This is a genomic window from Chryseobacterium sp. G0201 (genome assembly GCF_003815655.1).
Classification (GTDB): Bacteria; Bacteroidota; Bacteroidia; order Flavobacteriales; family Weeksellaceae; genus Chryseobacterium.
On record NZ_CP033917.1, the window covers coordinates 57,672 to 288,357 of the forward strand.

205 protein-coding genes, 2 tRNA genes and 1 riboswitch (2 of these 208 only partly in view) are annotated in these 230,686 nt (G+C 34.0%); of the genes, 80 read left to right on the plus strand and 127 right to left on the minus strand.

The genetic code is table 11. The annotated features are described in order from the left end of the window. The 3 genes from EG348_RS00200 to EG348_RS00210 form a co-directional block, all read right to left on the minus strand. On the minus strand, positions 1–1,398 hold the beginning of the coding sequence (locus tag EG348_RS00200) for a glycoside hydrolase family 2 protein (protein WP_123979558.1). It extends 1,458 nt beyond the left edge of the window; the window shows 1,398 of its 2,856 coding nt (coding positions 1–1,398); the start codon lies at positions 1,396–1,398; its stop codon lies off the left edge, out of view. Further along, a complete protein-coding gene (locus EG348_RS00205; protein ID WP_123979560.1) occupies positions 1,398–2,777 on the minus strand; it encodes a glycoside hydrolase family 28 protein in 1,380 nt (459 codons plus the stop codon). The genes EG348_RS00200 and EG348_RS00205 overlap by 1 nt, the downstream gene beginning before the upstream one ends. Positions 2,778–3,136: 359 nt before the next feature. Further along, positions 3,137–3,877: a hypothetical protein gene (locus tag EG348_RS00210; protein ID WP_123979562.1), complete on the minus strand. Its 741-nt coding sequence runs from the start codon at positions 3,875–3,877 to the stop codon at positions 3,137–3,139. A 636-nt stretch (positions 3,878–4,513) separates the two neighbouring features. Here EG348_RS00210 and EG348_RS00215 point away from each other — a divergent pair. Continuing rightward, positions 4,514–5,212: a DUF1826 domain-containing protein gene (locus tag EG348_RS00215; RefSeq protein ID WP_123979564.1), complete on the plus strand. Its 699-nt coding sequence runs from the start codon at positions 4,514–4,516 to the stop codon at positions 5,210–5,212. Positions 5,213–5,568: 356 nt separating this feature from the next. On the opposite strand, the gene EG348_RS21980 is transcribed toward EG348_RS00215, so the two are convergent. From EG348_RS21980 to EG348_RS21810, 3 genes are read right to left on the minus strand one after another with little or no spacing between them, the layout of a single operon-like run. Beyond that, a complete protein-coding gene (locus tag EG348_RS21980) occupies positions 5,569–5,691 on the minus strand; it encodes a hypothetical protein (RefSeq protein ID WP_262696694.1) in 123 nt (40 codons plus the stop codon). 16 nt (positions 5,692–5,707) lie between these two features. Next, positions 5,708–5,941, minus strand: a complete 234-nt coding sequence (locus tag EG348_RS21805) for a hypothetical protein (RefSeq protein ID WP_228414811.1) — start codon at positions 5,939–5,941, stop codon at positions 5,708–5,710. Beyond that, positions 5,910–6,125, minus strand: coding sequence for a helix-turn-helix domain-containing protein (locus EG348_RS21810; protein WP_228414812.1), 216 nt, complete (start codon positions 6,123–6,125; stop codon positions 5,910–5,912). Before EG348_RS21810 ends, EG348_RS21805 begins: the two co-directional genes overlap by 32 nt. A 347-nt stretch (positions 6,126–6,472) precedes the next feature. Between EG348_RS21810 and EG348_RS00225 the strand changes: the two genes are divergently transcribed. Then, a complete protein-coding gene (locus EG348_RS00225; RefSeq protein ID WP_123979566.1) occupies positions 6,473–6,907 on the plus strand; it encodes a hypothetical protein in 435 nt (144 codons plus the stop codon). 123 nt (positions 6,908–7,030) lie between these two features. On the opposite strand, the gene EG348_RS00230 is transcribed toward EG348_RS00225, so the two are convergent. The 26 genes from EG348_RS00230 to EG348_RS00350 form a co-directional block, all read right to left on the minus strand. Beyond that, complete coding sequence (locus EG348_RS00230; RefSeq protein WP_123979568.1) at positions 7,031–7,264, minus strand: hypothetical protein; 234 nt, start codon at positions 7,262–7,264, stop codon at positions 7,031–7,033. Between the two features lie 4 nt (positions 7,265–7,268). Continuing rightward, positions 7,269–9,044: a class I SAM-dependent DNA methyltransferase gene (locus EG348_RS00235; protein ID WP_123979570.1), complete on the minus strand. Its 1,776-nt coding sequence runs from the start codon at positions 9,042–9,044 to the stop codon at positions 7,269–7,271. Between the two features lie 425 nt (positions 9,045–9,469). Continuing rightward, positions 9,470–10,132, minus strand: a complete 663-nt coding sequence (locus EG348_RS00240; protein ID WP_123979572.1) for a hypothetical protein — start codon at positions 10,130–10,132, stop codon at positions 9,470–9,472. An 11-nt stretch (positions 10,133–10,143) separates the two neighbouring features. Then, on the minus strand, positions 10,144–11,199 hold the full coding sequence (locus EG348_RS00245; protein ID WP_123979574.1) for an RHS repeat-associated core domain-containing protein: 1,056 nt from the start codon (positions 11,197–11,199) through the stop codon (positions 10,144–10,146). A gap of 319 nt (positions 11,200–11,518) precedes the next feature. After that, on the minus strand, positions 11,519–11,941 hold the full coding sequence (locus tag EG348_RS21575; protein ID WP_164463233.1) for a hypothetical protein: 423 nt from the start codon (positions 11,939–11,941) through the stop codon (positions 11,519–11,521). Between the two features lies 1 nt (position 11,942). Next, positions 11,943–12,977 (minus strand): RHS repeat-associated core domain-containing protein, encoded by a 1,035-nt coding sequence (locus EG348_RS00250; RefSeq protein WP_123979576.1) that lies wholly within the window; start codon positions 12,975–12,977, stop codon positions 11,943–11,945. A gap of 310 nt (positions 12,978–13,287) precedes the next feature. Further along, positions 13,288–13,752: a hypothetical protein gene (locus tag EG348_RS00255; RefSeq protein WP_123979578.1), complete on the minus strand. Its 465-nt coding sequence runs from the start codon at positions 13,750–13,752 to the stop codon at positions 13,288–13,290. 11 nt (positions 13,753–13,763) lie between these two features. Next, positions 13,764–14,915, minus strand: coding sequence for an RHS repeat-associated core domain-containing protein (locus EG348_RS00260; protein WP_123979580.1), 1,152 nt, complete (start codon positions 14,913–14,915; stop codon positions 13,764–13,766). Between the two features lie 264 nt (positions 14,916–15,179). Next, positions 15,180–15,842 (minus strand): hypothetical protein, encoded by a 663-nt coding sequence (locus EG348_RS00265; protein ID WP_123979582.1) that lies wholly within the window; start codon positions 15,840–15,842, stop codon positions 15,180–15,182. A gap of 10 nt (positions 15,843–15,852) precedes the next feature. Continuing rightward, entirely contained in the window at positions 15,853–19,647 is a 3,795-nt protein-coding gene (locus EG348_RS00270; RefSeq protein ID WP_123979584.1) for a DUF6443 domain-containing protein, read from the minus strand. Positions 19,648–19,671: 24 nt separating this feature from the next. Further along, positions 19,672–22,542, minus strand: coding sequence for a hypothetical protein (locus EG348_RS00275; protein ID WP_123979586.1), 2,871 nt, complete (start codon positions 22,540–22,542; stop codon positions 19,672–19,674). A gap of 6 nt (positions 22,543–22,548) precedes the next feature. Beyond that, on the minus strand, positions 22,549–24,087 hold the full coding sequence (locus EG348_RS00280; protein WP_123979588.1) for a T9SS type A sorting domain-containing protein: 1,539 nt from the start codon (positions 24,085–24,087) through the stop codon (positions 22,549–22,551). A gap of 256 nt (positions 24,088–24,343) precedes the next feature. Further along, on the minus strand, positions 24,344–24,898 hold the full coding sequence (locus EG348_RS00285; protein WP_123979590.1) for a DUF4352 domain-containing protein: 555 nt from the start codon (positions 24,896–24,898) through the stop codon (positions 24,344–24,346). Beyond that, positions 24,882–25,346 (minus strand): hypothetical protein, encoded by a 465-nt coding sequence (locus EG348_RS00290; RefSeq protein WP_123979592.1) that lies wholly within the window; start codon positions 25,344–25,346, stop codon positions 24,882–24,884. The genes EG348_RS00285 and EG348_RS00290 overlap by 17 nt, the downstream gene beginning before the upstream one ends. Positions 25,347–25,788: 442 nt before the next feature. After that, complete coding sequence (locus tag EG348_RS00295) at positions 25,789–26,460, minus strand: recombinase family protein (RefSeq protein WP_123979594.1); 672 nt, start codon at positions 26,458–26,460, stop codon at positions 25,789–25,791. Between the two features lie 72 nt (positions 26,461–26,532). After that, complete coding sequence (locus tag EG348_RS00300) at positions 26,533–26,913, minus strand: hypothetical protein (RefSeq protein ID WP_123979596.1); 381 nt, start codon at positions 26,911–26,913, stop codon at positions 26,533–26,535. A gap of 72 nt (positions 26,914–26,985) precedes the next feature. After that, the gene (locus EG348_RS00305) at positions 26,986–27,726 is read right to left on the minus strand and encodes a hypothetical protein (RefSeq protein ID WP_123979598.1); all 741 of its coding nucleotides are present in this window, start codon (positions 27,724–27,726) and stop codon (positions 26,986–26,988) included. A 36-nt stretch (positions 27,727–27,762) separates the two neighbouring features. Next, complete coding sequence (locus EG348_RS00310) at positions 27,763–28,722, minus strand: hypothetical protein (RefSeq protein WP_123979600.1); 960 nt, start codon at positions 28,720–28,722, stop codon at positions 27,763–27,765. Between the two features lie 33 nt (positions 28,723–28,755). Next, on the minus strand, positions 28,756–29,049 hold the full coding sequence (locus EG348_RS00315) for a helix-turn-helix transcriptional regulator (RefSeq protein WP_123979602.1): 294 nt from the start codon (positions 29,047–29,049) through the stop codon (positions 28,756–28,758). Between the two features lie 102 nt (positions 29,050–29,151). Beyond that, positions 29,152–29,898, minus strand: coding sequence for a hypothetical protein (locus EG348_RS00320; RefSeq protein ID WP_123979604.1), 747 nt, complete (start codon positions 29,896–29,898; stop codon positions 29,152–29,154). Further along, complete coding sequence (locus EG348_RS00325) at positions 29,895–31,025, minus strand: site-specific integrase (protein ID WP_123979606.1); 1,131 nt, start codon at positions 31,023–31,025, stop codon at positions 29,895–29,897. The genes EG348_RS00320 and EG348_RS00325 overlap by 4 nt, the downstream gene beginning before the upstream one ends. 159 nt (positions 31,026–31,184) lie before the next feature. Then, positions 31,185–32,570, minus strand: coding sequence for a tRNA uridine-5-carboxymethylaminomethyl(34) synthesis GTPase MnmE (gene mnmE, locus EG348_RS00330; RefSeq protein WP_123979608.1), 1,386 nt, complete (start codon positions 32,568–32,570; stop codon positions 31,185–31,187). Between the two features lie 419 nt (positions 32,571–32,989). After that, on the minus strand, positions 32,990–33,568 hold the full coding sequence (locus EG348_RS00335) for an NAD(P)H-dependent oxidoreductase (RefSeq protein ID WP_123979610.1): 579 nt from the start codon (positions 33,566–33,568) through the stop codon (positions 32,990–32,992). Continuing rightward, entirely contained in the window at positions 33,565–34,590 is a 1,026-nt protein-coding gene (locus EG348_RS00340) for a saccharopine dehydrogenase (protein ID WP_123979612.1), read from the minus strand. Before EG348_RS00340 ends, EG348_RS00335 begins: the two co-directional genes overlap by 4 nt. A 53-nt stretch (positions 34,591–34,643) precedes the next feature. Then, positions 34,644–35,210, minus strand: coding sequence for a Crp/Fnr family transcriptional regulator (locus EG348_RS00345; RefSeq protein WP_123979614.1), 567 nt, complete (start codon positions 35,208–35,210; stop codon positions 34,644–34,646). A 312-nt stretch (positions 35,211–35,522) separates the two neighbouring features. Beyond that, positions 35,523–37,292, minus strand: coding sequence for an aminopeptidase P family protein (locus tag EG348_RS00350; protein WP_123979616.1), 1,770 nt, complete (start codon positions 37,290–37,292; stop codon positions 35,523–35,525). 376 nt (positions 37,293–37,668) lie between these two features. Here EG348_RS00350 and EG348_RS00355 point away from each other — a divergent pair, with 376 nt between their 5' ends. The 3 genes from EG348_RS00355 to EG348_RS00365 are packed head-to-tail and all read left to right on the plus strand — an operon-like array spanning position 37,669 to position 39,415. After that, positions 37,669–38,106 carry a DUF6526 family protein gene (locus EG348_RS00355; RefSeq protein ID WP_123979618.1) on the plus strand — a complete coding sequence of 146 codons (438 nt, stop codon included), beginning with the start codon at positions 37,669–37,671 and terminating at the stop codon, positions 38,104–38,106. 28 nt (positions 38,107–38,134) lie between these two features. After that, positions 38,135–38,302, plus strand: coding sequence for a phosphatidate cytidylyltransferase (locus EG348_RS00360; RefSeq protein WP_073291939.1), 168 nt, complete (start codon positions 38,135–38,137; stop codon positions 38,300–38,302). Between the two features lie 9 nt (positions 38,303–38,311). Beyond that, positions 38,312–39,415, plus strand: coding sequence for a DNA topoisomerase IB (locus EG348_RS00365; protein ID WP_123979620.1), 1,104 nt, complete (start codon positions 38,312–38,314; stop codon positions 39,413–39,415). 68 nt (positions 39,416–39,483) lie between these two features. Here EG348_RS00365 and EG348_RS00370 read toward each other — a convergent pair whose 3' ends face one another. Next, complete coding sequence (locus EG348_RS00370) at positions 39,484–39,990, minus strand: hypothetical protein (RefSeq protein WP_123979622.1); 507 nt, start codon at positions 39,988–39,990, stop codon at positions 39,484–39,486. A gap of 136 nt (positions 39,991–40,126) precedes the next feature. On the opposite strand from EG348_RS00370, the gene pruA reads away from it, so the two are divergent. The 4 genes from pruA (at position 40,127) to EG348_RS00390 (ending at position 43,964) form a co-directional block, all read left to right on the plus strand. Next, the gene (pruA, locus tag EG348_RS00375; RefSeq protein ID WP_123979624.1) at positions 40,127–41,752 is read left to right on the plus strand and encodes an L-glutamate gamma-semialdehyde dehydrogenase; all 1,626 of its coding nucleotides are present in this window, start codon (positions 40,127–40,129) and stop codon (positions 41,750–41,752) included. Positions 41,753–42,022: 270 nt separating this feature from the next. Beyond that, positions 42,023–42,244 (plus strand): cytochrome C551, encoded by a 222-nt coding sequence (locus EG348_RS00380; protein ID WP_123979626.1) that lies wholly within the window; start codon positions 42,023–42,025, stop codon positions 42,242–42,244. Positions 42,245–42,489: 245 nt separating this feature from the next. Then, a complete protein-coding gene (locus EG348_RS00385; RefSeq protein ID WP_123979628.1) occupies positions 42,490–42,693 on the plus strand; it encodes a hypothetical protein in 204 nt (67 codons plus the stop codon). Positions 42,694–42,782: 89 nt separating this feature from the next. After that, positions 42,783–43,964: a thioredoxin family protein gene (locus EG348_RS00390; protein WP_123979630.1), complete on the plus strand. Its 1,182-nt coding sequence runs from the start codon at positions 42,783–42,785 to the stop codon at positions 43,962–43,964. Between the two features lie 177 nt (positions 43,965–44,141). On the opposite strand, the gene EG348_RS00395 is transcribed toward EG348_RS00390, so the two are convergent. From EG348_RS00395 to EG348_RS00405, 3 genes are all read right to left on the minus strand, one after another. After that, positions 44,142–45,035: a hypothetical protein gene (locus EG348_RS00395; protein WP_123979632.1), complete on the minus strand. Its 894-nt coding sequence runs from the start codon at positions 45,033–45,035 to the stop codon at positions 44,142–44,144. Between the two features lie 269 nt (positions 45,036–45,304). After that, a complete protein-coding gene (locus EG348_RS00400; protein ID WP_123979634.1) occupies positions 45,305–46,330 on the minus strand; it encodes a helix-turn-helix domain-containing protein in 1,026 nt (341 codons plus the stop codon). A 52-nt stretch (positions 46,331–46,382) separates the two neighbouring features. Next, positions 46,383–46,910, minus strand: a complete 528-nt coding sequence (locus EG348_RS00405) for a hypothetical protein (RefSeq protein WP_123979636.1) — start codon at positions 46,908–46,910, stop codon at positions 46,383–46,385. Positions 46,911–47,197: 287 nt separating this feature from the next. On the opposite strand from EG348_RS00405, the gene EG348_RS00410 reads away from it, so the two are divergent. After that, the gene (locus EG348_RS00410) at positions 47,198–48,358 is read left to right on the plus strand and encodes a thioredoxin family protein (RefSeq protein ID WP_123979638.1); all 1,161 of its coding nucleotides are present in this window, start codon (positions 47,198–47,200) and stop codon (positions 48,356–48,358) included. 164 nt (positions 48,359–48,522) lie between these two features. Here the strand turns inward: EG348_RS00410 and EG348_RS00415 are convergent, their stop codons facing one another. From EG348_RS00415 to EG348_RS00435, 5 genes are all read right to left on the minus strand, one after another. Continuing rightward, positions 48,523–49,890 (minus strand): hypothetical protein, encoded by a 1,368-nt coding sequence (locus EG348_RS00415; RefSeq protein WP_123979640.1) that lies wholly within the window; start codon positions 49,888–49,890, stop codon positions 48,523–48,525. A 405-nt stretch (positions 49,891–50,295) separates the two neighbouring features. Beyond that, positions 50,296–51,996, minus strand: a complete 1,701-nt coding sequence (locus EG348_RS00420) for a hypothetical protein (protein ID WP_123979642.1) — start codon at positions 51,994–51,996, stop codon at positions 50,296–50,298. A gap of 402 nt (positions 51,997–52,398) precedes the next feature. Beyond that, positions 52,399–55,056, minus strand: coding sequence for a beta strand repeat-containing protein (locus EG348_RS00425; protein WP_123979644.1), 2,658 nt, complete (start codon positions 55,054–55,056; stop codon positions 52,399–52,401). Positions 55,057–56,082: 1,026 nt separating this feature from the next. Then, the gene (locus EG348_RS00430) at positions 56,083–58,548 is read right to left on the minus strand and encodes a tail fiber domain-containing protein (RefSeq protein WP_123979646.1); all 2,466 of its coding nucleotides are present in this window, start codon (positions 58,546–58,548) and stop codon (positions 56,083–56,085) included. Positions 58,549–58,939: 391 nt separating this feature from the next. Then, positions 58,940–59,962, minus strand: a complete 1,023-nt coding sequence (locus tag EG348_RS00435) for a 3-oxoacyl-ACP synthase III family protein (RefSeq protein ID WP_123979648.1) — start codon at positions 59,960–59,962, stop codon at positions 58,940–58,942. A 74-nt stretch (positions 59,963–60,036) separates the two neighbouring features. On the opposite strand from EG348_RS00435, the gene EG348_RS00440 reads away from it, so the two are divergent. The 6 genes from EG348_RS00440 (at position 60,037) to EG348_RS00465 (ending at position 65,902) form a co-directional block, all read left to right on the plus strand. After that, on the plus strand, positions 60,037–60,936 hold the full coding sequence (locus tag EG348_RS00440; RefSeq protein WP_123979650.1) for a CorA family divalent cation transporter: 900 nt from the start codon (positions 60,037–60,039) through the stop codon (positions 60,934–60,936). A 315-nt stretch (positions 60,937–61,251) separates the two neighbouring features. Beyond that, on the plus strand, positions 61,252–62,838 hold the full coding sequence (locus tag EG348_RS00445; protein ID WP_123979652.1) for a patatin-like phospholipase family protein: 1,587 nt from the start codon (positions 61,252–61,254) through the stop codon (positions 62,836–62,838). A 42-nt stretch (positions 62,839–62,880) separates the two neighbouring features. Beyond that, entirely contained in the window at positions 62,881–64,350 is a 1,470-nt protein-coding gene (locus tag EG348_RS00450; protein WP_123979654.1) for an FAD-binding oxidoreductase, read from the plus strand. 6 nt (positions 64,351–64,356) lie between these two features. After that, positions 64,357–64,860: a DUF2199 domain-containing protein gene (locus EG348_RS00455; protein WP_123979656.1), complete on the plus strand. Its 504-nt coding sequence runs from the start codon at positions 64,357–64,359 to the stop codon at positions 64,858–64,860. Continuing rightward, positions 64,861–65,334 (plus strand): hypothetical protein, encoded by a 474-nt coding sequence (locus EG348_RS00460; RefSeq protein ID WP_123979658.1) that lies wholly within the window; start codon positions 64,861–64,863, stop codon positions 65,332–65,334. It abuts the gene before it with no gap. Between the two features lie 58 nt (positions 65,335–65,392). Beyond that, positions 65,393–65,902, plus strand: a complete 510-nt coding sequence (locus EG348_RS00465) for a hypothetical protein (protein ID WP_123979660.1) — start codon at positions 65,393–65,395, stop codon at positions 65,900–65,902. A gap of 125 nt (positions 65,903–66,027) precedes the next feature. On the opposite strand, the gene EG348_RS00470 is transcribed toward EG348_RS00465, so the two are convergent. The 4 genes from EG348_RS00470 to EG348_RS00485 all read right to left on the minus strand — a co-directional run bounded on the left by EG348_RS00470 (position 66,028) and on the right by EG348_RS00485 (position 68,750). Further along, the gene (locus EG348_RS00470; protein WP_123979662.1) at positions 66,028–66,579 is read right to left on the minus strand and encodes a DNA-3-methyladenine glycosylase I; all 552 of its coding nucleotides are present in this window, start codon (positions 66,577–66,579) and stop codon (positions 66,028–66,030) included. Then, complete coding sequence (locus EG348_RS00475; RefSeq protein WP_123979664.1) at positions 66,576–66,896, minus strand: MazG-like protein; 321 nt, start codon at positions 66,894–66,896, stop codon at positions 66,576–66,578. The genes EG348_RS00470 and EG348_RS00475 overlap by 4 nt, the downstream gene beginning before the upstream one ends. Beyond that, entirely contained in the window at positions 66,886–67,815 is a 930-nt protein-coding gene (locus EG348_RS00480; protein WP_123979666.1) for a helix-turn-helix domain-containing protein, read from the minus strand. Before EG348_RS00480 ends, EG348_RS00475 begins: the two co-directional genes overlap by 11 nt. A 128-nt stretch (positions 67,816–67,943) precedes the next feature. Beyond that, positions 67,944–68,750, minus strand: coding sequence for an SDR family oxidoreductase (locus EG348_RS00485; RefSeq protein ID WP_123979668.1), 807 nt, complete (start codon positions 68,748–68,750; stop codon positions 67,944–67,946). A 303-nt stretch (positions 68,751–69,053) separates the two neighbouring features. Here EG348_RS00485 and EG348_RS00490 point away from each other — a divergent pair, with 303 nt between their 5' ends. Further along, positions 69,054–69,431 (plus strand): hypothetical protein, encoded by a 378-nt coding sequence (locus tag EG348_RS00490; RefSeq protein ID WP_123979670.1) that lies wholly within the window; start codon positions 69,054–69,056, stop codon positions 69,429–69,431. A 56-nt stretch (positions 69,432–69,487) separates the two neighbouring features. After that, a complete protein-coding gene (locus EG348_RS00495) occupies positions 69,488–70,501 on the plus strand; it encodes a TQO small subunit DoxD (protein WP_123979672.1) in 1,014 nt (337 codons plus the stop codon). Between the two features lie 151 nt (positions 70,502–70,652). Here EG348_RS00495 and EG348_RS00500 read toward each other — a convergent pair whose 3' ends face one another. The 5 genes from EG348_RS00500 to EG348_RS00520 form a co-directional block, all read right to left on the minus strand. Then, positions 70,653–72,227 (minus strand): DHA2 family efflux MFS transporter permease subunit, encoded by a 1,575-nt coding sequence (locus EG348_RS00500; protein ID WP_123979674.1) that lies wholly within the window; start codon positions 72,225–72,227, stop codon positions 70,653–70,655. 611 nt (positions 72,228–72,838) lie between these two features. Continuing rightward, a complete protein-coding gene (locus EG348_RS00505; protein ID WP_072409935.1) occupies positions 72,839–73,942 on the minus strand; it encodes an HlyD family secretion protein in 1,104 nt (367 codons plus the stop codon). A gap of 14 nt (positions 73,943–73,956) precedes the next feature. Then, on the minus strand, positions 73,957–75,276 hold the full coding sequence (locus tag EG348_RS00510) for a TolC family protein (protein ID WP_123979676.1): 1,320 nt from the start codon (positions 75,274–75,276) through the stop codon (positions 73,957–73,959). Beyond that, positions 75,260–75,886 carry a TetR/AcrR family transcriptional regulator gene (locus tag EG348_RS00515; protein ID WP_123979679.1) on the minus strand — a complete coding sequence of 209 codons (627 nt, stop codon included), beginning with the start codon at positions 75,884–75,886 and terminating at the stop codon, positions 75,260–75,262. Before EG348_RS00515 ends, EG348_RS00510 begins: the two co-directional genes overlap by 17 nt. Positions 75,887–76,252: 366 nt before the next feature. Further along, on the minus strand, positions 76,253–77,371 hold the full coding sequence (locus EG348_RS00520) for an ATP-binding protein (protein WP_123979681.1): 1,119 nt from the start codon (positions 77,369–77,371) through the stop codon (positions 76,253–76,255). Positions 77,372–77,879: 508 nt separating this feature from the next. Here EG348_RS00520 and mdlD point away from each other — a divergent pair. The 4 genes from mdlD (at position 77,880) to EG348_RS00540 (ending at position 82,334) form a co-directional block, all read left to right on the plus strand. Continuing rightward, positions 77,880–79,199 carry an NAD(P)-dependent benzaldehyde dehydrogenase MdlD gene (mdlD, locus tag EG348_RS00525; RefSeq protein WP_123979683.1) on the plus strand — a complete coding sequence of 440 codons (1,320 nt, stop codon included), beginning with the start codon at positions 77,880–77,882 and terminating at the stop codon, positions 79,197–79,199. Positions 79,200–79,397: 198 nt separating this feature from the next. Then, positions 79,398–80,687: a hypothetical protein gene (locus EG348_RS00530; RefSeq protein WP_123979685.1), complete on the plus strand. Its 1,290-nt coding sequence runs from the start codon at positions 79,398–79,400 to the stop codon at positions 80,685–80,687. Between the two features lie 3 nt (positions 80,688–80,690). Beyond that, the gene (lptC, locus tag EG348_RS00535) at positions 80,691–81,281 is read left to right on the plus strand and encodes an LPS export ABC transporter periplasmic protein LptC (protein WP_123979687.1); all 591 of its coding nucleotides are present in this window, start codon (positions 80,691–80,693) and stop codon (positions 81,279–81,281) included. A gap of 9 nt (positions 81,282–81,290) precedes the next feature. After that, positions 81,291–82,334 (plus strand): anhydro-N-acetylmuramic acid kinase, encoded by a 1,044-nt coding sequence (locus tag EG348_RS00540; protein WP_123979689.1) that lies wholly within the window; start codon positions 81,291–81,293, stop codon positions 82,332–82,334. Between the two features lie 381 nt (positions 82,335–82,715). Here the strand turns inward: EG348_RS00540 and EG348_RS00545 are convergent, their stop codons facing one another. Further along, entirely contained in the window at positions 82,716–83,105 is a 390-nt protein-coding gene (locus EG348_RS00545) for an SRPBCC family protein (RefSeq protein ID WP_123979691.1), read from the minus strand. 37 nt (positions 83,106–83,142) lie between these two features. On the opposite strand from EG348_RS00545, the gene EG348_RS00550 reads away from it, so the two are divergent. Then, positions 83,143–83,754, plus strand: a complete 612-nt coding sequence (locus tag EG348_RS00550; protein ID WP_123979692.1) for an NUDIX hydrolase — start codon at positions 83,143–83,145, stop codon at positions 83,752–83,754. Here the strand turns inward: EG348_RS00550 and EG348_RS00555 are convergent. Next, a complete protein-coding gene (locus tag EG348_RS00555; RefSeq protein ID WP_123979694.1) occupies positions 83,747–85,018 on the minus strand; it encodes a UDP-N-acetylmuramoyl-tripeptide--D-alanyl-D-alanine ligase in 1,272 nt (423 codons plus the stop codon). The genes EG348_RS00550 and EG348_RS00555 overlap by 8 nt on opposite strands. 64 nt (positions 85,019–85,082) lie before the next feature. Next, positions 85,083–86,684, minus strand: coding sequence for a gliding motility lipoprotein GldJ (gldJ, locus tag EG348_RS00560; protein ID WP_123979696.1), 1,602 nt, complete (start codon positions 86,682–86,684; stop codon positions 85,083–85,085). A 165-nt stretch (positions 86,685–86,849) separates the two neighbouring features. Here gldJ and porU point away from each other — a divergent pair, with 165 nt between their 5' ends. From porU to EG348_RS00575, 3 genes are all read left to right on the plus strand, one after another. Next, positions 86,850–90,758, plus strand: coding sequence for a type IX secretion system sortase PorU (gene porU / locus EG348_RS00565; protein ID WP_123979698.1), 3,909 nt, complete (start codon positions 86,850–86,852; stop codon positions 90,756–90,758). A 59-nt stretch (positions 90,759–90,817) separates the two neighbouring features. Beyond that, entirely contained in the window at positions 90,818–91,981 is a 1,164-nt protein-coding gene (gene porV, locus EG348_RS00570) for a type IX secretion system outer membrane channel protein PorV (RefSeq protein ID WP_123979700.1), read from the plus strand. Between the two features lie 391 nt (positions 91,982–92,372). Beyond that, positions 92,373–94,655: an FUSC family protein gene (locus tag EG348_RS00575; RefSeq protein WP_123979702.1), complete on the plus strand. Its 2,283-nt coding sequence runs from the start codon at positions 92,373–92,375 to the stop codon at positions 94,653–94,655. Here the strand turns inward: EG348_RS00575 and EG348_RS00580 are convergent. Further along, positions 94,636–95,250 carry a 4'-phosphopantetheinyl transferase superfamily protein gene (locus tag EG348_RS00580; protein ID WP_123979704.1) on the minus strand — a complete coding sequence of 205 codons (615 nt, stop codon included), beginning with the start codon at positions 95,248–95,250 and terminating at the stop codon, positions 94,636–94,638. The two genes, EG348_RS00575 and EG348_RS00580, sit on opposite strands and share 20 nt — an antisense overlap. Positions 95,251–95,565: 315 nt before the next feature. Continuing rightward, complete coding sequence (locus EG348_RS00585; protein ID WP_123979706.1) at positions 95,566–96,096, minus strand: HugZ family protein; 531 nt, start codon at positions 96,094–96,096, stop codon at positions 95,566–95,568. 162 nt (positions 96,097–96,258) lie between these two features. On the opposite strand from EG348_RS00585, the gene ahcY reads away from it, so the two are divergent. Both ahcY and yiaA read left to right on the plus strand, forming a co-directional pair. Continuing rightward, positions 96,259–97,572, plus strand: a complete 1,314-nt coding sequence (gene ahcY, locus EG348_RS00590; protein ID WP_123979708.1) for an adenosylhomocysteinase — start codon at positions 96,259–96,261, stop codon at positions 97,570–97,572. A 411-nt stretch (positions 97,573–97,983) separates the two neighbouring features. Further along, positions 97,984–98,376 (plus strand): inner membrane protein YiaA, encoded by a 393-nt coding sequence (yiaA, locus tag EG348_RS00595; RefSeq protein ID WP_123979710.1) that lies wholly within the window; start codon positions 97,984–97,986, stop codon positions 98,374–98,376. A gap of 120 nt (positions 98,377–98,496) precedes the next feature. On the opposite strand, the gene purE is transcribed toward yiaA, so the two are convergent. Then, positions 98,497–99,000, minus strand: coding sequence for a 5-(carboxyamino)imidazole ribonucleotide mutase (purE, locus tag EG348_RS00600; RefSeq protein WP_123979712.1), 504 nt, complete (start codon positions 98,998–99,000; stop codon positions 98,497–98,499). A gap of 247 nt (positions 99,001–99,247) precedes the next feature. On the opposite strand from purE, the gene EG348_RS00605 reads away from it, so the two are divergent. From EG348_RS00605 to EG348_RS00625, 5 genes are all read left to right on the plus strand, one after another. Beyond that, positions 99,248–100,153: a DMT family transporter gene (locus EG348_RS00605; protein WP_123984988.1), complete on the plus strand. Its 906-nt coding sequence runs from the start codon at positions 99,248–99,250 to the stop codon at positions 100,151–100,153. Positions 100,154–100,242: 89 nt separating this feature from the next. Beyond that, positions 100,243–100,809, plus strand: a complete 567-nt coding sequence (locus EG348_RS00610) for a hypothetical protein (RefSeq protein WP_123979714.1) — start codon at positions 100,243–100,245, stop codon at positions 100,807–100,809. Positions 100,810–100,815: 6 nt separating this feature from the next. Then, the gene (locus EG348_RS00615; RefSeq protein ID WP_123979716.1) at positions 100,816–102,939 is read left to right on the plus strand and encodes a cation:proton antiporter; all 2,124 of its coding nucleotides are present in this window, start codon (positions 100,816–100,818) and stop codon (positions 102,937–102,939) included. Positions 102,940–102,971: 32 nt separating this feature from the next. Beyond that, entirely contained in the window at positions 102,972–103,784 is an 813-nt protein-coding gene (locus EG348_RS00620; RefSeq protein ID WP_123979718.1) for a hypothetical protein, read from the plus strand. Between the two features lie 6 nt (positions 103,785–103,790). Beyond that, positions 103,791–104,150 (plus strand): hypothetical protein, encoded by a 360-nt coding sequence (locus EG348_RS00625; protein WP_123979720.1) that lies wholly within the window; start codon positions 103,791–103,793, stop codon positions 104,148–104,150. A 45-nt stretch (positions 104,151–104,195) separates the two neighbouring features. Here EG348_RS00625 and EG348_RS00630 read toward each other — a convergent pair whose 3' ends face one another. Further along, positions 104,196–105,305, minus strand: coding sequence for a 5-(carboxyamino)imidazole ribonucleotide synthase (locus tag EG348_RS00630; protein WP_123979722.1), 1,110 nt, complete (start codon positions 105,303–105,305; stop codon positions 104,196–104,198). 51 nt (positions 105,306–105,356) lie between these two features. Beyond that, positions 105,357–105,905, minus strand: coding sequence for a DUF1543 domain-containing protein (locus EG348_RS00635; protein WP_123979724.1), 549 nt, complete (start codon positions 105,903–105,905; stop codon positions 105,357–105,359). A gap of 85 nt (positions 105,906–105,990) precedes the next feature. Between EG348_RS00635 and EG348_RS00640 the strand changes: the two genes are divergently transcribed. Together EG348_RS00640 and EG348_RS00645 are read left to right on the plus strand one after the other, a co-directional pair. Further along, positions 105,991–106,821 carry a sulfite exporter TauE/SafE family protein gene (locus tag EG348_RS00640; RefSeq protein WP_123979726.1) on the plus strand — a complete coding sequence of 277 codons (831 nt, stop codon included), beginning with the start codon at positions 105,991–105,993 and terminating at the stop codon, positions 106,819–106,821. Then, a complete protein-coding gene (locus tag EG348_RS00645; protein ID WP_123979728.1) occupies positions 106,821–107,204 on the plus strand; it encodes a DUF1634 domain-containing protein in 384 nt (127 codons plus the stop codon). Before EG348_RS00640 ends, EG348_RS00645 begins: the two co-directional genes overlap by 1 nt. Positions 107,205–107,207: 3 nt before the next feature. On the opposite strand, the gene EG348_RS00650 is transcribed toward EG348_RS00645, so the two are convergent. Next, positions 107,208–107,585 (minus strand): VOC family protein, encoded by a 378-nt coding sequence (locus EG348_RS00650; protein ID WP_123979730.1) that lies wholly within the window; start codon positions 107,583–107,585, stop codon positions 107,208–107,210. Positions 107,586–107,593: 8 nt separating this feature from the next. Then, on the minus strand, positions 107,594–108,040 hold the full coding sequence (locus tag EG348_RS00655) for a nuclear transport factor 2 family protein (RefSeq protein ID WP_123979732.1): 447 nt from the start codon (positions 108,038–108,040) through the stop codon (positions 107,594–107,596). A gap of 105 nt (positions 108,041–108,145) precedes the next feature. On the opposite strand from EG348_RS00655, the gene EG348_RS00660 reads away from it, so the two are divergent. Then, a complete protein-coding gene (locus tag EG348_RS00660) occupies positions 108,146–109,231 on the plus strand; it encodes an endonuclease/exonuclease/phosphatase family protein (RefSeq protein ID WP_123979734.1) in 1,086 nt (361 codons plus the stop codon). Between the two features lie 96 nt (positions 109,232–109,327). Here EG348_RS00660 and EG348_RS00665 read toward each other — a convergent pair whose 3' ends face one another. The 12 genes from EG348_RS00665 to EG348_RS00720 form a co-directional block, all read right to left on the minus strand. Then, positions 109,328–110,383, minus strand: a complete 1,056-nt coding sequence (locus EG348_RS00665) for a diphosphomevalonate/mevalonate 3,5-bisphosphate decarboxylase family protein (RefSeq protein ID WP_123979736.1) — start codon at positions 110,381–110,383, stop codon at positions 109,328–109,330. Between the two features lie 119 nt (positions 110,384–110,502). Further along, the gene (locus EG348_RS00670) at positions 110,503–112,269 is read right to left on the minus strand and encodes an AMP-dependent synthetase/ligase (RefSeq protein WP_123979738.1); all 1,767 of its coding nucleotides are present in this window, start codon (positions 112,267–112,269) and stop codon (positions 110,503–110,505) included. A gap of 4 nt (positions 112,270–112,273) precedes the next feature. Further along, positions 112,274–113,284, minus strand: coding sequence for an NAD-dependent epimerase/dehydratase family protein (locus EG348_RS00675; RefSeq protein ID WP_123979740.1), 1,011 nt, complete (start codon positions 113,282–113,284; stop codon positions 112,274–112,276). A gap of 464 nt (positions 113,285–113,748) precedes the next feature. Next, complete coding sequence (locus tag EG348_RS00680; protein ID WP_072409882.1) at positions 113,749–114,753, minus strand: MvdD family ATP-grasp ribosomal peptide maturase; 1,005 nt, start codon at positions 114,751–114,753, stop codon at positions 113,749–113,751. 3 nt (positions 114,754–114,756) lie between these two features. Beyond that, on the minus strand, positions 114,757–115,704 hold the full coding sequence (locus EG348_RS00685; RefSeq protein ID WP_123979742.1) for an MvdC/MvdD family ATP grasp protein: 948 nt from the start codon (positions 115,702–115,704) through the stop codon (positions 114,757–114,759). Between the two features lie 95 nt (positions 115,705–115,799). Further along, on the minus strand, positions 115,800–116,018 hold the full coding sequence (locus EG348_RS00690) for a microviridin/marinostatin family tricyclic proteinase inhibitor (RefSeq protein ID WP_066756415.1): 219 nt from the start codon (positions 116,016–116,018) through the stop codon (positions 115,800–115,802). Between the two features lie 46 nt (positions 116,019–116,064). Beyond that, positions 116,065–116,277: a microviridin/marinostatin family tricyclic proteinase inhibitor gene (locus EG348_RS00695; RefSeq protein ID WP_123979743.1), complete on the minus strand. Its 213-nt coding sequence runs from the start codon at positions 116,275–116,277 to the stop codon at positions 116,065–116,067. 41 nt (positions 116,278–116,318) lie between these two features. Then, positions 116,319–116,528 (minus strand): microviridin/marinostatin family tricyclic proteinase inhibitor, encoded by a 210-nt coding sequence (locus tag EG348_RS00700; RefSeq protein ID WP_066756410.1) that lies wholly within the window; start codon positions 116,526–116,528, stop codon positions 116,319–116,321. A 27-nt stretch (positions 116,529–116,555) separates the two neighbouring features. Then, positions 116,556–116,786 carry a microviridin/marinostatin family tricyclic proteinase inhibitor gene (locus EG348_RS00705; RefSeq protein WP_066756407.1) on the minus strand — a complete coding sequence of 77 codons (231 nt, stop codon included), beginning with the start codon at positions 116,784–116,786 and terminating at the stop codon, positions 116,556–116,558. Between the two features lie 115 nt (positions 116,787–116,901). Then, positions 116,902–117,681: an alpha/beta fold hydrolase gene (locus EG348_RS00710; RefSeq protein ID WP_123979745.1), complete on the minus strand. Its 780-nt coding sequence runs from the start codon at positions 117,679–117,681 to the stop codon at positions 116,902–116,904. A gap of 87 nt (positions 117,682–117,768) precedes the next feature. Continuing rightward, positions 117,769–118,494: a pyridoxine 5'-phosphate synthase gene (locus tag EG348_RS00715; protein WP_123979747.1), complete on the minus strand. Its 726-nt coding sequence runs from the start codon at positions 118,492–118,494 to the stop codon at positions 117,769–117,771. A 155-nt stretch (positions 118,495–118,649) separates the two neighbouring features. After that, positions 118,650–119,912, minus strand: a complete 1,263-nt coding sequence (locus EG348_RS00720; protein WP_123979749.1) for a mechanosensitive ion channel family protein — start codon at positions 119,910–119,912, stop codon at positions 118,650–118,652. 274 nt (positions 119,913–120,186) lie between these two features. Here EG348_RS00720 and EG348_RS00725 point away from each other — a divergent pair, with 274 nt between their 5' ends. The 3 genes from EG348_RS00725 to EG348_RS00735 all read left to right on the plus strand — a co-directional run bounded on the left by EG348_RS00725 (position 120,187) and on the right by EG348_RS00735 (position 122,452). Continuing rightward, positions 120,187–121,374, plus strand: coding sequence for a carboxypeptidase-like regulatory domain-containing protein (locus tag EG348_RS00725; RefSeq protein WP_123979752.1), 1,188 nt, complete (start codon positions 120,187–120,189; stop codon positions 121,372–121,374). A 74-nt stretch (positions 121,375–121,448) separates the two neighbouring features. Continuing rightward, complete coding sequence (locus EG348_RS00730) at positions 121,449–121,940, plus strand: DUF456 domain-containing protein (protein WP_123979754.1); 492 nt, start codon at positions 121,449–121,451, stop codon at positions 121,938–121,940. An 11-nt stretch (positions 121,941–121,951) separates the two neighbouring features. Then, positions 121,952–122,452, plus strand: a complete 501-nt coding sequence (locus EG348_RS00735) for a hypothetical protein (protein ID WP_123979756.1) — start codon at positions 121,952–121,954, stop codon at positions 122,450–122,452. Here the strand turns inward: EG348_RS00735 and EG348_RS00740 are convergent. Genes EG348_RS00740 through EG348_RS00750 form a run of 3 tightly spaced genes read right to left on the minus strand, consistent with a single transcriptional unit; the run spans position 122,439 to position 124,303 of the window. Then, a complete protein-coding gene (locus EG348_RS00740) occupies positions 122,439–123,080 on the minus strand; it encodes a uracil-DNA glycosylase (RefSeq protein ID WP_123979757.1) in 642 nt (213 codons plus the stop codon). The genes EG348_RS00735 and EG348_RS00740 overlap by 14 nt on opposite strands. 7 nt (positions 123,081–123,087) lie before the next feature. Then, entirely contained in the window at positions 123,088–123,756 is a 669-nt protein-coding gene (locus EG348_RS00745) for a hypothetical protein (protein ID WP_123979758.1), read from the minus strand. 43 nt (positions 123,757–123,799) lie between these two features. Beyond that, positions 123,800–124,303 carry a GNAT family N-acetyltransferase gene (locus tag EG348_RS00750; RefSeq protein WP_123979760.1) on the minus strand — a complete coding sequence of 168 codons (504 nt, stop codon included), beginning with the start codon at positions 124,301–124,303 and terminating at the stop codon, positions 123,800–123,802. Positions 124,304–124,643: 340 nt separating this feature from the next. Between EG348_RS00750 and EG348_RS00755 the strand changes: the two genes are divergently transcribed. The 4 genes from EG348_RS00755 (at position 124,644) to EG348_RS00770 (ending at position 129,516) form a co-directional block, all read left to right on the plus strand. Continuing rightward, positions 124,644–126,791: an endonuclease MutS2 gene (locus EG348_RS00755; protein ID WP_123979762.1), complete on the plus strand. Its 2,148-nt coding sequence runs from the start codon at positions 124,644–124,646 to the stop codon at positions 126,789–126,791. Positions 126,792–126,801: 10 nt separating this feature from the next. Then, positions 126,802–127,881 (plus strand): hypothetical protein, encoded by a 1,080-nt coding sequence (locus EG348_RS00760; protein ID WP_123979764.1) that lies wholly within the window; start codon positions 126,802–126,804, stop codon positions 127,879–127,881. Positions 127,882–127,968: 87 nt separating this feature from the next. Continuing rightward, positions 127,969–128,769: a hypothetical protein gene (locus tag EG348_RS00765; RefSeq protein WP_123979766.1), complete on the plus strand. Its 801-nt coding sequence runs from the start codon at positions 127,969–127,971 to the stop codon at positions 128,767–128,769. Between the two features lie 72 nt (positions 128,770–128,841). Further along, positions 128,842–129,021: riboswitch (cobalamin riboswitch) on the plus strand. Positions 129,022–129,132: 111 nt separating this feature from the next. Beyond that, positions 129,133–129,516, plus strand: a complete 384-nt coding sequence (locus tag EG348_RS00770) for an acyl-CoA thioesterase (RefSeq protein WP_123979768.1) — start codon at positions 129,133–129,135, stop codon at positions 129,514–129,516. 170 nt (positions 129,517–129,686) lie between these two features. Here EG348_RS00770 and EG348_RS00775 read toward each other — a convergent pair whose 3' ends face one another. Together EG348_RS00775 and EG348_RS00780 are read right to left on the minus strand one after the other, a co-directional pair. Next, positions 129,687–130,277, minus strand: coding sequence for an HD domain-containing protein (locus EG348_RS00775; RefSeq protein ID WP_123979770.1), 591 nt, complete (start codon positions 130,275–130,277; stop codon positions 129,687–129,689). Between the two features lie 2 nt (positions 130,278–130,279). Further along, on the minus strand, positions 130,280–130,969 hold the full coding sequence (locus EG348_RS00780) for an XAC2610-related protein (protein WP_185145491.1): 690 nt from the start codon (positions 130,967–130,969) through the stop codon (positions 130,280–130,282). Between the two features lie 119 nt (positions 130,970–131,088). On the opposite strand from EG348_RS00780, the gene EG348_RS00785 reads away from it, so the two are divergent. The 6 genes from EG348_RS00785 to EG348_RS00810 all read left to right on the plus strand — a co-directional run bounded on the left by EG348_RS00785 (position 131,089) and on the right by EG348_RS00810 (position 137,253). Continuing rightward, positions 131,089–132,429 carry a cytochrome P450 gene (locus EG348_RS00785; RefSeq protein WP_164463234.1) on the plus strand — a complete coding sequence of 447 codons (1,341 nt, stop codon included), beginning with the start codon at positions 131,089–131,091 and terminating at the stop codon, positions 132,427–132,429. Positions 132,430–132,641: 212 nt separating this feature from the next. Next, the gene (locus EG348_RS00790) at positions 132,642–132,971 is read left to right on the plus strand and encodes a PadR family transcriptional regulator (RefSeq protein ID WP_066756355.1); all 330 of its coding nucleotides are present in this window, start codon (positions 132,642–132,644) and stop codon (positions 132,969–132,971) included. A gap of 10 nt (positions 132,972–132,981) precedes the next feature. After that, positions 132,982–134,700, plus strand: coding sequence for a PspC domain-containing protein (locus tag EG348_RS00795; protein ID WP_123979774.1), 1,719 nt, complete (start codon positions 132,982–132,984; stop codon positions 134,698–134,700). A 300-nt stretch (positions 134,701–135,000) separates the two neighbouring features. After that, positions 135,001–135,594 carry a 1-acyl-sn-glycerol-3-phosphate acyltransferase gene (locus EG348_RS00800; RefSeq protein WP_123979776.1) on the plus strand — a complete coding sequence of 198 codons (594 nt, stop codon included), beginning with the start codon at positions 135,001–135,003 and terminating at the stop codon, positions 135,592–135,594. A gap of 66 nt (positions 135,595–135,660) precedes the next feature. Beyond that, the gene (locus tag EG348_RS00805; protein ID WP_123979778.1) at positions 135,661–136,089 is read left to right on the plus strand and encodes a PaaI family thioesterase; all 429 of its coding nucleotides are present in this window, start codon (positions 135,661–135,663) and stop codon (positions 136,087–136,089) included. Between the two features lie 195 nt (positions 136,090–136,284). Beyond that, positions 136,285–137,253, plus strand: coding sequence for a chorismate-binding protein (locus tag EG348_RS00810; RefSeq protein ID WP_123979780.1), 969 nt, complete (start codon positions 136,285–136,287; stop codon positions 137,251–137,253). Positions 137,254–137,441: 188 nt separating this feature from the next. On the opposite strand, the gene EG348_RS00815 is transcribed toward EG348_RS00810, so the two are convergent. From EG348_RS00815 to EG348_RS00870, 12 genes are all read right to left on the minus strand, one after another. Then, the gene (locus tag EG348_RS00815; protein ID WP_123979782.1) at positions 137,442–137,636 is read right to left on the minus strand and encodes a hypothetical protein; all 195 of its coding nucleotides are present in this window, start codon (positions 137,634–137,636) and stop codon (positions 137,442–137,444) included. 5 nt (positions 137,637–137,641) lie between these two features. After that, on the minus strand, positions 137,642–138,244 hold the full coding sequence (locus tag EG348_RS00820) for a MarC family protein (protein WP_123979784.1): 603 nt from the start codon (positions 138,242–138,244) through the stop codon (positions 137,642–137,644). Positions 138,245–138,288: 44 nt separating this feature from the next. Further along, positions 138,289–140,025 carry a BatD family protein gene (locus EG348_RS00825; RefSeq protein WP_123979786.1) on the minus strand — a complete coding sequence of 579 codons (1,737 nt, stop codon included), beginning with the start codon at positions 140,023–140,025 and terminating at the stop codon, positions 138,289–138,291. After that, on the minus strand, positions 140,025–140,768 hold the full coding sequence (locus EG348_RS00830; protein WP_123979788.1) for a tetratricopeptide repeat protein: 744 nt from the start codon (positions 140,766–140,768) through the stop codon (positions 140,025–140,027). Before EG348_RS00830 ends, EG348_RS00825 begins: the two co-directional genes overlap by 1 nt. Positions 140,769–140,867: 99 nt before the next feature. Then, a complete protein-coding gene (locus EG348_RS00835) occupies positions 140,868–141,875 on the minus strand; it encodes a VWA domain-containing protein (RefSeq protein WP_123979790.1) in 1,008 nt (335 codons plus the stop codon). Beyond that, positions 141,875–142,867, minus strand: a complete 993-nt coding sequence (locus tag EG348_RS00840) for a vWA domain-containing protein (RefSeq protein ID WP_123979792.1) — start codon at positions 142,865–142,867, stop codon at positions 141,875–141,877. The genes EG348_RS00835 and EG348_RS00840 overlap by 1 nt, the downstream gene beginning before the upstream one ends. Then, the gene (locus EG348_RS00845) at positions 142,860–143,756 is read right to left on the minus strand and encodes a BatD family protein (protein ID WP_123979794.1); all 897 of its coding nucleotides are present in this window, start codon (positions 143,754–143,756) and stop codon (positions 142,860–142,862) included. The genes EG348_RS00840 and EG348_RS00845 overlap by 8 nt, the downstream gene beginning before the upstream one ends. A gap of 78 nt (positions 143,757–143,834) precedes the next feature. Beyond that, the gene (locus EG348_RS00850) at positions 143,835–144,698 is read right to left on the minus strand and encodes a DUF58 domain-containing protein (protein ID WP_123979796.1); all 864 of its coding nucleotides are present in this window, start codon (positions 144,696–144,698) and stop codon (positions 143,835–143,837) included. A gap of 2 nt (positions 144,699–144,700) precedes the next feature. Then, positions 144,701–145,171, minus strand: a complete 471-nt coding sequence (locus tag EG348_RS00855) for a hypothetical protein (RefSeq protein WP_123979798.1) — start codon at positions 145,169–145,171, stop codon at positions 144,701–144,703. Positions 145,172–145,176: 5 nt separating this feature from the next. Then, positions 145,177–145,635: a GNAT family N-acetyltransferase gene (locus EG348_RS00860; RefSeq protein ID WP_123979800.1), complete on the minus strand. Its 459-nt coding sequence runs from the start codon at positions 145,633–145,635 to the stop codon at positions 145,177–145,179. Positions 145,636–145,640: 5 nt separating this feature from the next. Beyond that, the gene (locus tag EG348_RS00865; RefSeq protein WP_066756308.1) at positions 145,641–146,645 is read right to left on the minus strand and encodes an AAA family ATPase; all 1,005 of its coding nucleotides are present in this window, start codon (positions 146,643–146,645) and stop codon (positions 145,641–145,643) included. Positions 146,646–146,926: 281 nt separating this feature from the next. Further along, complete coding sequence (locus EG348_RS00870) at positions 146,927–148,219, minus strand: hypothetical protein (RefSeq protein WP_123979802.1); 1,293 nt, start codon at positions 148,217–148,219, stop codon at positions 146,927–146,929. A gap of 259 nt (positions 148,220–148,478) precedes the next feature. On the opposite strand from EG348_RS00870, the gene EG348_RS00875 reads away from it, so the two are divergent. The 7 genes from EG348_RS00875 (at position 148,479) to EG348_RS00905 (ending at position 156,885) form a co-directional block, all read left to right on the plus strand. Continuing rightward, positions 148,479–149,795 (plus strand): peptide-N-glycosidase F-related protein, encoded by a 1,317-nt coding sequence (locus EG348_RS00875; protein WP_164463235.1) that lies wholly within the window; start codon positions 148,479–148,481, stop codon positions 149,793–149,795. Between the two features lie 371 nt (positions 149,796–150,166). After that, positions 150,167–150,640, plus strand: coding sequence for a DinB family protein (locus EG348_RS00880; RefSeq protein WP_123979806.1), 474 nt, complete (start codon positions 150,167–150,169; stop codon positions 150,638–150,640). A gap of 114 nt (positions 150,641–150,754) precedes the next feature. Beyond that, positions 150,755–151,507 (plus strand): 23S rRNA (guanosine(2251)-2'-O)-methyltransferase RlmB, encoded by a 753-nt coding sequence (gene rlmB, locus EG348_RS00885; RefSeq protein ID WP_123979808.1) that lies wholly within the window; start codon positions 150,755–150,757, stop codon positions 151,505–151,507. Positions 151,508–151,534: 27 nt separating this feature from the next. Next, a complete protein-coding gene (locus EG348_RS00890; RefSeq protein WP_123979810.1) occupies positions 151,535–152,584 on the plus strand; it encodes a DUF6263 family protein in 1,050 nt (349 codons plus the stop codon). Between the two features lie 110 nt (positions 152,585–152,694). Continuing rightward, positions 152,695–152,925, plus strand: coding sequence for a hypothetical protein (locus tag EG348_RS00895; protein WP_123979812.1), 231 nt, complete (start codon positions 152,695–152,697; stop codon positions 152,923–152,925). Between the two features lie 34 nt (positions 152,926–152,959). Then, positions 152,960–155,497, plus strand: a complete 2,538-nt coding sequence (locus EG348_RS00900) for a YfhO family protein (RefSeq protein ID WP_123979814.1) — start codon at positions 152,960–152,962, stop codon at positions 155,495–155,497. A gap of 86 nt (positions 155,498–155,583) precedes the next feature. After that, entirely contained in the window at positions 155,584–156,885 is a 1,302-nt protein-coding gene (locus EG348_RS00905) for a glycosyl transferase family 1 (protein WP_123979816.1), read from the plus strand. Here the strand turns inward: EG348_RS00905 and EG348_RS00910 are convergent. Continuing rightward, positions 156,882–157,520 (minus strand): hypothetical protein, encoded by a 639-nt coding sequence (locus EG348_RS00910; RefSeq protein ID WP_123979818.1) that lies wholly within the window; start codon positions 157,518–157,520, stop codon positions 156,882–156,884. The genes EG348_RS00905 and EG348_RS00910 overlap by 4 nt on opposite strands. Positions 157,521–157,680: 160 nt before the next feature. Between EG348_RS00910 and EG348_RS00915 the strand changes: the two genes are divergently transcribed. Further along, positions 157,681–158,661, plus strand: coding sequence for a YpdA family putative bacillithiol disulfide reductase (locus EG348_RS00915; RefSeq protein WP_123979820.1), 981 nt, complete (start codon positions 157,681–157,683; stop codon positions 158,659–158,661). A 62-nt stretch (positions 158,662–158,723) separates the two neighbouring features. Here the strand turns inward: EG348_RS00915 and EG348_RS00920 are convergent, their stop codons facing one another. The 3 genes from EG348_RS00920 to EG348_RS00930 all read right to left on the minus strand — a co-directional run bounded on the left by EG348_RS00920 (position 158,724) and on the right by EG348_RS00930 (position 164,365). Further along, positions 158,724–160,949, minus strand: a complete 2,226-nt coding sequence (locus tag EG348_RS00920; protein ID WP_123979822.1) for a polyprenyl synthetase family protein — start codon at positions 160,947–160,949, stop codon at positions 158,724–158,726. Between the two features lie 331 nt (positions 160,950–161,280). After that, positions 161,281–162,450, minus strand: a complete 1,170-nt coding sequence (locus EG348_RS00925) for an MFS transporter (protein WP_123984989.1) — start codon at positions 162,448–162,450, stop codon at positions 161,281–161,283. A 241-nt stretch (positions 162,451–162,691) separates the two neighbouring features. Continuing rightward, the gene (locus EG348_RS00930; protein WP_123979824.1) at positions 162,692–164,365 is read right to left on the minus strand and encodes a glutamine--tRNA ligase/YqeY domain fusion protein; all 1,674 of its coding nucleotides are present in this window, start codon (positions 164,363–164,365) and stop codon (positions 162,692–162,694) included. 158 nt (positions 164,366–164,523) lie between these two features. Here EG348_RS00930 and EG348_RS00935 point away from each other — a divergent pair, with 158 nt between their 5' ends. Next, complete coding sequence (locus tag EG348_RS00935; RefSeq protein WP_123979826.1) at positions 164,524–165,657, plus strand: alpha/beta hydrolase; 1,134 nt, start codon at positions 164,524–164,526, stop codon at positions 165,655–165,657. Between the two features lie 417 nt (positions 165,658–166,074). Then, entirely contained in the window at positions 166,075–166,242 is a 168-nt protein-coding gene (locus tag EG348_RS22050) for a bacteriocin-like protein (protein ID WP_410494134.1), read from the plus strand. Between the two features lie 14 nt (positions 166,243–166,256). Here the strand turns inward: EG348_RS22050 and EG348_RS00940 are convergent, their stop codons facing one another. Together EG348_RS00940 and fbp are read right to left on the minus strand one after the other, a co-directional pair. Next, positions 166,257–167,261, minus strand: coding sequence for an o-succinylbenzoate synthase (locus EG348_RS00940; protein WP_123979828.1), 1,005 nt, complete (start codon positions 167,259–167,261; stop codon positions 166,257–166,259). After that, on the minus strand, positions 167,262–168,278 hold the full coding sequence (gene fbp, locus EG348_RS00945; protein ID WP_123979830.1) for a class 1 fructose-bisphosphatase: 1,017 nt from the start codon (positions 168,276–168,278) through the stop codon (positions 167,262–167,264). A 312-nt stretch (positions 168,279–168,590) separates the two neighbouring features. On the opposite strand from fbp, the gene EG348_RS00950 reads away from it, so the two are divergent. From EG348_RS00950 to EG348_RS00995, 10 genes are all read left to right on the plus strand, one after another. Next, complete coding sequence (locus EG348_RS00950; RefSeq protein ID WP_123979832.1) at positions 168,591–169,829, plus strand: aspartate kinase; 1,239 nt, start codon at positions 168,591–168,593, stop codon at positions 169,827–169,829. Positions 169,830–169,851: 22 nt separating this feature from the next. Then, positions 169,852–171,693, plus strand: coding sequence for a lysophospholipid acyltransferase family protein (locus EG348_RS00955; protein WP_123979834.1), 1,842 nt, complete (start codon positions 169,852–169,854; stop codon positions 171,691–171,693). A gap of 108 nt (positions 171,694–171,801) precedes the next feature. Then, positions 171,802–171,874 (plus strand) — tRNA-Phe (locus EG348_RS00960). A gap of 118 nt (positions 171,875–171,992) precedes the next feature. Continuing rightward, positions 171,993–172,065, plus strand: a tRNA-Phe gene (locus tag EG348_RS00965). A gap of 168 nt (positions 172,066–172,233) precedes the next feature. Continuing rightward, positions 172,234–173,868 carry a tetratricopeptide repeat protein gene (locus EG348_RS00970; protein WP_123979836.1) on the plus strand — a complete coding sequence of 545 codons (1,635 nt, stop codon included), beginning with the start codon at positions 172,234–172,236 and terminating at the stop codon, positions 173,866–173,868. Positions 173,869–173,978: 110 nt separating this feature from the next. After that, positions 173,979–176,306, plus strand: a complete 2,328-nt coding sequence (locus tag EG348_RS00975) for a T9SS type A sorting domain-containing protein (protein ID WP_123979838.1) — start codon at positions 173,979–173,981, stop codon at positions 176,304–176,306. A 157-nt stretch (positions 176,307–176,463) separates the two neighbouring features. Next, positions 176,464–177,201: a carbonic anhydrase gene (locus EG348_RS00980; RefSeq protein ID WP_123979840.1), complete on the plus strand. Its 738-nt coding sequence runs from the start codon at positions 176,464–176,466 to the stop codon at positions 177,199–177,201. A 190-nt stretch (positions 177,202–177,391) separates the two neighbouring features. Further along, complete coding sequence (locus EG348_RS00985; protein WP_123979842.1) at positions 177,392–178,567, plus strand: thioredoxin family protein; 1,176 nt, start codon at positions 177,392–177,394, stop codon at positions 178,565–178,567. Between the two features lie 3 nt (positions 178,568–178,570). After that, positions 178,571–179,161, plus strand: coding sequence for a DUF3575 domain-containing protein (locus EG348_RS00990; protein WP_123979844.1), 591 nt, complete (start codon positions 178,571–178,573; stop codon positions 179,159–179,161). Positions 179,162–179,165: 4 nt separating this feature from the next. Beyond that, a complete protein-coding gene (locus tag EG348_RS00995) occupies positions 179,166–179,372 on the plus strand; it encodes a hypothetical protein (protein WP_123979846.1) in 207 nt (68 codons plus the stop codon). Between the two features lie 96 nt (positions 179,373–179,468). Here the strand turns inward: EG348_RS00995 and EG348_RS01000 are convergent, their stop codons facing one another. After that, positions 179,469–180,665: an exo-beta-N-acetylmuramidase NamZ domain-containing protein gene (locus EG348_RS01000; protein ID WP_123979848.1), complete on the minus strand. Its 1,197-nt coding sequence runs from the start codon at positions 180,663–180,665 to the stop codon at positions 179,469–179,471. A gap of 4 nt (positions 180,666–180,669) precedes the next feature. On the opposite strand from EG348_RS01000, the gene EG348_RS01005 reads away from it, so the two are divergent. Both EG348_RS01005 and EG348_RS01010 read left to right on the plus strand, forming a co-directional pair. Beyond that, the gene (locus EG348_RS01005; RefSeq protein WP_123979850.1) at positions 180,670–181,899 is read left to right on the plus strand and encodes an ABC transporter permease; all 1,230 of its coding nucleotides are present in this window, start codon (positions 180,670–180,672) and stop codon (positions 181,897–181,899) included. A gap of 533 nt (positions 181,900–182,432) precedes the next feature. Continuing rightward, a complete protein-coding gene (locus tag EG348_RS01010) occupies positions 182,433–183,416 on the plus strand; it encodes a PLP-dependent cysteine synthase family protein (protein ID WP_054513156.1) in 984 nt (327 codons plus the stop codon). 52 nt (positions 183,417–183,468) lie between these two features. Here EG348_RS01010 and EG348_RS01015 read toward each other — a convergent pair whose 3' ends face one another. The 3 genes from EG348_RS01015 to EG348_RS01025 are packed head-to-tail and all read right to left on the minus strand — an operon-like array spanning position 183,469 to position 185,267. Continuing rightward, positions 183,469–183,996 carry a hypothetical protein gene (locus tag EG348_RS01015; RefSeq protein WP_123979852.1) on the minus strand — a complete coding sequence of 176 codons (528 nt, stop codon included), beginning with the start codon at positions 183,994–183,996 and terminating at the stop codon, positions 183,469–183,471. 44 nt (positions 183,997–184,040) lie between these two features. After that, positions 184,041–184,343, minus strand: coding sequence for a chaperone modulator CbpM (locus EG348_RS01020; protein ID WP_123979854.1), 303 nt, complete (start codon positions 184,341–184,343; stop codon positions 184,041–184,043). Positions 184,344–184,346: 3 nt separating this feature from the next. After that, positions 184,347–185,267: a DnaJ C-terminal domain-containing protein gene (locus EG348_RS01025; protein WP_123979856.1), complete on the minus strand. Its 921-nt coding sequence runs from the start codon at positions 185,265–185,267 to the stop codon at positions 184,347–184,349. Between the two features lie 93 nt (positions 185,268–185,360). Here EG348_RS01025 and EG348_RS01030 point away from each other — a divergent pair, with 93 nt between their 5' ends. After that, positions 185,361–186,560 (plus strand): dicarboxylate/amino acid:cation symporter, encoded by a 1,200-nt coding sequence (locus EG348_RS01030; RefSeq protein WP_123979858.1) that lies wholly within the window; start codon positions 185,361–185,363, stop codon positions 186,558–186,560. Positions 186,561–186,748: 188 nt separating this feature from the next. Here EG348_RS01030 and EG348_RS01035 read toward each other — a convergent pair whose 3' ends face one another. The 3 genes from EG348_RS01035 to EG348_RS01045 all read right to left on the minus strand — a co-directional run bounded on the left by EG348_RS01035 (position 186,749) and on the right by EG348_RS01045 (position 190,231). Beyond that, complete coding sequence (locus EG348_RS01035; RefSeq protein WP_123979860.1) at positions 186,749–187,132, minus strand: DUF779 domain-containing protein; 384 nt, start codon at positions 187,130–187,132, stop codon at positions 186,749–186,751. An 82-nt stretch (positions 187,133–187,214) separates the two neighbouring features. Continuing rightward, complete coding sequence (adhP, locus tag EG348_RS01040) at positions 187,215–188,252, minus strand: alcohol dehydrogenase AdhP (protein WP_123979862.1); 1,038 nt, start codon at positions 188,250–188,252, stop codon at positions 187,215–187,217. A 449-nt stretch (positions 188,253–188,701) separates the two neighbouring features. Beyond that, positions 188,702–190,231, minus strand: a complete 1,530-nt coding sequence (locus tag EG348_RS01045) for an aldehyde dehydrogenase family protein (RefSeq protein ID WP_123979864.1) — start codon at positions 190,229–190,231, stop codon at positions 188,702–188,704. 180 nt (positions 190,232–190,411) lie between these two features. Here EG348_RS01045 and EG348_RS01050 point away from each other — a divergent pair, with 180 nt between their 5' ends. Next, a complete protein-coding gene (locus tag EG348_RS01050) occupies positions 190,412–191,329 on the plus strand; it encodes an AraC family transcriptional regulator (RefSeq protein ID WP_123979866.1) in 918 nt (305 codons plus the stop codon). Positions 191,330–191,380: 51 nt separating this feature from the next. Here the strand turns inward: EG348_RS01050 and EG348_RS01055 are convergent, their stop codons facing one another. The 8 genes from EG348_RS01055 to EG348_RS01090 form a co-directional block, all read right to left on the minus strand. Further along, positions 191,381–192,868, minus strand: coding sequence for a RagB/SusD family nutrient uptake outer membrane protein (locus EG348_RS01055; protein WP_123979868.1), 1,488 nt, complete (start codon positions 192,866–192,868; stop codon positions 191,381–191,383). 13 nt (positions 192,869–192,881) lie between these two features. Then, positions 192,882–195,737, minus strand: coding sequence for a SusC/RagA family TonB-linked outer membrane protein (locus tag EG348_RS01060; protein ID WP_123979870.1), 2,856 nt, complete (start codon positions 195,735–195,737; stop codon positions 192,882–192,884). A gap of 373 nt (positions 195,738–196,110) precedes the next feature. Continuing rightward, positions 196,111–197,439 carry a hydroxymethylglutaryl-CoA synthase family protein gene (locus tag EG348_RS01065; protein WP_123979872.1) on the minus strand — a complete coding sequence of 443 codons (1,329 nt, stop codon included), beginning with the start codon at positions 197,437–197,439 and terminating at the stop codon, positions 196,111–196,113. Between the two features lie 141 nt (positions 197,440–197,580). Next, a complete protein-coding gene (locus EG348_RS01070) occupies positions 197,581–200,094 on the minus strand; it encodes a M1 family metallopeptidase (protein WP_123979874.1) in 2,514 nt (837 codons plus the stop codon). A gap of 13 nt (positions 200,095–200,107) precedes the next feature. After that, positions 200,108–200,341 (minus strand): hypothetical protein, encoded by a 234-nt coding sequence (locus tag EG348_RS01075; protein ID WP_123979876.1) that lies wholly within the window; start codon positions 200,339–200,341, stop codon positions 200,108–200,110. A gap of 84 nt (positions 200,342–200,425) precedes the next feature. Next, positions 200,426–201,220: a thymidylate synthase gene (locus EG348_RS01080; protein WP_123979878.1), complete on the minus strand. Its 795-nt coding sequence runs from the start codon at positions 201,218–201,220 to the stop codon at positions 200,426–200,428. Positions 201,221–201,340: 120 nt separating this feature from the next. After that, positions 201,341–202,090 carry an SDR family NAD(P)-dependent oxidoreductase gene (locus tag EG348_RS01085; protein ID WP_123979880.1) on the minus strand — a complete coding sequence of 250 codons (750 nt, stop codon included), beginning with the start codon at positions 202,088–202,090 and terminating at the stop codon, positions 201,341–201,343. Positions 202,091–202,220: 130 nt separating this feature from the next. Beyond that, complete coding sequence (locus EG348_RS01090) at positions 202,221–202,667, minus strand: GreA/GreB family elongation factor (protein ID WP_228414813.1); 447 nt, start codon at positions 202,665–202,667, stop codon at positions 202,221–202,223. Between the two features lie 268 nt (positions 202,668–202,935). Here EG348_RS01090 and EG348_RS01095 point away from each other — a divergent pair, with 268 nt between their 5' ends. Beyond that, entirely contained in the window at positions 202,936–203,868 is a 933-nt protein-coding gene (locus EG348_RS01095) for a hypothetical protein (protein WP_123979882.1), read from the plus strand. 82 nt (positions 203,869–203,950) lie between these two features. On the opposite strand, the gene EG348_RS01100 is transcribed toward EG348_RS01095, so the two are convergent. The 4 genes from EG348_RS01100 to EG348_RS01115 all read right to left on the minus strand — a co-directional run bounded on the left by EG348_RS01100 (position 203,951) and on the right by EG348_RS01115 (position 208,316). After that, the gene (locus tag EG348_RS01100; protein ID WP_123979884.1) at positions 203,951–205,300 is read right to left on the minus strand and encodes an alpha-amylase family glycosyl hydrolase; all 1,350 of its coding nucleotides are present in this window, start codon (positions 205,298–205,300) and stop codon (positions 203,951–203,953) included. A gap of 527 nt (positions 205,301–205,827) precedes the next feature. Next, complete coding sequence (locus EG348_RS01105; protein WP_123979886.1) at positions 205,828–206,424, minus strand: IS1096 element passenger TnpR family protein; 597 nt, start codon at positions 206,422–206,424, stop codon at positions 205,828–205,830. Between the two features lie 134 nt (positions 206,425–206,558). After that, positions 206,559–207,590: a sensor histidine kinase gene (locus tag EG348_RS01110; protein WP_123979888.1), complete on the minus strand. Its 1,032-nt coding sequence runs from the start codon at positions 207,588–207,590 to the stop codon at positions 206,559–206,561. Between the two features lie 45 nt (positions 207,591–207,635). Continuing rightward, on the minus strand, positions 207,636–208,316 hold the full coding sequence (locus EG348_RS01115; RefSeq protein ID WP_066755995.1) for a response regulator transcription factor: 681 nt from the start codon (positions 208,314–208,316) through the stop codon (positions 207,636–207,638). Positions 208,317–208,502: 186 nt separating this feature from the next. Between EG348_RS01115 and EG348_RS01120 the strand changes: the two genes are divergently transcribed. The 3 genes from EG348_RS01120 to EG348_RS01130 all read left to right on the plus strand — a co-directional run bounded on the left by EG348_RS01120 (position 208,503) and on the right by EG348_RS01130 (position 213,666). Then, on the plus strand, positions 208,503–210,971 hold the full coding sequence (locus EG348_RS01120) for a TonB-dependent receptor domain-containing protein (protein ID WP_123979890.1): 2,469 nt from the start codon (positions 208,503–208,505) through the stop codon (positions 210,969–210,971). A 24-nt stretch (positions 210,972–210,995) separates the two neighbouring features. Further along, positions 210,996–212,207 (plus strand): hypothetical protein, encoded by a 1,212-nt coding sequence (locus tag EG348_RS01125; protein ID WP_123979892.1) that lies wholly within the window; start codon positions 210,996–210,998, stop codon positions 212,205–212,207. A 298-nt stretch (positions 212,208–212,505) separates the two neighbouring features. Further along, positions 212,506–213,666 (plus strand): hypothetical protein, encoded by a 1,161-nt coding sequence (locus EG348_RS01130; RefSeq protein ID WP_123979894.1) that lies wholly within the window; start codon positions 212,506–212,508, stop codon positions 213,664–213,666. Between the two features lie 100 nt (positions 213,667–213,766). Here EG348_RS01130 and EG348_RS01135 read toward each other — a convergent pair whose 3' ends face one another. The 8 genes from EG348_RS01135 to EG348_RS01170 all read right to left on the minus strand — a co-directional run bounded on the left by EG348_RS01135 (position 213,767) and on the right by EG348_RS01170 (position 222,659). Continuing rightward, a complete protein-coding gene (locus EG348_RS01135; RefSeq protein ID WP_123979896.1) occupies positions 213,767–215,005 on the minus strand; it encodes an amidohydrolase in 1,239 nt (412 codons plus the stop codon). 78 nt (positions 215,006–215,083) lie between these two features. Beyond that, a complete protein-coding gene (locus tag EG348_RS01140) occupies positions 215,084–215,932 on the minus strand; it encodes a helix-turn-helix domain-containing protein (RefSeq protein WP_123979898.1) in 849 nt (282 codons plus the stop codon). A 147-nt stretch (positions 215,933–216,079) separates the two neighbouring features. After that, the gene (locus EG348_RS01145) at positions 216,080–217,408 is read right to left on the minus strand and encodes an amidohydrolase (protein WP_123979901.1); all 1,329 of its coding nucleotides are present in this window, start codon (positions 217,406–217,408) and stop codon (positions 216,080–216,082) included. A 321-nt stretch (positions 217,409–217,729) separates the two neighbouring features. Then, on the minus strand, positions 217,730–219,013 hold the full coding sequence (gene hemL, locus EG348_RS01150; RefSeq protein ID WP_123979903.1) for a glutamate-1-semialdehyde 2,1-aminomutase: 1,284 nt from the start codon (positions 219,011–219,013) through the stop codon (positions 217,730–217,732). 21 nt (positions 219,014–219,034) lie between these two features. Further along, on the minus strand, positions 219,035–220,009 hold the full coding sequence (locus EG348_RS01155) for a hypothetical protein (RefSeq protein WP_123979905.1): 975 nt from the start codon (positions 220,007–220,009) through the stop codon (positions 219,035–219,037). A 15-nt stretch (positions 220,010–220,024) separates the two neighbouring features. Beyond that, positions 220,025–221,083, minus strand: a complete 1,059-nt coding sequence (locus EG348_RS01160) for a glucosaminidase domain-containing protein (protein ID WP_123979907.1) — start codon at positions 221,081–221,083, stop codon at positions 220,025–220,027. 16 nt (positions 221,084–221,099) lie between these two features. Further along, positions 221,100–222,008, minus strand: coding sequence for a 1-aminocyclopropane-1-carboxylate deaminase/D-cysteine desulfhydrase (locus EG348_RS01165; RefSeq protein ID WP_123979909.1), 909 nt, complete (start codon positions 222,006–222,008; stop codon positions 221,100–221,102). Between the two features lie 324 nt (positions 222,009–222,332). Beyond that, a complete protein-coding gene (locus EG348_RS01170; protein ID WP_123979911.1) occupies positions 222,333–222,659 on the minus strand; it encodes a hypothetical protein in 327 nt (108 codons plus the stop codon). A gap of 40 nt (positions 222,660–222,699) precedes the next feature. Between EG348_RS01170 and EG348_RS01175 the strand changes: the two genes are divergently transcribed. The 3 genes from EG348_RS01175 to EG348_RS01185 all read left to right on the plus strand — a co-directional run bounded on the left by EG348_RS01175 (position 222,700) and on the right by EG348_RS01185 (position 225,413). Further along, the gene (locus EG348_RS01175) at positions 222,700–222,882 is read left to right on the plus strand and encodes a DUF5522 domain-containing protein (protein ID WP_029294953.1); all 183 of its coding nucleotides are present in this window, start codon (positions 222,700–222,702) and stop codon (positions 222,880–222,882) included. 1 nt (position 222,883) lies between these two features. Beyond that, positions 222,884–223,411: a DUF4136 domain-containing protein gene (locus EG348_RS01180; protein WP_123979913.1), complete on the plus strand. Its 528-nt coding sequence runs from the start codon at positions 222,884–222,886 to the stop codon at positions 223,409–223,411. A 208-nt stretch (positions 223,412–223,619) separates the two neighbouring features. Continuing rightward, positions 223,620–225,413, plus strand: coding sequence for an endonuclease (locus EG348_RS01185; RefSeq protein ID WP_123979915.1), 1,794 nt, complete (start codon positions 223,620–223,622; stop codon positions 225,411–225,413). Positions 225,414–225,626: 213 nt separating this feature from the next. Here the strand turns inward: EG348_RS01185 and EG348_RS01190 are convergent, their stop codons facing one another. The 5 genes in view from EG348_RS01190 to EG348_RS01210 are tightly spaced (at most 49 nt apart) and all read right to left on the minus strand, a layout consistent with a single transcriptional unit that may run on beyond the window. Next, positions 225,627–225,980 carry a hypothetical protein gene (locus EG348_RS01190; protein WP_123979917.1) on the minus strand — a complete coding sequence of 118 codons (354 nt, stop codon included), beginning with the start codon at positions 225,978–225,980 and terminating at the stop codon, positions 225,627–225,629. Positions 225,981–226,029: 49 nt separating this feature from the next. Next, positions 226,030–226,683: a hypothetical protein gene (locus EG348_RS01195; RefSeq protein ID WP_123979919.1), complete on the minus strand. Its 654-nt coding sequence runs from the start codon at positions 226,681–226,683 to the stop codon at positions 226,030–226,032. A 23-nt stretch (positions 226,684–226,706) separates the two neighbouring features. Further along, positions 226,707–227,357 carry a hypothetical protein gene (locus tag EG348_RS01200; RefSeq protein ID WP_123979921.1) on the minus strand — a complete coding sequence of 217 codons (651 nt, stop codon included), beginning with the start codon at positions 227,355–227,357 and terminating at the stop codon, positions 226,707–226,709. A gap of 4 nt (positions 227,358–227,361) precedes the next feature. After that, positions 227,362–228,183 carry a hypothetical protein gene (locus EG348_RS01205; protein WP_123979923.1) on the minus strand — a complete coding sequence of 274 codons (822 nt, stop codon included), beginning with the start codon at positions 228,181–228,183 and terminating at the stop codon, positions 227,362–227,364. An 8-nt stretch (positions 228,184–228,191) separates the two neighbouring features. Next, on the minus strand, positions 228,192–230,686 hold the 3' portion of the coding sequence (locus tag EG348_RS01210) for an OmpA family protein (RefSeq protein ID WP_123979925.1). 190 nt of this gene lie beyond the right edge of the window; the window shows 2,495 of its 2,685 coding nt (coding positions 191–2,685); its start codon lies off the right edge, out of view; it ends in the stop codon at positions 228,192–228,194.

A 230,686-nucleotide genomic window follows, 5' to 3' on the forward strand; every position in this document is an offset into this window, starting at 1 on the left:
ATAAATATTTTCTCCTTCTAGAATTTTTTGTGTACTGTAATAATCTTCGTAATGGTTGCAATCAATTCCATTAAAAGCATTTCCCGGTTTGTGATGCGCGTGAATGACGGGGCGATTTGATAGATCATATTTCGCGAATTCTGTATCCAAATCAAAATTATGTCCGCCTTCGTTTCCGTTGCTCCAAAAAATGATTGAGGGATGATTGGCATCTCGTGTAACCATTTCTCTCACTAGCTTTTTTCCGACCTCCGTGCTGTATTTTTTTTGCCAGCCCGCCAATTCATCCAAAACATACAATCCTAACGAATCGCAAGCTTTTAAAAATGATCTATTGGGCGGATAATGCGAACAACGTACAGCATTCATATTCATTTCTTTGATAAGCTGAACGTCCATTAAATCAATGTTTTTGCTGACAGCTCGACCAGTTTCCGGCCACCAAACGTGTCGGTTGATGCCTTTCATCTTGATTTTGGTTCCGTTGATGTAAATTCCGTCGCCTTTTCGGATTTCAATGGTTCGGAAACCGAATTTTTCTTCGGTTTGATAGATGTTTTTTTTATTTTTATTTAAAGTAAATTTTGCTTTGTATAAATTCGGAGTTTCTGCCGTCCAAAGTTTGGGATTTTTAACGGAAAACTGGATTTGTTTTAAAGTATCTCCTTTTTCAATTTTAAGTTGAGATTCACCGACCAGAATATTTTTAGCATCAAATAATTCTACTTTTAAATTATTGACTGCTTGGATTCCTTTTAAATGAATATTGGAGCGAAAAGTTCCATCGGCTTTTGCATCTATCGCAGTCCACGAAATATTTTCTTTTGGAACGGCTTCGAGATAAACCGGACGAAAAATCCCTCCCAAAATCCAATAATCGGCAAGACGTTCTGCATTGTTGACGGATTTGTCGGCGGACATTTTGGAAACTTTGACTTCTAGAATATTTTCTTTTCCGAAATTTAATTTATCTGAAATATCATATTTAAACTCATAAAAAGCGCCTTGATGAATTGCTCCGGCAGGCTTTCCATTAATTTTCACTTCGGTATCGGTCATTGAACCTTCAAAAACAATGTTGATGGATTTTCCTTTCCATGAATTGGGAACCAAAAATTTGTGTTTGTATAAACCTACTTCATCATTAAATTTAAAGTTTTTGCCATAAGTCACATAATCTCTTCCATAATTGTACGAGCCAAATCCCTGCTGTTCCCACTGAGAAGGAACCTGAATTTTATCCCAATTTCCGGATTTCCGACCTCCATTTATCCAAAAATCCCATTCTTTTGTATGCTCAGAATCTGTCCCGCTCAGGAATTGAATTTCCTTACTTTGAGCATGCAGCAACTGGAAGCACAAACATAACAGAAAGAATATTTTGGAAGAATAATTCATTATTTTTTGCCTTCGTCGGAATCGTCTTTTTTATCGTATGATTGATTGAGAGAAGCTATTTTGGTAACGTTTACTTTAATTTTCTTTAAATTTTTAATAGCGTCCAAGTTTTCCTCTTTAGGTTTTAACGCTTTTATATTTAGGTTTTCAAAAGTAAAATCTTTCAACTCGTACAAGTCTGATTTCTCAATGTCGAAAGCTGTTTCACAACTGATGTCGATATTTTTTAAGACAATATTATTTGCTAATCTCCTTTTCGGCGCTTCTTCTCCTTTCAAATCAAAAAATTGGCTCCAGCCTTTCACAAATAAGAACGTTTTTACATTTCCTTTGATATTATCAAGCGTGATGTATTCGTAATGTTGTGGCGTGTCCGGACGCATTTTCAAATGCAACAATCTCGAAGCATCTTTCACTGTTGAGTTTCTGAAAATAATATTGTAATTGTGGATAGATTCGCTTCCACAAGTCAATGCAGAATGGCAAAATCCAAAAGTATTGTTCTCAATGATGATGTTTCTGTTTTCGCCGTTATTCGGATCTTTATCGGCTTTTGGACCTTTTCCGCCTTTCAATGCAATAGCGTCGTCGTTTACTGATAGATAACAATTTTTAACCAAGAAATTTGAACAAGCATCAATATCGATTGCGTCTGTACTTGGCGCTTTTACAGGCTCTTTTGGAGCTAAAATTGTTAAATTTAATAACTTTACGAACTGACTTTTATAATAATGGGTACTCCAGAAAGGTGAATTTTTTACGGTAATATCTTCAATCTGAACGTTTTTAGAATTTGAAATGTAGATGATACGAGGTCTCATTTCATCCATATTGGTGCATTTAGGATTCCATTCGCGTCTTTTCCAAAATGATTTCCAGAATCGTAGTCCGTTTCCGTTAAGAGTTCCTTTTCCTGAAATCGTAAAACCGTCCAATCCGTCAGCGTTTACAAGCGCCGGAAAATATTTTACCGTTTGTCCTTCCATTCTTGTTGTTACGACCGGAAAATCATTAATATCATCACTTCCCTTTAAAACTGCTCCTTTTTCTAAATGTAAATGTGTTCCTTGTTTAAAAAAAATAGAACTTATCAGGAATGTTCCTTTTGGAACAATGATAACTCCGCCTCCATTTTTAGCAGCATTATCAATGATCGCCTGAACTTGTTTTGTCTGAAGTATAGTGCTATCATTTTTAACTCCAAAATCCGTAAGAATATATTTTTTTCCTAATTTATTGATGTCTGTCTGTTTATTATCTCTAAACCATTGTGGAATGGCTGTTCCGTCCGGAAATTTATCCTGACTTTTCACCGCTGATGAAAAGAAAAAAATTATAAAAACTGATAATAGGAATTTTGATATATTTTTAAATTTCATAATTATTTCCAGTAAATACTGAATTATTTTAATTAAACTAATTAACAAGAATAAAAATATACATTTTGGGTGCTTGTAGTATCCTGCTCTTTCATGTGGGGCTAAATTTATTAATAATTTCAATTCTTTATGACTTGAAGATAAGTTATGTTCCTTAAGTGTACATTAGTAGACAGTTATATTTTCACTAAATTAAAATACATAGCACTCTTAAAATTCCTAACAGTTATTATGAAGTTTCAGGCTATAAAAAGACCTTCCTGATCAGTCAGGAAGGTCTTTTTAGCTATACAAAATAGATAGATTTGTTTTTTGTATTGCTTTTATAGAATATTAATTGTCAATTTGTTTTTACTGGCTTATTTTAATCGTCTCACAGAAACCTGCGTGACAGGACCTGAGCCCGTAGAGCCGGTACTTAAATATTTGATTGTGTAATCTTGCGTATTTATAGCTCTAAACGAATAGGTACTTGCTGCCAACATCGGAATTGAGGTAATTAAAGTATATGTTTGTAATCCGCCAGTTGGAGCTACATAGTTGTCATTCACTCTTGCTACCCATGATCCAGTGGTATTATTCCATATACCAATAACCGGTGAAGTTGCATTGGTGGTAGATATCTGCACATTCATATTAATCTGATAAACCCCGTCAGCAGAAACTTTAAAAGAATTGGCTGTAGCCGTTCCTGCATAAAGATTTTCATTATCAATGATTTCATTATTCAGATTACCAATGGGATTCGCAACCGTGGCGCCGGGAGATCCAACGACTGTAAAGTCAGCAGTCATTTGAACCGTAATTTCCTGTGCGACTAAAAACTGTCCATTAACAGCTATTACAGTTCCTGTTGACGAGGGAACACCTGCTAAAGTTTGCCATGAAGGTGCTGCACCCGGTCCATTTGATTTCAGTACTTGACCAATCTGACCAGACGAACCCGCAGTAGTACTATTACCTCCTACATTAAGTTCATTTGTAACTTGTAACGAACCATTGACATGAAGGCTTCTTTGAGGATTTGGCGTACCAATACCCACTTGAGCAAAAATTGCAGAATATATGGAAAGGATCAGTAAAAAAAATATTTTTTTCATTTTTGTATGTTTTAGTTTAAATAAATTAAGATTGAAAAGAGCCTCCATTTTCTTATCATTTTGAGGGATCAACGAGAATGAAGAGAAGGCCTATTATATTATTCATTTATGTTCTTAGAATCCGAATACTTTCTAGTATTTATATTTTTAGCACTAATAATTATCATATACAGGCTATCAATCTTTTCTATGCTTTATAATGTAATTATTATTAAAATTTGACAACAAATAAATATTTTATAAATCAAAAAAGATATTTTAATTAATTTTTTATGCTGCAAATTACCGACATTTCAACACAAAACGACTTACAATACATACCGATATATATCGATAAACATTTAGATATTTATCGATACAATCTGAAAGTTCTATAAAGGATATCTTTTACTTTTAATTGATTCCCTGCTTATCTTGGGCAGTAATGTTAATGTTGAAAAATTGACAGATTGTGCAATTAAATAGAAAGATTCTTCAGGTCGAACTCCATCAATTTCTACTTGCAACATGAAGATAAGCCAGTATACAAAGTTTTAACTTGTTTTAATCATTATGTTTTGAGAAAAAAATGCTAATCTCAAAGTTGTCTTTATTATTTTTGCATAGAATTAAATGACTAAACATTTTCTTATATTGATGAGCAATACATTTTCTGATAACGACCAAATTGAAGTAGTTTCTACTTTTTCCGAACTTGTAAATATCCATTTTCAAGGAGCCGTGAATGCAATTTGTTGGCACAGAAATTTAATGGGAGATTTCAAAGAGATTGTATCTAAGCTTCAATTAAAAGAGAATATTACAGAAATTTCTACTGAAGATCTTTTATCTCTTCAACTATCAGAAAATGGTAATGTCGCTAGAGAAGTTATTTTAAATGATTTACGATTATTAAGTGATTTGGGGGCATCGCCATCACTTAATTTACTTAAAAATTACGAACGAGATGATGAGCTCGATTTCATTTCAACAGATGTATATTCTTATCATGTAGACCGCTCACCTATTGGTACTAACACTTTTTTATGCACTTATTTTGGTACTGCAAGTGATATTTTACCTAACGACCAGGCTGTACAAAAAATTTTAGTTCCTGAAATCCGGGAAAAGCTTAAAGAATTACATGACGGTCCGGAAGCAGAATTTGAAACCTTCTTGAAGGAATATTATTTTGATCTGCATTATCAACCCACAGCCGATGCCAAGCCAATAAATTTGGGATTAGGTCATCTATGGAAATTAGCAGTAGATCATCCCGAACAAAAAGTTTTACCCTGCATTCATCGCGCACCTGTAGAAAATGACAATGAATATAGGCTCCTCTTGATTTGTTAAATGATTATTTGATATTTAATAGATTTTTACTTCCCGATACAGAAAGTGTAAAATATCGTATTAATAATGGTTTGCAAAAGGATAGTAGCAAATATACAGCAAAACATTGATAAATAAGGGATTATTATAAGTTAAAGAAAGTCAAAAATCAAATTTTAAGCAGATACACTTATCATTTTTCTACTACAAATTTAATATCATTTTTTCAAACAATATTATGTAGGAAGCTCATTTATCTCTTTTTCTTAATCGCTCATGTTTCTGAAGTGCAATTCCAACATTGTAAGCATTACGAGGATTTATTTAAATGTAATATTATTATAAAAGATTCTTTAACGCTATATTAAAACGAGGGTTTATACCAAAGCGTTCTCAGGATGTTCTTTTAAAAGCTTTAAAGGTGGCAGATATGTAAATTCAAGTTTTACATTGGTTTTCTCCAATCGATTAATTACATCTTTTATTTCCCAATCTTCCATAGCAATTGATTGAAAATTATACCTTCTGTAATACCTTTTTATCGTTCATTTGATGTGCAGTGTTGCTTTTAGGAATTTCAACAATGTAAACAACCTTATTTTCTTCTTTTGTACCGACTTGAATTGGTGTAATAATAATATTTGGAATAGTTGGTGATATTGTACTGTTAATTACTTGCTCTAGCCATTCTTTCGAGTAGTCATTTGCATCTATTGGGTCAATCTTTTCGATGAGTTTTACCCATTTCATCGAATTCTCGAACACCATAAATTATAGTTCCTCCATCAGAGTTTGCAAAAGCGCTAACATCCTTACTAATTTCTTTCTTTTTTTCATTTACTTTACTTATGGAGCCAGCTCCTTTGTAGTCAAGATGTATATTTTCCTCAATACAATCTTTTATAAATTGATTTATTTTTTCTAATGTCCACATAGTTTTAAAGTAATTACGTACAACTTTCAAATTACTCATTGCGTCAATTTGATTTATATAACTTTCGTAAAGCTATTTATGCTACTAATATAAAATTTATTTTGATGATTTGATTGTTAAGTGCTTACAAATCTTTTCATCTTAAATTTCTACATTCACGAAACAATGCATAAACATCTTTATCTTTTTTATTTTTATAAGATACTAATACGATCTTATTCATATTAGCAAAAAATTTTAACCTTCTAAAGATGATAGAGAAAAGCCCCAAGTTATTAGGGCTATTGTTTTAGGCTGAAATTATTTCATTAACAATAGTATTATTTTTGTAAGTTTGGAACATTAATATGCCAGGAACTAAAAAATTTAAATATGCTTGTGAACTGTACTTAAGTGGTGCAGACTTTTCGCAATTTCATAATGGTGAATACGAAGTCTGGCGTTTTTTATTTGACGATAGAAATGATGATAGAAATTTCAAACCACTCTATTTCTTAGATCAAGACCTTTTTGTAAATCATTTCAATGTCAATGGGTTAAAACCAGCTGGATTTGGATTATCAGTTTATGATTCAGAGGAAAATTTGAAAAAACAATTTTATAGATTAAAGAAGCGGTCGCAAAATATTGGAAAATTAATAGGTGAAAACTCAGGAAAAGCATTTATTAAAGTTGAGGATGGATGTGGTACATCTACTGACAAAAGAGGACACTTTGCTCTACATCCATTCGATGATTGTAACTTACCCGCGTGTTTCGGAATAATTGAAAATCTTTCTTGATGGAATTTTTAAAAGGTATTAAAATATTTAATAGCTCCCTGAATTCATTAGAATTTGTAGGGTCTTTGACGTTTCCAGAAGTTATTTTGAGCGAAGTGTATACTCTTTCGAATAAGATTTTTATTAAAGAATGGGTCGATTGTGTTGATGACCATTCAGTGCACCGGTATTTCTATTATGAAACAACCCCTGAATTTCTACACCTGTATAATGTGAAACAGAGAGTAATTCTTCTGTTCCATATTCACTTCTTTCATCTATTTCTACAAAAACATTCTTTATTCTTAAAACTTTCCAATGTTCTGGAAAATCATTAAGATGCGAAATTGTCTTATATATGCTTTCTAGTTTAGCCATTAAATTAAGCTTCAATAATTTCTTTTAATAGATTGTCTGTTTCTTTTTCCACTGCCAAAATATCTTTGGTAATTTCTGCCAGACTTCTAGGAGCTTGATATTTATAAAAATATTTGGCAAAGTTAATTTCATAGCCTACTTTCGTTTCTTTAGAAATATACCAAGCATCAGGTACATAGGTCAATACTTCTGTTTTAAAAAAAGATTCTATATCATCTTTTAATGGAATGTTTTCTATATCTTTCTTTTTTATGTCGCTTTTTTGCTTGCCCTTACTGTCGGTTATTAAATTACCATTTTTATCCCTTTCCGGTTGATGTACTGTAATTTGATAGTAACCAAAATCCTCATTATCTAAAATCAAAGAATACTCATTGTTGCCAAAATCGGAATATAGTTTTGTAATCGTTTTGATATGTTGAGCATTAAATTCTACTCGCTTTTTCCCTAATGGTTTTCGCATTTTAGCAAAAAAGAGTTCGTCTGTAACATTGATTAATTGAAGCTTGCCTTTACGCTTAACTTCTTTTTTGTTGGATAGAACAAAAATGTAAGTTGGAATACCGGTATTATAAAATAAGTCATTTGGCAAAGCAATAACGGCTTCTAGTAGATCGTTTTCTAATAAGTACTTTCGTATTTCACTTTCTCCCTGACCAGCATCTCCTGTAAACAAAGCAGAGCCATTATGAATGGTGACAAATCTACTTCCTAAAGGGCTGTCATCTTTTGTCTTCATCTTACTAACCATATTCATTAAGAAAAGTAATTGCCCATCGTTTACTCGAGGTACACCTATTTTAAAACGGGAATCTATAATTTCTTTTTTTTCTACTATGGCTGGTTGATCGATCTTCCATGTTTTACCATAAGGAGGATTACTAAGCATAAAATCGAATTGAACATCAGGAAACCCATCATTACTTAATGTAGAACCATATTTGATATTTTCAGGCTTCCCACCTTGTATCAACATATCAGCTTTACAAATAGCAAAGGTTTCAGGTTGTAATTCCTGACCATAAAGTATAAAGTTTGCTTTGGGATTGATTTCTTTAGCGAAATGTTCGGCTTCTGTGAGCATACCACCACTTCCACAAGCAGGATCATAAATGAGAAATGTACCATCTTTAATTTTTGATTTTATAGGGTCAAAAATTAAATGTGTCATTAATTTTATAATTTCTCTTGGAGTAAAGTGCTCTCCTGCTTCTTCATTATTTTCTTCGTTAAACTTACGTATTAGCTCTTCAAATACATATCCCATCCCCAAATTAGATAATCCTTCGTGAATCAGATTTTCACTTTTATCTACAATTGGATTGGGACTTAAATTAAGCGTACTAGTACAAAATTTTTCAATCAATGGAAAGGTTATGTTGCTTTCCTCCATTGTTTCTAATTGGTTCCGCAATTTGAATTTACTAATAATATCTTGAACATCACTACTAAATCCATCCAAATAATTTTCTAGATTCTGACGAATATTACCGGGCTCATTTAAAAGTTTTTTAAAAGTAAATTTAGAAGTGTTATAAAATACATAACCGCTTATTCTACGAAGTTGTGGAGCTTGGTTATCTATTTTCATTTCGTTTAATTTTTGGTGTATTTCTAACACTGCGTCTTTGGTAGGTTCAAGAATTGCATCAAGTCTCCTTAAAACCGTAAATGGTAATATAATATCTCTATATTTTCCCCTAGAGTAAACTCCTCGTAAGACATCATCAGCAATGCTCCAAATAAAATTTATTATAACGTTATGTTGAGTTTGATTCATTTAAATTAAAGTTTCTACAAAATTTTGTTATTATGTAACAGTAAAAAGTTACATTTGAAACGGCTAATGTAACTTAAAAAGTAATCATTGGGCAACATCCATTGGGTAAAATATCTAATTAATCATTCCAAATCAATTAGGTCATTGTTATTAGAGCGACCGGGTTTGTAGTAGGCTGTACCTTTCAGTTCCTCTGGAATTTTATATACCGGATTGGTAGTCTTTGTTGTTTACTCCGAAAAATACTGGTCAATATTACTAGGATTTACACTCAATAATTTAAATATATTTTTTCGACAAAAATAAACCAGAGTAGGTAATTTCTACTCTGGTTTTGGAATTTATTGTTTTTAATTTTATTTGATTTTCAATGAGTTAGTGTTTAAGATTGTTTTCATTACTAACTTTTGGAACATTACTCTTTTTTATTCCTGACTATTCTCGCTTAATAAAGAATGTAAGCTTTTAAAAGGATAGTTTTTATATTTTTTAGTATTAATAGCATATAGTTCATTATTATATAAAACAAAGCTTACTGACATCTCTTCATTGGGAGTAAGATAGCCAAAATCTTTTTTATCTCTATTATTAAAAGAAAAATTAATATAATTTCCTTTAAAGACAATTTCTGTAAAATGATCATCAATTCTTTTTAATTCTTTACCATCTAAATAATATTTTGCTTCATTTATATGAAATGGAAAATCATAAAAGCTAAAATATTGTCCAACTTGAACTTCAACATCAGGGGGGAAAGGTGTTATTTCATAATTAATAATAAAATCCTTTTTTGATTTATTAAGAATAAAATGGGCATTATTGAGCTTTCCAAGTTTTGTAACTTTAATATAATATTTATTATTAACTATCGCATCAAATCCTATACATTTTTTATCATAATTAAAACTTTTAAGATAAACAACTTTCATATTATGCTTATTAAGCAAATCCTCCAGAATAAAATTGGGTTTTGAATTACTTACGATTAATTTATTTTCATATTTTGAAAAAAGCGCTGTTCTGTAGATAAGATAGCCTATTACAGTTAGACCAACAAAAAGATATATTAAAAAAAGTTTCTTTTTCATAGTTACTTAGATTATAATGTTAAACGATCATTAATGATTCCACCAGATGGTAAGACAGGAACCACAGTTGGAGGTGCAAATCTGTCTAAGAAATAACCTGCTATTACCATTGCAGCAGTGAGAGGTTTTACCCCATAAGAATTAATATTTGAATTGTTATTATCAAGTTTCTGTCCAAAGTTTACAGAAATATCACTGTTAATAAGATCAAAAGATAAAGTGCCTGAACCACCAAATGAATAATCTCCAATACTAAGCATGAATCCACTAGTATCAGAACCGCTTGTAAGTTCATTATAAATATTAAGAGAAGACAAATTTAATTGTAAAGATAATAGACCATTGAGGCTACCTGTATTAGAATTTCTTACTTTTCTATAATCTATATTTGAAACTCCTGCCTTTCCTTTGGTATGATACATTGTATTTTCTGCTTTTATAAAAGGATTTTCCATGATTAGGCTTGTTACTTCAGCAAATGTCGTTGTTTTTGTTGGATTCCAATTAGATATCATAGAAGAAGAATTCAAATTCAGCTTCATAAAATTAGCTTGTCCATATTTCGCACCCTCTGCATTCGTCCAATAGGTATAATTAAGGACACCATTTGTTACAGTACCATATTGAGAATTAAAGTTACCTGCAAAGTCTAAGGTAGATCCTATTCCATATCCTGCTCCTAAACCGGCAGTTCCTCCTGTATAGACAAAATGTCCACCACCTCCGCCTGCGCTTGATCCACTATTTGTCCAATAAGAATTAGTACCATCCGGTGTAGCATTCCACATCTCTTGTAACCATTCGGGAGCATCGGCTAACCATGCTTCATTTTTTCTACCATCGGGATCAAACATATTAATAGGGTTATTCAATACATATGCATATGGACTTGTAGAAAAATAGTTTTCAGCCAACTGATCTATACCATTCCATCTGGCAATATCCGGCATGTACTCTCTCCAGCCATAGCTGTACATTCCTGTTTCCTGTAGCTCCTTACCGTTGTACTTATTGTTTTTATAGCTTCCCTGTCCGAAGTATGCATTTCCGGATTTTAAGTGATTCATCCCGAAAGGATAGTAATCGTTATTATCCGTTATTTCAAGAACGCCTGCGCTGTTTCTTCCATAGGAAAATTTGATCTATTTTAATGGTAATATAATTATTATTTTCAAAATTTATTCATCATGAACTCTGAAACACTTGGTATGATCCTCAATCATTTAAAATAATTTTTAGTCACAAAAATAAGCAAGAGCAGGATAACCTACTCTTGCTTTTTAAATTCTATTGTTTTATCCTATTTGATTTTCAATAAGTTAATTATTGAAATAATCCAGTCACTAACTTTGGAACATTACCAATTTACATATAAATCCAATAATATTAAAATGCAGATTTGCCATGATTTTCTACTTTTTTACTATTTAATATTCGCTTCTGATTAACAGAAATAGAGTAGAAAGCTAGTGCAAAAGCAATTATACATATAATGAAAAAGTATATATAATATTTTATATTATAATTCTTAAATGTATCCAATTTCTCAAATCCTTCAAAAAAAACAACTTTACCAACATACAAACCTATTATTACATAAATTATAATATAGATTTCATTGGACTTTGTATAATCTGGGCTTTTATCTAAAGTAAGGCGAAAAGATGTATAACCAAAGTATACAATAATTCCAAAAATTAATGTAAAAATTAACCATGTTGTAAACTTAGCAAGTGCTTTATTCCCATCATCTACTTTATAAAAATATAAATATATATGATAAAAAAGTAATTTTATAAATCTAATCATTTTAAAATGCTGATTTGTCATCGTTATAATAATGTTCATAAACTGCCATTCCACCAAAATAAACTAATGATGCAGCAGCTCCCCAAGGTCCTATAAAGCCTACAACTCCCATCACAGTATCTACAGCTGCACGAGTCGTAGAAATATTTCCGTTATACCCCTGATATAAACTATTTGCAATGCCAATGGCACCTACAGCTCTACCACCCCATTTTAAAACTGTAGAAAATTTCCCTAATGCTTGCGCTGAAGCAGGGAGCCTTGTACTTATTACTTCTGCAAAAATACGACTTTTCGTAATACTTGACGGAGCATTCCAGTTCTTTAGTCCTTTAGCAACTATCTGTGAAGAGCCTTCAAAAGTCCCCGCTATTGATGTAAATTCTCTAGGGTGGCTTTGAATCCAGTTAAATCCTTCTTGAGCCATACCCTCAAAAAGACCTACTCCATTTGAATTTGAAGAATTCAAATCCAACTTCATAGAATGCCACATTATACCTTGCACATGGGTTTCTCCATTTGAGGAATATCCTGCGGGGCCACTACTTGTCCAATAGGTATAATTAAGGACTCCATTTGTTACAGTGCCATATTGAGAGTTAAAGTTACCTGCAAAGTCTAAAGTAGATCCTATTCCATATCCTGCTCCTAAACCAGCAGTTCCTCCAGTATAGACAAAATGTCCACCACCTCCGCCTGCGCTTGATCCACTATTTGTCCAATAAGAATTAGTTCCATCCGGTGTAGCATTCCACATCTCTTGTAACCATTCCGGAGCATCGGCTAACCATGCTTCATTTTTTCTACCATCGGGATCAAACATATTAATAGGGTTACTCAATACATATGCATATGGACTTGTAGAAAAATAGTTTTCTGAAAGTTGATCTATACCGTTCCATCTTCCGATATCGGGTATGTATTCTCTCCAGCCGTAACTGTACATTCCAGTTTCCTGTAGCTCCTTACCGTTGTACTTATTATTCTTATAACTTCCCTGTCCAAAGAAAGCTGTACCGGATTTCAAATGATTCATCCCGAAAGGATAATAATCATTATTATCCGTTATTTCAAGAACGCCTGCGCTGTTTATAGGTAAATAATTATTATTTTAAAAATTTATTCATCACTAACTGTAAAATACTCAGCATGATTCTCCATCATTTAAACATATTTTTTCAACAAAAATAAACCGGAATAGATAAAATTTCTACTCCGGTTTTTGAATTTAATGTTTTTAATCTTATTTGAATTTCAATGAGTTAGCAATTGAAATTGTTCTAATTACTAACCTTTGGAACATTATCTTAATAATGTAAATCAACATTTTTGAAACGTGACCCCATTTAGTTATTTACTATACTTTCCAGAAGATTTTTTAGATGATTAAATTGAGTAACTCCTTTCCATTTGCTTTTGTTTAAGAAATCATTAGCTATAAAATTAAAATCTTCAAAATCATCCCACTTTAAAATATTTTTTTTTAACATTATAAGATAATTATACTTACTTATAGGTTCTGCTACATCAGAAGAAAGTAAATTAAAACCAATAACATCTTTTGGATTATTCTCAAGCATTAGATCTCTCATCTTACTGGAATATTGTTCATATAATTTTAAATATTTAAATAATTTATCTTTTAAATTAGATTTATTAATACAATCAAGATGAATACCTGAGTCACTTAGCCTAAAAAGTTCATCCAGCTCATTGCTTATTAAGGGTGGGGTTAATATGTACTCTTTTAATTCGTTTATAACATCACCACATAAAGGGCATTTACTTTCATTTTCTATTATTACTGCCATACATTTAAATTTTATGGTTTTCTAATCATTATAGGAGGATTAAAACCTTCTATAATATATTGTCTACTCTGATTAAGTATTTCTAAAGATCTAAAATCTCCAGCACTTGGTCCAGTTACGAAAGGATGCGTATGTCCAAAAATTGTAGAAACTTCACCTGCACCAAATGAAATTCCGTGAGGCCCCCCACTTACAATAACTCTAGCTCCTGGAGCTACACTATTATTTCCAAGTTTAACTACTGCATGTTCAACACCTGTGCTTAAAGTTCTATTTTGTAATAAAGCAACCAAATCTGAAATCTTCTCTCCCTTTTGAACTTCTCTAATAATATTCATTGAAGATACATAATTTCCACCATTACCAATGATAATTTTTTCTTCAGCAGTAATTAGTCCTGGCTTTTTTAATGCAACAGCTGCAAAAAGCCCTATGGCCATAGCAGCATATCTGTTTTGAGGTTCTAGATTACTCAAATATTGTCCTGCGATATCAAAAACACCTAGAGGATCACCCGTCCCTCCGATCATCATTATTCCACCTCTGTCTAATTCTCCAATACTCAAGCTTCTTCCTGCATCAAACATTGACTTATTCCAAGCAGTTTGCATACCTGCTATACCGTTGAAAATAGAACTATGGTTGAGATTATAATTACTTAATGCAGAACCCCATGTTTTAGAAGTACCATATCCACTAAGTACAAGAGGAGGTAACGTATAAATTCCGTCACCCATTGTAAATCCTCCGCCATACCCTACAGTAGAACCATACATAATACTTCTGCCGCCCCCTCCTCCTTTGGGACCACCGTCATAGCTTGTAAACCCTGAGCCATTATTGTACCAATAAGAATTAGAGCCATTAGGTGTGTTTGTCCACGAATCTCTTAACCAATCCGGAGCCTCTGCCAGCCATGCTTCACTTGCTCTACCGTCAGGATCCATCAAATTAATAGGGTTATTCATCACGTAGGCATAAGGACTTGTAGAAAGATAGTTTTCGGCTAGTTGGTCTATACCGTTCCATCGGGCAATATCTGGCATGTAATTTCTCCAGCCGTAATCATATAATCCTGTTTCCTGTAGTTCTTTGCCGTTGTATTTATTATTCTTATAACTTCCCTGTCCAAAGAAAGCTGTACCGGATTTCAAATGATTCATCCCGAAAGGATAATAATCATTATTATCCGTTATTTCAAGAACGCCTGCGCTGTTTATAGGTAAATATAATTATTATTTTAAAAATTTATTCATCACTAACTGTAAAATACTCAGCATGATTCTCCATCATTTAAATATATTTTTTCAACAAAAATAAACCAGAGTAAGAAACTTTCTACTCTGGTTTTTAAATTTATTATTTTGAATTTTTAATTAGTTAATGATTTTATTTATCATTACTAACTTTTGGAACATTACTCTTTTTTATTCCTGACTATTCTCGCTTAATAAAGAATGTAAGCTTTTAAAAGGATAGTTTTTATATTTTTTAGTATTAATAGCATATAGTTCATTATTATATAAAACAAAGCTTACTGACATCTCTTCATTTGGAGTAACATAACCAAAATCTCCTCTTTTTTGATTGTTAAATGAAAAATTTATAAAATCTCCCTTGAAAATAATTTCAGTAAAACTATCTTCAAGTTTTGTAATCTCTTTTCCTCCAATATAATAATCCATATTTTTTATATGAAATGGATAGTAATCAAATCCAACATATCGTGTAACTTGGTAATCAAAATCAATAGGAAAAGATAGAAGTTCATTATTATTTTTAAAATCTGTGTTAGATTTGTTTAATATTAAATGAGAATTTTCAATTTTTCCTAGTTTTATGACTGTAACATAATATTTATCATTTAATATGGCATTAAATCCCATGTACTTTTTCTCATAGGTTAGAGTTAGTAAATATTTAACCTTTATTTTTTTATTATTAAATATACTTTCTAATGTAACGTCTGGGATTGACTTACTAACTTGCACTTTATTGTTGTTTTTCGAAAAAAGAACAGTTCTGTAAACAAGATATCCAACTACAGCTAAACCTCCAAGAAGGCATACAAATAAAAATTTCTTTCTCATGATAAATTAATTATAGTGTTAAATGATCATTAATAATTCCACCCGAAGGCAAGACAGGTACCATAGTTGGAGGTGCAAATCTGTCTAAAAAATAACCCGCTATTACCATTGCAGCAGTAAGAGGCTTTACCCCATAAGAATTGATACTTGAATTATTATTATCAACTTTCTGCCCAAAGTTCACAGAAATATCACTATTAATAAGGTCAAAAGATAAAGTGCCTGAACCACCAAATGAATAATCTCCAATACTAAGCATAAATCCACTAGTATCAGAACCGCTTGTAAGTTCATTATAGATATTAAGAGAAGACAAATTTAATTGTAAAGATACTAAACCATTGCTTTTTCTACTACTTCTATTCCTTACTATTCTATAATCTATATTTGATGCTCCTGCATTTCCTTTGGTATGATATGTTGTATTTTCTGCTTTTATAAAAGGATTTTCCATGATTAGGCTTGTTACTTCAGCAAATGTCGTTGTTTTTGTTGGATTCCAATTAGATATCATAGAAGAAGAATTCAAATTCAGCTTCATAAAATTAGCTTGTCCATATTTCGCACCCTCTGCATTCGTCCAATAGGTATAATTAAGGACACCATTTGTTACAGTACCATATTGAGAATTAAAGTTACCTGCAAAGTCTAAGGTAGATCCTATTCCATATCCTGCTCCTAAACCAGCAGTTCCTCCAGTATAGACAAAATGTCCACCACCTCCGCCTGCGCTTGATCCACTATTTGTCCAATAAGAATTAGTACCATCCGGTGTAGCATTCCACATCTCTTGTAACCATTCCGGAGCATCGGCTAACCATGCTTCATTTTTTCTACCATCGGGATCAAACATATTGATAGGATTATTCATCACATATGCATATGGACTTGTAGAAAAATAGTTTTCTGAAAGCTGATCTATACCATTCCATCTTGCAATATCAGGCATGTATTCTCTCCAGCCATAGCTGTACATTCCGGTTTCCTGTAGCTCCTTACCGTTGTACTTATTATTCTTATAACTTCCTTGTCCAAAGAAAGCTGTACCGGATTTCAAATGATTCATTCCGAAAGGATAATAATCATTATTATCTGTTATTTCAAGAACACCTGCGTTGTTTCTTCCGTAAGAAACTCTTACATTTCCTAACTGATCTACGTATTGGTAAATATACTGATCTTTTATATAATCATAAAATCCTTCCGCTGTTGGAAAATATTGCAGATCCGGAGTTTTGGTCGGAGGTGGAACTCTTCTTTCTTCTATTGAGAAAGTCTGTGGCTGCATGGCTCTTTTAGAAAGCATTTCGAAGCCCATATCAATAGGCGTTAAAGTTCCTGAAGAAAAATACTGGAAGCCATCCAGATAATCTGTTATGTTTACTGTTGTTGTACTTCCATTAACCCCTGTAACAGAGGTTACATTTTCCTTTCTCAACTTAGTGCCGTCCGCACTGTATTTTGTGTTGATGATAATATTTTCGTTCCCGTTTCTGCTGACTTCCATAGAATTGGGAAGATCAAGGTAATTATACTTAATAGAACTGATTTCCTTATCTGGCATGCTCACCATATTTCCGTTTTGGTCATACGTAATAGGAGTTCCACCCCCTTCATATCCTGCAAAGTTTTGGGAAGCATCCGTAATGCTGGTTGTCTGATTACCGGCGTAATTGTATGTAAGATTATCAATTACAGTAGCGGTATTACTTCCATATTCCAATACAGAGGTTCTGTATAAACTACTGATATTCCCATTCAGATCATAGTCCAGAGATTCTGTATTTTCCTTACTGTAAGCGTTGTTCGGATTTTGGTAGTAGCCTGCCAGAATCCTGTTCGTACTATCGTAAGAATATCCATATCTTTTGGGTATTAAAGATGGATTTGCGCCTACCGTTTCTACGGCTCGCCAGTCGATTTCAGCAATACTGCCGTTATACTTCGGGGTTACATTCTTTCCTGAGAATTGGGTAGGATCCGGATTATCAACACCGTCTTTTTTGGTGTATTTGATGTTGTAGGCAAATAATTTCCCTCCAAGATCAGCAGCTCCCATCTCGTTTTTGTTAACACCTGTCATCCAGCCTCTGACGTTATAGGTATAGTCAATACTCTGAAGATTATTTCCTACTTTTTTATTAATGATTTGAGAAAGTTCATTGTAGGTATTTTCTGTCAAAAGTTCCTCAGGCTTGCTGTCTACCTGATGGTAATGCTGTTTTAGCCTTTTTTGGGAATCATATACAAATCGTTCTTTGATGACAACTCCCTGCTCATCAGCTTTTCGGGCATGATAGGTAAAGGTTTTTAGTGGTACTCCGGAAAAATCAAGTACAGTCTCGGTTTTGGTATACCCTCCCAAGTGATTTTTACTGTCTGTTCCTATTACTCTACCAAATGTATCATACCAGATAAATGCAGACGACCAGTTGTCATTTTCAATATTCTTGGTATAGGTTGCCGTAGGAAGTGCTTTAATACTTCTTACAGATGACAGTCCGTTTGAAACAATCGTCGTTGGAGCCGATGCCAGTGTTGTCTGGGTTTGTATCTGTAAAGGCTGAGCCGGTGAACCTGTAGGGTATTCGTCATAGTAATTAACACCTAAAATCGTCATGCTTCCTGTGGGGAAAGCCGTTTTAGTATAGTACACATCCATACCGCTCAGGGTAAATGGTGTTGCACTTTGAGTTTCATTATTATTGGCATTGGCAGACATATTATTAAGTGCTGTCTGCATTGCTGATCTTTCTGCTGTATTGGCAAAAAATCCAGTATAAACTACTCTTCCGAACCTATCATACTTCTTGAACATCCAGCCTCTTTTCGCAAAGTTATTGGTTATGGTTCTCAGATTGGCGTCTTGTGAAAGTACTGCACGCCCCTGTTTGTCATATACCAGATATTCCCATCTTTTGCCCGGAATTTTATTTTCTACCAACCTGTTGTATTTATCATATTTATACTGGTAGCACAAGCTGTTTAGTACATCAGGAGTTAGGGCAGAAACGGAAGCTTTCGGCGGGATAACATAGGCTAGATTATCAAATTCATTATAGACAAAATAAGTGTCCAGATTTTCGGTCGTTCCGTTAGGTTTTTTATTGATTTTACGAACGAGTACACTCTGTTTTTTGGAATTAACAAAGGTATGAGTCTCGTTATTGTCCTCATCCCTGCTGATCATTTTATACAGGGTATTGGCATTATAAAATCCGTTCGTTGTATATGAATCATCCAATGCAGTAATAATGGAAACATCGTTGATTTGCGATGAAGGATTCCATGTTGTGATAGCTTTAAATCTTTTAACGTCACCATCGTTGTTTGAAAGGTATTCGATCTTTTGGGTATGGGGACCACTCATCTGCCAGTCTGCTCCGGGAGCAGCCGATTTCTCAATTCTTCCTAAGGGTGATTTTTCGTAAAGCACCTCCGAATAGGCATTAGGAACCCCATAATAAGCGTTGACAGAACTCTCGCCAATTCCCGTAATATAGGCTCCGTTTTGGGTGTCTACAGGCTGTGGAAGATATTCTTTTGTTTTCTTTCCTGACTGATCATATAGGGAAGGAACTACAAGGTCTTTTCCGTTGGGTGTTGCTTTTATGGCTATATTCTGGGTAGTTCTTCCCAATCCGTCAAGATATTGAACTCCCTGAATCTGAGCCGCATTTGGCTGCTCCGATGTTACAGGCTCCAAATACGTCCTGCTGTATATATAATTTTCTGTATTGGTTAAACTCTGTGCATGAAACAAAGCCACAACAAGAAAAGGTATGATTGATAGTATTTTTTTCATAACTGATTTATTTAATAGAAACAATTATAGCTGTGGTTTTGTATTGTATTTATAATCCTTAATGACGTTTCCGTTAACATCTACTGTGGAAGTTAGTTTTCCGTTTTTATCATACTTGTAGATTTCTCTCATACCGTTTGGCGGAGTAACTGTTGTAGCGCCAATCAAAGGATCATAAGTATATGTTGTAATCACGGTATTCTTCAATGCAGAATTGGTTCTGAAAATATCTAACGCATTGATAAGTGCTGTTTCTGTCGAAGCATCTAGATCTGCATTGGATTTTAGGATAATATCGTCTGCAAGATTTCCAATATCAAAAACTGTTGCGCCTTCTATTTTTGCAATCGGTAAACTTTGATTATATCCCCAGATCATTACCGTTGATATACCTGAACCTATAGTCTGATCATAATGTGAAGTGAACTGGCGGATATTTCCTTTAGAATCATATTGATCATATTTAATAACAGCCTTAGTACTGTTATCATTGGGATTAATAGAGATTACAGAAGAAGGGTACAGGTTACCTGCATTCTCATATTTAACCTGCGAATTGGAAACTAACTTTCCATTACTCTTTATCTCCGTTTTTACAGGGATACCGTTCATATAAGCATTTTGCAAATTCTGATAGTCTGCTAAGCCGGCAGCATACGTAACTGTTCTTTCAGTGATATTTCCATCTGATGAGGTTTCCTTAACAGAAGCAACTTTGAAATTAACAGGATTAAATTCTGTCTCTGTTTTACTCTCTACAAATCGATTAGCTCCTGTATAATCCTTAGTAGTAACTTTTGTACTTTTCATAAAGGCCTTTTTGGTCACTCCTCCGTCAACAGGTACTTCCGGCATTTGGTTTAATGTTTCAAAAGTAAAATCATAATTAACAGAAGATACCAATTTATTCTGATTGTCAAAAACCTCTTTTTTATCCATTACCCCGGTTTTGGTCATATTATAATATGGCCAGAATTGGGTACTGTTGCCATTGTAGGTGTAGGGTGTTTTTGGATAATCATTAGGATTTTTGAAATAATATTTTACATATCCGTTGTCTTCATTATTGGTTACCTTTACGTTTTTATAAAGCACAATCGGAGAGTATTCAGTCGATGTACTTTCCATCTCAGGATAAAATTGATAACCGCTTACGCTGTTGGGATCATTGAACATATTATAATCATAAGCGACTGTTTTCTTTGCCACGTAGTCTAGCTCGGAGTTATAATATTTAATATCCCTAATACGGATTCCGAGTTTTTTATTGTTGCTTACCGCATTTTTATAAGGCAGAGGTTTAAGTCCTATATCTGAAAAACCAACAATCCCGTGTCCTCCGGTTCCGGTTATTTTTATGGTATGAGAACCCGGTTTCAGAGACAGTATTCTAAATGACCATGATCTGCCTTCCAGCGCCTCGTCATTAAAAGCATAACAGGCACTGCTGGTTAAAGCAGGATCATTATCTATTACATAATCAACAAAGGATTGAGGATCAGCAGGTCCATAATAAGGATAGTATTTCGTTGCATCAAAATCAATATAGATTGGCTTATCCTTATTAGGTTCTCCTGTCACCTGAAAGGTATAAGTCTTTGTTGTACCATTGGGAACATCAAAATCTACTGCTGCGAAAGACTGTATAAACTGAACTTCCGGATCTGAAAAAGATTCAGGCGTTACATAATTTGGCGTGCTTTTGTTAATATAATACTGGTTCGCTTCAAAATTATATTCTACCATTCCACCTGTCGGTAAAATAACTCTGTGCAAACTACTGATACCTGTGTCTGTTTCCGGTGGTATAGCAGTACATGCTCTGTCTGCCCCATCACCGCTGTTGAAATAGAACGTATTATATACAAGTTTTGTAGTTTCCAGAGGATTTCCAGTAGGATTGGATAAATTGATTTTATTAATTTTAATCAATTTTCTTATATATCCCTGGTTGAGTCCATCAGAATAGATTAGTCCATATTGTGAAATGATTTCCGAGTGAGTATTCTTAAGCGAAACGTTGGTAATGCTGTAAGGGTCATTCATAGTGCCTTCCAAGGCAGCATCATAATGATAATTAATATCAATAGAACCTATTCCTGGAGACACCATGGTCTTTAATTTACAAGACTGATACAGTAATTCGCTTGTACCCGGTTTGTTTTTATTTTCTTTTTGGTAGATAAAATTTAAAAGTTCTACGTTATTGGCATTTTTAATCTGTGTAAGATAAAATGCAGATTTATATAATGCCCCGGAAGCAGACGGATGGCTATAGTTTTTTGCTTGGCTGTAATCATTAAAGATATATTTGTACCCGTTATCATCGGTAATCGTAAACGAATTGACAATCAGAGTGGCAGTATTACTCGTTCTGGTATACTCAATTTTGATGTTATTAGGCGTAAGGTTTACAACCTGAAAAGTATTGGCATCTATATTCCTTTCAATTTTGAATTTGCCGGATATGCCCGGTAAATTGTAATAGTAAATATCATTGAACTTATTCTTTTTGTGATAAGCCCAATTTGCATCATCATATCTTTCATCCAGTTCATCTACGACCTCTCTTGATATTACGCCTCCTGCAAACATAGACCAGCCTATTCCGACCTCGCTTCCGGCTTCTGCTTCATTCGTGTTTAACGGATGATACCCTAATGACAGATTGGCTGCAATATTTTTATCATAACTTGTCAATCTTAATAGGGGGAACTGAATGTCAGGAACTCCTGTAGCCAAAGATACCGGAGCATCTGTATAGCTGGCTAATGAAGAAACAGAAGGTACTGGTCTTGGCAGATCTCCAAAATTAATATCTTCATGTTGTGCTTGTAAGCCGGTAGGTATAATAATCCCTGTTATAACGCTTAGTAGGGCAATTATTTTTCTCATTTGTGTTTACTTTTTAATTAATTTGGCGTTAGCCGTTTTATTGTTATCAGTTTTTACAACAATCAAATAAGCTCCCTGAATCAACGGCTGAGTATTGATCTTGGTTACCTTGTTCTTTGTTTTTAAACTCTGCAATTGTCGTCCTGACATATCGTACAAAATAATTTCTGCATCCTTGAAATCAAAACCAATTTCTACATAAGTGTAATCTGATACCGGATTCGGATAAATTTTAATGTCTTGTTTTACGATCAACTGATCGATCTGCTTATCGCCAAGCTTAATGATTTTCCAGTTTTCTTTTCCAAGTTCCTCAGCACTTGTTCCTGCTAAAATGATTGATCCGTCACGGTTTAACTTGATGTCTGAAAGCCTTTCTTCACGCTTACTTGATTCGCCTTTTACATATTTTTTCCACTGCTCATTGCCGTTTTGGTCTAAATAAAGCATCCAAAACTTTTCATCATCGTTCTGGATTCTTCCTTCTGCCTGAGTGTAACCACCTAGTAAAATTCCTGTAGAGGTTTTATCATCGGTGCTATGTAAAACACTCATTCCCATCAAAATATCTCTGCCACCAAAATTGTAAGATTTCTGCCAGATTTCATCACCTTTTTCATTTAAAGAAATCAACCAAAGATCTGTTCCTTCTTCAATTCCAACGGTTTTATTTCCTGATCTCTCAGATCTGGATTCTCCACCAATTAGAAATCCTGTAGATGTTAAAGCGAGCGTTCTCAAATGATCATCACCTTTTCCACCGAAGTTCTTTTCCCATTCAACCTTTCCTTCTTTGGAAAGTTTAATAATCCAATAATCTCCTTCACCAAAGTTTTCAGTTTTCTTTGAACCTCCGGCATTGCTTCTGGAATAGATGCCTAACAAGGCGCCGCCATCTTTCGTAGGAATCATTTTTTCTACTTCATCTAATCCTTTTCCGCCTAAAATAAATTGTGATAATTCTTTTCCGTTTTTGTCTAATTTGATAATTAAAACATCTTTAGAGCCGTAACCTTTAGCTGAGTTCTGAACATTTCCAGCAACAAAGAATCCTAAATCCGTTGTCTGAATAACAGATCTTGCCTCTTCATCTGCGTTTGATCCAATCGTTTTTTGCCACAGCTCGTCTCCGAATTCATTTAATCTGATTAGCCAGATGTCGCTTCCCCCTTTAGAATCATCTTTTTTGTCCAGACTTTTGTCTGAATACGAGGTGCCAACTACAGCGAATCCACCATCTTGGGTTGATACAGTTGCTGAAAGGAAATCATGATTATTTCCAACAAAGAACTTTTCAAAGACCTGCTCGCCCTGTTGGTTCAATTTTACCAAGTGAAAATCGTAACCGTTATTCTGTTTGTTTTGTGTTGATACTTTGGAAGGCTGAATACTGCTTCCTGTAATTAAATACTGTCCGTCAATTGTTGTAGTGACTTGTGATAAGAAATCCTGCGTATTGGATTTAATATCCTTTTGCCAAACCACTTCCTGAGCGTAGCCCAAGATTGTGCACATAGTAAATGCACTCATGTAGAGTTTTCTCATCTATTTTGTGTTTAAAAGTTAATATGAGTTTTTTTATTATAATTTTGCAAATTTAACATTTATTAATAGTTTTTAATATCCTGTTAATGAGATTTAATATGAATCTTATCACATCTTAGTATTTTTATCTCCTGTAAATTAGCTTGAAACAAAGATATATCTGTAAAGCGACATAACTTGTCGTCTTATAATTTTAATTTAAAAAAAAAAATTCCATGTTATAAACTTTACAACATGGAATTGCTAAAACAATAAATTACTCAATAGTACCAAGGTCAATTAAGTCGTTACTTCCTGAGCGACCAGGCTTGTAATAAGCTTTTCCTTTAAGTTCCGCTGGGATTTTATAAACCAGATTGGTAGTCTTTGTTGTTAACGGGTTAATCTGGTCAAGCATCAATCTCCAGCCTTCCAGCATGATAGGCTCAGATTTGTCGAATGTATAATCTTTGCCGTTATAGTTTACTAAGACTTCTCCGTCTATCAGCATTCGGCTCTCCTCACTGTTGTTTTTAAAAGAGGTATTAATGATGAGGTAACGTATTCCCGCTTCTGGTTTTAGGTCTGCAAATTCATTTCCTGTGTTTACTCTATTTTCAATACTGATCTTATTAACGGTAACATCAAAATAATCCGTAGGCAAAGTTTCACCTATTTTTTTGTAGTTCGCTTTAGCTTCTCCGCTTACTGTTGCTGTTGAGGTGTCAGAATTTCCAGATTTTTCTTTTTTGCCATCCATGCTCCCCATGGCAATGACCAAGAAAAATGCGAATGCCCCTGCCGAGGCAAGATGTTTAATGTTTTTTTTCATTTTGTAAAAATTTTAAATTATATGTTATTGATTGTTTGAAAAGTAAAAGCGGCAGGATAGTGCCTATTATGTAGAATACAATATCTAATAAATCAAAAGTCCCTTGAATAAAGCCTATAAACTGCCCTAATTCCGAGCAAACAGCAATGAATGGAATAATTCCTACCCAGAAAAGATTAAAAGGCGAAATAACGCCTTTCCAAATGCCAAGCATCAGGCAGACGTAAGAAAATACCCAGAGGCTATCGGGAAATGAGAATAAAAGCCATTGCGGGAGTTTTGAAGAAGTTAACATCGTTAGCTTTCTCACATTCAAGCCAAGTAAGTTTATTCCCAAAGAGTTGCTCCACGAAAAGATTTTAAGACTGGATGTCCTGAACAGAACATAAATAAGTGTTCCGAAAACCAGACTTACAATGCTACCTATAAAAAAATTGTTAGACTTCATCAGAATGCGAAATAAAAATTATTTGTTCTGATGTCCTTACGGGTTTCCGTAGTTTGATGAAATAAGAGAGATTGAGGTGTTTCATATAGATTTCGAGCTTTTGAAATGGAAAGGGTGCTAACTAACTTCACTCTCTACTCAGGTCACTGGTATAACCCACAAAAGCAATGAAGCAGAAGCACCCAATCGGGAGGCTCTTGCAGTCATTCGCTTTTGTTCTATTTAATATTACCAGTATTTGAGTAGAAAAAACGAATTGCAAAACGCAATATCTATATGTTATTTACAGCCTTAATTTGATCTTATAATTTTCTGATTTTTGTTGTTCCTACAAATGTACCAAATATCCTACAATAATTGCAAATGCTTTAATCTTCAAAAAAATCGTTATCAATTTCTTTTAATTCAACCACTTAAAAATAACAATTTTAATTTTTTTTATTTACGAACTTTGTGTACATCTTTCATAAAGAGTAAATACCTGTGATCCAGAAAAGCTTTTACCCTTACTTGTCAAAAACCCTGCATTATTAAGCTCATCGGCAATTTTCCTGTAACTCAAATTATTTTTTCGATGTAAGTTTATAAGCGCAAGAGCCTTTTTATTATTGTCGTTTTCTTTGGCTTTTTGCACTTTAGCTTCGACTCCTTTCTGTTGAGCCTCTCTAGTTAGATTTTGAGGAGAACCTAATTTTTTGCCTCTTTTCTTAGCTTCTGCAAGAGCTGACTTAGTCCTTTCGCTAATAAATAAAGCTTCTTGTTCTGCAAGAGCTGCAAAAATATGAAGTGTAAATTTATTTGCAGTCGGAAGATCGGTTGCAATAAATTCTACTTCACTTTCCATTAACTTTGAAATAAAAGAAACATTTCTTGCCAAACGGTCTAATTTGGCGATGATTAGTTTTGCGCTATGTTCTCTGCAATACTTTAGAGCTTTTTGTAGCCCAACTCTGTCATTTCCCTTTTTTGTTCCTGTTTCAACATCTGTAAAATCCATTACAGGTATTTCACCTTTAAGATATTTTAAAACTGCACTACGTTGTGCTTCAAGTCCCAATCCTGATGCTCCTTGCTGAGCCGAACTAACTCTATAATAAGCAACAAATTTATTCATATTGTAAAGGTGTTTTTTATATTAAAAGTCCGTTTAAGGTTCGTAACACTGTGATGTTCCATATTTATTTGCTTAATTGTTACCATTAATGATTGACATTAGCTCCTCATCTGTTAAATGATCCAAGGTTTTAACATTTCTGCTTACGCTGTAAGAGTTATCTTGCCCGTAGCCTCTATGCTTACCTTTAGTTTTAAGATAGAAAATAGTTGCAGTAGTATTATGCTCTCCTATCTGTTGAAATAAAGATGTTTCTGCGAAATCCAAAGAGATCTCTTTAATTTCTTCGTAATCATTTTTAAATTGTGTATCAGATCTCAGCCAGTTGTAAAAAGTCTGGCGGTTTACATTAGCCATTTGGCAGGCGGGGCTTATTACAGCCAAAGACTTTCCTAACGCTTTTAAAAGCATTTTCTTTTTAAGTTTCGTAGAAGGTCTATCACGTTTTACCACTTTTCTCTTTTTTATATGTCTAATTTGGACTAATCAGTAATTTAAACGTTTGAAATTCAGATCAATATGAAGTTATTCAATTCTATGGCGATTTATTAAATCCGTATCTGTATCAAGAATATCAACAGGATGTGTGTGATATTTGTGATTTTTCCAGTAAAAACACCGAAATATCATCCCTCCGAACTCCTCTAATTTTCCGAAAAATCGAATATGCCTGACTATTGAGAGAAATTTTTCATCATTTCCAAAATCTTTTCTCAGGGTATAATGGTGAGGATTGTCAGGTATGGTTTTAGCAAAAATGAACTTAACCTTTTCCAGAGTCTCACCTACATACTCATCTGTCAAATTATCATGTCCAGCTTCCCTGTAAGGATCATACTGCCAAAGTTTGCGTTGTATGGTCATATCAATAGGGTCAGGGTATTCAGGAGCATTAAAACTGTTTTCTTGTAGAAAAGCAGCGAATATGTGCCTGTAATCAAATTCATTCTCATTTCCGTAACCAAGTAGCACAATTTTAGATTTGTTATGTTTTAGCTTTAAATCTTCCAACTGTCCCAGTATTTTCTCAATACCTTTTTTCTCAAGCTTCTGTCTGTAAAGGGTATAACAAGAGAGATAGTCCTGAGCTTGCTTATGGTATCTCATGCGGTAGGTGCTAAAACCCCTAAAGGCTTCTACTTCCTCCTTGTGTTCTATCTCTCCAATTACTTTCCCAGAAACACTTACCAGAATAAAATCCTGATTCCTTAAATCTTCTATTTTATCAAAACTTGCAGTAAAAACCTGTAAATCAATTTCTTTCATACTTAAATTTACGAAAATTTTCGTTAATAATCAAATTTAAATAATTGATTTATTGTTAGTTACATGATTTATTGTATTTTGATAAGCTATTTCAATTTTAGAATCTAACTCTTCTATCAATTGAACTTTTCGGACAAAATACGGAGAATTAGCAATTTCCTTAATTTCCGCTTTTCTCCTACTAAAATATTCTGGTCTTACTAAGTCCAGTGTTAAAGTACGTGAGGCATCAATCATTTCTAAAACTTCTTGGGTTCCACCTAATGATTCAATCCCTGCGATTGCAAGTTGATTTAAAAGTTCTTTTTTAGATGAAGCTTTAGAAAAATCCAATATAGCTTTATTCTCTTTATGGATGGATCTATAATCGTTAATAAAACAGGTTGTTAGCTTTAAAAAAGATTCCGGATTATATAAATCACTAACAGTTAAATTCCTTTTCAAAATATTTTTTAGAAAAGTCTTATACCTTACTTCTAATCTTGTAATATTCTTATTTATGAATTCTTTTGGTATATATTGTTCTCTACTCTTCATTTCTTTAATCTTATCGTAAAAATACATCTCTTTAGATATCGCATTTTTATAATAAAGTGAAGTTTCTGCAACTGGAAATCTTTTTTTGTAATTTTTAGAATCTCCTAAGTAGCGGAAATAATTTTTTGCCTCATAATCACATTGTATATCAGAAAACAAGTCTATTCTTTTAATAATTCCACCCCTAATACAAATACCAAAATGTTCACTTACTGTTTCAAGAGCCCTCAGTATTTCATGATAATTTAAACTTGAAATATTATCTCCATTTAGTATCCTTGGCAGACTACATTCAATCTTAGTATATCCGTTGAATTCTCTTACTTTTATATTCCTAGAGTATCCTTCAGAATATTTGAGATCTCCAGTTTTCAGATCTACGAATCCTTTTCTTTCGTCCAGAGTTAGAAATTTTTGCTCTGGCAATAAGATATGTATAGTGTCTATCGAGATTGACATTTTGAGTCAATAGATTTACATTGTTATAGAACTCTATAATCTATTGACAGAATAGTTGACAGCTTCTGCCTCTAATTCTTCATTGGTAGCTTGTCGGTTTCTCAATAGCCACTCTTCAATTTCAGATTTATTGAAAAATATATTTTTCCCATTAGGTTTCGAATGGGGAATTTCGTTTTTGGAAGTTAGTTTATAGAGGTAAAGTTTAGAAAGCCCCGTAAAATGGGCTACCTCGTCAATATTTAAGACTTTTTTATTTTGTAGGGATTGAGCTTTAAGAATTTGCTCAATTTTGTCAAGCCGTTGGTTTATTGTCATTGTCTCCATATTTCTGATTTTAAATTATGGGACAAATCTCTAAGAATTATAAAAGATACAGAATAACTAATATCTAACAATAGCTAAAGCATTAGATTGTAAGGTTGGTGTTTATAAAGCTTCAATCATTTTTTCAAAGTCCATTCTAAACTCAGAATAATTATCCTTTTTTACCAAATTAGCGTGGGTAAACTTTAGTTCAGAATTTTCAGATTTAAAACAATATGATAAGATTTTCACAATACTGCCTTTGTAAGTAATATATTTTGATGACTCTAAAACATTAATTAAATCTGAAATCGATTTTTTATTAGTCTGTTTATTTAAGGTTACTTTTAACCATACAATTTGGCATTCTACATCTTGAATTTTTTGATCAGAAAAAATAAACTTAAAATCATCAAATTCCATTATTTTAATAAATTCATCTTCCACAAGTTTGTTAAACAACTTTTGTAATTGATTTTCATTACCTAGCCAATTAAAACCAGTTATAACTTCTTTCTGTTGATCCGATGCCATTGAGATTTTATCGTCAAGCATTGCAATATAAATTTTTGCATATTCAATTAAATCATCATCTTCAATCCTTGGCAAATTTTTTCCTTGCTGTTTCAATTTTCGTCTCCCAGAAAACCATTCTACAAAATCTTCCATTCTGAAAATAGCACCAGTTTTTATTTTTATATAATTACCGATTCTCAATAATTGTTCTTCAGCATCAACAGAAATTTTTCCTTTATCTTGTGTAATTAATTCTCTTAAATCATCAAAAACACCATTATTAGCCATATCAAAAGCAAAACCCATTGATAGGTCATCTAAATTCTGGTTATTGTCTTCAATATCATTTCTCATAATTCAAACTTTGGAATAGTATTCACCGCTTCAATTTTCCTTTTGTCAATCACTTTGGCGTAAATTTGGGTTGTACGGATTTCACTGTGTCCTAATAATTTGGAAACAGTAAATAAATCCGTCCCTAAAGTAAGTTGCAAAGTGGCATAGGTATGTCGTCCGCAATGGAAAGTAATGTGTTTTGAAATTCCGGCTTTCATACACCATTGCAATAATGCAGTATTCATATAAGCCGAATAGCGAAGACCCACGAAAACTCTCTCTTCTGCATCCTGCATTTCTTTCATCAATTCTCTAGCTTGTTCATTGATATAATGATACTGTAAACTTCTCGTTTTTTGCTGATGAAAATTAATCTTCCAGTTTTCTCCTTCTTTCTGCACCTGCTTCCATGAGAGATTATTGACATCTGACCAACGCATTCCGGTAAGACAAGAAAATAAAAACGCTCTTTTCAATACATCATATCTGCATTCTGTTTTGAATAATGCTTGAACCTCTTCTAAAGTGAGAAATTCGCGCTCATTCTCAACTGGTTTTGGTGTTGAGACTTTATGGGAAGGATTTGTCAGAATAATTCCGTCATCGACTGCTTTATTAAGTGCAGCTCTCATTTTTGTAAAATATGAACTTACGGAATTTCCTGACAAAGGCTGACCGGCTTTTGTTTTTGCAATTTTTTGTAAATAATTTTTGAAGCCTTCGCAGTAGGTAATATCCACATCATCAAACGAAATATTTTCTCCTGAATACTTTTTTAAGTGCTTTAATACGCTATCCCAATTTCCATAGTTCCCCAAACTTTCCATACGCTCGTCAGTGAGTTTCGCAAAATAATCAATGAAATTAGCTTTAGCTTTTATTTCAGATCTGAAACCATACTTATTATTCAAATATTCTTTCTCCTTTTCAGCACGGATAATTTCAACTTTTTTTTCAACTTCTTTGTTATGGTTTTTTTGCTGAGGTGTTTTAGGATTTGTATACAGATAGTAATCTAGTTTTGCGGTAACCCTCTTCGGCTTTGAATTTCCGTTCGCACTCACGGAATACCCTGAATAAACCTCCAGCGATAGATTATATTTATCTCCGGCTGAATTTTGGCGTCTTCTGATATGGACTTTCATTTTGCTACAATTTGCTACAAATATATAAATAAACGCAAATATGTCGCAAAAATTTTTGATTTATAGCAAACAAAATCAAAACAAAGAAAAATAAAAAAAAGTATAAGTAATTGAATTATAGAGTTATATTATATATTTATTGGATGTTATTTATCAACTTTATTTCCCGATACAAAACTTAGAAAAAATATTCCCCAACACCTCATCATTAGTTACCTCACCAGATATTTCTCCAAGATGCTCCAACGCATTTCTCAACTCATAAGCTAACAATTCTGTTGAAATCTGGAAAGTAATTGCCTCCTTCACTTTATTCACGGCATCCAAAGACTTACCTAAAGCTTCAAAATGACGTTGATTGGTAATCACCACATTATTTTCTGCAGATTTCAATTGTTCAACATAAGAAGACAATTCATTTTTAAGATCCTGAATATTCTGATTTTCAACGGCCGAAATTTTAATAAAATCAAATTCCTGGGAAATCTCGTTTCGGAAAATATTTTCTACTTTTTCATAGGTTGTCGGAGAAACTTCATCAATTTTTGTAGCGCAGATAATTAATTTTAAATCATTTCGTTGCAAAGATTTGATCATTTCAATATCGTCAGAGAAATCTGCTGTTGCAGCATCAGCCAAGTAGACTAAAATATTAGCATTCTCCACTTTTTCTTTGGCTTTTTTTACTCCGATAGCTTCAATTTCATCAATTGTATCACGCAATCCCGCCGTATCTATTAAACGGAAAGCATGACCTTTAATGTGAAGAATTTCTTCAATTGTATCTCTCGTCGTTCCGGCAATGCTACTAACGATCGCTCTTTCTTCCTTCAATAAAGCATTCAGTAAGGTTGATTTTCCGGCATTGGGTTTTCCGATGATGGCAACGGCGGTTCCGTTTTTAATGGCATTTCCGTATTGGAAACTTTCAATCAGAGAATTAAGTTTTAATTCAATCTTATCAAGCAACTGATTCAAAGCAGATCTGTCGGCAAATTCTACGTCTTCTTCTGCAAAATCAAGCTCCAATTCTATTAAGGAAACAAAATTCAGTAAATCAGTTCTTAAAAACGATATCTCATTCCTAATTCCGCCTTTCAACTGATTGATGGCAACTTTTCTGGAAGCTTCATTTTCAGAAGCAATCACATCTGCAATGGCTTCAGCCTGAGAAAGGTCGATTCTCCCGTTGATAAAAGCACGAAGGGTAAATTCCCCTGCTTTTGCCATTCTCGCTCCATTATTAATTAAAGTTTCAAGAATACGTTTTCCAATATGCGGTGAGCCATGAAAAGCAATTTCCACAGAGTTTTCAGTTGTAAAACTTTTCGGTGCCAGAAAAATAGACAACATCACCTCATCGATCGCCTCATCGCCATCCATAAAATAGCCGTAATGAATCGTGTGAGATTTCTGTTTTTCCAATTTTTTTCCCGGAAAAGATTTCTGAACGACAGATAAAGCATCGTTCCCCGAAACTCTGATAATCCCTAAAGCTCCTACTCCATTGGCCGTAGCCAGTGCGCAAATGGTATCGTTATTCATGCTGCAAATTTACGATTTTTAATGGCACAGAACCATATGGTTTATCTATTGTACTTATTTTTGAAATTCATTTACTACATTACTCATTGCAGATTACTCATTATTTATTTTTCAGGAGCTATTTGACTATGTCGAATTACAGTTTTATTTTTTTGAAGCAATTTCCCGCTTTCCACTATATATTTTTTGCCAATTCCTTTGCCATTGCAAAAAAGGATGTCGTTACAATCGGGGCTAGGGTTGCAGTCGTTGTAATAATTTCAGTCATTGCGAGGAGCGAAGCAACGAAGCAATCTCAAAAAGTAACAGATGACTTTAGTACATATAATTTGTCATGCTGGAAGAATCTAAGCTTTCCATTAAATAATTAATTAATCAAAGAGATTGCTTCGTCGCTTCGCTCCTCGCAATGACAAAACTCACTTCCGTTTTGCTCCCAATAATTTAATTTTTTCGAGCCATTTTTGACGCTGTTTTTCATCGGAGGTTTTTATAACTCCTACATAAGTAATTTTTACGGGTTGTATTCCACAAAATTCTAATGTAGATTTTCTAAGCTGATTCACACTCGGCCTTCCAAAAAAGAGTCGATAATACCAACCGGGCTGATCCACTGTTGTGATAATGCGAGCGGTTTTCCCTTTCAACAATTTATCCCACCAGACAGAATTTTCTCGGTATTTAAAAGCAAAACCCGGAAGAAAAAGTCGATCAATAAAACCTTTTGTAATCGCAGGTAAACCACCCCACCAAACAGGATGAATCCAAACCAAATGATCTGCCCATTGTATTTTCTCCCAAGCGTTAATTAGATCAGGTTCCAACTCCATTCTTTTCTGATACCCGAATTGCAGATTCGGATTAAAATCTAAATCTGCAATCACAATTTCCTGAACTTCCGCTCCAGATTGCAAAGCGCCTTCTTTATAAGCTTTCGCAATTCCAAAGTTGAAAGAATCTTTGTTAGGATGACCGTTAATAATCAGTATTTTTTTCATTCTGTTACTTGTATATTGATGGTTTCATAAGCCTTTAATGATTCGTATAAGGAAGAACCTTGATACAGCTGATGACTGAAATAGATCTTATTGTCATGATTATTTTTCAACAATTCTTCTGTGTGCAAAACAGCGGATAATGCCGTTAATTCAGCCTGTCCTTTTGTACTTTGAAGACTTATTTTTTTAGTTTCACTATTTGTTTTAATAACAATTTCAAAAACCGACTGATCTCCATTTCCACTGGAAGCGAAAACCATTTTTCTTTCCTTTAAAGATAGAATATTATATAATTTTATTTTCTGAAATGCACCCAATAACCAGGTAATGAATTTTGAATTATACGTCATTTTTACGCTGACATTCGGAATTTTCTCAATTTGATTTAAAATGTAAAGATCCGGAACATCAAAATTATAGGCTTGTCTTTTTCCAATCCCAAAAGAAAATTCAAAAGGTTCCGCATTCAAAAAGTGTTTGATAGAGACTGGTTTGTTATTTTGATAATTAACAAAAGGTTTGGCCACGTTTTCAGCCATAAAATGTGCCGAACTTTCTCCTGCCAAGTCTTTCACAGAATAATACACGAAAAGATCAACACTCTGAATATCTTTTACCTGACGTGAAAATGAATGTATCAAACCACCCACGATTCCGCCCATCCAGCCTGAACTGAAAACAATTCGGCTGTTGATCGTCTGTTTTTTAGCAAAATCATAAGCTTTCGTAAGATCAGGCGTTGGCTTGGTGATATCCAGATAATCGATTTTGTTTTCAATCGCGAAACGGAGTACATGATCTTCTTTATCATTCACAGAAAGGATAATCACATCTATTTTTTTATCAAGAATAGATTGAAAAGTCTGAGGTTTGGTAACATCAATGATTAAATCATTTTCCGTTTTTCCTTGTTTTCTGCCTCCAATGAAAATATTGCTATTTGGATTTCTGGATGAAAGAATTCGGGCAATGGTTTTTCCTACCATTCCATTTCCACCGATAATTACAATGTTTGACTTCATATATTTTTTTCACAAAACTATAAAGCCGGCACTTCAATGTATAGGACAAATGTCTAAAAAGAAATTTCTTTTCTGATTCGGCTCAAATGCCTTTGGGTTATACCTAAATAAGACGCCAGATATTGCAACGGAATTTCCTGAATATAATTGGGCTGATTCTCTAGCAAAGTAACATACCGTTTCTTTGCATTATCCCTCTGTAACTGGAAAAAGCGTTTTTCCAGTTCGAGATATTCCTGTTCGGCAACTATTTTTAAAAATTTCAACCAATTCGGATGAGTCTGAACCAATTCATCAATTTTATCTTTCTTTAAAATCAACAGATCTGCATCAGAAATAGCCTGCATCGTTTCCACACTTGGAGCACCTGAAATAAATGATGAATAGGAAGCCAACAGATCATTAGGAAACCTGAAACAATACGTACTGTCCTTTCCTTCATCAGAAATATAGTACGACCGGAAAATACCAGATCTAATCAATGCAATTTCTTTACATTTTTCACCTTCCTGTATAAAAATATCGTTTTTGTTCACTTTTCTCACTTCAAAAAGTTGTGCAAAATCTTCAATTTCCTGTTCTGAAAATATATTAAAACTATGAAAGAAATCCTGTATCATTTAGGCTAAGTGTAATTTTTCATCAAAAATAAGCAAACTCAAAGTTTTACTCACTAAAAAATAAAAATCACCTCAAGAATTGAAGTGATTTACCGCTTTTGAATTTACTAAGTATATATGAAGATATGAAAATGATGTCTTTTTGTTGATACAAAGATAGATTACCACCTATTTTAACCCTTCAGGGGAATCACTAGAATTTTATCCGTAAAAATACGGTTGCGTATTAAAAAAAGCCTTGCAACAAAGGTTACAAGACTTTTAAGTTTATCTAACAATTATTTTAGTAGATTTTTTTCTTTTCTAAATTAATTAAAGCGGGCTTACCAATTCTAAGAACCATTCTTTAACCTCACCTTCCAAATATGGTGAAAGTTTTTCTTCACATGTTTTGTGATAGCTGTTTAACCAAGCAATTTCTTGTTCAGAAAGAATTTCTTTTACGATCGTATCTTTAAAGAACGGGCAGAACGTCAATGTTTCAAATTCATAGAAAGTTCCGTGAATGGTTGTTTCCGCTTCTTTTACAGCGATCAAATTCTCATGACGGATTCCGTAATCTCCTTCTAAGTAATAACCCGGCTCGTTTGAACAAACCATTCCTACCAAAAGATCTTGAGGATTTAAGTCTTTTCTGATGTTTTGAGGACCTTCATGAACGTTCATGAAACTTCCGACACCGTGACCTGTTCCGTGGTTGAAATCTTTCCCTTCCATCCACAACGGAAGTCTTGCGATTGCGTCAAGATGAACTCCTTTTGTTCCTTTCGGGAATTTCACCATTGATAAACGGATCAATCCTTGTAAAACTAAAGTTGAATTTCTTTTAAAATCATCAGAAACATCTCCCAAAGACAACGTTCTTGTAATATCCGTCGTTCCTTCAAGATACTGACCTCCTGAATCTACCAAAATACTTGAGTCGTTTGTAACTTCCTTACTGCCTTCACTTTTTGCAGAATAGTGCATAATTGCACCGTTATCTTTATATCCAACAATACTTCCGAAACTTTCTCCGACAAAATTTTCACCTTCTGCACGGAAACCTCTCAATTTTTCGCCGATAGAATATTCGGTCATTGCTTCCTTTCCGGCGTTATGTCTTAACCAATAAAGGAATTTCACCATCGCAACACCGTCTCTCACCATTACTTTTCTGAAACCTTCCAGTTCAGTTTCATTTTTCTGAGCTTTCATTAAGTTTCCTGGAACCGGAGCTTTGATGAATTGATTATTATCTTTTAAAGCCTCATAAATAGACTGATTGCTGTTTGGAGATACTAAAACCGTTTCGTTTTTAAATACATTTAAGTGATTATAAAACTCTTCGTAAGGCATCATTTTTACGAAAGATTCATCCATCTGCTTTCTTGCTTCAACCTCTAATTTTTCCAGATCAGTGAATAAGATCGCATCATTTTTAGTGATAATGATGTATCCTAAAAATACAGGATTGCTTTCAACATCGCTACCTCTTAAATTTAAAGTCCAAGCAACATCATCCAAGCTTGAAATGATATGAACCGTCGCTTCCTGGTCTTCCATTTTTTGACGGATTGCAGAAATTTTATCTGTTACAGATTTACCAGCCCATTGTACAGGATGTACGAATATTGGATTTTTTGAAGGCGTTCCTCTGTCTGTCCAAATGGTTTTTAAAAGAGGCAGATCAACGATCGTTATGTTTTTTGAATTTAATTTTTGAGAAAGCAATTCCCAGTTTGCGTGAGAAGTTGCTACAGCATTTACCGCTACTTTTCCGTTCGTTGGAATTTCTGAAATGATCCAGTCGATATAGTTGGGAGTTCCTTCCATTCCGTCTTTGAAAAGATCGATTCCTGAACCGTCTAATTCGATGGCAGCTTGTGTGAAATATCTTCCGTCTGTCCAAAGTCCTGCTTTATCTTGTGTAACAACCACAAAACCTGCAGAACCTAAAAATCCCGATAACCAAGACCTTTCCTGCCATTCTTCAGGCAGATATTCACTCATATGCGGATCCGCAGAATATACTATAAATGCATCAACATTATTTTTCTGCATTTCTTCGCGAAGCGCAGCTACTTTTTCCTTTGAAGTCATTTTTGAATAATTTTTTAAAGAGGTGAAGTTACAAAATTTTTGAGGTTTGGAAATGGATTTTCTGTTTTTATTTAAAGCTAATGTTCGTAAAAGTTTCTTTGAAAATATTTACTTTTTTAAGTTTCGAAAGGTCGTTTCACTCAATAATTATTTTGTGATTGTATGAAGATTTTATCCCTTAGTCCTTTTTTCGTGAGATTGCTTCAAATTCGGTTCTCTAGGACAAATTTTGCTTATTATCTTACTCAAAAACAGCTTATACTATCATCAAAAATTTTCAATCATTTAAGACAAACAAACAATATTTAGATACCACAATTATTAATTATTATTAAAAAATTAAACTTTTGGAAAGATTCTTGCTACATTTCACATTATGGAGAGACAGAATTACAAAAATCACAGGAAATTTTATCCACCTCATCATTTCATTTATCTTCCATTATTAATTCTGTTGGAAGTTTTTGGGATCTATAAAATTTTTAATGATGAGGCGCACAAGTTGACTTGGGAACTGTTTTCGATTGTCATTTTTCTGATTTTATATCTAGCCATCATGACCCGACAACATTATGCGTTGGGACTTCAAAATCGTTTGGTAAGACTTGAGTTTAAACAAAGATATTTTGAGATCTTTAATCAAAGATCAGATGAAGTGGAAGAAAAATTAAGTTTTGGTCAGCTCGCAGCTCTTAGATTCGCTTATGATGAGGAATTTAAGGAACTTTTATACAAAGCGCTTCATGAGAATATCTCTGGAGACGAAATTAAAAGGTCAATAAAAAACTGGCGACCGGACCAACACAGAATTTAAAATAATGAACATCAAAAAATAAATTATCATGAAAAAATTATCATTATACAGTATGACGATATTCAGTTTGTTATTATTAACAAGCTGTGAAGCAGTAGAAACAATCTTTAAAGCAGGTATGTGGTGGGGAATTATTTTAGTGGTAGGCGTAATAGCCCTTATTATATGGCTATTTTCTAGGGGTAAGAACTCTTAACCAGATTTTATGAATAATTCAGACTTAGACATTATTTCTCACCTCAAACCTTCTAAGATTGTAAAAATTATGAAAGATCCGGAGGCTTCTGCAAGGGCGGTAAATCTAATTTACACGTCCGACGCAGAATCTGCGGGTATTATCCGTAAAAAAAAGGGTAAAAAATACTCTTATTTTAAAGATGGAGAACGAATTAAGGATAAAGAGGAGATCAAAAGAATTAACGGGTTGGTCATTCCTCCGGCATGGGAGAATGTCTGGATCTGTGCTTTAGATAACGGACACCTTCAGGCGACAGGCTTTGATGGTAAAAAGAGAAAACAATACCGCTACCATCCGCTTTGGAGCGCGTTGAGAAATCATACAAAATTTTACAGAATGTTGCAGTTTGGGTACGCGTTACCTGAAATACGGCTGCATATTGAACAAGATTTAGCGTTAAGAAATTTCGAAAAAAGAAAAATTTTAGCCTTAATTGTAAGTTTAATGCAACGCACCAACATTCGTATTGGAAATAATGCCTATGAAAAACTGTACGGTTCTTTTGGTTTAACCACTTTAAAAGACAAGCACGTAAAAATCAAAGGACAAAAAATGACCTTTTCGTTTAAAGGCAAAAAGGGAATCATGCACAATATTGATCTTAAAAGCAGAAGACTTTCTAGATTGGTACAGAAATGCAAGGATATTCCGGGGAAAGAACTTTTCCAGTTTCTGGATGAAGATGATAATCGCCACTCAATAGATTCTGGAATGGTGAATGATTATATTAAAGAAATCAGCGGTGAAGATTTTACTGCAAAAGACTTCAGAACATGGTCGGGAACCGTGAACGCGTTAATTGCTTTTAAAGAAATCGGCTATGCAGAAAGCAACACCGAATACAAAAAGAAAGTAAAAGAAGCCTTGGAAATGGTCGCTTCTCATCTCGGAAATACAAGTACGGTTTGCAGAAAATACTATGTTCACCCATTAGTTATCAATCTTTACGAAAATAATACCATTAAAAAATATCTTGATGAGTTAGAACAAATCGAGGAAAATGATGGTAAAGCTGGTCTCACTCACGAAGAAAAATTAGTGCTGAAGATTCTTGAAACCGAAAAAATGTAAGGTTAAAAGTGAATTTTTAATGGTCAATTTGCTTCGCTGTCAATTTTTTATCTAAGGTTAAATTGATATTAATATCCAGGAACTGTAATCGATGGTGGATTCTCTCCTACTTTCATCTCTATTACCTGTGCCTTTTCATCAAAATAAACATCAACAGCTCCGGATAAAAATTCAGATAAATTTTTAGCACATTTTTGTGCAAGTGATGTAATTTCAAAAGGATGATATCCCATTGGCATAGTTGTGCTTCCATCATCTTTCAAGATCTCATAAGTACCTTTTATTAAACTTTTACAATTTTTCTGATTAATATTAATCTGGAATTTCTTATTATCAACGAAATTTAGCACATCAGGTTTCGTATTGTCTTTATTTAAATAAAGCTTTCCTTCTTTATAATTTTTCATGTCAAAATACCACTTTGAGCCTTTTAAAGTACTATTCAACAATCGATCATCAGGAGTCTTATATTTTTCTATTTGTGGCTTTACAGGAATTTCATTAACATTTTTTTTCTTGTGCTGTGCAAAGACAGTTTGCGAAAAGCATAAAAAAATAAAGATTATTTTTTTCATTTTATAAAGGTTTAATAACAAATCAAATATATCATTATTATAACAATAAAATTGAAATAGTTTCTATCGATTTTTTGTCCAAATTAAATGTTGTAAATTTGTATCATTAGCAAATTAAAAAATAATACAACGTAATATGTCAAAAGCAATTTCGCAAGTACCATTTGCAGTAAATGAGCCGGTAAATTCTTACGCACCGGGAACTCCAGAAGTTAAAAGCCTTATCGCTCAATACAAAAAAATGTGGGCAGAGAAGATAGAAATCCCAATGGTTATCGACGGTAAAGAAGTAAAAACTGGTGATACAGTTCAGCTTCAGTCGCCTCAGGATCATGCTCATGATTTCGGTTTTTACCACAGAGGTACAATGCAACATGTAGATGATGCGATTAATTCTGCATTAGCTGCTAAAAAAGAATGGAATGAGCTAGGTTGGGAACACCGTGCTGCGATCTTCTTAAAGGCTGCTGATCTATTGGCGGGACCTTACAGAGATGTGATCAACGCAGCTACAATGATCGGACAGTCTAAGAATGTTCATCAGGCTGAAATTGATGCAGCTTGTGAGTTCATCGATTTCTTGAGATTCAACGTAGAATTCATGACAGAAATGTATTCTGAGCAGCCGGTTTCTGATGCAGGAATCTGGAATCGTGTAGAATACAGACCATTAGAAGGATTTTGTTTTGCAGTAACTCCGTTCAACTTTACAGCTATTTCAGGAAACTTGCCAACATGCATGGCAATGCTTGGAAACGTAGTAGTTTGGAAGCCTTCTGATAAGCAAATCTATTCTGCAAAAGTAATCATGGACGTTCTTATTGAAGCTGGTCTTCCTAAAGGAGTTATCAACATGATTTTTACAGACGGAAAAGAAACTGCTGAGAAAGTTTTAGCACACAGAGATTTTGCCGGACTTCACTTTACAGGTTCTACAAAAGTTTTTCAGGGAATGTGGAAAATGATCGGTGATAATATTCATAACTACAGAACATACCCAAGAATTGTTGGAGAGACTGGTGGAAAAGATTTCGTTATCGCTCACCCTTCTGCTAATGTAGAAGCTGTTGCAACAGGTTTGGTAAGAGGTTCTTTCGAATATCAAGGGCAGAAATGTTCTGCTGCTTCTAGAGCTTATATTCCTAAGTCTCTTTGGGCTGATGTGAAAAAAGTAATGGAAACTCAGATCGCTTCAATTAAAATCGGTTCTCCGGAAGATCCTTCAAACTTTGTAAATGCTGTTATCGATAAAAATTCTTTCGAAAAATGTAAAGGATATATCGACAGAGCAAATGCATCAAGTGAAGCAAATGTTGTGATCGGTGGAAAAGTAGATGATTCTAAAGGATGGTTTGTAAATCCAACAGTAATCGAAACTACAAATCCTCAATATGAAAGTATGGTTGAAGAAATCTTCGGACCTATCTTATCTGTTTTCGTTTATGAAGATGCAGACTGGTCTGAAACATTGAAAATTGTTGATTCTTCTTCTCCTTATTCATTAACAGGTTCTGTATTTGCACAAGATCGTTATGCGGTAAATGAAGCTTTCAAAGCATTGGAAAATGCATCAGGAAACTTCTACATCAACGACAAACCAACAGGTGCTGTTGTAGGTCAACAGCCTTTCGGTGGTGGTAGAGCTTCAGGAACCAACGATAAAGCAGGTTCTAAAATGAACTTACTAAGATGGACGTCTGTAAGAAGTATCAAAGAAACGTTTGTTTCTCCTAAAGATTACAAATATCCATATCTTGGTTAATAAAAGATAATTGATCATTGATAAATGATTTACAGCCTCGGAATTTCGGTTTCGGGGCTTTTTGTTTATTAATGAAAATTGATGAAAGATAAATTATTTGAACGGGTGTTAAATTTTAAACTTAAAATCATTGAACTAAATCCTAAACCCAAAATCTCTTCAATTTGATTTTTTTAACAAAATTTAAACTATTTTATTGATATTTTAATAAATAATAAACCTATTTCGGAATAATTATTGAATACTTAATAATACACCAAAGAAAATATTATGAAAAAGTTTTTGTTATTAAGTATAGGTTTAGGAATAATTGCAGTGAGCTGCGGAACTAAAGAATCATCAATGTCGTCAAGTAGCTCCGATTCAGCTGCAGTAGATACCAATAAAATGCAATCTTCAACATCTACTACAGACTCGGTGGCTACAACAACTACAAATCCTGATAGTATCAAGATTAAGATGGACACTGTTACTGCTCCTGCAACCAAATAAAGTAAAACAATAAGTCTAAATTTAACACGGAAAATCCACAGATGAAAGCTCTGTGGATTTTTTTGTTACACCTATAATATTTTCATTAATAGGATTTTATCCTATTTTTAGTTAAATCGACACTTTATGGCTCCCTGTTTGATTGGAGATTTATCTAAACATCTTTTATCTTTTATCTTTTATCTTTTATCTTTTATCTAATATTCATTATATTTGATTAATACTAAACAATTAAAGAAATTACTATGAAAAAACTATGGATCGGAGCCGCTTTAGGTTTATTTTTTTTAGGAAGCTGTGCAGATAAAAAAGCAAATAGAGAAGAATATAAAGACGAGCACGATAAAAGTGCTATAAGAAACGATATGGGTGATTCTGCCGTTGCCAATTCTGAACATGCACCTGCCGACACTGCAAAAGTAAAAACAGACAGTACAAAAACTAAATAAACAGCAAAACCGCAGAAATTATCTGCGGTTTTGCTGTTTACCACCTTATTCATTTTTTTTATATATTTGCAAAACAAAAAAACACATATATGATAAAAAAAATTATAACTGCTATAATTATAGTAGTTTCCCTGCCTATATTCGGACAAGGGATACAATTCGAAGAAGGTAAAAAACTATCTGAAATTTTCGCAAAAGCAAAACAGGAAAAAAAGCTCGTCTTTATCGATGGCTACACCTCCTGGTGTGCTCCCTGCAAACTCATGTCAAAAAAAACATTTCCGCTTCAGTCTGTAGGTGAATTGTACAACACAAAATTCATCAATGCTAAATTTGATATGGAAAAAGGCGAAGGTATTACTATCGCTAAAAAATACAAAATAAACAGATTTCCCACTTATCTTTTCTTAGACAGTGACGGAAAGGTAGTTCACTCTGCAAATTCTTATATGGATGAAAATGAGTTTTTGCAATTCGGTAAAAATGCTTTAGATCCTGAACAAAGAGTTGGTGCTTTAAAGAAAAAATTCGAAGCTGGAGATAAGGATCTGGAATTTCTTAAAAATCTTGCAACATTAACTTCCGACGAGCCGGAATACAATTATAAAGTACTTTCCCGATATTTTGATGTTAAAAAAAATATTGACCAAGATGATGCTATGATTCTCTTCACATCATTAAATAGCACTGAAGATACCAGATATCAACTGCTGCAGAAAAATAAAGCTAAAATAGCTGAACTCTTGGGTGAAAAAGATTTCCTGGATTATGACAACTTTATTAAGCTAAAAAGCATCCGTGCAAAAGCAACTAATACAACAACAAAAGCTTTCAATGATAAGATATTTCTATCCGAAGCTGAAAAATATTATTCTAAAGATGAAGCCGGACAATTATTAAAAGATACAAAAATGGATATTGCTCTGGAGAATAATAATTTTGCTGAATATGAAGGAATGGCTTTAGAAAAATATAAAGATAATTATTCAAACGTGCCTTATTTTGAATTATATACCGCTGCAAACAACTTTGCAGAGCATATTAATATAAAATCATCATTAGAAACAGCACTTTTATGGGCAAAGGATTCGGAAAAAAGAAGACCGAATATGAGGACTGAATTTACCCTTGCAAAATTGTTTAAAAAGCTTGGAGATAAAACAAATGCAAAGGCTTATGCTGAAAAATCTTTGCAGGCTTTTAAAAATTCCAAATTTAAAGATCCCGATACAATTGCCAGCATTGAAGATTTTTTAAAAAAATTAGAGTAAAAATCCGTTACAATGAATCTAAAGATTTTCTTTTGAGAATGCTTCATTTTTCATTAATTATGGTAAAAAATAACAAAACCGCAGAAATTCTGCGGTTTTGCACTTAAAAAAACTTGACTGAAAAAACCGAGCAATCATCCCGATTGTTTTGTATTCGAAATTTTATTTCCAATCTATTTAGTCTCCCAAATAGATAAAAGTATTCACTACGAGATAAGCAGATCTATTATCTACGGAAGTCCCGTCTCCTCCTGTAGGAACTGTCGCAATCCCGGCCAATGAGTGCGTATGCGCTCCTCCTGTAGCTGTATTCCCCAAGATACCCACTCCACCCCATGATGTAGGCGTGCTGTTACCCTGATAATTTCCGGAACCATTGTTCCCGACGGTTGTTCCTCCTAAAAGAAAACCGCCCTGTCCTGCAGCATGGCTGTGTGCTCCACCACTCTCAGCGATACCGCTTACAACACCTACAAAATTTACATTAGGTAGATTTGATCTTGTAAGTGTAATTGAGTTATTACCGCCTTCACTTCCTAACATTTCAGTACCATTTCTGGTTTTTAAAACTCTATCCGTCGCATCGGGTAAGCTATCTGTAAAGCCTAAACTCGCTGCAGCCGCCTGTGCTCCTGCCGGAAGAGTAGAAATATTTCTTCCATTTAATAAATACCATCCATTATGGTCAAATGATTTTACTGAATTTTTGATATCACCTGAACTCTTGGCATTCAGCGTCTTTTCATCTCCCTGCATCATTTTCTGCCATATTTTTCCATCGAAAAAATAAAGTCCTGCAGAATTTACATTCGTCGTTTTTGAAGTTGCTGAAATTACCGGAGCTGTCGCATAAACAATAGTTCCAGCGTGTAAATCTGAGTATTTAGCATCTCCTGCTCTCATTTGATCTCCTGTGAGTCTCGGGGGCAATATACCCTCCGCTGTGGATCCGTCGCGTTTTTTTGCGTTTACGTCCAAGCTCGCTATGGGTTCAGCTGTATTGATTCCTATTTGCGCAAAGGCAAGGTTTGATAATACAGTTGTCATAACGACTGTTAAAGTTGTCTTCATCCGTTTAATTTGTTACTAGTTTAATGGTTATTTGGCGCAAAAATACTCCTCAATATTCTACACCGGCTAGTAGTTTTTGGTTTTAGTGTTTAGGTGTAGTATTACAAAACGTCCTTTAATAATTTCTAGAAAAAATGTGACAAACTGCAGTATCAATATTTGTCCTGTAAAACCGAGGCAAATATATGAAAGTGACCACCTTAGGTAAAACAAATGGCTGTCAGTTTTCAGGAAAATGAAAAGGATCCGTTAATATTAAATTAACATGCTTAATTGTTTTCCTGAAAATGAATATTCTTATCTAATTGATTTTCAGTATCAAGTAACTTAATATAAGCAGAAGGTGAAAAGTCGGTAACTGCTTTAAAGACCGAAGCAAATTTACTGTGAGAAGAAAAACCGCATTCTTCTGCCAGGATACTGATCTTATATTGCCTATATTTTTCGTCTTTAATAATCTTATCGATGATATAATTAATTCTCAATCTATTGATATATGCTTTAAAGTCAGCACTTTTATGTTGGTTGATCACATAAGAAAGATACTTCGTATTCGTATTGAGCTCTCCCGAAAGGAAAGGAAGAGACATATTTTTGTTGTTATACAGATTTCCTTTTTCAAAATCATTGAGAAGTTCCAGAAGTTTAGTTTCTGTTTCTGAAGTCATCAAAGATTCGGTGCGCTTTTTACCTGTTTCATTTTCTTTATCATCAATTTCTTCTACGGATATATTTGAAAAATCTGGTTCTTCGGATTCTTTATTTTCCTTTTCGGTCAGTTTTTGTTGACTTCTGATGATTGTTCGAATTTTTGAACGTTGTTTTTTCTGTTTTAATCTAAAAAATAGGAATAATCCTCCCAAAGCAACACACAAAATGATAATGGCAATGTTTTTAGCAATATTTATTTTACCACTTCTGTTATTTTGAGGGTCTGTTCTTAATTTTTCATTGATAAAAGCATTATTTTTAGCATTAATTTCTTCATATACTTTTACATATTTCACGGCATATATTGAAGCTTTGTCGGCATCTTCTATTCCTTCGTAATAATCATTAATATTAGCATATACTCCTTTTTTAAGTTCCAGATGATTATATTTTTCAGCGATATTTTCAGTTTTAGCAAGATACATTTCAGCTTCCTTCCAAAGTTTCTGCTTGAGGCGAATCCCTGCCAAACCATTATAGATCCAGCCCAGAAGGCATGAAGGTTCCTTAACTAAAGATTCAGCTTTTTTATAATAGCTTTCGGAGGTCGTATAATTATTTTGTTTAAAATATACATCTCCCAATAATCGATAAGAAGCTGCCGTAACGATTTCTTCTCCAATTGTTCCGGCTTTTTTAAAGAAATTTAAAGAGATTTCCCAGGTATTTTACAGCCATAGGGTAATTCTCAAGTTCCATTTCACAGTGAGCTAATTCCTGATTAAGAATGCCCAGCGTTTCATTATGTCTTTTAGGATCTTGGATCTTTTTTGCTAATTCAAAACCTTTATTGATGTATTTTTTCGATCTTTCTCGAAGACCTACTAATCTATATTGACGGGCAAGAAACTCAGTAATTCTGGAAGCCAGTTCTACATTATTTGTTTTATTGATGAGTACGTCAGCATTTTCTGCATAGTAAATAGCTTTCTTAAAATCTCCCTGTTGCTGATACAAATGAGCAGACAGCATCAGACTTTTCGTTTTATCCAAAGGATCTTGAGAAAACCGATACAAAGAGTCTGCAGTTTTCTGAGCCTCTGGAAGTTTTTGTTGAGTCGTTTTTGTAGTTATTTTATCGTATATACAATCAAAATCATCTTGAGCGTATATTGGACTGGCTGTGATTAGAAAAAACACAAGGCCTTTCAGTATTTTGAGCATAAATCAATAAATTATTATTTGAGTTTTATAATAATTCATCATTATCGTGGTATTTAGTTTTATTGTTTACAAAAGTAACGATATTTTATTTTTAATTAAAACATTATTATATATTTAATTTTTTAATAATAATTCGTATTTAAATTAATTTTAATAATAAGATATGAATAATAAATTTTAAAGTTTAAAATAATATTATATCTAAAGAAAAGTACTGTAACTATTTTTTATCGGCAACGACCTATGTATTTACATAATTATTACATTTGCAATCAATAAAAGTATATATGAAAAAATTAGCAATATTCTCTTCCCTTTTTATCGGGGCTCTTGCATTAGCACAAGGTATAAAATTTGAAGACAGCAACTTCGCCACTATTTTAGCAAAAGCTAAGAAAGAAAACAAACTTGTATTTGTTGATGCCTATGCATCTTGGTGTGCGCCTTGTAAATTGATGGTGAAAAATATTTTCCCACTTCAAACCGTTGGAGATTATTATAACTCTCACTTTATCAATGCAAAAATTGATATGGAAAAAGGAGAAGGTATTGGTCTTGCTAAAAAATATAATGTAAAATTACTCCCAACTTATTTATTCATCGACGGAAACGGAGAAGAGGTACACAGAACCTTAGGCTACGTGGAAGAAAAAGACTTCATACAATTTGCAAAAGATGCAAGAGATCCAAACAAAAGACTGGTATCTTTAAAACAACAATTTGAAAACGGAGAAAAAGATCCTGAATTCTTAAAAAATCTTGCAGGACTTACGCTTTACACCGATGCAGCATTCACAGGCAGAGTTTTGGAACGTTATTTTAAATCAAAACCGAGCTTGGATCAGGAAGATGTTCAAATGCTTCTTGCCGGAACCCAAAGCACGGAAAGCCCTTTGTACAAAATTTTCCAGGAGAAGAAAGCAGATATTCTAAAGCTTCTTCCTGAAGAAAAATATAAGATGATCGACAAGAATATAAAGCTTACTACCGTTCTAAAAAAATCTTACAATGCTGATTCTAAAAAATGGGACGACGCTTATTTCCTAAAAGAAACCCAAAGTTTTTTAAGCAAAGAAGAAGCTGAAAAGATCCTGAAAAGAGCAAAATCTAACAGAGCTTTGAAAGATAAGGACATTGCAACTTACGAGAAATTAACATTAGATTTATATAAAGATTATTCTGCAGCGAGCTCAGATGAATTAAATTCAGTTGCCTGGAATTTCTTTGAAAATGTAAACAATAAACCTTCTTTAGAAAAAGCTGTTGCTTGGGCTCAGGAATCTGTAAAGAAGAATGAGAGCTATGCTAATACAGATACATTAGCTAATCTTTACAATAAAATTGGTGATAAGAAAAATGCAAAAATTTGGGCTGAGAAATCAATTCAACTGGCAAAAAGCACAGGGGGAGATTCTTCAAACACAGAAAAATTATTACAAAGTCTTTAATGAAAAATTTTAAAAAAAACCGCAGATTACTTTGCGGTTTTTTTTGTGCTTGTCATATTATAATCAATCTTTTATAGATTTGGTTATACATTTATAGATTTGAATAATATTTAAGCTCTATTTTCATTTATTTTTTATAAATAATACGCGTAATAGGTTATGGGTTAATTTACAGGTATTGCATACAACATATCTTCACCCCAATACGTTCCTCCAAAAGAAACAAAAAGTTTGTTGGTTGATCCTCCGGTAAACTCTCCCCAAGCATAATAATAATAATACGTTTTTGGGGCACCGGATGTATTCTCAATTAATACATTTCCTCCTGTAAGTGCGTAAGGGGTATATCGGGTTGAACCACCACTAAATAAAGAAGCCATTGACACAATATCGGAACTTGGCGCTAATGTAGTTGGTGAATTTGAGAGACTAGATCGCAGCCATCCAAAATCATCTTCACTATTTCTATTATCCATTTTAAGCAGCATTGTTGAAGTCACCATCCATTTTCCAGGTGGAAGTGTAATAGTAGTACCCGTATATTTAGGAGTAATTCCGGTAATATCTGTACCAGCTCCCAAAACTCCTATTGCCGGCTTTTTTGAGGCTGTATTTAGCACCCATTTTGGAGCAGCTCCCGGACCATTTGATACAAGTACTTCCCCAGCCGCTCCCGCAGAACCCGGTGTAGAACCATTACCTCCAACATTTAGTTCATTAGTAATTTGCAGAGACCCATTAACATGAAGTGTTCTTTGTGGCATACCAGTTAATATCCCTGTAAATCCGCTAGGAAGTATATTGAAATATTTCAAATAATTCCCTCCATTACTATGTAATATTTGAAAAGTATTATCTGTTGCTGAAGCACTATTTTGTATGGTACCCATACCCCAAGAAGCACCGCCACCGTTGTAAGAGTTGAACCCCATATAAGCCGTATTATTAGCCGCAACCGGTGAAGTATTTATGATACGTAATTGTGTTGCTTCAGAAGTTCCTATTGCCTGCGCTACATCCAACTTTACACTTGGCGTAATAGTTCCTATTCCTACTCGATCATTTGCGGCATCTACAGATAATGTTGTTCCATCCACAGAGAAACCATTAGTTGCCGTTCCGTTAAAAGCTAGCGTATTAGCTCCTTGAGTTACGATTCTGTTTCCGGTAAGCGTACCATCGGAATTATAAATATTAACAGATGCTGATGTTGCATTTAATTTCACCCATACAGTACCATTATAGTAGTAATAGCCTACCGTGTCAATATTTACAGCTGTACCGGCTTGTGTTCCGTTTGCCACACCATTTACATAAATAAGGGTTGAGGTCTGAACCCCTTTCATACTTTGAGCTCTTTGTCTGTCAACTCTTGGGATCAATAATCCATCTACATTGGTAGTAGTGCCTGTAGCATTTTTAGCAGTAATATCTAAAGTAGAAGTCGGAGACGGTGTATTGATACCAACCTGAGCTATAACTAATGAAGAAACTCCTACAAGAGCAAATAAGCTTAAAAATTTTTTTTTCATAAGTGTTGTGTATTTTAATTTGTGTATTTTTTTTTACGGTGCGAAGAGAACAAAAAATAAGGAAACTGCAAAAAAAGCAGCATACCATTTATATACCATTTTCGTTTAACAAATTGAAAAACAGAATTATAAAAAACATTCATTATACTATATCTAATTTTTAAAAAAAATATAAAATCAAAGTAAAAAATTTTTCACTATACAGTGTTATTTCTTATGTAAGAATAAAAATTAATCACTTATTGAAGAAAAATATACACTCTGATATCACCTAAAATTACCTCATCTTCTTAAAGTTTAATTTTTATGATTGCTTTTAAAATTAAAAACAAAAAAAATCCGCCTTTCGACGGATTTTGCTAAGAGGAATTTCATTAAATATTTTTAGCTTAATAATTAATCCTATTAGTTATTTCCTATTTTATAAATTAATACCTGAGTTGATAATTTCACCAGTGTCATTCCCGGACCTGAACAATTTCCGGATTGTCCCCTTCCCAAACGTATCTGCCAAGTTTGTCCTGCAGGAACTGTCGTTGTATAATTAACAGTTCCCCCATGATTGGAAACTACTCCTTCAGAATGTACAGCGGTACTGTGTACTCTTTGTTCTACATTATTGAGTGGAAAATTTACAAAATATGAGCTAATTGTACATCCCGGACTATTGTGCACTCCTTCATACACAAAGGAGATCTGATATATTCCCTGTGGCAGAGTAACTGTGCTTGTTGCCGCATTATAGGTAAGACCACTTATCCCATTGGTTATCATTGACATTGGCACCACTTGAGATCCACCAATTCCTATTCCATTTAAAAAATCATTTTGGTCAGTATCTAATCTGAAAACAGCAGGTCTCGGTATACCCAAATCCTCTACTGTACCCAGTTTTTTAACAACGCCAGAAGGGTTTATTGCCATCAATTGATCCGTTCCTGAATTCCCGGCTACGACTCCATCCAAACGTAAAGGATCTGATCCCGCAGTAACGTGGAGCTTATTGGCAGGAGCTGCATTACCAATACCTATCCTGTCATTGGCTGCATCTACCGACAACGTTGTTCCGTCTACAGAAAAAGCATTCGTTGCTGTTCCGTTAAAGGTTAGCCTGTTCGCCCCTTGTGTTACTGTTCTGTTTCCTGTAAGTGTTCCGTCCGAATTATAAATATTTACACTTGCAGGCAATGCCTGCCAAGTTGGTGCAGTTCCGGCTCCTGCTGAAGTAAGAATCTGACCTGCTGTACCAGCGCTTCCTGCAGTAGTACCATTTCCTCCTACGTTTAATTCATTGGTAACCTGCAAAGATCCATTTACATGGAGTGTTCTTTGTGGTGTAGCAGTCAATATCCCTGTAAACCCTGTGTTTGGTCTTATGGTAAAAAATTTATTATAGTTACCTCCGCTACTAAACATAATGTGAAAGTTATTATCTGTTGCACTGGCACTGTTTTGTATAGTACCCATGCCCCAGGTAGCACCTCCACCATTATAAGAATTAAAGCCCATAAGAGCAGTGTTATTAGCTGCTACCGGTGAGGTATTTATAATACGAAACTGGGTTGCTTCAGAAGTTCCTATTGCCTGTGCTACATCTAACTTTACACTCGGCGTAGTAGTTCCTATTCCCACTCTATCATTTGCGGCATCTACTGATAATGTTGTTCCGTCTACAGAGAAGGCATTGGTTGCCGTTCCGTTAAATGCTAATGTTTTATCAGCCTGCGTTACAACTCTGTTTCCGGTAAGCGTACCGTCGGAATTATAAATATTTACACCGGATGATGATGATAATTTCGCCCAAACTGTTCCGTTGTAATAATAGTATCCTACTGCATCTATATTTACGGCTGTTCCGGTTTGTGTCCCACTACCGGCATTATTAACATAAATTATCGTTGAGGTCTGAACCCCTGCCATACTTTGAGCTCTTTGTCTGTCAACTCTTGGGATCAACAATCCATCTACATTGGTAGTAGTGCCTGTAGCATTTTTTGCAACAATATCCAAAGTGGAACCGGGAGATGATGTATTTATACCAACTTGGGCTATTACTAAAGAAGAAGCTCCTACAAGGGCAACTAAGGTTAAAAAATTTTTTTTCATTAGTGTTATGATTTTAATTTGTGTATTTTTTTCACAGTGCGAAGTGAAGAAAAATTAAGGAAATTGCAAAAAAAACGGTATACCATTTATATACTATTTTAGTTTAACAATATGAAAACCAAAGTTATAAAATTCTTCCACTATAACATATCTGATTAAAAAAAACAAAAAATCAAATCAAAAAAATTTTTCACTACATAGTGTTATTTCTTATATGAGAATAAAAATTAATCACATATCAAAGAAAAATATACATTATGAACTTATTTAAAATCACCTCATCTACTTAAAATTTATTTTTATAATTGTTTTTAATTTTAAAAAAAAAAAAACCGCCTTTCGACGGATTTTTTAAGATGAATTTCATCAAAAATTTCATCTGTTTTTTAATAATTAATCCTATTAGTTATTTCCTATTTTATAAATCAATACCTGAGTTGATAATCCAGCAAGTAACATTCCAGCACCTAAGCAATTTCCGGATTGCCCTCTTCCTAAACTTATCTGCCAGGTTTTTCCTGCAGGTACTGTTGTTGTATAATTAACAGTTCCCCCATGATTAGAATTTGCTCCTTGAACATGCGAAGCTGTGTTATGTACCCTTTGAATTCCAGCATTCAGCGGAAAATCAACAAAGTATGAGCTTATCGTACATCCCGTAGCATTATGAGCTGCTTCATATACAAATGCAATCTGATATAATCCCTGTGGCAGAGTAACTGTACTTGTTGCCGCATTATAGGTAAGTCCGTTTATACCATTGGCAATCATTGTCATCGGTACTACTTGAGAAGTACCAATTCCTTGTGCAGATAAAAAATCATTTTGTTGAGTATCTAATCTGAAAACGGCAGGTCTCGGTATACCCAAATCCTCTACCGTACCTATTTTTTTAACAACGCCCGAAGGATTTATCGCCATCAATTGGTCCGTTCCCGCATTTCCGGTTGCCACCCCATCCAGACGTAGGGGATCTGTCGTTGCTACTACATGAAGATTATTAGCAGGCGCTATTGTACCGATACCGACCCTATTATTGGCTCCATCTACAGACAATGTAGTCCCGTCTACAGAAAAGGAATTCGTTGCGGTTCCATTAAAAGCCAATGTTCTTGCTCCCTGTGTTACCACTCTGTTTCCGGTAAGCGTTCCGTCTGAATTGTATATATTCAGATTAGCAGGAATATTTAAATTCTGCCATGTTGGTGCAGTTCCAGCTCCGGACGACACAAGATATTGTCCGGCTGTTCCGGCGCTTCCGGCTGTGGCTCCGTCTCCTCCTACATTTAACTCATTGGTAATCTGTAAATCGCCATTTACATGCAATTTTCTTTGAGGGGTCGCTGTTCCGATACCTGTATTTCCTGAAGGTATAATATTAAAGAATTTCTGGAAATTACCTCCATTACTATATACAATCTGAAAGTTATTATCTATAGCTGTTGCACTGTTCTGCTTAGATCCTATTGCCCACGTTGCACCGCCTCCGTTGTAAGAGTTGAAACCGATGTAGGCCGTATTGTCGGTAGCAACCGGCGAGGTATTCAAAATACGCAGATGTGTGCTTTCTGCAGTACCTATAGCCTGAGCAACGTCTAGTTTCACGGCCGGTGCTGCAGTTCCTATACCCACATTTCCTCCAGCCGCAACTCTCATTTTTTCAGTATTATTTGTTCTTACAACCATATCCTGATTGTCTATTGTACCCAAAAAGTTGGTGGCAGGCGTAGTTCCTGTATTACCTGTTAGACTCCAGTCATTATTAGGGGCTAGGTTTTGCCAAGTTGGTGCCGCTCCGGCTCCGGCCGATGTAAGAATCTGTCCCGCTGTTCCGGCGCTTCCCGCCGTTGTTGCATTACCGCCAACGTTTAATTCATTCGTTACCTGCAATCCGCCAGTTACATGAAGTTTTCTTTGTGGAGTTGCTGTTCCCACACCCATCCTGTCATTAGCAGCATCTACAGAAAGTGTAGATCCATCAACAGAAAATGCATTGGTTGCTGTTCCGTTGAAAGCTAATGTGTTTGCTCCCTGTGTTACGACTCTGTTTCCGGTAAGCGTTCCGTCTGAGTTGTAGATATTCACACTCGCAGGAGCTGCAGGTAATGCCTGCCATGTTGGCGCTGCTCCGGCTCCCGCAGAAGTCAGAACCTGACCTGTTGTTCCTGCGCTTCCGGCTGTGGCTCCGTCTCCTCCTACATTCAATTCATTGGTAATCTGCAAGCCTCCATTCACATGTAATCTTTTCTGAGGTGTAGAAGTTCCAATACCCGTATTTCCTGAAGGTACGATATTGAAGAATTTCTGAAAGCTACCTCCATTGCTATATACAATTTGAAAATTATTATCATTCGGAGCAGTACTATTTTGAAGCGCTCCGATTCCCCAAGTTACTCCGCCACTTGCATTATTTGAACTAAATCCAAGATATGAGGTATTATTAGCAGCCACGGGCGAGGTATTTCTCAAGGCAAGTATGGGAATTTCTGCTGTACTGGCAGCAGCATCTATTAAACTGTATCTGCCTGTTCCTGTAGGATTTGCAACCACATGAAATCTATTTTCCGGGGTTGTGGTTCCTATACCCACCCTATCATTGGCCGCATCTACAGACAAGGTAGTTCCATCCACTGAAAAAGCATTAGCAGCACTTCCGTTAAAGGCTAGCGTATTTGCACCTTGCGTTACGATTCTGTTTCCGGTAAGAGTTCCATCCGAATTGTAAATATTGACCGGGCTATTGGCTCCTAATTTCGTCCAGACCGTCCCGTTGAAGAAATAATATCCGACAGCATCAATCAATGCTGCAGTTCCGCTTGTTGATCCGTTGGCGATACTGTTTACGTAGATTAAAGTAGAAGTAGGTACTGCTGTCATACTTTGAGCTCTCAGCCTGTCTACCCTAGGAATAAGCAGCCCATCTACTGTACTTCCTGTGGTATTTTTGGCTGTCACATCCAATGTAGCAGCAGGAGATGTTGTATTTATTCCTACCTGACCATATATAACCGAAGAACAACCCAATAGAGCAATCAAAAGTGGTAATGTTTGTTTTTTCATCACATTTATTTTTAATAATTATAGTTACAAAACACTAATCTAAATTTTTTATTAAAATAGTAAAATATGAAACATGAATAATTATTTTTTATTAATAATTAAATTATGTTATAAAATAAATAATTTAAATTCGATTTAATAAATTAATTAGCAATAAGAAAATATTTTACATTTAGAAATAAACTATGAAATTATTTCAAATCTAAGAGCAGATAACACTTAAAAAAACAAAACAATTAATCAAAAAAAAACGAATTATGTTAACAACATTTATTAAAAATAAATGAACTAAAATTGTTAATAAAAAGTTAAATTACGATAATCTTTGCAAATAAATATTTTGTAAATGTTTATAAAATAAGAAGGTTAAACATTTAAACATAAAGTTACTTTTGACTAAAATCATTACATAAAAATAAAAAATCATCATTTTGTATAAATTTATCGATAAAGATGCAGCAAAAATCACTTCCACATTTGAACATTTTGAATGAAAAGCAAATGAATGTAAGTCAAACCTATTGTCGTTTTATATTTTAATCCCATTCCAACTCTACCATTAAGTGTATTAACAAAAAAGTTTACTTAAGTCTACTGAGAATCCTTTGAATAAACTCTTTGTAAATATAATAGGAAAAGTTAACCTCATAACTATTTAACCTTTAACAATATTTTTTTACAACAGGTAATATTGTAATATCTGTACAATGATCAATTATTTAACAGATGATTTAATATTGATTACCATAAAATTAGGAAATAGAAATTTTCATTTTTATTAAAAACCAACACAAACTTAATAGATACTTACAAGTTATATACTAAAAAAAGCCGCCTCAAATGATTTGAGACAGCTTTTATAGTACAGTAACCGATTCAGTTAAAAAATACTAATTCGTTATATACTATTTTTGGTGAACTTTTCACTGATGATGATCAAATGAGAAATTAATTTGGGAACATTTCGCATATTTTTTCGCCACCAGTGAGATCTGTTCACGCGGGGAAAAAAAATCTTTTCAAAGATTATTTTTCAACTTGGGTGGCAGCACTTTCATTACTTGCCACTATAGTGTTTTGTGTTTTCTTTACCCCTAGCACAACCTGCATTTCTTTTACCTGCTGCAAAAGTTGCGCATATTTATTTTCCATGTCTGTTGCATTATCCACAGCTGCTGTAAGTTTTGCATTCTGCGCTTTAAGCTCATCAATCTGTTTTTGCTGATCCTGAATAGCTTTCACCAACAACGGCGTTACTTTACCGTAATCTACTGCCCAAGGATTTTTTCCGGCGTCTTCACCACCTTTTGTAACCGCTACCGGGAAAACCGTATGAAGCTGCTGAGCAATAAAACCTGTTTGCGGAGTTTTTCCTGAATCCGCTTTATAATTATAGTCACTTACCTGAATATTCATAACATCTTTAATTCCAAAATGAGTAGGTTTGATATTTTCTTTCAGACGTACATCTGAAGTTGTATTATACGCGATTGAGGTTGCAGTATTACTGGTAATTGTACCTACCGTTGATCCATTGGCAATAAAATTCATCCATACATCACCCGAAACAGCCGCAGCCGCTTTTCTCAACTGTATTACCCCTCCTGCAAGCGTAGCCGCAGATGAAGTCATACTCTGCACAACAGCAGCAGTACTATTGGCTGTTAACAAACCGTTCAACTGAATATTGCCATTATGTGTAGCTAAACCACCAGCAGTATACCCGTTAGACATCGTAGTAGTTCCTGATACTTTCGCATTACCGATAACATCAAGTGCCGAAGTAGGATTAGGATTATTGATACCAAAAAATGCTGAGGCTCCGGTAGACGGCGCACTTGGTTTTATCGTTACCAATTTAATATAAGAACTTCCTCCACTATACAAGAAATTAAAACTGCTATCAAAAGGACTTGTACTCTGTTGCTCGGAACCTATCCCCCATGTAGAACCACCGCCATTGTAAGCATTAAAACCAATAATAGCTTTGTTACCAGTTGCAACCGGGGATATATTACTTACACGGGCAATAGGATTTTCTGTAGTTCCTGCTGGATCCGCCATATTAATCCTAATTGTCGGGCTTGGATCTGTCCCTAATCCAATATGTCCGGATGTAAGATCCATCAAAAAGTCGGAAGCATTATCTCTTGCAAGAATGAACAACCCGTTTCCAGAAGTCCCGATCGGGTTGATCCCCATAATAGCATCACGGGAAGCTCCACTTGCATTTTTAGCTGTAAAATGCTGAATGACAGCATTACCGTTCACATTATTTTCAACTCTTAGTCCAATATTATTTTCATGCCCAACAAGCCCCACAAAGGCTCCTTGAGTCCCGGAGTTTACCACATGAGTCGTTGCTAAAGGATTCGCAGTGCCAATACCTACATTTCCACCTGCTGCAACTCGCATTTTCTCAGTATTTCCAGTTCTGAAAACCAAAGGTTGAGCATCAGTCGTTCCTAAAAAGTTAGTCGCCGGATTTGTACCTGTATTTCCCAAAATATTCCAAGATACATTACCCACCGCCGCTGAAACATTTTGCCATGTAGGAGCTGCTCCCGGTCCTGCTGAAGCAAGGATTTGCCCTACCGTTCCTGCGCTTCCGGCTGTTGCTGCATCACCTCCGACATTCAGTTCATTCGTTAACTGCATACCTCCATTTACATGAAGCCTTCTCTGCGGTGTAGGTGTGCTTATTCCGACATTTCCTCCATACGTAACTCTAAAACGATCAATATATGAACTTCCTGTAGAATTTGCCATAAAAAAATCTTCCTGATTAGCAGTTGCCGTAACTACCGTTCCTATCCCCCAATTAGCACCTCCGGAAGTCGCACCGCTATTAGTAAAACCTAAAAGCGAATAATTTCCGGCAGCAGAGGGAGACGTATTTCTTAACGAAAGAATAGGAGCCTCAACCGTACCAACAGGCGCATCAATTAAACTATATCTACCTAAAACCGGCGCTGTAGTTACAACATGAAATTTATTCTGTGGCGCTGTAGTCCCAATTCCTACACGATCATTAGCCGCATCTACAGAAAAAGTATTTGCATCTACAGAGAAAGCATTTGCTGCTGTTCCCGTGAATGCCAATGTGCTTGCGTTCTGTGTTACAATTCTGTTTCCTGTAAGAGTTCCGTCGGAATTATAAATATTAACTCCAGTACTATTACCAGCACCTAGTTTTGTCCAGACCGTTCCGTCAAAGAAATAATATCCAACGGCATCTATAAGTGCTGCCGTACCGGATTGTGATCCACTGACAGCATTATTTACATATATTAAGGTTGAAGTAGGAACACCAGTCATAGTTTGAGCCTTTAGCCTATCGACTCTCGGTATCAGTAAACCTTCGACAGAAGCCCCGGTAGCATTTCTCGCAGTCACGTCCAAGGTTGCCGCAGGCGTTGTGGTGTTTACCCCTACCTGAGCAAATGCTAATAAGGGAAGCAGAAAAGTTGCAAGTAATAAATTCTTTTTCATTTCTTTAAGTTTTAAAGTTTAACAGTATAATATTTTGAAGAACCAATAATAATTATATTGATGTAAATTTAGTAAAATAATAATTTAATTTCGACATATTTCTCAAAAAAAAATAACATAATCAATTAAATAAACAAAAATTAACACAAAATAGTAAACAATCAATATTTATTTAATTTACAAAAAGATAGAAAAAATAGAAAAATATTAATTAAAATTTGAAAATGCACTGAATGTTAAACTATAAAATATATGATTCCGATCTAATTAAACGTTTAAATTAATTTTAACTATTTTTGGCTATTTATTTTTAAAAAAATATCATTTATGCCATTAAAAAAACCGCTTTAAACAATAAAACGGCTTTTTCTCAGAAATTGTTAACAGAATATTAATACTCAAATAAAATACTTCCCCAAGTGAATCCACTTCCGAAAGCTGATAAAAGAACTAAATCTCCTCTTTTTATTTTACCGAGCTCAATTGCTTCATTTAAAGCAATCGGAATAGATGCTGCAGTTGTATTTCCGTATTTCTGGATGTTATTATGGATTTTTTCATCCGGCAACCCAAATTTTTGCTGTACAAACTGAGCAATTCTTAAATTCGCCTGATGTGGAATAAACATATCAAGATCCTCAATCTTCTTTCCTGCTTTATCTAAAGCTTCCTGCATTGTTTCAGGAAATCTTGTTACCGCATGTTTGAAAACGAAATTTCCGTTCATGATAGGATATACTTCTTTATCAGTCACGTTTTCAGGTTCTTTTCTCATTCTGTCGCTCCACCCGTATTTAGATCCGGGGAACTGAGTACACAATTCATCCGCGTATTTCCCTTCAGAATGCATATTCATTGCTAAAATATCACCTGCATTGGCATCTTCACTTGCAGAAAGGACAACCGCCCCTGCTCCATCTCCGAAAATTACGGAAACTCCCCTTCCTTCATCAGAAAAATCTAATCCGAAGGAATGAACTTCAGCGCCAACCACCAAAATATTTTTATATGTTCCGGATTTTATGAAAGCATTGGCAACACTCATTGCATACACAAACCCTGAACACTGATTTCTCACATCCAAAGCTCCAATCGTATCACAACCTAACATATCCTGAAGCAAAACACCACAACCAGGAAAGTAATAATCTGGAGAAAGCGTTGCGAAAACAATATAGTCTATATCTTTAGCCGTTAAACCCGCTTTTTCCAGTGCTTTTTCAGAGGCTTTAAAACCTAAATAAGCAGTGGTTTCCTGAGAATCATTTCTGTTTTTACGGTGTCTTCTTTCTTTGATACCGGTTCTTTCTGTGATCCATTCATCATTTGTGGTCATTAATTTAGCTAGATCATCATTTGTTACAACATTATCCGGCACATAAAATCCGATTCCTTTTATTGTACTTTTAATCATATAGTTTTTTTAATTTTGCCAAAGATAAAACTTATTTAACACATAGTTTTTCAAAATATTAGTATTTTTACTTTATGCCAATTGATACGATATACAGAGACTCCCAGTGCGAATGGGTAGATGTAGAAGCTCCCACAGCAGAAGATATGAAATTTCTTCATGAAAGATACGAGATCAACAATCTTCTTCTGGAAGATACTTTAGACCCTAATCACTTACCAAAATATGAAGAGGATGGAAACGTAAAATTTTTCCTTTTCCGTGAAAGCACCGAGCTGGAAAGAAAAAACCTCAACACCATCAGTGATATCAGCACCAAGATCGGGATCTTTATTGTGGATAAAACCATCATTACCATCCACAGGATGAAGACCAAAAGCATTAATGAAACGAAAAAACAGCTTTCCGCTTCACAGACAGAAACAACGCCGCAGAATGTTGCTTTAATGATCGCTTTATTGTTGATGAAAAGTTTCGATGATGAGTCTGTAAGCTTAATGGAAACAATGGATAATATTGAAAATGAGATTTTTCTTAAAAATACAAATCATACCAATCAGATTCGAAGATTATACAAACTGAAAAGAAAATCAGGATTAAATTCAAGAGTATTGACGATTTCCACAGATGCAATTGATAAATTTAAACTTTTGGGATTACAGGATTCTGAAGTCGTCGATTTAAAGGATAAACACAAAGACGTTGTGGCCGATTTTGATCATCTCAATATACAGATCACCAACTTAATCGGGATGTTTTTAGCACTTTCGGATCAAAAAGCGAATCAGGTGATGAAAGTTTTAGCCATTTATTCCGTTTATTTTTTACCCATCACTTTTATTGCAGGTGTTTATGGGATGAACTTCGATAACATGCCTGAACTGCATACAAAACACGGATATTTTTATACTTTAGGCCTAATGGCTTTAATTGTAATCTCTACCTTTATATATGCAAGAAGAAAACAATGGTAAAATCACTTAATAATTAGCGTGAAAACACGTATGTTTTTAAGATTGATTTTAATTAATTTTACTGTAAGAATATCATTGCGAGGAGCGAAGCAAGCCTGTGCTGAGCCTGTCGAAGTAAAGCAATCTCTTTATAACCTTGATCTTTTAATGAACCTTGATGTGTTAAAATTTAAACCATTAAGATTTTAAGAATATTAAGCTTAGTAATACTTTTAAGAGATTGCTTCGTCGCTTCGCTCCTCGCAATGACACTAAGCTTAGCGTTTACCAATATCAAACAAAAAATTAAGCAAAAAACTAAAACACCAAACCACCATGAAAACCGAAATTCTTAACAAAATTCTTGAGGAAAATGTACTTTCCCGAGAAGCTAAAGACAAGCTTACAGCTTTGCATGAAAATATTTCGTCCAAAGAATTTTCTGATCTTCTGGATGCTCACGGAAATCAATATGTAGAATTTGTACAGGAAGGCGGCGGTGTTTGGGGAAGTGCATTGGTTGGTTATCTGTATGGTTTAGAAATCTTTGGGGTTCGCTTTCTGAAGATTGCAGGAACCAGCGCCGGAGCAATAAATACCATGTTGATTGCAGCGTGTAAAACTAAAGAAGAAGCTAAAAGTGAGGTCATCAAAGAAATACTTTTCAATTGGGATTTTTCAGATTTTATGGATGGGAAAACATATGTGAAAACTACCATTCATGCAATGCTGAACAACAAGAATTTCCTGAAAATAAATGCTATCATCGCAGCTGTAATCATGATTATTCTTATTACTATTCCGTTTGCGCTTTCTTCGGAAACTACGTTGAATGCAAAACTTCTTTTCCTTGTTCCGCTCATTCCGATTATCATTGCGTTTTTTTGTGTTAAAAAGTTTTATAATGATTTCAGAAAACAAAACAGCGGACTCAATCCCGGAAAAGCTTTTTTAGATCAAATGACCGATGTGATGAACGGATTCGGGATAAAAACCGTTGCCGAACTTAATGAAAAATTCATCCAAAAGGAACTTGAGCTTAACCTCAACTACCGTTACGGAAATGAACAGGAATATTATGCCATCGCATTAAACAGTATTGAAGAAATTAAGGTTAATAATTTAGAGCATATCGACAAGACACGCTACAAAATATTCTATGAAAGTGCTGTTAACAATGATTATTATAAAAACAATCCTTTCTATTTATTGAAATCAGAATACATTGTTATCACCACCGATATTAATGCTAAAATCAAGGTTGAACTTCCCACGATGGCCAATTTATACTGGTCTGAGGAGGAAATGAAACGTATCAGTCCGGCTGAGTTTGTACGTGCTTCGATGTCGGTTCCTTTCTTTTTTCAGCCTTTTCAAAAGATGATCGATAAGAGTGATGATTCTGTGAAATATGCGTGGAAATTCTGGATGAACACCAAGCCGGAAGACATCTACCCTTCCGGGGTTTTTATTGATGGCGGAAGTATTTCTAATTTCCCGATCGATCTTTTTCATTCGAGTGATGTCTTTTATCCGAGGATGCCTTTGTTTGGGGTACAGCTCACCAGCGACTCCGATATTCTGTCCGAAAAGGGAAAAACCAGCGAACAGATCCTGAAAACGCCTTTCTCATTTGCCGGAAATATCCTCAGCACTTTAAAAGGTTTCAATGATAAATCTTTCCTTACGAAACATACTTTCTACCATTCTTTCAGCATTCAAACCGTCAATTGCGGTGAAAGCAGCTGGCTGAATTTCTTTATGAAGAGAGAAGAAAAAGAAGACCTTTTCAACAGAGGTTTTGTGGCTGCTCTGGATTTCCTCAATCAATTCGACTGGGAAAAATACAAATGCGAAAGAATGATGCTTGCCATGAAGGAGAAAAAGATTTTGAAGCAGGAGGATACGAAAACGGTGGGGTAAGGAAATTTGAGTATTTTAGCTCCTAATTATTTCGTAAAATAAATGAAGAAAAGATATTTTTTTATTCTGGGAGTTTTAATGATTTTAATTTTCATTTCAATTCCTATTATTCATGTTTTCAAAACTAAATGGGGAGAATCTGAAAATAAAACTACTATTCCAAATGGTTATACTAATGATGCAAGCCAGTTAAATTTAACCAAAATAGATACTTTAATAAAAGTTCTTGAAACTAAACCTGAAATAGAAAAACAGCTTCGCCAAATATTAAAATATGCAAAGGAAAAGAATTTAAAAATTTCAATTGCAGGCGCACAACACAGTATGGGAGGACATTCTATTTATCCGAACGGAATTCTCCTCAATATGATCCCTTACAAGCAAATGGAACTTGATTCAAAAAATAATATTCTTACTATCGGATCAGGTGCGCTTTGGGAAGACGCAATTAAATATCTGGACAAGCATGGAAAATCAATTGCCGTAATGCAGGCTTTTAGTTCATTTTCAGTAGGCGGTTCTATGAGTGTTAATGGTCATGGCTGGCAAAAAGATTCACCACCAATTTCTTCAAGTGTAGTATCATTTACTTTAATGAAAGAGAATGGAGAAGTGATTAATTGCAGTAGAAATGAAAATCCTGAACTTTTCAAATTAGTTATTGGTGGATATGGGCTTTTCGGAATCATTCTCGATGTCAAGTTAAAAGTAGTTGATAATCTTGCTTTACAATATAAATACATTCGTTTAAGTTCAGACAATTATGTTGATTATTATAAAAAATTCATTTCAGATAATCCGAATGTGAACTTAGTTTTTGGCAGATTAAAAATATCCAATAAACGTTTTCTGGAAGATGCAACAATTAATTATTTTGAAAAAACAGATGAAAAAGCATTATTACTTCCTGCTCAAAATGCAAAAAACGAAGAAACAAAACGTTTAGTATTCAGAAGTACCGTAAACAGTGAGTATGGAAAAAGACTTCGATGGGATTTGGAAACAGGAATGAACAGAGTTACAAAAAATGCTGTTTATTCGAGAAATGAATTACTGAACGACCATGTTTCCCTAATAGAAAACAAAGATCCAAATTCAACAGATTTACTGCAGGAATATTTTATTCCGGAACGAAATTTCAATCAATTTATATTAGATATAAAGCCTATTTTAAAATTTTCTCAAATTGACTTACTCAATATTACCATTCGGGCGGTAAATAAAGATGAAGACAGCTATATGAATTATGCAAAGGAAAATGTTTTTGGTTTTGTTTTTCTGTTTAATCAAAAGAAAACAGATCAGCAGGAACACAAAATGAAAGTTCTTACCAACAAATTAGTAGACGAAGCTCTAAAAAATGAAGGAACATTTTATCTACCTTATCGACTTCACATAGACCGAGTTAAAATGAGAAAAGTGTATCCACAAACAGATTCATTTTTTCAACTCAAAAAGAAATATGATCCTAAAGAGATCTTTGAGAATAAATTTTATCTACATTATAAATAAAACCTAATGACAAAATACATCTGCCAATGCTGCGGCGAAGAAAAAGAAGATTGGCCTGCAATAGCCTATTCCGCTCCATACCCATATTTTCAATTGTCTGAAGAAGAATTGAAGAATTCTGAATTGACCTCAGATTTATGCATCATAAAATATTCTGATGAAACGTGCTACTTTGTGCGAGCAGTTCTCGTACAGGAAGTCAATGACAATTGCCAAGATCTTGAATATGGAATTTGGGTTTCATTAAGTGAGAAAAGCTTTAATGAATACGTTGAGAATTATGACAATGAAGATTTTGAAGGAGGATATTTCGGATGGCTCTCAAATTACCTTCCAGACTATGATTTTCAAAAAAGTATTCCTACCGACGTATTTGTCAACAATAAAGTAGGACGCCCTTTTGTTTATCCTCATGAAAGCTTTGAGCATCCTTTTGTTAATGATTTTTATAGTGGAATTTCAAAAGAGGAAGCGGAAAGGAGAATTGATATTGTTTTAAATAGAAATTAAATGAATTGGATCATCAGAAGTACAAAAATTGTAAAATTACACACCAACCTTTACGAAGTTATAAAACCAATTTGGGAAGGTCTTAGTGATTACGATTGGGTTCTAACAGATTTAGATTTTATGTCTGATGATGAAATACCTATTAATTTTGATAGAGATTATTTTGTTTTAAATAATGAAGAGTTTGAAACACTTTATCAATCTAGAACCCAAATAATTTGGGGAATTATTTCTGCTGTTCCTACAAACACTCAACTAGACCTTAACCTTATTTCAAATTTATCCGCAGAAGATGAAAAAGCATGGAAGCCTAATGAATTTTTAATTGAAGAATCATTTCTTGAAATTGTAGCATATGACAGCGGATATACTATCGTTAAATTCAAAGATGAAAAACTTTCAAATCAATTCAAAGAGTATTTTCAAGATCAAGCTATCGATTTACAAAATTTTAATAACAAATATATTAATTGAAAACAAAATTCTTTCAAAATAATTTTTTTCGTAATTTTAATACATAAAATATTAATCTATGAAAAACTCAATCTTCCTATTCATCCTGTTGGTTACCATCGGTTTCGGAACTTTTGCTAATGCTCAAAAAATAACTGATGGCCAGACTATAGATGTCAACGGCATGAGCGTCACGTTCAATATTACGAATAAAGAAAGCATTGAAGCGGGCGGAAAACCCTATGACCGCTACAAAGTTTCTGCTACGGTAAAAAACACTTCAGATAAATCTTATAATATCAGATTGTCTTCTTCTCCGCAAATTGTCAGTAATATCGGAATTGTAGAATTAGATTGCATCAACGCAACCGGAGCAAAACTGACTTCAAAAAAAATTGAATTAAAGATGAAAGCTCAAATGATTAATGTAACTTATTATGCTTACGATAAATCCGGAAAATATACCAATAGTATTATTCCTGTGATAGGAAGTTATTATTTTGATCAAGGAGATACAATTAGTGATAATGCTATTTTTATTGTTCCGCAAGGGCAGGCTCCTGATGTTACGGTGAGAAGTTTAAAATAAATTTATTTGTTAAGATTATTAAGATGCTTCGACTTCGCTCAGCATGACATTCCTAATACTAACCGTTTATTTTTAACAGAACAGTTGTAGCGATGTCATGCTGAGCGAAGTCGAAGCATCTAAATTTATATCTTATTCCACATCGGATCATGCTTCAGAACATCCTGAAATACAGGACAGCTTTCGTCATGACATCCCTTTAAAAATCCAATGCTCATCAGAAATTCGTTGACAATTTCTCCGCCAGTAAACTTGAATGTCTTTTTGAATATTTTCATCCATTCCTGTAATGTTTTTGGATGATGATACTCGAGCCATTTTTCGAATGACCCAAATTCTTTTTGCAGTCCGATGATGGTTTTGGCGTTTTCGATTGCGGCGTTTACTTTTAATTTATTTCTGATAATTCCGGGATCAGCCAAAAGTCTTTCACGGTCTTCTTCTGTGTAAGCCGCCACTTTTTGAATATTAAAATTGTCATAAGCTTTTCTGAAACTTTCTTCTTTCTTCAAAATCGTTTCCCAACTTAGTCCAGCCTGATTAATTTCCATGATTAATCTTCCGAACAATTCATTATCATCATGAATCGGAAATCCGTAATGATTATCGTGGTAATTTTTGTGAAGCTCTTTTCGGCTTTCGGGCTGCATTCCTGCTATCGCTGAACAATAACTCATTTTAATATATTTTCTGTTTTTGTTAAAAATTTTTTCAAGGCCTCTTTGATATCAATTCCGGTTCGGTCTGCTAAGATAATCAGCCACCAGATATTTTCGCCTAATTTATGTTCAAGTGCTTCTCTGGAGTTTGCTTTTGTCCATGTTTTTTCATGTGACATTACATTTCGTCCCACCAATCCTGCATCCGTAAGATAAGCTAAAGCGTCTTGTTCTAAAGTCCATTCTTTCCCATTTTGCTGAATTTCCAGCTGATGATATTTTTCTCTTATTTCTAAAGAGCGTTGTATGATTTTATCTAAATTATTATGATTCATTATTAAATTTTTGAAGAGATTGTTTGTATTCGTTGGGAGTAATTTCTGTTTTCTTTTTAAATAATTTACTGAAAGACTGTGGATGCTCAAAACCAAGCTGATAAGCCGTTTCAGAAACTGAAAATTGAGATTCTGAAAGGTATTCTTTGGCTTTTTCGATCAATTTATCATGAATATGCTGTTGCGCATTCTGTCCTGTATGATGGCGAAGCATATCACTTAAATATCTTGGTGTAAGGTTGAGTTGTGACGCTACATATTCTACAGTCGGAAGACCTTTTATTCCTTTTTCTTTATCGAAAAAATCATTCAGAAGATCTTCCATTTTAGACAACAAATCATTATTGACAGATTTTCTGGTGATAAATTGCCGGTTGTAAAAACGATTGCTGTACGTCAGTAATAGTTCTATCTGAGAAATGATAACATCCTGACTGAATTGGTCGATCCTTTCATTCAATTCATTCTGAATATTTTCAAAAATATCATAAATCGTTTTCTTTTCTTTTTCAGAAAGATACAAAGCTTCCGCAGCAGAATAGGAAAAAAAAGTATAGTCTTTTATTTTCTTCAGTAAAGAATAAGGTCTGATAAAATCGGGATGAATATGTAAAGACATTCCGCTGTAATCGGCTTCTTCATTATCCATTCTGAGGATCTGACCGGGTGATACGAAAGACATTCCGCCATTTTCGAAATCATAATATCCCTGCCCGTACCGAATTTTACCGTTGAATTTTGTTTTAAATGAAATTTTATAAAAATCCGATTTTGTTCCATTTTCAAAAGTTTTAGGATCAAAACGTGTTTTTCCGTAATCAATAATACTGATCAAAGGATGCAACGGCGCCGAAATGCCCATTGCTTCATGTAAAGCCGACAAAGATCGAAAGTGAACTGGTGACTGGCTGGTTTTCATAGTACAAATATAAGTTGAGATTGTGACAACTGTTTGTCAGGAGAGGGGAAATTTTGGATGGAAGCACGAGGCTAGAAGTATAAAAGTCACAAATTAACTTCAAACTTCCTTCTTCAAACTTCTGGTCTTTAAAACTTAAAATCCGATTTTATTTTCTGCACCTGAGCTTCGGCTCCGATTTCAGCTCTTTCGTTATATAAGGTGTTGGCATCTTTTCCTGCAACATATCTTAATTGATCTTTTCCGTCTGTGGCTGCTTCATAAATAACATTGGCAATATCTTCCGGTTTTGAATAATTTGCGATCTGTTCAGGACTGTAACCTTCCTGAACTTTAGCCATTAATTGTTGATAACCCTGATGTTGTGCTCCATCCAGAGAACGTCCTGCAAAATCGGTTTGTATACCTCCGGGAGCCACTACTTTTACTTTGATTCCGAACTGGGCCAATTCATAACCCAAACTTTCTGAAAATCCGTCCACCGCAAATTTTGTTGCACTGTAAATGGAGCATGTCGGAAAACCAATTAATCCGAAAGTTGAAGTGATATTAATTAAAATTCCATCTTTTTTCTCTCTGAAATAAGGTGTAAACCCTTTTGTAATACGGATAACTCCCATCAAATTGGTTTCAATCTGCTTTTTGATTTGCTCATCTGTAAAAGCTTCCAACGGGCCTACTAATCCATATCCTGCATTATTCAGAACAACATCTACTTGGTAATTGGTGAGAACATGGGCGATCGTTTCTTCAAGTTCTTTTGGATTAGCAACATCAAGTTTTAAAACTGTTACGTTTTCTAATTGGGTAAGTTCCGTTTCTGCTTCTGGTTTCCTCATCGTTGCGATAACATTCCAGCCTTTAGTTTGAAATAACTTTGCTGTCGTTTTTCCTAAACCAGATGATGCTCCTGTAATAAAAATTGTTTTTTGCATTATATGTAAATTTTATACTGCAAAGTTGCTCAGAAGTCAGAATTTAAAAGTAGCCAAATTGAGTTTGTTTGTAGCTGTTTTGACGAAAAAGTATACATTTGGTTTTTAGGAAATTATCAGACTTATTGAAAATTGTATTTAATAACAAAATTTATTGAAATGCTTTGTGAGCATAGGTTCACACAATTTCATTCTGCATTCTGTATGAGAACTCTAATTCTAAATACCTTTAACATACGAATATTTAATGAAGAATCTAGATTAAAAAAACATTATTGATATAAAATCCGTAGTTTTGTAAAAATGCAGAGCACCAGAACATATATTAATTTTTATAAAACAATTGTAGTTATTCTACTTTTGGCTTTTTCTTTATCGCCATGTTCTGTAAAAAGAGATGTTTTAGGTGTTTTTGATATTCAGCATGTTAATACTTTAAACAAAGTAAAAACGACCGTTAGTCCAACAGTCAATTGTGATTTTGCTCATCATAATTTTTCTTCAAAAACGTTAGTTTCAAAGGCAGATTTCAAGCTAAATGAAGTTTTTCCTTTTAAACTAAACTCAGTTTCAAATTTTTCTGAGGATACAATTACTCAAAACAATTACTCCGGAGCGACTTCCGGAAACAGCCCGCCAAAATATATTTTATTTAAACAATTGAGGTTGAATGTGATTTAGATTCAGTTCAAAGATCATTTTTAACATTCAATTATTTATAGTAAAATATCAATTCAATGAAAAATAATACCAATCAGCCTACTGATATGGCTGGTTTATATACGTTGTCGATCCGTATGGTTATCGGGTGGACTTACTTCTCAGCCTTTTGGCGCAGACTCGTTCTCGAAAATAAACTCGATCCTGATGAAGCAGGATATATCGGAGAAAAATTCAATCATTTTTTACCCAACGCTTTAGGAATCAAACCGATTATCGAATATTTGGTTACCCATCCTGAAGCTCTGCATACTTCGATGGTGACTTTTACGATTATTGAAGCTGTTGTGGGATTATTTATTATTTTAGGATTATTCACAAGATTAATGAGCATCGGGATTTTTGGTCTTGCGATGGGAATTTTATTAGGTTCCGGCTGGATAGGCACAACTTGTTTGGATGAATGGCAGATCGGCGTTCTAGGAATTGCGGGCGGATTTACTTTATTTCTCACAGGAAGCGGTTCTTATTCTTTAGATCATTATTTCTTGAAAAAAGACTTTAGTTTCACTCAGAAAATAGGGTTCAAATGGATTGGCTCAGGAACATTTCCTATTTTAAATCCTAAACTTTTTGTATTGACGGGTTCCATTTTCATTTTCGGACTTACGCTTTATACCAATCAGTATTTTCATGGTGGAGTTTGGGGAACTTTGCATAACAAATCAGTAAAACCAAAAGTTGAAATTTCAAATATTTCGCTAAACGATTCAGATTTAAAGTTTGAAGTATACAGAACTGAAGGTGTTGACGTTTATGGATCGTTTCTGATCGGAATACAAGTTTTAAATGAAAAAGGAGATATTTTAAAAGAAATAAATGGAACCGAACTTTCAAAATTTCCCAAGGAAAATATCAACAATCATTATGTTGCTAAAGTGAAATCAGGAAAGCACAGTTTAATAATACCGCTTGGAGCAAAAGCTGATTTAACTATTAAAATTGATGATATTCTTGCTCAAAAAGATGACATTCATACGTTGAAATTAATCGATATCAGTGGGATTGAATGGAAGGCGAGAATTAAATAATAATTTTTGAACCATTAAGTTTTTTAGTTAAGTGGTTAAGATTATTACGATAGATGCTTCGGCTACGCTAAGCATTTTCTTTTTTGTAAAGCCTTGACCACAAAAAATCCTCCGAAAAATTTCGGAGGATTTGTATTTATTTCAATACAATTTAGTGTACACCACTTAAATCTATTTTTTCTTTGCTTTTTCGTTCTTTTACCAATAAAATAAACGGAATACAAATTAAGAAGGCAATTCCTAAATAAAGGAAAACATCCATGTAAGACAACACTGTTGCCTGTTTCGTGACCGTAAGATCAAGCATTTTGTAAGCCGCATTCATTGCTGCATCGGGAGTCATGCCTTTCGCCATAAAACTTGCTTTTAATCCTGCCAATCTTTGCTGGACATCAAAGTCATTGGAATCTAAATGCGAGACCAAATTAACCCTGTATTTCTGACTGGCATTCGCAATAAATGTTGTGATGGCCGCAATCCCGAAAGATCCTCCCAGCTGTCTCATCATCCCTGTAAATGCTGCTCCTTGTCCAATTTCCTGACCTTTCAAAGTACTCAATGATAATGAGGTAATTGGAATAAACAATAATCCTAATCCGGCTCCTCTTACCATCAACATCCAGAAGAATGCGTCTTTACCGGTGTCGGGAGTTAGAATTTTATATCCCCAGAAACTATAAACGAAGAACGTAAATAATCCTAAAGAAACCAAAATCTGTTGTTTTACCCCTTTTGAAAGCAATTTACCAATAATTGGCATCATGAAAGCGGTTGTTAACGCCGCAGGAATCATTAATGCTCCGGATTCTAAGGCCGTCCATCCCAAAATACTCTGAGTATATAAAGGAACAATAAATGTTGAACCGTACAACCCAAATCCTAATACAAATGACATGACCGTTCCGATCCTTAAATTACTGTTTTTCAAAACCCTAAGCTCTACAATCGGATATTTGAACGTAAGTTCTCTCCAGAGGAACAAAATAAATCCTAACACTGCTGATACTGTGAATATTACAATCCATCCACTTGCAAACCAGTCTTCCTCATGCCCTCTTTCTAAAATATACTGTAATGAACCTACTGTAACTGCCAATAAAGCAATTCCTAACCAGTCTACATCTGAAGCTTTACGTTTTTCAGCATATTTCGGACTTTTTATAAACTGTAATGTCATTAAAGTTGCTGCTATCCCGATTGGAATATTAATATAGAAAATATATGGCCAACTGAAATTATCAACAATATAACCTCCTAATGGCGGACCTAATGTTGGGCCAATAATTACTCCCAGACCATAAATAGCCTGAGCCATACTTCTTTTTTCAATCGGATAAGATTCTGTGATAATGGTCTGCGATGTTACCAGTAAGGCTCCACCCCCAATTCCCTGACATAATCTAAAGAATACCAACTCCCAAATATTATCTGCATTACCGCATAAAAACGAGAACACGGTAAAAATGATAATAGAAGCTGCAAAGTAATTTCTTCGTCCAAACTGTTGAGAAAGCCAACTCGTCATCGGTACAACAATTACGTTACCAATGGCATACGCAGTAATTACCCAACCGACTTCAGAAAGTGTAGATCCCAGGTTACCTTTCATCTCGTTCAGGGCAACGTTCACAATCGTGGAATCCACAATTTCAAGCAAAGCACAAAGAATAGCCGTGATCGTAATGATCACTCTTCGGGCTCCATATTCTACTAATGAATCTTCCATAGTTTTTTTATAGGTACTAAAAAATTAAGAGATTATGAGATTTAGAAATTTTAGAAATAAGAACAAGCATTTTTACGAACTAACTTTGTTCTTTATTAAGTTTTCTGTTTGATTTTTAAGGTTTAAGCAAATATTAATACTCTATTTAAGCTAAAGCCATTTGAAATATTAATCATTTTATTAAACGGGCTAAAGCCCGCTCCTATTGATGAGCTTATCCGGATGTAAATTATTTAGTTATTAAATATTTAAATAATTCAAATCAAGCATCAATTTCTAAATCCCTTAATTCCTTATTATTTTTAATTATTTTTTAAAAGTGAATTGTCAATTATCAATCAACTACATGGTCAATTTTTACGACTTCATTTCCAATTTCATGATTGATTTTCATCTACAAAACCGATATCAACTTCGTTTGTCAGTTTTCAACTTCATTATACTTCTGCATTGAACTCCATCTGCAAAACCATCTTCATCGCCTCATTTCCTTCTTCATCACTGAATTCTTCCACAAGATCGGCATCAAACTTCATTATCAATTTTACTGCTCCATTTTCCTTTCACAATTGACTTGCTTCTGCAAAATTGACAATCCACTTATTTAAATATTATTTCAAAGTAACTTCGGCTTTCACATTCATTCCTGTTCTAAGCCTTTTAGCAACGTTTGGATCTAGTTTTACAAAGTCAATTTTCACAGGAAGTCTTTGTACAACTTTTACGAAGTTACCACTCGCATTATCCGGAGGAAGAATAGAGAATGTAGAACCTGTAGCCGGAGAGAATGAGCTTACTACACCATCAAATTCTGTGTCCGGGAAAGCATCGATTTCGATTTTTACTTTCTGACCTTCTACCATTTTATCAACCTGAGTTTCTTTAAAGTTGGCAACAACCCATTTTTGGTCATTTTTAACTAAACTGAATAACTGAGATCCCGCCTGTAAATACTGTCCTGCCTGAATTGGAACTTTTCCAACAAATCCGTCTTCCGGAGCAAGAATAATGGTGTAAGAAAGATTCAATCTTGCATTTTCTACATCAACTTCTCTTTGCTTAGCCACTGAACCTGCAACACTGATTTGTTGAGAACTTGCAGCCGTCTGAGAAGAAGCGATGCCGGTTTGTTGAGCAATTTGATTTCTCTGATCAACCAAAACCTGTAATTGTCTGTCTGCAGATTGTTTTGCAGCCAAAGCCTGCTCATATTGTTGTTCTGTAATTGAATGGTCTTTTACCAAAACAGAATATCTCTTTAAATCCTGATTAGTTTTCCAAACGTTTACTTTTGCAGCTTCAATTTGAGCATTTGCCGTTGTTACAGCTGCTTGTGAGCTTCCTATATTTTTAGATGTTGCTGTTGTACTTGCCTGAGCGTTTGAAATATTGCTTTTTGCAGTCGCTAAAGCTGCTTCAGCCTGCACCAAAGCCATCTTTTGATCTCTGTTATCAAGGATAACCAAAGTATCTCCTTTTTTAACAAACTGATTATCTTTTACTTTTACCTGCGTTACATATCCTGAAACTTTAGAGATCACAGGACTCATGTTTGAAGCGATCTGAGCATCATCAGTTTCTTCGTGAGTCTGTCCGTAAGAATATGTTCTGTATCCGTAGATCCCTCCCACTACTACGACAACCGCTAAAATGATTGGGAAAACTAAACTCTTTTTCTTTTTAGGTTCAGTTACTGGTGTATTATTATTTTCCATTTTTGGTCTTAATCTTATTTAATTGTTAAAGTTCCTGTAGTTTGTAATAGTTTTCTGTAAGCCAATGCTGCATCTGCTTTTGCGTTAATAACTCCAACATTTGAAGAAATCTGTGCTGCATCTGCATCCAACAATTCGGTCATGGTAGCCAAACCGTTGTCATATTTATTTTTTGTGATTCTGTAGTTTTCATTAGCCTGTTCAGCAGCTTTTTCATACACTGCGATTCTCTTTTTAGAATAATCTGTGTTTTGATATTCTCTGTTTACATCAAGCTTAATGTTGTCATTTAATAATTCATCGTTGGCAGCTAACTGCTTTTCTCTTGCCTGAGACTGTCTTAATGAAGAATTTTCTTTCCAAAGATTTGATAAATTATAAGAAATTCCAACTCCAATATTTACTGCATTGTAAATTGTAAGAAATTTCGGAATATCCGCCGCTACATAACCTCCTGTAAATGCAATTGAAGGAAGATTTTCAGCTTTTGCCGATTTAGATCCCAACTCAGCCGCTTTTCTTTGTTGAGCCAAAGCCTGTAAGTCTTTACGGTTTTCTCTGGCTTCGTTTACATAAAAATCAACTGCTTTTACATCAGAACCTTCGTCGATATAATTTTGATCAACTTCAATTTCTGTATTATCAGCTAATCCTAATAAAAGATCCATGTTGATGTTCGCAATATTGTAGTTGTTTTTAGCTTCCAATAATTGCAATTCGATATTTGAAGTCTGAAGATTTGCTTTTAAACGGTCATTTCTCGCGATAACTCCATTATTTTCAAGCTTAAGAAAAGTTTCGTCTCTTTTTTGAGAAGCGGTAAGATTTTCTTCTAAAACTTTGATTGACTGATTTGCTTTAAATAAATTATTATAAGCCTGAGCAACGTTGTAAGCAATGGCTATTTTATCATTTTCTGTGCTTAATTTTGATGCTTCCACCAAATATTTTGCAGACTGAATACCATATTTAATTCTTCCACCGTTGTAGATCGGAACACTAAGATTCACAGATCCATAAGCTACCTGATGAACTGTCGGGCTTTCTGCACCAGCACCTGATCCGGTAGAAAGTTTAAGATCAATCGTTGGTTTAATCGGAAGATACATATAGCTTCCGGAAACTTTCAATTCAGGAAGTTGTCTGTTCTTTGCTTCCAAAAGATCTGCAGTAGCTTCTTCAATTTTAGCTGCGTCAATCTTTAGGCTCTTGCTGTTTTGGATTCCCAACTGCACAGCTTCATCGAGAGTGAGTTTTTTTTTCTCCTGAGCATTTATGTTTGCAATTCCTATAAATAGAGAAAGTGCAAGAACTGAATTATTTATTCTCTTCATAACCTAAAAGGTCTTTTAGTATATATTTAATATGTTTATTGAGTTCCGTGTAATATTTTTCGTCAAAAACCTCTTCATCTTCAGTATCATTTAAAAATTCTTTATACATTTCTTTAGCATTTGATGCGTAGAATAATGTCCCACTCACTGTTGTATGAAGCAGATAAATAGGAGGATTTTTTGTGAAGACACCTTTCTCTAAACCACTTTCTAAAATCTTTGAATACATAGCAATAAAACCCATTTTCGTTTGTTTTAGAAACTCAACGATCTGGGGATTTTCTGCATGTAACTGCTCTCTCTGCATGATTCTGTAAAAACATTTATGATGTCTTATTCTTCCTGCAAACTGATCTACTATTTTTTCTATTTTTTCCCATTCATTGATGTCGGTTCTTTCCAAAATATCCTTGGAAAAGAATTGACCTTCATTCATTCTGTATTCAACTAATTTTTCGTACAGCTTTTCTTTAGAACCGAAATAGTAAGATATCATAGAAATATTTACATTCGCGGCTTTTGCGATCTCCCGAGTGGAAGTTCCTTCAAAACCCTTTTCGGCAAAGAGCTTCTCGGCAGCGAATAATATATTTTCTTCTTTTGAAATCATTATACTCTCATTTTTCAAGGTGCAAATTTACACAAGATCTTTAATAAATCAAACGATTGATTGATTATTTAATTAAAATTTAATATTCCTTACTATAACTCACTGAATAGTGTTAGAGTTCCGTTAAATAAATTTAAACTGATATGAATAAAACATTATTAATTCTATCTGTTGAATTATCCATTTTAGATAAAGATAATCCCCAAAATAGTAATGTAAATAAGAAGATTTTGTTAAATGTGAATGATGAATAGAGATTCTTTGCTCCTCATTTTACTTCATTCTGATCTAAGATTCGATGTAATTAAGAAAAATAACTATCAGTAATGAAAAAATAAACTCCGACAATAATGCCAGAGTTTATTTTTATGTGCTTTTATGAATATATCTTGATAATTTTATCCCCAAATCCGTCCAGATTATTTTAGGATTTCCGTTTCGGGTTAAATGGAGATCGGCAGTTGAAATTTCGTCCAGAATACTTTCGATATTGGCTCCACTGATGAATTTTGAAAATCCGGCCCAGTTAAAACCATTGGCATCAATTTTTTTATAAACCAGACTTTCCGACTGATAATTTTGAAGCAATGCTAATCTGAAAATCTCAGAACAATAGTTTAAAAAATTCTTTTGCTTTTCTCTGTTCCAGCCTGCGATTTCTCTAGCCCAAATAATAATACTTTTAAGAAATTCTGGTTTCTTTTTCACCATAAAGGCATCACGAACCCATTGAACAAACAATTTTTCAAACTCATCGCTTTTATTTCCTGAATTTAAAAGTTTGATAGCATCATTCAAATCTCCCTGAGCTTGATGAACAATTTCTCTCACTTTTTCATCAGTTACAGAAAAATTCTTTTTAAGATAATTTTCTATATCGTTATCATTAATTCTTGGGATCTCCACAACCTGCGTCCTGGAAAGAATCGTGGGAAGAATATCATTAATATCTTCGGCTGTAAGAAGGATAATTGTTTTTGCGGGTGGTTCTTCTAAAAATTTCAGGAACTTGTTGGAAGCGGCAGTATTCATTTTATCTGCTCTCCAGACGATCAGAATTTTAGTTCCACCTTCAAAGCTTTTAAGAGAAAATTTCTGGTTTTGATCATCAACTTCATCTGCAGAAATAAAGAGTTGCTTATTTTCAGACTCAAGAAAAGCCGTCCAATCATCATAGCTTGCATAAGGTGAAGCCATGATCATTTCTCTAAATTCTTCAAACTTATTTTTGCTTAAAGAGTTTCTGTTATCCGTAAAAACCGGGAAGCTGAAATGCAGATCTAGGTGATTCAAATGCTCTACTTTTGAAGCAGCATGCTCATTTTCACCTTTTAAAATTTCTTTTGCATACGCCAAAACCATCGGCAAAGTTCCATATCCTTCTTTTCCTATGAAAAGCTGGGCGTGGCTCACTCTGTTTTCGGCGATACTGTCTCTAAGAAGTTTTTTCAGATTTTCCTGTCCGGCGATGTTCTCCCAATTCATGTCCCAAAGATAAAAAATCTTCGCTCAATTTTTTAAAATTAAACTCGATTTAATATTTGGAAAAGTTGTTGGCATTAATTTTTCATTGAAAACATATAGTCAATTATGTTTTAAACTTATATAAAAGTTTCAAGCAAAGCTGTAGATATTATTTTGTTGGAGAATCGCAAAGGCGCAAAGATTTTAATTTTTATAACTTTTTTAAGGCGCAAGAAAATCAAAGATTTTCAGCAAACGTTAAGTAAAAAGCGATATAAATTTTATCTACGTTAAAATCCTTGCGCCTTAAAACATTGACTTTAATTATCATTCGCGCCTTTGCTATTTACAAACTATCAAAAAAAATTTAAACAGGTAAATCATATTGATAGGTTACATCAATAATTCAATTAGAATAAAATTAAATTTAAATTGCGTGCAATATAATTTTTAACAATACATTTGCTTAATAATTTTTAACCTAAAATATTGCACAGTTTTAAACCTGCAATCATTAAAATAAATCAAAATGAATAAAGAACTCGAACAGAAAATAAGAAGAATATTTGATAAACAAAAGGCCTTCTTTAAAACCAATCAAACTAAAGATATTGAATTCAGAAAAACTCAATTAAGGAAATTCCGTGAAATATTTCTGAGCCATACCGATGCACTTTGTGAAGCTTTAGATATAGATTTAGGAAAAAGCAGAAAGGAAGCCGAATATGTCGAGATACAAATCGTAAGCAGTGAACTTGATTATCTTCTGGAAAATATTAATGAATGGGCAAAACCAACCTTCGTACCATCAAAACCAAGCTCAACTGGCGAGGAAATTATAAGTAAAATAATCCATGAGCCTTATGGAGTTAATTATATTATCGGACCTTTCAACTACCCTGTTCAACTGACTTTTAGTCCGCTAATCGGAGCATTAATTTCGGGAAATACTGCCATCATAAAACCTTCTGAAAATACCCCTCACGTAGCAAAAGTTATTGATGATATCGTAAAAGAATCATTCGATGAAGCTTATGTAGCCGTAGTCCAAGGAGCAATTGAAGAAAATACGTTATTATTAAGCCTTCCGTTTGACTACATTTTCTTTACAGGAAGTCCGAATGTGGGCAAAATCGTTATGAAAGCTGCAGCAGAACAATTAATTCCTTTAACTCTTGAATTGGGAGGAAAATCTCCTACAATTATTCATAAAGATGCTGATCTGGATAAAGCCGTTCAGAAAATATCTTACGGAAAATGGATCAATTGCGGACAAACTTGTGTTGCTCCCGACTACATCTACATTCATGAATCTGTAAAAGATACTTTTATTGAAAAGTTCAGAACGTATTTAGAAACAACTTACCCTGAAGGATCTTTAGGAAAAATCGGAAAAATTGTTAATCAGACTCAAATTAAAAATCTTTCTGGTTACCTTGAAGCATCTCCGGAAAAAGTAATTTATGGCGGAAATTATGATCTTGAAACCCGTCATTTTGAAGCGACTTTGATGGATAATGTTACTTGGGATGATAAAGTAATGCAACAGGAAATTTTCGGACCGATCCTTCCAATTCTTACTTATAATGATATTGATGAAGCTTTAGAGGAAATAAATAATCGTCCAAAGCCATTAGCTTTATATATTTTCACCGAAAATCAAGAATTTGCAGACGATATTCTTAGTCGCACAACGAGCGGCGATGCGGAAATCAACAGTACAATTGTGCATGTCGGATCTCATTTTTTACCATTTGGTGGTGTAGGAACTTCCGGAATGGGAAAATATCACGGAAAATTCAGCTTTGAAAATTTCAGCCACACAAGATCTGTGCTTCAGGTGAAATAATTTTTGACTTAATTAAAACTATATAAAAGGTTGCTCTCATACGATGAGCAGCCTTTTTGAATTAATAAAATCGACATTTCAATTTACTGAAAATTACATTTTTTGCTTAAAGAGAAGCCCTTAACAAACTTTAACCTCAGGAAACTTTTACAATTCATTAATATTTAAGATATTTGCGCATTATTTTAAAAATAAAGAATGAAAAAAATCTTTGTACTATCATTCATATCAGTTGGATACTTCCTTAACGCGCAGAATTTGAGTAACTCACCTTATGCAACTTATGGAATTGGAGATGTAAAATATGATAATACGATTGAAACTGCTTCTATGGGAGGGATCTCCACAGCTTTTATAAGTGACTTTTCGAGTAGTTTCAACTTCGCAAACCCTGCAAATAATGCTAATTTCGAGCTTACAAGTATAAAATTGGAAGCTACCAACGAAAACAATTATTTCAAAACTGATTATAATAATACGAAGTCTACAAAACATTCTACGTATTTATCAAATATATCATTGGCATTTCCTTTGTCACCAAAGTTGAAATTGGGACTTTCATATCAGCCATACAGCTCTAAAAGCTACGATATTCTGAATTCTTCTACAATTACAAAAGAAGACGGAACAACGGCTACCGTTGCCAACAGATTTAAGGGAACAGGTACATTGAATACCGCACAAATAGCTTTGGGTTATAAAGTGTCTGATCAGTTCTCAGTAGGTGCAAGAGCAAATTACTATTTTGGTAACCTTTATGATACAAACGAAATAGCGATTTCAGATGCTGAGTTGATCAACGGTTATGAAACTAAAAATAGTATTAAAAACTTCAACTTTACGTTAGGAGCAAGTTACCAAAAACTGGATACCCGTAACGACCGTAAACTTACAATTGGTGCTACTACTACTTTTGGTAACACAAGTAATATGATGACTGACTATAAAAACAGTACCTATTACTACGCTGCCGGAGATGTAAAAACTGGAGAAAGCATTATTGAAGAAAAAAGTACAAGTTCTAAAAACCTTTTACCAATTCAGGCATCTCTTGGTGTAGGTTATGGTGAAGAAAACAAATGGTTCCTTTCCGGTCAGGTAGACTATAAAAAAGGAGAATCAATTGCTTACTTTGGAAAAAGTTTAGATCTTCAGGATTCTTACAGAATTTCTGCCGGAGGTTGGTATTTGCCAAACTATAACAACTTTAGAAATTATTTCTCAAGAGTTGTCTACAGATATGGTGCTTTCTATGAAAAAGGAAGCCTTCAAATTGCAGGTACAAACATCAACAAATTTGGTATCTCTGCAGGTGTACTTCTTCCGTTCAAAACAAGTAGCATAACAAGAATGAGTGGTCTTGAGCTTGGTTTGGAAGTAGGAAAAAGAGGAACTCTTAAAAATGGCTTGATCAATCAGAATTATGTTAACTTAAAAGTTGGTTTCAATTTTGCTGATAAGTGGTTCAGAAAGCGTTTGCTTGAATAAAAAATGAAGTTTGTAAAAAACATAGCATATAAAAATATAGCATACCTTTTTAGTTGTGCTATATTTTTTATATTGACATCTTGTGAAGAAGATCTTACCAAATCTAAAGGTCTTCAAACTAAAAATTTTCCTTCAACGATCATCTACAATGCTAAAATCGTTAAGAGAGATTCGGGTTTTATAAGCATGAAAGCACTCGCTCCTCTCATCGAAAAATATGAATTGATCGACAGTCCATATACCGTGGCTAACAAAGGTATCAATATTGAATTTTTTGACAAGAAAAAACCCAAGGTTCCCGGAAAGATCACTGCAAAATATGCCAGAATTTTTGAATATAAAAAGTTCTACGAAGCAAAAGGTGACGTAAGAATCACTACAAATGAAGGTCAGAGATTTGCAATGCAAAGTATTTTCTGGGATCAGAAAAAAAACCGTATTTATACTCGTGACACAGTATTTGTAACCATGGAAGACGGCTCTACGCTTATCGGTGCTAACGGTATGACGGCAAAAGATGACTTTTCTGAATATACTTTCTACAAAAATTCCGGAAATTTCAGCACAACCAAATTATCCGAATCTAAAAAATAAACATCTGCTATGATCTTGCATGCAATAGGATTAATGTCTGGAACCAGCCTGGATGGCTTGGATATCTGCTATGCAACATTCGAAAAGAAGGAAACCTGGAGTTTCCTGATCATAAAGGCAGAAACAATTCCTTATCCCAAAAACTGGGAAGACAAACTCCGTAATTCTATTCATCTTTCTGCAGAAGAATTATTAGAATTACATTCAGAATACGGTTTTTATTTAGGAAAACTCACTCAGAATTTCATTCAAAAATTTGATTTACAAAATATTGACCTGATCGCTTCTCACGGTCATACAGTTTTTCATCAGCCACAAAAAAAATTCACTTTACAGATTGGAGACGGAAGAGCTATCAAATTAGAAACTCATCTGCCTGTAATCTATGATTTCAGATCTCAAGACGTTTTGATGGGCGGAAATGGAGCGCCTTTGGTTCCTATTGGTGATGAATTATTGTTTTCACAGTATGATGCCTGTCTTAATTTAGGAGGCTTTTCAAATATTTCTTTAAAAATTAATGATAAAAGAATAGCTTTTGACATCGCTCCTGTTAATATCGTACTCAATAAATTAGTTCAGAAGTTCAATAAAAATTTTGACGAAAACGGAGATTTATCAAAAACAGGAAGTATAAATAAAGAATTATTATTAAAACTTAATTCTTTAGATTTTTACAAACAGTTTCATCCAAAATCATTGGGAATTGAATGGTGTAACGAAAATATTTTCTCTTTGTTTGAAAACATTGAAATTATTGATGTTTTAGCGACATTTACAGAACATGTAGCTCAACAAATTTCTAAAGTTATTAATGAAAATAAATTAAAAAATATCCTCTTTACGGGTGGCGGCACGTATAATACTTATTTAATTGAAAAAATAAAAGAAAAAACTACCGCTGAGATCATTATTCCCGAAAGAGAAATCATAGACTATAAAGAAGCACTGATCTTTGCTTTTATGGGTGTTTTAAGACTTAATAATGAGATTAATGTGCTTGCTTCTGCAACAGGAAGTTCATTCGATCATAGTTCAGGAGTTTTTGCATAGAAATAAAGAATAATTTTTTCAGAAAAAACTTTGTTTATTAAAACTACAATATCCAACAACCCAGAAGAAATCTTAAAACCCTCATAGTAAAAGTCTTTTCTTTAACCTTCTACTTCTATTAATTGCATAGGTAATTAAATACACGCATCGTAAAATCCTATTATTGAATAGTCAATATATAATAATGCGTAGTAAAATCCTATTATTGAATGGTCAATATATAATAACGTATGGTAAATTTTTATTATTGAATGAGAAAATCATATTATTCAATCAGCAATATCTAATCATCAATAGGAAACTTCTATTAACGGACCTGCAAAATCATGATCTTTAAATTTTATTGCATAAAAAAACCTCCATTACTGAAGGTTTCCTGTATTATTTATAAGCTTCGATCTTATCCGTTAAGGTATTAATGAAGTTTTGCAAAGGCTTTTCTACCATCATTTTGATAAATGGATTAAATTTTCCTTCAAAAAGCATCTGAACTTCAGTTTGATTTTCGCTGATCGGGTTCAAAGTTGCTGTTAATGCAAAATCTAAACTTGAACTTGCAGATTTTAAAACTGCTTTCTGGTCTGTAACTTCATCTATTTTTAAAGCGATTTCCGGCATTCCCTGTAACCCGAATTTAAAGCCATCTTCTCTGGTTTCAAACTTTTGAAGACCGTCCGGCATAAAATCTTTATAATTTTCAGGGGTTTTTAGTATTTCGGATAATTCTTTAGATGATTTATTGACAATAATCTTTCGTCCTTCTAAATTCATTTTTTATTTTTGTATTTAAATTCTTAATTAATTACAAATGTATAAAGTTTTTGTGAACGAAAAAAAATTATTGCTGTCTAAGCAATCCGAAGAGCTCGAAAAAAAGATCAGCTACGAAAGTTTCACAACTTTGGAGATCGCTTTAGATCTTTTGGAGAATACATCTGTAAAAGAAATAAATGTATTCGGCGAAAACATTGATGAGATCTGGGCAGAGTTTAAAAATCTTTTTAGAATAATAGAAGCTGCGGGAGGATTGGTAAGTAATGAAAAAGGCGATATGCTTTTCATCAAAAGGCTCGGAAAATGGGATCTTCCGAAAGGTAAAATGGAAAAAGGCGAATCCAGAGAAGAGTCTGCCGTAAGAGAAATTGAGGAAGAAACAGGCCTGAGTAATGTAGAACTGGTCAATTTCATCAACACCACTTACCATATTTACATTGAAAGAAATGGCGATAAGATCCTGAAATGCACCCATTGGTTTGAAATGAACTTCTTTGGAGAAGACACCTCAAAACCTCAGATCGAAGAAGGTATTACCGAAGTAGCCTGGAAAAACACCACTCAAATAGAAAATGAAGTTTTCCCAAGCACTTTTAAAAATATTGAACTGATTGTAAATGAATTCTGGAATACGAAGACTAAATAAAGTCTATCGATTTTTCCAGAGAAATTCCTCTTGAAGCTTTTAATAGAATATTTTCTGATTGAATAGTGTTCAGTTTTAAATATTCTATTAATTCTGCTGTATTTTGAAAAGCAAATGATGAAGGATTAACATTTTTAAAATGTCCTCCAACAGTTATTATTTCATTAAAGCCTAGATCCTGAGCTAATTTCAGGATGTTTTGATGTTCTTTTTCACTCTCCTCCCCTAGTTCCAGCATATCACCGATAATGATCGTTTTTGAACCTTCAAAAGTTATGAAATTATGCAAAGAAGCCGTCATAGAACTTGGATTGGCGTTATATGTATCGAGAACTAATGTTTTATCTTCTTTTTTAACGATTTGAGAACGCATATTCGTTGGCGTATAATTCTCAATAGCCTGTTTGATTTTGTCAAAATCGATTCCGAAATGTAGTCCTAAGCTCGCAGCAGCACAAAGATTGGTAAAATTGTATTCGCCGGTAAGTTTAGATAAGGCTTTATTATTCTGATATGATAATCCTACAAAATGTTCTTCAGAAAAGGATTCAAAATTATAGTCTGAACTTTCTTTTCCAAAAGTAATTTTCGGCTGATAAGTCTCTGTTTTCTCTGATTGGATTGGATCATTTTCGTTCACCAAAATAGTCTGATGATTATTTTTAAGATAATCATATAATTCAGATTTACCTTTTATTACGCCTTCAAATCCGCCAAAACCTTCTAAATGTGCCTTTCCGAAATTGGTAATATATCCAAAATTAGGCTGAGAAATTGTACAAAGCAGTTCAATTTCCTTTTGATGATTGGCACCCATTTCTATAACAGCCATTTCATGTTCTGGTTTGATAGAAAGTATTGTCAATGGAACACCAATGTGATTATTGAGATTACCATATGTATACTGTACATTATACTTTTCAGAAAGAACGGCATGAATGATCTCCTTCGTAGTAGTTTTCCCATTGCTTCCTGTAAGACCGATAATGGGGATCTGTAATTGATTTCTATGATGAATCGCCAGTTTTTGTAAAAACTCTAATGTAGAGGGAACATAGAAAATATTTTTGTCTTTATTTTCAAAGTCTTTCTGCTCTACTATCACAGCCAGAGCACCTTCATTTATCGCTTTTTCAGCAAATGTTGCAGCATTGAAATTCTCTCCGGAAAAAGCAAAGAAAATATCATTCTCACCTATTTTTCTGCTGTCTATGGTAACTCTGTTAGATTGTAAAAATAAAGAGTAAAACTGTTCTATATTCATAGCTCAAAAATAAAAAAACCTTCCAATAGTTTGGAAGGTTTTTGAAATTATTTTTTGATAAATATTATCTTCTAGTTCTAGCTTTTTCATTAGCTCTAGCATCCTGCGCAACACGGAATCCGATCCATGCATAAGCTTTACCTTGAGTCTTGTATCTTCTTTGACCTGGATCTAACCAATAAGCAGTATCCTGCCAAGAACCTCCTTTTACTACTCTCACATCGTTGTTCATAGCAGAAGTTCTGTCCTTAGTATCTTTTTGTAATACAACTTTACCGTTAGCATTTACAATAAACTTAGTTTTAGGAGAATTGTACATGTCGAAACCAGCAGCAGAATCACTAGCAGTTCTGTAATCTAAAGATGATTGTCTGTCACCATCTCTATAATCTCTATAATCTGCAATTGTTTCCCTCTCAAACTGACCCGGTAAGTTTTTGTAAACTAATCTACCGTCAGCTAAAGTATCGTATTTAATGTTGCTTTCGTCAACCATTTTGTAAGTTCCGTCTCCGTTCTTTACAACAGCTTGAGGCATGTTCCCTCTGTAATAGTTGAAATCACTGAAATTTTCATCGATAATTGGTCTGTAAACATCGGCAGTCCATTCGGAAACGTTACCGTACATACCATAGATACCTAGGTCGTTGGAAGGATATTGTCTAACATCTGCAGTTCTTGCAGCACCGTCATTTTTCCATCCTGCAATTCCTGAGTAATCACCAGTACCCATTTTGAAGTTTTCAAGGTACATACCTCTATCTCTTCCTTTAGTACCTCTTAGCAATTCAATTTCAGGTTTTTTACCTTTATATTGATTGTATTCTCTATTTTTAGCCATACCAAGAGCTGCATATTCCCATTCAACTTCTGTAGGAAGTCTGAATTTCGTTACCATAGCAGCGTTTGGAGCTCTGTTTGCAGCAAGTAATCTTTGGTTGGTACTTTTTATACCAATTTTTTGCTGCATTCTTTTTTCGTTAATATATCCCTGAATTTCCGGATCATTCGACTTGAATTTATCCATGTTAAATGCAGTTCCACCTTGGTTATTAGATTCATTGATATATAAATCTTTAGCAATTATTCCTGCTTGCATTAAAGCTTTTTCGTTCGCTCTATCTGACAACCACTCGCAGTATCTGTTAGCCTGCGTCCAAGATACACCTACTACCGGATAGTAATCGAATTCAGGAGAACGGAAATACGTTTCGTTGAAATCATTTCTAGATAGTTTGTTATCCCACAATAAGGTATCCGGCAAAGCACCGTTATAGATTTCCTTAAAGCTTGGATCACTTGGAGGGAATACATACTTCAACCATGTAAGGTATTCGCGGTATTCATAGTTAGTAATTTCTGTTTCTCCGATAAAGAATGAACTTACCTGCATTCTGCGGGGTGAGTTATTCCAATCGTGCATAACATCATCTTTCACTAATCCCATTGTAAAAGTTCCACCTTCTACATATACCATTCCTGGCCAACCTTTTTGCTTCTGTTGCTTTCCTGCAAAAAACCAACCCTGTTTTTCGTTTGGCTTCCAACCTGTCTTGCTGACAAATTTTTTAGTACCACCGCCTTTACTGGTACCTGACCCACCACAACTGGTTAATGCAAGTGTAGAACTCAATGCTATTAATGAAAACAACTTTAGTTTTTTCATAGTCGATTATAAATATTTTCAAAGTACAAAGAAAAAATAAATTATTCAATAAATCAAGTAAAGATTTGATTTTTTTGAAAAATGTTCACAAATTAATTTTATTGTATCGCAATTTAATTCTAAAATTTTCATTTATTTTGTAATTTAGAAATTTCAAAATCAAACATGAAACAAAAAATTACGCTTTTATTCCTATTAAGCTTTGTATCAGCGATTTGGGCTCAAAAAACAACCATCAATTGGGACGGTGCCAAAATTCAAGATTTCGGTGAAACAAAACTGAATCTCCCAAACTTTAAAAATGAGGGTTTTTCGTATGGCCAAAATAATGTTTTTATCACAACCAAACAAAAAATTGGAGAAAAGCAGCTAAAAATTTCTAATCTTGTTTGGGAAAATATTTCCAACAGAGATTTATTTGAATTAAATAAAGACTTGCTACCAAACTACGAAGTTACAGATATAGCATACTATTATCTTGAAGGCGAAAGATACGCCACCATGAATGTATCTCTTTTTAAAAACGTAAAAGGACGTGTTCAAAGATTATCTTCATTCGATGTTTCCGAAACATCCTTACCTAATAATTTTGGAAGCACCGCTAAAGTCGGAACAACAAACAACCCTTTTGCAACAGGAGGTTTTTATAAAATAAAAGTTGACAAATCCGGAATCTTTAAAATTACAAGACAGTTTTTACAAGATAACGGGATTAATCCTGCCTCTGTAAATCCGAGAAATTTCAGGATCTACGGTAACGGTGGAATTATGCTTCCCGAACACAACCAAGATGTAAAATACAGTGCTTTGCAAGAAAATGCCATACAGGTTGTAGGTGAAGATGACGGCGTGTGGAATGACAATGATTACGCTTTATTTTATGCACAGGGACCTACTGGATACAACCTATATGATACAGGAAATGGTAACGGTTTCAAGAGAGTGGAAACAAGAAATGACAGAGCAAATCATCTTAAAAATATTTATGAGGATTTTGCTTACTACTATATCAATTTTGACAAAGGACCGGGAAAAAGAGTACAGGCTGTGGACGCCAACTTACCTGCTTCCGCATTAATTACCAGATACGACGATTATCAGGTTATCAACAATGATCAAAAAAACTTATTGAAGGTTGGAAGAATATGGGTAGAAGACGCACCTTTTACGACAGAAAAAACAATTACGTTTACGACTAAATCACCTATTCTGGGAGGAGATATTGTAAGATACAGAACAAGGGTGATTGGTTATAAAGCTCAGCAAAATAACATTGTGATTAGTATTAACAATCAAAATTCTACTCCATTTTCGGTTCCTACCAATTCTTCGAATTATATTTACGATTTTTCTCCTGCAAGATATGAAGGTACAATAACCGGATTAAGCGGAAATCAGATTACCTTCAAATACACTCCGGATATTTCAGTAAATCCTAACGGAGTTTTCTATATGGATTATGTAGAAGCGCAGTATAAAGAAAACCTAAGTTTCAACGGTTCACAAATGAATTTCAGAGACTTTTCTCTTGCAAGCGGCACAAATACAGCGTATGGTTTCAGTATAGCCAATACTTCTGCAATGGAGCAGGTATGGGACGTTACAGATATCACCAATGCTAACAGAAGAGTGAATAAAGCGGCCGGTAATACTACTTTTAACTTCGGATACATCACTGGCGACCAAAATTTTAACAATGAATTTGTGGCATTTCGAGCAGACGCTGCTTTTTCGCCTCAGTTTGTTGAAAGAATAAACAATCAGGATCTTTCATCATTACAAAATGTAGATTATCTGATTCTTACAACTCCCGAAATGATGGGTCAGGCTCAAAGATTAGCCAATTATCATCAGACAAAAAGTAACTTCAATGTTCAGATAGTAGACGTTAGTAAAGTTTACAACGAATTTGGCAGCGGAAGCAGAGATCTTACAGCGATAAGAGATTTTGTTACGAAACTAAATACTCCGGTTGGAAGATTAAAATATGTATTTATTTTAGGAGATACCTCTTATGATTATAAAAACAGAATCTCGAATAACTCGAATGTTGTTTCAAGTTATGAAAGTGAAGATTCCGGAGATTTTGTAAATTCTTTCGTTACGGATGATTATATTGTAATGACACAACCACAAAGTGCTCAGTTTATCACAAGTAACCTTCCTGACCTTCCCGTTGGAAGAATTCCTGCAGCAAACACAACAGAAGCATCCAATATGATGGACAAAGTGCTTGCTTACTACAACAGTCTGCCAAGTCAGTCAACTCCTTTTGGAGAATGGCGTATGAAACTGGATTTTGTTGTGGATGATGATCACGATGAAAACACTACTGCTACCCCAATACCATTCCATACTACAATGAATAATGCTTTGGTAAGTGTTTTTGAACAAACAGGTCCTACTCTTAAGGAATATAATGTTAGAAAATTATATCTGGATGCCTTCCAGGCACAAAGTACAGCAGGTGGACAAAGATATCCACAGGTAAATCAGGCTATTTCTAATGATATTGGTAACAGCTTGTATCTTTTCTATTTCGGACATGGGGGTATCAATGGATGGGCACAGGAAAGAGTATTAACAACAGATGAAATTCAAAACTCTAATAATTTCTCGAATATTTACAGCAGATTTCCATTTGTATCAACAATAACATGTGAATTTACATTATGGGATGATCCTGAAACTTTCTCTGCGGGTGAACAGTTTATTAAATTAAAACAAGGCGGGGTTTCTACCATGATCACTTCAAGCCGTGCTGTAGGTATTGGTTACGGTATTTCATTTACAGATTTTTATACTAAAGAAATCTTCAAAATGGTAAATGATGATTTCATTTCTTTAGGAAATGCACATTTAAATGCCAAGAAATTAAAAGGAGCAGACTCTAATCACTTAAAAGTAAACCTGCTTGGTGATCCTGCGATGAAATTAAGCAGACCTCAAAGATTATTAGTAATTGATAATATCGAAACTCCGGTTCCGGGATTGATCAGAGGTCTTGATTTTGTAAAAGTGAAAGGACATATTAATAATTCAGGCGGAACACTTAACACAACCTTCAACGGAAGAGTTGTTATCAATATTTTCGATAAAAGATTAAACAAAAAAACACTAAATAACGATGGAAACCTTACTGTTCTTAACTATACAGAAGAAGGAAGTGCTATCGTAAAAGCTTCAGGAACAGCAGTAAATGGTGTTTTCACTGTAGAATTTTATGTTCCGAAGGATATTAACTATGCTATCGGAGAAGGAAGAATCTTAGCTTATGCTGATAACAAAGCTACAGACGTATTTAACAATCAAGCGGTACAGGTTGGAGATATTAACCCTAACGGAATTAATGACAGCGAACCTCCAAAAGTAAAATTATACATGAACAACACCAACTTCGCTAACGGAGGTATCACCAACCAAAGTCCGATGTTGTTGGCGTGTGTTACAGACGACACAGGAATAAATTCTACAGGATCTGGTATCGGTCACGATATTACAGTATATTTGGACGGTCAAATTATCAATACAGTTGTTTTAAATGATTTTTATGCTTCAGGAGAAGGAAACGGATGTTTAAGCCCAAGTTTAGCAGACTACCAGAAGGGGAATGTAACCTACCCTTTCAGGAATTTAGCGATAGGTCAACATCAGTTAACATTTAAAGTTTGGGATATAAACAATAATTCGACAACCTCTACGTTAGACTTTGAAGTTAAGGATGAAGCAGATCAGCATTTAACTATTAATAGACCCTTAAACTGGCCGAATCCATTTACCAACAAAACATATGTTCAGTTTGAGCATAATTGTGATGATATTTTAGATGTAAACGTTCAAATTTATACAATAACAGGAAAATTAGTAAAAACTATATCTCAACCAGTTGTTGCAGAACCTTTCCTACAGGGCTTTAGAACGCCACGTCAGGCAATAGAATGGGACGGAAGAGACGATTTTGGTTCAACAGTAGCAAAAGGTACGTATATTTTTAAGATATTTGCAAAAAGTCAAAACCAAGAAAAATGCAAAGGAAGTGCCACAGCTGTAGAAAAAATGGTACTTTTGAAATAAATTAAATAACAATAGATAATAATATTAATAAAAAACTGATAATATATAAAAGACAACATATGAATTTAACTACTAAACTGCTTTTAGGAATTGGGTTAGGTGCTGGTTTTTTAGGGTATGCTCAAGATCTAAGTCTTGTAAGACCTGTGTTAACCGGAGCTCCATTTTTAAGAATCGCGCCAGATGCTAGAGCCGGAGGTATGGGAGATCAAGGTGTAGTTACCTCTCCAGATGCGTTTTCTCAATTTTGGAATGCAGCGAAATATCCTTTTAGCAGATCAAGTTCTTCCGTAGGTATCAACTACACGCCTTATATGGGAAAACTTACCAATGATGTATTTTTACTATATGGTGCATTCCATAAGTTTCTGGGGCAGGAAGAAAGATCTACCATCTCTGCGAGTATTTATTACTTCAATATGGGTGAAGTAGATTTAACTCAATTAGTAGGTTCAGAAGTTACGTCTATGGGTACGTCTAAGCCAAACGAATTCTCAATTGACGTTGCGTATGGCTTGAAGCTTTCAGATTCTTACTCAATGGCTGTAACGGGTAGATATATTCGTTCAGATTTGGCCGGAGGTTTCAACACAGACACAACTCTTAAGCCTGCAAACTCATTTGCAGTAGACATTTCAGCTTACTATACATCTCCAAGATTCTCAAGTATCGGAGGATATGACGGAAAACTGAATGCAGGTTTAGCAATCCAGAACTTAGGTCCGAAACTAGATTATACAGGAAACGAAGAATCTAGATCTTATCTTCCGACAATGGCAAGATTAGGTATCGGTTACGATATGTTCCTTGATGATGTAAACAGAATTGGTCTTAGTGTTGAAGGATCTAAACTTTTAGTTCCGGGTTCAGAATTTATTGGGATGGATCCTAATACAAGACAACCGATGTACGCAGTACCAAACGTTGGTCCAATAGACGGTATCAGCAAATCTTTCAAAAATCCTAACAGTATCATGTATAGTGGTGCATTGGAATATTCTTACAACAACGCATTTGCTGTAAGAGGTGGTTACTTCCATGAAAGTGAAGAACAAGGGGCAAGACAATTTGCAACTGCAGGTATTGGTTTAAAATACAACTCTTTCGGACTTGATATTTCTTACCTTATCAATATGTCTAAAATTAATACAGCTTTAGATAACACTCTTCGTTTCGGGTTGACTTGGAACATCGGAGATGAAACTTCTAATGTTGATAATTAATACAATATAACATACAAGTTTATAAAAGCTCCATTTGATGGAGCTTTTTTTGTTTTTTAACACATAAATTTTATTATTTTTAAGAAGCTTTTTCCCGCTCTCCGCACTCGCTATTTCTTTTGTTTCTGCGCGGCGGCAAAGCCGCCGCGCAGAAACAAAAGAAATGAGCTCAAACAAATGCTTCGATCGGAGCTAGTTAATAACAGGCAAAAAAGTGGTATAAAATCCCTTTCTTCAAATGAATTTTTGACGGAATGGTTTAAATCTTGCTAAAAGAGAATTACAAAAGACAATTAAACTTATTATCAATATTAATAACATATTAAAAAAAATTCACAATTCACTGACGAAGTAAAACAGACAATTCATATTTAACTCTTATTTTTGTACTATGAACTATTCCGCGGAACTCAAAAAATTCGTTACCAGCCAATATGTATATTCTGCTATCAGGATTACACTGGCTACCGTTCTGCCATGTTTGGTTCTCGCCCACTTCGGAATTCTGAAAGAATATTTCCTCTTCCCTCTCGGAACCAGCTTTGTAGCACTTTGTGATCAACCAGGACCATTTATAAGAAGAAGAAATGCATTGACCTTTGCTATTTTCTGCTTCGTTTTTGTTGCGCTTATTGCAAGTTTAGTAATGCATGTTAAAATTCTGGTCTTTCTCGAACTTATTGTTTTCGGGATGTTTTTCTCGTTAATTGGGGTGTACGGACAAAGATTAGCTGCCGTTGGATCATTATCATTGGTCGTCATGGCGATCTTTATTGATGGCCATCTTACAGGAGCCAATATTTTTAAAAGTTTACTAATTTTCGCTTCGGGTTGTACATGGTTTTTATTAATATTCCTTATTGTTACAACGATTCAGCCATATAAACTGGCCAGTCAGATGATTGGTGAAAACTATCTGCAGTTAGCTGAATTTTTAAAAATTAAAGCCAACTATTATCAAAAAAATCCGGATTTCGATAAACTGACAACCCAAGTTATTGCCAAACAGATCGGAATTAAAAACCTTCAGGAAGAAACCCGAGAAACTGTTTTCAAGACTAGAACCATCGTTAATGAATCAACGACAACAAGCCGACTGCTGATGTTGATGTTCCTTAATTCCATGGACTTGCATGAAAAATTAATGACTTCCGAAAGTGACTATCAAAAGCTTCAACAAAGTTTTGAAGACAGTACAATCTTAGTTCATATCCACGATTATCTCAATTTATTGGCGGATGAAATTACCAATATCGGGATTTCTCTTCAAATCGGAACTCGTGCAAAACCGATGACCAATTTAGATTTAGCACATAAAAATCTAAATGCTCATTATTTCGAACTTAGAAATAAACAGCTGTCTCCCGATAATCTGGAAAATTTCATGATTTTACGCCAGATATTAATGCGTATTAATGAGATCACCAAAGAGATTAACGAGATCTACAAAGTATTTTCACAAAACGTAAAGCTGGCAAAAAGTCTTTCCACAGGATTGGACTTAAAGAAATTCATGCCTAATGAAGAGAAACTTAATTTTAAAGTTTTAAGAAACAACATTTCTTTATCTTCATCACATTTCAGGCATGCATTGAGAATTACCATTGCTTTATTAATAGGATATCTTTTTTCCATGTTCCAGTTCTTTGCAATTGGCCATGCCTATTGGATCTTAATTACGATAGTTGCCATTTTAAAGCCAGCCTACTCCATCACAAAACAGCGAAACTTACTTCGTCTGTACGGAACCATTGCCGGAGCTTCAGTTGCATACGCTATTTTGCATTTCGTACACATTAATGCCATTTTATTTAGCATCTTGCTTTTAAGTATGATCATGTGTTTCAGTTTTCTGAAAGGACGGTATTTTTGGGCAGTTTCATTTATGACGATATATGTTTTCCTGAGTTTTAATTTTTTAAGTCCGGGAAAAGTAGATGTTATTTTTAAAGACAGAATTGTAGATACCATCGTTGCAGGAATTATTGCTTTCATAGTTTCCTATATTGTTTTACCTGTTTGGGAACATACACAGAATTTAGATTTAATGAAAAAATCTGCGGAAAGCAATCTTATTTATTTTCAAAGTGTTATTTCTAAATTTTTAGAAGGAGATTTTGATCTTGAAGATTATAAAGTAAAACGTAAAAACGCCATCATCTCATTAGCCAACCTTTCCGACAATTTTCAGAGGATGATCTCTGAACCGAAAAATCAGCAGAAAAAACTGGAGGTTGTCCATCAGTTTGTGGCGACTTCGCATCTTATCACGGCTTATACCGCTTCCCTTTCTCAATATTCAAAAAATAATGAAAAATATCCTGAAATTGATGCTGAAAGCTGGAGCAGAAAAATAGAAGCCGAAATGCAGAAAGTCTCTGCCTTATTGAATGGCGATGAGATCAACGAAACCCTGAAAATGGAAAGCCGCATCGAGCCGGAAGATTCTTCCATCGATGATCTGATGCTGAAAAGGAGAACTGAAATTGAAGAAAACGAGATCGTAGACAGAAGAGATCCCGATAAAATCTCTCATTTAACGGAATTAAAAAATATTCATGATGTTTTGGAATTGATCTTTGATGTTGCCAAAGAACAAAGAAAGGTGATCGAAAAATACAAAAGTGAATCCGAGACTACAGAAACCGTTAAGGTTATTCCTCAACAATCGTAAAACAATAATCGTCGAAGAATTTCACGCGGGCTTTAAATTCATCAGAAAACTGATCATCATACACTCTGCAGCTTATGTCATGAAGATATTTTAATTCAAAAGGTTTTACCTCATAATTCTTCTTCAAAGACCAATATTTAGAATGGTGAATTTTGTACATACTTTCCTTCACGCTCCAAATAATTGTATAAAAAGTAGCTTCATTATCAAAAGGAATGAAACCTCGCTCGTTCTCGTACGTGAATTTGTCGATTACCCTTAAAATTTTAGAGTTGAATTTTTCAATATCAATTCCAATCTTATTTTTAGAAATGGCGATTGCGGCAAAAGGAAAAGAATGGGTGATAGAAATCTCTGCATCTTTAGGTGAAAGAAAAGGTTCTCTTTCCTTATATAATATCTTGGAGTTTGGTTTTAAGCCTTTGAACATTTTTCTCACCATCAATACTTCCAACAATTTTTTGGGATGATAATCTTTTACTTTTTCGGCATTTTCCGATTCTAAAAGTTCATCAATATTTAAATCTTCGGTTTCATCGTATTTCCATACGAGAATTGTGGCAGTATCATCAGAAAAATCGCGGTAAAGAGGCATTGCTAAATTTATTTAGTAAAATTAGTGAAAAAAATTGGGCTGGAAGCTAGGAGTTTGAAGAGGAAAGTTTTTACTACTAATCGGTAAACATATAGTTTGTCATGCTGGAGGCATCTTTACGTTGTACGTTTATGCATTGCTTAGAAGCTTTCAGCATAACAAACTGATCTTAAAATTTAGAATGAAATAAAATTGAAACAAAAAATTCACTCAAATCCTCAGATTCAAGTGAATTAAATATTATATAAAAGCTAAAAAATAGAGCAGTTAGTAGTAAAAACCTCCCACTTCCATCCTCCAACTTCCCTCTTAAAACTATTTTGATTGGTGATTCACATCATTTCTGTGCTCCATAATTTCTAAATTTTCATCTACAAAATAAGCACTCCCAAATCCGTTCACATAAGAACCTTTTACCGGATGTAAAGCGATAAGGATGAAATCTTTCATCTCAGCAATAACGTCAACTACTTTTCCGTGAGTTTCTTTTAGTTGACAAACAACAGAATTCCAAGTATCAGAATCTCTTTCAATTTGAGAAGTTGTAGCCTCAATTGTTAAACGCTCACGAGCATAGATCTGTTTTGTAGCAGATTCGTCTTCAATGAACATTACAGAAGTTTTTCTTTCTTCCGAAAGATTCTTCGTATGTTTTGCCATGAAAGAAACCAAAATATAAAACGTATTGTCTTGCTGTACAAATGGTGCATAGCTTGAATTAGGCGTTCCTTCTGCATCAACAGTAGCTAAAATTACACTTTTTGTATTTGCAATCAGTTCTTTTACTTTTGGAGTAAGAGGTTTTGCTTGTTTTTGAGCTTCGTCCTGTGTATTTGTATGATTCATAGTATAAAAATTTATCTCTGCAAAAATAGTTTATTTAGACTAAATAAATTTAATTTATGTAAAATTTCATATCAATCAACTGAATCTGCTGTTTTTGTATCTTAATTATTAATTGTAATTTTGCATCTTATTATAATTCGAATTAAAAATTATTCATAACATATGAGTACAACAACACAATACGTTCCTTACAAAGTTAAGGACATTTCCCTAGCAGAATGGGGAAGAAAAGAAATTACCCTTGCAGAGGCAGAAATGCCAGGTTTGATGTCTATCCGTGAAGAGTACGGACCATCTCAACCCCTTAAAGGAGCAAGAATCGCAGGATGTCTTCACATGACGATCCAGACAGCTGTTCTTATCGAAACTTTGGTAGCTTTAGGAGCTGAAGTTACTTGGTCTTCTTGTAATATTTTCTCTACACAAGATCACGCTGCTGCTGCAATTGCTGCTGCAGGAATCCCTGTTTACGCTTGGAAAGGTCTTAACGAGGAAGAATTTGACTGGTGTATCGAGCAGACTTTATTCTTTGGTGAAGACAGAAAACCATTGAACATGATTCTTGATGATGGTGGAGATTTAACAAACATGGTTTTTGATAAATACCCAGAATTCACAAAAGATATCAAAGGACTTTCTGAAGAAACTACTACAGGAGTACACAGATTGTACGAAAGAATGAAAAACGGAACTTTAGTAATGCCTGCAATCAACGTAAACGATTCAGTTACTAAATCTAAATTCGACAACAAATACGGATGTAAAGAATCTGCAGTAGATGCTGTAAGAAGAGCTACAGACCTTATGTTGGCTGGAAAAAGAGTGGTAGTTTGCGGATACGGAGACGTAGGTAAAGGTACTGCTGCATCTTTCAGAGGAGCTGGTTCTATCGTTACTGTTACTGAAATTGACCCAATTTGTGCTTTACAAGCTGCAATGGACGGTTTCGAAGTTAAAAGATTGGATACTGTGGTTGATAACGCAGATATCATCATCACAACTACTGGTAACTTCAACATCGTAAGAGGTGAGCATTTCCTTAAAATGAAAGATAAAGCTGTTGTTTGTAACATCGGTCACTTCGATAACGAAATCGATATGGCTTGGTTAAACGAAAACTATGGTTCTACAAAATCTGAAGTTAAGCCACAAGTAGACATCTATACAATTGAAGGTAAGGAAGTTATCATCCTTGCAGAAGGAAGATTGGTAAACTTAGGTTGTGCAACAGGACACCCAAGTTTCGTAATGTCTAACTCTTTCTCTAACCAAACTTTGGCTCAGATCGAATTATGGACAAACTCTGCTGCTTATGGAAACGAAGTTTACATGCTTCCTAAGCACTTAGATGAAAAAGTAGCTGCTCTTCACCTTAAGAAATTAAGCGTTGAGTTGGAAGTACTTTCTACTGAACAAGCTGAATACATCGGTGTTGACGTAAAAGGACCATTCAAACCTGAGTATTACAGATACTAAGAAATGTTATCCTGCGCTTGCCGAAGGATCTCAAAATATAGAAACTCTCCAATTTTTGGAGAGTTTTTTTGTTGTCATATATTTTAATTAAAAAAATTGACAAGCAAAGCAAATTGACCAGTCACCATTCACTTTTTTAGGAGCTTAATCCGGCTATTCGCTCATACTCCTCGCGCCTACGCACTCCAACACCTAAACCCTAAAACTCTCCCAGTCCTTGCTGTGGGGTAACCGCTGCTATCCGGGCTAGAATTTTAGGAATGGTGACTTCGGGAACCTCAGCCACAGGGAATTTTTGTCATTCTTTTCAACGTTTTTATGCAAAAAAAAAGACTTATTTATTACCGTATTTTCCCGATGTCAGGTTATATAAAAAATCGATATATTTGGCGTTTAACAAAAACAGTAAGTATGAAAAAACAAAATGTATCAAATGCATTTATAGCAGCATCTTGGGTTGCATTGGGAGCAGGAATGATCGGATTTATCGTAGGTCTTGTAAGAGCAGAAATGCTACTGAACGAAAAAGGATATTATTTCACCGTCCTACTCTACGGTTTATTTGCGGTTGTTTCTTTGCAGAAAGCAGTTCGTGACAGATTAGAGAACATCAAAGTGACAGATATTTATTACGGTATCTGTTGGTTTGCAACCTTATCTTCTATCATTTTATTAGCCATCGGATTATGGAATGCCACCATCCTTCCTAGTGAAAAAGGTTTTTATGGTTTTGCATTTTTACTGGCACTTTTCGGAGCCATCGCGGTTCAGAAAAATACTCGAGACAATATGCTTCAGGAATAATAAAAAAAATCCGTCTCACAACCAAAAAGTGAGACGGATTTTTTTTGTGAATTGTAAATGGTCAATTAGCTTTGCGGTCAATTTTAAATTGTAATGTAAATTCACCAATCACCATTCACCTTATTTATCATACTGATTCGGATGTTGAGCTTTGATGTCGTCAACAGTTCCCAATACTTTATCTTTTAAAGCTTCCTGATATTTCTGAAGTTTTTCAGCCACTTCAGCATTACCCGTTCCAATAATTTTTGCGGCTAAAATTCCGGCATTTAAAGCGCCATTCAAAGCTACGGTTGCCACAGGAATTCCGCCCGGCATTTGAAGGATAGACAATATAGAATCCCAACCGTCAATAGAATTACTAGACAAGATCGGAACTCCAATTACAGGTAAGGTCGTACAACTTGCCACCATTCCCGGAAGGTGTGCGGCACCTCCAGCTCCGGCAACAATTACTTTCAAACCTCTTTCCTGAGCTGTTTTAGCGTAATCAAACATTCTCTCCGGCGTTCTGTGAGCCGAAACTACCGTCAATTCATAAGGAATGTCCAATGTTTTTAAAAAATTCGCAGCCTGTTCCATGATCGGCAAGTCGCTCTGACTTCCCATAATAATTCCTACCATCTTCAATTTTATTAGATCTTCAAAGATAAAGAATTTTAAAATTGTAAAATAGTGAATTGTTAATGATGAATAGTGAATTTTGCTTCGCAAGTGAATTGACAATCATTAAACTTCCAAGTCGAAAATTGACAATGAAATGAATTCACTACTGACTATTCACTCCCTTCTGTTCCCATCCAAATTCATCAAACTGTACCCATTGTGTTCATTTCAAAAAAGATATATTTGTGAACCACTTTATTCTATTTTGAAAGATTACAAACTTATTTTTGCCGTCATTACCGTAGCTCTTGTTTGGGGTACCACTTTTTTGGCGATTCGCGTTGCGGTAGAAACTATTCCGGCATGGTTTGTAGCTGGGATCCGTCAGTTTTTAGCATCAGTTATTATGCTGATCGTTCTTCTTTCAAGAAAAGAATTTAAATGGATCGGCTGGAAAAACTTAGGCTATCAAATCATTTTCTCTTCATTAATGTTGGTCGTTGCCAACGGAATGACCACCGTTGCGGAAGAAACTGTATCAAGCAGTCTGGCTTCTCTTATAAGTGCGTCCTCTCCTATTCTCGTTTTTCTGGGAAGTGTGGCGATTGGTTTACAGAAATTTAGCTTTAGAGCTTTAATTGGTGTTCTGATGTGTTTCAGCGGAATATTGTTCATTTTCTGGGACGGAATCCAAGATCTTGCTAATCCTGACTACAGAATGGGAATTATTTTCCTTTTCTGCGCTATTGCAGGATGGGCTTCGGGAACCATTTTTACTAAAAAATTAAATATTCAGAGCGGGAATATTACCCTGAATCTATTTTATCAGTTTCTGTTTGCAGGAGTTATTCAGATCATCTTTGCTTTTATTTTTTCCAACCATTATAATTTTGAAAACTGGACTTTAAAAAGTATTTCTGCAATGATATATCTTTCTGTTTTCGGTTCTGTGGCGGCATTTTTTGCCTTTCATTATGCTTTAACCAAAATATCACCGGTTCAGGTTTCAATATTGGCTTATATCAACACCATCATTGCCATATTTCTAGGCTGGCTGATCATGGATGAAAATATTACCATTAAATTTATCATGGCTGCTATTCTCATTATTCTTGGTGTTTTTATTATTAATTATAAACCGGAGATGTTTAGAAAACAAAAAGTTGCGTGATTTTTATTAACTAAAATCTCCTGCTTTCAGGCGTTTTATTTCATTATTTCCGTTTTTTTACTTATATTGTTTAGACCAATGTCTATCTTATGCTAAAAAACACATTATTTATACTTCTGGCTATTCCTTTCTTTTTTATTAGCTGTAATGATAAAGAAAAGGAGAACAGTCTTATTTCCAGAGAACAGCAATTACTTCAAAAAGAAAAACTCTTTGCTCAAAAAGAATCCGAATATCAGGCATTATTGAAAATGAGAGACAGTATTTTTTCCAAAAAAGATTCTGTTACAATCGTTATGTGGCCTGCAGAAATTTCCGGAGACTGGACAGGAAAAGTAATTTGTACAGAATCCAACTGTAGTGATTATGTGGTGGGAGATCAACGCATAGATACCTGGGAATTTGACAGTGATTCTACCCAATTGGTTGGCAAAATCATTAACAATAATAATCTCGTAAGACTGTACGCCGGTAAATTCGACCATAACGAGATCAAGCTTAATTTTAAAACAGATTCTACCGCCAAAAAGAAAGTAGAAATGAATGTTTTGCTGAATGATATTTCCGACAACAAAATCAGAGGTACCAGAACAGTCACTGTAGATAATAACTGTCTTGCAAAATTCTCTGTAGAATTAGTACGCTCCACAAAATAAACATCTATGATCTTACTAAGCATACATAACCTGAGTCTTCCCATAGAAGATCCGGTATTAAAGTTCCTATTGGTTCTTATCATTATTCTTGCAGCTCCACTTTTGCTGAATAAAATTAAAGTTCCACACTTATTGGGATTAATTATTGCAGGTGCTGTGATCGGACCAAACGGTTTTAACGTCCTTTCAAGAGACAGCAGTATTGTGGTAACCGGGACTACCGGACTTCTTTACATCATGTTCCTTGCCGGACTTGAAATTGATATGGGAGATTTTAAGAAAAACAAATGGAAAAGTCTCACTTTCGGAATCTATACTTTTACTGTGCCTTTTATTTTAGGTTTTATCGGAGCGTATTACCTTTTGCACTTTAATATTCTTACTTCTGTACTTTTCGCGAGTTTGTTTTCTTCACATACTTTGATAGCCTATCCATTGGTCAGCAAATTGGGAATTGCAAAAAATATGGCCGTGAATATTACCGTTGGCGGAACAATGATCACAGACGTTTTAGCGCTTTTGGTTCTTGCTGTCGTCGTGGGAATGTCGCAAGGAGATGTCGGAACTGCATTTTGGGTAAAACTATCAGTTTCCTTTATTATTTTTGCCTTAATTGTACTCTTCATATTCCCTATAATTGGGCGTTGGTTCTTTAAAAAAGTGGATGATAAGATCTCACAATATATTTTTGTGTTGGTGATGATTTATCTGGCGGCGATGTTAGCAGAATTAGCAGGTGTAGAAGCCATTATCGGAGCATTTTTTGCAGGCTTGGCCTTAAACAGACTAATTCCGCATACCTCTTCATTGATGAACAGGGTTGAGTTTGTCGGGAACGCGATCTTCATTCCTTTCTTTTTGATCAGTGTAGGAATGTTGATTGATTTTAAAGTATTCTTTGAAAGTTTAGAAACCCTTGAAGTAGCCGGAATCATGCTTATCGCATCGATCGGAGGAAAATATCTGGCGGCTGTTGCCACTCAAAAAACATTTCGTCTTTCAAAAGATGAAGGAAAACTTATCTTTGGGTTAAGTTCGGCTTCTGCTGCTGCAACGTTAGCTTCTGTAATGGTTGGATACAACATTATTATTTCTGAAACTGAAACCGGAGAACCAATAAGATTATTAAATGAACATGTTTTGAATGGAAGTATTTTGCTGATCCTGATTTCATGCACGATATCATCATTTATTTCGATGGCGAGTGCACAAAAAATTGCAGAAAGTGACAATGAGGACACCGTTTCGGGAACTAATCATGAAGAAGAAAACATCCTTTTGGCCATTAACCATGAAGAAACCGTGGAAAGAATGGTCAACCTCGGAATTTTAGTAAAAGCTCATTCCAATACCGAAGATCTGTTTGCGCTGAATGTCATTAATGAAGATAAAAATGAATCTTCCGTAAAAAATGCAGAAAAACTATTGCATCAGGCAGTCGATGCTGCCGCTGCCGCTGATGTGAAATTACAGTCTTTAAAACGCTACGACAATGATGTCATCAATGGCGTCAACAACGTTATCAAAGAACAAAAAATCACCGATCTTATTATCGGACTTAAGGATGAAAAAGGTTTCTCCCCTTCTTTTGTTTACAATCTTTACAACGGTTATCTTCAGAATGATGATGTGAATGTTTTGGTCTATCATGCTGCACAACCTCTTTCAACCATTAAAAAATATGCGGTAATGATTCCCGAAAATGCTCATAAAGAAGCAGGATTTTTCCATGCACTTCTCAGAGTCTGGAATATTGCCAGAAACTCCGGTGCGACAGTAGTTTTCTACACTCCCGAGAATATTTTGGAGATTTTACAAAAGATCATTAAAAAAGCCAATATAGAAGCCGAATTTATCATCATGAACAGTTGGCGTGACGGAGAAAAAACCGCTGCGCAATTAAAAGAAGATGAAGCGCTTATCGTTTTTATGGCAAGAAGAGGAATGAAGTCTTATATTCCGCGAATGAGACTGATCCCTGAGCTTCTGAATAAATATTTAAATAATAACAATTATCTTTTGATTTTCCCGTTCTCAGAATTTGATAAGAATAATCCTGAAATTCGCTCTGTCGGAAATCATGGGGATTTTGTGGAAATTGGGAATGTGATTAAGAAGATTTTTAAGTAATTTGAATACAAATATATTAGAACTAATAATCTATGAAACAAACAATCAGTTTATTATTAATTTTTACGTCAGTAATCATTTTTGCTCAGGAAAAGGTTTATTCCGATAAAGATTTCCAACAAAAACTGGATTCTATCAAAGCTGAAGGGAATTTATTATATTCTCTTGAAAGCGCTTCTTGGAATTCCTCTGATTTAATACATGAAAATAAAAAAGTTCGTGATATTGCGGGAAATTATCTTACCTACAAAAGTAATGACACTATTAAAACCGTTTTCTTAAATAAAGATCAGAATCTTGTAGTTGCTGAATATTCTTTTAAAAATAATTTAAAAAAGGCAGTTAAAGAAAATTTTGAACAAAGAAAATTAAATGATGTAGAAACTAGTCTTAGGAATGTTCGTGTAAAAGTTATTTCTCAACTCTCTGACCCTAAATATGAGGTAGGAGCGCCAGAAGGCTTTACACTGAATATGATTACCATTCCTTTCAATGAAGGCTATAAAACCTATCTGATTCCTGGAACATCTCAATCTGGTATCATCCCATTCGGCAATGATTACTTATTCTATTCTGATAAAGAAGGTAATATTTATTCAAGTAAGAGATTCCATTCCAGGCTCATTCCAACAATGGCTGCAATGCCTGGCGGAGGTACTATGACTATGACAACTCATAGTCACTTAAGAACCAATCCGTTCATTTCTGCTACTGACATTTGTACTTTTAAACTTTATGCACCATTAACTACGTTAAATGAGTTTTCAGTTTATTCACCCGCATTAGGTGAATATATGAAATACAACTACAAAAAAGATGTATTGGAAAAGACTAAAAACCCATAAAATTAAATGAAAAAAGCCATAATAATTATTGTTTCAATAATTCTCGTAATCGTAATTTCATTTACGGTTTATTGGAATTTACCTATTGAAATTACCCGAAAATCTGATGTGAAATTTGGAAATCAATTGGTAGAAAATATAGAAGCTTATAAAACCAATAACAAAAAACTTCCTGAAAATCAAGACTGGAAAACACTTGAAAAACTAGGCTTCAAAAAAGAAAATTCGGGAATAAAACCGAATTATGCAACAGATAATAAAGGTTCCTACGAACTCATATATTTGGATGAATTTGACGGACCATACCTGATGTGGAATTCCCAAGAAAGAAAATGGACGATAGATTATCCTAAAATTCATGAATAAAAAAAGACTGCTTTTCGGCAGTCTTTTCATTTATAGTTAAGCTATTTAAGCAATCACTCTCACCATTTCTTTCACTTTCACCAACTTCTCCATCAGCTCTTCTTTCGAGTCTGCCAATACATTGATGTGTCCCATTTTTCTTCCGGGTTTGGTTTCGGTTTTTCCGTAAAGGTGAACGTAGGTTTTTGGCATTTTCAAGACATCATCCATCCCTTCGTAAATTACTTTTCCGGAAAATCCTTCTGCTCCAACCAAGTTCAACATTCCGCTGTATGTTAGAGAATCGGTATCTGCTAAAGGTAAGTTTTTTACCACGCGATACATTTGCTCGAACTGTGAATTCGCATTTCCCTCCTGACTTTGGTGTCCTGAATTATGCAATCTCGGAGCCGTTTCATTCACCCAAATTTTTCCTTCCTGATCTAAAAATAATTCGATCGCGAAAAGTCCTGGAGAATTGACAACCTCTAAAAATTTCTCTGTAATAGAATCAATTTGCTTTTGAATATCCTCACTTAAGAAAACCGGACAGATGTTGAAATCTAATAAATTCAATTTCGGATCTGCAACCATTTCTGTTACAGGAAAAGTCTTTGTTTCTCCGTTTTCATTTCTGGCAACAATCACAGAAAGTTCTTTATCGATATCAACCAGTTTTTCAAGGACAGAATCCTGCGTCCATAAATTTCTCAAATCTTCAGCAGTACGGATGATCTGTACACCTTTTCCATCATAACCACCCGTATTAAGCTTCTGTACGAAAGGAAAAGATATTTTGATCTCATCAGAACTTCCATCCATTATTTCAAATTCAGGGCTTGGGATGTTATGAGCTTGATAAAATTCCTTTTGAAGAATCTTTTGTTGAATAGTTTTAATAATTTTAGAATTCGGAACTACTTTTATTCCTTGGTTTTCAAGCTCGGCTAAAGCGTCAGCATTTACGTGCTCGATTTCGATCGTTACAACATCTTTGTCTTTACCGAAATTCAAAACCGTTTCAAAGTCATTGAAATTTCCCTGCGTAAAGTATGAGATATTGTGACAAGGAGCATCAGAAGCGGGATCCAGCGTATAAAACTGATCATCATATTTCAATGCTTCCTGAATCAACATTCTTCCTAATTGTCCACCACCTAAAATTCCTATTTTCATTCTTTCTTTTTATTTTTTTCTATTAGATTTAATTTAAAGCTAATTTTATTTTTAAACTTTATCGATTTTCAGATATCCCAATCCGATTTCATTTTCCTGATTCTCGACATCAGATTTAGTTAAAACAATCGAATATTTTTCTTTCATTTTTTCCGGGAGAATATCATTTACATTAAAAATATCGTCAATATCTACTCCATGCTTATCATCGACATGACTTACCGCGCCTTCAAAACCCATCGTTTTATAAAACTCTGTGTTTTTTGCTCTTTTGATGATCTCCCCCATTGATTTCCCTACCATTAAATGTTGTTCGTGAAATTCCTCAAAATGACCTCTTTTATATCCACCTAAATTCAGGAAATATAATTGCTCTTCTGAAATAGCATCGGTTTTTTCAACAATTTTCACTTCATATCCGTCTGCAAACTGTACTTTTTGATGACAGTCAAGGTGAATTTTACCGTCTGCTTCCTTCCAAAAGTCCTTCATATCCGGAACGAGATCTTTTAGATTTTCTGCTATTCCGAAAAATACGTCATGCTGCTCAATATTTCTACCTTTGGGAGTTGCTCCCAGAATCACATAAAATAAATTCATTTCTCTCTACGTTTTTGCAAAATTACATTAAAATAATCTTTTTTAAAAGTTTGTCAGACAACGCCAATAGTTTTATATTTGTAGCATGTCAGAAATCATTATTCTCTTTCTTGGAGCCATCTCGGCAGGGCTTTTGGGTTCGCTTACTGGTTTAGGAGGAGGAGTTATCATCATCCCTTTATTGACGCTGGGTTTCGGCGTTCCTATGCATTATGCTATCGGCGCTTCATTAATTTCTGTGATAGGAACTTCTTCGGGAGCAGCCGTTGCTTTCGTTAAAGAAGGCTTTACCAATATGAGAATCGGTATGTTTTTAGAGATTGGAACAACTGCAGGAGCAATTATTGGAGCTTTGGTTTCAGGGATGTTGAATCCGAATACGCTTGGGATCATTTTCGCAAGTATCCTTATTCTGACTGTTATTTTAAATCTTAAAGGAAAGCCCGATCATCAGGAACCTGTAATAAAAGGAAGTTTAGAAGAAAAACTGAAATTATACGGAACATTTCCTGACAAAGGCATTTTGAAAAGTTATTCTGCAAGAAATACAGTACCAGGATTTTTAATGATGATGTTTGCAGGAGCAATGTCCGGATTATTGGGAATCGGTTCCGGAGCATTGAAGGTTTTGGCAATGGATAATATGATGAGACTACCATTTAAGGTTTCTACTACAACCAGTAATTTTATGATCGGTGTAACCGCAGTTGCGAGTGCCATGATCTACTTCCAGAGAGGTGAAATTATTCCTGTTATTGCAGCTCCCGTTTTGGTTGGTGTTGTAGTTGGAAGTTTCATCGGTTCAAAAACGTTAATGGTTTCTAAGACAAAAAAACTGAAAACGTTCTTCGCCATTGTGATCACTATTTTGTCGATTTACATGATGTATAACGGTATCAATAAAAGTTTCAGATAATGAGAAAGAATTTCACAGATGTAGATTTAAACCGTTCCGTTGGAAATCTTTTGAGGCTGGGGGTTCTTTTATCGGTAGCCACATCGTTAATTGGTTTTATTAAACTTTTTTTCGAAGGCTTTGAAATGCCTAAAAAATACACCAGCTTAGATATCGGATCTTCATCTGAAAAGGTCTGGGGACAGTTCTGGCATTCTCTGTGTGCAGGAGAAGGAATGGCCATTATCCAACTAGGAATTCTTGTACTAATTATCACTCCTTTAATGAGAATCGTTTTTGCTTTGATAGGTTATCTTAAAGAAAAAGACTACGTTTATGTAGTCATTTCTTCGATTGTTTTAGCAATTATGGCGATAAGTTTCTTTACGGGGTACGCTCATTAATTTTTATATTTCATAAAACTCTAATGGTAATTTATCAGGATCTTGGGTAAAGAAAAACTCTTTTCCGGTGAATTCATCTATTCTTATGTCTTCACAGTTTAAACCTTTATTAATTAATTCCTGTCGTTTTTCATTGACATTTTCTACCGAAAAAGCTAAATGTCTTAAACCACATGATTCCGGTCGAGACGGTCTTTCTGGCGGGTTGGGAAATGAAAACAATTCGATGACATAATGCTCTCCGATAGCCAAATCTAATTTATAAGATTGTCTTTCTTCGCGATATACTTCACGAATGATATTTAATCCCATCACTTCTGTGTAGAATTTTTTGGAAACTTCGTAATCTGAACAGATGATTGCGATATGATGTATTTTCATTTTTAAATTTATTTCGAATTTTCGCAGTTTTCCTTTCTTCTGGTATCAATTAAATATTGAATTTTCCAGACATTATTTTGCTTTACCAATTGAAAACTATTCGCTCCACAATGTAAGAATTTTCCTTTATAATAAAACTGATACGGTGTAAAAACACTCGCCAGATTTCCATCAATATGAATAGATTCGATGGTTATTCTTTCATCAAGATCATCTTTTGAAGCTTTGGAAATTGAAGAAATAAAATCAGTGATATTCTCCGTTTTTACCGTTCCGTCTTTTGCAATGGACTGAAGAATGGCCGTTTCCCAAAAAGCTGATTTTAACGACTCCTGATCTGCATTTTTCATACCAAGAAATAAATTTCGGATCGGTTTTTCAACATCCTGATTCGGATTATTTTGAGAGAAACAGAAACTGCTTAAAAATAAAGTGACAGCAAGTATTTTGTTCATTTTATTTTGATTTAATCTAATCAATAAAAATAGGAAAAATAAAATATAAACTTAACATTAATTTAAAAAGTAAAATCTTACTTTTATCACTTTATTTCAAGAAATATGTGGAATGCTTATCTTATTCTGGTTGCGCTGTTGCTCCTTTTAACGCTATTGCCTAAAATTCAAAATTCACATTGGATATTTAGGGTGCCCGAATTTGGTAAAATCCAGATCACATATTTTATTGTCATTACATTTATTTTGGGGTTTTTGGTAGATTCTCATTCAGAGTATTTTTGGTATTTTCAAGGGCTTTTAGGATTAATGTTTGTTCATCATGGTGTTATTTTGATCAAGTATACTTCGCTTTATCCGATAAAGAAACCTTCGAGACAGCAGAAATCATCTCAAAAAGTACATTTTATTTCAGCGAATGTGTATCAATTCAATACAGAATACAGCAGATTTATCAAATTAATAGAAAAATACAATCCTGAAATCTTTCTGACAATGGAAAGTAATGGAGATTGGGAAAAAGCAATGCAGCCTTTGGAAAAGGATTATCCGTATCAGCATAAAGTAACACTGGAAAATACCTATGGGATGCATTTTTATTCCAAAATTGAAATAAAGGACGCAAAAACCCATTATTTTGTGGCTGATGATATTCCGAGTATTGAAGTTCACTTAACTACTAAAGACGGATTTTCATTTGTCTTTTTTGGTGTTCATCCGCCTCCACCAAGTCCTACCGAAGAGGAAACTTCAAAAGAAAGAGACGGCGACCTGCTGAGTACTGCAAAACGTGTAACAAAAATTGATAAGCCTATAATTGTTGTGGGAGATTTTAATAATGTTGCATGGTCAAAATCGTCTATTCTGTTTAGAAAAACAAGCCATTTGATTGATCCAAGGATTGGTCGTGCTTTTGTTTCAACTTTTCATGCAAAATACCGTATGCTGAGATTTCCGATTGACCTGATGTTTCATAGTGAAGATATTTTTATTGAAAAACTTACCACTTTGGAGAATTTTGGTTCTGACCATCTTCCGGTTTACTGCGAATTTTTTATAGATCATCATAACGATGAGCAGGAAGAAAGAGTTGAGGAGGCAACTACTGAGGAGAAAATCCAAGCTGAAGAAATGATTCAGGAAGGAAAAGAAGAGGATGGAGAACGTGATGCGGTTGTGACTGAGGATTGATTTAAATATGTTTTGACTAAAGTCAATTCATTTCTATACAACAAAAACGGGCTAAAGCCCGTTACTATTGATATATTTAATATATTTTTATCTTGATTAAAACTTCATGACATCCTTCACTACTCCATTGTTTTGGGTGTGTTGTAATAATTCAGATTCAATAAAATATTTAATTTTTTCTTCTGAACCATCATTCGGGAATAAAAGATGAACGTTTGCACCTGCATCCAATGTAAAGAATAAAGGTAAATTAGTTTCTCTTCTGAAATCCCAGATCTTGTTGATTACTTCCAATGTTCCGACCTTCATTAAAATAAAAGCAGGATCGCTCATCATCATCATTGCGTGAAGCGTAAGAGCTTCGTGCTCAACTAATTTGATAAAGCTTTGCAAGTCACCCGTTTTTAAGATCTCAATCATCGGAATAAAATTTTCTCTTGCTTCCTGAAATCTTCTTTCTGCATACGGATTTGTATTCATCAAACCGTGTCCAACCGTCGAGGAAACCGTTTTCTGGCCTTCATGAATCAGCAGAACCCAGTCATTAAAATCCTTGAAAATCTCATGAATTTCATCATCCGAATATTGTACAGCATATAGATCTGAACTACCTCTAACCTGAGATTGTCCCCAAACAACCAATCCGTTGTAAAGACTTCTGCAAGCGCTTCCGCTCCCTAATCTAGCCAAAAATGACGCTTTTTTTAATGATTCTTCATCCGAAGTTTTCTCTGAAAAAACTTCATCCAATTTCATTAAACACTTTGCAATTGCTCCAAATCCTGAAGCTGAACTTGCAATTCCTGAACTGTGTGGGAATGTATTTTCTGTTCTGATGATATATTTACCTTCCAAGATCCAAGGCAAATACTGTTCGATATTTTTAAAGTATTTTTCAATTTTTTCAGCAAATTTTACTTCTTCATTTCCTGCTAAAAAAGTTTGTACAGAAAATGGTTCTCCAGCTAAAAATTCTACTGTAGTATTGGTTTTACAATGATTTAAAGTATAACTGATACTCGGATTTGCAGGAATCTGATTGTCATATTTCCCCCAATATTTTATTAAGGCAATATTTGATGGACAGCTTTCTGAAACTGTTTGCGAGCTTATCGTAAAGTCTTCTTTTCCTAAAAATTCTTGTGTTGTCATAATTTAATTTAAAATATTCTCTTGTCATTCTGAATGAAACGAAGTGGAATGAAAGAATCTCAATTAAGTCAAATATAAAAAAATATTATAGATTTCTTCGTTCCTCAGAATGACAGTCACTAATACATTTTCTCAATAATATCTGCATATTTTTTAAGAACTACATTTCTCTTCACCTTTAAAGTTGGCGTGATCTCGCCTGTGTTGATGTCGAATTCTGCAGGCATCAGAGTGAATTTCTTTACCTTTTCGAAATCAGACAGATCATGTTCCAGTTCAGCAATTTTATCTTTATATAAACGAATAATTTCGTCTTTTTTCACCAATTCTTCCCAGTTGGTGAATGGAATGTTATTTTTCTTTATATAATCTTGCAGAAACTCAAAATTAGGAACAATCAAAGCAGAAACAAACTGTCTTCCTTCTGCGATCAAAACAATCTGACTTATATAATTATTATTAGTCAAAAGATTCTCGATCTGCTGTGGCGCGATATATTTCCCGTTGGAAGTTTTCATTAAATCTTTGATCCTGTCTGTAATGATCAAATTTCCAGCATCGTCAATCTTTCCGGCATCACCTGTTTTAAACCAACCGTCTTCTGTGAAAACTTTTTGAGTTTCTTCCGGCTTGTTATAGTATCCTTTCATGATACCGTTTCCTTTCGCCTGAATTTCATCATTTTCTCCGATTCGAATCTCAACTCCCGGTAAAGGTTTTCCGCTTGTTGCATGCTCGAAATTTGTTAAAGGGAAAAGCGTCAAAGTTGCAGTAGTTTCTGTCAAACCATACCCAACCGTAACGTGAATTCCAACTGATTCAAAGAATTTTGTAACTTCAGGAGACAATGATGCTCCGCCACAAGGCAAGAACCAAAGTCGGCCACCCATTTTTTCTTTGATTTTACTGAAAACCAACATATCCGCAACAGATTCTTTTAGTTTTAATCCAAAAGGAATCGGCTTTTCATGCTGTTTCAATTCTCCGGTTTGCTTTCCTGTTTCTAAAGCCCAATTAAAGATCTTCTTTTTCAATGATGAACCTTCATCGGCTTTTTCTAATACTCCGGCATACACTTTCTGGAAAAATCTCGGAACGGCGCACATCATCGTAGGTTTTACCTCTTCCAATGCTTTTGCGATATTCTTTGGATCTTCCAGGAAATATACTCTTGCTCCGCCATACAAACAAAGCAAACTCCAGCATCTTTCGAAAACGTGACTTAAAGGTAAAAATGCTAAAGAAAGCTCTTCTTCGAAATTTTTAAATTTAAAAAATTCAAAATGAGCATCGAAAGCTTTGATGAAATTTCCGTGCGTCAGCATTACTCCTTTTGGCGTTCCTGTAGTTCCTGAAGTGTAGATCAAAGTGGCTACATCTTCATATTCCTTTTTAGAAATCTCTAGTTTTGAGGAAGCTTTTGCAATAAAATCTTCCAGATAAAAACTGCTGAATTCTTTTTTGATCCAGACTGCTTTTTTAGAAATGATAATTGTTTGAAGAGTATTTTCTTCTTTATGTAAAATATCCAGACAAGCGTCATATTGCGCCTGATCTCCCACCAAAATAATTTTAGCCTGAGAATCATTAATGATATATTCTGCCTGTTCAGCGTTGTTTGTAGAATAAATAGGAACCGTGATGGCTCCGATAGATATTGCAGCCAAATCAAAGATCATCCACTCAGAAGAATTGTCTGAGTAGATCGCGACTTTATCATTTTCCTGAATTCCTGCATTCTTCAGAGCATTGGCTGTTTTGAAGATCATTTCACCGAATTTCTTCCAGCTCAATTCCTTCCAGCCTTCTTTTTTCTTAAAACCAATAGCTGATTTTATGGGATGCTTTGTTACATTTTTATTGATAATTGCCTCTGCAAGATTCATTTATTTATTCAGCTTTTTTGTCGTTACTATAATTATTAAGATGAAAATCAACACTTTCCTGTACGGGAATGAACTGATAATTCAGCTTTTCTTTAATTTTTTGATTGGAAATTGTATTCATTGCAGTCACTGCTTCAATATTAGTTCTGGTCGCCATTTTTAATTGTGGAATTAACCATCCTAAAAAAATGTTCATCCATCTCCCCAAATTCAATTGTGTGTTGGATAAGATTTTAGCATCTTTTAGACCTGCTTTCTTTCTGATATAATTTCCAATATCAGCATATTTTTTATTTTCAGAAATAAGAATAAAACGTTCTCCGAAAATATTCTTTTCCATTAATTCAATGGCAATTTTTGCAACATCCAACACATCAACATAACATGTACCTCCTGAAAATGTAAAACCATTATTTTCAAAAGTAGAAAAAAGTTTTCCACTGCTTTGGCTCCAGTTTCCTGAACCGATAATGATTCCTGGATTGATGATAATTGTATTTAAACCTTCGGCGGATGCTCTCCAGACTTCCATTTCAGATAAATGCTTGGAAATTGCATAGGCAGAATGTTCTATTTTAGGATTAAAATCAGACTCTTCGTCCAATTCTCCTTTTTCATTAAAACCATCTAAAACGGCAATAGAACTTACATGTAAAAATTTCTTAACGTCAGAACCTTCACATGCAAATAAGAGATTTTCTGTACCCTTAATATTAACATGGTACATCTCTTTCTCATATTTTGGGTTAAAACTTACCTTTGCAGCACAGTGATAAACCTCATCTACTCCTTTTAAAGCATCCTGAAGAGAATTGATATCATCAAAATCTACATCGGTCCATTCAATTTTATTAAAAAAATCGTCAGGGCTTCCCGTATAAAATGTATACGAATGTTTTACTTCTTTTATATTGCTTGTAGGTCTTTTCGCAGCACGAACGTTTTTGCCTTTTTTAAGAAGCTCTAAAACGATTACTCTGCCTAAAATTCCGGTGGCACCCGTTACAAAAACCATCAATTATATTTCTACTTGATTGTTGACTAAATTATGACAATATTTTTTATTCGGCAATTCTTGGTTTTAATAAAAATCACTTAAAAATTGTATCTGCAAATTTGCGATTTTTAAAGGACAATTTCGATCTAGTTTCCTATTTAATTAGTGAATTTGTGTAAATTTTATTGGAGAATATCTTGTTGGAGAATCGCAAAGACACAAAGATTTTTATTTTTCAGACTGTTTTAAGACGCAAGAAAATACGAGATTTTCAGCAAGCGTTATATTCTAGTAATTATACATTCCTAAATTTTATCGGAGATAAAATCTTTGCGCCTTAAAGAAGAAATTTTAATTATAATTTGCGCCTTTGCGATTTTCCAACAATATAAAAATAAGAAAACGGGCTAAAGCCCGTTCCTATTGATATAAAACTCTTGTGTAATTCGTGGAATTAATTTGTGATTTTTGTGTTCAAAAGTTTAAGCTAAAACCATATTATCTCTTCTTGGCGCTTTATCACACAATACATCTGCAATACTTTTAGAAATAAGATTTCCTTCTGTAAGGTTATCTAGCCAGAAAAACTCTCCTGCGGCGTTGATTTCAATAAAATAATAATCATCTTCAGGAGAAACGATGATGTCTAGTGCGCCATAATCAACGTTGTAAACATCTAAAAGCTCTAAAACTTTTTGTTCAACATCTTTCGGAAGTTCAGTTGGAAGCCATTTATCAATTAAATTAACTCCATCTTTTCTCCAGTCAACTTTGGCATCTTCGAATTGTTGAGAATCAATTTCAAAAGCGTAAACATCCCGACCAACAACGGTTACACGAAGTTCCCTTTTCTTTTGAATCATTTTCTGAAACTGCATCGGACAGTATAAAAGTGACTCTAATTCTTCAAATTTATCTTCCTTAACAACATTCGTGAAAACTACACTTTCAACTCCGTCTTCATAAATGGCAAATCCGGTCTGCATTTTTGCTACAACGTTCTTATGTTTTATAATAAACTGTTTTGCTTCTTCAGGATTGTTGGTTAAGCAAGTTGCAGGAATTTTTAAACCAATTTTGTCTGCAATTTTAAGTTGTTCTTCTTTGCTGTCTAATCTTCTGTAAACGCTTGGTTTTCCTAAAGAATAGCAGTCAAAAGACTCCAGAAACCCGAAAAGTGTATTGCGGATTTCGCCCATTGCGGCTCCGTAAAACTTAGAATCCATTTCTTCTTTCAAACCGTTTCCGATATTGTAAGCTCTTCTGTACCAAACCGCTGCAACATCATCCAGACGAATTTTAGCATCAGCAGTTTCAAGAAAACTCACCCATTCTCCGTCTTGAAAAATAGTGGATAATTTATTTTGTAAAGGATATAAATCGACATCAAAACGGATCACTTCACAGTTATTTTTCTCAATATATTCTGTGACTTTTTCGATTGAAAAATTATCTCCAGTATGCGTAATTATTAAAATTTTATTCATTGGTTATTTTATTCTTTTTATAAGGTTATCGGCGATTCTTTCTGCAATGGGAAAATTAAGTTCTTTTTGCAACATCCCCCACTCTCCCTGCGGATTTACTTCGAGAAAATAGTATTTCCCATCTTTTCCTTTGATCATATCGATCGCTCCAAGATACAATTTCATTTCTTTCATCATTGAAGTCAGATTTGTTTTAATTTCTTCCGGAAGATCATATTCTGACCAGAGAAAACCTTCCTGAATAACTCTCCAGTCGGTATTTTCACTGTTATTAATTTTACCTGTGAAAAACTCACCATCTACATAAACAATTCTCAGTTCATATTCTTTTTCGATATATGGCTGAAAGATCATCGGACAATACGCAATATCAGCAATGTGTTCTAAATTATTTTCATCAATAATGGTTGTTGAAAGAAAATTTTCCCCATTCATCGATTTTGTAATCACACCATGAAGTTTTGCTATAGCCTTGCCATTGCAGTTTTCGTGGAAAAAGCTTAGAATTTTTTCTTCGTCATTAGAAAAAAGCGTTTTTGGAATGGTTAAATCAAACTTTTGAGCAATTTTAAGCTGATACATTTTGTTCCCATCAATCTTATTTTCAGATTCATAGGGATTGATCCACGGAAGATCTTCCAAAACTGTAAAAAGATTGTAACGAAGGCTTCCGTATTCTTTCAGGAAAATTTTCTCATAATCTTCATCAAGATCATCAGGAATGGTGATTCTCCATGATTTTCTATGCCATACCGCTTGTATATCTTTAGAGTTAAGAACATTTCCAAACTCATCAGTCAGTTCAAATGAATCTTGATTGATACTGATTTTCTGAAAATCATTAAGATGATCAGAATTAAGCCTGAAATAAGGGATATTTTTTGATCTCAGATAGTCAAAAAAGAGATCGATATTATAAAAATCGTTGGAATGGGTAATACAGAGAATCATTTGCCATGTTTTATTAAAAAAGGAAACTTAAAGTTTAAGTTCCCTTTTAAATATGATTTTGTTAATATGTTTTAATTATAAAAACAACTCATTTTTTATACACTTGGAGCATCATCGTCTCCATCAGAAGGATATTTCTGAGTCTGAGCCATGTCATATTGAGGCTTTGTAACGGTATCTAATACTGGTTTTGTAACCGTATCTCTTTCCGGAATTGTGATGTCAGTACCACCTTTTACCGTTTCAGGATCTTTAAGTTGTTTTTCTAAAAATGATGCAAAAAATGGCTTCTTTTTTGAATTTTCGTTTTTCATTATAATTATTGTTTTGGTTGAAATATTTCGCAGGAATACAAAAATCTTAATCTAGTTCTCCTGTTTCGTCGCTATCAGAAGGATATTTCATTGTTACCTGATCATTTTGTCTATTGGTAACTGTATCTCTTAGAACTGATGTTGTTGGAGAATCCTGAAGTGCAGTCGTTATTGCTCCTCCTTTTACCGTTTGAGGATCCTGAATTTGCTTCTCTAAAAATGATGCAAAAAATGGCTTTTTTAAATTCTTGTTTTTCATAATTCTTTCAATTTAAGGTTAAGATAATGATTGATTGAAACTTATGAAGCTTCACCTGTTTCGTCGCCGTCAGACGGATATTTCATTGTTACATTATCATACCCCGGCTTTGTAACAGTGTCCTGAAGTGCTGATGTCACATTATCCACAAGCACAGAAGTAACAGCTCCTCCTTTTATCTTTTCAGAATTATTGATTTGCTTCTCTAGAAAAGAGGCAAAAAACGGTTTTTTTAATTTTTTGTTTTTCATGGTTTTTGAATTTGGTATTAGTTTTAATTATTCAACAGAATCATCGCCATCAGAAGGATACTTCATGGTTACATGGTCTAATCCGGGCTTTGTAACACTATCCGAAAGTGCAGATGTCACATTGTCTTTTGTAGGAATTGTAACAGAATCTTCAAGAGCTGTTGTTATTTCCTGACCTCCGTTTACTTTTTCCGGATTCTTAACTTGTTTCTCTAAAAACGAAGCAAAAAACGGTTTTTTTGAATTTTTCTGTTTCATAAGTTGATATTATTAGTTATTTGATAAAACTAAAGTACAAAAAATTCAATACAGAGAGAAATAAATATCAGATTTAATAAAATTTTAACACAAATTCAATAATTTGAGAAATAAATTAATCTAAACCTAAAAATCCTCTAACAACATTCGCAAAATCAACAGGATTTTCTGCCTGAACCCAATGTCCGGCATTTTTCACAGTCACAATTTTAGCTTTTGGAAATTGCTGCTTGATCCCAAACTCATCCTGAGGAAGAATATAATTGGATTTTTCACCTGAAATAAATAATGTTTCTCCTTCAAAAACACCAAATTTGATAGCGTTTGAAACAAATTCTGTGTATTTTTCAGCTAACGTTTTAAGGTTAAATCTCCAGCTCAGCTTTTTATCATCATCCCAATATAAATTTTTAGCCAAAAACTGAATGGTAGATTTTTCGGGAATATATTGAGTTAAAACAGCCTCAACCTCATTTCGGGAGTTTACTGTATTAAAATCAACTGTTTCCAATGCTTTGATAATCCCCTGATGATGTGGAGGATATGCTTTCGGAGAAATATCAACCACAATTAATTTATCAACTTTTTCATGATACCTTATAGCGAACTGCATTACCGCTTTTCCGCCCAGAGAATGACCTAAAATATGAGCTTTTTTAATTCCATAATGACTCATATAATTAGCAATATCATCAGCTAAATCATCATGAGACATTCCCTCGGAATGAAAGCTTCTTCCATGATTTCTAAGGTCAATTAGATGAACAGGCAACTGCTCGCCAAGATCCTTTCCAAAGCTTCCCCAGTTGTCGAGCATTCCGAACAATCCGTGAAAAACCAAAAGCGGTGTAGACGAAAGATTTTCGCCAAATATTTTTGAATGTAGAATTTCCATAGTTTTTTTATAAGATGTTAGAAGTTAGAAACTAGATATTAGTAAAATACACTGAAATACTAACTTCTAATTTGTAGCCTCTCATTTCTAATTATCCCATTTTGCCAATCTCTTCAAATATGCCTGAATTGTATTTTCCATTCCCATGTACAACGCTTCGGAAACCAAAGCATGACCGATGGAAACTTCCAATAAATTAGGAATGTTATCTGCAAAATATTTTAAATTTTCTAAGCTTAAATCGTGTCCAGCATTGATACCTAAACCAAATTCTGTAGCGACAACTGCTGTATCGTAGTAAGGTTTTATAGCCTGCTCTTTATTCAATAAATAATTTTTAGCATAAGCTTCTGTGTATAATTCTATTCTATCTGCTCCTGTTTTTGCAGCATATTCTACCAATTCGGGTGTCGGATCAAGAAAAACAGAAGTACGGATTCCTGCATTTTTAAACTCAGCAATGATTTCTGTAAGAAAATCTAAGTGCTTTTTGGTGTCCCAGCCTGCATTTGAAGTAATAGCATCATCTGCGTCAGGAACTAATGTTACCTGCTCAGGTTTTACTTCCAACACCATATCAATAAATTCTCTGTGCGGATTTCCTTCAATATTAAATTCTGTCGTCACCAAAGGCTTCAGATCATAAACATCTTTTCTTGTGATATGTCTTTCATCGGGTCTTGGATGGATGGTAATTCCCTGTCCGCCAAACTCCTGAATTTTAATTGCAGCTTCCGTTACACTTGGCGTTTCGCCTCCTCTTGCATTTCTTATCGTTGCAATTTTATTAATGTTTACACTTAATTTTGTCATTTTTAAATCTAGATATTAGAAGTTAGATTTTAGAAATTAGTTTACATGATTGCATAAAATTTTCTACTTAAATCTAATTTCTTATTATTTTATTTTAAATTAAAAAGTTAGAGTTAAAAACTAATTTCCAGCTTCTAATCTCTAACTTCTCTTTATCACACTTTTACACTCACCTGCATTACCTGCAGATCAAATTCTTTCGAAGCCACCAATAAATGGTCAAAAATATCAGCCTGAATCTGCTCAAACCTTTCCCATTTAGAATCATTGGCAAAACAATAAATTTCCAATGGCAGACCTTGCGGAGTAATTTCTAACTGGCGAACCATTCTTGTTCCGTTTTGATCGACATCGGGATCATGTTCAATATATTTTTGGGCATAATGCCTGAAAACACCAATATTGGTAAGCTGTCTTCCATTGATGATCTTGTCTTTATGCTCAATGCTTTCTTTTTCTTTTCTTAATTCAACAATCTTAGATTCCAGATAATCTGAAATTAAATTAATATCCTTTAGACGCTCAATTTCTTCATCATTTAAAAATTTAAAAGAATTGATGTTAAAATAAATTGATTTTTTAATTCTTCTTGTATTGGATTCCGACATTACCTGAAGATTTTTGATCTCAGTCGTCAGTAAATCATATGTAGGAATCGTAGAAATCGTTTTGTCGAAATTGGTAATTTTCGTTGTCAGAAGGCTAATATCAGAAATATTTCCTTCAATATTATATTTAGGAATCCCGATCCAATCGCCTACTTTCATACTTTTAGAAGTTGCCACATGAAGTCCTGTTACAAATCCTAAGATAGTATCTCTGAAAACCAATACCAAAACTGCTGTTATAGCTCCTAAACTTCCTAATATTGTTCCACCTTTAATTCCGAAAATAGTACAGATACCGATAACCGTAAGGATAAAAATTCCAAAAATCTTTACCGATTCCGAAATAGCATTTAGAGCCATTATTTTGTAAAAATCCTGCTTGATCACGAAGTAGTTTCTGAAAGCTGTTAATGCTCTGAAAAGCATTCCGGCGATGACAAAAATAATGGCAAGATTAACAATAACCTCAAGTAGTGTAAAGCTTTTAGGATGTCTGTAAAAAACTGAAAATAAAGCATATCCAGCAAAATTCAAGGCCCCTAGATGTACAACAGAGTTGGTGATCCTAGACTGATAAATAGATTTTATAATGGGGTACTTTTCTTTATCAAAAAACTGTTTGATAATTGTATTAACAAAAAATTTAAAAATGAAATCTATAGCAAAAACAAGACCTGCCAAAAAGATAAATTTAAGAACAATCTGACAGGTAAGCGCCAAATCACTAGGAACATGATCTCTAACGAAATAGTGAATTGTATCACTAATATCCTGTAAAAAATCTTTGGTATCTTGTATTTCGTCTTTCATTTACAGCAAATTTAAGAAATTTAAGGTTGATTTTAATTAAAACTTCTCTATCAATTTTCATCCCAAAATGATTTCTTTTTAAATATTTAATAAAAATTATCAATTGTTATTTTAAAAATTACTAAATCCTCTTAAACTTTGATCAATAAATAGAAAATTCGCCAAAAACCATCATTAAAAATAAATTATATTAAAAATTTATCACATTTTATGATTTTATATTTAATTATTTATTAAATTTGACAAAAACTAACCAAATCAAAATCAATTACATATGAGAAAACACTACTTATTTATTTTGTTGTGTGTATTCACACTTTTAACAAATTGTGCAGGAGGAGATGATTCTGCAATAGTTTCCGAAAACGTTGGCCCTGCAATTGTAAAAACAGGAAAACTTACCGGAAAAGTCATGTCACAAAACGGAACCAAACCTATTGGAGGTGCTTCAGTTTTTACTTTTGATGACAAGTATAAAATCTATTACACCACTTCTGACGCAGATGGTAACTTCACGCTGGAAGCTCCGGTTGGAAATTATACCATTCATATTCAGACAGGTAATGGCAGTAATTTCCGTACAGAAATTTCCGCAATTGTAAAAGATAATGAAACTTTAAATCTCGACGCCAGTCAAACCAAACTGAATCAGGTTGCAAAAATCGCTTATGTAAAAGGAACGTATGATAAAATTGAAGATATTATTCAGACTTTAGGCTATACCGCCACCGAAATCACCAATAACGATCTTGCTAACCTGACTACCGTTGCACAGTATGACATCATATTTCTTAACTGTGGATCAAGAAATAACTACTCTTCAAATCCGGGACTTTATACTGTAATTGATACTAATTTAGCCACCTTTGTTGCTAATGGAGGAAGTATTTATGCTTCAGACTGGGACGTTGCTTACTTGGTGGGCGGAACAACTAATACCAATAACTGTTCGCTTGCAGGAGGATTTGTTCCCGATACAAAATTATGCTCTAAAAATACCGGAAGTGTAGGTATGGTAGGCGCTACGGTAAATAATACCGGACTTACAACAGCGTTGGGATTCAATACATTGAATATCAACTATGATCTAGGTGCATGGCAGAAAATAATTAACTATGATCCAGCATATTGGGAAGTTTTAGTTAAAGAAACTTCATCAAATGATGCTTTGATGATCAGAACCAATCATTTTACAGCAACAGGAGTTCCGAATACTCCGATAGGAAACGCTCCAAATTCAACATTTGTAACCGTTTGTATTACACTACCGGGAAATATCCAGATCAGCCTTTCAGTTCCTCAAGTACTAGTTCCTTATCTGGTTGCATTAGGAGCAACCGTAGGTCCTTGCTCAGGATCTTCAACCAGTGGATATATTTATTACACTACTTTCCATAATCATGCTTCAGGAAACATTGGAAATGCCGGCGTAATTCTACAATATGTAATCTTAAACTTATAGTAAATTTTTAACTTATATTGAAAGGTGGCTTTTTTAAGGTCACTTTTTTTTATCTTGCATGTATAATTTTAAGAATGGATACAACATTAATTAATATTCTCTGTCTTGTTTTATTATTCCTCGGAATCCTGGGAACTTTCCTTCCTGTTTTACCGGGATTATTATTAAGTCTTTGTGGGTTATTGATCTACAAATTCGGGACAGACGCTGATCTGCCGATGATCTATATTTGGGCTTTCGGGATTCTTACGGCAGCTTCTGTAGTTTTAAGTTATGTAATTCCAGCCAAAACCAATCAAAAATATGGTGGGACACGTTGGGGAAGCATTGGTTCGATAATCGGAACCATTGTCGGGATGTTTTTACCTATTCCACTAGGTTTCCTGATCGGAATGTTTGCAGGAGTTTTTATTGGTGAATTACTTCACGACAGCAAAGACATGAATAAGGCTTTAAAATCCACCAAAGGGGCTTTTATAGGATTTATTTACGGAACTGGATTTAGCTTGGTTGTAGGTGTGGCAATGTTTTTGGTAGTAGTATTGAATATGCTTAATATCATTTAAAATAAAAAATCATGCTACACAAAACCATCATATTCAGCTTAGGATTATTGACATTAGCCAACTGCAATGCTCAAAAGGAAACAAAAACCTCAACAAAGAATCCTACAACAGCTGAAATAAAAGAAACAAAGCCAATGAGTAAAGATGAAAACATCATATATTTCAATGAAGGAGAAAATAAATTCCTTAAAGAATATGAAATGAATGTCACATTCAAAGGCATTTCTGAGGACAGCCGTTGTCCTGAGGGCGTCAACTGTATGTGGGCAGGAGTTGCCGTTGCACAGATTGAAGTGATGGGATTGGCAACCAGACCAATGACCGTAAATATTGCCACCACAGAAAATGCAGGGCGAAATTATCACCAATCTACCGAGTTCAACGGATATACCATTTCACTAAAAGATGTAAATCCTTACCCTACATCACAAGACGGGGCCAAAGCGCTTGCCGGAAAATACAGAATTGGAATCGTTATCAAAAAAACAGGAGAAAATTCTACCACGAAATAGGCTTTTTCCCTTTTGAAACCAAATATTCATTAATTTTTGAAAAAGGTTTGCTTCCGAAAAATCCTCTGTACACAGAAAACGGTGACGGGTGCGCCGATTTAATGATAAAATGCTTAGCCGGATCGATGAATTCGGCTTTTTTTTGTGCAAAAGCGCCCCACAATACGAAAACTACATTTTCTTTTTTATCTGAAATTTCTTTAATGATGAAATTTGTAAAGGTCTCCCAACCTAGATCCTTGTGAGAATTCGGAGTATGGGCACGAACGGTTAAAGTTGCATTCAGCATTAAAACCCCTTGTTTCCCCCAATCGTCTAATTCTTTAGAGGTTCTTACCACTCCCAAATCATCTTTTAATTCAATAAAAATATTCTTTAATGAAGGCGGTGCAGTCACCTGTTCGGAAACAGAAAAACACAAACCATTCGCCTGAAAGTCATTATGATAAGGGTCTTGTCCGATAATTACGACTTCAATATCATCGAAAGGCGTAATTTCCAACGCTCTGAAAATCTGATTTTTTGGTGGAAAAACTTTTGTTGTTGCATATTCCTGTTTTACTTTCTCCCAAAGAGTAGTAAAGTATGGAGTGCTTTTTATGGGGGCTAAAATTTCGGTCCAGGTCATTTTCTTATTATCTATAAATACTAACTCTTTTTATTTTCTCCACATAATCATATCCTAAAACTCCTTTGGATAAAGTTAATTCAATAAGTTGATTATTTGAGATACTTTCATAAAATTCTTCACTTATACTTAATCTTTCATTCTTGTCAAATTTAGTTCTAATAAATATTTCATATGATTTACTTCTTGAGCCGTTGTTAATATATTTTTTATTTATTTCAATTCTTTCTCTCCTATCATCTGAAATACTAAATCTATAATTTATAAAAATTCCTAATGAGGGAATTAAAAGGAAAAAAAAGATGCAAAGACTCAGAATATTATTTTTCTTTTTATCATTATTAAAACTATAAAAAAATGTCAAAATAAAGGTTGTCAAACCACTAAAAATAAGACTTATAAAAGTTAATTTCCAAAATAACTCATATCCTCCAATTGTATTCTCAAAATATCTTCCGAATATTAAAAATGGAATCATCGCAAATAAAAATATATAATCAAAATTTTTAATATCGGTTTTATTTGAACTCTTTTTACTTGTCTTTACTATTAAATCTGATAAATTATATGATAATAACATAAAACTAGGAATAGATATAAAAAAATATCCAAATTCTTTTATTGAAAAAAATAATGCAAAAGCAGAAAGTAAAATTAATAATATATTTTTTGTCATTATTGTGTTTAAATTTTGCTTTGTTGAAATGACAAACTATACGTTATTTCTTCAAGCTAAAAACCAAATTATCAGGAAAACCTTCATCCTTTCTTTCCTCTTCCAACACAAAATCATGTTTTAAAAGAATACCTTTCGAGTTTTCATTAAACTTATTGGTCATTGCGACAATTTCCTGCAAATTTAAAGTATTAAATCCATAATTTACAACTGCAGTTAACGCTTCCGACATGATTTCTTTCCTGTGATAGTCGGGTAATAATTCATATCCAACTTCTGCTTGCTTTCTGTCATCTGAGAATTTCCAAAGACAAATCGTTCCGATAAGATTAGGTTGATCTTTTAAAGAAATTCCCCAATAAAACGTTTCATTATTTCGGGTTCTTTCTTTAATGGTTAAAATAAATTGCAAGGCATCATAATTATTTTTCGGAGAATTTCTCTGAACGAATTGATTGATTATTTGATTACCACGAATTTTCAGAATATCTTCAACATTGCTTTCGTTGATTTCTTTTAATTGTAGTCTTTCAGTTTCTAGTTTCATATCCCAAATTTAATGAAAACTATACCAAGAGTTAAAAAGATTTTCATAAACACACATTTGAAAATTAAACAAAATAAAACTTTTTAAACTTTATTTTTCTGATTTAAATTTTCAACATACAGTTTGTCATCCCGTAGGGATCTCGCCTTAGTATTAGAGAATAAACTTGAAAGATTCTTGTCTAGATCCCTACGGGATGACAAACTGTATGGTAAAAAATAAACCTTGAATAATGAACTTGTTAAAATTTTTTGAAACTTTTGTGGTAAAATGAAATGTAAAGAAACTCATTTTCAAATGCTACATCATCAAATTCACATTTTCTCACTAAATTTGCAGTGTGTATATAAATAAAGAAGATTTAAACGAATTAGAGTTTCCGCAATTGCTTGCGGAAATTGCTCCATTTGCATATTCTCCGAAAACGAGAGACAAAATTCTTCAACTTCGTCCCATGGAAATTGACGAGGCAGGACTTTCACTGAAAAAAACTTCCGAATATTTATCGAGTTTTGAAAGTTCAAATGCGATTCCGTTTGATGAATACGAAGATATTGAAAGCGAATTACAACTTATGCTGATCGAGAATTACCGTCTCGAAAACAAGGCTTTCATCAAAATAAAAACGATTACCGAACAAATAGGAAGACTTCAAAAGTTTTTCCCGACAATGCCCGAAACGTTTCCAACTTTGATGGAAGATGCTTCTGTATTGGAATTTAAGAAAGAAATCATTGATAAGGTTGATAAAGTTTTCAACCGTTTTGATGAAGTAAAAAGTGAGGCTTCCCCGATCTTAAAAACCTTGAGAGCGGAAATTCAGCATGCGAAAAAAGCAATCCAGGAAAATTTCAACCGTGTATTGTTTAACTACGCTCAAAGTGATTTTCTGGATGATATCCGAGAGAGTAATATTGAAGACATACGAGTTTTAGCAGTAAAATCTGCTTATAAAAAAAGAGTTCCCGGAAGAGTTCTAGGGCTTTCAAAAACCGGTTCTATCACTTATATTCAGCCCGATAGTGTTGTAAAACATTACTTTAAACTTCGCGAGAATCAGGAAGAGGAGAAAAAGGAAATCGATAAAATTTTAAGACAGCTTACGGCAGAATTAGCCATATTTCAACCGCAGCTTTGGAGATATCAGGCTTATATTTTTGATCTTGATCTTACAAGAGCTAAATCTAAGTTTGCAGAATTAATTAACGGCGTTTTACCAAAAATCAACCGTCATAAAACATTAAAATTAAGAGAAGCTTTTCATCCATTATTGTGGTTAAGAAATAAAGCAGAGAATAAAACGATTTTCTCTCAAACCTTATCGTTGACGGATCAGAACAGAATTATCTGTATTTCGGGCCCGAATGCGGGAGGGAAATCGATCACGCTGAAAACGGTAGGATTGCTTCAATTGATGATCCAGAGCGGAATTTTAGTTCCTGTTCATCCAAGATCTGAAATGTTTTTCTTTGATAAGATCATGACCGATATTGGTGATAATCAATCTATTGAAAACCATCTTTCCACTTATTCATCAAGATTGAAGAAAATGGGCGGAATTATTCGTGAAGCAGACGGAAATACCCTTTTGCTGATCGATGAATTTGGAACAGGTTCTGATCCTGAACTGGGCGGTGCTTTGGCAGAAAGTTTCTTAGAGTTTTTCTATGACAAAAAGAGTTTTGCGATCATTACAACGCACTACACGAATATCAAACTGGTTATAGAAGAACTTCCTCATGCAGAAAATGCGGCTATGCTTTTTGATGAAGAAACTTTGGAGCCGATGTATAAACTGGAGGTTGGACAAGCTGGTAGTTCATTTACTTTTGAGGTTGCCGAGAAGAATAAAATCCCAAGATTTATCATTCATTCTGCAAAGAAAAAAGTGGAACATGATATTGTAAATCTTGATAAAACGATTGTAAAACTTCAACAGGAAAAATTCGAGGTTGAAAAACTGAAAACCGATCTTGCCGAAAGAAAAGAATCCGTTGAAGATAAGCGTGATAATCTGCAAAAACTGAATGAGCAGCTTCAACAAAAACTATTCAATTTCCAAAAGCTGTATGAAGATGAACATCGAAAACTTCAGTTTGGAAATAAGATTGAAACCTTTATCGACGGCTATATAAAAGGAAGATCCCGAAAAGATGTAGTAAAAGATTTTGTGAAGATTCTAGAACAGGAAAAATTCAGGAAAATTGGAGCTGATAAAGATGAAACGAAAAGACTTCAGGTTGTTAAAAGAAAAATCACGCAACAGCTGAAGAAAGAAGAAGTCATTGAAAAAATCACGGAAACCAACGAAAAAATAGAAGAAAAACGTCAAACTGATCGCGCTGTTTGGATGAAAATTGGTCAACGCGTTCGTATCACAGGAAGTACAAGTGTCGGGACGATTGAAAAGATCTCCAGAAACAAGGTGATTGTGAATTACGGGACTTTTAAGACGACGATTAGCGCTGAAGAATTGGAGAGGATTTAAACGATTTATTATGAGGATATTACTATTATTCATTATTTTTTTATCTACTAAGTTATATTCATCTGAAATAATTTTTAAAGACAATAATTTTAAAACAAAAATATTATCTAGCAAGACAGCCAAAGACAAAGAAGGAAACTTTATTAAAATTGACCAAAATAATGACAATAAAATAGAAGAAAATGAGGCTGATAAAGTTTATTCTTTAGAGATTTCAGATTCTAATATTGTTGATTTATATGGATTAAGGTATTTTAGAAATCTTACGAACCTCAATTGTAGTAGCAATTTAATTACGAATATTGATGAAATAAATCTTTTGGAAAACTTAGTCGAATTGGAAATAGAAAATAATTCTATTGAAACATTCTATTTAAATAATAAATCAAAACTAAAATCAATACTTTCAGAAAAATCTAATATCAGGAGTGTAAAATTAGAAAATTGCACATCATTAGAATACATATTCTTTTCTGATAATATTATTGAAAATTTCGATCTTAATTTGTGTCCAAATCTAAAAGCTATTTCGGCTGAAAATAATAGAATAGAAAGATTAGATTTAAGTTCCTTTGCATTTTTGGAAGATGCATTTTTTAGTCAAAATAAATTAAAAGAAATTAATATCTCAAATTCATACTATCTAAAATCACTAGATATTGAAAAAAATAATGTAGAGAAAATTATATTTAAAAATAATAATAAATTAAAATCTTTACTCGCCGCAGAAAATATGTTAATCCAATTAGATATTACTGAATGTCCAAATATAGAAGACTTAGATATTGAATCAAATAATATTTCATCATTAACTATATTAAAAAATCCTTTACTAAAAAATATTTTTATTGGTAATAATAAAATTAGTATACTGAAAATTAATTCTAATAAACTAGATAATATTAACTTTTCTAATAATCCTTTAATTTCTATCTGTACGAATATAGATAGTAAAAAGAAAATAATATCCGCTTTAAAAGAAAATGATATCAAAAATTGTGTAGTAAGTTATAATTGTAATGACAAAAATGAAAACCTTGAAGGAGGTGGTATTTTTAAAACAACCTTAAAATTAAATTCTTCTAAATAATTTTCCTTTATAAATAAAGAATTGCAATTGTTTAAATACCTCCCGAAAAGCATTTAATTTATATATTTGAAGAGTCAAAAATTTTTCATGATGATTTCCGCAAAAAAAGTATTTTATTTATCAATTTTCAGTGTTTTTTCTTTAAGCTTAATGAAAGGACAAAATAAAGTTCCTTTTGGAGTTGTAAAAGCTGAAGAAGGCTACGCCATGGTACGTGTTGCTAAGGATAATTACCGAAAAATTGTGGATAAAATCCGTATGCGCCGGGGAGATGTTTTTGTCTATGTAAAACCTGCTCCCGGAGAAACAGAATGGATCTGGATAAAATATCCTGATAAAGACGACACCGAAAAACCTTTCGTAAGATATGACTCTCTGAACAAAGAAGGTATGGTGAACAAAGACCGTATTGCTTATATCGATCAGTTACCACCTTACACGCCTTCCAAATCTAAAAACGGAAAATCTCTTATTTTCACAGATAACACCGATCCGAAAATTCCGGCTAACCAAAGAAGTAAAGTTATTATTGACGTTTACCCATCCAACGCGAGTTACCGTAAAAAGGAAAAAGATGCTAACGGAAAAATTCTGACCATAGATAAAGTAAAACCTTGGGGAATAGGCAACGAGCTTCCCGAAGGTATGACAGAAATTAAATCTATCAGAGTACAGCAGCCCGGAAGAGGTTCTGTTTTTGTGAGAGAAGCTGTTAAAAATTTATTTCAACCGACAATGGATTTCAATAATGTTGGGGTAACTTCTATCGATAATGATCACATTTTTCTTTATATGATCAATGGTTCAGGCGAAAACCGTTATACCACGCTTTGGACGATCAAAGAAGGAAAAGTTATCAGCCAGATCATCTATAATAATCCGGAATAATTCGTTTATCTTTCATATAATCCTTATTTTTGCACCGAAAAGTTATTTTGCTGTTGGCTTCTAGCCGATACATTTAGCTTTTTAGAAACTGGTTCTGCTTAACTGCAGATTAAAAGGGAATCGTGTGAAAATCACGAACTGTCGCGCAACTGTAAGTAACGAAAGTCTTTATCAAGAATCCACTGTGCGAGGCATGGGAAGGAGATAAAGATGTTACGAGTCAGGAGACCTGCCTATTTCTTTAAGACAAAAACTTTCGCGATCTGAAGTTTATTGATCAATGGTTTTTCAGGAATTTCTGTGTTCCTGTTATTTTCTGTTTGTTTCAATATTCTTTCTTTTCGCTTTAATTAATAATGAAATATGACTACAGAAGAAAGAATTCAAGCATCCGAAACCAGCATCTTTAAAGCGGTTTTTCCTAACACAACCAATCATTACGACACCCTTTTTGGTGGTACAGCGATGCAATTGATGGATGAAGTGGCATTTATCACCGCTACCCGATTTGCCAGAAAAAGAGTGGTAACGGTAAGCAGTGACAAGATCGATTTTAAAAGACCAATTCCTGCAGGAACTATTGTGGAACTAATTGGAAAAGTTTCCCATGTTGGAAAAACAAGTATGAAAGTGAATGTAGAGATCTACACGGAGCAAATGTATTCTTACGAAAGAGAAAGAGCGATTGTGGGTGATTTTACTTTTGTGGCGATTGATGAATTTAAAAAGCCAATTCAGATATTATAAATATTTAGGGTTTCGGCGGCCTTTGGCCGCCGAAACCTATTTTTACTTTTTATTTTATCACAAGGATAAACAAAGTTTCCTTATGGTTTGTATTCATATTATGGTAAACAAAGCCGCTTCGCTTAACAAGGTAATACTATAAACTTCATTTACATTATAAAAAGAAAAAATTATCTCACAACCTTCTCAGTTTCCAAATTCTTGATCATCAAAAACTGGAAAGCCTCTCCCATTTCATCAGAAGCTCTGCTGATGGCATTTTCAAGCATATTTCTTACTTGATTTTCGGTTACTCCGGCTTCTGTCCAGCTTTTTCCTGATGTGTGCGAATTTAAGATGAAAGGCATAATTCTGTCAATCGCACAGGCAAAAATAGCATCAGGAGTTTGTTCTTCTTCAAATTCAAGCCAAAGATTAAAGAATTCAGTGCGTAATGGTTCATCCAAAATTCCGAAAATATTTTGAGCGGACTGTTTTTCTCTTTCAAATTTCCCAACCATTGCTGCTTCGTCAAATAAGAAAGTATCTCCTGCTTCAATTTCCACCAAATCATGTATAGAAAGCATTCTGATTACTCTTAACAAATCAATATCCGCTCTGTTTTTCGCATATGGAAAAAGGATTTGAGCTAAAATAATAATCTGCCATGAATGCTCAGCCGTATTTTCTCTTCTCGAATCATCGGCGTTATAATTTCTTCTCTGTACATTTTTTAAAGCATCAACGGCTAAAATAAAATCAATCTCCTTCTGTATCTTCATTTTTAATCTTTATAATATTCACTTATTGGATAGTCTTTAATATTGGCTGTCCATTTATCATCTTCGAGTTCTCTTTTTGTCACCTTTACCCTTTCGTCACCGCCTGTTGCATCCTCTTCCAATTCATACACTTTTAGCAAACCTTTTTTTGGAACAACAGTATATTCTGTCGTAAGATGCCAGCAACAACCAGATTTTGCATAAGTAATTAAACGTTTGCGTTCAGAATCTGTCTGAAACATTCCCAGATTTTCATATGCCAGATTTGTCAGTTCTTCACTTATTACAAACTGTTTTTTAGTGGAATTAAAAACGTAAACCTCATATGACGGACCTCCATAACTACTTTCATTTCCATTTCTTATCGCTAAATCTTCAGTTCCGTCAAAATTAAAATCATCAAAAATCAATGGACTTTGTTCATCATATAACTGAATAATATTGGCTGTCGGTTTCTGATCTTCTTTTAAGTAAAAATTCAGATCCTCAGAAGTGAAAGTCTGAAATTTTTTGGAAGTTTTTTTATCTATCAGATCAATGACAGCTTTTCCTCTGCATTCATCTTTATCGCAGTTTTCAACATTAATTTTAACGTCATAATTTTTGGATGCATCTTTTAATTCAAAATGATTTTGCCCAAAAGCAGCAACAGCAAAAAGTGTAAACGGTAATAAAAATCTAGAATTCATCATACATGTATTTAAAATTTTTAGTTGAATTGTCAACCAAATACTATTGCAAAAATAAGGGTTTTGATCGTAAAGCTTATTTATCTGAGAGATTAATTGTATTTTTAGTAGAAATATTTAAGATGAATCCAAAATTTAATTATCCGACAGAAATTAAGGGAAACAGAAAGTTATATTCTTTATTAAAAGGACTTAACCATCCATTAGAGGTCATCAGTGGAAACCATCAATCTGTAGGTGATAGTTATTATATCAAAGCAAGTTTTACCGATAAAAACTTCATCTTTTCTCAGGATAAAGAGTTTGTTGAATATATTTTAAAACAGAATCATAAAAATTATCATAAATCTGAGATCCAATCTGTTACTTTGGGGAAATATTTAGGAAAAGGTTTATTAACAAACAACGGAAAAGATTGGTTGAAGCAAAGAAGACTGATCCAGCCGGGTTTCAGTAAGGCAAAAATTGCCAATCTTGTTTCCATTATGGAAGAAGAAATCGATAAATCTCTTGAATCATTCAAAAGCGAATCGGAGGTAGATCTGTACGATTTTTTTCATTCGCTGGCCTTCAATATTGTTGCTAAAACCCTTTTCAGTTCTGATGTTGACGAAAATACGGTGAATGAATTAAGTAAAATCATCACAGAAGTTCAGGAAGTTTCTACCAAAGAAGTTCGTTTACCTTTTTACACGCAAATCTTAAATATTTTCGGTGTTATTGATAAAAACATTGAAAAAAGTAAGAGATCAAAAGCGATCATCCAAAGCATTTTAGATAAAAGAAGAACTTCAAAAGAGGAAAAGAACGATTTGCTAGATATGCTTATTCAAACACGATATGAAGATACGCAACTCCCAATGTCGGACGAACAATTGGTTGATGAAATGCTCATTCTTTTTATTGCCGGACATGAAACGACTGCCAACGCTTTAAGTTTTATCTTTTTTGAAATCAGTCAAAACCCAAAAGCTGAGGAAAAATTAAAAAAGGAAATAGAAAATGAAGAAGAAATGGTTTTTACTTCAGAAAATTTAATGAAGAAATCATTTACAGTCAATATTATCAAAGAAGCGATGCGTCTGCATTCTCCCGCTTGGGCGATTGATCGTGAAGCTTTAGAAGATGACAGTTTTAAAGAATATTCGTGGCCAAAAGGCACTTTGATCATCCTTTATATCAGCGGACTTCACAGAAATCCAAAATATTGGGAACATCCGGATTCATTTATTCCTGAACGTTTTGAGGATGAAAATTCTAAAAATTTCGCCTACTATCCTTTCGGAGCCGGGCCTCGACTTTGCATCGGTGAGCATTTTGCCATGATGGAAATGGCTCTCATCATCCGTAAATTCTACAAAAGATTCACTTTTATATCATATCAGAAAAAATTAGAGAAAAAAGCTCTTGTTACGCTAAGACCCATCAGCTTAAAAGGTAAAATTATCAATAATTTGGCTTAATTTTTCCAAACCATTCAATTCTTAAAATTCATCATTAAAAATAATTAAACTGGTTTTCAATTAGTTATATTATTTATTTATATTTTTCCACTACTTTGTATTGCATATTACCATTTTAATTACATATCTTTGTAATGTAAAATCGGAATAAGTTCAACTAGCTAGGAATTTTATTCTGATTGGATATAACTAATTAACAAAACTTATTAAAGATGAATACCGAAAATACCAAAGCGCAAATGCGAAAAGGAATTCTGGAATTCTGTATTTTAAGTCTCATCAATCTTCGTGAAATGTATGTTTCCGACCTAATAGATGAACTGAAAAAAGGAAAGCTGGATGTAGTAGAAGGAACCCTCTACCCTCTTTTAACAAGACTGAAAAACGGAGAGTTTCTCTCTTACAGATGGGAAGAATCTACAGGAGGGCCACCCAGAAAATATTACCAAATAACAGAAAAAGGCAAATTGTTTTTGGACGAACTTCAAAATACCTGGAAAGAATTAACAGATTCTGTAAACCAAATCACTCAAAAAATTTAAAAACAAAGCTATGAACAAGACACTCTCAATAGGACTCGCAGGTTTCTCTTTTACAATAGAAGAACACGCATATATAAAGCTTAGCGATTATCTTAATGCACTGAGAAGCTCTTTGGATGCTTCAGAAGCGGACGAGGTAATGCATGACATAGAAATAAGAATGGTTGAAATTTTCAGAGATTCTTTAGGAAAACGTGAAGTGGTAAATGATACTGATGTAGAAAGAGTAATCGCTCAGATCGGTACTCCTGAAAAGATTGAAGAGCAGGAAGAAGCTTATTATTCTGAAAAAAACACTAAAAAAACATACACTTCAGGTACGGAATACACAGACAAAAAACAACTGTTCCGTGATCCTGAAAGACAAAAAATAGCAGGTGTTTGCGCAGGTTTAGCTCATTATGTTGGAATGGATATTACGGCGATGAGAGCAATCTGGCTAGGAATTTTCATCCTTGGGATCTTTACAGCAGCAATTTCTTCTTCATTAGTGGTATTACTTTACATCATTCTTTGGATCGTTTTACCAACTGCAGAAACTGCAGCAGATTTCCTGAAAATGAAGGGAAAGCCTATGAACTTCGACAATCTTAAGAATGAATCTAATAAATTAGTACAATTCGCTAATGAATCTACTCAGAGGGTCGGAGAAATCTATATCGAAAGCAAGCCTTACATCAACAATGCCGGAAGCGGTATCTGGAATGTAATAAGATATATTTTAGGAGGAATCTTCGCTTTAATGGCTTTTGGTTGCCTTATCGGTTCATTTGTAGGTTTCGGATTTATGGGAAACAGTGATTTCCCTCCAATCAGTCAAATGAATTACTATTTCGATAACGACGGAATGAAATATGTGATCATGGCAATGATCGTTCTGGGAAGCTTAATTCCTGCAATGATATTCGCATTGTTAAGTATTAAATTAATTTCTCCAAAAACGAAATTAAGAAATACAGGATGGGTTTTAGGAGCATTATTCCTTGGATTGATCGCTATTTCTACTTACTTCGGAATCAGCATGGCTAAGAAAGAAATGTTCTTAAAAGGTCACAAAGAAGATACAGAAGAGGTTTCTATCAATACAACTTCAGACAGTATTTATGTAGACTTTAAACAAATAACGATCCCTCAGAACTTTACAGGCTATGATGATGATCTTTATTCTGACAAAGTATCTGTATATGAAAAAGACTGGATTCATGTAGACGTAACAAGAAAAGCTGACATTAAAACTCCTTATTTAATCATTAAAAAAGAAGCTAAAGGATATAATCTTCCATTGAATGTAAGCGTTCCTGTAGAAATTGTTAACAATAAAGTTATCCTTCCAAACTACATCAAGTTCCCTTATGAACACAGATTCAGAGATTACAATATTGATTATGAATTGGTAGTTCCTCAAAATACAATCGTAATCCCTGTAAAGAAAGACGGAATTAACTTCGACGGAGATTTGAACGGAGACGGAATGAACGACAAAGATCAAGATAATGACGACGAAAATGGAAACATCAGAATCGAAAAAAATAAGATCTCTGTAAACGGTTCTACCATCGAATACAGCTCTGACGATAAAGACAGCGTGATCATTAACGGAAAAAAAGTTCCTGCAAACCAAGCTGACAAAGTAATTGATTCAATGAAAACAAACATCAAAAAGATGAAAGGTGATGTTGACATCAAAGTAAACGACGGAAAAAACGAAATTTCTATCAAAACCAAATAATAAACTGCAGAGAGTGGCTTGAAGGTGTGAATGGAAAGCAACAGTTTGAAATTCACACTCTTCTTCTCTCAAAAACAACAAAAAAATTAAATTTAAACTCTGCATATCAAGAAATTATCTTATCTTCGTAAACAATTAATAACCCAAATCAAAACACTTCATAATGGTACAAGTAGCACTAGAAATAGTAATGAAAATCGTAGATTTAATCAGCGGTTTGTTTTAAGAGCGATAATATTTCAATATATTTGTAAAGTATAACCATTTGGTTGTACTTTTTTTGTTTTTAATTCAAAGTATATGAAAAAACTGATCGGCAAATTAATGTTAAAAATGTTGGGCTGGAAAGTCGTGCTACAAGGCGATGTAAACAGTCTCAACAGATGTATTCTCGTTGTAGCACCACACACCCACAACATGGAATATTTATTAGGAAATCTTGCCTATTGGTCTTTGGACAAACCTATAAAAATAATCATTAAAGATGCCCACACAAAAGCTTGGTACGGAAGCGTAGTAAGAGGTTTGGGAGGGATTGGTATCGACAGAAGCCAGAAAAATGATTTGGTAAAATTTGTTGCAGATCAGTTTGCAAAAGAAGATTTCAGCCTTGTGATTACTCCGGAAGGCACCAGAAGCTGGGTTCCGAAATGGAGAAAAGGTTTCTATCACATGGCTTTGGCCGCAAAAGTTCCTATCGTACTTGCTGCAGGGGATTTTAAAAGAAATATTGTCTACCTTGGTTATACAATTCCTTATGAAAGAATAGCTTCTGCTTCTTTTTCTGAAATTATGGAAGAAATACAGGATTATTACATCAAAAATGATATCGTACCAAAAATTCCGGAAAACTGGAATCCTAATATTATGGGAACTGATGAAGTTAGGAGTTAGGAGTAAAATTACTTATACTTACTCATTGAGTATCATTTATCAATCATCACTTATTATTTATAAAAAATGTCACGAACAAAAGAAGAGATATTACAGTTTTTAAACAGTTGGGGAAACGATGTTACTTTAGCCAAAACTTTAGAGATACAATTCATCGATATCGATCTGGAAAACGAAACTTTAACGGCAACAATGCCTGTTCAGCCAAAAGTTCACCAACCTTTTGGGATACTTCACGGTGGCGCAAGCTGTGTTTTAGCAGAAACTATGGGCTCAAGCCTGTCTAATATCTTTATTGATGGCAGTAAATATTATGGTGTTGGAACTAATATTAATTCCAATCACTTAAAAAGTAAAAAAGACGGTCTGGTGACTGCAGTTGCAAGATTTATCCGAAAAGGAAAAACAATGCACGTCTCTGAAATTGAAATTCGTGATGAAAAAGGTGTGTTGATCAATCATACAACAATGACCAACAATATTCTTTTAAAATAAGATCTATTTAAAATTAAAATACAAGACTCAAAAAAATTGGGTCTTTTTTTATATACAAAACTTTAAATTATCATTAAAAAAGAGCCATTAAATTTTGACATTTTTAAGACTAGTAATACCTTTGCTGAAAGAAAGATCAATTTTGGAATCTCATATATTATTTCCAAATAATGATTTTCGAAAAGCATTCAACTAATGATTTATTTCAAATTTCCTTTCAACGAAAATCTGTACTCAACAGATGAAAATACAGATAAAAATTCAATCAGTTTTCATTCTTTTGATGGTTTAAGCCAAATCAGTTTTGATGGAAATATTATTGAAACCGATCAGGAAAAATTTGATCATAAAATCATAACAAACAGTTCTTTACCCGAGGATAAAAGTAATTTCATCGCTGAAACTAAAGATGAATATTTACAAAAATTAAAAGAAGTCATTCAAGTTATTAATGAAAATGATTTACCAAAATTAGTCCTTTCGAGAAGGAAAATTTTTAATGATTTTAATGAAATTGATTTAAAAGAAAGCTTTAACAATTTATGTAATACATATCCGAACGCTTTTAGGTATATTTTCAATAATGGTAAAGACGCCTGGATGGGTGCTTTCTCCGAGGTTTTAGGAAAATTCAATAAAACGACTCATGAATTTGAAACGATGAGCCTGGCGGGTACTCTACCTATCTCAGAGGAATGGTCTGAGAAAGAAATCGAAGAACAAAAGCCTGTTTCAAGTTATATTCAGAATATTCTTAAAAATTATACCGAAGAAATTGAAATATCAGAAACCCACGATCATATTTCCGGGAATATTAAACATCTGAGAACAGATTTTAAAGCCAAAATACAACCTGAAGATTTGGACAGTCTTATTCATGAATTACACCCTACTCCAGCTGTTTGTGGTATTCCGAAGGATTTTTGTAAAGAAAATATTCAAAAAATTGAAAAATTTCCGCGTGAATTTTATGCGGGCTATATCAAAATAGAAACAGAAGATTCCGTTCAGTTTTTCGTCAATCTTCGTTGTGCAAAATTATATCAAAATGCTGTTCATCTCTTTGTAGGTGGCGGAATTACCGCTCAAAGCAATCCTGAAAAAGAGTGGATCGAAACAGAATTAAAATCTGAAGCGGTTTTGAAGAATTTGGTTATTTCTTAAATTGGATGGTGGCTTCGAGAACCTCAGCCACCAATAGGCGTCCTAACATTATTCAGTCATCAACAGGTATTTCTAACATTATTTAGGTATCAATCATTTTAATGTAAGCCCACAAAAATTCAATTATAGCAAACAAAAAAACTCTTCCATTTACTGAAAGAGTTTATATATTTTAATAATGTTAAAGATTATTTTTTCAATCCGATCTTACTCCATGTATTTAAAACAAAAAGTAAAACGATCCCGATAACGGCCGAAGCAATTGAAAATACAAACTTCAGATTATCCTCAGATAAAACATCCGACTGCCAGTCTAAAGCATAAAGATTAATGGCGATAAACACGATGAATAGTACTAAAAATACTTTATAAAACTTCTGCATGATTCTTAAAAATTAATATAGTTCTGCACCAATTGTGCAAAGTTTGCTGTAAATAATTTAATTGAAATTGCCAAAAGGATGATCCCGAAAACTTTCTGTAAGATAGACAACGTAGCCTCTCCCATTTTCATTTCTAGCCATTTCGCTGATTTCAGCACCAAATATACGAAAATTGTGTTGAGAACGATTCCCAAAATAATATTAATATCATGAAATTCAGCTCTCAGCGATAACGTAGTTGTTAAAGTTCCGGCACCTGCAACCAAAGGAAACGCAATAGGGACGATAGATGCAGCCTTTGCCTCCGTCGTTTTATTGATCTCAATACCAAGAATCATTTCTAATGCTATGATAAAAATCACAAAAGCTCCGGCAATCGCGAAGGAATTTACATCCACTCCGATCAATTTCAGGATCTTATTTCCAACAAACAAAAATATGATCATGATAACTCCGGCAGTAATAGAAGCTCTTCCTGCTTCAATTTGTCCGAATTTCTGTTGTAAGCTTACAACAATGGGAACAGAACCGATAATATCGATCACAGCGAAAAGTACCATAAAACAGGTAACAATCTCTTTTATAGAAAAATCATTAAAAACTTCCATCTTTTTGTAATTAAAAATTTCGCAAAAATATGAAAAAAAATTGATTATTTGCTAATTTGAGAATACAAATTAACAATTGCCTTCAAAAGTTCATCCATTCCTTCAGAAGATTTTACAGGCGCATATTTCTCAATCTGTATCTTCTGCGAAAGAATTCTGTATTCTTCGGCAACTGCAGATCCTTTGTAGCCTTCCAGAAACTTCCTGAAATCTTCTGCTGAGCTTTGGAAATACTGATTTCTAACCTCAGAATCCATCTCATCTACGGTTTGAAAGAACTTCTGATAATCCTCATTATCTTTAAGATTTTCTAAATAACTGAAATAATCGTTAATATCAGCTTTTAAGCTTTGACGTATTTCATTTTCAGTTTCCGCAACAGAACCTAAAGATTTTGAAGGTACAGTTTCTTTAACTAATATACGTTTTTTTTGCCAAGTCTTAAATAGTAAATAAGCTATAAATAATCCTAGTAGAATGGCAGTATTGGTTAAAAGTATACCCCAATTGAATTTATCTTTTTCTTTAACTTTAAATGAAGTCGTCTTTAAAACAGGAGTATTTACCGTCTCTAAGAAGTTATTAGTGTATTCATTTACCTTTTCTACCGTTGTCTTAGCTTCCATGATCTGATCATGGGAAAACGCATTCACTGCTAATGTTTCCTGACCAAGATCTGTATATTCCTTACTTGCAGGATTAAAGAAAGCGAACTGTTCTGTTTTAATAAAAATATCACCCGCTTTTTTAGGAATTACAACATAGTTCGCCAATATCTCACCTTTGATTCCAGTAGTTCCAGGCGCTACATTTGATGTAATTTTAGGTGCAAAAATATCATAATCAGGTGATTCTACGATCTTAGGAAGTTCCATATCAGATAAATTCCCTTCTCCTGAAACCTTTACAACGACATTGATAGGTTTTTTAACCTCAATCTTTTCTTTTGAAGCATTATAAACACTTACATTAAAGTTTCCGACTGCATTTTTGAAGCTTTCCGGCGAGCCTTCAGGAAGCTTTCTCACATTAAGTTTAACCCTATTGGAAGTAATTTTGTTCTTGTTAGAATAAGTGTTAACAGATGCCGAAACAGCTGGTACCTCCACATACCCGGCTTCATTTGGAAATACCATGAACACTGCTAAAACCTGTGATGCCATATTTCCATAGCTTGATGAAGGATCAATTTCAGATTTCGTAAAGCTGATAGGATGTACATTGATATTTTCCTGCTGAGGAAGACGGATATTCTTCACTTTTCTGAAGTTATCCATATTTTTAGAATATACTTTCAGAACGGCAACAGTAGGCTGATCCTGATAAACGTCTCTGTCTTCGATCTCCATGTTCAGATAAACATCATTGGAAGCACTGGCAACAGCTTTCTTTTCAACATCTTTTACCAAGATATCGAAAGGTTCTGTTTTATAAATTTTATTATTAACCGTAACCAGAACGGAACCGATCTTGATCTTACCTTTTTGTTTAGGCTCAAGGGCAAGTTGAGAAACTCGTTGTGTAATTACAGTGTTGGTAGCAGGATCAATGTAAGTATTGTTTACAGATCCGGAACCGATGATATTGAATTTTGACAGATCCGGAAGACGAATTGGCGTTTGCTGATTGTACTCGCTACCATTCATTTCCAGCGTGATGGTAAGGTTTACAACATCTTTTCCTGAGTAATCATTTTTATCAGGATTTACATTAATACTTACCTGTCCGTAAGAAATTACGGATGAAAGAATAAATAATATGTAAATAATTTTCTGTTGCATCACCAATCTTTCTCGTTGCTTTGTGGCATCGAATAAGAATTTTTATTTAAAATTCTTTTGGCGGTTTCTTTCTCTTTATCGCTTACTTTATCTAATATTGCGTTTTCAAGATCTTTTGGCATTTTACCTTCATTATTCTGCTTCTGGTTCGGATCATTTCCCTGTGGACTTTCTCCTTGATTTTGCTGGCCTTTACCCTGATCCTGTTTTTGATCTTTCGTATCGCCTTTTTGATCATCATTTTGTTGGTCTTTGCCACCGCCGCCTTTACCTGACTTATTTTGCTGGTCTTTTTTCTGTTGGTTTTCTTTTTCCTTCAACTTAGCGATTCCATAATTTTTTCTTGTTGCTTCGTTGTAAGGATCCTGTTTTAAGGATTGCTTATAATACTCCGCAGCTTTCTCGGGCTGTTTCATCTGCATATAAGTATTCCCTAAATTATGAAGAGCTGCCGCTTTATCCGGAATTGTCTGAGAAAGTTTTTGTGCTTTTTCAAACTCAGCTTTTGCTTCATCGTATTTTTTATTTTTATACAAAGCATTCCCCAAATTATAATGTGCCGTAAAATCTTTTTCGTTAGATTTTATCGCTTCCATATACTTAGAAGATGCTCCATCATAGTTTTTACCATTAAATTTTTGATTGCCTTCATAGACCAAAGTCCTATAGCTGTCCTGCCCAAATAAGGAACCAGAAAAAGCAAAAGCAATCATAAACGATAAAAAAATGATTTTAGTATTCATTACGTGCAAAATTATCCCTTTAAATGTTAATAAACAGCGTCTTAATTGTTAAAGTTGGGTTAAAGTGGTACCGAAACTTTTTAAAGACGATTGTTGTTATTAAACATTGAAATCTCTTTTAGGGTTAAAAATATAAATTAAAAAGAAGAAAAATATTGAAACAGCTAAAAAATATTGATAATAATGATTAGCATTCTGAGATTTAACAAGTGTTTCTGACAAAGACATTTTTTTACTCAAAGCATCAATGATTCTGTTTGGAGCTTCGTTAATATTATTTCCGTCAATATAACTTCCGCCTGTAGATCCGGCCATCTTTTTGAGAGCTTCGGTTTGTCTTTTAGAAATTACCGTTTCTCCGGCTTGGTCTGTTTTGTAACCCATTAATTGTCCAAAAACATATTCCGGAACGGGCGCTCCTTCATCCGAGCCAATTCCTACGGAAGTGATCATTATCCCTTCTTTATTCGCCAATTTTATCGCTGCATTGTCATTACCTTCATTATCTTCACCATCACTCAATAAAACGATCTTTCTTGAACCCTTACTTACATTTTTAAATTTTTCAACTGCAATCTGCATTCCCTTTAAGAAATCAGTTCCCTGAATCTGCATAGAATTGGTTTCAATCGCATTGACATAAGTTTCGGCCGAGCTATAATCTGTTGTTAAAGGCATAATGGAAACAGATTCTCCGGCAAATATCACAATACCAACTTTGTCGCTTTTCATCTTTTGCATCGTGTTGATCATCAGATTTTTTGCTTCTGTCAAACGACTCGGATTAATATCTTCTGCATTCATAGAGTTGGAAACATCGAGCATAAAGATCACATTATTCATCCTTTGATTGCTTTTTACCTCTTCCGAACCATTTAATAAATCAATGATTGAAAAGATCAAAAACAAGGTTCCCAAAAGATAAAGCGCAGGAAAAATTTTCACAAATCCTGATCTTTTTTCGAACAATTCTTCATGAAATTGACTGTCCGCAAAAACATTTCTTCTTTTATTATTCCATTTCAGAAAACGTATCAATAAAATAGCTAACAGCGGCAAAAGCAACAGCAACAACAAATACCAATAATTACCCAAATACCACTCCATCAGCTTAAAAATTTATAAAATACCCATCTCAGCAAAGCATCGATAATTAACATTCCTAAAGCGATCCAAAGGAAAATCTTAAAATATTCCTGATAATTGTAAAGCTTAGACACTTTTATATCAGATTTTTCCAATTGATTAATTTCGTTATAAACCTCTTCCAAACTACTGTTTGAAGTAGCTCTGAAATATCTTCCGTTCGTCGTTTGCGCCACTTCTCTTAAAAGGTCTTCATCAATTCTCACTTCCGTTTCTGTGAAGACGAGATCCCCGAAAATATCCTGTTGAGTAGGCATTAATGCATATCCGTTCGTTCCAATTCCGATTGAATATACTTTTATGTCGTTGTTTTTAGCTAATTCAGCAGCAACTTGTGCAGGCATCGCATTTTCAATCGTATTGACACCATCTGTCATTAAAATGATGATCTTGCTTTTCGCTTTGCTGTTTCTAAGGTGGTTTACAGCTACAGAAAGACCTTCTCCAATCGCAGTCCCCGGTTGTAGTTCGAGTGGATTAAGATTTTTTAATTCATCAATTACAACCTGATGATCGGACGTTACAGGAACTTTGGTAAATGCTTCACCGGAATAAGTCACCAAACCTAATCGATCATTCGGACGTTTTTCGACAAATTTTATGGCAATATCTTTCAATGCCGTCAAACGATCGGGCGTTAGATCTTTAGCCAACATACTTAACGATACATCGACAGCCAGCATAATATCGATACCTTTTGTATCATCTCTATCCTGAGAAACGGTGAACGTTCGTGGTCTTGCCATCGCAATAATCAACGCAGAAAGAATAAGATATTTGGAAATTTTAAGTAAAAAAAGTACGGCTACAATTCCATTGCTTCCTTCCATATTTTTTACGGTAGGAACTTTTATACCTTTCTTTTTCTGCTTGCTTACATCCCTGATAAAAAGAGGAATAAACAGCACAAAAAGCAGTAAAAACCACGGACTATAAAATTCAAAATTAAACATCCTTTCTCAAGTTTTCGAATTCCAAATCCTTTGATGATCTTTTCACAAATTCTCTGACGTCTGCAAAATCCTTTTCCATAGCGTCTTTATCAGGGAAAGTTTTGGCAAATTTCACCAAGTCTCCTCTTAAAAATACGTCTTCAACCACTTTTTCGTTTTCCTGAGAGATCGTATTGTTCTTTTTCATTAAATCTATTAGATCATCGGTCAACAAAACATCTGCAGGTAAATGATATTGTTTAGTGATGAATTTTCTGGAAATCTCGATCAATTCAACATAAAATGAACGGTAATTTCCTTCTTCAATATATTTTTTCTTTTTAAGAGAATCTAATTCTTTCAAGGTTTGATTGGTTGCAACAGCCGGAGAACTTTTCGATTTTCTGCCCCATTTCATATACATGATAACAGCAATAATCAAAGCAATAACCGCCAAAGCTGCCAAAATATAAAATTTGTAAAGCTCCCAATAATCTTTTGCCTCAAGTTTCACTTCCTTATTATTCATGATATCATTGATCTGATCATCTTTTTGAGCAGTATTCATGACATCAATTTCATAGGGAATTGTTTTTAAAACTTTACCCCCAACTTTAAATTCTAATTCAGGGATAGTGAATTTTCCTTCTTCATAAACGGCAAATTCAATTTTTCTGTAATAAATATCGGGGTTCTGCGCAATACTATCTTTAATTTCTTCAAAATGAAAAGGTAATAATTCGTTTTTGGGAGCTGCTACAACCGCTTCGTTATGAAGATCATTTATCGTCACAACAATATAATTTACCTCTCCCAAAGCAAGTGTTTTCTTCTCAAGACTAGAAGAAAGTATCTGTGAGAAAGCATTCGCACAGACTAAAAAACATAGTATAAATAATAATTTTTTCAACTTTTATAAGTTTTGGCTAAAGCCAATTGATTTTTAAAATTTATTTAAACAAGCTAAAGCCCGTTCCTATTGATTCGATTATTTCTTCTGGAAATAACTATACAATAATTTTGAATAATCCGCACCTGTATTTACATTCATAAAAGTGGCCGAACTGTTGGCAAAATCGTCTTCCAACGCTCTTACTTTTTGTTTCTGAGCTTCTGCGAAAGTATATCTCCATCTTGCACTGGAAGTATTTGCCCAAACCTGTTTTCCTGTTTCAGCATCGTACAACAGCGCGTATCCAACATCAGGAATTTCGTTATCTTTTTCATCATAAATCCTCATTCCAAGCAGATGATGTTTTTTTGAAGCAACGCGAAGCATTTTAGAATCGTATTCATCTTCAAAATCAGAGAATAAAAAAACCAAAGATTTTCTTTTAAAAATTCCCATCATATATTCCATTGCCTTATCAATTTTGGAGACTCCCGGAACATAATCAGCCGTTAAAATATTACTGATAATCGACAAAATATGCTTCCTTCCCTTTTGTGGCGGAATTACTTTATAGACTTTATCCGCAAATAGAATCAAACCAACTTTATCATTATTTCCGGCTGCCGAAAAACCTAAACTAGCTGCAATTTCTGCGACATATTCTCTTTTCAACTGAGTTTTTGTTCCGTAATCCATTGAAGCAGAAATATCCACCAAAATCATCATCGTCAATTCTCTTTCCTCTTCCATTACCTTTACGAATGGTTCGCGGAAACGAGCGGTTTTATTCCAGTCAATTCTACGAATTTCATCGCCAAACTGATACGGCCGAACCTCTGAGAAAGTCATTCCCTGACCTTTAAAAGCACTGTGATATTGTCCCATCAAAGTAGCTTCCGTCTTCCTTCGAGTACGGATTTCTATTTGTTTGACTTTTTTTACAATATCTTTTATTTCCATGTCTACTTAATTAAAACTTCATCATTATTTACGGTAATCAATCTATTATAATCTGAATCATAATTTTCAGTAGTTAAGATAACTTCTTGGTTTAAAATTTTAGAAACTGATTTTAAATAATCTATAATTTGATTATGCTGATCTAAACTTTTAATTTCATTTGGTGTAATATCATTTTCTATTTCTTCTTCGGTGAAAAAGTAACATTTCAAAATAATTTCACCAATCATAATAGTTGCAGTAGCAACAAATTCACTTACATTATCCCAATAATCAAAAATATATTTTGACAAAATCTGATTACTAGACTTCAGGTTTCCAGCTACATCACAATATGTAAATTTAACTTCAAAATTTTCATTTATAAAATCTATCCATTTCAACCAATGGGATCTTGAAATATCTAAAACATAAATATCTCTTAGTGATCCATCTAAGAAATAAACATTATCTTTTAAATACTGCCAATCCATACAACTTAATCCTTAAACTCAATGGAAACATTAAACCATTCATCATCAAACTTAGGACTGTATTTTTTGTAGAAGTTAATAGCTGGTTCGTTCCAATTCAATACTTGGAAAACCATTCCGCTATATTGATTTGATTTTCCGTGTTCTAAGGTTGCTTCAAATAATTTCTTGCCAATTTGTTTTCCTCTCAGTTTTTCCGTCACGACTAAATCTTCCAGATATAATCTTCTCCCTTTCCAAGTCGAATATCTGTCGTAATACAATGAAATTCCGACAATCTGTCCTTCAAATTCGGCTACAAAAGCTCCCCAAACGGGGGATTTACCAAATCCATCTTCAGTAAATTGCTCTAAAGTCAGAGTAACTTCATGCAAAGCCTTTTCATATTCAGCCAATTCTTTGATCAATTCCAACATCGGAGCACAATCTTCCTGAACTGCTTTTCTGATAATAATTTCTTCCATTAAAATTAAGGAGCTTGAATTTTCGCTAAAATTCGGTTGACAATTTCTTCTGTAGAAATCTCTTCTGCCTCTGCTTCGAACGTTAATCCAATTCTGTGTCTCAACACATCTTTTGCCAATTCTTTTACATCTTCAGGAATTACAAAAGCTCTTCCTTTTAAAAATGCATAGGCTCTTGAAGCAATTGCCAGGTTAATAGATGCTCTCGGTGAAGCTCCGAAACTGATATAATTTTTAAGTTCAGAAAGACCATAATTCTCAGGGTAACGGGTTGCAAAAACCATATCCAAAATATATTTTTCGATCTTTTCGTCTAAATAAATCTGATTGATTAATTCTTTAGCATCTACAATGTTTTGCAGAGAAACCACAGGTTTTACGATAGGTTGATGAGAAGTTGAAACCATTCTCATTACCGTTCTTTCATCCTCAAATTTTGGATAATCGATCGTGCATTTCAGCATAAAACGGTCGCTTTGAGCTTCGGGCAAAAGATAAGTTCCTTCCTGATCGATTGGGTTTTGCGTCGCCAATACCAAAAACGGCTTCGGTAGCTTCATCGTTTCATCACCAATCGTCACCTGTTTTTCCTGCATCACCTCCAAAAGAGCAGACTGCACCTTTGCAGGCGCACGGTTGATCTCATCCGCAAGTACGAAATTTGCAAAAACAGGACCTCTTTTTATAGAAAAATCATTCTCTTTAATATTATAAATCATCGTTCCTACAACATCTGCAGGCAATAGATCCGGTGTAAACTGAATCCTTGAAAATTCACCATGAACAGCATCAGCCAACGTTTTAATAGCTAATGTTTTTGCCAATCCGGGAACCCCTTCCAAAAGAACGTGTCCACCTCCCAACAGACCTACTAAAAGGCGGTCTATCATATATTCCTGGCCAATGATAACTTTGTTGATTTCCTGTCTCAGAAGTGAAAACAAGTAATTTTGTTCCTTTATCTTTTCCGTCAACTGACGAATGTCTTCTGCTTGATATGTATCTGACATAGTTTTAATTAAAATAAGTTGTAAATTTCTAATAAATACTTGCATTAATCAACACAATAAATGCCATTTTTGAGTTAAAGTTTGTTAAATATTCTGAGGATTTATGAGATGTTCAGCTAATCAACTGAGTTTTAATTTATATAATCCATTTGAGAACTAAGATTATCTATATTACAGAACATTATAATTTAACAGAAAAAAGCACCATGAAATTCTTAGTTATAAAAATTTCATGGTGTCATTTTTTTATTTAATTATAAAATTTAAGCTATAAATATCTATTAAAGTTTAGTTATGGTAATAGTAAATACATCTTCCGGAACATCAACTGTTTCTTCGTAAGATCCTACATTTATATAATATTCTGTTCCTGCCGTTGTTGGAATAGTAATAGTTTCCGCAGTAGCAGCACCGCCATTATCCATCGTTCCTACACATCCCAGATTGCTGCAGGTACCACTGTAAACATCTACTTGAGGATCAAAAGTACTTCCGGTAGGCATAGTTACTTTAATCGTGTATTGACCGCCATCTCCTATGAATTTAAACCAAGTCCCATCATTCGTCGCATCAGGGCAAACTGTTATATTTCCTGCATTGTTAGTTGCAGAAACAGCATCACTTTGCGTATATGAATAAGGGAAAGCAAAAGCTAACAAAGCTCCTGAACAAGCATCGTTCACAGGCACGGGAGGAATGGTTTTAAAAACAATTTCTGTACAACCTGAAGATTCTACTCCGGCAGAAACTGCACTAACCTTCAAGTAGTAATTCGTATTAGGATTAAGTGGAGTTGATGGAGTAAAATCAGTACCTGTTACCACCTGATTAATTACGTTTGAAGTTCCCGAGCTTGTACCTACTGAAATTTTATAAGAATCTGCTCCGGAAACAGGAAACCATTTAATATTGGGAGATAAAGCAACTAATTGAGCATTATTCGTCGGATATAAAACAAACGGACATGCAGGAGTAGATCTAGGCGTTAATCCTGAAATCGTTACTGCTGATTTGTAATCTGCTCTTATTCCACCCGGAGGAGACGCAGGATCAATAACCGCGCCATCACCTTTATAATAAAGAGTAGAATATGGTAGATGTGGATACACTTTAAATGCTTCATCAAAATTATTAATATCGATACTCGGAGCATTTTCTTTTGCTGCAATTACTAAATTATCAGTATTATTATAAGCGAACGGTGTCGTAAAAGTAACTTCAACTTTATTATTATTTTTAGTCACAGTCCCCGCAAATACTTGAGTCAATTGCGTAGAAGGAATCCAATCTGTACCGGATATGAAAGCTGTTTTTGTTGTATGCCCTAAATAAATAGTCCAATTTGAAGAATCAGAAATAGTTGAAGATGGATCTACGTAAAATATAAGCCCTGTAATATTTCCTGCTGCATTAGCATTTACTTCCTGCTTAGGATATATCTGCTGAACATAAGAATAGGAAAAAAAACTACTTATCGGAGCAGTTCCCACACTTGTACTTGCAATGTTTATATCTATCTGGGCATTAAACATCAACGATATCAATAATAAAGATAAAAGTAAAATTCTTTTCATAATTAATAAATTCAATATGGAATATGGTGCTAATTTAGTACTAAAGTTTTAATTTTTATAATAAATATGATTATTTAATCACATATACTAATACAAATAATATTTTAAACAAAAATCAATTTCATTACTTTAAATATTTATACAATTATCAACAAATCATTATTTGCTTTGAAAAATCAACCAATAAACATCAAATTTAAACACATATTTTAATACATTTGTAACAAATACCAATTACATGTATAAAAAGCTATTTTTTTTGAGTCTCTTCTTCGCAGGACTTCTTCAATCACAAACCACAACGATGGTAAACGTGATTTCACAAGCAGTTTATTATGATGGCTATGCAGCAACGGTATCCAATCCGGTTCCTTCTGGTCTGATCAGACTTGGAAATACAAGATATGCAAGAAAACTTACAGATGCAGAACTGAATTCTTTTAAAGCAAAAATTGCCATGAGAGTGTCTATCGGTGCGTTATGCGACAATTATGACCGTCTGGGAGAAGTTTTCTTGGCGTTAGTTCCTAAAAATCAATCTACATACACTATAGACGATGTAAATGTAAAAAGAATGGAAGTTGGAAGATATATCACTCCTTTCATGAACAAAAACCGTACGCCCACGGAAGTGCCTTATACTTATGATTTGAGTAATTTATACAGTGTCTTTCACGATTCTGCGCTTCGCAACACTTACGATATGTATATGGAACTGGATGTTTTTGGCGTTCCTTATGCAGCACAGACACAGGTTACGGGATGCTCAGGCAGAATTGATGTTTTTTCAGGATCACTTACCTTTTTCTCAACAGATGTTGGAGCAACACCTACAAACTATAACAGTCTTACTCCACTATTGAGCTACACTAGAATCAATAATTACAACAGTACTGATGTTCCTGGTGAAACTGTTAGGATTGTAAATTTCAATCTACCCAATCCTGTTACTAACGCACGTTTCTTTGTAATATCTACTCCCCATGGCGCAAACAGTGGTGGTGAAGAATATGTAAGAAGACAAAATTACACCTATGTAGATGATGTACAAGTTCTTACATACACTCCCGGAGGGATTTCTTGCGAACCGTTCAGAGTATACAATACACAAGGTAACGGAATATACGGAACAACTCCGAAAACTTTTGCAGACTGGACTTCATGGAATAACTGGTGTCCCGGAAACTCTGTGCCCATCAGAGGATTTGTATTACCTACTATGACCGCCGGAAATCATACCCTGAAACATACCATACCAACCGCTGTTTTTAATCAGCAACAAGGAGACGTATATTTGTCTGTTTACATGCAAGGCAACAGCAATACAACGTTAAATGTGAATGACATTAAAACAACAGATGTAAGCATATACCCCAATCCTACTTCTGATTTTGTCAATATAAAGTCTCCGATAGATGTAATGTCTCTAAGTTTATTCAGTATAGATGGGAGAAAATTATTTGAAAATTATAAAGAAAACAAGATAGATATTTCTTCATACAACACAGGAATTTATATTCTGAATGTTGTATTAAAAGACGGAACGACTTTCAAACATAAGATTATCAAAAAATAAAAAAGTACAAACATGCTGTTAAAAACAATAAAAAAACCTCCTTTCGAACATTTTCGTAGGAGGTTTTTACTATTCTAAATCTTGAACATCTTTTAAATTTAACATTACAAAATCAGCTCTAACCCTATCTTCCTATTTGAAATGATCCCAAGCTTTGAAATCATAATAAAATAGTAAAAAAAAGAAATACACTTCTCAAAATCAATTATTTTAATAAAGACTTTCCTTTAAATAAACGAAAAACGAATGTCTTTTTTAACATTTATTACTTTTTTAAATAGTATTTTAAATAATTTTAACCTTAATCTCACATTTAAAAATTGTCACTTCCAGTTTATTAAACTATTTTTGGTGATTAAAAAATTTGTAAAATGAATTATCATTTTCAAGCCCACAGACAGGTGAGAAGAAACCTTCTGGACATCCTGCAAAATACATCTCATGAAGATCTTTTGCTGATTCCGGATGGATTTAACAATAACATTTATTGGAATATTGCACATACCGTTGCTACAGAGCAGCTTTTGCACTATTACCTAAGCGGAAACCCTTTCAGAATTGATAAATATTGGATCGAAACATATAAGAAAGGAACCCTTCCGAACTTAAATGTACAAAAATCTGAAGTGGAAGATCTTGAGTTTTTATTAACCGAAACTTCAAAGATCTTAATGAAAGATTATGACAGCGATTTCTTTTCAGATTACACGCCCTACACCACAAGTTTTGGGATGGATCTGAAAAGCATACAGGATGCCATCATCTTCAACAATATGCATGAAAGCCTGCATTATGGTTATGCAATGGCACAGAAAAGAGCAATTTTAGGCGAAAAAGGAAGATAGTTAAAAGTGAATTTTGCAATGTAAGCCAATCATGAAATGTGAATTTTAAAGCACAAAAAATTGGCTCACTAAAGTAAAATTAATATTTAACAATTCACTATTTAAATTATTAAAATGACAGATAAAAAAGACGATTTTATTTTCGGGCTTCGTCCCGTAATTGAAGCTATTGAAGCAGGGAAAACTATTGACAAGATCTTTGTACAAAATGCATTGCAAGGTGATATTTATGCAGAACTGAAAACAATTTTAGCTAAAAATAAATTACGTCCTAACTACGTTCCGGTTGAAAAACTGAACCGTTTCACAAGAAAAAATCACCAAGGTGTTGTAGCTTTTATTTCGGATGTTCCGTTTCATAGAGTGGAAGATGTTGTTCCTCAACTATTTGAAGAAGGAAAAACTCCGTTTTTATTGATATTGGATAGATTAACTGATGTTAGAAATTTCGGAGCCATCTGCAGAACTGCAGAATGTGTAGGAATTGACGCTATTATTATTCCTGAAAAAGGAGGCGCACCCATCAACTCTGACGCTATAAAAACCTCTGCTGGAGCCCTTTACAACATTAAAATCTGTAAAGAACCAAATTTGGCTCACGTTGTAGATTATCTTCAACAAAGCGGAATTTCTGTATTTGCAGCCACCGAAAAAGCTCAAAAACTGATCTATGATGTAAGTTTCACAGAACCTTGCGCTATCGTAATGGGTAATGAGGAAACCGGAATTTCTAAAGAAGTTCTGCATCATTCAGACGAAAAAATAAAATTACCAATTGAAGGAAAAACACAATCTCTAAACGTTTCTGTTGCTTGCGGAGCTATTTTATATGAAGCAACAAGACAGAAATTAATGAAAGTAAATTAATCGATAACACATTCAAAATCAATTCAAATGAAGAACATTGCAGCGCTTGCGCTTATATCATCTATAGCTTTAGTTTCTTGTAAAAAAGAAACAACGACCGTAACAAAAGTAGATCCGAAAACAGGAAAAACAATCACTGTAGAAGTTCCTGCTGATTCTGTAGCTAAAGTTTCAGAAAATCCTGCAATTAAAGACTCTGCAGGTGTTTATACTCAAACTTTTAAGCTTGAAAAAGGAAAAACATATCCTCTTACAACGTACCAGAGAGATGTAAAAACAATGACAGATCCTCAAGGAAAATCTCTTAACGGAACAAGCGAATCTACTGACGAAATGACTTTCACCGTTAATGATATCAAGGGAAACGTTTATGATTTAACGCTTAACCTTATCGGAAAAAGAAATTCTCAGACAGCTGACGGAAAAACAATCGTAGTTGATACAAAACTTCCGATTCCAAAAGAAGATGATCTAAAAATGATCTGGAATATCAACAAAGCTCTTACAAGCAATAAACTGAACATGAAAATGGATACGAAAGGAAATGTACTTTCGATTACAGGTTTCGATGCGGTTTACATTAAAGTTTCTAATGCTGTAGGAACTCTTATTAAAGATAAAAACCAAAAAGAAAGCGTTGTTGCAAGTCTTAAACAAAGCTTTAACGAAAAAGTATTAAAAGATCAGTTCAACAAAAACCTAACAATTATTCCTAAAAAAGGAGCTAAAATTGGTGAAAAATGGACTAATTCTGAAAATGCAGATGCAAGTGGAGCTGTTAAAGTAACTTCAAACTATGTATTGAAAAGTGTAGGAAACGGTATTGCAGAGATTTCTGTAACAGGCGGAATTCCTAAGAAAACTGAGAAAAAAACTCAAGACAAGATCACACACAGTTTAAGCAGCGAGCTCGTACAAGACGGAATCATTAAATTTGATCAAAGTACAGGATGGATCACCAACCAGAAAATTAATGTAGAAACAACTCAGATTGAAACAATTTCAGACGGAAAACAGTCTCAGTCTATGAAAAGTGTTTCTAAATCTTCTGTAATGGTAAATCCTTCTGCAAAATAAAATGAAGTAAGTTTTAGGATAGAGCGCTGGAGAATTTGAGTTTTTTTTATAATTAAAATAAACCTCAACAAACTTTTAGCTTTAAACTTAGAATCTTAAATAAAAATATTATGAAGTTTATTCTTGAGTTAGTACTCACCGCTATTATTATTTTCTTTGTCTGGAATATTTTGAAAAGATTATTTTTTAAAACATTCTACAGTTATTTGTTTAAAAACATCAAACAAAATAATAATCAGCAGGATATAAAAAGTTCGAACAAGGATACAAGCCCAAAGATCCACTGGGATGCAGAAACTGTGGACTATGAAGAGGTAAAAGAAAATAAAGATAAAAGGTAAAATTTACCCCAGAAAATAAAAGATAATAACCGAAATGGCGAAAAATAAAAACTTAATTTATATTGCGGCTTCATTAGTTGTATTTATAGTTTTAGCATTTTTATATTCCACACCTGTTTTTACAGGAAAACAGCTTTTCCAGCATGACATTGTTCAGTACAGAGGAGGTGCAAAAGAACTTCTCGACTACAGAGCAAATACCGGAGATGAAACGTATTGGAGTGATTCCATGTTTGGTGGAATGCCAACTTATCAGATGGGAAGCCAGTTCAAAGGAGATATCATCAAGAAAATTGATAGTAATCTGAACTTTTTTCCAAGACCCGTTAATTATCTTTTCTTACTCTTCGCAGGATTTTTCCTTTTAGGAATGGTAGCGGTCAGAAACTGGAAATACGCTCTTTTAGGAGCCACTTTCTTTGGACTTTCGACCTATTTTTATATTATTATCGCGGCGGGACACAATGGTAAAGTGAATACCATTGAATATTTCGCGCCACTTTTAGCCGGAATATTACTCGTCTACATAAGGAAAAGTTATATTTGGGGATTCATCGTCACTACCCTGTTCATGGGACTTCAGATAGCGGCAAACCACCCACAGATGACGTATTATCTTTTCATTGCTTTAGGATTTTTATTCTTATCTGAATTAATCCGAGCGATTCAAAAGAAAACACCAATGAAGCATTTCTTAATTTCTTCGGGAATTATTGCTGCTGCCTGCGTCATCGGAGTTGGGATGAATTCTCAAAGAATCATGGCCAATGCAGAATATGTAAAAGAAACCGTTCGTGGAAAACAAATCCTAGATAACGACACTCATACTTCAGGAAAATCCGGAATGGATAAAGAAAGTATGCTGATGTGGAGCTACGGAAGACTGGAAACTTTAAACCTTTTCATCCCAAGATTAATGGGCGGCGGAAGTCAGGAACCTGAGGCAAAAGATATTATGAACAAAGTTCAGGAGCTCGTTCAGGAAAATGTGACTTCACAAGCCGAAATGGATCGTGTTTCTAAAGGCTTTGGAAGCGTAACGTATTGGGGTGACCAACCCGGAACTTCGGGTCCAGCATATCAGGGAGCAATTATTTGTTTCTTAGCTTTATTAGGATTCTTTTTCGCTTGGAAAAAATACCGTTACTGGATCTTAGGAGCTTCCATTCTTACCATTTTATTGGCTTGGGGAAGCAACTTTATGCCTTTATCAGACTTCTTTATAGATTTCGTTCCAATTTACAATAAATTCAGAGCACCGTCTTCAATTTTAGTTATCGTAGAGTTGTTATTTCCTTTAATAGCGATCATTGGATTATACAGATTCTTTACAGATGAGAAATTAACGGAAGAATACAAAAAGAAAATACTTCTTTATGTAAGCGGAGGAACGTTAGGATTTTTATTAATTCTATTAGTTTTCGGAAAATCTTTATTAGGATTTTATACGGAGAACGAAAAACTATATTTCCCACCTTTCCTATTGGATTTTATGGTGGATGAAAGATTCAAATTATTCAGAATTGATGCTATAAAAGCATTTATCTACGTTGCTATCGCTGCAGGAGCTTTATTTATGGTTTTAAAGAAAAAATTAAACCAAAATATCGCTTTAATTATCATTGGAGTCGTGAGTTTATTTGATCTTTGGACAGTAAACAAACGTTATTTGAACGATGAAAACTATGTAGATAAAGTTTTTGCTGAAAACCCATTCCAGACAGAAACCTCAGATCTTCTAGCTGAAAAAGTACAGGCTAATCCTAGTTTGGGATCAATTTTAGCCAATGTTCAGGTTAACAAAACATTGGAAACGATTGCTGAAAAGGATAAAACTCATTACAGGATTTTTAATAATCTTTTAGGAACATTCAGCGAAACCAATACGTCATATTTCAAATCTTCAATTGGAGGTTATCACGCCGTAAAATTGAGAAGGTACGATGATGTTATCAATGAATATTTTCAGGTAATGGATTCTGTAAAACTTCCCAACGTTCTTAATTTATTAAACGCCAAATACTGGGTTGCAGGCGATCCGGAGCAACCTCAGGCAATGCCAAATCCAAAAGCCAACGGAAATTCATGGTTCGTGAGCGACTTGAAATTTGTGAACAGTCCTAACCAAGAAATTAAGTCAATCGGAGTAATCGACAGTAAGAAAACAGCTGTTATTGCTTCTGCAGATAAAGAATATTTCAATAATAAAACGGTTCAGCCAGATCCAACAGCGTTTATTAATTTAACGAAATATCAACCGAATGAATTAGAATTCAAATCTGAATCTAAAACTCCACAATTGGCAGTATTCTCTGAGATTTATTATCCTCACGGCTGGAAAATGTTTGTAGACGAAAAAGAAGTTCCGTACATAAAAGCTGATTATTTACTTCGTGCAGTACACGTTCCTGCAGGAAAACATAACATCAGAATGATTTTCGAACCTGAAGTTATTGAGACTGGAAAATGGATCTCTTTACTTAGCTTTGGATTATTCGTCATATTGAGTGGATTTGGGATTTATTGGATGAATAAAAATAAGAAGAAGGAAATTCTAGTAGAAAAAGTTTAATCTTAATTTTGTCATTCCGTAGGAATCTAGACAACGCTTTTATAATAGCTTAGATTCCTAAGGAATGACAAAATACTCCAATATAAATGGAACAAAAAAAAATATTAATCATCACTTATTACTGGCCGCCTGCGGGAGGTCCCGGTGTTCAAAGATGGTTGAAATTTGCAAAATATTTACCCGAATTCGGATGGAAACCCGTTATTTTCACCCCTGAAAATCCGAGTTATCCTTTGTTGGACGAAAGTTTACTAAAAGATGTTCCTGAGAATATTGACATCGTTAAAACAAAGATCTGGGAACCTTATCAACTGGCTGAAAAGCTTAATAAAAGTAACAAAAAATTCAAAGCCGGACAGTTTGATGTCGGTAAAAACCAAAGTTGGAAATCAAAACTTTCGATTTGGGTAAGAGGAAATTTTTTTATTCCTGATGCCAGAGTTTTTTGGGTAAAACCTTCCGTAAAATTTTTAGAACAGTATTTAAAAGACAATAAGATAGATGTTGTGGTAACTTCGGGACCTCCACATTCTTTACATTTGATAGGTTTAAATTTAAAAAAGAAGCTTCCCAATTTAAAATGGATCGCAGATTTCCGTGATCCCTGGACTGAGATTTCTTATTACAAGCATTTAAAACTAACCAAAAGCTCCGATAAAAAACATCGCCAATTAGAAAGTGATGTATTCAAAAACGCAGATATTACACTGGCAACAAGCTATACCGATGCTGAAAACTTCCGTAAAAACGGAGCGAATGCAGTTTGTATTACCAATGGATTTGACGAGACGGATGCTACTCAAACTCTAAAATCCTCAAGCTCTCAGACTCTCAAACAAAAATTCACTTTAAGCTATATTGGTGTTTTAGAACAGCTTCGAAATCCTGAAAATCTTTGGAAAGCTCTTGATGATTTAGTGAAAACCAATTCTGATTTTGCAGGAAACTTTACATTGAAATTCGTAGGAAGAATTGATGATAAAATTTTAAACTCAATTGAAAATTCTGGTTTAAAAAATCACATTTCAAATTTAGGATATATTTCTCATGATAAAGCGATCACAGAAATGCAAACTTCTGATATGCTTTTAATTACAAATTTCCCTAATGAATCTTCAAAAGGGATTATTCCGGGGAAAATATTTGAGTATTTAGCGACAGGAAAGCAGATTATTTCCTTTGGTCCGGATAAGGCGGATGTTTCGAAAATATTAAATGAAACCAATGCTGGAAAGCATTTCAGCTATGATGATTCTGAAACAATAAAAAGTTTTATATTAGAGAAATTCGAATTGTGGAAAAGCGGAAACCTTCTTGAAAACAACCAAAATATTGAACAGTTTTCAAGAAAGAATCTTACAAAAAAATTGGTTGATATTTTAGATTAAATCGTCCATTGATCGTTGATAACTCCAACTAAATAATACTTCCCTTTAAATTCTTCAAATACGAAACGAAGTGTTTTCCAATCCATTTCGCCATTTTTTTCGGTGCCTTTGATATAATTTTCTGTGAAATTAAGTTTTGGATATGCTTTTTCTAAATTGTTTAAAGAATTTCCACCTCCCTGAAATTTATCCAAAGAAAACTGGGAAGCTGTAAAGTCCTTTGAGAAAACCCATTTACTTAAATAATCATTAATTGTAGCTTTATAAAGATCTCCAGAACCATCATAAGAGCCCCAGATGAAAAGCGTTTTTGTCGGTTGATATTTTTCAAAATCGGTCTTAGAAAATTGCTTATCCTCTTTCGGATCTACGAAAGCATACATTGAAAACCGAACGCCTTTTTCTGGATGGATAAATTCTGCAAGCCTTTTATAATCTTTATTTTTTAGGGTTTTCAAAATCTCGTCATTGGCTTCTTTTATAATTTCTTCTTTAGTTATGGTAGCTTTATCGGGATTTGAAGTCTGGACAGTAGTTTGTTTTGTAGAATCAACTTTATGAACAGCAGGTTTACTTGATTCTTTTTTACAAGCCACAAGACTTACAACGAATATTGATAGTAATATTTTTTTCATTTTTTAATAGTAATCAATTAAAAAGACCAAAAGTGATGCCATTTTGAGTGCGAGAAGTTTGAGTATTTTAGAGTTTGAGATAGACTTTAATTATTATGAATATAGTTTTTAGCTTAAGACTTAAAATTTTCTGCTTACCGCTTTTTCGTACATTTGCTGTATGGAAATTTTAGACATTCTTATTGTTGGAGCCGGTCCCATCGGGCTTAATTGCGCTCTTGAAGCTAAAAAAAATAACCTGAATTATTTAATTATAGAAAAAGGAACCATTGTAAATTCTTTATATAATTATCCTTTATACATGCGATTTTTTTCTACTGCTGAAAAATTAGAAATTGACGAAATTCCATTCATCACAACAGCTCCAAAACCAGGAAGACAGGACGCTTTGGAATATTATCAGGGAATTGCAAGACAGAAAAATATTAACATTAATCTGTATGAAAGAGTTTTGAATGTATCTAAAAATGATGGCATTTTTGAAGTTGAAACTTCTAAAGGAAAATATTTCGCAAAAAATGTAATTATCTCGACAGGGTTCTATGACATTCCAAACCTGATGAATATTCCCGGAGAAAATCTTCCAAAAGTTAAACATTATTATACTGAACCTTATCCATACGCAAAGCAGAAAATTGTGGTTGTAGGTTCAAGCAATTCGTCTGTAGATGCAGCTTTGGAAACCTATAGAAAAGGAGCTGAAGTCACAATGATCGTTCGTCATTCTGAAATATCAAAAAATGTAAAATATTGGGTAAAACCTGATATTGAAAATAGAATTGCTGAAGGTAATATTAAGGCTCATTTTAATTCTGAGATCCTTGAAATAAAGGTAAAGTCTGTTATTTTTAAAGATGAGAACGGACAAATTCATGAAATTGAAAATGATTTTGTATTAGCAATGACAGGTTATCTTCCAGATTTTGATTTTTTGAAAAATTCAGGAATTGATCTTCAAGGAGAATGTTTAAATCCACTTTATAATGCTGAAACAATGGAAACCAACGTTGAAAATCTTTATCTGGCAGGCGTTGTTTGCGGTGGAAAAGATACCCATCTTTGGTTTATAGAAAATTCAAGAATTCATGCAGAAATGATTATAAAAAATATTTCTCTTAAAAATAAACAGCTAAAAAGCTGACAAAAAAAAATTCCATACAAAACAATGACTTTGTACGGAATGATACTTTATACTATTTAAGATTAATATAAATTTAAAAAATAATTACTCATAGCCCGAATCATAAGCTTATAGTGGGAATCAGAAAATATTTTATCAATCTCGATCCACTTTTCGTCGATAAGACTAATAGCATCTTTTCGACATTCCGTAAGTGCACCTGAACCAATAATCCAATCTGCAATATCCTGAATATCCTGTGAAGATTTATTGGGTTTACTCCAAAGATTTTTCATTTTCAGACGAATTTCCGGTTGGGAAAGCTCAATCGCTTTTATCAAAGGTAATGTCACTTTCCCTTCGCGGATATCTTCCAATTCTACCTTACTTCCCTTAAAACCGCCGTTCAGATCCCTCACATCATCAATTATTTGATAAGCAAGCCCAAAAGCTTCACCATAATCACAAATTGCTTTATGCTTTTCTATGCTCAGATCTTCTAATATAGTTATGATATTTGCCATCATTTTAATGGGAACACCTGTCTTAAGTATATGGATTTCTCTCATGCTTTCAGATATTGAATAGGTATCACCCGTTTCAAAAGCCTGAGGAAGTAAATCTGTAAAAGTTCTGATATCTAAAGCCTGCCCGGCATGACAAAGTCTCATCGTATCAAAATATGATTCGTATATTTTTTTCATTCTAGAATCAGATAAATGCGTCATATTACGAATCAATATTTCGCCTACAAAATATCCGAAAGTACCGGAATTTATTGCTGCAGGGATTCCATAAATGACGTGGCAGCTTGCATCACCTCTTCGCAATGGCGATTGATCCTGAACATCATCAATAATAAGTGAACTACAATGGATTAATTGAAAAAGTGCAACAAAAGGATCGTATTGAGAAATATTACCTTCACAAAGACCTACCAACAAACGTAATAAATGAGAACGCCATCCTTTTCCTTTTCTGTCAAGCATTTCAAGCAAAGGTTTTATTAAGGCCTCGTGAAGTACCTCGGACGGTACAGCATTCAGGTATGATGAATAATAATCTTTCATCAATTTCTCAATCTTTTCTTTTTCATGGGCATATGGTACCACTTCATGAATAATATCCAATACCTCTTCTGCTGCCTGATCCAAAAGATCATTAATATTATTCCATCCTTTATCTGTTGTGATTTCTACGAAAGCATTTCCTGTAATTTTTTCATTTTCTAATGTACCGGAAACCCTTGCACGTCCTTCCCAAAACCCCGGAGCAGATAAGAACGTCATAACTTCCTGATCTGAAAATTCTGCCTTTACGTTAAAATCAAGATTCCATGCTGGAATTTTCACTTGCCATTCCACAGGATATTTTGCGCAGGTCTTTTTACTTATATAATAGTCAATTTCTTCAATAATAATGTTGTCATCTTTAAGCGTAAAAGACTCTCCTTTTTCATCAATCCAAACAGTAAGTCTATCTGATTGCGTTGTATTTTTGTCAGTAAGGGAATAAAAAGTAAGCTGACAATGATTATCAAATTGTATTGCAAACCACATCCAATGTTTTGAAGTATTTTGCTCCACTTTTTGAGCAGGGTTGTACGATTCGCTAAACTCATGATCATACCATCCTGAACCTTTTATCCGAAAAGTTTTATTGTTAAGAGTAATATTACCTTCTACAGCATTTTCCGGAATAAAATAATAATGCATATCGTTGGCTGCATTCATTGATGATTTTACCAGTCCGTTTTCACCATGATAAACAGGATTTTTAAGAGGGTTAAAGGAAAAATTAACATTACTATTTCCTAACTGATTACCAATTTTAACAAAATAGTTCCCTTTCTCATCTTTTTCAAGATGGCCTAGATCATAATCTAATTTTAATTCATTGTTAGAAGTAACAACACTTTTTTTCATAAGAAAATCTGGAGCCGGAAAATTTCCTTTGTCAATAATCTCTTTAAAGGCATTATCAATTGGTTTCAACTCTTTCTTTTCTTTTAAATCATCACTAATTTTAGAAAAGATCTTATCGTCATGGCTGGTCTCGCTATGGTATTTTTGATCTTCTATATCAACCAAAGACCAGGTAAGCGAATGAGTAAACTCAAAAGGAAATACATTAAAATCTCTAGCAATTCTAAAAAATGAACAAAAAAACGCAAAAGTTTTTCCTGCATCATCTTCAACATGTGCATGAAAATACCACCATTCTAAATTAGATGTATCATGCGGCAAATCATCAATAAGTAAATTAATACCTATCTTTTCGGGATTAAGTTCAACAGAATAATTTTTCATTTTCGAAGTTATAAGTTTTTATAAAAATAATAAAAAAAATAATTACTTAATTATTTAACAATAAAATAATGATAAACAAAATATAAAACCGAAAAATTAATAAATCATTAATATCTAAACATTATTTACATAATCGACTTAACTGCGAAAATAAAATTCACTTTTGATAGCACATTGTAAAATAGGTTTCTGAATTGTTTCTTATTCAAGCCAAAGTTCTGACTACAACTCGCATTACTTGCACGAACGGATTTCATTCTTCGCAAAAAATTTCCTTTCCAGATTTTTTCTTTTAGTGAAAAACATCTAAGTATTCACTCCAATAAAACGATCAATCTTCTTGCTTTTTATTACCAATCATCCATGGAACAATGAAGTAAAAACCAATGGCAATAAGCGTTGCTAAAACTCCGGTTCCTATCCATAAGGCATTAAATCCAAATTTTTGAGCAAGCATCGTTCCGATGTACGGTGTAATGATAAATGCTATGGAAAATGAAATTCCATTCAATCCCATGTAAGCACCTTTATTATTTTTTCCTGAACGCATTGCTGTAATTGTAGACATAAAAGGTAACGTCCAGATTTCACCAATGCAAAGTAATGTCATTGAAATAACCAACGCTATTACACTATAGTCAAAAGCCATCATAGCATAAGAAAATCCACAAATAAGAGTTCCTAAAAGCATTGTCACCGCCAGACTAAAGTACTTTTCTGCGATTTGTACAAATCCCATTTCAAGCAAAACAATTAAGAATCCGCTATACCCTAAAATATATCCTATACTTTGTTGGCTTAAATGCGCAGTATCTTTATAAAAGATCGTCAACGTACTGAATAGCTGGAAAAAGCATACTGAAAACAGCATACAAAAGAAACAGTAAATCAAGAATTTACCATCTTTATAGGGAGAATTTTCTTTTTTAATAACAATTGCTTCTTTTACTTTTTTAGCTTTTATTTTCGCTAATTTATTTCTTTTTCCAAAGAACCAGATATACATTAATCCGGCTGAAAATGCTGCAAAAGCATTACTGAAAAATAAAAATTCATAAGAAATAGCAGATAAAATTCCACCTAAAGCAGGACCAATTGAGAATCCTAAATTCACAGCCATACGGTTTAGTGAAAATGCTCTTGTAATATTTTCAGGCTTTGCATATTTCGTGATCGCTACCGAGTTGGCAGGTCGAAATGTCTCGCTCACAATACTTTGTGCTAAAATAATTCCCGCCACCCCAACTTCTGTATTAAAGATCGGAATTAAACAAAATAAGGGTACACTAAGAAGCAAACTTAGATATTGTACTTTGTATTCTCCAATTTTATCAGTGATCATTCCCCCAAGCCAAGAGCCCAATACAGAACCAATTCCGAAAAAACTCAAAACAACTCCTGTATTTTCAATACTGAAATGTAAATGATCGGTCATGTATACCCCTAAAAACGGGAGTACCATAGAACCTGCACGGTTGATAAGCATTACCAATGCCAACATCCAACTTTCCTGAGAAAGTCCTTTAAATGAATTTGTATATATGTTTATTAATTTCACAATTTCTAAATTTTAAATATTTTTTGATAGGATTTTATCCTACCCTTTGTTAAATTGCCCCTTCGGAACTCTTAAATTTTAATATTCTTGAGATTGCTTCGTCGCTTCACTCCTCGCAATGACACAAAAAAACAGGACTTAAAAAATTAAGCCCTGTTTCATTTATAATGATATAAATAAATTTTTACTCTGGCTTATAAGAGTCTTTTAATGTTACAGTACGGTTGAATACCAACGTAGTATCCGTAGAATCCTGATCTTTCGTAAAATATCCAATTCTCTGGAACTGAAGAGGTTCTCCAACAGCGACATCCTTTAAACTTGGTTCAGCAAAAGCTTTAACGATAGAAACAGATTCTGGATTAATAAAATTCAAGAAATCTACATCTTTCTCAGCATCAGGCTGTTCCACAGTGAATAAGTTATTATAAATTCTTACATCTACAGGAAGCGCATGTTTTGCAGATACCCAATGTAAAGTACCTTTTACTTTTCTTAAACTTTCTTCTGTGCCGCTTCCAGACTTAGATTTTTCGTCATAAGAAGCGTAAATGGTTGTAATTTCTCCGTTTTCATCTTTCTCCACTCTTTCAGCTTTGATGATGTAAGCAGATTTTAAACGAACTTCTCCGCCTAATTTCAACCTGAAGAATTTATTATTAGCTTCTTCTTTAAAGTCTTCACGCTCAATATATAATTCTCTTGAGAAAGGAACTTGCCTTGTTCCGGCATTTTCCTGCTCAGGATTATTTTCAGTTTCTAACCACTCTTCATTTCCTTCAGGATAGTTCTCGATCACCAATTTGACCGGATCTACCACTGCCATCACACGTTTAGCTACTTTATTAAGATCTTCACGGACACAGAAATCCAATAATTGAATTTCAATTAAGTTTTCCCTTTTTGCAACTCCTACTTTATCAATAAAATTTCTGATAGACGCAGGTGTAAAACCTTTTCTCCTCATTCCGGAAATTGTAGGCATCCTTGGATCGTCCCATCCATTAACTACATTTTCAGCGATCAGCCTCTGTAGTTTCCTCTTGGAAGTAATCATATAAGAAACATTCATCCTTGCAAATTCTCTTTGCTTAGGCGCTACTTTAGATTCGTCATAAACCTGCTCCAAATACCAATTGTAAAGCGGTCTGTGATTTTCAAATTCTAAAGAACATAATGAATGCGAAACTTGCTCTAAATAATCAGATTCACCATGAGCCCAGTCGTACATTGGATAAATTTTCCAATCTGTTCCTGTTCTGTGGTGAGGTCTTTTCAAAATTCTGTACATAACAGGATCACGCATATTCATGTTAGGCGAAACCATGTCAATTTTTGCACGAAGAGACATTGAACCTTCTTCAAATTCACCATTTTTCATCCTTTCGAACAAATCTAAAGATTCTTCAACAGGACGATTTCTGAACGGAGATTCAACTCCCGGTTCTGTAGGATTTTTTCTTTGTTCTGTAATCGTTTGAGATGGCTGCTCATCAACATAAGCTTTTTCATCTTTAATCAACTGAACGGCCCAATCATAAAGCTGCTGGAAGTAGTCTGATGCATACAAAACTTTATCCCATTTGAAACCTAACCATTCAACGTCTTTCATGATAGAATCTACGAATTCCTGTTCTTCTTTTTCAGGATTCGTATCGTCGAAACGAAGGTTTACGGGAGCATTGTATTTTTCACCCAAACCGAAGTTGATGCAGATCGCTTTTGTGTGACCTACATGCAGATAACCGTTTGGCTCAGGTGGAAAACGGAAACGGATCTGATCATTTTTAAGACCGTTTGCCAAATCATCTTCTATAATTTGCTCAATAAAATTGAGAGATTTTTTTTCTTCTTCCATTAAAATTCGCTTTAAATGTCGCATTATACAACAATTTGCAAATTTAGGAAATTTAAAGGGTTTACGGAAATTATAATTTAAAACTATAATTGTTAATAATTCAATATTTTTATTTAACTTAGAAATTAACTAAAAAACCGTTCTCAAATAATAACAACATGGCTGTTTATATTCTAAGCAATCGAAAAATCGTTCGCCATAAAGGTGAAAAAGCAGATTCATTTTCTAATGATGAATACTCTATTCCTAATTTCAGAATAGCAAAATGTGATTTTGAAAACTTTAAAGAACCAACTTCTGCAGTTAAAAAGAAGAAAGACTATACTAACCAAAATATTCTCAACTATAAACTCTTTTCTGAGCCTGAAAAACAAGGTTATCAGGATGTTTTGGATGTTTTACTCAATGAAAAAGGGGTTAAAAAATCAACTCTAACGGCTAACAATCTCGGTGGAAGCCAAAAAATGTTTTATGAATTGTATAAAGATATGTCTTCCACAAAGGATAGAAGCGATGTTTTGATATTTATTCATGGCTACGCTTATGATTTTGATGATGAATTGAAGGCTATCATTGATCTTAAAAAATTATTTATTGATAATCCGGCATCGCCAATAGAGCATATTTTGTTCGTAAGCTGGCCGGCTTCAAGCAGTATTGTTCCGTTGACTTATTTTGATGATAAAGCTTCGAGCATCAATTCCGGAGCATCTTTGATGAGACTTTTTTATTTTTACACTCAGTTTTTAAAAGATATTTTTTCGAACCGTGATCTTGTTCCCTGCAACCAAAGGATTCATTTAATGGCACACTCCATGGGAAATCGAGTGCTTCAAAGTATGTTGTACAGTTTGAAAAAGGAAAACATTTTGAGGGTTATCGATCAAGTTCTATTATTGAATTCTGATGTGACTTATAAAGTTTTTGATGATTCGGAAGACTCATTCAACAAGCTACCTTTATTGGCGAATCGAATTTCAATTTATTTAAACAGAAAAGATACCATTCTTGGAATTTCACAGTTTACCAAAAATATTTTAACACCGAGATTAGGCAAGCATGGACCGAGTGACATTCAAAAATTCAAAGATATTGTTTCCGTTATCGACTGTACATTTGTAGAAGATGATGTGTTGAGTGGCCTGAAATATGAGATCGGAAATCATTGGGGATACTTATCCAGTTCAAAGGTTCAAAATGATATTTTTCAAAACTTATATGGTATGGATAGGAATCTTATTACCAACAGACTAAAGAATAACGAAAATATTTTCACAATTATTTCACAATAATATTTTAAAATTAAGCATATCGCAAAACCTTATTTTAAAGCATAAAACAATCGCTCATATTGGCATAGAGATTGCAAAATCATTAAACAGAGAAATACTAAATTTTTTTATCATGAAAAAAGTTAAAAGCAAGTTTTCTTATTTATTGCAATATATTAAGAAAGCAATTTTCGTAAAAGATGTGATTTAATCATCTGATTACTAACCCAAAACACACAGATTATCCGACCGTAAAATTACTTTTCTTCATCAATTTCACATCATTTTAATATACTTACAAGGTTTTTAGACTTTGTAAGGTTTTGTTATGTTTTCAATATTAATTCACAAAAATGTGTGTTAATTAAAGTTAAATATATTGTATAGTAGAAAAAAGAATTCCATATTTACATTACTAATCAAATTAAAATATTAATTATGAAAAATCTAGAAAAAATCAAAAGAGAAAAATTAAAGACAATCAAAGGAGGAAGACCGCCTCTTGGATGCAACAGTTGGAATCCAACTGCTATGTGTTGCAGATCATGGGCTCCCGACTACTGTGGTAATACTACATGTCCAGATTCACCTGCTCCAGCGTGTTAGTAAGTCTTTCTCAGTTATATTTTGAACCATAATAGCTCATTTCTGAGTTCCAAATCGGATTTAAAATTATTAACAAACAAAGATCCGGTGCCTAAACCTTGAGGCATCGGATTTTTTTTCGAAAAAGTATACTGTGCAATCGCATTCAGACCCACATTACTTTCAAGAGCAGACGTAATCCACCAACCAATATTGAATTCTTCTGCAAGAGAGATCCATTCATTAGAACCTGAAAAACCTGCTACCAAAGCTGGTTTTAAAATAATATATTGTGGTTTTATGATTTCTAAAAGCTTGTTCTTTTCATTAAAATCAGTAATTCCAATTAATTCTTCATCTAAAGCAATCGGAGTTGGAGTTTCGGCACATAATTCTGCCATATCCTTCCATTTTCCAGCTTTTATGGGTTGTTCAATTGAGTGAATATCTAAATCTGCCAATTGCCGTAAAACACCTTTTGCTTGTTCTTTATTAAAACCTCCGTTTGCATCTACACGCAATTCCAATTTATCTTTAGAGAATTTTTCTCTTAATTTTTGAAGAACTTCATGCTCGGATTTCCAATCGACACCAATTTTTAGTTTAATACAATGAAAACCCTTTTCAAGTTTTTCCTGAATCTGTTCTTCCATATAATGAATATCTCCCATCCAAATTAAACCATTGATGGTAATTGAAGCTTTACCTTCAGTAAATTCACTTGGGAAATAGAGATTTCCACCATGTTTTAAGTTCAGAATAGCCTGTTCGTATCCAAACCAAATTGATGGAAATTCTTTTAATTCTTCTTTTAAAAATTCAGAATCTTTTTGAATATTTTCACAAAGCCATTTCAGTTTTTCTTCATAATCAGGTCTATCATCAAAACTCAGTCCTCTGAAAATTGCACATTCTCCTACTCCTTTTTTTTCATTTTCTGAAATTTCAAGAATAAAGGTTTCCTTTTCATGCAAAACGCCGCGAGATGTTCCACTCGGGCGCTTGAATTCTAATAAATATTTAAAATATTCTGCTTTCATTTATTTTACACTGTCAATTCGCATAAATTCCTCTGCTTTTTCAACCATATTGACGCTTCCGCAGAAAAACGGAATTCTTTGATGAAGTTCTGTCGGTTCTATTTCCAAAATTCTTCTGAAACCGTCAGTTGCCTTTCCACCAGCTTGTTCAGCCAGGAAAGCCATTGGATTACATTCATATAACAATCTCAATTTCCCGTTTGGAGATTGAGAATATGAAGGATAAATATAAATTCCGCCTTTTAACATATTTCTATGAAAATCAGCAACTAGCGAACCAATATATCTAGAGGTATAAGGACGATCGCCTTCTTCCATCTGACAATATTTAAGATAATTTTTAACTCCTTGAGGGAATTTTATATAATTTCCTTCATTGATAGAATAAATTTTACCCGTTGTCGGAAACTTCATATTTGGATGAGAAAGATAGTAGGTACCTAAAGATGGATCTAATGTGAATCCGTTCACGCCATTTCCTGTTGTGTAAACAATCATCGTTGAAGAACCGTAAATAACGTATCCAGCAGCAATCTGATTCACTCCTTTTTGTAAGAAATCTTCCAATTGAACCGGAGTTCCTGGCTCGGTAACTCTTCTGTAAATCGAGAAAATTGTTCCAACAGAAACATTGACGTCAATATTTGAAGAACCGTCCAAAGGGTCAATTAATACAACATATTTACTTAAATGTCCGTTTTCACCACATTTAATATCAATAAAATCATCATTTTCTTCGGAAGCAATACCGCAAACCACTTCTCTTTGAGACAATGCCGTAATAAAAATCTCATTAGCGATCACGTCAAGCTTTTGCTGCTCCTCCCCTTGAATATTTTCATTTCCCGCTTTTCCGATGATATCTGCGATTCCGGCTTTGTTTACTTCTCTGTTTACTACTTTAGAAGCTAATCTTATCGCGCTCAGAAGACGTGAAAATTCACCTGTGGAATATTGGAAATCGTCCTGTTTATCAATAAGAAATTCGCCTAAAGTTTGTAATGGTTGATCTGACATGTTTTACTTTTTATGCTTTGCTCAAATTTCGTAAAATTTATAACAATAAAAAGAATTTTCTAACAAAAGACCTTATCAATTATTAATCAACAACATACAAGAGTATTTTGGCAAGACAGATGAATTTTCATCATTAAATTTTCTCCAATTCATTACAGCAATCTGAATATTTTGACCTTTTTTTTGATTTTAATAAAATCTTAAGCACTGCGAAACCACTGGCTCTTTCATATCTCGTTGTAAATTTATAATTTTGACCTCCGTAAAAAACTCAATTAAATTTTATCTAACAATTTTATTTTTAACAATTTAATGAAAATTTTCAAGTTTGGTGGAGCATCGGTAAAAGATGCTGAAAGTGTAAAGAATGTGTCCCTGGTATTAGAAAGCCAAGGATTTGCCAAATGTCTGCTGGTAATTTCAGCAATGGGCAAAACGACTAATGAATTGGAAAAAGTGGTAGAACTTTATTTCAAGAAGGATAACTATCAAACTGAGATTGAAAAGATAAAACGAAAACACATGGAAATCGCGGAAGGTTTATTTCCTGAAAACCATGCTGTTTTTGCAGAAATCAATTTGTTTTTTGATGATATTGTTTCTTTTTTAAGAAGAAATAAATCACCTAATTACAATTTTGTTTACGATCAGGTTGTAAGCTGTGGTGAAATGATCTCTACTAAGATCGTAAGTGAATATTTAAATGAAATACAATTTACCAATCAATGGTTAGACGCCAGAGATTATATAAAAACCGATAATTCTTACAGAGACGGAAATGTAGACTGGAAAAGAACAGAAGAATTTATATCAACTTTAAATCCGGAGATCTGCTATGTAACGCAAGGTTTTATTGGATCTGATGATAATAATTTTACGGTAACTTTAGGAAGAGAAGGTTCAGATTATTCTGCGGCGATCTTTGCTTATTGTTTAAATGCAGATGCAATGACGATTTGGAAAGACGTTCCTGGAGTAATGACGGGAGATCCAAGAAAATTCAAGGATGTTACGCTTCTTTCTAATATATCGTATGAAGAGGCAATCGAGATGGCGTACTACGGAGCAAGTATCATCCACCCAAAAACTTTACAGCCTTTACAACAAAAAGACATACCTTTTTATGTGAAATCTTTCGTAGATCCTACAAAAAAAGGAACAAAAGTAGGTGCTTCAGATAAAAATGAATTTCAGGAATCTTATATATTAAAGGAACATCAAACTTTATTGAAAATCTCTACCAGAGACTTCTCTTTTGTAGCGGAAGATCACATGAGTTTGGTTTTTAGCTTTTTAGCAAAATATAAAATTAAAGTTTCTTTGATGCAGAATTCTGCAATTTCACTAGCTTTATGTCTTGAAGATAAATTTGACAAAATAAACGAGCTTAATGAAGAACTTCAGAAAATTTTTAAAACTGAAGTCGTTAAAAATGTATCTTTATTTACCGTGAGAAATGCGAAGATGGAGAACATTGATAAATTTTACCAAGAAAAAAGTGTATTATTGGAACAGATTTCCAAGAATACGCTTCAAATGGTAACACAATAAAACTAATTGCGACTAAACACACATGAGTTTAATTTCGAAAAACGATTTAATTCAAGCTTCCGGCTTAAGTAAAATAGGATTTTTAAAGAATCCAATAGCATCTGCTGTGATGAGCATTGCTAAAATAAACGAAGTAAATAGACTATACGATATACTAAAAGATAAGGAAGGTAAAGACTTTTTCGACTCATTTGTGAGAGAAAGAAACTTAAGCTATGTCGCTTTTGAAGAAGATCTCGCTAAGATTCCCAAAACGGGACCGTTTATTCTGGTTTCCAATCATCCGCTGGGTGCGATAGACGGGATCTTAATGTGCAAAATTTTATCAGAAGTACGCCCGGATTTCAAGGTAATGGGAAATTTCCTTTTGGAAAAGATCAAACCGATGGAACCATATGTAATTTCTGTAAACCCTTTTGAAAACAGAAAAGGAGCTTACAGCAGCTCGTCCGGAATGCGCGAAACTTTAAAGCATTTACAAAACGGAGGCTGTGTAGGGATTTTCCCTGCCGGAGAAGTTTCAAATAAAAACAATCCTTACGGAGAAATTTTAGATAAAGAATGGGAAAAACCGGCTCTTAAGCTTATAAAAATGGCAAAAGTGCCGGTAGTTCCTATGTATTTCCATGCAAAGAACAGCCGTCTTTTTTATCAGGTGGCAAAAATTCACCCAAATTTACAGACATTAATGCTTCCGGCAGAAATGATGAACGACAGGGAAAAGCCAATCCGTATAAGAATTGGAAAACCTATCGGTGTAAAGGCTATGGATGAAATGGAAACCATGGAAGAATTGGGAGAATTCCTGAAGCGTAAGGTTTATATGATGAAATCTTACTACGAAAAGCGAAAATCTCTTGCTCAGGCTATTAATCTTCAAAATCTGTACGTAAAATTTCCTTTGCTTAGAGAAGAAAATATTGTGCAGAACATCATTGATGAAACTCCGAAAGAAGACATCATTAATGATATCAGCAAGCTAAAAGGCACTGATAAAATGCTTTTCAGCAATGGTAATTACGAGATCTACTTCACGGCTTATGAGGAAATTCCTTCTGTAATGAGGGAAATCGGACGCCAAAGAGAACTTACATTCCGTGCTGTGGGAGAAGGAAGCAACCTGCCTTTTGACCTTGATGAATACGATAAACACTATCATCATCTTTTTCTTTGGGATAATGCAGAAGAAAAACTTGTTGGAGCCTACAGAATGGCTTTAGGTAAGGAAGTGATGAAAAAATCAGGAATTAAAGGCTTTTACACCAGTTCTTTATTTGAATTTGAACAAGACATCCATCCTTTCTTTAAAAAGGTAATCGAGATGGGAAGAGCTTATATCTGTCAGGAATACCAGCAGAAACCGCTTCCACTTTTCCTTTTATGGAGAGGGATTGTGCATGTTTGCTTAAGAAATCCTGATCATAAATTCTTAATGGGAGGTGTGAGTATTTCCAATAAATTTTCTGAGTTTTCAAAGTCATTAATGATCGAGTTCATGCGTTCGAATTATTACGACTCTGCAGTAGCTCAATACATTACACCTAGAAACGAATATAAAGTAAAACTTCGTGAAAGGGATAAAAACTTATTCTTCGAAGAAATGGAATCTGATTTAAATAAATTAGATAAAATCATCGATGACCTTGAACCAGAATTGAGATTACCTGTTTTAATTAAAAAATATATTAAGCAAAATGCAAAAGTTATTGCATTTAATGTAGATCCAAACTTCAATGATGCTATTGACGGATTGATGTATATCAGAATAAGCGACCTTCCGGAAAGCACGATAAAACCTGTATTAGAGGAAATGAGTGAACAAATAAGAAAGGAACAGGAAAATAATTCTCCTGAGAATCAGTAGGTTTTTATTTTTATTAGAAAAAAGTACTGTTAATACTTGCTTCATATATGAAAACTTACTACTTTTGCATCACTTTAAAACAACGAAGTAAGCCAAACAAAAATATACGGTTTCTTAGCTCAGTTGGTAGAGCAATGGATTGAAAATCCATGTGTCCCTGGTTCGATTCCTGGAGAAACCACAAACCGCCTTGCGAAAGGCGGTTTTTTATTCCAAAGCGAAAAAAAATTTGCACGGTATAAGAAAAAATATTATTTTTGCACCCACTTTGAATTACGAAGTAACAAACCAAAACATACGGTTTCTTAGCTCAGTTGGTAGAGCAATGGATTGAAAATCCATGTGTCCCTGGTTCGATTCCTGGAGAAACCACAAACCACCTTACTCAAGGTGGTTTTTTTATGCCCAAATTTTTCATTTTAAATTTAAAGATTCTAAACTGTACCAAATTAGGATTTGTTTTCAAGTTTTTATGTAATTTTAATCGCAGATTGGGATTTATATATTAATTAAAGTACTTTTTAGGCATCTATTTATACAATGAAATATTTTATCTTGTTATTCTTGTTTATTTTATCATCAGGTAATATGATGGCCCAAAAAGATGGCTCTAGAGAATATTGCGATACTTTGATCAAAAAAGGAATTGATGTATTGTATAAAAAAGATCACAGTACTTCATTAGAAATATTCGCTGAAGCAAAAAAAATTGCAGAACAAAATAAACTGTATGAACAGCAATTTATTGCAACCAACTGTATTGGAGCCAATTATTATCAAATGTCTGATTACAGTACTGCTTTAGATTATTATTTGGAAGCCTACTCTATCGCTGTTAAACATCTGAAGAGTGACCGTGAAATGGCGGTATTGAACAATGTTGCACTCGTCTATTTACAACAAGGAAAATATAAGGAATCTGAAAAGCATCAGAAAAGAGCCTACGATTTAGCTATAGCGAATAAGGATTATATTGGAATTTCCATCTATGCTGCCAACTTAGCCGATCTTTACAATATCACCCATCAACTAGACCGCGCTTTAGAATATGTAAAAATTGCCCGAGCTGCTTTAACTAAAAAAAATAACCCCAGGCTTACTACAGATCTGGATATAGCAGAAGCAAAGAATTTTCTAGAAAGAAAAGAATATAATAACGTTTTTATTATTATTGAACCTTTATTAAATAAGCTAAAAGATAAAGAATCCAAAGATCAAAGAATTTCAGCTTTGTTGATTCTTTCTAAGGCTTATCAGGGGCAGAAACAAAATGAAAAAGCTCTTTATTATGCAAAAAAATCCCAAGAAGAGAATAAAAACTACAGTAATGAAAAAGATATTTATAATCAGTTTTCGAGCCTTTATTTCAGTATTGGGGATTATAACAAAGCTCTACAATATAAAGACTCAGTAATTATTGTAAAAGATTCGCTAAGTGCTATCAAAAATCAAGCGATGTACCAAAACAGTGAGATTAAACTGAAACTTCAGGACTCACAAAAAGAACTTAAAAGCGAAAAAAGATTAAAATTTTACGTTGCTGCATTCTGTATTTCAATTTTAGCTTTATTAAGCTGGCTATTCAGAACACTTTATTTAAAAAACCGACAGAAAAGAACAATTGCCGAAAGAAACGAGCAGATTATCACATTAGAACTAAAAAATAAAGAAAACGATAATCTTTTACTTGAGCAGCAGATCAAAGAAAAGGAAACCGAAGCTCTTTTAGAAAAAGAAAAACTTAAAAATGAGCTGGAAAGCAGAAACCGAAAACTTGCTGCAAATGCCATCCACATTGCTCAAAGAAACGATAAAATAGAAGAATATATTCTTAAATTAAAAAAGAATCCTGAAATCATCAAAAATGATCAGCTTTCTCAGCAATTGGATCAGTTAAAATTAATTTTAACCAAAGAAGATACTAACGATGATTTTTTAACACATTTTGAAAAGATCAACAGCAAGTTCATCGACAACCTTAAAGAGAAACATCCCGACCTCACATTGAATGATATCCGATATATCAGTTATATTTACATGAATCTTTCTACGAAAGAGATCTCCTCTATCTTCAATATTACCATCGAAGCCTGCAGAAAAAGAAAAGAAAGGGTTTCAAAAAAGCTTAATCTGGCAAATTCAAACGACCTATACAGTTATTTATCAAGTATTTAAATATAAAAGTCACGTTTTTTCTCCTTTCAGTCTTACTATTTCCTTCCTGATTTAGTTTAAAGCTTTCTTCAAAAAATAAATTTGTATCTATTAATCAATAGAACAGTATTATGAAGAAAACAGTATTTACTTTATTTTTTATTCTGATTCTGCAATTATCATTCGCTCAGGTGAGTTTTGCAGGAAATCCGGAATATGGACAGTTACGAAATTTTGTGTATGACAAAACCGTTCCCAACAAAATTTACGCAACCACGTATATTGATAAGCACATTATGGTCTCCAACAATAATGGTTCAAGCTGGAATGTTTTATACACACTTCCTTACCCCGCATACTCACCTAATATTTATCAAATGAAACTTACTAATAATGGTACGGCATTAAGTTTCATCCAGTATTTTGGTCTTGGGAGCTCTTTTAACAAGGTGATTGTATTAGATCTGCAATCTTTAAATATTGTAAAAGAATACAATATGCCTCCTAATGAAGCTGTTGAAAGCATCAGCAATTATTCTATCCTTGATAACGGAAATATGAATACTGCCACAATGTTTACAAACGGTACCAACAATAAATTCTTTAAAACAACAAACGGTGGAACCACATGGACTAAAGTTTATGATGGCGGAGATCATGAAAATGTTATTTTAAATGATGCCGTTATGGATCCCGTTGATCCACAAAAACTCTACATTGTACGGAACGGAGGTGCCGGGAATGTAGATGGAGGATTTTTAAAATCAACAGACGGAGGAATTAACTGGACTGAAACATTGAACGGGCTTATCCTACAATCAATCGCTATCAACCCAACCAATCCTAATATTATTTATGCAGGAAGTGGCGTACTTTGGACTTATCCAACACAGCATGAGGCAGTATACAAATCCACAGACGGAGGAAATAGCTGGACAGAGCAAACAGGTATTACATGGTCTACCAGTAATCAAGGACTAAAAAATGTACCGAAAATTGAAATTAATCCTTACGATCCGAACCACGTCGTTGTTTTAGCCGATGACAGAGTTGCAGTAACAACCAATGACGGAAGTACATGGACCTCTACTCCACATGACGGGCTGAATGATGGCACATCTTATTTTTATGGAATCAATGCAGCATTTAATCCTAATAATTTAAATAATGTTTTAATATCAAGCAACCGTTTTCCTAAATTTTCATCAGATAAAGGAGTAACACTTACTTCCATCCCAAATCCTTTTTTTAATGGAATGGGAAAAATAAATGTAATAGATGACAATGGAACCGACAAGCTTATTTATGGAGTTCAATATGGTTATACCGTAAAAAATCTTACGAATAATCAGGAAACACCTATCAATGTAATGCCTCTTAATTTAAGCCCAATGGGCGGACAGATAGGGCTCATTTATGTTGATAAAAAACACGCTGGAAGGGTTTATACCTATGAATCATCTTTTATGGGAAACAATATTAATGTAAGTGATGATTACGGTGCGACTGCAACTCCACTTTACAATACTTTCGATACAGGTTTTACAGCTGCCGAAACAGATCCGTCAAACGCTAGTATTGCCTGGATCGCCACATTCAATGGAGTGAATGCAACTTTGATAAAATCAAATTTTACAAATACAACCAATCCTATCAACGATATTATCACGTTACCTTATGACGAAGATTATATTTATGGGATTAAAGTAAATCAAAATAACTCTAACGAAGTACTGGTAACTGTTGGTAACAGATTATTTAAAACAACAAACAGCGGAACTTCGTGGACAGAAATCACAACCGGTTTACAAGATCTTACCCTTCCTAACATTGCATTAAGTTTAGTTCAAAATCCATTGAATACCAATCAATATACAATGGCTGCTTCAAATGGTATCTACACTTCACTTGACGCAGGAAATACTTGGTCTAAAATCTATGACGGAATGGTTCATAAAGCAGAACATTCCACCAAGCAAAACGGGCAGATTATAGGAATCACAAATACCTATTTAGATACCCTTCCAAAAGTAATTTATACAAGTAACGGAGGTACAAACTGGCAGGAAAAAACGGCTTCAAACTATTTCAACACAACAGTTTTAGATGGTACAGTACGTTTTGTAGACGCTACAACCGCAGAAGTTTATTTAACAACCAATTCTTTAGGAATCTTAAAAGATGTGATCACTTTCTCAACATTAGGAACTTCAGATCCTGGTATTATAGAAGATGACATCAGCATTTACCCGAATCCGGCTCAAGATGTGATCAATATCAAATTAGGTAAAAATGCTTCTAAATTTAAAGTAACTATTTACAGCACAGCAGGGCAATTGATTTTAACATCAGAAAATAAATCAAGTATAGATATTTCAGGTTTAACGAAAGGAGTTTATCTTCTGAAAATCGACCAGGCAAATACACCGACAATCATTAAAAAAGTTATCAAAAAATAATTCCTTTAAAGTTTTTTTTCCATAATCCTTAAACCGCCTCTCTAAAAGGCGGTTTTTAATTATATATGAATATCCAATTTTCAATATATACAATCGATTGGATTTTATATTTTAAGATTTATTAAAGTTTTAAATTTGCATTTTAAAATTCACACATATGAAAAAATTAACTATTACTGTCTGTTTTCTTTCGCTCGGGCTCGTCAACGCGCAACAACATTGGAGCTATGACGGAAAAGAATCACCCGAACATTGGGGAGAACTGGAAGGTAACGAAAAATGCAATCAGAGCAAATTTCAGTCTCCCATTAATATTCTTACATTGAAGGCCACAAAAGATAAAAATCTTAAAAACCTTAATTATCATTATGACAAGGGAGATGTAAAAGACATTGTAGACAACGGTCATTCTCTACAATTCGACTTTAAGGAAGGTAGTTTTGTTAATTATGCAGGGAAGGAATATTCTTTAATTCAGTTTCATGCCCATGAAGAATCTGAGCATACCATAGATGGAATTCGTTATCCTTTGGAGCTTCATTTTGTACATAAAGCAGCCGATGGTTCTGTTTTAGTCATTGGAGTAATGGTGAAAGAAGGTGAAGAAAATTCTTATTTTGAAAAATTAAAGATATTTAAATCTCTTGCTAAAAATGGCAAAGAAGACGCAGATATTCCCTTCAATCCTGAAAAAATGTATCCGAAAAACAAATCTTTTTATACCTACCACGGGTCTTTAACTACACCTCCATGTTCTGATAATGTAACCTGGATCGTTTTTAAAGAACCTATAAAAATGACCGAAGAAGAAGTTGAGGAAATTGCAAAGTTTCTTCCTAAAAGTAACAACAGACCAATTCAACCTCTTAATGGAAGAAAAATTTTAATGCATTAATTTTTTTCCTAATCATAATTGTAAATAAAAGAAGAATAGCTATTCTTCTTTTATGTTTTATTAAAATCTTATAATATTTTATACCTCTGCTATCATTTTAATATATAAAAACAAATCATACTTTCAATACTATTCACCCTCCATTTACGTTGAAAATAAGTATATTCGCTTTTTTAATTTTATTTTAAATATGAAGAAGATCATCTCTGGGTTATTTTTATTCTCTGCCATCATTACATTTGCTCAGGAGGCAATACAGTTTCAGGATTTACCGTTTAAAGATCTTATTGCTAAAGCAAAAAAAGACAAAAAAATTGTTTTTATTGATGCTTATGCTTCTTGGTGCGGTCCTTGTAAAATGATGGAGAAAAATATATTCACTCAAAAATCTGTAGGAGATTACTATAACTCCAATTTTGTGAATGCACGAATTGATATGGAGAAAGGTGAAGGAAGAGAGATTGCTGCAAAATACGGCGTTCGTTCTTATCCTACTTATCTGTTTTTAAATGGTGACGGCGAATTGGTTTCTCAAAATTTCGGCTATATGGAAGAAGGTCTTTTCTTATCAATGGCTAAAGAAATAAATTCACCAAACAATAAGCAGGGTTCTCTAAAAGAACGTTTTGCAAAAGGAGAAAAAGATCCGGAATTTTTGATCAACATCATGAAATTAAATTCAAACTCTGATTTTGATTTTGCTAAAAAAGCCTCTGAAAGATATTTTGAAACTAAAAAGAAAACAGATGAACTTTCAAAAGACGACATCGGATTTTTATTATTCTTTTTAAAATCTACCGAAGAGCCTAATTATAAAGTTTTCGTATCTAAAAAAGCTGAGATTATTAAATTTCTTCCCGAAGAAACATACAAACAATTTGATAATCAACTGATACTATCAAAAGTTGTGGAACAGTCAACCGATGATAAAAACAAAAGGATCAATGAAGAATATTTCATGAAAACGGCAGAACCTTTAGTTGGAAAATATGATGCAGAGGTTAAACTTAATCAAACAAAATTAGCCTATTACGAACAGAATGCTAATTTCCCTGAATACGAAAAAGCAGCTTTAGACTATTATAAAAATGCAGATTCATTCGAACCTAATGAGTTATTAAAAGCAGCATGGGTTTTCTCAGAACATATAAAAACACCATCATCATTAAAGAAGGCTCTCGAATGGGCGGAAAAATCTGTAATGAGAGGTGAAACTTCAGAAAACACCTATATTTTGGCAAGACTTTACTTCTTAACAGGAAATAATGAGATGGCAAAAACCTATGCTGAAATGTCTAAAAATATAGCATCACAGTCACAAAAAGATTCTACTCTGGCAGAAGGGTTATTAAAACAAATAAAATAACAAATGTTGAAAATTAAATTTCTTACAGGATTCTTAACCCTATTTTTGTTAGGAAATCTAAACGCCCAAGAGCAGGAAAATGAAAAGAGTTTATATGTAAAAGGCAACGCCTTATTTCTTCCTGTCGGAATGTTGAATGTAGGCTTGGAATATCAATTAAGTAAAAAATACACCTTACAAGGTGATGTTTTTGTTTCTCCCTGGAAATCTTTTGCAGGAAGACATGCACAAATCTACATGGGGCATCTGGAAGGAAGATATTATTTTCAGGAAGCCTTCAAACACTGGTATTTAGGAGTAAATGGAGGATTCGGCGTATTTGATCTTACTAAATGGAATTATAGCGGGACAGAAAAATTCCAACGTGGATTTAGCTTGATGCTTGGTGCAACGGTCGGATATCAGTTCCAATGGAAGGAAAGATGGAATATTGATGTTTATTTGGGAGGAGGAACTTCTCAAGGCTTCTATCACGGATACGAAAATGTCCCGCCCGATAGTTTTGTAAGATACGACGGTGAACAAAAATGGAATAAAAGCGGTGAACTTATCCCTTACAGAGGAGGTATCATGATCTCTTATAAATTAAAATAATACAATGAAACTTTTCGGAAGAAACCATATTATCATATCAGCGATCACCTTTGTCATTCTTTTTTTAATGAATTTTATTGGAAATAATCAGGCTGACAAATTACAAAGTGCTTTAATGATCGCGGCTGCAGGCGTTATTGGTTTAACAATCGGACTTTTTATTTTGAATAAAGGGAAAGATGATAAAACTCCGCCGCCGGATTTTGATTAGTCAGAATGTGAATTGTCAATAGTGAATTCGCTTATGCTTGTGAATTTTAAAATTGACTGGCGTAGCCAAATTCACTATTGACCATTCACTTTTCCATTAGTTTTCGTAAACAACATATTTCGTTCTTATTTTCTCGAATTTATCTAAATCAGGTTTCCATGAAGCTTTGATTTCTTTGATAGATTTTCCTGAAATAATTTGTTTTCTCAATTCATCTGTTCCTGCTAAAGTATCAAACCATAAATTTTTAAGGAAGAAATCCTGCTGTGGATTTTTATAATTTTTATAGGCTTTAATCACCCATTCAAGGTTTAATTCTCTTAAATCTGTCTGATAATTAGAAAGATTTTCACCGTAACATAATTTACCGTTTAAGAAAGGATCTTTTGCACCAAAGTTTGGCTTTGGAGTAAACTGATAAGGCAGATCTTTTGTCCATGGCGAACCGTAAATTTGAAAAGGCAAATCTGTTCCTCTTCCTACAGAAACCTGAGTGCCTTCAAAAAAACATAAACTTGGATATAAATTGATTGATTTATCGTTCGGTAAATTCGGGGATGGTTTATCTAAAATTGGGTAACGCTGTTTTTTATGATAATTCTTCATCGGGATCAAAGTATATTTTGCCTGAACTCCATTTTTCAGCCACTTTTCTCCGTTGACCATTTTTCCGTATTCACCAATTGTCAATCCATAAACGACAGGAATTTCATGCATTCCCACAAAACTGGACCATTTTTTCTTTAAAACAGGTCCGTCAGTATACCCGTCATGTGGATTTGGTCTGTCTAAAACCATGATTTTAACATTATTTTCAGCCCCGGCTTCCATCAAATACGTTAAAGTAGAAATATAGGTATAGAATCTTGCCCCAACATCTTGAATATCAAAAATGACAATATCAAGTCCTTTCAATTGCTCAGGCTTTGGCTTTTTATTGTTTGCATATAAAGAAACGATGGGAATCCCCGTTTTTACGTCTACTCCATTCTTCACTTTTTCTCCTGCATCAGCATCACCTCTGAAGCCATGTTCAGGAGCAAAGATGGATTTTATCTTAATATTATTTTTAACCAAAAAATCTACCAGATAAGTTTTATCACTCATCAAGCCTGTTTGGTTGGTCACTATACCGATCGTTTTACCCTTTAATAATGGCAAATACAGGTCAGGTTGATCTGCCCCGGTTTTGAAATCGGCTTTATATTGAGCTTGAGAATAATATTGATTGAATACACCTAAAAAAATTAGGCAAATAAGAAGTAAATTTTTAATTTTGAAATCTAAATTCATAAGCTTGAAATTTCCTTTATATTTCTCTAGAAAAATAGCGTTTTCCAAAGATAACAAAAATAACCTTTCGAGAGTTATCATCTTCATAGGCAGACTTTCTGTGGCTTTAGGAATTATCGTTTCATTGATCACGGTTTCCACAGGTTTTGGCTCAAAAAAGGCTATTAAAGAGAGGTTGGCAGATTTCAGCGGGCATATTACCGTAAAATCTACACGATCAAACTCATCTTACAATACTTCTGTTCTCGATAATCAGGGGCTGGATATTCCGAAAATAAAAGAACTTCCCGATGTAGAAACAGTTCAGAAATATGCAATGACCACAGGAATTATGCGTAACGAACATAATTTTGCCGGAATTATCTTCAAAGGAGTAGGAAAAGATTTTGATAGTTTAAGGTTTAAAAAATTCCTTGTTGCAGGAACAACACCAAAAATTACAGAGGTAGGATACAATAATGGCGTTACTATTTCTCAAAAAATAGCAAATGATCTTCATTTAAAGGTTAAAGACAGCATTGTTACGATATTTTCAAAAGCAGATCAGAAGCCTATTTACCGAAAATTTGAAGTTGTCGGAATTTATAAAACCGATATCAAAATGATTGATGAACAGTTCGTTATTGGCGGAATCAATCATGTGAGAAAAATTCAGGATATGAAACCTAACGAAATTGGTGGAATTGATATTTTCCTGAAAAATGTAAACGACATCGACAGTGATTTTCCTGAAATCGAAAAATTGATCGGTTATAAAAACTACGCAGAAAAAGCAACTGAAAAATTCCCTCAAATTACTGATTGGATCAGTATTTTCGACACCAATATTGCTTTAATTATCATCATCATGCTGATCGTTGTTGTCATCAATATCATCATGGTACTTTTAATTCTGATCATTGAAAGAACAAATTCTATTGGTTTACTTAAAACTTTAGGAGCAAGTAATTCTCAGATCAGAGCAACTTTCATTAATTATACATTGATCATTATGATCCCCGGACTTTTATGTGGAAACATTATTGGCCTTGGATTGATCTTATTACAGAAGTTTTTTGGAATAATTAAATTAAATCCAGAGAATTATTACGTGAGTACCGTTCCTGTAGATTTAAACCCTATTGCGATTATTTCAATTTCAGTTGGAATTTTGATCATTTCAGGGTTGGCGTTGATCATTCCTAGTTATTTGATCAGTAAAATTTCTCCGGTTAAGGCAATTAAGTATAATTAAAAGTGAATTGTCAACTTAGCTTTGCTAGTTAATTGTGAATTTTACAAGTTTAGTGTAAAAGTTACTGATGACAGACTATTAATTTATTTTTCACATAAAGTTTGTCATTCCGTAGGAATCTAGACTCGCATTAGCCTTTCAACTATTGAGATTCCTACGGAATGACAAAGAGGATGTTGAAATTGATGCTTTAATTTTTAAAGAGATTGCTTCGTCGCTGCGCTCCTCGCAATGACAAAGTACTGATGGCGACGAATATCCTAGCCCTGATTGGAGCATTTGTTTGAGCTCATTTTTTGGATTTCGGCGGCGGCAAAGCCGCCGCCGAAATCCAAAAAATAGCGAGTGCGGAAAGCAGGAAATAGCTCCTAAAAATAGTCAATGGTGAAAAGGCAATTCATTTCATTGTCAATTTTTCCGGTTTGGTTTTAAATTTACAATTCACTAATGACCATTCACTTATTAATAATACTCAAATCATAATTGTTAATTATTTGAAAGCTGTATCTTTGCACCGCATATAAAAAACATTTATGAAATACGCAAAAAACATCCTTGAAACTATCGGGAATACGCCACTTGTAAAGCTTAATAAGGTTTTGGGTGAAGATTTTCCTGCATTGGTTTTAGCAAAGGTTGAAACCTTCAATCCCGGCAATTCTGTGAAAGACAGAATGGCTCTGAAAATGATTGAAGACGCAGAAAAAGACGGAAGATTAAAACCTGGCGGAACCATTATTGAAGGGACTTCCGGAAATACCGGGATGGGATTGGCTCTTGCAGCGATCATCAAAGGTTACAAATGTATTTTTGTGACCAACTCAAAACAGTCAAAAGAAAAATGTGATATTCTTCGTGCCGTAGGCGCTGAAGTAATCGTTTGTCCTACAGACGTTAAGCCTACAGATCCTCGTTCTTATTATTCAGTTTCTAAGAGATTGGCAACTGAAACGGAAAACGGATGGTACGTTAATCAATACGATAATTTATCCAACAGAACGGCTCATTACGAGTCTACTGCTCCTGAAATCTGGGAACAGACTGACGGACAATTAACTCACTTTGTAGCCGGAGCCGGAACAGGAGGTACCGTTACAGGTTGTGGAATGTTTTTCAAGGAGAAAAATCCTAATATTAAAATAATTGGTGTTGATACCTATGGCTCTATTTTAAAGGAATTCCACGAAACGGGTGAACTTCATTATGACCACGCTTATACGTACATCACGGAAGGAATTGGTGAAGATATCATTCCTGAAAACTATGATATGTCGATCATTGATCATTTTGAAAAAGTAACTGATAAAGACGGTGCGATCTATGCTAGAAAACTGGCTAAAGAAGAAGGAATTTTCTGTGGATATTCTGCGGGAAGTGCGATTGCTTCTTTGATTCAGATGAAAGATCAGTTCACGAAAGATGATGTGATTGTGGTGTTACTTCATGATCACGGTTCAAGATATGTAGGAAAAGTCTACAACGACGAGTGGATGAAAGAAATGGGTTGGTTGGATTAATCAATCTTCATGATAAAAAACAAAAATCAGAGTAAATTTTACTCTGATTTTTTTATTCCTTGATATTTTTCTTAAGTGTTTGCTTCAAAATACTGTAATCTTTTTCACTCATTGATTTTCGTGGAAACATATAATTGAATTTTCCTTCCAAAGAAATAAATTCATTATTTGCGTCGAAATATTTAAAATCTTCCAATTTACTCAATTCTTCCTGACCATTAAGATTGACATTAAAAATTTCATCATTAAATCTGATCTCATATATTTTGGAATCTTCCAATGATTTTAAATATTTATTCACATCTTTTTTCCATCTCGAAACTTTGTTGATGCTTAAAGAAAGATAAACCGTACAAAGCAGAAACAAAAAGCTCACGAAATATAAAATTCCAAACTTTTCTTTGCTTAAATCACCTTTAAAACAAAAGAGAATCAATAAAATAAGTCCTGTAACAATCGTGGTAACCGTTTTTCCTTTGGTTGTTGCCGAAAAAAATAAACTTCCCTGATTACCACTGAAATAAATCTCTTCGAAATCCTTTCTGTTTACATTTAGCTTGATTACTTTATCTCCGTTCATTTCTTAGAATTATTTAATTTGCTTTAAAAGTTTACAAAACTAAATCAAATATCTTCATATTTATCACTTATAGCCGAAAGTTTATTCATTAATTCACGATTTTTTTGTTTTAAATCCTCCATTTTTCTGAGCATATCATGAATCACTTCCAAACCGGGAAGATTGATTTCCAGATCATAATGCCAATTGGTCAATTTTTCAAAAACCGGAAGATCTTCATACATCACATAACGAATTTCATTCTCAGTCTGAATACTCAACAAACCGGAATCTACCAATTCATCAAAAAAAGTGATCTCAATATTGTATATTTTTACGAGCTCTTCTCGCGATATTTTTTCACTCATGGCTTAGGAATTTTTAAGTTGTTCAAAAAGTTCTTTCTGCTTGTCGGTAAGATTTGTTGGTAACTTTACTTCATAAGTCACAAAAAGATCCCCGAAATGTCCGTCTTTTTTGTAAACGGGGAAACCTTTTCCTTTCAGTCTCACAGTGAGTCCGCTTTGGGTTTCAGGTTTTACTTTAAGGTTGACACTTCCATCCAGCGTATTTACTTTTACATCTCCTCCCAAAACTGCGGTGTACAGATCAATTGGCACTTTTGTTTTCAGATCATCTCCTACCCTTTCAAAATTAGGATCGGGAACGATATTGAAAGTGATATACAGATCTCCACTTGGACCTCCGTTATGACCTGGATTTCCATGACCTTTTAATTTAATTTGCTGTCCGTCATAAACACCTGCAGGGATCGTAATTCTTACTTTTTTGCCATTAATATCAAAAGTCTGAGGATGCGTTGTTGCAGCATCTTTTAGATTTAAATTCAATTCTGCATGAACATCCTGCCCTTTAAATTTCCCTGAAGCACTACCGCGTGAGCTTCTTCCAAATCCACCTCCTTCTCCGCCAAACATACTTTGGAAAAAGTCTGAAAAATCTTCACCTTCGCCAAAATCAGCACCAGAAAATCCACCACCGTAATTTCCGCCCTGACTTTGATGTTGCCTTTGTTGTTGCTGCTGGGCTTTTTCATATTCTTCGCCTTGTTTCCAGTTTTCGCCGTATTTATCATACTTCGTACGATTTTCAGGATTACTGAGAACTTCATTGGCTTCGTTCAGCTCTTTGAATTTTTTCTCAGCTTCTTTGTCGTTGGGATTGAGATCAGGATGGAGTTTTCTTGCCTGTTTTCGGTACGCTTTCTTAATATCATCCTGCGTTGCGCTTTTATCTACGCCTAAAATTTTATAGTAATCTATATAAGCCATAAAAACGATTATTTACTCAAATTTAGCGAATTTATGCCTGAAAATAATACATCGGAATGTTAAAAATAAAACTATCTTTGATAAAAAACCTGCATGAAAGAAGTATTTAAAAACTACTCAGGAATTATACTTTTACTACTCGGAATAACTGTCGGAAGCATTATCGGAATCGTAGCTCCAACTTTTGTTGATTATATAAAACCTTTGGGAGATATTTTCCTGAATCTTCTTTTTGTAAGTGTTGTTCCCTTGGTATTTTTTGCAGTTTCCAATTCTATTGCTTCTTTGGAACAGCAATCGAAATTTGGAAAAATCATGCTGACAATGGTTTTTACCTTTCTGTTTTTTATTATAACAGCAGCAATTTTCACCATCTGTGTTGTTTATTTATTTCCCGTTTCCGGAGTTTCTGGAAGTAAGGAAATTGTGGAAGAAGCAGCTAATAGCGACAGTTGGGGAAACAGAATTGTTGGTTTCTTTACCGTTGGAGAATTTACTCAGCTTTTTTCAAGACAAAATATGCTGGCTCTTTTAATCTTTGCCTTCATGACAGGTTTTGCAGCTAGAAAAGCGGGAGAAAAAGGACAGGCTTTCAGATCTTTTATTGCATCAGGATATGAAGTAATGAAGGAATTACTTTTATTGATTATGAAAGTAGCACCGATTGGTTTGGGAGCTTATTTTGCTTATCAGGTCGCAACTTTAGGGCCTCAACTTTTCGGATTTTACGCTAAACCTTTGGGTCTTTATTATATTGCAGGAATTGTTTATTTCTTAGTATTTTTTTCACTGTATGCTTTTATGGCGAATGGACAGAATGGGGTGAAAAGTTTCTGGAAAAATGCAATTTATCCAACTCTTACCGCTTTGAGTACTTGCAGTAGTTTCGCGACAATGCCCGCCAATTTACAGGCAGCATCAAAAATTGGAGTTCCGAGTTCTATTGCGAATCTTGTCATTCCGATTGGGACAACTTTACATAAAAATGGTTCTTCAATGTCTTCAATTATTAAAATTTATGTTGCCTTCTTAATTATCGGAAGAGATTTTTTTGATCCGATGAATCTACTTTTAGCTCTAGGAATTACCGTTTTTGTAAGTATCGTTGCAGGAGGAATTCCAAATGGTGGGTATATTGGAGAAATGCTGATGATTTCTGTCTATAAATTACCTCAGGAAGCTATTCCGGCTGTGATGATCATTGGAACATTGGTTGATCCTTTGGCAACGGTTTTAAATGCGGTTGGGCAAGTTGTAGCTTCGATGTTTGTGAATCGGTTCGTGAAGACCTGATTTTTTTTTAAAACACAAATTACATGAATATTTTTCACGAATTTCTATAAATAATTTTGAACTTAAATATCTGCTTTATTTGTTAATATGCGGGAGATTTTTTAACCACAGATTTTCAATAATTTACACGGATTTTTTGTTTCGCAGATTTTGGTGATTGAGCAGATTTTTTAATAATATTTTAATAATTATTCACTACGCTTTACAGGTTCTAAGTTTTCGAATTCTTCAGGCGTGAAAAGCTTATACTCTACTTTAAACGTTTTCCCTAAAGGTGTTTCAAGAGAAAATCCGCCTGGTCCGAAGCCGTCTGTAACATCCAATGTAAAATGGGAATATTTCCAGTATTCAAATAAATCGCGATCGATCCAGAATTCGTGACCGTTGATGGTTCCTATCATAGCATCGTTCATTCGTGGGAAGAATCCACCTTTTTCAAAGCATTGTGGTTGGGTTCCTTCACAACATCCTCCAGCTTGATAGAACATGAGTTCGCCATATTTTCTTTCTAACTCCCAGATTACTTCTACTGCTTTTTCTGTGACTGATACTCTGGATATTTTTGTTTCCATTTTTTTTGATTTTATTGAATTAATTAAAGTTAAAGAAAAGTCCGGAGAAAAACTCTACCGGACTGCTTAAACTCAATATAATTTAATTTGCACTTCCGGCAATGTCGAGAACAATTCTGCCTTCAATTTGTCCCGCTTTCATTTTATCGAAAACTTCGTTGATATCTTCTAATTTTGCAGCTGTAACAGTTGCTTTCACCAATCCTTCGTTGGCAAAATCCAATGCTTCCTGAAGATCTTTTCTTGTTCCAACGATTGAACCTCTTATTGTAATTCTTTTCAGTACCGTTTCAAAAATTGGTAACTCAAAAGAACCGGGAGGAAGTCCGTTTAAGGCAATTGTTCCTTTCCTTCTCAGAACATCGATTCCCTGTTTGAAAGCTATTGGAGAGACAGCTGTGATCAATGCGCCGTGCATTCCACCGACTTCCTTATGTAAATATTCTCCAGGATCTGTGTTTTTTGCATTGACCACTAAATCTGCTCCTAATTTTTTTGCTAATTCTAATTTATCATCCGAAACATCGATCGCTGCAACATGCATTCCCATTGCTTTTGCATACTGTACGGCAACATGTCCCAATCCTCCAATTCCTGAAATGGCAACCCATTCGCCTGGTTTTGTTTCTGTCTCTTTTAAGCCTTTATAAACCGTTACTCCAGCGCAAAGAATCGGAGCTATTTCTAAAAAGTTGACATCCGATTTTAAATGTCCAACATATCTTGAATCTGCAATTACATACTCCGCGAAACCTCCATCAACGCTATAACCTCCATTCTTCTGAGCATGACATAATGTTTCCCAGCCTGTAATACAATAATCGCAGCATCCACAAGCGGAATATAACCACGGAACTCCCACTGCATCGCCTTCTTTCACGTATGCTTCGGGACCGCATGCGACTACAATTCCGACTCCTTCATGTCCGGGAATCAATGGCATTTTGGGTTTTGCGGGCCAGTCACCGTCTACAGCGTGTAAATCTGTGTGGCAAACTCCACAGGCAATTACTTTTACTAAGACTTCATATCTTCCAGGAACTTTTACAGGAACTTCTTGGATTTGTAGCGGTTGTCCGTAACCTTGAACGACTGCGGCTTTCATTGTTTTTGGGATCATATTCTGGTTTTTTTGAGTTAGTTTTTAGTTTGTTTAATTTAAATTGATGATTTTATTTTAACGCAAAGAGCGCAAAGTTTTTTTTCTAGCTAATCTGTATATTTTTAAGCTCGCAAAGGTGTTTCACTTAACTAAGGTCACAAAGATTTTTACCTTACAATTTTTTCTATTTATATTTTTAAAATCCTTGGATTTAAGATTCGTTAAGGGTATTTTGAACTTTGTCAAGATTTTTGAACCTTGACAAGTCTCATAAGATATCCTGCTCATCCGGAAATTTCCAAATAAGTGAAAATAAACGTACTTTTTGCGTGAGGGATAGGAAGGGCGGCGAAGAATGAGCCGGTTCGGAGCGAAGCGGAGCACCGAAACGAAGTGGAGCCCTGGATAGCCCGACCGTTTTGCCCCAGACTAAGCTGAGGCAAACGGGCACGCCCTAATATTTAAAATTAAAAGAAACCTAATTTATTTTTGTTGTAAGAAATCAACATGTTTTTGGTCTGACGGTAGTGATCCAACATCATTTTGTGGTTTTCGCGACCGATTCCTGACTGCTTATACCCTCCGAAAGGTGCTCCTGCAGGGTAAGAGTGATATTGGTTTACCCAAACTCTACCCGCCTGGATCTGGCGAGGAACATTGTATAACTGATGTGCATCTCTCGTCCAAACACCAGCTCCAAGTCCATAAATCGTATCGTTTGCGATTTTGATACCTTCTTCTTCATCTTTGAAAGTAGTAAACGCTAAGACAGGTCCAAAAATTTCTTCCTGGAAAATTCTCATTCTATTGTTTCCTTTGAAAATTGTTGGCTGAATGTAATATCCATTTTCAAGACCTTCTCCGACATTGTTGACTTCACCTCCGACAAGAACTTCTGCGCCTTCTTCTTTTCCTAATTTGATGTAAGAAAGAATTTTATCTTTTTGAATCTGAGACGCCTGAGCTCCCATCATCACCGTTTTATCAAGAGGATTTCCTACTTTGATGGCTTTTACTCTTTCGATTACTTTTGCAATAAATGCATCTGCAATGTCTTCCTGAACCAATAATCTTGACGGACAAGTACATATTTCACCTTGATTTAGAGCGAAAAGAACTGCGCCTTCGATGGCTTTATCTAAAAACGCATCATCTGCATCCATCACTGAACTGAAGAAAACGTTTGGAGATTTTCCACCCAATTCTAATGTTACAGGAATGATATTTTCTGTCGCATACTGCATTACCAAACGACCCGTTGCCGTAGAACCGGTAAATGCTGCTTTGTTTACTTTTGGATTGGTAACCAACGCTCTTCCCAATTCTGCTCCGAAACCGTTAACGATATTTACAACCCCATTAGGTAATAAATCTCCAATGACTTCCATTAAAACCATGATGGAAATCGGTGTACTTTCTGCCGGTTTCAAGACTACACAATTTCCTGCCGCCAAAGCCGGAGCAAGCTTCCAAATTGCCATTAATAAAGGAAAATTCCATGGAATGATTTGGGCAATTACTCCAAGTGGTTCGTGAACGATCAATGAAACGGTATCTTTATCCAGTTCGTTATGAGAGCCTTCATCTGCTCTGATCACCGAAGCAAAATATCTAAAATGATCGATCGCTAAAGGTAAATCTGCTGCCAAAGTTTCTCTCACCGCTTTACCGTTATCAATGGTTTCAACCGTAGCTAAATATTCAAGATTTTGCTCAATCCTGTCGGCAATTTTGTTTAAAATAATGCTTCTTTGCGTTGAAGAAGTATCTTTCCAAGTTTGGAATGCTTTTTCTGCCGCATTTACAGCCAATTCTAGATCTTCTTTAGATGAATGTGCAGCCTGAGTGAATTTTTTTCCGTCAATCGGAGAAACTACATCAAAATATTCACCATTGACAGGAGCTGTAAATTTTCCGTCAATGTAATTATCGTATTTGCTTTTGAATTCAGGCCACTGTAAAGTTGTGTCTGATTTTTGTTCTGTGGTAGTGCTCATATTAGTATAATTTTAATTTTTCTGTTCAACCAAATTACACTTACCCAGCACAAACGTATAGCATAATCCTACAAAAAAATATCAAAATAGTGCAGAGGGTTAATTTTATAGTTTTATTAACAACTGCATAGCAATTTAATTTCTATATTTGATAGAAGAGGCAATAAAAAATGTTTAGAAATGAATGATAATAAATTTTTATTAAACACTCCTGAATTAAAGACGGAAAATCAGCTTTTAAACTTAATTGAAAATCAAACGAAATTCAATCTAAACAATTGTGAATTTAGTATCTATGAAACTCACAAGACCGCTTTTAATGTAAAACTCCATTTTGAAAACATTGCTTTTACCGCCATGCTTCGAGGTAAAAAACATATGAAACTGGATAATAAAACGAGTTATTTCGATTATTTTCCGGGAGAAAGTATTTTGGTTGCCCCCGGAGAAACGATGGTCATTGATTTCCCCGAAGCCGATGAAACGCCTTCACAGTGCATTTCTTTAAGTCTTAATCCAGATTTTATTGAAGATTCTTTGAATTATTTAAATTATCACCTTCCAAAAGTTGATGAAACGTCACAATGGAATATTCAACTTGATGAATATTTTCTTTTTAATAATAAATCTCTTACTTCCGCTACCAACAACATCATGAGAATTGCGATGGATGATAATTCTCAAAAAGACATCATGGCAGATTTTGCTTTGAAAGAACTATTGATAAGATTGATGCAAACCCAAGCGAGAAGTATGGTTGAAAGAAATATTGCTAAAAATAAATCAAGAATTGGTTTTGCAGTCGATTATATTAAAAAAAATCTACATCAGAAATTGTCGATCGACAGCATTGCTAAGTTGGCTTATGTAAGCAAATCCAACTTTTTTAAAATGTTTAAAGATGAATTGGGAACCTCTCCGAATGAATTTATTTTACAGGAAAGAATAAACAGAGCCAAAGAATTATTGGCAAGTCAAAATAGCATCAAAGAAACAGCTTATCAGACTGGCTTTTCAGACACAAATTATTTTACAAGAGTGTTTAAGCAATTGGTGGGTGTAACTCCAAAAAGTTATCAGGATAAGGTTATATTTTGAATAAAAAAGCCCTGCATGTGCAGGGCTTATGTTATTTAACATTATGTGTAATTAGTATCCGGGGTTTTGAACTATATTAGGATTTAGATTAATTGCATCTTGTGGAATCGGCAACACAAATCTATGACTTGTAGCAGATAAAGTTTTTGTAGCTCCTGTTGGAACATCAGTACCTCCACCCGTAGCTCCAGAACCAAAGTTAGATCTTACTACAGGTAGACCTAATCTCTTCAAAGTCCAGAACCTATCATTTTCAAAAGCTAGCTCTAATCTTCTTTCATAATAAACCGCATTCAATAAACTCGTTCCTGTTTCAGGACCTGGTACATAATTAGTATATCTTTGAGTTCTTAAAGTATTCAAAAGCTGTAAAGCTCTAACTTGATTTGGCGTAGAAGATTTCATATAAGACTCAGCAACTGTAAGATACACATCTGCCATTCTTAACATTTTAATGTCTACTACCCCAGCAACCGTAGAACCACTTCTAGTTCTATATTTAATTACATTATTATAGGGTATTGAACCAAAATTTGCAGTCAAAACATATGCTGTTTTTCTTATATCTGTCATAACAGGTGTAGCTGGAGCTGGTGTATAACTCGTAAACAAATCATAGCTTACATTAGACTCAGATCTTATTCCTCCAGAATTTTGATTATAAGCTACACCTATACTTACATTATCCTGTGCTGTATTTGCATTTAGTATTGTAAATAATTCTCCATCATCACTAGCATCTCTCCATGTATTCACAAAATTTTCAATAGCTCCTACTGATGAAGCAGCAGCAATAGCCAACTCGCCATATTCAATAGACTTCGCATAATCTCCTTTATACAAATAAACTTTAGATAAATATCCTAGTACCGAAGTTTTATTCAGGCGTCCAACACCTCCATTATCCGGGTTAATTTTAGACAAAGCATCTTGCAAATCAGCAATAATTTTATCATAAGTAATTGACACCGTAGCATCTCTTGAAGGCTTTGCTGCCGGATCAAAAGTTGTCACATATGCAATTCCTAAAGAATTTGGCGCATCAGCACTTTGAGTAGGAATTTTAGCATAAGCCCTTGCCAAATCAAAATGTGCAATGGCTCTTATTGCCTTAGCTTCGGCCTCTATGTTCTTCATATAATCTGTATAAGGAACTTTATTTAAGTTATCTAATACAATATTAGCTCTTGAAATTACAAAATAAGCAGATGCATATAATGATGTAACAGATCCGTCTTGTTGTGTATATGACCATTCATAAGCAGATCTGTTAGTTCCCCTTCCCTGAGGATTTATGATTAAGTTATCCGCCAAAATATCTCCTAAGATTATCGAACTTCCGGTATCGCCACTATAATAAGTAGGACTTTTAAACGCATCATAAGCTCCATCAACAACCAATCTATAGTTTTTCTCATTGTTGAAAATAGACTCTGGGGAATCTAAATGATTAGGCTGTACATCGAATCTTTCCTCATCGCAACTATATGCCACAAAAAAAACTGATGCTAATGCCAATGTCTTAAAAATATTTTTCATTGTTTTTTTAATTTTAAAATTCTAAATCTATTCCGAATAAAAATGTTTTTACAGCAGGATAACTGTACAAAGCATAAGCACCACTTATGAAAGTCTGATTTGCCCCGGTTTGACTTTCGCCAGAACCTACAGAAACCTCAGGATCTCCTTCAAACTTGGTCCAAGTCGCAAGATTTTGCCCTGTTAAAGAAAGTCGTATTTTGTTTACCGGTAAGTCAGTAAATATTTTTTTGCTGAATGTATACCCTACACTTAAATTTCTAAATCTAATAAATGATGCATCTTGCAAAAACCTGTCTGATGCCTGCAACCCCTGTATTCCTCCTGGAGCATTTGAAGCATTATTAGGTCTTGGTAAAACATTTGTTTGACCAGGTGCAGTCCAATAATTAGCTGCATCACTTCTCATATTTGAATCATTACCATTAGTATGATTTAGCATATTTAAAGCCATATAGTTATAGGTATAATTACCCGATTTAAATGTAAAGTCTGCATTCAAATCAAAACCTTTATATGATAAAGATGTACCAAATCCTCCAAACATTTTAGGTAGTGGAGACTTCCCTTCAATCATAACTGCATCGTTAGAATTGTATATTTCTGTAATAGCTCCATCCTTTGTATAATATTGCTCATTTCCATTATTTGGGTTTACGCCAGCACTTCTAACCAAAAAGAACGAAAATGGCTCATATCCTTCTCTTAGAATATTAATCCCTTGTATTCTCTCAGCTTCATTATCTCTTATTTTATTCAACTTATAACTCATAAAAGAATTATTCATTCTTAACGACCAGTTAAAGCCATTAGAAGACTTTAATACATCTATATTAAGACTCACTTCCAATCCTTTGTTTGTAAGTCTCCCTGCATTTATAACCGTAGAGTATGCACCTCCTTCAGAACTATAATTAGGGATTTGTAATATAAAATCTTTCTTTACATCGATAAAATAATCTAAAGTTCCCTTAATTCTATTTTTTAGAACAGCAAACTCTGCTCCATAATTTTGAGATTTTGTAACCTCCCATTTAAGATCAGGGTTACCATAAAATTGGTTAGGAGAAATAGTTGGATTAGTACCATAAATATTTCCACCTAGTAAAATATTATTAAGGTTTAAATCAATATTATTATATCCTCTAAGTCCCATGGATGCTCTTAACTTTAGTGTATTCAAAAAAGTATTATTTTTAAGGAACTCCTCATTGGTAAGATTCCACGCAGCACTTAATGACCAAAACGGTTCTGAATATACATTGTTTTTACCAAATCTGGAATCTGCATCCTGTCTTATGGAAGCTGTAAAAATATACTTCTTATCATAATCATATGTCAAAAATCCTCCGGTAGAAAATGTTCTGTATAGTTGATTAAAGCCAGATACTTGGAAAGGAATAGCTGTATTAGACAATTCACTTAAAGATGGTGAAGAAAAATTCCTTCCCACAGAAGTAATTAAATCATTTTTATACTCTGCATATTCTATTAACCCTAACAAATCAAAATTATGTTTTCCAAAAGCCTTTACATAATTAATTGTATTGGATGTGGTATATCTGAATCTATTTTGATTTTGTTGTGTGACAGACCCATTAATACCTAAAATATTATCTAGGAAAGACCCTCTAAGTGTCTTGGATGTTCTTCTGTAATTATTAAAATAACCTCCTAATTGAGTTTTAAACGTAAGACCTTCAATAATTTTATATTGCAAATAAATATTGGCATCTAAAAATAAATTAGATTGTGATTCAGGATTATTCTTTAATCCATCTAAAATAGGAAATCCTTGAAAGGTAGGATTATAAGAACCGTCTGCATTAAAAACAGGTTCGTATGGATTATAATCATACATCGCCCTAAAAGGATTTTGTGTGTTATTCCTGTCTCTTATTTCCTGATTAACTGAGTAATTAATTCCAACTGAAGATCCCATGCTAAATCTATCTGTAGGTGTTGCCTCAAAACCTATTCTTCCTGTGTATCTTTTATAAGCATGTATGTTCCTTACAATTCCATTATCTGAATCATAGCCTAAAGAGGCGTTATATTTTGACTTCTCATTTCCGCCCCTGATTCCTGCCTGATAAGATTCTATATATGATGTTCTTAGTATATCTTTTTGCCAATCATGATCTTGTGATAAATATAATTTTTCTTCATCCATATCTGGCCAATTATAATAGGCAGAAGCTCCTAAATTAGCCAAAGCTTTTTCGTAAGAAATCTTCTCTTGAGAATTCATCATTCTAAAATTGATATCTTTAATTTTATTCGAAAACCCTTGCTTACTGCTAAAAGTAATTACCGGTTTGCCTTGTTTTCCTTTTTTAGTGGTAAGTACAATAACACCATTACCACCTTGAGAGCCATATATTGCAGCAGCAGCAGCATCTTTTAAAACAGAGATGCTTTCATAATCGTTAGGGTTAATAGAATTAAATACCTCCTGAGCTCTTGCATCAGCGCCCAATACAAAGCCATCAATCACAAATAGAGGATTCCCAGAAGCTAATACACCATCTGCAGAATTTGAAGACGTTGTCAAATTTGAAAGTCCTCTTATGCTAATTTTAGAACCTGAGCCTGGTCTTCCATTAACTGCTGAAATATCAACACCTGCCGCCTTACCTTGGAGTGCATTTGTCCCCATTGTAGTAGGAGAAAATTTAGAAAGAGACTCTCCGGAAACACTTGTTACTGCAGAAGTTACTTCATCCTTACTTTTTTTCTGATAACCAATTACAACAACTTCTTCAATCTGCGCTTCTTTAGTAGAATCCTTCTTAGTTGTCTGTGCAAAAGCCGCTTGTCCTAAAAAAAACAAAACGCCAGCACTTAATACTCGTAGTTTTACATTCATATTTAACAAAATTTTAATTTTTGAAAAACAAATATGTTAATAAACATTAACATATCAAAAATGTAAAACACTGAACAACAAACAATTAATAAGAATTAAATTCACTTAAATAAATATTTATTTCAAATTTTAATAACTATAAACTCAATAAATCGTTAAAATATTATCACTAAAACATTTTAATTGAAATTATTTTAATTTCAACAAAATCACACACTATCATATTATTTTTAACAATTGGATAATAAAATTTGTTAAATACAAACATTATTACTAAAAAAATAAAGTTAACCTTTATTCCTATTCCAACTGATAAGTAAAGAACATAAAAAAACATCTCAGCTGAGATGTTTTTTTAGATATGGTAAAAAAATTACTTTTGATATGTGTAATACCTTGCTCCTATTAAAACAGGACTTTCTAATTCCACAGATTGCAATCCAAATCCTTTATAATTTTGGTTAACAGATCCTTCTAATTGCTTTCTGTGTAGCTTTTCATAAGTTTCAAAGTCGATAACTTTTCTGTTTTTTAAACCTTCAAACAGATCCCATTTCGAAACTACAGCTTTCCAATTATCAGAAACTTTTCCGGCAAAAACTTTAGATTTTGAACCACTTCCGTATCCTAAAAATCCAATTTCAGAACCTTTCAGTTCTTCATTTTCATTAAAAGAAGTCTGTAACGCAGAAAGTAACGCCATAAAAATAGAAGCAGTATACATATTTCCAATCTCGGAAGATGCTCTCTGTGATTTCTCTATTTTATCATTAATAAATTTCAAATAGCCTTCAGACTTTGCCACCGCTTTTTGTTCATCCGGAGTTTCATATGATAGTCCGTTTTCCAGACTGTAAATCTCAGTGAAAACTCTTTTCCCGTGGAAAGCATAAGGAAGATGAAAAATCAGATATTTCCAATTTTCATAAGGCTTATCTTTTCCTGTAATTTCTTTATAATGATTATAGGCTTCTCTTATTCTGTCCTGATAACATTGGTTTGAATACTGTCCGTCAAAAACAGGTTCATCTGTAAAAATCTCAATTTTTTCAGGAAAATTTTCTGGAGCATTTGCTAAATCTGACTTATTGAAATGACGTCTTGGTTTAAAAAAGTCAAAAACGCTTTCCGTAGCGACACCCCAATTATTTTCAATTTCCAACAAATCAGGTTTTGATGAAATCAATAAAGAAACCGCACCACCGCCTTGCGTATATTCGCCTGAAGAAGCCAATTCGTATTTTGCATAATCACTGGCGATGACGATTGCTTTTTTATCCGGATTTACTCTCACAAAATCAAGAGAATTATGTAAAGCATCAACTGCTCCAACGCAGGCAAAAGTCATATCCACAACATCACAGTTTCGGAAGCACCTTTCTCCAAATTCACTTTCCAACACTTTTTCTACCATTTGCATTGCGTAAGAAGCCGTTGGTTTCGCTGCGTCCAAAGCACTTTCTGTTCCCAAATAAATTCTGGCAATATCTTTTGGATTAATCGTATAATCTTTTATCAATTTTAATAAAGCTTCTGCTGCGAAGGTAGCTGCATCTTCATGAACATCCGGAAATCCCATTTTATGTAGCCCTAATCCCTTTTCAAGTTTTGCGGGTTCAATTCCTCTTTTTTCTGCTAAATCTTTAATTTCCAAATATAAAGACGGTACATAATAGCTGGCTGCCTCGATTCCAAAAGTCATAATTCTGTAATTTTAATACTAAATTATAAAAGATAATTCAAAAAAACAGTTGGTATTCACCTATTTTTTATCATTAATTACAAATTAAACTAAAAAAGCATCCCAAAATGAGATGCTTTAAAAACTTATATTTTGTTTTTACTATTTAAAATCTTCGATTGCTTTATTCAGAGCATCAATTTGAGGATTGATACTTGATGCTTTTTGAGGATTTTGTTTTAACAATTCCATTTTTTTGCTCAAACCATCTTTCAGTATCTGAGAAACCATCATTTTTGCCTGCGGATTATCTCCCATCTGGCTTTTTGCATGACCTATCATTTTAGTAATACTTTCAGTTGCTTTTAAATTATCTGAACTCATGATCCAATTAAATCCTTCTTCTGCAGATTTTCCCAATTCCGGATTTTGGAATTTGACGAATGGATAAAATGCCGCAATCGGAGCAATATTAGCCATTTGAGAAGTCACTTTATTTTTAACAACTATAGGCAACATTTGCGTCAACAGATCTTCTGAAGCTCCGCTTAAATCAATTTTATCAGCCAAAGAAGCCATTCTTGACGGGTCAATTGCCGAAATAGCTCCCAGCGAGTTTCCTCTCACTGCATTAGAAACAGCATTCACACCTTTTTCAAAAATCGGAAGGTATTTTTTATCCTTAGTTTTCGCCAAAGCAGCAATAGCAGCAGCCTGAGTTAAGGTTTTCGGATCATTTGATGCTATTTTTTCAACATCAGATCCTAAAGCTTTCATTTGTTCAGGATTAGTTAAATCCATTAATTCCAACGCTTTCATTCTCACTCTGAAATATGGATCTTTAATCCCCGCAGCCAATAATTTTGTTGCGGCAGGATTTTTTCCAACCTGATCTTTAATCCCGTTCAAAGCAGCATATCTGTTTTTGAATTCTTTTGAATTTGTGAACTGCATTAAGTATTGCTCAGGAGTTTTTGTATCCGTAATATCTGCCAATAAAACGCCATCTGCATTGATATTAATTAAATCCGGCGTTTTTGAAACATCAAAATTAAATGTATTTTTCGCTTCAGCATTTACCCAAACATTGTATCTTTTTGGTTTACCGTTGTCGTAAACATCAATCGCCAAAGGAAATTCAAAAGGCTGATCCTGAGTTTGGTTGATGGTTACCGTAACTTGTTTTTTAACAGGTTCAAACGTAGAAGAATAGTTCAATTTAGGGTTTCCGCTTCCGAAATACCACTGATTAAAGAACCAGTTCAGATCTTTTCCTGAAACTTTTTCGAATGATAATCTTAGTTGATGAGCTTCTGCATTTTGATATTCATTAGTTTTTAAATAATCATTCATTCCTGCGAAGAAGGCATCGTCACCAAGATAGTTTCTCAGCATATGAAGAATTCCGCCACCTTTTTGATAAGTCACCAAATCGAAAACATCTTCACGAGATTCATAATTAAATCTCACCAAATTTTTCTTGAAATCAGAAGGATTGTGAATATATCTGCTGACATCTTCCAATTGGTGATAATCTGCCTGATCTTTTCCGTATTTGTATTCATTCCAAAGGTATTCGGAATAATTAGCAAAAGATTCATTTACCGTAAGGTTACTCCAGCTTTCTGCAGTCACTAGATCTCCAAACCAATGGTGAAATAATTCGTGAGCAATGGTATCTTCCCAAGTATTTTCATCTATTAACTGTCCCGGTTTTTGCAAAATATCACTTCCATGAAGTGTTGCTGTGGTGTTTTCCATCGCTCCACTTACATAATCTCTTCCTGAAATCTGTGCATATTTTGCCCAAGGATAATCGTAGCCCATTTTTTTAGAGAAAAACTCGATCATTTCGGGAGTATTTCCGTAGATCTGTTTTGCATACGGTTCGTATTCCTTTTCAATATAATAATCTACAGGAATATTTTTCCATTTATCTTTAACGATCGCATACTCACCCACTCCCATGAAGAAAAGGTAAGTTGAATGTCTCTTATCCATCACCCAATGGTCGGTTCTTAATCCGTTAGATTCTTTTTGAGAATCTTTCATTATCCCGTTCGAAAGTGTGACATATTTATCAGGAACCGTCATGTAAATTTCCTGAGTAGACTTTTGATTCGGTTTATCGATTGTTGGGAACCAAGCAGAAGAAGATTCTGTTTCTCCCTGCGTCCAGATCTGAGTTGGCATATCGGGATCTTTACCCTGTGCATTTATGAAATACAATCCTTTTGCATCATTAATCGCCGCACTTCCCTCTTGTTTCACCTCATTCGGGCGAGAAGTATATTTAATGTAAACCGTATAATCCTGGTTTTTCTGATAGGTCTTATCTAAATTTATCTTTAAAACATCATCCTTATAGTCATATTTTAAAGGAGATTTTTTTCCATTGATATCTAAAGCTACCTCATGAATCAACATTCCTTTTGCATCAAGAGTCAATTCGTTGGTAGGATAAAAATAAGGTGAAGCCGTTAACCATTCTTCCCCATTCATTTGTTCCTTCTGATAATCGAAATTTACTTTTAATTTGGTGTGTTTAAGTTCTGTTACTTTTGTATGAGTCGCTCTGTACACTTTTTCTCTGCCTGAAGTTTCGGTCTGTGCCGATACATTTACGGAAAAGAAAATTCCACCCAATATAGCAATCGATAAAATGGCCTTTTTCATCTTTATTTATTAATTATTTATTTTTAGAATTATTTTTTGTTAAAATATCAAAAATATCATTGACTACAGTTTCATAATCTCCTTTTTTAAACTGTTCTTTCGTTTTGTTGAAAGCCTTTTTCAGTTCGCTTTCCGGGTTTTCATCATCAATGATCTCTATTGAGTCGACTCCTTTTACCTGAAATAAAAGTTCTTTCAGTTTTTCTGCATCTGCATTTTCTTCAATATTAATTTTTAGATATTTCATATTTGATAAGTGTAAAATTTGCTTTGAAAGTTACAAAAAAAGTGAAGTTTTCAGGCTTCACTTTAATTTATATTTTATTTTTAATTAAATCGCAACAGGTGCTTTAATTCCAGGATGCGGATCATAGTTTTCTAATGTAAAGTCTTCAAAATTAAAATCAAAAATATTTTTAATTTCCGGATTCAATTTCATGATCGGAAGTGGTCTTGTTTCTCTTGAAAGCTGTCTGTTTACCTGCTCAAAATGATTGTTATAGATATGAACGTCTCCAAAACTGTGAACATAATCACCAACTTCAAGATCACAAACCTGCGCAACCATCATTAATAACAATGCATAACTTGCAATATTAAAAGGAACTCCCAAGAAAACATCGGCACTTCTCTGATACAGTTGAAGCGATAATTTTCCGTCTGCTACATAAAACTGAAACAAAGCGTGGCAAGGCGCCAGAGCCATATTCGGGATCTCGGCAACATTCCAAGCAGAAACGATCAATCTTCTGGAATCGGGATTTTTTTTAATCTGGTCGATAACTTCGGTAATCTGGTCTACAATTTTTCCGTCGGCACCGTTCCAGCTTCTCCATTGAGCTCCGTAAACAGGACCGAGATCACCGTTTTCATTTGCCCATTCGTCCCAAATGCTTACTCCGTTATCATTTAAATATTTAACATTTGTATCTCCTTTCAAGAACCAAAGAAGTTCATAAATAATGGACTTCAAATGCACTTTTTTAGTTGTTACCAAAGGAAAACCTTTCGACAGATCATATCTCAACTGATATCCGAAAACACTTCTTGTTCCGGTGCCTGTTCTATCGGTTTTATCGGTTCCATTGTCTAAAATATGTTGTAAAAGGTCTAAGTAATTTTGCATTGTAAGGGCTAGTTTTGATGGTTCAAATTTAGAAAAATATAAGCGATTTTTTGTTATCATAGGTCATAAAAAAAGCATCTATTCTCATAGATGCTATATATTATTTAGAATGAATTTTATTTAAATCGCTGTGTATCCACCATCCACAAGATAATACCCTCCTGTCATGAATGAAGATTTTTCAGAGCTTAAAAATAACACCAATTCTGCAACTTCCTGTGGTTTTCCTAATCTTCCCATTGGATGTTTTGCAATCAAAGCTTCTTTCATATCTCCACTTGCGCTTTCCAGCAACGGTGTATCTATATAAGCAGGGCCTACAGAATTACAACGAATTCCCTTCTGTCCGTATTCTGCTCCTATATTTTTTGTTAATCCAACAACTGCGTGCTTTGCTGTCGTATAAGCTGATGATAGCGGTGCTGCAACTGTCCCGTGAATTGAGGCAATATTAACGATAACTCCACCTCCGTTTTTCTCCATTTGCTGGATTGCGTATTTACAACCGTAGAAAACTCCGTCTAAGTTTACACTTAAAACTTTTCTCCAGTTATCGAGACTGTAATCTCCTGTAAGCGCCGGTTCACCACCAATTCCTGCATTGTTGCAGGCAATATCCAATCTTCCATATATTTCTGCGGTCGCATTTACTAAAGCCTCAACTTCTGTGGGGTTTGATGTGTCTGCTTTTACAAAAGAAGCATCTCCTCCTGCCGATTTTATCTGTTCTACAGCCTCTTTTCCGTGTTCTTCATTGATGTCTGAAACAATAACTTTCGCACCCTCTTTTGCATATGTAAGAGCAATAGCCAACCCGATTCCTGAACCTGCTCCTGTAACTAAAGCCACTTTATTATCTAAAATTCCCATATTGATAAAATTTTATATGATTTTTTATTAAATATTTATGTCTAAGTTACGACGAAAATCACTAATGCTTCAAAAGTAAGCAATAAAGTTTTCTTAATTTTTTAAAGAGAAATGTTAATTTAAATTTAGATTACCAAATATTATCAATCTTCTGGTGAATATTATTTATAGCAAATGTTTCTCCGACTTTCTTACCATACATTGCTTTCACTAATGGTGATTCTGCAGAAACGGTCATAATTTTTTTATTATCAATAACAATTTCTCCTAGTGATACAGAGATATAAAATAATCCCTTATCCGTTTTTACCAAAGCTCCATTTTGAACTTTCGAAGATAGTTCTACATTTATTTTCTGAATAATAGCTTGCTGAATTAAAACTTCATTCAGCTGTCTTTGAAGATTATTGATTTCCTGTTGCAACATTTCTCTTCCTGTTTCATATTTATCCCCCATTGAACTTTTAGTATCGTTGCTTGACGCTCTGGTTTCAGTAATAAGGGTTTCAAGATTTTGAATTTTTTCCGAGATCTTTGATTTTATGATCTCCAATATTTTAGATTTATCCATTTTCATATTTTGACATCAAACAAATGTATTTATTTTCATTAAAAAATCGGTTTTTTTATCTTTTTAATTTGTCAACATAATATCACTATGAAAAGATAATTTTTCACCATAATTGGAATAACACAAAATCTCTTTCCAAAATTTAAATTTATTCATTAATTAAATAAAATAAATTAATTATAATCAAACATTATACTTAATTAATAATTTATATACAATTAACATGACGAAAAATTATAATATATATATTTGCCGACTAAATAAAAAAAACGTCATGAAAAAACAATTATCTATTCTTACATTTACTTTAATGTATGCTACATTTTTCGCACAGGTTGGAATAAACACATCAAATCCACACATCTCTTCTGCTCTTGATGTACAATCTGATAATAAAGGACTTATCGTTCCCAGATTGACTTCGACAGCTGTTACAAGTCTTTCCGGTTCAGCAAGTGAAGGACTCATCGTTTTTGATAAAGACCAAAAGAAATTCTTAGGTTGGGACGGAACCAAATGGCAAAATTTAGGTTTTGAAGGAAGCGCAGGCGGTGGTTCATTATTAACGGGAACTATTTTTACACAAAGTTTTGAAACCGGCGATTCTGTAAATTATACCACTACAGGATTCGCGCCTTCAAGCTTTAATTTTACCTCCGGCTCTACAGTAACAGGAGATGCTCCTGCTTCATCAAGCTTATTTTCTGATGGAACCAGAGGCTTCGGATACTCTAACAATACCAGTAGCGGAACGAATTCTTATATAGAATTCAATACTATTGATGCATCTACTTACACAAGTAATATCACATTAAGTTTGGATGTTGCTGCATTTTCTATTGGAAGTACGGGTAACGGTGTTGAAAATAGTGATATTGTAACGATAGAAGTAAGTACTGATGGGGGTGCCAATTACAATACAAAACTGACTTTAACAGGAGGAAATTCTTCAACAGGAAGCAATACCAGATGGGCATTTTCAGGAAGCGGAGCAGGAACAAATACTTATTCTGCATCGGGAATCACAGTAGCATCATCCAGCACCGCAACAGGCTCAGGAATTACACTTACAGGTGCGCAGGCGATTACAAAATTATCTGTAACAGGAATTCCGAATTCAAGCCAATTGAAAGTAAGAATTGGTGTAAGAAACAATGCTGCAACAGAACTTTGGGTTGTTGATAATGTAAAATTACAGGCCTTGTAATTTTTTGATTTGAATAAAATAAAAAAGCGGACATGGATTGTCCGCTTTATTCATCTTATTACTTTTTGACTAATATTTTAATTTATTTTTCAAAGACAGCGTAATCTGAAACCTTGAAATTGAAATCTTTTCCGTTGTTGAAGTCTCTTTTTGTTCCGTCAAAAACATTTTTAAAGTTTCCTGAAAGATTTTCATCCTGAATACTGAAATTTACAGGTTCTTTTGACATATTTAAAACAACCAATACCTCATCTTTTCCATTTTTTCTGATGTAGGCTAAGATCTTATCGTTTGCTGTCGTGTTTAAAAGATGAGTTCCAACATTTGAATCGCCACCTCTTAACGCAGGATTTGATGATTTTAAACTTAACAACGTTTTATAAAAACCTGAGAGCTGATAAGTATTTGTCCATTTTATAACATCCTTTTCGAAGAACTCCAGCCGTTTCATATTGGGAAGCTCCTGTCCGGAATATAATAATGGAACTCCGTTCCATGTTGCAGAAAATACGGCCATTGGTTTTGTAATTACTCCATACTTTTCATATTCTGTTCCGTTCCATGAATTCTCATCGTGGTTTGTGGTAAACCAGGCTCTCATAGATGAATCTCCAATATTTGAATATTTTATTAATAGATCTTTTAAATCCTGCAAAGGCTGATTTTTATTGTAATAATCAGCAGATTTGTGCATCCAAGACCAAGAATAGCTTGCGTCAAAAACTTTTCCATATTCGGGAGTTTCCAATTCATCAAATTCCCCTAACCAGAAAAGCGGCTTTACAGTTTCAACTTCAGGGCGAGCCTGTTGCCAGAAATCTACTTCTACCCAAGAAGCCAAATCACATCTGAAACCATCAATATTGGTTTCTTTCACCCAAAATTTCATGGCATCAATCATTGCTTTGCGCATTTCCGGATTTTTATAATCTAATTCGATAATATCATCCATTCCGGAGGCGATGTGGAATTTCCCATCCGGATCTTTTAAATAGAATTCAGGATGTGTTTTTGTCCAGACATGATCCCAACCTGTATGATTTGCTACCCAATCGATGATGACTTTGAATCCCAATCTGTGAGCTTCATTCACCATATGTTTGAAATCATTAAGCGTTCCAAATTCGGGATTAATGGATGTATAATCTGATGCCGCGTACGGACTTCCCAAACTTCCTTTTTTCTTTTCCTGAGCAATTGGAGTGATCGGCATGAACCAAAGTGTCTTTACTCCCATTGATTTCAGGCGCGGCATTTCTTTTTCGAATGCTTTAAAGGTTCCTTCTTTGGTATATTGTCTTACGTTGACTTCGTAAATATTAGTAGAGTGTTTCCATTCTTTCGGCAAATCCATAGTGTTTTTATTTAAATTTTGAGTGGTACAGGAAACAATTCCCAGACCAATTACAGCGAGTAAAAATAATTTTTTCATTAATGAAGTTTTAACAAAAATAACGAATCGAGATGTAAGTAGGTGAATTGTTAATGGTGAATTTTGCTTTCCAAGTGAATTTTTTTAGTGAAATGGAAACCTAAATGAATGAATTTTATTTTTTTTAACACAAAGAGAGCAAAGTTTTTTTCTAAATGTCATTGCGAGGAGCGTAGCGACGAATCAATCTCAGTAAATTTATTAACTTTTTTTACTTTACTCTCTGTTGAGACTCTTTCAGAATGACAAAGTGTATGTTATTTTTATGTTTTGAGATTGCTTCGTCGCTACGCTCCTCGCAATGACGGGAATGTTTGAAAAGAACGGCAAGTACTCTAGCCACGATAGTAACGGTTACCCCGCAACAAGGGTTGGAGGGTTGAGGGTTGAGGTGTTGGAGGGTGATGGCGTGAGGAGTATGAGTGGATAGCGTGAAATAGCTTCTGAAAATAAGTAATTAATAAAATACTTAGTTTTTAAGACAAAAAAGCCCCGAATCTTCATTCAGGGCTGTATATTTTTAAGTATTATCTCTCGTCTTCGTTGTCATCTTCATCTTCGAAAACATCGTCATCGTAGTTTTCTTCTTCCTCATCATCAAAGTTGTCGTCATCTTCATCCACAAAACTGGTTCCGCCCGCAAAGTCATCCTCGAAAGCAAAATCATCTTCTATTAATGGCATCGCAGATTTCTTTTTAGATCCTCCACTTCCATTTTTGCTCGGCGCTTTCAACGGAACGTTTCCAAATCTGTAAACTGTGATCGGATAATTTACTCCTTTTGTCTCATCGATCACCTCAACAAGCTCACAGAAGAATTCCCAAAGATCAAGAAGCCCGTATTGGAACTGTGCCTTGTTACCAGCACTTTCAAACGCCTCATCAATGTATACATCCGACATAATCTCGCCATCACCGTCATCACTCATATCTTCTAACGGAACACTTTTTACGATCGTACCGTCTTCTTCCAATAAATTAAAAGTTGAAAGCTCCTCGCCCTGAAGGCTGAAAGCACTTTTAATTCCTAAGTGTAAGTTCCATAGCGTCTGTTTTCCTTTAACTTCGATATCACGGAAAATATCTTCTTTTGCATCTAATATTACGCGGATTTTGTAAACCATATCAGTTTTATAAATTACTTTTTTGCCTTTGTTATTATGATTAATTTCTGTTGCAAATATATAATAAATGAGATGTGACAAAAAAATATTTGTGAATTTTTTAAAATATTTTTTTTTCTTACATTTTGCAGAAATTATTTACTTTTCTCAAGCATAAAACTGAACTTCGTGCCTTCGAGATAGACACTCTCTACCGTAATGTTTTCGTTATGAGCTTCAAGGATATGCTTTACGATGGCCAATCCTAATCCTGAACCACCTTCTCTTCTACTTCTGCTGGTTTCTACACGATAAAATCTCTCGAAAATTCTTGATAAAACTTCTGATTTTATTCCCATTCCATTATCGATGACCTCTATCAAAACTTTATTTTTCAGAACGCTTGTCTTTACGACAACTTTTGCTTCCTGTCTGTTCGCGTAATGGATAGCATTAGAAACTAAATTGATAAAAACTTGCGAAATCTTCTGTTTATCGGCATCCACAAAGATCTGAGGATGTAAGGTCTGGATCTGTAATGTTGTATTATGTTTTTCAGCTTCGAGATCTAGTAAATCGAAAATTTCTTTAATTAATAAATTAACATCAAATCTTGAGACATTAAGGTTAATTTCTCCGGCTTCAAGCCTGTTGATCATATCCAAATCTGTAACAATGGCAATTAATCTTTCCACCGAAATATCAATTCTTTCCAAATATTTGTCCCGAATCGTAAGATTATCAACCCCGCCATCTCTTAATGTCTCCACATATCCCTGAATAGAAAATAACGGAGTTTTAAGCTCATGAGAAACGTTTCCGATGTATTCTTTACGGTAGCTTTCCATTTCTTTCATCATATCAAGTTCGGTAACTTTTTGCTGATTAAGATCTGAAAATCTTTCTCCAAGTTCTTTAATGGTAATATTTTCATCGTTGTCATGAACGATCTCCTGCGGTAAAAGCAAAGAAAGCCCGCGCACCTGTTTTTTACCATAATAATTAAACAATAGTTCTAACACCAAATAATTAATGATAAAAATAACAATGAGACATATAAAAAGTCCAATTTTAAAGAATGGGGTTTTGTAATAGATATCCTTTAGTGAATCAAAAACGATTACTAGAAGGAACATCACCAATGTCAACAGACATGATGCGACGAGGGTAAGTCTGTAAAATTTCAATTTTACAAAGTTTTTATTGGTTTATGTAAAGTTAGGTTTTTTAAGCTATAAAACGATCAGCTTATACCCAATCCCTTTTAGAGTCTGAATGGTATTAATTCCCAGTTTTTCTCTTAATCTTCTGATGTGAACGTCGATTGTTCTTTCTCCAACGATAACATCGTTCCCCCAAACTTTCTCCAGAATCTCTTCTCTTTTAAATACTTTTTCTGTATTTGAAGCTAAAAGATAAAGAAGATCGAATTCTTTTTTCGGAAGTAAAAACTGCTGTCCGGCTTTTGATACTCTGAAGTTGTCTTTATCAATAATTAAATCACCAATCTCAATTAATTTAGCATTATCAGAAACCTGAGAAGTTAATTGTAATAAAGCATTAACTTTAGAAATAAGAATTTTCGGTTTGATCAATTTTACAATGTAATCATTCGCTCCTGCCTGAAAACCTGCTAACTGAGAAAACTCTTCGCTTCTTGCAGAAAGGAAAACAATTAGTGTTTTGTGAAGTTCTTTTATTTTACGAAGTTCCTGACAAGTTTCGATCCCGTCTTTTTCCGGCATCATTACATCTAATAAGATAAGATCCGGAACGATTTGTTTGGCCTTCTCAATCCCCTCATTACCATTGGTAGCAGTGGAGATATCGTAACCTTCCTTTTCTAAATTATAAGACAGGATCTCTAAAATATCCAGTTCATCATCTATTAAGAGTATTTTCTTTTGGTTCATTTTTAATTTTTACTGAGTCAAAGTTAACAATTTTTAAAGCATAGATTAATAAATAAACTATCGTTCACATAAAGTTAACAATAATGGCATTTTGTTAATGTTTAGTTAAGGAAAATTTAAATTTCGCTAAACCATTTTCACCACGAATGTTTTATTCCTTTGCACCGAAAGAATATAGTAAAAGAAATGAATTTTAGAAAACTGAGTATCGCAGTTTTGTTTTTGACAACGTCAGGAGCTGTAATATACGCACAAGACACGAAAAAAGATTCCATCAAGAACGAAAAAAAGATTGAAGGAGTTGTAATCAAAGGATCTACTAAGAAAGGAACGGAAGCGAACCTTATTAATTTCCAAAAAAAGTCTGTTGAAGTTATAGAACGTGTAGGTTCTGTACAGCTTGCTAAGCAAGGTGTAGGAGATGCTGCAACGGCTGTAACGAAAGCTACCGGAACAATAAAACAGGAAGGAAGCGGACAGATCTTTGTAAGAGGTCTTGGTGACAGGTATAATAGTACTACATTGAACGGATTGCTGATCCCGTCGGATGATCCGGAAAACAGAAACATTGATCTTTCGATTTTCAAAACTTCAATGATTGAGTACATTTCATTAGATAAAATCTATAATCCAAAAATGCTTGGAGATTTTGGTGGAGCAACTATAAGTATTGTTTCTAAGGAATTTACAGGAAAACCTTATTTTAAGATAGGTTTAGGAAGCAGCATCAATCTTCAGACTTTTGATAACAATAATTTCAAGTTACAAGATGGAGCTCCTGGATTCTTCGGATTCAAAGAAACTAAATTCAATAAAGGAAATCCTTATCAGGCTTATCCATTCACATCAAAATGGAACTTTAAAAATGCAGACAACCCATTCAATACAGATCTAAATATTGAAGGAGGTGCAAGCTTCGGAAAACTCTCATTCTTTGCGTATGCAGGATTTGAAAATTCTTATGAATACAGTAAAGGACAGGAAGGATTCTACTTTGCAGATAACACTCCAAACAAAAAATTTGATGTTGAACGTTCTAAATATAAGACAAACACAACAGCGTTAATTAATTTAGGATATAAATTCAATTCTAATAATAAAATTAATTTCACTTCAAATTTCATCCACTCTTCTGATCAGACAGCTAAAATATTCACAGGATATTCTTATGATGTCGACAAAAATGTGATCATCAACAGAGGAGATAACAAAATTACAAGTACTTGGATCAACCAATTATTCGGTACTCATAAACTTGGTGATACTTGGAATGCAGACTGGGCAGTTGGTTATAATATGCTAAACAGCAAAAGACCGGATCGTTTGCAGAATACGATTGATGCTTCAACAATGCAGCTTATCACGGGGAGTGCGATCAATAACCACAGATATTTTGATGAGTTAAAAGACAATACAGTTTTAGGTCATGCTTACCTTTCTAAAACTTTAAACAAATTTAAAATTACTGCAGGATACGACGGGCAATACAAGGACAGAAAATTCGACAATACAACGATTGGTATGAACTTCAGTCTTTCGCCTCAGGTAGATCCTAATAATATTGACGGATTTATTAATGCAGGAAATAACGGTTTATTCTCTTATCAGACATTCCAGCCAAGTTCGAAGTTATTCCAACCTTTCTATTTTAATGTAAAACAGAATATTCAGTCTGGATTTGCAAATGTAGATGTTAACCTTAGTGATAAATTTATCGTACAGGTTGGCGGGCGTTTCGATTACATCGATATGCAGTTGAAATGGTTTGATTCTGTTTTACAAAACGGTAAAAAGAATAAGCAATACAACAAATTCTTACCAGCTTTGAATGCAAAGTATAGCGTTAGCGACAAACAAAACTTAAGATTATCTGTTTCTAAAACATACACGCTTCCTCAAGCTAAAGAGCTTTCTCCAATTGCATATTATGATGTAACTACGAACGTTTACGGTAACCAGGATCTTTCTCCATCTGATAACTATAATGCAGATTTGAAATGGGAATTATTTCCTAAATCAGGTGAGCTTATTTCAGTAGCAGCATTTGGAAAGTATATTAAGAACCCGATTGCAAGAACTACGTACGCAAGTTCTGCACCAAGTGATATGACTTATTTTAATCTTTCAGACTACGGATATATCGTAGGAGCGGAGGTAGAAGTAAGAAAAGATATTTATTCTTGGAGTAATTCTAAAATCTATACTTTCATCAACGGAACGTATATGCATTCTGAGCAGAAATTTAAATCTGAGGATCAAATTGCAAAAGAAAACCACGGTAAAAGAGTTGTGTTTACGAATCCTAAAGCTGACCTTCAGGGAGCTGCAGATTTCATTGCCAACGTAAACTTAGGTTATAACTACAAATGGAGTAATAACTTAAACAGCTTAGACTTTGTAATAGTTTATTCTCACATCGGAAAAAACCTTTATTCTGTAGGAACTACGGAAATCGGAAACTTTTATGAAGCTGCAAGAGATCTATTGGATCTTAACCTAAACTTTACATTAGACAAAATAGGAATTGGTATTTCTGCTAAAAACCTATTAAATCCTCACAGTAAAATAGAACAGGAAAACAAAACTCAAACACTAATCAACAAAGACTACACAATGGGTCGCCAGGTTGGATTAAGCTTATCATATAAATTTTAATATAATATAAATCTAATAATAGTTATGAAAAAGACATTTTTTAAAGCTGCTCTTTTCTTATCATTAGCTGCGGCATTTTCATCAACCGCAATCTCTTGTAGTACTTCTGATGACGATACAGATGATACAGCATCTGCTGTAGACCCAAGTAACTTTCAAGGAAAAATTGCTGCAGGAACTAGTGTAACTTTAGACCCAACAAAAGTATATACGATCACTGGAAAAGTTTTAGTAGAAAGCGGTGCAAGCCTTATCATCCCTGCAGGTACAAGAATCACTGTAGCTGAAGGTGCAAACTATCTTATCGTAGACAGAGGTGGTAAACTTTACATCAACGGTACGGCTTCTAGCCCTGTTTTATTTGAAGGAACTTCACACAAGCAAGGTCACTGGGGAGGCATTGTACTTTTAGGTAATGCTCCAACAAACAGAAGTGCTGCGGGAACGTCTACTTCAGAATTAGGTGATATGACATATGGAGGTACAGACAACAACGATAACTCTGGTGTTATTAAATATGTAGTAATCAAAGACAGTGGTTTCAAATATAACCCTGAAAAAGAATTCAACGGACTTTCTTTATTCGGAGTTGGTAGCGGAACTACAATATCTTATGTATATGTAACAGACGGTGCTGATGACGGTGTTGAATGTTTCGGTGGTAGCCCGAATGTAGATCACCTTGTAGTAACAGGAGTTGGAGATGACGGTTTCGACTGGACAGAAGGTTACAAAGGAAGTGCTAGCTTCTTATATGTTGCTAGAAAAAAACAATATCAGACTGCTGCTGAACCAGGAAACAGAGGTATTGAAGCTGATACTCAGGATACAAACCCTAACACAACTTTCGGAAACGGTGCTTCTAACCCAACAATTACTAACGCAACTTTCTTAGGAAATACTTCTGGTGCAGAATCTCAAGGATTGAAAATCAGAGCTGGTTCTAATGGTCAGTTTGACAACATCGTTTTAGCAAACTACACTACAGGTTTAGATCTTGAAACAGACAGAACTTTAGCTTGGTTTCAAGGTAGTTCTTATGTTAAAAATGTAAGATTTGTAAACGTTACAACTAAATCTAAAGCTAAAAACACGGCTGGTACAGCTGTGGATATTACTGGAATCTTTACAGAAAATGCTTCTGCATTAGGTGCTGGAAGCGGAACTGCTTTGCCAGAATGGGCAAAAGGTTGGACTGGTTTATCTAGCTTCGATGTAGCTGATTCTATGAACTAAAAACTGAGTAATTAGTTTCTTCATATCAAATTCAAATACCCTTGGGAAAATATTTTTCCCAAGGGTATTTTTTTATTAATGAAATTCTATTAAACTTTTAAATTACAATAAATTATAAACAACTTTAAATTTCGATTCGGAAAATAAATTGAAATGTTATAATTTCGAGTTTTTTAATTGCTTATTCTTATATTTGAGAATTAAATCTTTACAATTTTAAAAACTCGCATCTTCGAAAAAATTTAAGAATAATAAAGATTATAATTGAATAAAAGATCAGTACTAAATCTAAAAATATATGAAAAGGAATCACTTAAAATTAATTGCCGCAGCGTTGTTCATCAGTACTACATTTACGATATATTCGTGCAGTAAAGATGATGATGAAACTCCAACAATTACTCCTGTGGGAATTGCTGTCGATACTAATAATTTTAAAGGTGAGGTTCCGAACGGGCAAACTGTAACATTAGATCCAACTAAGGTTTATAAATTAACAGGCTCTGTCATTATTAAAGATGGTGGAAAACTTGTTATTCCTGCCGGAACGAGAATTGTTGCCATCAGCGGAGCTTCTTGTTACATTACCGTTGAACAGGGCGGTCAGCTTTTTGCAAACGGAACTTCAGGATCTCCAGTATTATTCACCTCAAGTACTACTACTCCGGGAAGTTGGGGCGGAATCGTTATTTGTGGTAAAGCACCTATCAATACAGGAACTACAGCAACATCTGAACTAGGAAATGTAACATATGGAGGTAGCGTAACCACTGATAATTCAGGGTCTTTATCATATGTAAGAATAGAATATGCGGGAGCCGTTTTTACAGGGACTACAGAATTTAACGGACTGTCTTTATTCGGTGTTGGTAACGGAACCGTAGTAAATAATATCGCTGCCGTAAATGGTTCAGATGACGGTATTCAAATTTATGGAGGAACAGTAAATCTCTCTAACATCGTTTCTTTAGGTAATGAAGACGACGCTTTTGAATGGACGGATGGCTGGAACGGAACCGCAACCGGAATTTACACAAAAAGAAGAGCCAACGGAACCGGAAATACAGGAATTAAAGGCAGCAACAACGCTTCCAATCAGGATGCAACGCCAAGATCTAATCCAACCATTAAAAATGTTACTTTCATTGGAGGTACTACAGGAGAAGCTGATGCTATAAAATTAAAACTTGGAACTTATGCAGTCCTTGATAATTTAGTCGTTTCAAACTGGACAACAGGTATAAATATTGAAAGTGATGCTTCTGTAACCAATTTTAACGGTCATAAAAAAATCACCAGAGCTTTATTTAACACGACTACCACAAAAGTTTCTCTAAAATCTACTGCCGGAGCAACTGTCCCTATCGTAGACACTACTTTTGTGGAAAAATCAGACGCAACAGGTGCCGGAAACGGAATTTTAACGCCGACCTGGGCAACAGGCTGGTCTTCTCTTTAGATTTAAATATAAAAATAATATATAAAAAACACCCTCAATTTCTGAGGGTGTTTCATTATAAAAACAAGTATTAAAAAATATATTAGATTTTACAGTAATTTTAATTCTTCCAAAATAAATTACCTTTATTCATTAAAGCTTCAACAGCAGACATTCTTGAAACAGCTTCTGCAGAACAACTCGCATCAACTAAAACAACATTCGCATCATCTCCCGATTTTGGCCATTGCTGATTTCCTTTTTCATCTAACGGAAGAATATTTTGTGTGGCAAACTGCAATGTTCTTGAAAGTTGAAATTCCGTAGCATATCCATATAATTCGGCAATTAAATTAGCCTTTTGAAGCATATTTCCAGATCCGAAAGTACTCCAGTAATCCTGAACGTTATCGTTTCCTATCAAAACTTCAACTCCATATTTTTTCAATGTAGGAATCGGCATTACTTTTCCGGTGAATGGAACGGATGAAGCAATTCCCACCTTTGCAGAAGCCAATCTTTCTGCAATTTGTTCTGTTTCTTTTTGGTTTAAATGTGCTAAAGCAAAAGCATGACTTACAAAAGTTTTCCCTTGAAGTTTAGGATTTTCAATCGCTTTATCAATTAAATAATTAATCGTTTTCATCCCGGAATCTCCTACTTCGTGCAAATGAATATCAATTCCTTTATTATTGTCTAAGGCTAATTGAACCGTAAAATCCAAGACCTTTTCAATACTTCCGTCAATGCTTAAAGGATCAAGTCCTCCAATAAAACCTACATGCGGTAATTTTGCCACTTCTTTCATCAAAGGAACAGAATCCGTATAATATAAACCATGTTGAGGAAAAGCGACCAATTCTGCATTGAAAGAAGCTTTTTTATTTTCTAAAGCTTTTTCCAAATTTTCTAACGATTTCAAACCCGAAGTCGGATCAATATTAAAATGCGTTCTCACATAATTGGTACCATAACTTTGTAGCAAATCAATCAATTGTTCTGCCCTTTCTACCGAAGTTTTCAACAGTTCCGGAATGATTTTCTGTTCATAAGCAATCATATCTTTCACCGTTTTCTTTTTCGGGGAAAGTGTTTGCCATGGCAGTCCGTACCAAGTTTTATCTAAATGAACATGCATATCTCTGAATGCAGGGAGCATTAGTTTTCCTTTTGCATCAACAGCATCAGAATTTGCATTGTTTGGTTTAATTGATTTTATTTTTCCTTCTCCAATTTCAACACAGAATAGATCTGTTTTTGTTTTGATAATTTCTTCATTATCATATTCGAAACCCGTTTCCAAACGGACATTCTTTAAAGTATAATATCCTTTAGCCAAAGGTTGATTTTGTAATTGCATGATCCCAAGTTTAGTAATACAAAATTACATCCGTCAAATTTTAGACAGATGTATCAATTATGTATTCTCTTGTATGGATTATTGCTCTTTGAACTGCGACGGAGTCATTCCGGTTTGAGCCTTAAAAAATTTTGAAAAGCTGGCGTGATCATAAAACCCGAGATCATAAACGATGTCTTTAACAGACATTTCAGAGACTTTTAATAAACGTTTTGATTCCAGTAAAATTCTGTCCTGAATAAGAGAGGATGCCGAAGCGTTGAGATTTTTTTTGCAGACAATATTTAAATAATTAGCAGAAATATTCAGTTTTTCAGCATAAAAAGAAACTGAGCGTTCCGTTTTAAAATGAATATCAATTAAATGTAAAAATTTAGAAATAATTGGGTTTGAATTGTAAACCTCAAAATCTTTGAAAGCTCCTTCCACAGATTTACTTACCAGTAAACCAATCAATTCACTTCGTTTTTGAATAAGTTCCCAAAAAACATTTTCTTCATTAAGTTCTTGCTGAATAGCCTGAAATTCATGCAAAAGCAATTGATAGATCTCCTCCGAAACTGTAAATGCAGGGTGTTGCTGATAATAAGAAGCCGAAAATCTAAGGGCCGGCAAAAAACTTTCAAACCATTCTCTACTGATCATCAATTGATACCCTACAGTTTCCTCTTCGATCGTCCATTGATGAACCTGATCCGGAAAAACCAAGTGGATCTGATGATCCTCAACCTGATATTCAACAAAATCAATACTATGATTTCCTATGCCTCGTCCAAATAAATTAATGATGAAAAAATCGTGCTTATGAGGTTCATCAATCGAACGTTTCCCGTTAAGTTCATTGAAAAGCAAATTACAGCCTTGTGATTGTTTTTCTGCAAATTCCTGAATTCCTAAAATGGGAAAATAATCTGATTGACGGCTCATTGTGTGTATTTTTTTAAATATAATAAAAGTAATCTCTGATCTACACGCAAGATAAGATTTTTAACTATTATTCTAATTTTAATAGTCTAAAATAATATACTTTAATAAATCTTGTCAAGGCTTCCGGTTCTGAAATACTTTTAAAAATTAAAACACAATATTTCCCTGATGGATCAAAGATTCTACGTTTGAAATTCTTGAAACTGCCTCTGCTGAACAGCTTGCATTTAAGAAAACCAAATCTGCATGATCTCCTGTTTTTGGCCATTGCTGTGTTCCTTTATCATCCAAAGGAAGAATATTGGCTGTAGCGAGCTTTAAACTTCTCGACAATAAAAACTCTGTGGACTGACCGTATAATTGTGCCATTAAATTGGCTTTCTGCAATACACTTCCCGTTCCGAAAGTATTCCAATGATCGACGATACTGTCGTTTCCAGTCAAAACCTCAACATTATATTTATACAAAATCGGAATCGGCATAATTAAGCTTCCAAAAGGAATCGTAGAGACAATTCCGATTTTTGCATTGGCCAATTTTTCTGCAATCTCTTCCTGTTTTGGCTTTTCTAATTTTCCTAAAACGAAGCAATGACTTAGATATGTTTTTCCTTTTAATGCAGGATTTTCATTCACTTTATCAATTAGATATTCAACAGTTTTCAAACCAGATTCTCCACTTTCATGCAAGTGAATATCGATTCCTTTTTTATTGTCTAAAGCGAGTTGAACCGTAAAATCAATTGTTTTTTCAATCGCTCCGTCAATCGTAAAAGGGTCTACTCCACCAATAAAATCGATATCCATTTTCGCCGCCTCTTTCAAATAAGGAACTGAGTCTGTGTAAAAAACTCCATGTTGCGGAAAAGCCACCAATTCTGCTCCAAAAGTTTTCTTTTTATTATCTAAAGCTTTCTGCAGATTTTTTAATGAATCTAATTTTGAAGTCGGTTCAATATTCACATGACTTCTTGCGAAAGATGTTCCTTTTGACTGTAACAATTCAATCATTTTCTCAGCCTTGAACGTTGAGTTTTTCAACATTTCAGGAAGCATTTTTTGTTCTAAGGCGATCATGCCTTTTACTCCGCCCGTTCTTTTTCGGACTGCTTGCCATTTGTCTCCATAAAAAGTTTTATCCAAATGAATGTGCATATCTTTAAATGCAGGTAACATTAAAAATCCTTTGGCGTCAAAAGCTTTTGCATTCGGTTGGTTTGGAGCTATTTTTGAAATTTTTCCGTTTTCAATTTCGATATAAAACAGGTCGGTTTTAGTTGAAATCACTTCACCTTCTTCATATTCGAAACCAGTTTCAAGGCGAACATTTTTTAAGCTTAATTTTCCTTTTGCAGAAATATTTGCTTTATCAAAAATTGAGTTTGCCATCATGATATTGGGTGCTAATGTTAATCCGGCCATTGCCAATGCTGAATTTTTAAGAAAATCTTTGCGAGATATGTTTGAAGTGTTCATTTCCAATCTATTTATTACAAATTTAAAAAGAACAGAGTTGACGGATGTGTATGGTTTATTACATTGTTTGTATGATTTATTGAAATCTTCTAAAAGCAATAATTTACATTCAGTTTGTCATTCCGTAGGAATCTAGACAGTGTTTTTAATATTTAGATTTAGATTTTTCCATGATGACAAAGATTCTGTTTTTCATTCTCATATATTTACACGGATGATTGTGTTTTATTTGTGTAAAAAATTCGTAGAATTTGCGTTTAGATGAAAATAAAAAAGGACGAAGTTTAAACCTCATCCTTTGTATAATTTATCATTTTAGCTTTAAGAATATTCAAATTTTCTGACAGCTTCTAATGTCATATCAATTTCTTTATCTTTGATTGCATCACTGATGAAATATGTCTCATATCCACTTGGCGGAAGATATATTCCGTTTGTCAGCATTTGATGGAAAAAATTATTAAATAATGAGTGATTTGCTTCCTGTGCTTCATCAAAATTAGAAACTCTATTGATATGGAAGAAGACAGACATCATCGAACCTTTTCGGTTGATCTTATGAGCAATTCCTTTTTCATTTAAAATTTTTCCAATTTCAAAATCTAAGGTTTCTGTTGTTCTATTAAGATTATTGAAGAAAGTTTCATCATTTTTGATCAATTGAAGCGTTTTTAAACCCGCTCTCATTGCCAAAGGATTTCCACTTAAAGTTCCCGCTTGGTAAACTCCTCCTTTTGGAGCCAGATGATCCATAATTTCGTTTCTACCTGCAAAAGCACCCACCGGAAGTCCTCCTCCGATTACTTTTCCGTAAGTTACTAAGTCAGCTTTTACATTATATAATTCCTGAGCACCTCCGAAAGCCAATCTGAAACCAGTCATTACCTCATCAAAAATCAATAAAGCTCCGTTTTCGTCACAGATCTTTCTTAAATTTTGAAGAAAATCATTTTCAGGAAGAACACAACCCATATTTCCGGCAACAGGCTCGATAATTACGGCTGCAATTTCACCTTCATTATGACGGAAAAGATCCTTAACCTGCTCAAAATCATTATATCTTGCCAACAAAGTATCTTTTGCAGTTCCTGCCGTTACTCCAGGTGAGTTTGGGTTTCCAAAAGTAGCTGCACCACTTCCCGCTTTGATCAAAAATGAATCTGAATGACCATGATAACAACCTTCAAATTTCACAATTTTATCTCTTCCCGTAAAACCTCTTGCCAATCTCACAGCACTCATACAAGCTTCTGTTCCTGAAGAAACCATTCTGATCTGATCGATATTCGGAACATTGTCTACTATAAATTTTGCGATCTCAGTTTCCAATTCTGTCGGAGCTCCGAAAGAAAAGCCTTTCTCCGCCTGAATTTTTAATGCCTCCAACACTTCTGGATGGGTGTGACCCAAAATTGCGGGACCCCAAGAATTGATGTAATCGATGTAAGTGTTATCATCAGCATCTGTAAGGTAAGCGCCTTTTGCTGATTTCATAAAAACAGGAACGCCGCCCACAGATTTGAATGCGCGTACTGGAGAATTTACTCCTCCGGGAATGTATTTGTAAGCTTCATCGAATAAAGCTGAACTTCTTTGATACTTCATTTTCTATTTTTTCTTTATAATTTACCCTTCGAAATAAGGGGTCCCATCTTCTCCTGCATAGTTTCTCAAACCATTTACCATTTTATAATATAATCTAAAGGTATGTCCGTTTCTCCAGACATTTCCTTCTGGAAAAAATTGACCTTCCAAGATTTTATTGTTTGGGAAAATTGTTTGATATATTAAATTATTTGGATTGTTTTGATCGGGCTCAGAAAGAACAACTAATCCTGAACCATCAATTAAACCTATTGATGCATATTTAATTGGATAAACCTGATTAGAATTCTCATCAGCTAATCCAAATAAATTAGATGAATTTGTTGTAAGAATGTAAGGTTTTCCGTTATAGAATTGCCATCCGACATAAGCAATTTCAGATGTACTTTTATGCATTCTTTTGGTCTTGGGAATATAAATTCCAATATGCGAATCTTTAGAAACAATTTCCAGGAAATTAGCTTTAAAATTGATTTGATAAGCATTTTCATCTTCGTAAGGCTTAATCATTTCTAAATCTTCATCATCAAGATCATCCCAAGTTAATTTAATCTCTTTTGGCTCTCCTATATTAGTAGTGATACCTGTTCCCCATCCACGATCTCTAATAGGATATCTTTCAGGCTCAATGTATTTGTCAAGCCTCATCTTTGTCTTTATGGAATAATTATAATAGTCAAACCCATCGAAAACTAGATAATTTTCACCATTTATAGTGATCGGCTTATCAGAAATAAAAGGCATTATGATCGTGGCATTGCTGTCAATTATTCCAAACTTACCGTTTTGTTCAGCATGAAAACCCCTGACAGATTCATCATACCAACTTATGCTGTAATATTGCGGCTGTACGGCAATAAATTTGTTAGCATCGCATAATCCCCATAAATTTCCTTTTCTGAAGGGAATATATTTTTGTTCTTGCGAAAAAAGGGTACACGATATGAAAACTAAAAATACCCATAGATATTTAAAATTTACATTTACTATTTTCATGGTTTGGGTTGAGTATTAGTTTCTAGGTTTTTTGTCAATCAGATAAATTAACTGTCCTGCAGATGGCTGTTGACCTTCATCCATTCTGTTTTTTACGTACAATTTGTGTAATTTAATGCCGAATTTTTGAGCAATATCGTGCATATCTTCTCCTGCAAGAGCTTTGTAAGTTGCCGTATTTCCATCTGAGTTTTTAGATTCAAGGAAAACAATTTCGTCTTTCTTTAAAACATCGCTTTCCAATTCATTCCATTTTATTAGTTTACTTTCGCTTACTTTGAATTTATTTGCAATGAACTGAACATTCGTATCTTCAGGAATAATGATATATTTTAAGCCGTCATTTGGATGACTTTTAATTAAAATTGAATTAAGGATTTCTGCTTTTGTTTTAATTCTTTCCACTCTTTTTTGCTGTTGAGCGAAAGAAGTTTGCTTGTAAGGAACATTTACTGTAACAGGATCTTTATCTTTCTTGACAAATTTTGAAGGCTCTAATCTTGCCATGAAAGCTCTGTCATCCTTTAAATCAGGATACATTCTAAGAACCGCATATAAAACTTCTTTAGAACTTGTATTATCAAATTCATAGAGTTTATATCTTTCAATTTTACCGATTAGGATGGAAGCATAACGTGGATTTGTTGCATAACCAGCCTTTTTCAGACCATGAGCCCACGCTTTATAATCTTTCATATCTAAATTGAAAAGACCTGTATAATATTTTCTTGTTGATAAAAATATGGAGTGATCTTCGTAAGATTGTCTTGGGTCTTCATACACACGAAAACACTCATTAGGAGCATCGTCGGTATGTTTCATGGTTTTCCCTGTCCAGTCTTCTTTACATTTTATTCCGAAGTGATTTTTACCTTCCTGAGCCAATCTGCTCTGTCCGCCGCCAGTCTCAAGAAGTCCTTGAGCAAGCGTGATAGAAGCAGGAATTTTATACTTTTCCATCTCTTCTACTGCATATTGAGCGAATTTTTGGATGTATTGGTCTTCAGTAGCCCAAGTCTGAGCCGAGAATTTTGATAAAACTAAAAGGCTTATTAGTAAGAAAAGTCTTTTCATGTTTTTCAATTTTACTTTATATAATTAAATGTCTATTCTGTTTTTCTAAGAGCAAATTTGCTCCTTCAATTCCTTGTAATCCACCTGTGTGGAAGCACAAAATCTTGCTGTTCTCAGGAAAATATTCTTCATCAATCAGTTGAAAAACCTTCTGCATCATCTTTCCTGTATATATCGGCTCTAACGGAATCCCGTATTTCTCCTTGAAATCATTGATAAAACGGATGTTTTCATCTTTTATTTTACCATAACCTCCAAAACTTGAATCTATTAGATCAAAATTACTTTTTAAAGTTAATTCAAAGATTTTATTTTCTAAAGAAGCATCGTCAACTACCTTAAATCCTATAACTTTCTGATTCTCTTCACAAAATTTTGAAATCCCTGCAATTGTACCTCCTGTTCCAACTGCGGTGCAAAGATAATCAAAATCTTTTGTTTCGTTATTGAGCATCATTTTTACGCCCTGTACAGCATCCTCATTGGTTCCACCTTCCGGAACGATCAACGCATTGGGAAATTCCTGCTGTAAAAATTCTGATAATTTTTCTTTGTTTCGGTATTCTTCTCGGGTGATGAATTTTAAATTCATACCGTTTCTTTTTGCGAAAACTAATGTGGGATTATCTCGCCATTTATCTTTTAATTCTTCTCCTCTAATAATTCCCAATGTTGGAATTCCTGCCAAATTTCCGACAGCAGAAACAGCAGAGATATGGTTTGAAAATGCTCCGCCAAAGGTTATGATATAAGGTTTTTCAGGATTTTGATTTAAATAATTATTGATATTATAAAAAAGCTTCCAATATTTATTTCCTGAAATTTGAGGATGAACAAGGTCTTCTCTTTTAATTAAAAGTTTTATGTTTTTGTTGATGGAGATTTCCTGAATGGGGATTTTTTCTGTAGGGAGTTGTAATAGCATATTTTTTAACGCTAGGTTCGCAAGGTTTAATTTAACAAAAATAATACTTTTTAATTTTGCAAATACGTTTGACGAATCTTCGACTACACTCAGCAAAGAAAGTTTTATTTTCCATAAAGTTTGTCATCCAGCGGAACGAAGTGGAGTCTCGATCTATACTTGTAATTAAAAAGCATTGTTTAGATTCCTACGGAATGACAAAAGTAATGTTGTTTTTTCTCCCACAGATTTCACAGATTTGCACAGATGATTAAGGATGTTTTTATTTCAAATATTCTCGCAATTTTCAAAAACTTATAACTCCTAACTTATAATCTATAACTATTAAAGATATTTCCTAAAGCTCCAGAATTTTCTTTTTTTGAGATAATTTAAATCAGATTCATTGGTGTAAGCTTCTCTTTCGAAAGAGATTCTTTTGTAGGCTTGATAACTGTCTTTTAGCTTAAAAACCCAGTAATAATATTCGATGACGTAGAAAATGTAGAAGAAAACAATGAGCATTTCCAGCTGTTGTCTGAGATGGATTTTTTCGTGATTGATAAGTATTTTATTTTCCTTATCTTCGGGTTTCCTTACGAAGATAAAGGGAAAAAGAGCGATGCCATTAATTTTAAGTTTTTTTAATGGCTTTTGGCACACAATTATCATAATAACAAATATAAAGTTTTTTGACTTAGAGATTTAACTTATGGCACTTTTTGACATCAAAGAAGGTGAAGACTTTTACTACAACGAGCAGGGGTACAAGGTTTTTACGGAGAAATTTCATCTGAAAAGAGGACATTGCTGTAAAAGTGGCTGTAGACATTGTCCTTACGGATACGATAAAAAGACCGATACATTCATTAAAAACGATAAAAAAAATAAATAAAATGAAAAAATATATTTTTATTTTGTTAGCTGCGGCTACTTTGAGTTTAACGTCTTGTAGTCCTTTTCAAGTGCGTTCAGACTACGCCGAAACTGCCAATTTCACTTCTTACAAGACTTATAAAATAAGAATTGATGATTTGAAACTGAATGATATTGATAAAGACAGAGTGTTGAACGAGTTGTCTAAGCAACTACAGACAAAAGGTCTTCAATCGGGCGAAAATCCTGATCTGATCGTTAATGTAAAAGCAAACCATAAAAAAGTTACAGATATCAACAATACTTCTCCTTACGGAATGTACGGTTGGGGCGGACCTTTCGGATGGGGTGTCGGAATGAGCAGAACTTGGACGAGCAATTATAATGAAGGTGCGATCATTGTTGATCTTGTAGATGCAAAATCTCAAAAATTGGTTTGGCAAGGTATCGGAAGCGGAATTTCTGTTGATTCTCCGAAAGCGAAACAAAGACAGATTCCTGAGATCATGGCTGAGATTATGAAAAATTATCCTCCTCAGAGAAAATAATCAAGATTTAAATCAATCAAATATATTTAAAGTCAATGCAAATTTTTTGTGTTGGCTTTTTTGTTTCTCATAATCAAAATGTCAGCACCATTTCTTTACAAGTTTAAAGTATCATTGAAAAGTAAAATGCAATGCCTATTAAAATTAACAGTAACGTAATTTTTTATTCATAAAAATGTGGTAATCTTACTAACCAAATTATATTAATATGAAAAAAATCATCTTATTTCTTGTATTCTCTGGATATATTACTGCTCAGGCTCCTGCAGGATATTACAATTCGGCTAATGGATTAACCGGAGCATCTTTGAAAACCGCCTTGAGCTCGATCATCACAAATGGTCATCAAGATAAAGGTTACAGCGGACTTTGGACAGGCTACAAAACAACCGACATCGACAAAAACTACGAAAATGATGGTTCTATTTTAGATATTTACTCTGAAAAGCCAACAACCACAGATCCTTATAAATACACTCCGGGAACCAATCAGTGTGGTACTTACTCAGTTGAAGGAAACTGCTATAATCGTGAGCATATTGTTCCGCAAAGCTTGTTTAATGAAGCTTCGCCAATGGTTTCTGATATCAACTTCATCAGAGCTACGGATGGAAAAGTGAACGGAATGAGAAGTAATTATCCTTTTGGGAAAGTAGGAACAGCAACTTTTACTTCTAAAAACGGTTCAAAACTTGGAAATTCAGTTTCTTCAGGATATGCAGGGACGGTTTTTGAGCCAATCGATGAGTTTAAAGGTGATGTTGCTAGAATGATCTTCTATTTTGTGACTCGTTATCAAAGTAAACTTTCAACTTTTTCTTCAGGAAATATGTTAGGAAGTACTACTTTTCCTGGATTGCAGACTTGGGAACTGAACGTTTTATTGGCTTGGCATAATCAAGACCCGGTTTCTCAGGCGGAGATCAACAGAAATAATGCTTCTTATAGTTATCAGGGAAATAGAAATCCGTTTATTGATAATCCAAGTTATGTGAATCAGATCTGGGGTTCTCAGCAACCTTCGACGGATACGCAGGCTCCGACAACTGTTACAGGCTTAACTATTCCATCAAAAACATCAAACAGTATTTCACTTTCCTGGAATGCTTCAACAGATAATGTTGGAGTTGCTTCATACAATGTGTATATGAACGGAAGTCTGAAAACTACGGTAAGTTCAACCTCAACAACAGTTTCAGGATTAACTCCTTCTACGACTTACAATTTTTATGTTGTAGCAAAAGATGCGGCAGGAAATTCTTCATCAAACAACTCAACAGTTTCGGGAACAACCAATGCGGGAACTACTACTCCATCAACAAATTGTGTGAATGAAACTTTTGAAACCATTCCGGCAAGCAGTGCATCTTCTTACTCCACAAGAACCTGGACGAACGGAGGAATTACTTGGACAGCAACAGACTCCAGAACAGACCAAACAATTTCTACAAAAGCGATTACGGTAAGAGACGGTTCGTTAAAATCAAGCTCTTCTGCTAATGGAATTGGTTCTTTAACGGTAACCACTCAATTGAAATTTACAGGAAGTAGCGGAACTTTCAATGTTCTGGTAAATGGTGCAACAGTGGGAACTGTCCCTTACAGTACGACAGCTGTTACAACAACAATCAGTAATATTAATGTTTCAGGAAACGTGGTTGTGAGTTTAGAAAATAATTCATCAAGTGACAGAGTTGCGATTGATAATTTAAATTGGACTTGCTATTCTGAAACGGCAAAACAAGGTGTTTCTTCTTTGAAAAAATCTGAGATTAATGATTTGCAAATCTATCCGAATCCGGTTTCTAATCAGGAGATTTTTGTAAAAGGTGAGACTCAAAATATTACAAAAGCTGAGATCTATAATTTACAGGGAAAAGTGATGCAGACAATTTATCAACCTTTTAAAAACAGTAGAAATTCTCTTAAAATTAAACATATGGAGCAGGGAATTTATATTTTAAAACTGGATAATACGGCATTGAAATTTGTGGTACAGTAAGAATTTAGAAAAATTTAAATCCATTTTTGTCACTTGTGAAGAAACTCAGCAATAATTTAATAGCTAAGTTTAGATTCCTACGGAATGACAAAGTAGATGGTAAAAATTGAGGTTGAGATTGCTTCGTCGCTTACTCTCCTCGCAATGACAAAAAAAAGACTTCTCTTTGATAAGGGAAGTCTTTTTAACTTTAGTTTTCTTCTTTTATATTAATTACTTACGTTTGACGTATTTATTTTCTATACCTTGATACGTGATTGTTAAAGTGTCGCTTTTAATTACGTAATCCGTTTCATCTTTTTCATTGGTTGCTTTGTCGACGGCGATTATTTTATGATCTTTGACTGTATAAGTTGATTCCAAGGTGTTTTGCATTTTGCCTTCGCCAACATACTGAATAAATTTCCCGTCAGCTTTAAATTCCAAAACAATCTTTCCCATTGTATCTGCTGTTTCTGAGTCTCTAAGCATTCCGTCCCATTTACCAATAAGTTTTGGGTCTTCATTTTTTTGTGAGCTGCAGCTTAAAGCCATTAAACAACTGAAAATAATCAATAGGTTTTTCATTTTTAAAAAATTTGGTTATTATGTTTAGAAAATCAGACTTACTTAGGTTTTATTTCATGTAATTATACCATGGAGATTCTTTTGGAGCAGGATATTTCAGTCCAAAAACTACATTATTTCTGTAAGCTTCTTTTGTAACAGACAAGTACTGATTTTTAATAGTGCCATCAGATTCTATAGAAATACTCAATATATAATAAGAATTGTCTTTGTCCCAAAAGAAAGACGTTGGATATTGAAATGTATCCGGCTCGTTTTTGATCCAGACAACATCATTTGGAAATTGATTTTTAAGATTTGTAAATATCTGCTTAGAAGCCTTTGCATCTACATGTGCTTTATCGATAATTTGGGTTGTAGGTTTTCCGTTTCCTTTTAAAATTTTATCAACAAACTGCAAGGAATATTTGGGATCTGCATGGGTTTGTATGGCAGCAACCTTATTTTTATAAACCGTAATTCTGGTTCCCAAATTTTGATCTAAGGCGATATTGCCATAGGTTATATTTTTATTTTCATCGGCATAATACTGGATCACACTTTTTTCAGGAGTTTCATCCTTTAGGAAAATATTTTTGTTTTCAAAATCGTATTTTTTAGCATCTTCTCCTAAAGAAACCGATGTTAAATCAAAGGATTTACTTTCACAGCAAAGGTTTACTAATGCTATTAAAATTAATAATCCGTAATGTTTTGCTTTCATAATATTTGTATTAATCTATTTTATCAATTTTTAAAGTACAGTAATAAAGTGCATAAACCATTAAATATCAAAATTCCTACCCCGCACCACATCGACAACCGAATTCTTTTTTTCAAATCGTGATTTGAAATATAGGTGAATAGCAAACAGGCAAAAAATCCTGCCAAAGCCGTGAATATGCAGGTGAAAAAGAGCATAAGCCAATTGATTTCTAAGGCATTGGCACTTGTCTGAGAATCTGAATCTGAAATTTTAACCTTTTCACCCATTTCTAAAGGTTTATTGGTGGTATAGTCTAATGTTTTTATGATTTCCTTTCCGTTCTCATTAATATATTTAACCTTTGGGAAAAATACCGGACGATCGTAATAAGAAGATCCTTTGAAACTTTGCGTTTTCACAAGTTCTTTTTTGTAACCGATTACTGTTGCTTCATATTTTAATTCCACATAAGCTCTGTATGTTTTCTCCCAGATAAAAGTGTATGACGACACAAAAGTCATTGTATTGATACAAATCATTAAAAGACAGACAAAGAAAAGAACAAATCCTTTTTCTATGATGCCTCCTTCCTTTTTATCGGGTGATTTGCTGCGTAATTTTTTATAAATTCTATATCCGATAAATACAGAAATTATATTGATTAAAACGACAAAGAATCCAAAAAAAGTCATGCTGCTAAATAATAGTTAATCCGTTTTGTCTGGATCTCATGTGTAATTTCACTTCCAATTCTACGTTACTTTGTTCCTCAAGATCAGGACTCTTAAACTGTAATGCCTGAGAACCATCTTTTCTCATTAATCGTACTAATTTTCCATCGCCCATAATTTCCATCTTTACATTTTCACGACTCAATTCTTCAACTGGCAATTTTTGAGAAAACAGCTGTACACCGCCTTCTAAAAAATCTTTTTTCCGGTCTTCACTAAAATAGAATGCCTGCTCCTGAAGATTTCTCTTTTCAGCCGACATTTCCAAATATTTATTAAAATCATGCTGTTCTAACACTTCTTTTATCTTCCAATAATAAGTATAAACTTCATTAAAAAGTTCTTTTTCGGGAATATCTTTTAAGTTAACAGAATTCTGCCATCCATCCAATACAAAAGGAAGTTCTACCTCGATCTCTGTTGCGATTTCAAAATGAGGATATCTGATATTTGAACTCAGACCATTCCATGGTGATTCTATTTTAGGGCCAAATGAAACCCGCGTTTCCTTAATATTATCGGCATCAGCAACAAAAAGATCAATACCAAGATATGAATTTTCTTCGGTTAACAACTGCTCTCCATGTTTGGGTGCCATTTTGCCCACCACTTTATATTTACCACTTTGCAAAAGAACATGATTAATGGGTGCCATTACCATATTTCTTTCGTTTCCGCCCGTTTTTTCTCCTGTCCATTCATCTACAAGTACATCATTTACGTAAACTTCTGTTGCGCAGAATGAATTAACGTTTAAATGATAGTACGGATTCTGTATTTTATCCATTGTTATATTTAAATATAATGTTTTTCAAAATAATATTCTGATTTATCCAAAGCCTTTTCTTCCATTTTAAAACTGCTTTTCCACCAGCCAACTTCACCTTCTACCGTTCCTGTAATAATCACTCCTGAAAATTTTATAACAGGTTGATAATACAATCCTTTATCATCAGAATTGATAATAAAATCTCCGCCAAAGAATGCTTCACCTTCCAATCTGGCTTCAGCTCTAAAGTCAATTATTTTCTTTTGTTTATTTGAATTAAACTTACCTCCAACTTCAATGGCCAGTACAATTTTTACGCCCATTTTACCGCCGATAGTGGTTTTTCCGTCAAGACTTACTTTGCCACCTATAATTTTAAGCGCTTCCATTTCGATCTCCAGCTCACCATAAAAAGTTCCTGTGAATGTAACAGCGCCACCAATTTTTTCAATTCCTTTTCTGAATTTATCAATTAATTTAGCTGCTGCAGGGTTTCCGGTTAATCCATACGACAATGCCGTGATTGCACAACCGAGGATATCTATGACTACTTCTGCACCAATAATAGGTTTTAAGCCTACATTAATTTCTCCTGTAGTTCCTAATACTTTGGAAGTTCCCTGTCTTTCCAAATACCATTTTCCTACAAAGGTCAATTTTGGATATCTGATATCAAAACCTACTGGTATTCCTGTAGTTTTAGCCGTACTCTGAGCAAAATTAATGACATCCTGCAAAATTCCTATAACACGGGCAATAAAACTGGCTGCCAGCTGAATTCTATCTGAAAATTCATTGGTAAAAGATCTTTTGGTAACACCGTTGTTCCATTCCGCTGCTAATCCGACTCCTATTGAGATCGGAACTTTCCCCGTTTCATTCATCCTCCATCGCTTATACCCTGCTTCTCTTGATTTTTCCTGATGCTTGGCATATATGTTACCAGGTGGCATATTGGCTGCTTTATAATTGGAGACATTTATTAAAAACTCAAATGCCAGTTCCCATCTGATGTCCGGATAAGCGTTAATTAGGATAGTCGTTCTTTTTTCATTACTGAAAAATCTACAGCTGTGAACATGCAAATGAAACTGGTTCGGATTAGTTGCCGATGGCCAAATATACTTTATCGGGTTAATAGTAAACCTCGTTAAATCCGAATATATAGGGTAACTGAAAGAAGGGGTATCAAATGTTTTTTTTGTATCACCGCTATCTATTGCCTGCCCTACATCTACAATGTAACTTTGCTTTTTATGCTTATTTTTTCCTCTAAAACAAGCTTTTGTATCATAACCAGTAATATCTATGGTTAATTCTTTTTTTACAGGCACCACGATCTTATCCCAAGCAGTAGGTTTACTGGGTGCTATTACTTCATAAATAACCGTATGGGCATCATGCGCATTGAATGTAAAGGAAATATCAACTCTCCTATTGCTCTCATAATCCCTTTCATTTTTATATTTAATATTATCTCTGCCCAATTTATCATCAGTAGGATCTATTTCTCCTTTTCCGACTGAGATTATTCTTCTAGGATCCAAGCCACCATCTGCAAAGAATTTTTTCACAATATCTGATCTTCTTTGCGAGAGACCTTTGTTGTAATTTTCTTTTCCGATAACACATGCGTAACCACTTAGATTGATCGTAGAATCTTTATGTTCTAAAAGGAATTTCAGTACATTATTAAGGACGGCTTCACCGTCTTTATCTATTACCGTAGAATCAAATTTATAATAAATCGTTCTATAGATTTTTTCTTCAAGAGCTTGTCCTGCTATTTTTCTTAGTCCTTTACCATTTTCAAATACAGGAACTGTTGTAACGGCTGCTTTTCCATCTTTTTTCTCGGTTTCTGAAATTTTTATAACTTCAAATTTACATGGTTCATACCTTTCGGCATTTACATCCGGTTTGTATACTTTTGTTGGAGTTTGATTTTTGCTGACATTTGCATTGGTAGTAATGACCTTATTTTTTACATTCAGATAAATGGCATGAAGCTCATCACCCAGACTATCTTTAATGTACTTTTTTGAACTATTGTCTTTTACTTTTATATAAAACTCTTCTACGTTTTGGATGTTCTCAACATGTGCCATCCAAGAATAAGTATTTTCTATTTTTAAATTAACCTCACCGTCAATTACCTGAACATCGGTATAAACATGTACTACCTTATCTTTTTTGGCTGCCTGCTGGTTCCAAAGTTCTATCGTGAGATTATTTCCGTTGAGTCCCTCTGTTGTAAGATTAAGATAAACGAGGTGCCCATAGGAAATATATTTGTTTTTATCTTTATTTTTAATACTGGTTTTACTTCCTCTTTGGGTCGTCCATTTGCTGGTGACAATTTTGGGTTCGCACCAACCTTTTACATATAAACCAACATTGTTTTTAGTATCTCTTTTACCCGAAAGACTAGCTTCGATATAATAATTATAGCTTCCGCAATACTGTTTATCAATAAAAAATTTATACCCATTAGTAGATGGAGCCTGATAGATAATAATTT

Coding starts and splice junctions, on each gene's coding strand:
- EG348_RS00205 (WP_123979560.1), bottom strand. CDS start 2,777: ATGAAATTTAAAAATATATCAAAATTCCTATTATCAGTTTTTATAATT.
- EG348_RS00210 (WP_123979562.1), bottom strand. CDS start 3,877: ATGAAAAAAATATTTTTTTTACTGATCCTTTCCATATATTCTGCAATT.
- EG348_RS00215 (WP_123979564.1), top strand. CDS start 4,514: ATGAGCAATACATTTTCTGATAACGACCAAATTGAAGTAGTTTCTACT.
- EG348_RS21980 (WP_262696694.1), bottom strand. CDS start 5,691: ATGGAAGATTGGGAAATAAAAGATGTAATTAATCGATTGGAGAAAACC.
- EG348_RS21805 (WP_228414811.1), bottom strand. CDS start 5,941: ATGAAATGGGTAAAACTCATCGAAAAGATTGACCCAATAGATGCAAAT.
- EG348_RS21810 (WP_228414812.1), bottom strand. CDS start 6,125: ATGTGGACATTAGAAAAAATAAATCAATTTATAAAAGATTGTATTGAG.
- EG348_RS00225 (WP_123979566.1), top strand. CDS start 6,473: ATGCCAGGAACTAAAAAATTTAAATATGCTTGTGAACTGTACTTAAGT.
- EG348_RS00230 (WP_123979568.1), bottom strand. CDS start 7,264: ATGGCTAAACTAGAAAGCATATATAAGACAATTTCGCATCTTAATGAT.
- EG348_RS00235 (WP_123979570.1), bottom strand. CDS start 9,044: ATGAATCAAACTCAACATAACGTTATAATAAATTTTATTTGGAGCATT.
- EG348_RS00240 (WP_123979572.1), bottom strand. CDS start 10,132: ATGAAAAAGAAACTTTTTTTAATATATCTTTTTGTTGGTCTAACTGTA.
- EG348_RS00245 (WP_123979574.1), bottom strand. CDS start 11,199: ATGAATCACTTAAAATCCGGAAATGCATACTTCGGACAGGGAAGCTAT.
- EG348_RS21575 (WP_164463233.1), bottom strand. CDS start 11,941: ATGATTAGATTTATAAAATTACTTTTTTATCATATATATTTATATTTT.
- EG348_RS00250 (WP_123979576.1), bottom strand. CDS start 12,977: ATGAATCATTTGAAATCCGGTACAGCTTTCTTTGGACAGGGAAGTTAT.
- EG348_RS00255 (WP_123979578.1), bottom strand. CDS start 13,752: ATGGCAGTAATAATAGAAAATGAAAGTAAATGCCCTTTATGTGGTGAT.
- EG348_RS00260 (WP_123979580.1), bottom strand. CDS start 14,915: ATGAATCATTTGAAATCCGGTACAGCTTTCTTTGGACAGGGAAGTTAT.
- EG348_RS00265 (WP_123979582.1), bottom strand. CDS start 15,842: ATGAGAAAGAAATTTTTATTTGTATGCCTTCTTGGAGGTTTAGCTGTA.
- EG348_RS00270 (WP_123979584.1), bottom strand. CDS start 19,647: ATGAAAAAAATACTATCAATCATACCTTTTCTTGTTGTGGCTTTGTTT.
- EG348_RS00275 (WP_123979586.1), bottom strand. CDS start 22,542: ATGAGAAAAATAATTGCCCTACTAAGCGTTATAACAGGGATTATTATA.
- EG348_RS00280 (WP_123979588.1), bottom strand. CDS start 24,087: ATGAGAAAACTCTACATGAGTGCATTTACTATGTGCACAATCTTGGGC.
- EG348_RS00285 (WP_123979590.1), bottom strand. CDS start 24,898: ATGAAAAAAAACATTAAACATCTTGCCTCGGCAGGGGCATTCGCATTT.
- EG348_RS00290 (WP_123979592.1), bottom strand. CDS start 25,346: ATGAAGTCTAACAATTTTTTTATAGGTAGCATTGTAAGTCTGGTTTTC.
- EG348_RS00295 (WP_123979594.1), bottom strand. CDS start 26,460: ATGAATAAATTTGTTGCTTATTATAGAGTTAGTTCGGCTCAGCAAGGA.
- EG348_RS00305 (WP_123979598.1), bottom strand. CDS start 27,726: ATGAAAGAAATTGATTTACAGGTTTTTACTGCAAGTTTTGATAAAATA.
- EG348_RS00310 (WP_123979600.1), bottom strand. CDS start 28,722: ATGTCAATCTCGATAGACACTATACATATCTTATTGCCAGAGCAAAAA.
- EG348_RS00315 (WP_123979602.1), bottom strand. CDS start 29,049: ATGGAGACAATGACAATAAACCAACGGCTTGACAAAATTGAGCAAATT.
- EG348_RS00320 (WP_123979604.1), bottom strand. CDS start 29,898: ATGAGAAATGATATTGAAGACAATAACCAGAATTTAGATGACCTATCA.
- EG348_RS00325 (WP_123979606.1), bottom strand. CDS start 31,025: ATGAAAGTCCATATCAGAAGACGCCAAAATTCAGCCGGAGATAAATAT.
- mnmE (WP_123979608.1), bottom strand. CDS start 32,570: ATGAATAACGATACCATTTGCGCACTGGCTACGGCCAATGGAGTAGGA.
- EG348_RS00335 (WP_123979610.1), bottom strand. CDS start 33,568: ATGAAAAAAATACTGATTATTAACGGTCATCCTAACAAAGATTCTTTC.
- EG348_RS00340 (WP_123979612.1), bottom strand. CDS start 34,590: ATGAAGTCAAACATTGTAATTATCGGTGGAAATGGAATGGTAGGAAAA.
- EG348_RS00345 (WP_123979614.1), bottom strand. CDS start 35,210: ATGATACAGGATTTCTTTCATAGTTTTAATATATTTTCAGAACAGGAA.
- EG348_RS00350 (WP_123979616.1), bottom strand. CDS start 37,292: ATGACTTCAAAGGAAAAAGTAGCTGCGCTTCGCGAAGAAATGCAGAAA.
- EG348_RS00355 (WP_123979618.1), top strand. CDS start 37,669: ATGGAGAGACAGAATTACAAAAATCACAGGAAATTTTATCCACCTCAT.
- EG348_RS00360 (WP_073291939.1), top strand. CDS start 38,135: ATGAAAAAATTATCATTATACAGTATGACGATATTCAGTTTGTTATTA.
- EG348_RS00365 (WP_123979620.1), top strand. CDS start 38,312: ATGAATAATTCAGACTTAGACATTATTTCTCACCTCAAACCTTCTAAG.
- EG348_RS00370 (WP_123979622.1), bottom strand. CDS start 39,990: ATGAAAAAAATAATCTTTATTTTTTTATGCTTTTCGCAAACTGTCTTT.
- pruA (WP_123979624.1), top strand. CDS start 40,127: ATGTCAAAAGCAATTTCGCAAGTACCATTTGCAGTAAATGAGCCGGTA.
- EG348_RS00380 (WP_123979626.1), top strand. CDS start 42,023: ATGAAAAAGTTTTTGTTATTAAGTATAGGTTTAGGAATAATTGCAGTG.
- EG348_RS00385 (WP_123979628.1), top strand. CDS start 42,490: ATGAAAAAACTATGGATCGGAGCCGCTTTAGGTTTATTTTTTTTAGGA.
- EG348_RS00390 (WP_123979630.1), top strand. CDS start 42,783: ATGATAAAAAAAATTATAACTGCTATAATTATAGTAGTTTCCCTGCCT.
- EG348_RS00395 (WP_123979632.1), bottom strand. CDS start 45,035: ATGAAGACAACTTTAACAGTCGTTATGACAACTGTATTATCAAACCTT.
- EG348_RS00405 (WP_123979636.1), bottom strand. CDS start 46,910: ATGCTCAAAATACTGAAAGGCCTTGTGTTTTTTCTAATCACAGCCAGT.
- EG348_RS00410 (WP_123979638.1), top strand. CDS start 47,198: ATGAAAAAATTAGCAATATTCTCTTCCCTTTTTATCGGGGCTCTTGCA.
- EG348_RS00415 (WP_123979640.1), bottom strand. CDS start 49,890: ATGAAAAAAAAATTTTTAAGCTTATTTGCTCTTGTAGGAGTTTCTTCA.
- EG348_RS00420 (WP_123979642.1), bottom strand. CDS start 51,996: ATGAAAAAAAATTTTTTAACCTTAGTTGCCCTTGTAGGAGCTTCTTCT.
- EG348_RS00425 (WP_123979644.1), bottom strand. CDS start 55,056: ATGAAAAAACAAACATTACCACTTTTGATTGCTCTATTGGGTTGTTCT.
- EG348_RS00430 (WP_123979646.1), bottom strand. CDS start 58,548: ATGAAAAAGAATTTATTACTTGCAACTTTTCTGCTTCCCTTATTAGCA.
- EG348_RS00435 (WP_123979648.1), bottom strand. CDS start 59,962: ATGATTAAAAGTACAATAAAAGGAATCGGATTTTATGTGCCGGATAAT.
- EG348_RS00440 (WP_123979650.1), top strand. CDS start 60,037: ATGCCAATTGATACGATATACAGAGACTCCCAGTGCGAATGGGTAGAT.
- EG348_RS00445 (WP_123979652.1), top strand. CDS start 61,252: ATGAAAACCGAAATTCTTAACAAAATTCTTGAGGAAAATGTACTTTCC.
- EG348_RS00450 (WP_123979654.1), top strand. CDS start 62,881: ATGAAGAAAAGATATTTTTTTATTCTGGGAGTTTTAATGATTTTAATT.
- EG348_RS00455 (WP_123979656.1), top strand. CDS start 64,357: ATGACAAAATACATCTGCCAATGCTGCGGCGAAGAAAAAGAAGATTGG.
- EG348_RS00460 (WP_123979658.1), top strand. CDS start 64,861: ATGAATTGGATCATCAGAAGTACAAAAATTGTAAAATTACACACCAAC.
- EG348_RS00465 (WP_123979660.1), top strand. CDS start 65,393: ATGAAAAACTCAATCTTCCTATTCATCCTGTTGGTTACCATCGGTTTC.
- EG348_RS00470 (WP_123979662.1), bottom strand. CDS start 66,579: ATGAGTTATTGTTCAGCGATAGCAGGAATGCAGCCCGAAAGCCGAAAA.
- EG348_RS00475 (WP_123979664.1), bottom strand. CDS start 66,896: ATGAATCATAATAATTTAGATAAAATCATACAACGCTCTTTAGAAATA.
- EG348_RS00480 (WP_123979666.1), bottom strand. CDS start 67,815: ATGAAAACCAGCCAGTCACCAGTTCACTTTCGATCTTTGTCGGCTTTA.
- EG348_RS00485 (WP_123979668.1), bottom strand. CDS start 68,750: ATGCAAAAAACAATTTTTATTACAGGAGCATCATCTGGTTTAGGAAAA.
- EG348_RS00490 (WP_123979670.1), top strand. CDS start 69,054: ATGCAGAGCACCAGAACATATATTAATTTTTATAAAACAATTGTAGTT.
- EG348_RS00495 (WP_123979672.1), top strand. CDS start 69,488: ATGAAAAATAATACCAATCAGCCTACTGATATGGCTGGTTTATATACG.
- EG348_RS00500 (WP_123979674.1), bottom strand. CDS start 72,227: ATGGAAGATTCATTAGTAGAATATGGAGCCCGAAGAGTGATCATTACG.
- EG348_RS00505 (WP_072409935.1), bottom strand. CDS start 73,942: ATGGAAAATAATAATACACCAGTAACTGAACCTAAAAAGAAAAAGAGT.
- EG348_RS00510 (WP_123979676.1), bottom strand. CDS start 75,276: ATGAAGAGAATAAATAATTCAGTTCTTGCACTTTCTCTATTTATAGGA.
- EG348_RS00515 (WP_123979679.1), bottom strand. CDS start 75,886: ATGATTTCAAAAGAAGAAAATATATTATTCGCTGCCGAGAAGCTCTTT.
- EG348_RS00520 (WP_123979681.1), bottom strand. CDS start 77,371: ATGAATTGGGAGAACATCGCCGGACAGGAAAATCTGAAAAAACTTCTT.
- mdlD (WP_123979683.1), top strand. CDS start 77,880: ATGAATAAAGAACTCGAACAGAAAATAAGAAGAATATTTGATAAACAA.
- EG348_RS00530 (WP_123979685.1), top strand. CDS start 79,398: ATGAAAAAAATCTTTGTACTATCATTCATATCAGTTGGATACTTCCTT.
- lptC (WP_123979687.1), top strand. CDS start 80,691: ATGAAGTTTGTAAAAAACATAGCATATAAAAATATAGCATACCTTTTT.
- EG348_RS00540 (WP_123979689.1), top strand. CDS start 81,291: ATGATCTTGCATGCAATAGGATTAATGTCTGGAACCAGCCTGGATGGC.
- EG348_RS00545 (WP_123979691.1), bottom strand. CDS start 83,105: ATGAATTTAGAAGGACGAAAGATTATTGTCAATAAATCATCTAAAGAA.
- EG348_RS00550 (WP_123979692.1), top strand. CDS start 83,143: ATGTATAAAGTTTTTGTGAACGAAAAAAAATTATTGCTGTCTAAGCAA.
- EG348_RS00555 (WP_123979694.1), bottom strand. CDS start 85,018: ATGAATATAGAACAGTTTTACTCTTTATTTTTACAATCTAACAGAGTT.
- gldJ (WP_123979696.1), bottom strand. CDS start 86,684: ATGAAAAAACTAAAGTTGTTTTCATTAATAGCATTGAGTTCTACACTT.
- porU (WP_123979698.1), top strand. CDS start 86,850: ATGAAACAAAAAATTACGCTTTTATTCCTATTAAGCTTTGTATCAGCG.
- porV (WP_123979700.1), top strand. CDS start 90,818: ATGAATTTAACTACTAAACTGCTTTTAGGAATTGGGTTAGGTGCTGGT.
- EG348_RS00575 (WP_123979702.1), top strand. CDS start 92,373: ATGAACTATTCCGCGGAACTCAAAAAATTCGTTACCAGCCAATATGTA.
- EG348_RS00580 (WP_123979704.1), bottom strand. CDS start 95,250: ATGCCTCTTTACCGCGATTTTTCTGATGATACTGCCACAATTCTCGTA.
- EG348_RS00585 (WP_123979706.1), bottom strand. CDS start 96,096: ATGAATCATACAAATACACAGGACGAAGCTCAAAAACAAGCAAAACCT.
- ahcY (WP_123979708.1), top strand. CDS start 96,259: ATGAGTACAACAACACAATACGTTCCTTACAAAGTTAAGGACATTTCC.
- yiaA (WP_123979710.1), top strand. CDS start 97,984: ATGAAAAAACAAAATGTATCAAATGCATTTATAGCAGCATCTTGGGTT.
- purE (WP_123979712.1), bottom strand. CDS start 99,000: ATGGTAGGAATTATTATGGGAAGTCAGAGCGACTTGCCGATCATGGAA.
- EG348_RS00610 (WP_123979714.1), top strand. CDS start 100,243: ATGCTAAAAAACACATTATTTATACTTCTGGCTATTCCTTTCTTTTTT.
- EG348_RS00615 (WP_123979716.1), top strand. CDS start 100,816: ATGATCTTACTAAGCATACATAACCTGAGTCTTCCCATAGAAGATCCG.
- EG348_RS00620 (WP_123979718.1), top strand. CDS start 102,972: ATGAAACAAACAATCAGTTTATTATTAATTTTTACGTCAGTAATCATT.
- EG348_RS00625 (WP_123979720.1), top strand. CDS start 103,791: ATGAAAAAAGCCATAATAATTATTGTTTCAATAATTCTCGTAATCGTA.
- EG348_RS00630 (WP_123979722.1), bottom strand. CDS start 105,305: ATGAAAATAGGAATTTTAGGTGGTGGACAATTAGGAAGAATGTTGATT.
- EG348_RS00635 (WP_123979724.1), bottom strand. CDS start 105,905: ATGAATTTATTTTATGTGATTCTGGGAGCAACTCCCAAAGGTAGAAAT.
- EG348_RS00640 (WP_123979726.1), top strand. CDS start 105,991: ATGTCAGAAATCATTATTCTCTTTCTTGGAGCCATCTCGGCAGGGCTT.
- EG348_RS00645 (WP_123979728.1), top strand. CDS start 106,821: ATGAGAAAGAATTTCACAGATGTAGATTTAAACCGTTCCGTTGGAAAT.
- EG348_RS00650 (WP_123979730.1), bottom strand. CDS start 107,585: ATGAAAATACATCATATCGCAATCATCTGTTCAGATTACGAAGTTTCC.
- EG348_RS00655 (WP_123979732.1), bottom strand. CDS start 108,040: ATGAACAAAATACTTGCTGTCACTTTATTTTTAAGCAGTTTCTGTTTC.
- EG348_RS00660 (WP_123979734.1), top strand. CDS start 108,146: ATGTGGAATGCTTATCTTATTCTGGTTGCGCTGTTGCTCCTTTTAACG.
- EG348_RS00665 (WP_123979736.1), bottom strand. CDS start 110,383: ATGACAACACAAGAATTTTTAGGAAAAGAAGACTTTACGATAAGCTCG.
- EG348_RS00670 (WP_123979738.1), bottom strand. CDS start 112,269: ATGAATCTTGCAGAGGCAATTATCAATAAAAATGTAACAAAGCATCCC.
- EG348_RS00675 (WP_123979740.1), bottom strand. CDS start 113,284: ATGGTTTTTGTAACGGGTGCCACCGGAATTTTAGGCAGAGTAATCGTT.
- EG348_RS00680 (WP_072409882.1), bottom strand. CDS start 114,753: ATGAATAAAATTTTAATAATTACGCATACTGGAGATAATTTTTCAATC.
- EG348_RS00685 (WP_123979742.1), bottom strand. CDS start 115,704: ATGATTCTCTGTATTACCCATTCCAACGATTTTTATAATATCGATCTC.
- EG348_RS00690 (WP_066756415.1), bottom strand. CDS start 116,018: ATGAAAAACGAAAATTCAAAAAAGAAGCCATTTTTTGCATCATTTTTA.
- EG348_RS00695 (WP_123979743.1), bottom strand. CDS start 116,277: ATGAAAAACAAGAATTTAAAAAAGCCATTTTTTGCATCATTTTTAGAG.
- EG348_RS00700 (WP_066756410.1), bottom strand. CDS start 116,528: ATGAAAAACAAAAAATTAAAAAAACCGTTTTTTGCCTCTTTTCTAGAG.
- EG348_RS00705 (WP_066756407.1), bottom strand. CDS start 116,786: ATGAAACAGAAAAATTCAAAAAAACCGTTTTTTGCTTCGTTTTTAGAG.
- EG348_RS00710 (WP_123979745.1), bottom strand. CDS start 117,681: ATGGAAATTCTACATTCAAAAATATTTGGCGAAAATCTTTCGTCTACA.
- EG348_RS00715 (WP_123979747.1), bottom strand. CDS start 118,494: ATGACAAAATTAAGTGTAAACATTAATAAAATTGCAACGATAAGAAAT.
- EG348_RS00720 (WP_123979749.1), bottom strand. CDS start 119,912: ATGAAAGACGAAATACAAGATACCAAAGATTTTTTACAGGATATTAGT.
- EG348_RS00725 (WP_123979752.1), top strand. CDS start 120,187: ATGAGAAAACACTACTTATTTATTTTGTTGTGTGTATTCACACTTTTA.
- EG348_RS00730 (WP_123979754.1), top strand. CDS start 121,449: ATGGATACAACATTAATTAATATTCTCTGTCTTGTTTTATTATTCCTC.
- EG348_RS00735 (WP_123979756.1), top strand. CDS start 121,952: ATGCTACACAAAACCATCATATTCAGCTTAGGATTATTGACATTAGCC.
- EG348_RS00740 (WP_123979757.1), bottom strand. CDS start 123,080: ATGACCTGGACCGAAATTTTAGCCCCCATAAAAAGCACTCCATACTTT.
- EG348_RS00745 (WP_123979758.1), bottom strand. CDS start 123,756: ATGACAAAAAATATATTATTAATTTTACTTTCTGCTTTTGCATTATTT.
- EG348_RS00750 (WP_123979760.1), bottom strand. CDS start 124,303: ATGAAACTAGAAACTGAAAGACTACAATTAAAAGAAATCAACGAAAGC.
- EG348_RS00760 (WP_123979764.1), top strand. CDS start 126,802: ATGAGGATATTACTATTATTCATTATTTTTTTATCTACTAAGTTATAT.
- EG348_RS00765 (WP_123979766.1), top strand. CDS start 127,969: ATGATGATTTCCGCAAAAAAAGTATTTTATTTATCAATTTTCAGTGTT.
- EG348_RS00770 (WP_123979768.1), top strand. CDS start 129,133: ATGACTACAGAAGAAAGAATTCAAGCATCCGAAACCAGCATCTTTAAA.
- EG348_RS00775 (WP_123979770.1), bottom strand. CDS start 130,277: ATGAAGATACAGAAGGAGATTGATTTTATTTTAGCCGTTGATGCTTTA.
- EG348_RS00780 (WP_185145491.1), bottom strand. CDS start 130,969: ATGATGAATTCTAGATTTTTATTACCGTTTACACTTTTTGCTGTTGCT.
- EG348_RS00785 (WP_164463234.1), top strand. CDS start 131,089: ATGAATCCAAAATTTAATTATCCGACAGAAATTAAGGGAAACAGAAAG.
- EG348_RS00790 (WP_066756355.1), top strand. CDS start 132,642: ATGAATACCGAAAATACCAAAGCGCAAATGCGAAAAGGAATTCTGGAA.
- EG348_RS00795 (WP_123979774.1), top strand. CDS start 132,982: ATGAACAAGACACTCTCAATAGGACTCGCAGGTTTCTCTTTTACAATA.
- EG348_RS00800 (WP_123979776.1), top strand. CDS start 135,001: ATGAAAAAACTGATCGGCAAATTAATGTTAAAAATGTTGGGCTGGAAA.
- EG348_RS00805 (WP_123979778.1), top strand. CDS start 135,661: ATGTCACGAACAAAAGAAGAGATATTACAGTTTTTAAACAGTTGGGGA.
- EG348_RS00810 (WP_123979780.1), top strand. CDS start 136,285: ATGATTTATTTCAAATTTCCTTTCAACGAAAATCTGTACTCAACAGAT.
- EG348_RS00815 (WP_123979782.1), bottom strand. CDS start 137,636: ATGCAGAAGTTTTATAAAGTATTTTTAGTACTATTCATCGTGTTTATC.
- EG348_RS00820 (WP_123979784.1), bottom strand. CDS start 138,244: ATGGAAGTTTTTAATGATTTTTCTATAAAAGAGATTGTTACCTGTTTT.
- EG348_RS00825 (WP_123979786.1), bottom strand. CDS start 140,025: ATGCAACAGAAAATTATTTACATATTATTTATTCTTTCATCCGTAATT.
- EG348_RS00830 (WP_123979788.1), bottom strand. CDS start 140,768: ATGAATACTAAAATCATTTTTTTATCGTTTATGATTGCTTTTGCTTTT.
- EG348_RS00835 (WP_123979790.1), bottom strand. CDS start 141,875: ATGGAGTGGTATTTGGGTAATTATTGGTATTTGTTGTTGCTGTTGCTT.
- EG348_RS00840 (WP_123979792.1), bottom strand. CDS start 142,867: ATGTTTAATTTTGAATTTTATAGTCCGTGGTTTTTACTGCTTTTTGTG.
- EG348_RS00850 (WP_123979796.1), bottom strand. CDS start 144,698: ATGGAAATAAAAGATATTGTAAAAAAAGTCAAACAAATAGAAATCCGT.
- EG348_RS00855 (WP_123979798.1), bottom strand. CDS start 145,171: ATGGATTGGCAGTATTTAAAAGATAATGTTTATTTCTTAGATGGATCA.
- EG348_RS00860 (WP_123979800.1), bottom strand. CDS start 145,635: ATGGAAGAAATTATTATCAGAAAAGCAGTTCAGGAAGATTGTGCTCCG.
- EG348_RS00865 (WP_066756308.1), bottom strand. CDS start 146,645: ATGTCAGATACATATCAAGCAGAAGACATTCGTCAGTTGACGGAAAAG.
- EG348_RS00870 (WP_123979802.1), bottom strand. CDS start 148,219: ATGAAAAGAATTTTACTTTTATCTTTATTATTGATATCGTTGATGTTT.
- EG348_RS00880 (WP_123979806.1), top strand. CDS start 150,167: ATGAATTATCATTTTCAAGCCCACAGACAGGTGAGAAGAAACCTTCTG.
- rlmB (WP_123979808.1), top strand. CDS start 150,755: ATGACAGATAAAAAAGACGATTTTATTTTCGGGCTTCGTCCCGTAATT.
- EG348_RS00890 (WP_123979810.1), top strand. CDS start 151,535: ATGAAGAACATTGCAGCGCTTGCGCTTATATCATCTATAGCTTTAGTT.
- EG348_RS00895 (WP_123979812.1), top strand. CDS start 152,695: ATGAAGTTTATTCTTGAGTTAGTACTCACCGCTATTATTATTTTCTTT.
- EG348_RS00900 (WP_123979814.1), top strand. CDS start 152,960: ATGGCGAAAAATAAAAACTTAATTTATATTGCGGCTTCATTAGTTGTA.
- EG348_RS00905 (WP_123979816.1), top strand. CDS start 155,584: ATGGAACAAAAAAAAATATTAATCATCACTTATTACTGGCCGCCTGCG.
- EG348_RS00910 (WP_123979818.1), bottom strand. CDS start 157,520: ATGAAAAAAATATTACTATCAATATTCGTTGTAAGTCTTGTGGCTTGT.
- EG348_RS00915 (WP_123979820.1), top strand. CDS start 157,681: ATGGAAATTTTAGACATTCTTATTGTTGGAGCCGGTCCCATCGGGCTT.
- EG348_RS00920 (WP_123979822.1), bottom strand. CDS start 160,949: ATGAAAAATTATTCTGTTGAACTTAATCCCGAAAAGATAGGTATTAAT.
- EG348_RS00925 (WP_123984989.1), bottom strand. CDS start 162,450: ATGTTGGCATTGGTAATGCTTATCAACCGTGCAGGTTCTATGGTACTC.
- EG348_RS00930 (WP_123979824.1), bottom strand. CDS start 164,365: ATGGAAGAAGAAAAAAAATCTCTCAATTTTATTGAGCAAATTATAGAA.
- EG348_RS00935 (WP_123979826.1), top strand. CDS start 164,524: ATGGCTGTTTATATTCTAAGCAATCGAAAAATCGTTCGCCATAAAGGT.
- EG348_RS22050 (WP_410494134.1), top strand. CDS start 166,075: ATGAAAAATCTAGAAAAAATCAAAAGAGAAAAATTAAAGACAATCAAA.
- EG348_RS00940 (WP_123979828.1), bottom strand. CDS start 167,261: ATGAAAGCAGAATATTTTAAATATTTATTAGAATTCAAGCGCCCGAGT.
- fbp (WP_123979830.1), bottom strand. CDS start 168,278: ATGTCAGATCAACCATTACAAACTTTAGGCGAATTTCTTATTGATAAA.
- EG348_RS00950 (WP_123979832.1), top strand. CDS start 168,591: ATGAAAATTTTCAAGTTTGGTGGAGCATCGGTAAAAGATGCTGAAAGT.
- EG348_RS00955 (WP_123979834.1), top strand. CDS start 169,852: ATGAGTTTAATTTCGAAAAACGATTTAATTCAAGCTTCCGGCTTAAGT.
- EG348_RS00970 (WP_123979836.1), top strand. CDS start 172,234: ATGAAATATTTTATCTTGTTATTCTTGTTTATTTTATCATCAGGTAAT.
- EG348_RS00975 (WP_123979838.1), top strand. CDS start 173,979: ATGAAGAAAACAGTATTTACTTTATTTTTTATTCTGATTCTGCAATTA.
- EG348_RS00980 (WP_123979840.1), top strand. CDS start 176,464: ATGAAAAAATTAACTATTACTGTCTGTTTTCTTTCGCTCGGGCTCGTC.
- EG348_RS00985 (WP_123979842.1), top strand. CDS start 177,392: ATGAAGAAGATCATCTCTGGGTTATTTTTATTCTCTGCCATCATTACA.
- EG348_RS00990 (WP_123979844.1), top strand. CDS start 178,571: ATGTTGAAAATTAAATTTCTTACAGGATTCTTAACCCTATTTTTGTTA.
- EG348_RS00995 (WP_123979846.1), top strand. CDS start 179,166: ATGAAACTTTTCGGAAGAAACCATATTATCATATCAGCGATCACCTTT.
- EG348_RS01000 (WP_123979848.1), bottom strand. CDS start 180,665: ATGAATTTAGATTTCAAAATTAAAAATTTACTTCTTATTTGCCTAATT.
- EG348_RS01010 (WP_054513156.1), top strand. CDS start 182,433: ATGAAATACGCAAAAAACATCCTTGAAACTATCGGGAATACGCCACTT.
- EG348_RS01015 (WP_123979852.1), bottom strand. CDS start 183,996: ATGAACGGAGATAAAGTAATCAAGCTAAATGTAAACAGAAAGGATTTC.
- EG348_RS01020 (WP_123979854.1), bottom strand. CDS start 184,343: ATGAGTGAAAAAATATCGCGAGAAGAGCTCGTAAAAATATACAATATT.
- EG348_RS01025 (WP_123979856.1), bottom strand. CDS start 185,267: ATGGCTTATATAGATTACTATAAAATTTTAGGCGTAGATAAAAGCGCA.
- EG348_RS01030 (WP_123979858.1), top strand. CDS start 185,361: ATGAAAGAAGTATTTAAAAACTACTCAGGAATTATACTTTTACTACTC.
- EG348_RS01035 (WP_123979860.1), bottom strand. CDS start 187,132: ATGGAAACAAAAATATCCAGAGTATCAGTCACAGAAAAAGCAGTAGAA.
- adhP (WP_123979862.1), bottom strand. CDS start 188,252: ATGATCCCAAAAACAATGAAAGCCGCAGTCGTTCAAGGTTACGGACAA.
- EG348_RS01045 (WP_123979864.1), bottom strand. CDS start 190,231: ATGAGCACTACCACAGAACAAAAATCAGACACAACTTTACAGTGGCCT.
- EG348_RS01050 (WP_123979866.1), top strand. CDS start 190,412: ATGAATGATAATAAATTTTTATTAAACACTCCTGAATTAAAGACGGAA.
- EG348_RS01055 (WP_123979868.1), bottom strand. CDS start 192,868: ATGAAAAATATTTTTAAGACATTGGCATTAGCATCAGTTTTTTTTGTG.
- EG348_RS01060 (WP_123979870.1), bottom strand. CDS start 195,737: ATGAATGTAAAACTACGAGTATTAAGTGCTGGCGTTTTGTTTTTTTTA.
- EG348_RS01065 (WP_123979872.1), bottom strand. CDS start 197,439: ATGACTTTTGGAATCGAGGCAGCCAGCTATTATGTACCGTCTTTATAT.
- EG348_RS01070 (WP_123979874.1), bottom strand. CDS start 200,094: ATGAAAAAGGCCATTTTATCGATTGCTATATTGGGTGGAATTTTCTTT.
- EG348_RS01075 (WP_123979876.1), bottom strand. CDS start 200,341: ATGAAATATCTAAAAATTAATATTGAAGAAAATGCAGATGCAGAAAAA.
- EG348_RS01080 (WP_123979878.1), bottom strand. CDS start 201,220: ATGCAAAATTACTTAGACCTTTTACAACATATTTTAGACAATGGAACC.
- EG348_RS01085 (WP_123979880.1), bottom strand. CDS start 202,090: ATGGGAATTTTAGATAATAAAGTGGCTTTAGTTACAGGAGCAGGTTCA.
- EG348_RS01090 (WP_228414813.1), bottom strand. CDS start 202,667: ATGAAAATGGATAAATCTAAAATATTGGAGATCATAAAATCAAAGATC.
- EG348_RS01095 (WP_123979882.1), top strand. CDS start 202,936: ATGAAAAAACAATTATCTATTCTTACATTTACTTTAATGTATGCTACA.
- EG348_RS01100 (WP_123979884.1), bottom strand. CDS start 205,300: ATGAAAAAATTATTTTTACTCGCTGTAATTGGTCTGGGAATTGTTTCC.
- EG348_RS01105 (WP_123979886.1), bottom strand. CDS start 206,424: ATGGTTTACAAAATCCGCGTAATATTAGATGCAAAAGAAGATATTTTC.
- EG348_RS01115 (WP_066755995.1), bottom strand. CDS start 208,316: ATGAACCAAAAGAAAATACTCTTAATAGATGATGAACTGGATATTTTA.
- EG348_RS01120 (WP_123979890.1), top strand. CDS start 208,503: ATGAATTTTAGAAAACTGAGTATCGCAGTTTTGTTTTTGACAACGTCA.
- EG348_RS01125 (WP_123979892.1), top strand. CDS start 210,996: ATGAAAAAGACATTTTTTAAAGCTGCTCTTTTCTTATCATTAGCTGCG.
- EG348_RS01130 (WP_123979894.1), top strand. CDS start 212,506: ATGAAAAGGAATCACTTAAAATTAATTGCCGCAGCGTTGTTCATCAGT.
- EG348_RS01135 (WP_123979896.1), bottom strand. CDS start 215,005: ATGCAATTACAAAATCAACCTTTGGCTAAAGGATATTATACTTTAAAG.
- EG348_RS01140 (WP_123979898.1), bottom strand. CDS start 215,932: ATGAGCCGTCAATCAGATTATTTTCCCATTTTAGGAATTCAGGAATTT.
- EG348_RS01145 (WP_123979901.1), bottom strand. CDS start 217,408: ATGAACACTTCAAACATATCTCGCAAAGATTTTCTTAAAAATTCAGCA.
- hemL (WP_123979903.1), bottom strand. CDS start 219,013: ATGAAGTATCAAAGAAGTTCAGCTTTATTCGATGAAGCTTACAAATAC.
- EG348_RS01155 (WP_123979905.1), bottom strand. CDS start 220,009: ATGAAAATAGTAAATGTAAATTTTAAATATCTATGGGTATTTTTAGTT.
- EG348_RS01160 (WP_123979907.1), bottom strand. CDS start 221,083: ATGAAAAGACTTTTCTTACTAATAAGCCTTTTAGTTTTATCAAAATTC.
- EG348_RS01165 (WP_123979909.1), bottom strand. CDS start 222,008: ATGCTATTACAACTCCCTACAGAAAAAATCCCCATTCAGGAAATCTCC.
- EG348_RS01170 (WP_123979911.1), bottom strand. CDS start 222,659: ATGATAATTGTGTGCCAAAAGCCATTAAAAAAACTTAAAATTAATGGC.
- EG348_RS01175 (WP_029294953.1), top strand. CDS start 222,700: ATGGCACTTTTTGACATCAAAGAAGGTGAAGACTTTTACTACAACGAG.
- EG348_RS01180 (WP_123979913.1), top strand. CDS start 222,884: ATGAAAAAATATATTTTTATTTTGTTAGCTGCGGCTACTTTGAGTTTA.
- EG348_RS01185 (WP_123979915.1), top strand. CDS start 223,620: ATGAAAAAAATCATCTTATTTCTTGTATTCTCTGGATATATTACTGCT.
- EG348_RS01190 (WP_123979917.1), bottom strand. CDS start 225,980: ATGAAAAACCTATTGATTATTTTCAGTTGTTTAATGGCTTTAAGCTGC.
- EG348_RS01195 (WP_123979919.1), bottom strand. CDS start 226,683: ATGAAAGCAAAACATTACGGATTATTAATTTTAATAGCATTAGTAAAC.
- EG348_RS01200 (WP_123979921.1), bottom strand. CDS start 227,357: ATGACTTTTTTTGGATTCTTTGTCGTTTTAATCAATATAATTTCTGTA.
- EG348_RS01205 (WP_123979923.1), bottom strand. CDS start 228,183: ATGGATAAAATACAGAATCCGTACTATCATTTAAACGTTAATTCATTC.